This window comes from Rahnella inusitata (genome assembly GCF_965118895.1).
Classification (GTDB): Bacteria; Pseudomonadota; Gammaproteobacteria; order Enterobacterales; family Enterobacteriaceae; genus Rahnella; species Rahnella inusitata_A.
In genome coordinates this window covers 284,612-515,297 of the sequence record NZ_CBCPJJ010000009.1, presented here as the reverse complement: position 1 = coordinate 515,297, position 230,686 = coordinate 284,612, and the positions used below count along the sequence as shown (strand labels likewise).

General features: G+C 54.6%; 184 protein-coding genes, 1 tRNA gene, 2 pseudogenes and 1 riboswitch (2 of these 188 cut by a window edge). Of the genes and pseudogenes, 53 read left to right on the top strand and 134 right to left on the bottom strand.

Going from position 1 to position 230,686, the window contains the following annotated elements; all coding sequences use genetic code 11:
- From ACMHLI_RS10330 to ACMHLI_RS10310, 5 genes are all read left to right on the top strand, one after another.
- Positions 1 to 48, top strand: the final stretch of a protein-coding gene (locus tag ACMHLI_RS10330; RefSeq protein ID WP_413529376.1) for a DUF1365 domain-containing protein. It extends 669 nt beyond the left edge of the window; the window shows 48 of its 717 coding nt (coding positions 670-717); its start codon lies beyond the left edge, outside the window; the stop codon is at positions 46 to 48.
- A gap of 2 nt (positions 49 to 50) precedes the next feature.
- Positions 51 to 1,283, top strand: coding sequence for a class I SAM-dependent methyltransferase (locus ACMHLI_RS10325; protein WP_413529375.1), 1,233 nt, complete (start codon positions 51 to 53; stop codon positions 1,281 to 1,283).
- Entirely contained in the window at positions 1,280 to 1,771 is a 492-nt protein-coding gene (locus ACMHLI_RS10320; RefSeq protein WP_413529374.1) for a DUF2878 domain-containing protein, read from the top strand. Before ACMHLI_RS10325 ends, ACMHLI_RS10320 begins: the two co-directional genes overlap by 4 nt.
- Positions 1,768 to 2,295 (top strand): chalcone isomerase family protein, encoded by a 528-nt coding sequence (locus ACMHLI_RS10315; RefSeq protein WP_413529373.1) that lies wholly within the window; start codon positions 1,768 to 1,770, stop codon positions 2,293 to 2,295. The genes ACMHLI_RS10320 and ACMHLI_RS10315 overlap by 4 nt, the downstream gene beginning before the upstream one ends.
- Positions 2,296 to 2,362: 67 nt before the next feature.
- Positions 2,363 to 2,866, top strand: a complete 504-nt coding sequence (locus ACMHLI_RS10310; protein WP_413529535.1) for a DUF3833 domain-containing protein — start codon at positions 2,363 to 2,365, stop codon at positions 2,864 to 2,866.
- A gap of 4 nt (positions 2,867 to 2,870) precedes the next feature.
- Here ACMHLI_RS10310 and yedA read toward each other — a convergent pair whose 3' ends face one another.
- On the bottom strand, positions 2,871 to 3,785 hold the full coding sequence (gene yedA, locus ACMHLI_RS10305) for a drug/metabolite exporter YedA (protein ID WP_413529372.1): 915 nt from the start codon (positions 3,783 to 3,785) through the stop codon (positions 2,871 to 2,873).
- A 224-nt stretch (positions 3,786 to 4,009) separates the two neighbouring features.
- Here yedA and ACMHLI_RS10300 point away from each other — a divergent pair.
- Positions 4,010 to 4,111: pseudogene (locus ACMHLI_RS10300) on the top strand (hypothetical protein); the annotation flags it as partial.
- A gap of 78 nt (positions 4,112 to 4,189) precedes the next feature.
- Here ACMHLI_RS10300 and ACMHLI_RS10295 read toward each other — a convergent pair.
- From ACMHLI_RS10295 to ACMHLI_RS10280, 4 genes are read right to left on the bottom strand one after another with little or no spacing between them, the layout of a single operon-like run.
- Complete coding sequence (locus tag ACMHLI_RS10295) at positions 4,190 to 4,948, bottom strand: ABC transporter permease (protein WP_413529371.1); 759 nt, start codon at positions 4,946 to 4,948, stop codon at positions 4,190 to 4,192.
- On the bottom strand, positions 4,945 to 5,889 hold the full coding sequence (locus ACMHLI_RS10290) for an ABC transporter ATP-binding protein (RefSeq protein WP_413529370.1): 945 nt from the start codon (positions 5,887 to 5,889) through the stop codon (positions 4,945 to 4,947). The genes ACMHLI_RS10295 and ACMHLI_RS10290 overlap by 4 nt, the downstream gene beginning before the upstream one ends.
- On the bottom strand, positions 5,886 to 7,055 hold the full coding sequence (locus ACMHLI_RS10285; protein ID WP_413529369.1) for an ABC transporter permease: 1,170 nt from the start codon (positions 7,053 to 7,055) through the stop codon (positions 5,886 to 5,888). Before ACMHLI_RS10285 ends, ACMHLI_RS10290 begins: the two co-directional genes overlap by 4 nt.
- 60 nt (positions 7,056 to 7,115) lie before the next feature.
- Complete coding sequence (locus tag ACMHLI_RS10280; RefSeq protein WP_413529534.1) at positions 7,116 to 8,030, bottom strand: ABC transporter substrate-binding protein; 915 nt, start codon at positions 8,028 to 8,030, stop codon at positions 7,116 to 7,118.
- Positions 8,031 to 8,401: 371 nt separating this feature from the next.
- Between ACMHLI_RS10280 and ACMHLI_RS10275 the strand changes: the two genes are divergently transcribed.
- Positions 8,402 to 9,898 carry an MFS transporter gene (locus ACMHLI_RS10275; protein ID WP_413529368.1) on the top strand — a complete coding sequence of 499 codons (1,497 nt, stop codon included), beginning with the start codon at positions 8,402 to 8,404 and terminating at the stop codon, positions 9,896 to 9,898.
- Between the two features lie 638 nt (positions 9,899 to 10,536).
- Here the strand turns inward: ACMHLI_RS10275 and ACMHLI_RS10270 are convergent.
- Both ACMHLI_RS10270 and ACMHLI_RS10265 read right to left on the bottom strand, forming a co-directional pair.
- Entirely contained in the window at positions 10,537 to 11,643 is a 1,107-nt protein-coding gene (locus ACMHLI_RS10270; RefSeq protein ID WP_112167052.1) for a suppressor of fused domain protein, read from the bottom strand.
- Between the two features lie 141 nt (positions 11,644 to 11,784).
- Positions 11,785 to 12,681: a LysR family transcriptional regulator gene (locus tag ACMHLI_RS10265; protein WP_413529367.1), complete on the bottom strand. Its 897-nt coding sequence runs from the start codon at positions 12,679 to 12,681 to the stop codon at positions 11,785 to 11,787.
- A gap of 178 nt (positions 12,682 to 12,859) precedes the next feature.
- On the opposite strand from ACMHLI_RS10265, the gene ACMHLI_RS10260 reads away from it, so the two are divergent.
- The 3 genes from ACMHLI_RS10260 to abgT all read left to right on the top strand — a co-directional run bounded on the left by ACMHLI_RS10260 (position 12,860) and on the right by abgT (position 17,244).
- Entirely contained in the window at positions 12,860 to 14,176 is a 1,317-nt protein-coding gene (locus ACMHLI_RS10260) for an amidohydrolase (protein WP_413529366.1), read from the top strand.
- Complete coding sequence (locus ACMHLI_RS10255; protein ID WP_413529533.1) at positions 14,176 to 15,627, top strand: M20 family metallopeptidase; 1,452 nt, start codon at positions 14,176 to 14,178, stop codon at positions 15,625 to 15,627. Before ACMHLI_RS10260 ends, ACMHLI_RS10255 begins: the two co-directional genes overlap by 1 nt.
- 93 nt (positions 15,628 to 15,720) lie before the next feature.
- Positions 15,721 to 17,244, top strand: a complete 1,524-nt coding sequence (gene abgT, locus ACMHLI_RS10250; protein WP_413529365.1) for a p-aminobenzoyl-glutamate transporter — start codon at positions 15,721 to 15,723, stop codon at positions 17,242 to 17,244.
- A gap of 5 nt (positions 17,245 to 17,249) precedes the next feature.
- Here abgT and ACMHLI_RS10245 read toward each other — a convergent pair whose 3' ends face one another.
- Together ACMHLI_RS10245 and ACMHLI_RS10240 are read right to left on the bottom strand one after the other, a co-directional pair.
- Positions 17,250 to 18,131, bottom strand: coding sequence for an oxygenase MpaB family protein (locus tag ACMHLI_RS10245; RefSeq protein ID WP_413529364.1), 882 nt, complete (start codon positions 18,129 to 18,131; stop codon positions 17,250 to 17,252).
- 3 nt (positions 18,132 to 18,134) lie between these two features.
- Positions 18,135 to 18,794 (bottom strand): TetR/AcrR family transcriptional regulator, encoded by a 660-nt coding sequence (locus ACMHLI_RS10240; protein ID WP_413529363.1) that lies wholly within the window; start codon positions 18,792 to 18,794, stop codon positions 18,135 to 18,137.
- A gap of 232 nt (positions 18,795 to 19,026) precedes the next feature.
- On the opposite strand from ACMHLI_RS10240, the gene ACMHLI_RS10235 reads away from it, so the two are divergent.
- The 6 genes from ACMHLI_RS10235 (at position 19,027) to ACMHLI_RS10210 (ending at position 21,700) form a co-directional block, all read left to right on the top strand.
- Complete coding sequence (locus tag ACMHLI_RS10235; protein WP_413529362.1) at positions 19,027 to 19,284, top strand: hypothetical protein; 258 nt, start codon at positions 19,027 to 19,029, stop codon at positions 19,282 to 19,284.
- Positions 19,285 to 19,731: 447 nt separating this feature from the next.
- Entirely contained in the window at positions 19,732 to 19,989 is a 258-nt protein-coding gene (gene bhsA, locus ACMHLI_RS10230) for a multiple stress resistance protein BhsA (protein WP_413529361.1), read from the top strand.
- A 168-nt stretch (positions 19,990 to 20,157) separates the two neighbouring features.
- Positions 20,158 to 20,415, top strand: a complete 258-nt coding sequence (bhsA, locus tag ACMHLI_RS10225; RefSeq protein WP_413529360.1) for a multiple stress resistance protein BhsA — start codon at positions 20,158 to 20,160, stop codon at positions 20,413 to 20,415.
- A gap of 151 nt (positions 20,416 to 20,566) precedes the next feature.
- Positions 20,567 to 20,824 carry a multiple stress resistance protein BhsA gene (bhsA, locus tag ACMHLI_RS10220; protein ID WP_413529359.1) on the top strand — a complete coding sequence of 86 codons (258 nt, stop codon included), beginning with the start codon at positions 20,567 to 20,569 and terminating at the stop codon, positions 20,822 to 20,824.
- A gap of 200 nt (positions 20,825 to 21,024) precedes the next feature.
- A complete protein-coding gene (locus tag ACMHLI_RS10215; RefSeq protein WP_413529358.1) occupies positions 21,025 to 21,378 on the top strand; it encodes a type II toxin-antitoxin system RelE/ParE family toxin in 354 nt (117 codons plus the stop codon).
- A complete protein-coding gene (locus tag ACMHLI_RS10210; protein WP_413529357.1) occupies positions 21,362 to 21,700 on the top strand; it encodes a helix-turn-helix domain-containing protein in 339 nt (112 codons plus the stop codon). Before ACMHLI_RS10215 ends, ACMHLI_RS10210 begins: the two co-directional genes overlap by 17 nt.
- A gap of 59 nt (positions 21,701 to 21,759) precedes the next feature.
- Here ACMHLI_RS10210 and ddlA read toward each other — a convergent pair whose 3' ends face one another.
- Both ddlA and ACMHLI_RS10200 read right to left on the bottom strand, forming a co-directional pair.
- Positions 21,760 to 22,857 carry a D-alanine--D-alanine ligase gene (gene ddlA, locus ACMHLI_RS10205; protein ID WP_413529356.1) on the bottom strand — a complete coding sequence of 366 codons (1,098 nt, stop codon included), beginning with the start codon at positions 22,855 to 22,857 and terminating at the stop codon, positions 21,760 to 21,762.
- 60 nt (positions 22,858 to 22,917) lie between these two features.
- Positions 22,918 to 23,247: a DHCW motif cupin fold protein gene (locus ACMHLI_RS10200; RefSeq protein WP_112167028.1), complete on the bottom strand. Its 330-nt coding sequence runs from the start codon at positions 23,245 to 23,247 to the stop codon at positions 22,918 to 22,920.
- A 360-nt stretch (positions 23,248 to 23,607) separates the two neighbouring features.
- Between ACMHLI_RS10200 and ACMHLI_RS10195 the strand changes: the two genes are divergently transcribed.
- Both ACMHLI_RS10195 and ACMHLI_RS10190 read left to right on the top strand, forming a co-directional pair.
- Positions 23,608 to 24,987, top strand: a complete 1,380-nt coding sequence (locus ACMHLI_RS10195) for an NAD-dependent succinate-semialdehyde dehydrogenase (RefSeq protein ID WP_413529355.1) — start codon at positions 23,608 to 23,610, stop codon at positions 24,985 to 24,987.
- A 153-nt stretch (positions 24,988 to 25,140) separates the two neighbouring features.
- A complete protein-coding gene (locus ACMHLI_RS10190) occupies positions 25,141 to 26,262 on the top strand; it encodes a JmjC domain-containing protein (protein WP_413529354.1) in 1,122 nt (373 codons plus the stop codon).
- Positions 26,263 to 26,328: 66 nt separating this feature from the next.
- Here the strand turns inward: ACMHLI_RS10190 and phnE (ACMHLI_RS10185) are convergent, their stop codons facing one another.
- From phnE (ACMHLI_RS10185) to phnC, 4 genes are all read right to left on the bottom strand, one after another.
- The gene (phnE, locus tag ACMHLI_RS10185) at positions 26,329 to 27,255 is read right to left on the bottom strand and encodes a phosphonate ABC transporter, permease protein PhnE (protein ID WP_413529353.1); all 927 of its coding nucleotides are present in this window, start codon (positions 27,253 to 27,255) and stop codon (positions 26,329 to 26,331) included.
- On the bottom strand, positions 27,255 to 28,118 hold the full coding sequence (gene phnE, locus ACMHLI_RS10180; RefSeq protein WP_112167018.1) for a phosphonate ABC transporter, permease protein PhnE: 864 nt from the start codon (positions 28,116 to 28,118) through the stop codon (positions 27,255 to 27,257). Before phnE (ACMHLI_RS10180) ends, phnE (ACMHLI_RS10185) begins: the two co-directional genes overlap by 1 nt.
- A gap of 160 nt (positions 28,119 to 28,278) precedes the next feature.
- The gene (phnD, locus tag ACMHLI_RS10175) at positions 28,279 to 29,211 is read right to left on the bottom strand and encodes a phosphonate ABC transporter substrate-binding protein (protein WP_413529352.1); all 933 of its coding nucleotides are present in this window, start codon (positions 29,209 to 29,211) and stop codon (positions 28,279 to 28,281) included.
- A gap of 68 nt (positions 29,212 to 29,279) precedes the next feature.
- Positions 29,280 to 30,116: a phosphonate ABC transporter ATP-binding protein gene (gene phnC / locus ACMHLI_RS10170; RefSeq protein WP_413529351.1), complete on the bottom strand. Its 837-nt coding sequence runs from the start codon at positions 30,114 to 30,116 to the stop codon at positions 29,280 to 29,282.
- A gap of 161 nt (positions 30,117 to 30,277) precedes the next feature.
- On the opposite strand from phnC, the gene dld reads away from it, so the two are divergent.
- Positions 30,278 to 31,969: a D-lactate dehydrogenase gene (gene dld / locus ACMHLI_RS10165; RefSeq protein ID WP_413529350.1), complete on the top strand. Its 1,692-nt coding sequence runs from the start codon at positions 30,278 to 30,280 to the stop codon at positions 31,967 to 31,969.
- Positions 31,970 to 32,122: 153 nt separating this feature from the next.
- On the opposite strand, the gene ACMHLI_RS10160 is transcribed toward dld, so the two are convergent.
- From ACMHLI_RS10160 to ACMHLI_RS10140, 5 genes are all read right to left on the bottom strand, one after another.
- Positions 32,123 to 32,713, bottom strand: a complete 591-nt coding sequence (locus tag ACMHLI_RS10160) for a Yip1 family protein (protein ID WP_213052213.1) — start codon at positions 32,711 to 32,713, stop codon at positions 32,123 to 32,125.
- Between the two features lie 195 nt (positions 32,714 to 32,908).
- Positions 32,909 to 33,475 carry a hypothetical protein gene (locus ACMHLI_RS10155; protein ID WP_413529349.1) on the bottom strand — a complete coding sequence of 189 codons (567 nt, stop codon included), beginning with the start codon at positions 33,473 to 33,475 and terminating at the stop codon, positions 32,909 to 32,911.
- Positions 33,476 to 33,697: 222 nt separating this feature from the next.
- Positions 33,698 to 35,008, bottom strand: coding sequence for a c-type cytochrome (locus ACMHLI_RS10150; protein WP_413529348.1), 1,311 nt, complete (start codon positions 35,006 to 35,008; stop codon positions 33,698 to 33,700).
- Between the two features lie 2 nt (positions 35,009 to 35,010).
- On the bottom strand, positions 35,011 to 36,783 hold the full coding sequence (locus ACMHLI_RS10145) for a GMC family oxidoreductase (RefSeq protein WP_112167006.1): 1,773 nt from the start codon (positions 36,781 to 36,783) through the stop codon (positions 35,011 to 35,013).
- 54 nt (positions 36,784 to 36,837) lie between these two features.
- Entirely contained in the window at positions 36,838 to 37,557 is a 720-nt protein-coding gene (locus ACMHLI_RS10140; protein WP_413529347.1) for a gluconate 2-dehydrogenase subunit 3 family protein, read from the bottom strand.
- 270 nt (positions 37,558 to 37,827) lie between these two features.
- Here ACMHLI_RS10140 and ACMHLI_RS10135 point away from each other — a divergent pair, with 270 nt between their 5' ends.
- Positions 37,828 to 38,469 (top strand): aspartate/glutamate racemase family protein, encoded by a 642-nt coding sequence (locus ACMHLI_RS10135; RefSeq protein ID WP_413529346.1) that lies wholly within the window; start codon positions 37,828 to 37,830, stop codon positions 38,467 to 38,469.
- A 279-nt stretch (positions 38,470 to 38,748) separates the two neighbouring features.
- Here the strand turns inward: ACMHLI_RS10135 and pbpG are convergent, their stop codons facing one another.
- From pbpG to ACMHLI_RS10115, 4 genes are all read right to left on the bottom strand, one after another.
- Positions 38,749 to 39,687 (bottom strand): D-alanyl-D-alanine endopeptidase, encoded by a 939-nt coding sequence (gene pbpG / locus ACMHLI_RS10130; RefSeq protein WP_413529345.1) that lies wholly within the window; start codon positions 39,685 to 39,687, stop codon positions 38,749 to 38,751.
- Positions 39,688 to 39,987: 300 nt separating this feature from the next.
- On the bottom strand, positions 39,988 to 40,413 hold the full coding sequence (locus ACMHLI_RS10125; RefSeq protein WP_413529344.1) for a VOC family protein: 426 nt from the start codon (positions 40,411 to 40,413) through the stop codon (positions 39,988 to 39,990).
- A gap of 51 nt (positions 40,414 to 40,464) precedes the next feature.
- Positions 40,465 to 41,394 (bottom strand): tRNA dihydrouridine(16) synthase DusC, encoded by a 930-nt coding sequence (gene dusC / locus ACMHLI_RS10120; RefSeq protein ID WP_413529343.1) that lies wholly within the window; start codon positions 41,392 to 41,394, stop codon positions 40,465 to 40,467.
- 58 nt (positions 41,395 to 41,452) lie between these two features.
- A complete protein-coding gene (locus tag ACMHLI_RS10115; RefSeq protein WP_413529342.1) occupies positions 41,453 to 42,898 on the bottom strand; it encodes an MFS transporter in 1,446 nt (481 codons plus the stop codon).
- Between the two features lie 120 nt (positions 42,899 to 43,018).
- Between ACMHLI_RS10115 and ACMHLI_RS10110 the strand changes: the two genes are divergently transcribed.
- A complete protein-coding gene (locus ACMHLI_RS10110; protein ID WP_413529341.1) occupies positions 43,019 to 43,675 on the top strand; it encodes a helix-turn-helix transcriptional regulator in 657 nt (218 codons plus the stop codon).
- 57 nt (positions 43,676 to 43,732) lie between these two features.
- On the opposite strand, the gene rhlE is transcribed toward ACMHLI_RS10110, so the two are convergent.
- Positions 43,733 to 45,130 carry an ATP-dependent RNA helicase RhlE gene (gene rhlE, locus ACMHLI_RS10105; protein ID WP_413529340.1) on the bottom strand — a complete coding sequence of 466 codons (1,398 nt, stop codon included), beginning with the start codon at positions 45,128 to 45,130 and terminating at the stop codon, positions 43,733 to 43,735.
- Between the two features lie 378 nt (positions 45,131 to 45,508).
- Between rhlE and ACMHLI_RS10100 the strand changes: the two genes are divergently transcribed.
- Positions 45,509 to 46,714 carry a multidrug efflux MFS transporter gene (locus tag ACMHLI_RS10100; protein WP_413529339.1) on the top strand — a complete coding sequence of 402 codons (1,206 nt, stop codon included), beginning with the start codon at positions 45,509 to 45,511 and terminating at the stop codon, positions 46,712 to 46,714.
- Positions 46,715 to 47,238: 524 nt separating this feature from the next.
- On the opposite strand, the gene ACMHLI_RS10095 is transcribed toward ACMHLI_RS10100, so the two are convergent.
- The 6 genes from ACMHLI_RS10095 to moaA form a co-directional block, all read right to left on the bottom strand.
- Positions 47,239 to 47,949: a Bax inhibitor-1 family protein gene (locus ACMHLI_RS10095; protein WP_013576373.1), complete on the bottom strand. Its 711-nt coding sequence runs from the start codon at positions 47,947 to 47,949 to the stop codon at positions 47,239 to 47,241.
- A gap of 114 nt (positions 47,950 to 48,063) precedes the next feature.
- On the bottom strand, positions 48,064 to 48,516 hold the full coding sequence (gene moaE / locus ACMHLI_RS10090) for a molybdopterin synthase catalytic subunit MoaE (protein ID WP_413529338.1): 453 nt from the start codon (positions 48,514 to 48,516) through the stop codon (positions 48,064 to 48,066).
- A gap of 1 nt (position 48,517) precedes the next feature.
- Positions 48,518 to 48,763: a molybdopterin synthase sulfur carrier subunit gene (gene moaD, locus ACMHLI_RS10085; protein ID WP_413529337.1), complete on the bottom strand. Its 246-nt coding sequence runs from the start codon at positions 48,761 to 48,763 to the stop codon at positions 48,518 to 48,520.
- On the bottom strand, positions 48,760 to 49,251 hold the full coding sequence (gene moaC / locus ACMHLI_RS10080) for a cyclic pyranopterin monophosphate synthase MoaC (RefSeq protein WP_413529336.1): 492 nt from the start codon (positions 49,249 to 49,251) through the stop codon (positions 48,760 to 48,762). Before moaC ends, moaD begins: the two co-directional genes overlap by 4 nt.
- Before the next feature lie 2 nt (positions 49,252 to 49,253).
- On the bottom strand, positions 49,254 to 49,766 hold the full coding sequence (gene moaB / locus ACMHLI_RS10075; RefSeq protein ID WP_413529335.1) for a molybdenum cofactor biosynthesis protein B: 513 nt from the start codon (positions 49,764 to 49,766) through the stop codon (positions 49,254 to 49,256).
- 32 nt (positions 49,767 to 49,798) lie between these two features.
- Positions 49,799 to 50,785 (bottom strand): GTP 3',8-cyclase MoaA, encoded by a 987-nt coding sequence (moaA, locus tag ACMHLI_RS10070; RefSeq protein WP_413529334.1) that lies wholly within the window; start codon positions 50,783 to 50,785, stop codon positions 49,799 to 49,801.
- Positions 50,775 to 50,930: riboswitch (molybdenum cofactor riboswitch) on the bottom strand. Its footprint overlaps the gene before it by 11 nt.
- Positions 50,931 to 51,188: 258 nt before the next feature.
- Between moaA and ACMHLI_RS10065 the strand changes: the two genes are divergently transcribed.
- Positions 51,189 to 52,097 (top strand): gluconeogenesis factor YvcK family protein, encoded by a 909-nt coding sequence (locus tag ACMHLI_RS10065; RefSeq protein ID WP_413529333.1) that lies wholly within the window; start codon positions 51,189 to 51,191, stop codon positions 52,095 to 52,097.
- Positions 52,098 to 52,159: 62 nt separating this feature from the next.
- On the opposite strand, the gene ACMHLI_RS10060 is transcribed toward ACMHLI_RS10065, so the two are convergent.
- From ACMHLI_RS10060 to uvrB, 3 genes are all read right to left on the bottom strand, one after another.
- Complete coding sequence (locus ACMHLI_RS10060) at positions 52,160 to 52,684, bottom strand: isochorismatase family protein (protein WP_413529332.1); 525 nt, start codon at positions 52,682 to 52,684, stop codon at positions 52,160 to 52,162.
- A 98-nt stretch (positions 52,685 to 52,782) separates the two neighbouring features.
- The gene (locus ACMHLI_RS10055; protein WP_112166969.1) at positions 52,783 to 53,166 is read right to left on the bottom strand and encodes a VF530 family DNA-binding protein; all 384 of its coding nucleotides are present in this window, start codon (positions 53,164 to 53,166) and stop codon (positions 52,783 to 52,785) included.
- A 77-nt stretch (positions 53,167 to 53,243) separates the two neighbouring features.
- On the bottom strand, positions 53,244 to 55,250 hold the full coding sequence (gene uvrB, locus ACMHLI_RS10050) for an excinuclease ABC subunit UvrB (RefSeq protein ID WP_413529331.1): 2,007 nt from the start codon (positions 55,248 to 55,250) through the stop codon (positions 53,244 to 53,246).
- 989 nt (positions 55,251 to 56,239) lie between these two features.
- On the opposite strand from uvrB, the gene ACMHLI_RS10045 reads away from it, so the two are divergent.
- A complete protein-coding gene (locus ACMHLI_RS10045; protein ID WP_213052199.1) occupies positions 56,240 to 56,950 on the top strand; it encodes an ABC transporter ATP-binding protein in 711 nt (236 codons plus the stop codon).
- A gap of 18 nt (positions 56,951 to 56,968) precedes the next feature.
- Here ACMHLI_RS10045 and bioD read toward each other — a convergent pair whose 3' ends face one another.
- The 4 genes from bioD to bioB all read right to left on the bottom strand — a co-directional run bounded on the left by bioD (position 56,969) and on the right by bioB (position 60,773).
- Positions 56,969 to 57,646: a dethiobiotin synthase gene (gene bioD, locus ACMHLI_RS10040; protein ID WP_413529330.1), complete on the bottom strand. Its 678-nt coding sequence runs from the start codon at positions 57,644 to 57,646 to the stop codon at positions 56,969 to 56,971.
- A gap of 144 nt (positions 57,647 to 57,790) precedes the next feature.
- A complete protein-coding gene (gene bioC / locus ACMHLI_RS10035) occupies positions 57,791 to 58,597 on the bottom strand; it encodes a malonyl-ACP O-methyltransferase BioC (RefSeq protein ID WP_413529329.1) in 807 nt (268 codons plus the stop codon).
- A complete protein-coding gene (bioF, locus tag ACMHLI_RS10030) occupies positions 58,581 to 59,732 on the bottom strand; it encodes an 8-amino-7-oxononanoate synthase (protein ID WP_413529328.1) in 1,152 nt (383 codons plus the stop codon). The genes bioC and bioF overlap by 17 nt, the downstream gene beginning before the upstream one ends.
- A gap of 3 nt (positions 59,733 to 59,735) precedes the next feature.
- Positions 59,736 to 60,773, bottom strand: a complete 1,038-nt coding sequence (gene bioB, locus ACMHLI_RS10025) for a biotin synthase BioB (RefSeq protein ID WP_112166958.1) — start codon at positions 60,771 to 60,773, stop codon at positions 59,736 to 59,738.
- Between the two features lie 137 nt (positions 60,774 to 60,910).
- Between bioB and bioA the strand changes: the two genes are divergently transcribed.
- Positions 60,911 to 62,188, top strand: coding sequence for an adenosylmethionine--8-amino-7-oxononanoate transaminase (gene bioA, locus ACMHLI_RS10020; protein ID WP_413529327.1), 1,278 nt, complete (start codon positions 60,911 to 60,913; stop codon positions 62,186 to 62,188).
- A gap of 12 nt (positions 62,189 to 62,200) precedes the next feature.
- On the opposite strand, the gene ACMHLI_RS10015 is transcribed toward bioA, so the two are convergent.
- Positions 62,201 to 63,163, bottom strand: coding sequence for a LysR substrate-binding domain-containing protein (locus tag ACMHLI_RS10015; protein ID WP_413529326.1), 963 nt, complete (start codon positions 63,161 to 63,163; stop codon positions 62,201 to 62,203).
- A 156-nt stretch (positions 63,164 to 63,319) separates the two neighbouring features.
- On the opposite strand from ACMHLI_RS10015, the gene ACMHLI_RS10010 reads away from it, so the two are divergent.
- Positions 63,320 to 64,474 carry a methionine aminotransferase gene (locus tag ACMHLI_RS10010; protein WP_413529325.1) on the top strand — a complete coding sequence of 385 codons (1,155 nt, stop codon included), beginning with the start codon at positions 63,320 to 63,322 and terminating at the stop codon, positions 64,472 to 64,474.
- A gap of 51 nt (positions 64,475 to 64,525) precedes the next feature.
- Positions 64,526 to 65,305, top strand: coding sequence for an ABC transporter substrate-binding protein (locus ACMHLI_RS10005; protein ID WP_413529324.1), 780 nt, complete (start codon positions 64,526 to 64,528; stop codon positions 65,303 to 65,305).
- Between the two features lie 439 nt (positions 65,306 to 65,744).
- Here the strand turns inward: ACMHLI_RS10005 and ACMHLI_RS10000 are convergent, their stop codons facing one another.
- The 4 genes from ACMHLI_RS10000 to ACMHLI_RS09985 form a co-directional block, all read right to left on the bottom strand.
- On the bottom strand, positions 65,745 to 66,914 hold the full coding sequence (locus tag ACMHLI_RS10000) for an HlyD family efflux transporter periplasmic adaptor subunit (protein ID WP_413529323.1): 1,170 nt from the start codon (positions 66,912 to 66,914) through the stop codon (positions 65,745 to 65,747).
- Between the two features lie 17 nt (positions 66,915 to 66,931).
- The gene (locus ACMHLI_RS09995; RefSeq protein ID WP_413529322.1) at positions 66,932 to 69,109 is read right to left on the bottom strand and encodes a type I secretion system permease/ATPase; all 2,178 of its coding nucleotides are present in this window, start codon (positions 69,107 to 69,109) and stop codon (positions 66,932 to 66,934) included.
- 50 nt (positions 69,110 to 69,159) lie between these two features.
- Positions 69,160 to 70,458 (bottom strand): TolC family outer membrane protein, encoded by a 1,299-nt coding sequence (locus ACMHLI_RS09990; protein WP_413529532.1) that lies wholly within the window; start codon positions 70,456 to 70,458, stop codon positions 69,160 to 69,162.
- Positions 70,459 to 70,610: 152 nt separating this feature from the next.
- Entirely contained in the window at positions 70,611 to 84,431 is a 13,821-nt protein-coding gene (locus ACMHLI_RS09985; RefSeq protein ID WP_413529321.1) for an Ig-like domain-containing protein, read from the bottom strand.
- A gap of 621 nt (positions 84,432 to 85,052) precedes the next feature.
- Here ACMHLI_RS09985 and rcsD point away from each other — a divergent pair.
- Both rcsD and rcsB read left to right on the top strand, forming a co-directional pair.
- Positions 85,053 to 87,743, top strand: coding sequence for a phosphotransferase RcsD (rcsD, locus tag ACMHLI_RS09980; protein WP_413529320.1), 2,691 nt, complete (start codon positions 85,053 to 85,055; stop codon positions 87,741 to 87,743).
- 4 nt (positions 87,744 to 87,747) lie between these two features.
- Positions 87,748 to 88,398, top strand: coding sequence for a response regulator transcription factor RcsB (gene rcsB / locus ACMHLI_RS09975; RefSeq protein WP_056782307.1), 651 nt, complete (start codon positions 87,748 to 87,750; stop codon positions 88,396 to 88,398).
- A 92-nt stretch (positions 88,399 to 88,490) separates the two neighbouring features.
- Here rcsB and rcsC read toward each other — a convergent pair whose 3' ends face one another.
- Both rcsC and gyrA read right to left on the bottom strand, forming a co-directional pair.
- Positions 88,491 to 91,367, bottom strand: a complete 2,877-nt coding sequence (gene rcsC / locus ACMHLI_RS09970) for a two-component system sensor histidine kinase RcsC (protein ID WP_413529319.1) — start codon at positions 91,365 to 91,367, stop codon at positions 88,491 to 88,493.
- 143 nt (positions 91,368 to 91,510) lie between these two features.
- Positions 91,511 to 94,162 (bottom strand): DNA topoisomerase (ATP-hydrolyzing) subunit A, encoded by a 2,652-nt coding sequence (gene gyrA, locus ACMHLI_RS09965; RefSeq protein WP_413529318.1) that lies wholly within the window; start codon positions 94,160 to 94,162, stop codon positions 91,511 to 91,513.
- A gap of 260 nt (positions 94,163 to 94,422) precedes the next feature.
- Between gyrA and ubiG the strand changes: the two genes are divergently transcribed.
- The 4 genes from ubiG to yfaE all read left to right on the top strand — a co-directional run bounded on the left by ubiG (position 94,423) and on the right by yfaE (position 99,414).
- Positions 94,423 to 95,172, top strand: a complete 750-nt coding sequence (gene ubiG, locus ACMHLI_RS09960) for a bifunctional 2-polyprenyl-6-hydroxyphenol methylase/3-demethylubiquinol 3-O-methyltransferase UbiG (RefSeq protein WP_413529317.1) — start codon at positions 94,423 to 94,425, stop codon at positions 95,170 to 95,172.
- A 503-nt stretch (positions 95,173 to 95,675) separates the two neighbouring features.
- Positions 95,676 to 97,958, top strand: a complete 2,283-nt coding sequence (nrdA, locus tag ACMHLI_RS09955) for a class 1a ribonucleoside-diphosphate reductase subunit alpha (protein ID WP_413529316.1) — start codon at positions 95,676 to 95,678, stop codon at positions 97,956 to 97,958.
- 64 nt (positions 97,959 to 98,022) lie between these two features.
- A complete protein-coding gene (gene nrdB / locus ACMHLI_RS09950; RefSeq protein ID WP_413529315.1) occupies positions 98,023 to 99,153 on the top strand; it encodes a class Ia ribonucleoside-diphosphate reductase subunit beta in 1,131 nt (376 codons plus the stop codon).
- Positions 99,154 to 99,414, top strand: coding sequence for a class I ribonucleotide reductase maintenance protein YfaE (gene yfaE, locus ACMHLI_RS09945; protein WP_413529314.1), 261 nt, complete (start codon positions 99,154 to 99,156; stop codon positions 99,412 to 99,414).
- A 717-nt stretch (positions 99,415 to 100,131) separates the two neighbouring features.
- Here yfaE and ACMHLI_RS09940 read toward each other — a convergent pair.
- Both ACMHLI_RS09940 and ACMHLI_RS09935 read right to left on the bottom strand, forming a co-directional pair.
- Positions 100,132 to 101,337: a nicotinamide mononucleotide deamidase-related protein YfaY gene (locus tag ACMHLI_RS09940; RefSeq protein ID WP_413529313.1), complete on the bottom strand. Its 1,206-nt coding sequence runs from the start codon at positions 101,335 to 101,337 to the stop codon at positions 100,132 to 100,134.
- Positions 101,338 to 101,467: 130 nt separating this feature from the next.
- Positions 101,468 to 102,013 (bottom strand): YfaZ family outer membrane protein, encoded by a 546-nt coding sequence (locus ACMHLI_RS09935; RefSeq protein WP_413529312.1) that lies wholly within the window; start codon positions 102,011 to 102,013, stop codon positions 101,468 to 101,470.
- A gap of 337 nt (positions 102,014 to 102,350) precedes the next feature.
- Here ACMHLI_RS09935 and ACMHLI_RS09930 point away from each other — a divergent pair, with 337 nt between their 5' ends.
- The gene (locus tag ACMHLI_RS09930; RefSeq protein ID WP_413529311.1) at positions 102,351 to 103,784 is read left to right on the top strand and encodes a catalase; all 1,434 of its coding nucleotides are present in this window, start codon (positions 102,351 to 102,353) and stop codon (positions 103,782 to 103,784) included.
- 72 nt (positions 103,785 to 103,856) lie between these two features.
- Here ACMHLI_RS09930 and menE read toward each other — a convergent pair whose 3' ends face one another.
- The 8 genes from menE to ACMHLI_RS09890 all read right to left on the bottom strand — a co-directional run bounded on the left by menE (position 103,857) and on the right by ACMHLI_RS09890 (position 112,065).
- Entirely contained in the window at positions 103,857 to 105,233 is a 1,377-nt protein-coding gene (gene menE, locus ACMHLI_RS09925; protein WP_413529310.1) for an o-succinylbenzoate--CoA ligase, read from the bottom strand.
- On the bottom strand, positions 105,218 to 106,207 hold the full coding sequence (gene menC, locus ACMHLI_RS09920) for an o-succinylbenzoate synthase (RefSeq protein WP_413529309.1): 990 nt from the start codon (positions 106,205 to 106,207) through the stop codon (positions 105,218 to 105,220). Before menC ends, menE begins: the two co-directional genes overlap by 16 nt.
- Positions 106,207 to 107,064: a 1,4-dihydroxy-2-naphthoyl-CoA synthase gene (gene menB, locus ACMHLI_RS09915; protein WP_213052189.1), complete on the bottom strand. Its 858-nt coding sequence runs from the start codon at positions 107,062 to 107,064 to the stop codon at positions 106,207 to 106,209. The genes menC and menB overlap by 1 nt, the downstream gene beginning before the upstream one ends.
- Positions 107,051 to 107,848: a 2-succinyl-6-hydroxy-2,4-cyclohexadiene-1-carboxylate synthase gene (menH, locus tag ACMHLI_RS09910; RefSeq protein WP_413529531.1), complete on the bottom strand. Its 798-nt coding sequence runs from the start codon at positions 107,846 to 107,848 to the stop codon at positions 107,051 to 107,053. Before menH ends, menB begins: the two co-directional genes overlap by 14 nt.
- Positions 107,845 to 109,518 carry a 2-succinyl-5-enolpyruvyl-6-hydroxy-3-cyclohexene-1-carboxylic-acid synthase gene (gene menD, locus ACMHLI_RS09905; protein WP_413529308.1) on the bottom strand — a complete coding sequence of 558 codons (1,674 nt, stop codon included), beginning with the start codon at positions 109,516 to 109,518 and terminating at the stop codon, positions 107,845 to 107,847. The genes menH and menD overlap by 4 nt, the downstream gene beginning before the upstream one ends.
- A gap of 22 nt (positions 109,519 to 109,540) precedes the next feature.
- Positions 109,541 to 110,878 (bottom strand): isochorismate synthase MenF, encoded by a 1,338-nt coding sequence (gene menF, locus ACMHLI_RS09900; RefSeq protein ID WP_413529307.1) that lies wholly within the window; start codon positions 110,876 to 110,878, stop codon positions 109,541 to 109,543.
- Positions 110,879 to 111,137: 259 nt separating this feature from the next.
- Complete coding sequence (locus tag ACMHLI_RS09895) at positions 111,138 to 111,446, bottom strand: DUF883 family protein (protein ID WP_112166932.1); 309 nt, start codon at positions 111,444 to 111,446, stop codon at positions 111,138 to 111,140.
- Positions 111,447 to 111,549: 103 nt separating this feature from the next.
- Entirely contained in the window at positions 111,550 to 112,065 is a 516-nt protein-coding gene (locus ACMHLI_RS09890) for a DUF1097 domain-containing protein (RefSeq protein ID WP_413529306.1), read from the bottom strand.
- Positions 112,066 to 112,468: 403 nt separating this feature from the next.
- Between ACMHLI_RS09890 and ACMHLI_RS09885 the strand changes: the two genes are divergently transcribed.
- Positions 112,469 to 114,859 (top strand): putative mucin/carbohydrate-binding domain-containing protein, encoded by a 2,391-nt coding sequence (locus ACMHLI_RS09885; RefSeq protein WP_413529305.1) that lies wholly within the window; start codon positions 112,469 to 112,471, stop codon positions 114,857 to 114,859.
- A gap of 74 nt (positions 114,860 to 114,933) precedes the next feature.
- Here ACMHLI_RS09885 and nuoN read toward each other — a convergent pair whose 3' ends face one another.
- From nuoN to lrhA, 14 genes are all read right to left on the bottom strand, one after another.
- Positions 114,934 to 116,394 (bottom strand): NADH-quinone oxidoreductase subunit NuoN, encoded by a 1,461-nt coding sequence (gene nuoN, locus ACMHLI_RS09880; protein WP_413529304.1) that lies wholly within the window; start codon positions 116,392 to 116,394, stop codon positions 114,934 to 114,936.
- A 6-nt stretch (positions 116,395 to 116,400) separates the two neighbouring features.
- On the bottom strand, positions 116,401 to 117,930 hold the full coding sequence (gene nuoM, locus ACMHLI_RS09875) for an NADH-quinone oxidoreductase subunit M (protein WP_413529303.1): 1,530 nt from the start codon (positions 117,928 to 117,930) through the stop codon (positions 116,401 to 116,403).
- Positions 117,931 to 118,026: 96 nt separating this feature from the next.
- Positions 118,027 to 119,874, bottom strand: a complete 1,848-nt coding sequence (gene nuoL, locus ACMHLI_RS09870; RefSeq protein WP_413529302.1) for an NADH-quinone oxidoreductase subunit L — start codon at positions 119,872 to 119,874, stop codon at positions 118,027 to 118,029.
- Positions 119,871 to 120,173, bottom strand: coding sequence for an NADH-quinone oxidoreductase subunit NuoK (gene nuoK, locus ACMHLI_RS09865; RefSeq protein WP_004936014.1), 303 nt, complete (start codon positions 120,171 to 120,173; stop codon positions 119,871 to 119,873). The genes nuoL and nuoK overlap by 4 nt, the downstream gene beginning before the upstream one ends.
- Positions 120,170 to 120,727 (bottom strand): NADH-quinone oxidoreductase subunit J, encoded by a 558-nt coding sequence (gene nuoJ, locus ACMHLI_RS09860; RefSeq protein WP_112166925.1) that lies wholly within the window; start codon positions 120,725 to 120,727, stop codon positions 120,170 to 120,172. Before nuoJ ends, nuoK begins: the two co-directional genes overlap by 4 nt.
- Before the next feature lie 12 nt (positions 120,728 to 120,739).
- Positions 120,740 to 121,282, bottom strand: a complete 543-nt coding sequence (nuoI, locus tag ACMHLI_RS09855) for an NADH-quinone oxidoreductase subunit NuoI (protein ID WP_413529301.1) — start codon at positions 121,280 to 121,282, stop codon at positions 120,740 to 120,742.
- A gap of 14 nt (positions 121,283 to 121,296) precedes the next feature.
- Positions 121,297 to 122,274, bottom strand: coding sequence for an NADH-quinone oxidoreductase subunit NuoH (gene nuoH, locus ACMHLI_RS09850; protein WP_413529300.1), 978 nt, complete (start codon positions 122,272 to 122,274; stop codon positions 121,297 to 121,299).
- Positions 122,271 to 124,997 (bottom strand): NADH-quinone oxidoreductase subunit NuoG, encoded by a 2,727-nt coding sequence (gene nuoG / locus ACMHLI_RS09845; RefSeq protein WP_413529299.1) that lies wholly within the window; start codon positions 124,995 to 124,997, stop codon positions 122,271 to 122,273. Before nuoG ends, nuoH begins: the two co-directional genes overlap by 4 nt.
- 143 nt (positions 124,998 to 125,140) lie before the next feature.
- Entirely contained in the window at positions 125,141 to 126,511 is a 1,371-nt protein-coding gene (gene nuoF, locus ACMHLI_RS09840) for an NADH-quinone oxidoreductase subunit NuoF (RefSeq protein ID WP_413529298.1), read from the bottom strand.
- Positions 126,508 to 127,044: an NADH-quinone oxidoreductase subunit NuoE gene (gene nuoE, locus ACMHLI_RS09835; RefSeq protein ID WP_244207705.1), complete on the bottom strand. Its 537-nt coding sequence runs from the start codon at positions 127,042 to 127,044 to the stop codon at positions 126,508 to 126,510. The genes nuoF and nuoE overlap by 4 nt, the downstream gene beginning before the upstream one ends.
- 2 nt (positions 127,045 to 127,046) lie before the next feature.
- Positions 127,047 to 128,846, bottom strand: coding sequence for an NADH-quinone oxidoreductase subunit C/D (gene nuoC, locus ACMHLI_RS09830; RefSeq protein WP_413529297.1), 1,800 nt, complete (start codon positions 128,844 to 128,846; stop codon positions 127,047 to 127,049).
- 79 nt (positions 128,847 to 128,925) lie between these two features.
- The gene (locus ACMHLI_RS09825) at positions 128,926 to 129,600 is read right to left on the bottom strand and encodes a NuoB/complex I 20 kDa subunit family protein (RefSeq protein ID WP_413529296.1); all 675 of its coding nucleotides are present in this window, start codon (positions 129,598 to 129,600) and stop codon (positions 128,926 to 128,928) included.
- A gap of 19 nt (positions 129,601 to 129,619) precedes the next feature.
- Complete coding sequence (locus tag ACMHLI_RS09820; protein ID WP_112166913.1) at positions 129,620 to 130,063, bottom strand: NADH-quinone oxidoreductase subunit A; 444 nt, start codon at positions 130,061 to 130,063, stop codon at positions 129,620 to 129,622.
- A 705-nt stretch (positions 130,064 to 130,768) separates the two neighbouring features.
- Entirely contained in the window at positions 130,769 to 131,713 is a 945-nt protein-coding gene (gene lrhA, locus ACMHLI_RS09815; RefSeq protein ID WP_112166911.1) for a transcriptional regulator LrhA, read from the bottom strand.
- A 991-nt stretch (positions 131,714 to 132,704) separates the two neighbouring features.
- Between lrhA and ACMHLI_RS09810 the strand changes: the two genes are divergently transcribed.
- Positions 132,705 to 133,919, top strand: coding sequence for a pyridoxal phosphate-dependent aminotransferase (locus tag ACMHLI_RS09810; protein ID WP_112167387.1), 1,215 nt, complete (start codon positions 132,705 to 132,707; stop codon positions 133,917 to 133,919).
- Between the two features lie 111 nt (positions 133,920 to 134,030).
- Positions 134,031 to 134,630: a 5'-deoxynucleotidase gene (gene yfbR / locus ACMHLI_RS09805; RefSeq protein ID WP_413529295.1), complete on the top strand. Its 600-nt coding sequence runs from the start codon at positions 134,031 to 134,033 to the stop codon at positions 134,628 to 134,630.
- 45 nt (positions 134,631 to 134,675) lie between these two features.
- Here the strand turns inward: yfbR and ACMHLI_RS09800 are convergent, their stop codons facing one another.
- The 5 genes from ACMHLI_RS09800 to ACMHLI_RS09780 all read right to left on the bottom strand — a co-directional run bounded on the left by ACMHLI_RS09800 (position 134,676) and on the right by ACMHLI_RS09780 (position 138,814).
- On the bottom strand, positions 134,676 to 136,508 hold the full coding sequence (locus ACMHLI_RS09800) for an SLC13 family permease (protein ID WP_413529294.1): 1,833 nt from the start codon (positions 136,506 to 136,508) through the stop codon (positions 134,676 to 134,678).
- Positions 136,509 to 136,626: 118 nt separating this feature from the next.
- On the bottom strand, positions 136,627 to 137,280 hold the full coding sequence (locus ACMHLI_RS09795; protein ID WP_413529293.1) for a sugar phosphatase: 654 nt from the start codon (positions 137,278 to 137,280) through the stop codon (positions 136,627 to 136,629).
- 27 nt (positions 137,281 to 137,307) lie between these two features.
- A complete protein-coding gene (locus ACMHLI_RS09790) occupies positions 137,308 to 137,802 on the bottom strand; it encodes a YfbU family protein (protein WP_112166902.1) in 495 nt (164 codons plus the stop codon).
- A gap of 199 nt (positions 137,803 to 138,001) precedes the next feature.
- Entirely contained in the window at positions 138,002 to 138,457 is a 456-nt protein-coding gene (gene yfbV / locus ACMHLI_RS09785) for a terminus macrodomain insulation protein YfbV (RefSeq protein ID WP_112166900.1), read from the bottom strand.
- A gap of 171 nt (positions 138,458 to 138,628) precedes the next feature.
- Positions 138,629 to 138,814: a hypothetical protein gene (locus ACMHLI_RS09780; RefSeq protein ID WP_413529292.1), complete on the bottom strand. Its 186-nt coding sequence runs from the start codon at positions 138,812 to 138,814 to the stop codon at positions 138,629 to 138,631.
- 106 nt (positions 138,815 to 138,920) lie between these two features.
- On the opposite strand from ACMHLI_RS09780, the gene ackA reads away from it, so the two are divergent.
- A complete protein-coding gene (gene ackA / locus ACMHLI_RS09775; RefSeq protein ID WP_413529291.1) occupies positions 138,921 to 140,123 on the top strand; it encodes an acetate kinase in 1,203 nt (400 codons plus the stop codon).
- 183 nt (positions 140,124 to 140,306) lie between these two features.
- Positions 140,307 to 142,445, top strand: coding sequence for a phosphate acetyltransferase (pta, locus tag ACMHLI_RS09770; RefSeq protein WP_413529530.1), 2,139 nt, complete (start codon positions 140,307 to 140,309; stop codon positions 142,443 to 142,445).
- Between the two features lie 97 nt (positions 142,446 to 142,542).
- Here the strand turns inward: pta and ACMHLI_RS09765 are convergent, their stop codons facing one another.
- The 5 genes from ACMHLI_RS09765 to ACMHLI_RS09745 form a co-directional block, all read right to left on the bottom strand.
- Positions 142,543 to 143,496, bottom strand: coding sequence for a transketolase family protein (locus ACMHLI_RS09765; protein WP_413529290.1), 954 nt, complete (start codon positions 143,494 to 143,496; stop codon positions 142,543 to 142,545).
- A complete protein-coding gene (locus ACMHLI_RS09760; RefSeq protein ID WP_413529289.1) occupies positions 143,489 to 144,322 on the bottom strand; it encodes a transketolase in 834 nt (277 codons plus the stop codon). Before ACMHLI_RS09760 ends, ACMHLI_RS09765 begins: the two co-directional genes overlap by 8 nt.
- Before the next feature lie 105 nt (positions 144,323 to 144,427).
- Positions 144,428 to 145,804 (bottom strand): PTS ascorbate transporter subunit IIC, encoded by a 1,377-nt coding sequence (locus ACMHLI_RS09755; RefSeq protein WP_413529288.1) that lies wholly within the window; start codon positions 145,802 to 145,804, stop codon positions 144,428 to 144,430.
- Positions 145,805 to 145,850: 46 nt separating this feature from the next.
- Positions 145,851 to 146,132: a PTS sugar transporter subunit IIB gene (locus ACMHLI_RS09750; RefSeq protein WP_413529287.1), complete on the bottom strand. Its 282-nt coding sequence runs from the start codon at positions 146,130 to 146,132 to the stop codon at positions 145,851 to 145,853.
- A 119-nt stretch (positions 146,133 to 146,251) separates the two neighbouring features.
- Positions 146,252 to 146,695 (bottom strand): PTS sugar transporter subunit IIA, encoded by a 444-nt coding sequence (locus tag ACMHLI_RS09745; protein ID WP_112166883.1) that lies wholly within the window; start codon positions 146,693 to 146,695, stop codon positions 146,252 to 146,254.
- A gap of 329 nt (positions 146,696 to 147,024) precedes the next feature.
- Between ACMHLI_RS09745 and ACMHLI_RS09740 the strand changes: the two genes are divergently transcribed.
- Complete coding sequence (locus ACMHLI_RS09740; protein ID WP_413529286.1) at positions 147,025 to 148,041, top strand: LacI family DNA-binding transcriptional regulator; 1,017 nt, start codon at positions 147,025 to 147,027, stop codon at positions 148,039 to 148,041.
- A gap of 54 nt (positions 148,042 to 148,095) precedes the next feature.
- On the opposite strand, the gene yfcD is transcribed toward ACMHLI_RS09740, so the two are convergent.
- Entirely contained in the window at positions 148,096 to 148,728 is a 633-nt protein-coding gene (gene yfcD, locus ACMHLI_RS09735) for an NUDIX hydrolase YfcD (protein ID WP_413529285.1), read from the bottom strand.
- Between the two features lie 328 nt (positions 148,729 to 149,056).
- On the opposite strand from yfcD, the gene yfcG reads away from it, so the two are divergent.
- Positions 149,057 to 149,701, top strand: a complete 645-nt coding sequence (yfcG, locus tag ACMHLI_RS09730; RefSeq protein ID WP_413529284.1) for a GSH-dependent disulfide bond oxidoreductase — start codon at positions 149,057 to 149,059, stop codon at positions 149,699 to 149,701.
- 156 nt (positions 149,702 to 149,857) lie between these two features.
- Positions 149,858 to 150,754, top strand: coding sequence for a TIGR01777 family oxidoreductase (locus ACMHLI_RS09725; protein WP_413529283.1), 897 nt, complete (start codon positions 149,858 to 149,860; stop codon positions 150,752 to 150,754).
- A gap of 235 nt (positions 150,755 to 150,989) precedes the next feature.
- On the opposite strand, the gene ACMHLI_RS09720 is transcribed toward ACMHLI_RS09725, so the two are convergent.
- Positions 150,990 to 152,585, bottom strand: coding sequence for an ABC transporter substrate-binding protein (locus ACMHLI_RS09720; RefSeq protein WP_413529282.1), 1,596 nt, complete (start codon positions 152,583 to 152,585; stop codon positions 150,990 to 150,992).
- A 157-nt stretch (positions 152,586 to 152,742) separates the two neighbouring features.
- On the opposite strand from ACMHLI_RS09720, the gene pepT reads away from it, so the two are divergent.
- The gene (pepT, locus tag ACMHLI_RS09715; RefSeq protein WP_413529281.1) at positions 152,743 to 153,975 is read left to right on the top strand and encodes a peptidase T; all 1,233 of its coding nucleotides are present in this window, start codon (positions 152,743 to 152,745) and stop codon (positions 153,973 to 153,975) included.
- A 39-nt stretch (positions 153,976 to 154,014) separates the two neighbouring features.
- Here pepT and hisP read toward each other — a convergent pair whose 3' ends face one another.
- The 15 genes from hisP to ACMHLI_RS09640 form a co-directional block, all read right to left on the bottom strand.
- The gene (gene hisP / locus ACMHLI_RS09710; protein WP_413529280.1) at positions 154,015 to 154,788 is read right to left on the bottom strand and encodes a histidine ABC transporter ATP-binding protein HisP; all 774 of its coding nucleotides are present in this window, start codon (positions 154,786 to 154,788) and stop codon (positions 154,015 to 154,017) included.
- A gap of 36 nt (positions 154,789 to 154,824) precedes the next feature.
- Positions 154,825 to 155,541, bottom strand: a complete 717-nt coding sequence (locus tag ACMHLI_RS09705) for an ABC transporter permease (protein WP_112166869.1) — start codon at positions 155,539 to 155,541, stop codon at positions 154,825 to 154,827.
- Positions 155,538 to 156,224: a histidine ABC transporter permease HisQ gene (locus ACMHLI_RS09700; RefSeq protein ID WP_112166868.1), complete on the bottom strand. Its 687-nt coding sequence runs from the start codon at positions 156,222 to 156,224 to the stop codon at positions 155,538 to 155,540. Before ACMHLI_RS09700 ends, ACMHLI_RS09705 begins: the two co-directional genes overlap by 4 nt.
- 105 nt (positions 156,225 to 156,329) lie before the next feature.
- The gene (argT, locus tag ACMHLI_RS09695; protein WP_112166866.1) at positions 156,330 to 157,112 is read right to left on the bottom strand and encodes a lysine/arginine/ornithine ABC transporter substrate-binding protein ArgT; all 783 of its coding nucleotides are present in this window, start codon (positions 157,110 to 157,112) and stop codon (positions 156,330 to 156,332) included.
- Positions 157,113 to 157,435: 323 nt separating this feature from the next.
- The gene (locus ACMHLI_RS09690) at positions 157,436 to 158,008 is read right to left on the bottom strand and encodes a UbiX family flavin prenyltransferase (RefSeq protein ID WP_413529279.1); all 573 of its coding nucleotides are present in this window, start codon (positions 158,006 to 158,008) and stop codon (positions 157,436 to 157,438) included.
- A 130-nt stretch (positions 158,009 to 158,138) separates the two neighbouring features.
- Positions 158,139 to 159,656 (bottom strand): amidophosphoribosyltransferase, encoded by a 1,518-nt coding sequence (gene purF / locus ACMHLI_RS09685; RefSeq protein ID WP_413529278.1) that lies wholly within the window; start codon positions 159,654 to 159,656, stop codon positions 158,139 to 158,141.
- A gap of 30 nt (positions 159,657 to 159,686) precedes the next feature.
- Entirely contained in the window at positions 159,687 to 160,178 is a 492-nt protein-coding gene (gene cvpA, locus ACMHLI_RS09680) for a colicin V production protein (protein WP_034791821.1), read from the bottom strand.
- 266 nt (positions 160,179 to 160,444) lie between these two features.
- Positions 160,445 to 161,260, bottom strand: coding sequence for a cell division protein DedD (gene dedD, locus ACMHLI_RS09675; protein WP_413529277.1), 816 nt, complete (start codon positions 161,258 to 161,260; stop codon positions 160,445 to 160,447).
- Entirely contained in the window at positions 161,250 to 162,536 is a 1,287-nt protein-coding gene (folC, locus tag ACMHLI_RS09670) for a bifunctional tetrahydrofolate synthase/dihydrofolate synthase (RefSeq protein WP_413529276.1), read from the bottom strand. Before folC ends, dedD begins: the two co-directional genes overlap by 11 nt.
- Before the next feature lie 202 nt (positions 162,537 to 162,738).
- Complete coding sequence (gene accD, locus ACMHLI_RS09665; protein ID WP_413529275.1) at positions 162,739 to 163,656, bottom strand: acetyl-CoA carboxylase, carboxyltransferase subunit beta; 918 nt, start codon at positions 163,654 to 163,656, stop codon at positions 162,739 to 162,741.
- A gap of 262 nt (positions 163,657 to 163,918) precedes the next feature.
- Complete coding sequence (locus ACMHLI_RS09660; RefSeq protein ID WP_112166855.1) at positions 163,919 to 164,587, bottom strand: DedA family protein; 669 nt, start codon at positions 164,585 to 164,587, stop codon at positions 163,919 to 163,921.
- A gap of 36 nt (positions 164,588 to 164,623) precedes the next feature.
- Complete coding sequence (gene truA / locus ACMHLI_RS09655) at positions 164,624 to 165,454, bottom strand: tRNA pseudouridine(38-40) synthase TruA (protein ID WP_413529274.1); 831 nt, start codon at positions 165,452 to 165,454, stop codon at positions 164,624 to 164,626.
- A gap of 2 nt (positions 165,455 to 165,456) precedes the next feature.
- Entirely contained in the window at positions 165,457 to 166,470 is a 1,014-nt protein-coding gene (locus ACMHLI_RS09650; protein ID WP_413529273.1) for an aspartate-semialdehyde dehydrogenase, read from the bottom strand.
- 119 nt (positions 166,471 to 166,589) lie between these two features.
- Positions 166,590 to 167,717, bottom strand: coding sequence for a 4-phosphoerythronate dehydrogenase PdxB (gene pdxB / locus ACMHLI_RS09645; RefSeq protein ID WP_413529272.1), 1,128 nt, complete (start codon positions 167,715 to 167,717; stop codon positions 166,590 to 166,592).
- A 99-nt stretch (positions 167,718 to 167,816) separates the two neighbouring features.
- A complete protein-coding gene (locus ACMHLI_RS09640) occupies positions 167,817 to 168,611 on the bottom strand; it encodes an AraC family transcriptional regulator (RefSeq protein ID WP_413529271.1) in 795 nt (264 codons plus the stop codon).
- 125 nt (positions 168,612 to 168,736) lie between these two features.
- On the opposite strand from ACMHLI_RS09640, the gene ACMHLI_RS09635 reads away from it, so the two are divergent.
- Together ACMHLI_RS09635 and flk are read left to right on the top strand one after the other, a co-directional pair.
- On the top strand, positions 168,737 to 169,633 hold the full coding sequence (locus ACMHLI_RS09635; RefSeq protein ID WP_413529270.1) for a DMT family transporter: 897 nt from the start codon (positions 168,737 to 168,739) through the stop codon (positions 169,631 to 169,633).
- A 251-nt stretch (positions 169,634 to 169,884) separates the two neighbouring features.
- Complete coding sequence (gene flk, locus ACMHLI_RS09630) at positions 169,885 to 170,934, top strand: flagella biosynthesis regulator Flk (RefSeq protein WP_413529269.1); 1,050 nt, start codon at positions 169,885 to 169,887, stop codon at positions 170,932 to 170,934.
- 8 nt (positions 170,935 to 170,942) lie between these two features.
- Here the strand turns inward: flk and ACMHLI_RS09625 are convergent, their stop codons facing one another.
- The 7 genes and pseudogenes from ACMHLI_RS09625 to fabB form a co-directional block, all read right to left on the bottom strand.
- Complete coding sequence (locus tag ACMHLI_RS09625) at positions 170,943 to 171,398, bottom strand: rhodanese-like domain-containing protein (RefSeq protein ID WP_413529268.1); 456 nt, start codon at positions 171,396 to 171,398, stop codon at positions 170,943 to 170,945.
- Between the two features lie 50 nt (positions 171,399 to 171,448).
- Entirely contained in the window at positions 171,449 to 172,576 is a 1,128-nt protein-coding gene (locus ACMHLI_RS09620) for an SLC13 family permease (RefSeq protein ID WP_413529267.1), read from the bottom strand.
- 213 nt (positions 172,577 to 172,789) lie between these two features.
- Positions 172,790 to 175,096, bottom strand: a complete 2,307-nt coding sequence (locus tag ACMHLI_RS09615) for an Orn/Lys/Arg decarboxylase N-terminal domain-containing protein (protein ID WP_413529266.1) — start codon at positions 175,094 to 175,096, stop codon at positions 172,790 to 172,792.
- A 48-nt stretch (positions 175,097 to 175,144) separates the two neighbouring features.
- Positions 175,145 to 176,481 (bottom strand): annotated as a pseudogene (gene adiC / locus ACMHLI_RS09610) (arginine/agmatine antiporter).
- A gap of 284 nt (positions 176,482 to 176,765) precedes the next feature.
- Positions 176,766 to 178,223: a PepSY-associated TM helix domain-containing protein gene (locus tag ACMHLI_RS09605; protein WP_413529265.1), complete on the bottom strand. Its 1,458-nt coding sequence runs from the start codon at positions 178,221 to 178,223 to the stop codon at positions 176,766 to 176,768.
- Between the two features lie 96 nt (positions 178,224 to 178,319).
- Positions 178,320 to 178,724 (bottom strand): DUF2946 domain-containing protein, encoded by a 405-nt coding sequence (locus ACMHLI_RS09600; RefSeq protein WP_413529264.1) that lies wholly within the window; start codon positions 178,722 to 178,724, stop codon positions 178,320 to 178,322.
- Positions 178,725 to 178,927: 203 nt separating this feature from the next.
- A complete protein-coding gene (gene fabB, locus ACMHLI_RS09595) occupies positions 178,928 to 180,148 on the bottom strand; it encodes a beta-ketoacyl-ACP synthase I (protein ID WP_413529263.1) in 1,221 nt (406 codons plus the stop codon).
- Positions 180,149 to 180,320: 172 nt separating this feature from the next.
- Here fabB and mnmC point away from each other — a divergent pair, with 172 nt between their 5' ends.
- Positions 180,321 to 182,351 carry a bifunctional tRNA (5-methylaminomethyl-2-thiouridine)(34)-methyltransferase MnmD/FAD-dependent 5-carboxymethylaminomethyl-2-thiouridine(34) oxidoreductase MnmC gene (gene mnmC, locus ACMHLI_RS09590; protein ID WP_413529262.1) on the top strand — a complete coding sequence of 677 codons (2,031 nt, stop codon included), beginning with the start codon at positions 180,321 to 180,323 and terminating at the stop codon, positions 182,349 to 182,351.
- A gap of 69 nt (positions 182,352 to 182,420) precedes the next feature.
- On the opposite strand, the gene ACMHLI_RS09585 is transcribed toward mnmC, so the two are convergent.
- The 6 genes from ACMHLI_RS09585 to prmB form a co-directional block, all read right to left on the bottom strand.
- Positions 182,421 to 182,699: a YfcL family protein gene (locus ACMHLI_RS09585; RefSeq protein WP_213052162.1), complete on the bottom strand. Its 279-nt coding sequence runs from the start codon at positions 182,697 to 182,699 to the stop codon at positions 182,421 to 182,423.
- 25 nt (positions 182,700 to 182,724) lie between these two features.
- Positions 182,725 to 183,282 carry an elongation factor P hydroxylase gene (locus tag ACMHLI_RS09580; protein ID WP_413529261.1) on the bottom strand — a complete coding sequence of 186 codons (558 nt, stop codon included), beginning with the start codon at positions 183,280 to 183,282 and terminating at the stop codon, positions 182,725 to 182,727.
- A gap of 113 nt (positions 183,283 to 183,395) precedes the next feature.
- A complete protein-coding gene (locus ACMHLI_RS09575; RefSeq protein WP_413529260.1) occupies positions 183,396 to 184,196 on the bottom strand; it encodes a sulfite exporter TauE/SafE family protein in 801 nt (266 codons plus the stop codon).
- 55 nt (positions 184,197 to 184,251) lie between these two features.
- Positions 184,252 to 185,022, bottom strand: coding sequence for a penicillin-insensitive murein endopeptidase (mepA, locus tag ACMHLI_RS09570; RefSeq protein ID WP_413529529.1), 771 nt, complete (start codon positions 185,020 to 185,022; stop codon positions 184,252 to 184,254).
- An 85-nt stretch (positions 185,023 to 185,107) separates the two neighbouring features.
- A complete protein-coding gene (gene aroC, locus ACMHLI_RS09565; RefSeq protein WP_112166820.1) occupies positions 185,108 to 186,193 on the bottom strand; it encodes a chorismate synthase in 1,086 nt (361 codons plus the stop codon).
- Between the two features lie 71 nt (positions 186,194 to 186,264).
- On the bottom strand, positions 186,265 to 187,197 hold the full coding sequence (prmB, locus tag ACMHLI_RS09560; protein WP_112166818.1) for a 50S ribosomal protein L3 N(5)-glutamine methyltransferase: 933 nt from the start codon (positions 187,195 to 187,197) through the stop codon (positions 186,265 to 186,267).
- Positions 187,198 to 187,400: 203 nt separating this feature from the next.
- On the opposite strand from prmB, the gene smrB reads away from it, so the two are divergent.
- A complete protein-coding gene (gene smrB / locus ACMHLI_RS09555) occupies positions 187,401 to 187,940 on the top strand; it encodes an endonuclease SmrB (RefSeq protein ID WP_413529259.1) in 540 nt (179 codons plus the stop codon).
- Positions 187,941 to 188,030: 90 nt separating this feature from the next.
- Here the strand turns inward: smrB and sixA are convergent, their stop codons facing one another.
- The 4 genes from sixA to ACMHLI_RS09535 all read right to left on the bottom strand — a co-directional run bounded on the left by sixA (position 188,031) and on the right by ACMHLI_RS09535 (position 192,962).
- The gene (gene sixA / locus ACMHLI_RS09550) at positions 188,031 to 188,519 is read right to left on the bottom strand and encodes a phosphohistidine phosphatase SixA (RefSeq protein WP_112166814.1); all 489 of its coding nucleotides are present in this window, start codon (positions 188,517 to 188,519) and stop codon (positions 188,031 to 188,033) included.
- Between the two features lie 404 nt (positions 188,520 to 188,923).
- Entirely contained in the window at positions 188,924 to 191,107 is a 2,184-nt protein-coding gene (gene fadJ / locus ACMHLI_RS09545) for a fatty acid oxidation complex subunit alpha FadJ (protein ID WP_413529258.1), read from the bottom strand.
- Positions 191,104 to 192,417: an acetyl-CoA C-acyltransferase FadI gene (gene fadI / locus ACMHLI_RS09540; RefSeq protein ID WP_413529257.1), complete on the bottom strand. Its 1,314-nt coding sequence runs from the start codon at positions 192,415 to 192,417 to the stop codon at positions 191,104 to 191,106. Before fadI ends, fadJ begins: the two co-directional genes overlap by 4 nt.
- A gap of 212 nt (positions 192,418 to 192,629) precedes the next feature.
- Entirely contained in the window at positions 192,630 to 192,962 is a 333-nt protein-coding gene (locus tag ACMHLI_RS09535; RefSeq protein WP_413529256.1) for a YfcZ/YiiS family protein, read from the bottom strand.
- Between the two features lie 417 nt (positions 192,963 to 193,379).
- On the opposite strand from ACMHLI_RS09535, the gene fadL reads away from it, so the two are divergent.
- A complete protein-coding gene (fadL, locus tag ACMHLI_RS09530) occupies positions 193,380 to 194,657 on the top strand; it encodes a long-chain fatty acid transporter FadL (RefSeq protein ID WP_413529255.1) in 1,278 nt (425 codons plus the stop codon).
- Between the two features lie 88 nt (positions 194,658 to 194,745).
- On the opposite strand, the gene mlaA is transcribed toward fadL, so the two are convergent.
- From mlaA to ccmA, 10 genes are all read right to left on the bottom strand, one after another.
- Positions 194,746 to 195,513, bottom strand: coding sequence for a phospholipid-binding lipoprotein MlaA (gene mlaA / locus ACMHLI_RS09525; protein WP_413529254.1), 768 nt, complete (start codon positions 195,511 to 195,513; stop codon positions 194,746 to 194,748).
- A 35-nt stretch (positions 195,514 to 195,548) separates the two neighbouring features.
- Positions 195,549 to 196,763 carry a c-type cytochrome biogenesis protein CcmI gene (ccmI, locus tag ACMHLI_RS09520; RefSeq protein WP_413529253.1) on the bottom strand — a complete coding sequence of 405 codons (1,215 nt, stop codon included), beginning with the start codon at positions 196,761 to 196,763 and terminating at the stop codon, positions 195,549 to 195,551.
- On the bottom strand, positions 196,760 to 197,245 hold the full coding sequence (locus ACMHLI_RS09515) for a cytochrome c-type biogenesis protein (RefSeq protein ID WP_413529252.1): 486 nt from the start codon (positions 197,243 to 197,245) through the stop codon (positions 196,760 to 196,762). The genes ccmI and ACMHLI_RS09515 overlap by 4 nt, the downstream gene beginning before the upstream one ends.
- A complete protein-coding gene (locus ACMHLI_RS09510) occupies positions 197,242 to 197,793 on the bottom strand; it encodes a DsbE family thiol:disulfide interchange protein (RefSeq protein WP_413529251.1) in 552 nt (183 codons plus the stop codon). Before ACMHLI_RS09510 ends, ACMHLI_RS09515 begins: the two co-directional genes overlap by 4 nt.
- Complete coding sequence (locus ACMHLI_RS09505) at positions 197,790 to 199,760, bottom strand: heme lyase CcmF/NrfE family subunit (RefSeq protein WP_413529250.1); 1,971 nt, start codon at positions 199,758 to 199,760, stop codon at positions 197,790 to 197,792. Before ACMHLI_RS09505 ends, ACMHLI_RS09510 begins: the two co-directional genes overlap by 4 nt.
- On the bottom strand, positions 199,757 to 200,251 hold the full coding sequence (gene ccmE, locus ACMHLI_RS09500; protein WP_112166794.1) for a cytochrome c maturation protein CcmE: 495 nt from the start codon (positions 200,249 to 200,251) through the stop codon (positions 199,757 to 199,759). The genes ACMHLI_RS09505 and ccmE overlap by 4 nt, the downstream gene beginning before the upstream one ends.
- On the bottom strand, positions 200,248 to 200,508 hold the full coding sequence (gene ccmD / locus ACMHLI_RS09495; protein ID WP_413529249.1) for a heme exporter protein CcmD: 261 nt from the start codon (positions 200,506 to 200,508) through the stop codon (positions 200,248 to 200,250). The genes ccmE and ccmD overlap by 4 nt, the downstream gene beginning before the upstream one ends.
- Positions 200,505 to 201,242: a heme ABC transporter permease gene (locus ACMHLI_RS09490; protein ID WP_413529248.1), complete on the bottom strand. Its 738-nt coding sequence runs from the start codon at positions 201,240 to 201,242 to the stop codon at positions 200,505 to 200,507. The genes ccmD and ACMHLI_RS09490 overlap by 4 nt, the downstream gene beginning before the upstream one ends.
- Before the next feature lie 216 nt (positions 201,243 to 201,458).
- Positions 201,459 to 202,118 carry a heme exporter protein CcmB gene (gene ccmB / locus ACMHLI_RS09485; RefSeq protein WP_159281978.1) on the bottom strand — a complete coding sequence of 220 codons (660 nt, stop codon included), beginning with the start codon at positions 202,116 to 202,118 and terminating at the stop codon, positions 201,459 to 201,461.
- Between the two features lie 21 nt (positions 202,119 to 202,139).
- Positions 202,140 to 202,796 (bottom strand): cytochrome c biogenesis heme-transporting ATPase CcmA, encoded by a 657-nt coding sequence (ccmA, locus tag ACMHLI_RS09480; RefSeq protein WP_413529247.1) that lies wholly within the window; start codon positions 202,794 to 202,796, stop codon positions 202,140 to 202,142.
- A gap of 248 nt (positions 202,797 to 203,044) precedes the next feature.
- Between ccmA and ACMHLI_RS09475 the strand changes: the two genes are divergently transcribed.
- From ACMHLI_RS09475 to phoC, 4 genes are all read left to right on the top strand, one after another.
- The gene (locus ACMHLI_RS09475; RefSeq protein WP_413529246.1) at positions 203,045 to 203,962 is read left to right on the top strand and encodes a formate/nitrite transporter family protein; all 918 of its coding nucleotides are present in this window, start codon (positions 203,045 to 203,047) and stop codon (positions 203,960 to 203,962) included.
- Between the two features lie 110 nt (positions 203,963 to 204,072).
- Positions 204,073 to 204,147: transfer RNA gene (locus ACMHLI_RS09470), tRNA-Arg, on the top strand.
- Between the two features lie 219 nt (positions 204,148 to 204,366).
- Complete coding sequence (locus tag ACMHLI_RS09465; RefSeq protein ID WP_413529245.1) at positions 204,367 to 204,645, top strand: DUF3761 domain-containing protein; 279 nt, start codon at positions 204,367 to 204,369, stop codon at positions 204,643 to 204,645.
- Positions 204,646 to 204,783: 138 nt separating this feature from the next.
- Positions 204,784 to 205,521, top strand: coding sequence for an acid phosphatase PhoC (gene phoC, locus ACMHLI_RS09460; RefSeq protein WP_413529244.1), 738 nt, complete (start codon positions 204,784 to 204,786; stop codon positions 205,519 to 205,521).
- Between the two features lie 65 nt (positions 205,522 to 205,586).
- On the opposite strand, the gene nlpA is transcribed toward phoC, so the two are convergent.
- Positions 205,587 to 206,405: a lipoprotein NlpA gene (nlpA, locus tag ACMHLI_RS09455; protein ID WP_413529243.1), complete on the bottom strand. Its 819-nt coding sequence runs from the start codon at positions 206,403 to 206,405 to the stop codon at positions 205,587 to 205,589.
- 267 nt (positions 206,406 to 206,672) lie between these two features.
- On the opposite strand from nlpA, the gene ACMHLI_RS09450 reads away from it, so the two are divergent.
- On the top strand, positions 206,673 to 207,203 hold the full coding sequence (locus tag ACMHLI_RS09450) for an N-acetyltransferase family protein (RefSeq protein ID WP_413529242.1): 531 nt from the start codon (positions 206,673 to 206,675) through the stop codon (positions 207,201 to 207,203).
- A gap of 13 nt (positions 207,204 to 207,216) precedes the next feature.
- Here ACMHLI_RS09450 and ACMHLI_RS09445 read toward each other — a convergent pair whose 3' ends face one another.
- The 10 genes from ACMHLI_RS09445 to ACMHLI_RS09400 form a co-directional block, all read right to left on the bottom strand.
- Positions 207,217 to 209,316 carry an HlyD family efflux transporter periplasmic adaptor subunit gene (locus tag ACMHLI_RS09445; protein ID WP_413529241.1) on the bottom strand — a complete coding sequence of 700 codons (2,100 nt, stop codon included), beginning with the start codon at positions 209,314 to 209,316 and terminating at the stop codon, positions 207,217 to 207,219.
- Complete coding sequence (locus ACMHLI_RS09440; RefSeq protein ID WP_413529240.1) at positions 209,316 to 210,668, bottom strand: efflux RND transporter periplasmic adaptor subunit; 1,353 nt, start codon at positions 210,666 to 210,668, stop codon at positions 209,316 to 209,318. The genes ACMHLI_RS09445 and ACMHLI_RS09440 overlap by 1 nt, the downstream gene beginning before the upstream one ends.
- Positions 210,665 to 211,444 (bottom strand): efflux RND transporter periplasmic adaptor subunit, encoded by a 780-nt coding sequence (locus ACMHLI_RS09435; RefSeq protein WP_413529239.1) that lies wholly within the window; start codon positions 211,442 to 211,444, stop codon positions 210,665 to 210,667. The genes ACMHLI_RS09440 and ACMHLI_RS09435 overlap by 4 nt, the downstream gene beginning before the upstream one ends.
- Before the next feature lie 19 nt (positions 211,445 to 211,463).
- Positions 211,464 to 213,374: a TolC family protein gene (locus ACMHLI_RS09430; RefSeq protein ID WP_413529238.1), complete on the bottom strand. Its 1,911-nt coding sequence runs from the start codon at positions 213,372 to 213,374 to the stop codon at positions 211,464 to 211,466.
- 18 nt (positions 213,375 to 213,392) lie between these two features.
- Positions 213,393 to 222,326: a beta strand repeat-containing protein gene (locus ACMHLI_RS09425; protein ID WP_413529237.1), complete on the bottom strand. Its 8,934-nt coding sequence runs from the start codon at positions 222,324 to 222,326 to the stop codon at positions 213,393 to 213,395.
- A 21-nt stretch (positions 222,327 to 222,347) separates the two neighbouring features.
- Positions 222,348 to 226,400, bottom strand: a complete 4,053-nt coding sequence (locus ACMHLI_RS09420) for a cadherin-like domain-containing protein (protein WP_413529236.1) — start codon at positions 226,398 to 226,400, stop codon at positions 222,348 to 222,350.
- Between the two features lie 298 nt (positions 226,401 to 226,698).
- On the bottom strand, positions 226,699 to 228,237 hold the full coding sequence (locus ACMHLI_RS09415) for an MFS transporter (RefSeq protein WP_413529235.1): 1,539 nt from the start codon (positions 228,235 to 228,237) through the stop codon (positions 226,699 to 226,701).
- Between the two features lie 40 nt (positions 228,238 to 228,277).
- Positions 228,278 to 229,300, bottom strand: a complete 1,023-nt coding sequence (locus tag ACMHLI_RS09410) for a Gfo/Idh/MocA family protein (RefSeq protein WP_413529234.1) — start codon at positions 229,298 to 229,300, stop codon at positions 228,278 to 228,280.
- A gap of 15 nt (positions 229,301 to 229,315) precedes the next feature.
- Positions 229,316 to 230,383 (bottom strand): Gfo/Idh/MocA family protein, encoded by a 1,068-nt coding sequence (locus tag ACMHLI_RS09405; RefSeq protein WP_413529233.1) that lies wholly within the window; start codon positions 230,381 to 230,383, stop codon positions 229,316 to 229,318.
- Between the two features lie 2 nt (positions 230,384 to 230,385).
- Positions 230,386 to 230,686: the 3' portion of a Gfo/Idh/MocA family protein gene (locus ACMHLI_RS09400; protein ID WP_413529232.1), read on the bottom strand. It continues 875 nt past the right edge of the window; the window shows 301 of its 1,176 coding nt (coding positions 876-1,176); the start codon falls outside the window, past its right edge; its stop codon occupies positions 230,386 to 230,388.

The window sequence follows — 230,686 nt, the reverse complement described above, 5'->3', positions numbered from 1 at the left end:
CTGAAACGGGCACCGATTTATTCGCATCCTCCTGTTGATAAGGACTGACCATGAGCCAACCCGAAGTGCAACTCGCCCGCGATGGGGCGACTAACCGGCGCAGCAAGGCTGCACGCGCACTGATTCTCGGCGTTTTAAAACAGCTGGATGGTGCCGGCCTGACCCTGCGGGAAGCCGGTGAAAATGCCCTCTTTTTTGGTGACCCGGCGGCGCCCTTGCAGGGTGAAATCGAGGTACATACTCCGCGCGCCTACCGTCGGGTGTTACTCGGCGGCAGCATCGCTGCCGGGGAAAGTTACATTGACGGCGACTGGACGACGCCCAATCTGACCACCGTACTGCAACTGCTGGCTGAAAACCTCAAGCTGGTCGATAAGCTCGAAGCCCGTCTGAGCTGGGTCACTGCGCCGGTCAACACCCTGATCCACTTCTTTCGCCGCAACAGCCCGTCGCAGGCGCGCAAAAATATTTCTGCGCACTATGATCTTGGCAACGATTTTTATCAGGGCTTTCTTGATGAGAAGATGCTCTATTCTTCTGCCTGGTATCAGGAACCCCAGATGACGCTGGAACAGGCTCAGGAAGCGAAAATGCGCCGTCTGTGCGATCAGTTGCAATTGCATGCGGGCGATCATTTGCTGGAAATCGGCACCGGCTGGGGCGCGATGGCAGAATTCGCCGCGCGCGAATACGGCTGCCAGGTCACCACCACCACCATTTCCCGCGAGCAGTACGAATTCGCCTGTCAGCGCATCGAAAAAGCCGGATTAACCGACCGCGTCACCGTACTGTTCGAAGACTATCGCGCCCTGCGCGGACAGTTCGACAAGCTGGTTTCGATCGAGATGATCGAAGCGGTTGGCAAACGCTATCTGAAAACCTTCTTCAAACGCTGCAACGCCCTGCTCAAACCTAACGGACGCATGGCGATTCAGGCCATCACCATTGCCGACCAGCGTTACGCCTCGTACAGCCGCAACGTCGATTTCATTCAACGCTACGTGTTCCCCGGCGGTTTTCTGCCCTCCATCACTGCCATGAATGACACCATGACCCGCTGCACCGGGCTGGTGGTGCGGGATCTGTTCGATATCGGTTTCGATTACGCCCGCACCTTGCACGAGTGGCGTGAACGCGTGCAGCGCTACTGGAACGCACAGCACGAGGGCGCGCAGGACGAGCGTTTCCGTCGCCTGTGGCTGTTTTACCTGTGCTACTGCGAAGCCGGATTCCGCGCCCGCACCATCAGCACCGTTCAGCTGATCGCCGAGCGACGCACATGAATTCCCTGCGCTTCTGGCTGCTGACGCTGGGCTTCGATGCCTGGTGGACGCTGGCCGTGTGGGGGCGCGAGCGATTTATTGTGCTGCTGCTGATCAGCAGTTTTCTGATGCTGGCGTTTACGCCGTCGCGTCGCCGTTTGTGGGTGGCGGTGGTCTGTTCGCTGGGCATTATTCTGGATTCGCTGTGGTGCATTCTCGGGCTGTTTGAATTCACCGGTTCGACGGGCGTTCCGCCGTGGATGATGGCGCTGTGGCTGGGGTTCAGCGCGTGGTGGCTGTGGCTTCTCGGGCATCTTCGCCTGACGTGGTACTGGCTGATTCCTCTCGGCGCGGTCAGCGGTCCGCTGGCGTATTACCTGGGTATGCGGCTCGGCGCGATGAACCTTCTGGCCTCACCGTCTTACGTCTGGCTGCTGATGGCCGCGGGCTGGGCGATTTTTCTGCCACTCATCAGCCTGCCAGTTATGCTCAACAGGAGAAAGCAATGAAAAACCTGCTGACCGCCGCTCTGGCGCTGATGTTTTCCTTTTCTGCCTTCGCCTCAACGCCCTGGGCGCAGTGGCAACAGGTTGGCCGCGCCACCCTGAGTTGGGGACCGTTCGAGGTGTACAACTCGTCACTACTGACGCCCGATGGAAAATATCAGGCGCAGAAATGGCCGCAGGCGCTGTCCATTGAATATTTGCGCAGCATCGACAGTCAGGAACTGACCAAAGCCACTGAAGAACAGTGGCAGAAACTGGGCATGGAAAGTGACGCGCAGAAGAACGGCTGGCTGGAGGCTGTCGGAAAAACGTGGCCGGACGTCAGCAACGGCAGCGAAATCGTTTTTCTGGCGACGAAGTCTGGTGGCCAGTTCTACAGCCGTGCAGCCAACAGCGCAATAATCGCGCCGATCGGTGAGGCATTCAGCCCTGAATTTCGCGACGCTTTTATGGCGATCTGGCTCTCGCCCGCCACGCAGTATCCTGACTTACGCAGCAAACTGATCGGCGCATCGGCGTCAGATTAACTTTAATCCGACCGGAGGTTTTATGACCGTTTCACATTCTGTTTTACGCAAAGGGTTTCTCGGTCTGATGGCGGCTTGCGTGCTGTTACTCACCAGTTGCAGCGCAGACATTAAAGATTACGCACAAACGCAGCCGAAGCTGGATATCTTCACCTATTTCAAAGGCGACAGCGTCGCCTACGGCATGGTGCAGGATTACACCCACAAACAAACGCGGCGCTTCGCAGTGAAAATTCGCGGTGACGTGGTGGCCGATACGCTGACGCTGCACGAAGATTTTGTGTATGACGACGGTGAGAAACAAACCCGCGTCTGGCACATCCGCAAACTCGCCGATGGCACCTATACCGGCACCGCAGGCGATATCATCGGCACCGCAAAAGGCCAGTCGGCAGGCAACGCGTTTAACTGGAATTACGTGATGGACGTTAAATCAGGCGGCAGTACCTACCGCCTGACCTTCGACGACTGGATTTATCAGCAGGACGAACAGCATCTGTTTAACGTCACGTCGCTGAAAAAATTCGGCGTCGAAGTGGCGCGGGTAACGCTGTTCTTTGAGAAGAAGTAAAAGCTTATACCTTCACCTCTTTAATCACCGTCTTCCTGCGCCCGAAGACGAATTTGCCCAGCGTGACCAGCAGCACTGCGCACAGGATAATCCCTAACGCCACCCATTCGACCGGCGAAAGGGATTCTCCGGCAAACCCGATGCCGAGCAGTACCGCGACGATCGGGTTCACGTAGGCGTAGCTGGTGGCAAGGGCCGGACGTACGGTTTTCAAGAGGAACATGTAGGCACTGATGGCAATCATCGAGCCGAACACAATCAGATACCCCAGCGCCAGAAAACCGTTCAGCGAGGGCGTCGCGCTCAGATGCTCGCCACTCAGCTGGCTGGCGATGAGCAACACCACGCCAGCGACGATCATTTCCGCCGCACCCGCCATCAAGCCGACCGGCAGAGTCAGACGCGAACTCCACACCGAACCGAATGCCCAGCTCAAAGACGCCAGCAAAATCAGCGCGGCGCCCCACGGATTTCCTTCCAGATTGCTGCCGGTATTGAGCAGCACAATGCCGAACAGGCCGATGCCGACGCCCGTCCATTCCAGACGGCTGTTTGGCATCCCCCACAGACGGCTAAAGCACAGCGTAAACAGCGGCACCGTCGCCACCATCACCGCCGCGATACCAGACGGCACCTGCATATGTTCGGCGACGGTCACCAGACCATTGCCCACGGAAAGCAGCAAAATCCCCACCGCAGCGGCAGAGAGCCACTGTTTCAGGCTCGGGAATTTATGCCCGCGCAGCATCAGAAACGTAAAAAGTACACATCCGGCGACAAAGAAACGCAGACCGGCCATCATCAGCGGCGGCCAGCTTTCCACCCCTACGCGGATCACAAAATAGGTAGAGCCCCAGATAAAATACAGCGCAAATAATGCAGCGATTAACGGCAACAGAGAACGCGAAGCAGAAGGCATAGAAGTAACTTATTAGCGTGATAACGAAGGCAGACAGTTAACGCTATTGCTCTGATTAACGGCAAGGAATTCTGTGCGATCGCGACAAAATGTTGTTAAAAAATGTCTGCATATGACAAAAAATGACGCAGCGTGGGGGATAAAGTAGTCATCGCATGAATAGTATGTTGCCCGTAGCCGCAAAGGACTTATAATTCGGGGCTGATATTTTTGAGGTAAGAAACATGAATTCGCTTGGCAAAAAATTATTTATCGCGCTGTTTGGTCTGATGGCGATTGGCGCGATTGGCGGTGTGATGGTCGCGGGTTACGCCGTCGTGATTCAGGATGACGCCAAACCGGCAAACGACAACGACGCCCCTTCCATCGTTCCCGCGCCGTCATCTTCCGCTTCCGCGAACTGATCACTCCGCCGACCGCTGCTGCCAGCGATGTAACCAGCGGCTCCAGCGTTCGAACAGCATATCCACGCAAATCGCCAACAGCGCAACAATCACCGCGCCCTGCAATACATAAGCGGTGTTAAAGCCACTCAGGCCGATAATAATTGGCGAACCCAGGCTGGATGTGCCGACGGTTGAAGCGATCGCCGCGGTACCGATATTGATGATAACCGACGTGCGGATCCCGGCGATAATAACCGGTGCCGCCAGCGGGATTTCCACTTTACGCAGCATCTGCCAGCGACTCATCCCAACGCCCTGCGCTATCTCGCGCGCCGAGGGAGAGACCGATTCAATACCGGCAATCGTCCCCTGTAAAATCGGCAGCAAGCCGTACAGCACCAGCGCAATAATCGCCGGTTTTTCACTAAATCCCATGACCGGCACCGCCACGGCAAGCACCGCGACCGGCGGAAAGGTCTGCCCCATCGCCACCAGCGTTTCGACCAGTGAGCGGAATTCTTTCCCCGCCGGGCGCGTGACGCCAACGCCCGCCGCCACCCCGATCACCACCGCAATCAGGCTCGACACTCCGACCAGCAACAGATGCGCCTGCACCAGTGAGGCAAAGCTTTCCTGCTGATAAACCGGGCGGCTGAGCTCAGGAAACATCCAGTGAAACACCCCGCCGAGCGACGTCATGCCGAAGATGAGCGCCAGCAACACGGCAAAAAGCCAGGGTAACGGGTCGGTGATAAACCGTCGAAAACCGTGTTTCATGCCTCGCTCCTTGGTGCGGTCAGATCGGCAAAATGCAGCACGCCGAGGGGCTGTCCGTCTTCGTCGATGACAGGCAGGTGCTGAACCTGCTGCGCGACAAATTTCGACAACGCCTGACTCAGGCTCATTGACGCCACCAGTGGTTTTTGGCTGCCGTCGTAAAGCTCACCGTGGCGCGTACGCGATCCCACTTCCTGCAACGACAACAAACGGATACCCATATCGCTGCCGCCAAAGAAATCACGCACGAACGACGTCGCCGGTTTGGTCAGCAATTCCAGCGGTGTGCCCTGCTGCACCACCTGCCCGTCGTTGAGCAGCACGATGCGGTCGGCCAGCGCCAGTGCTTCATCGATATCGTGCGTCACCAGCACAATCGTGCGGTGAGTTATTTTATGGATCCGCGCGACCTCTTCCTGCAACGTCGCGCGGGTCACCGGATCAAGTGCGCCAAAAGGTTCATCCATCAGCAACACTTCCGGATCAGACGCCAGCGCGCGCGCCACGCCGACACGCTGCTGTTGGCCGCCGGAAAGCTGATGCGGATAGCGATGACGGAACTGTTTGGGATCGAGATTGAGCAACTCCAGCAGTTCGGTGACGCGGTCGCGGATTTTGGTCTTCGGCCATTTCAACAGCTGCGGTACGGTGGCGATGTTCTCTTCCACCGTCCAGTGCGGGAACAGGCCGATCGACTGGATCGCGTACCCCATCCGGCGGCGTAAATCCTGTGCACGGAATTTTTCGATAGGTTCACCGGCGAAGAGAATTTCCCCGCGATCGTGCTCCACCAGCCGGTTGATCATTTTCAACGTGGTGGATTTACCCGAGCCGGAAGTGCCGATCAGCACGGTAAATTCGCCTTTGGCCATTTCCAGCGTCAGGTCACGCACGACCGCTTTTCCGGCAAAGTGTTTGCTTACCTGCTTGAAATGAATCATCTGCGTGAGGTTTCCAGTATTGAGACTGCGAATTTAAAGACGCTGTCGACGACCACCGCCATCAGCACCGCAGGGATAACACCGAGCAGCACTAAATCCAGCGCGCTGCTGAGTAATCCCTGAAACATGATGGCCCCCAGACCGCCCGCGCCTATCAGCGCTGCGACCATCGCCATACCCACGGTTTGTACCGCCACGATGCGGATACCGGTGAGAATAACCGGCAAGGCGATGGGCAACTGCACGCGCAAAAAGATCTGCCCGCGGTTCATGCCCATACCGCGTGCGGATTCGATCACCGCTTCCGGCACCGACTCCAGCCCGGCTATCACGCCACGCACCAGCGGCAACAGGGAATACAGCACCAGTGCGATAATCGCGGGTGCCAGCCCGATGCCGCTGATCCCATGCTCTGCCAGCCACGGCAGCGCTCTGGCGAGCCCGGCCAGCGGTGCGAGCAGCAAACCAAACAGCGCAATCGACGGCACGGTCTGAATGATATTGAGCACCGACAGCACCGGCCCACGCCAGCGCGGGTTGCGATGACACAGTAATCCGACCGGCAGGCCGATCAGCACCGCAGGCAGCAACGTGCCAAACAAAATGCCCAGATGCTGCCAGACCGCGTCATTAAACACATCGGAACGGTTATCGTATTCTTTTAACAACGAGAGTTCGGCCAGCTGGCCATATGCCAGCAGCACAACCACCGGCAAAATCATCTGCACGTTTAGCACGATACGCAGGCTGTGATTGCGGGTAAAACGGGAGATGGCGTCGGAGGCGATCAGCAGGCACAGCGCCGCTGCCGCCCAGAAACCGCCTCCGAGGGACGTGCGAGCAATGCTGTCTTCATCGCCGCCGGCCAGCTGGACCGCACTGTGCCCGGCCAGCCACACCAGCGCGGTCAGCAGGATTTCCGCCAGCAGCATCACCAGCAGATGATTCTTTCCATACAAGGTCAGGAAAGCCGCCGCCAGCAGTAACAGGGCGGGCAGAATAATCAGCGTGGAATAACCGTGCAGCAGCGTCGATAAAGGAATGCCCTGCCCCGAGACCAGCCGGTTCGGCGCATGGCTGAGAAATGCCAGACCGTATCCGGCCAGCAATAGCAGCAAAACCAGCGTTAACAACACGCGGTTTTTGACGAATGAGTGATGAGTCAAAACAGTACCTGAGTCCGGTGAGCACGATCCGCAGATCGTGCTCAGGGCGTCACTGCCCGATTATTTTTTAACGAAACCCTTTTCCTGCAAATACTTCGCCGCGACTTTCTTCGCATCCTGGCCGCCGACCGCAATTTTCGCATTCAGCGTTTGCAGCGTTTTGGTATCCAGAGAGGCAAAGACCGGTTTGAGCAACGCTGGAATGTTCGGATGCGCTTTCAGTGCCGCTTCACGAATGATTGGCGCAGGCGCATAGATCGGCTGGACACCTTTCGGATCTTCCAGCGTTTGCAGGCCGAGCGCCGCCACCGGGCCGTCCGTGCCATAGGCCATTGCCGCATTGACGCCGGAGGTTTTCTCCGCCGCAGCTTTGATGGTCACCGCGGTATCACCCCCCGCTAAAGACAGCAACTGCGCCTGATTCAGCTTGAAACCGTAGGCATTTTCAAACGCCGGTAAAGCATCCGGGCGTTCGATAAATTCCGCCGACGCCGCCAGTTTGAAATCGCCGCCGGTGCTGATGTATTTGCCCAAATCGGCAAGGGATTTCAGGCCATGGGCGCTCGCCACGTCGTTACGTACCGCGATAGTCCAGGTATTATTCGCCGGAGACGGATCGAGCCAGACGATTTTATTCTGGTCGTAATCAAGCTTTTTGACTTTATCAAAACCGGCCTGGGCATTTTTCCACGCGGGATCTTTATCGTCAGAGAAGAAGAACGCGCCGTTACCAGTGTATTCCGGGTAGATATCAATCTCACCGGCGGTGATCGCCCCGCGCACGACCTTCGTCGTCCCCAGTTGCAGTTTATTGGTGGTCTTGATGCCGTTGGCTTCCAGCACCTGAATGATGAGGTTACCGAGCAGCGAGCCTTCGGTATCAATTTTCGATCCCACACGCACCGTCTCATCCGCCGCATGCGCGGTGAAGCTCATCGCCGACAGCGCCAGCATTGCTGCGGTCAGCCCCCGCATACGCCCTGTTAATGCAGTCATGGTCAGTCCTCTTTTTGATTTTTTAGAATTTTGTCGCCGGGCGACGGTTTCTCAAACCCGCTTTCATCAGTGAAAACAGCGTGCTAACAAGGATAGTTCAATTTTGGGTAAGAGGTCTGATGGTCAGCTATCAAAACAGAGGATCGTGAGGAGAGGAAATGCGGATTCGTGCGGAGTAAATCTCAAATTTGGATAATGCCGCAGCGGGACAGGAACAGATGATAAACAGCCTTAGACCACTTAGTTTTAAGTTATAGCCATTTGATTTCATTTCTCAGCTATTCAGCACTTGTGACGGGCATCACGTCACCTCTATGCTGGTTTTTTTGTCAAAAAGCGTAAACACAATAATGTCTGATTCTATTGCGGCCTCAAAGGCTGCTTCTTCAGGGAACTACAGCGCGGCGGATGCGGCGTCTGATCAACCGGTGGTGATTCGTTCCGCCTCCGATATTACTCAGTTAGTGAACCGCGGCGCTGCTAAACTGAGCGACGCGCGTGTGGTTATCGCCATTGCGCTGGGAGGTGTTTTCCTCGACGCCTATGACCTCGGTGCGCTGGCCTTCGGGATGAAGGATATTACCCGCCAGTTCGGGTTATCCCCTTCCGGCGCAGGGTTTGTGGCGTCGGCGATCACCTTCGGAGCGATTGTCGGAGCGCTGTTAGGCGGTTATCTGACCGACAAAATTGGCCGCTACCGCGTATTCATGGCCGATATGTTCTTCTTCGTTATCGCCGCGCTGGCCTGTGCGTTTGCGCCCAACGAATGGGTGCTCGGCGGGTCACGATTTGTGATGGGCCTCGGCGTCGGGATCGACCTGCCGGTAGCGATGGCGTTTCTGGCAGAGTTTTCGAAGCTTCAGGGGCGCGGCAATAAAGCCTCTCGCGTGGCGATGTGGTGCCCGACATGGTACGCGGCGATCAGCGTCTCCTATCTGCTGGTTCTGTTGCTGTACGCCGTGCTGCCCGCCACGCACACCGACTGGCTGTGGCGCCTGATCCTCGGTTTCGGTGCGGTTCCGGCGATTCTGATCATCGCTATCCGTCATCGTTACATGAACGAATCTCCGGTCTGGGCTGCCAATCAGGAAGATTTACAGGGCGCGGCGGCGATTCTGCGCAAGTCTTATAATATCAACGCGGTGGTTGCGGATGATGCCGATAAAACGCCGCAGGTGAAAGTGCGTAAAGCCGCATGGCGCAACTATGGCACGCTGTTGCAGGGCGTCTATCTGCGCCGTACCGTGCTGGCGACGGTCACTGCCGTGGCGTCGTCATTTGCCTATAACGCCGTGGCATTCGGGCTGCCGGTGATTCTGTCGAGTTTCCTTCAGCAGTCGATGATCAGTACTATCCTGTTTTCACTCGGCCTGAACCTGTGCTTCGCCTTCGTCGGCGGGCTGATTGCGGTGCGCTACGTGTCTAAATTCGGCGCGTGGAAGATGACTTACGCCGGTTACGCCTGCCAGCTTGTCGCGATGATCGGTCTGGCGGTCGTGGGCCGCCCTGCCGACGGCGGTGAAGCGGCGATTTCCATCGCGATGCTGGCGCTGTTCCTGTTCGGTCAGGGCTTTGGCCCCGGTTCGCACACCATGACCTTTGCGTCACTGAGCTACCCGACGTCATTGCGCGGTATGGGGGTTGGCTTCAACCAGACGCTGATGCGCAGCAGCTCCACCGTATCGCTGTTCCTGTTTCCGGTGCTTTCCGCTGCGCTGGGCACCGGGGTGTTTTGGGTGATTGCGCTGGCGCCATTGGCAGGCTTAATCGTGCTTACGGCGATACGCTGGGAACCGTCGGGGTATGATGTGGATGCTGAGGATTTTAATGCCGAAGCCGGGCATTAAAAGGCGGCTTTAAAATCAAACTCAACACCTTGGGCTGCCGCCCAAACCGGCCTCAAGGGTGGTCTATCGCCACCACCCTTGAGAATCCCGGGCTCTTTAAAACATGTGCCGTGCAGACGGGCAGTGTTTCAGTAGCTGCCGTGATTGCCGCAAAATCCCGCCGCTACGCGGTGCCCTTCGCTCGGGTTACAACCCGCGCAAACAGACGCGCAGTTTTCCACCTCTCCCTCCGGCGTGATTTTTGAAGGCGGCCAAAGCTTTTGAGGTCACAACTTTACCGGCTCGGATCCTTTCGAAAAAAATCCAAACTCCTTGCTCAATCTATATTTGTTTTCAAAAAAATGGTGAGATGGCGCGATCAGAAAATCCTGCTGAACGGAGCGGCTTCGAGACCTATGGCTCGAAGACCGAGTGAAGGGAACGCGTAGCGGCAGGGTTTTGCGCCACATGCGGGAGTCACAGAATATGTCCATCGGCCTTGCGACAGCGCGTGTTTAAAAAAGCGGGGAGAGATCCAAGAGAGGGAACGCACTTCCCTCTCTTGGTCGGTTTCGGCGCGGTGAGTTAAGTGATCACTGAATTAAGAAACCGAAAAATTCTCGGTCATATTTAAAAGCCGCCAGTGCGCGGCACCCGCCTCACACCACAGCGCCCCGCGGTGCAAACACGTACCCCACGCCATTCTCAATCAGCGCCGCCACCAGCTCGATGCCGCCGTTAGGCCTGGCCTGTGAAAATGCCAGCTCACTGTCGAACACCGGTGATACCCAAAACTGATTTACCCGATCTCCATAGACCTTCGGCAGACGCATTTTATCGGCAGGGCCGCACAGGGCGGAAGAAATTACATGACCTTCAAAGCCCAGCGGTGCCATTGGGGACATCAGCGTGTGGCCTTCGCCAAGCCAGCTCAGAGTGGTCCAGGGCACCTGCGCGTAACCCGAAAGTGCGCTCGCCATCTGCACAGCGTGCTCCTCGCTCACATATTCTTTGCCGACGGAAAACGCCAGTTCGATACGGCGATGTTTGTCGGCGTCATCATTGAAAATAATGTCAATTTGCGGCATCGGGCGGATACTCATGCCGACGGTGAAGAAGTAATAATTCTCTTCATCTTCATGCTGGGAAATCGCCATCGGCGGCCAGCTGCCCTGATTGATCAGATAATATTTCACCGACGGGCCGTAACGGTCTTCATACGATTCCAGCAAACTGCGCTGAATTTTCGGCCACGGGTTGCTGAATTCATTTTGCCAGTCGCGCCAGAACAGACGGGTCTTTTCCGCCAGCTCGCACTGCGTGTTGGTCGAAGCGGAACCCAGCGGGAAGGTCAGCGGATTCTCTTTGATACATCCGGCGGAATAACACACCGAGTGATCGATATACAAACTCCAGCCCGGAATGACCGCCAGCAGCAAGCCCTGATACCACAACGCCGCGCCGTCATCGCTTTCATTCCATAAGATCTGAATCTGCGACGGATCCAGCGGCGCTTCACCTTCCAGATTGCGGCAATACTGCGCGGCCAGCATCGGCGAAATGCCGTGCTCCATCGCTTCATTGTCATCATGCAACGGCGCGGGCACCAGATTGCGCACCCAGCAGGCGCGCATTTTCGGAAAACGGTCGCGCAAATCCTCACGGGCGAATATGTAGAAATACACCACGCGGTTGTCCTGCTCGACCAGCGCGGTCAGGGTTTGTTTGTCGTTGCTGACTTCAGCAACAATATCGGACTGGCGCATATGACCTCGGCAATATTAGGAAGCTTATTATTCCCTGTGATGGTCAGTGTAGAACGTATAAGCAATGACGATAACGGGCAATATTCCCAAAAATCCCCGATAAATCATCAAAACGCGCGCTTTATTAGCAAAACGACATCGTTATCGACAATACAGCCGGAACAGCTGCGCCAGATAGGCCGCCATCGGCGTCAGCGTGGTATCACGTCGCTGAATAAGATAGAAAGTTGCGGTGGGCAGCGGCAGGTCGAGATCCAGTGCCACCAGGCTTTGACCGATCACCGGATCGTTAATGACGTCCACCGACAATACGCTGAGAAAATCCGTTTTGGCGATCAGACTGGTGCACGACATAAACGTCTCGCAAATCACGCTGATATTTGGCTCGGCGTCCATATCGCTGAAGACTTCGCTGAGCAATTTGTAATAACTTCCGCGCGGCGTCGGCAGCGTCCAGTCACAGTGCAACAACTCTTTTATCGAGCGGGCATTTTCCATCGGATGACCGCGCCTTGCGACCACGCGATACTCTTTATCCATAAGTTTTTCATATAACAGTTCGTTATCAAAGGGACCCTGATAATACGTATTCACCGTAAAATCCAGCTCGCCCTGACGCAGTTCCGGGATCATCGATACCAGCTGACCTTCGGCGATACGCACCTTCATATTGGGGAATTCGCGGTGAAAACGATCGATCACTTCCGGCATAATAGTGCGCGCGATGCTGGCACCCACGCCGATATTTACCCTCCCGCTGGTGGCGCCGAGACGTTGGGCGATATCTTCCTGTGCCACACGCAGCTCTTCCAAAATCAGGCTGGCACGCTTAAAAAACGCTTCGCCACAATCAGTTAGCGTCACGCCCTGACGGCGGCGTACGAACAATCTCGCCCCAAGACTCTCTTCCAGCTCTTTAATCGATTTTGTCAGCGCCGGCTGCGATAGCGCCATTACCCGGCTGGCCGCACGAATACTGCCATGTCGCGTCACGGACACAAACGCCCGCAACTGATGCATTTTTATTTGTGATGGCATAAGTCTCTTTGATAACCCCTGATTATCACTAAGAAGATTTTGGCATCTTATATGCCCTGATTGCTTTATGTACATTGAAAATCATATAAGGCCGGTCGAGCCCCTCCCAGATTTAGGTTTCCTCCTTTCTGCCTCCCCCGCAGAAAGCCTGCATATCTGTAAAAAAAGAGAGTCCGTGATGGTAAATGAGATTTCCGAACGTGTTGAACAGCTGTTCCCTGCCCTGCAACAACAACGTCGTGACCTGCATAAATATGCCGAATCCGGCTGGCTGGAATTTCGTACATCTACGCTGGTCGCTGACCGGCTGGAAAAACTCGGTTACGCGCTGAAGCTCGGCAAAGAGGTGATCGACGCCGGTTCACGTATGGGGCTGCCCTCTGCCACCGTTCTGGCCGAACAGGAACAGCGTGCGCTGGAACAGGGGGCGATTGCCCGCTGGATGCCGCATTTTTCCGGCGGTTTCACCGGCATTGTCGCCACGCTGGAAACCGGTCGTCCCGGCCCGGTGATGGGGTTTCGTGTGGACATGGACGCGCTGGATTTATTCGAAGTACTCGAAGAAGAACATCGCCCGTTCCGTGAAGGATTTGCCTCAACCAATAACGGCATGATGCACGCCTGCGGCCACGACGGACACACCACTATCGGGCTGGGTCTGGCGGAAGTGTTGATGCAAATGCGCGATCAGCTTTGCGGCACCATCAAACTGATTTTCCAGCCTGCCGAAGAGGGCACGCGCGGCGCCAAATCGATGGTCGCAGCGGGCGTGGTCGATGACGTCGATTTCTTCACGGCGGTACACATCGGCACCGGCGTTCCGGCTAATCACATTGTTTGCGGCAACGACACCTTTATGGCGACCACCAAGCTGGACGTGCAATTCACCGGCGTAGCATCCCATGCGGGCGGTAAGCCGGAAGAAGGCCGTAACGCCCTGCTGGCCGCAGCGCAGGCGACGCTAGGTTTGCACGCAATTCCGCGCCACAGCGGCGGCAGCTCAAGGGTCAACGTCGGCGTGTTACAGGCCGGTACTGGCCGAAATGTGATCGCGTCCGGCGCGATGATGAAAGTCGAAACGCGCGGCTCAACCAATGAGGTCAACGAATTCATTTACCAGCAGGCGCTGAAAGTGATTTCCGGCGCAGCGGAAATGCATCAGGTGAAATTCGACATCAAACTGATGGGCGCGGCGCAGAGCAGTACGCCGACGGCAGCCTGGGTGAAATACATCCACCGTCAGGCGGAAAAACTCGGTGAGTTCGAAGCGATCATTGATCGTCAGGAAGGCGCGGCGGGTTCCGAAGACGCGACCTACATGATGGAACGCGTCAAGGCACGCGGCGGCGAAGCCTCTTACGTGATTTTCGGCACCGACCTTAGCGCGGGCCATCACAATGAGCTGTTTGATTTCGACGAAAAAGTGATGGCGCAGGGCATCAAAACGCTGGCCGCGCTGGTGCTAAACATTGCTGAATTTGAGGGGGGAAAATGATGGCAGATCCGCATATCGTTAATTTCATCAACGACTTTATGGATAACCAGCAACCGGCGCTCGCGCAAATCAGTGATGCCATCTGGGACACCCCGGAAACCCGCTTTGCCGAATCCGTTTCCTCAGCCTTACTGGCCGATAAACTTGAAGCCAGCGGATTTACGCTGGAGCGTGGCGTCGGCGGCATGGAAACGGCATTTATCGCCAGTTTCGGCAGCGGTAAACCGGTTATCGCCCTGCTCGGGGAGTTCGATGCGCTGGCCGGACTTAGCCAGAAAGCCGGGTGCGACACCCCGCAGCCGCTGATTGAAAACGGCAACGGGCACGGCTGCGGCCACAATCTGCTCGGCACCGCGGCGCTCGGCGGCGCCCTGGCAGTAAAAGCCTGGATGGAGCGCGAAAACCTTCAGGGCACGGTACGCTTTTACGGCTGTCCGGGCGAAGAAGGCGGATCCGGCAAAACCTTTATGGCCCGCGAAGGCCTGTTTGATGACGTCGATGCCGCGCTGACCTGGCACCCGGAAACCTACAGCGGCATGTTCAGCAACCAGACGCTGGCCAACATTCAGGCGTCGTTCAGCTTTAAGGGCGTGTCCTCACACGCCGCCGCTGCGCCGCATCTCGGACGCAGCGCGCTGGATGCCCTGACGCTGATGAACACCGGCGCTAACTTCCTGCGTGAGCACATCATTCAGGAAGCGCGGTTGCATTACGCCATCACCAACGCGGGGGGTATTTCGCCGAACGTGGTGCAGGCCGATGCCGAAGTGCTGTATCTGGTGCGCGCGCCACAGATGGATCAGGCACAGGGAATTTTCGACCGCGTGGTGGATATTGCCAAAGGCGCGGCGCTGATGACCGGCACCACCATGTCGATGCGCTTCGACAAAGCCTGTTCGAATTATGTGCCGAACCGTACGCTGGAAAGCGCGATGTATCAGTACGTGCAGGCTTTCGGCACGCCGCATTACCCCGACGAAGAGCGGGCATTTGCGGCGTCGATTCATGCCACGCTGACCGATCAGGACATCGACAATAATCTGCTGAATATTTCCCGCACCAGCGGCGCCGAGGGCATTGAATTCGCCGAAACGCTGCGCACATCTCCGCTGACCGATGCCGTCGCCCCTTACGCGCCAAACAACAATATTTTGTACGGCTCCACCGACGTCGGTGATGTCAGCTGGCTGGTGCCGACGGCACAATGTTTCAGCCCGTGCTTTGCGGTCGGTTCGCCGCTGCACACCTGGCAGATAGTCTCGCAGGGGCGCACGTCCATCGCCCACAAAGGCATGTGTCTGGCGGCCAAAGTCATGTCCTCCACCGCCATCGCCCTGTTTACTCAGCCGGATTTACTGGCCGCGTGCCAGAAAGAGCGCGACGCATTGCGCATCCGTCGTCCCTATCACTGCCCTATCCCGGCCGGAGTGAAACCTTCGCCTTTGAAATAAATCTTTGGTGAGTCCACCGCTCATTCGCGCCCCGTTCCGGCGCGAATGAGCGGAATAAATATAAAAAAAGCAAACATAACAGAGGGTAAAACGATGAGTGTAGATGCACAGGAAAGCGGCCAGAGCCCCGGGGGATTTCTTCAGTGGGTTGAACGTGTAGGGAATAAAATTCCTAATCCATTTTTACTGTTTGTTTATCTGATTGCGGTGCTGATGGTCGCTACGGCAGTCATTTCATGGCTGAATATTACGGCGGTGAACCCCAGCAACGGCGAAATCATTCACGTTAAAAATCTGCTGAGCGTGGAAGGTATTCAGTGGATTTTGCCGAACGTCATCAAGAACTTCAGCGGTTTTACGCCACTGGGGTCGATTCTGGCGCTGGTGATTGGCGCAGGTCTGGCGGAGCGCGTCGGGTTGCTGCAAAGTCTGATGTACAAAATGGCGTCGAAGGTCAGCGCCCGCTACGCCAGCTACATGGTGATTTTCATCGCCTTCTTCAGCCATATTTCATCCGATGCGGCACTGGTGGTGATGCCGCCGCTGGGTGCGCTGATTTTTCTGGCGGTCGGGCGTCATCCGGTCGCCGGTTTACTGGCGGCCATCGCCGGCGTCGGTTGCGGCTTTACGGCTAATTTACTGATCGTCACTACTGACGTGCTGCTGTCTGGTCTGAGTACCGAAGCAGCGAAAGCGATCAATCCGGCGGTGCAGGTCAGCGTGATCGACAACTGGTACTTTATGGCTGCGTCAGTGATTTTGCTGACTATTGTCGGGGCCGTGCTCACTGATAAATTCGTAGAACCGCGCCTGCCGGTGTACCGGGGCGAGCGCAACGAAGAAATGAAAAAACTGACACCGTTGCAAAATCGCGGACTGATGGCGAGCGGTATTGCAGCACTGGTGTTCATCGGGCTGGTGGCATTGCTGGTGGTGCCGGAAGCCGCGCCGCTGCGTAATCCCAAAACCGGCGGCATCATTCCTTCCCCGTTCATTCAGGGCATTGTCCCGCTAATCATTTTGTTCTTCTTCTTGATTTCCGTGCCTTACGGCATGGTGACCAAACAGATCCGCAGCGCCAGCGACGTGCCAGATTTGCTGGTCGATCCGATGAAATCGATGGCCGGCTTTATCGTGATGATTTTTCCGCTCTCCCAGTTTGTGGCATTTTTTAACTGGAGCAATATGGGGAAATTTATGGCGATCGGGCTGACGGACGTGCTGGAAAATCTGGGTATGACCGGTATTCCGGCGTTCCTGGGGCTGATTTTTCTGTCGGCATTGCTGTGTATGTTTATCGCCAGCGGCTCGGCGATCTGGTCCATTCTCGCGCCGATTTTTGTGCCGATGTTTATGCTGCTGGGCTTCCATCCGGCGTTCGCACAGATTGTTTTTCGCGTCGCCGACTCCTCGGTGATCCCGCTGGCACCGATGTCGCCGTTTGTGCCGCTGTTCCTCGGTTTCCTCCAGAAGTACAACAAAGAGGCGAAGCTCGGCACCTATTATTCGCTGGTGTTGCCGTATCCGATTGTGTTTTTCGTGGTGTGGTTGCTGATGCTGGTGGGCTGGTATCTGCTCGGTTTACCGATAGGGCCCGGCGTTTATCCGCATATGTAACTGGATTACAAACGCCCCATCCGGCGCATGGCGCGGTGCCATGAGCCGTTACGCACCGCCCAGCGCAGTAAGTGCGCGATGCGGCGGGTGCCAAAACGGACAGATTTGCGTTTCAAAGGGGAAAGGGAAATCCCCAGCTGTTTTGATGCCCACTCAGGCAGAAGATCAATGCCCGCCTGAATCAGCAGGCTGCCTACCGGTTTCGCCAAACGGCTGGGCGCGGGCGCGTTCTGCAATAATCTCACCACTTCCAGTGTGCGATCGTCACAGCGCAACTGCGAACGCATCGCCTGAAAATAGGCTTCCACCGCCGTTACGCTGTCCGGCACGCTGGCAGAGCCAAGACTTTCCGCCACCCGTGCGAATTCCTGATAATAGCGGTTTTGATCCGCCAGACTCAGCGCCGGGTTGCGATAACGCAGATGGGATTGTAGAAAACTGTAGGCTTCAGTGACGTGTACCCAGACCAGTAAGTCCGGGTCGCTGGCGGCATACGGCGTGCCGTACACATCAGTGCCGGTCACCCGCAAATGGATGAATTTTACTTTTTCGATTAACGCATTGGCGTCACGTATCGGCGCAAAGGTGGTGCCGGAGACAAACTGGCTGGTGCGTCGCAGCCGGCCCAGCATGTCTTCGCGAAATGAGGAGTGATCCCAGACACCGGCGAGCGCAAGCGGGTGAAGCATCTGCAACAGCAACGCACTGACGCCGCCGCACAGCATGGATGTGAAATCACCGTGTATCCGCCAGGTTACGCTTTCCGGACCAAACAGCCCTGGGTCACCCGCCGGTTTTTCAAAATCTATACCGCCCAACGCCAGGCCCGAAATACTCAGCACCTGGCGTTCTATTTTACTTCTTAACAACGTTTTGATGCTCAACATCCGTCAGTGCGCGGCAGTGCTGACAACCGTGGCTCTGCTCAGCTGTGGCCAGATTTTCATAACGACATCAATCAGCTGATTCAGCTCGGCGGCAGTTGCGCCGTCACGTGCCTGAACCGAGAAACCCTGAATGGTGCAGGCGAGGTACTTCGCCAGCAGTGCGCTGTCGATGACAGATGTCAGTTCACCTGACTGTTTTCTCTTCTCAAAGAACTCGAACAATGAGCGTTCCTGAGAAAGATGGCGCGCGCGCAGCATTTCTGCGATATCCGCGGATGATGAAGACATTCCGGATGAGGCGCTGATCATAAAGCAACCGCTCGGCGTATCACAGTCAGTAAACAATTCTGCGATAGCACGCAGGTACTGACCGATGGTTTCCTCGACGGACAAATCTGTTTTGCTCAATAAACATGAGCTCTTTTCGTAAAAGTTAGTCAGATAATGTTCAACGGCTGCGCGAAATAACCCTTCTTTGTTGCCAAATTCCGCATACAGCGTGGGAGCCTTAGCACCTGTGGCTTCGACCAAATCCGCTAATGACGTGGCCTCATAGCCGTGGCGCCAGAATAAATTCAAGGCCTTGCTCAGAGCAGTTCCACGGTCGAACTGTTTTGGGCGACCGCGACTTTTCCGGACCAAAGCCGTCTGTTCAGTGCTCATACACCCTCCTTCCATCACCATGTGATTATGGTTGTTTAAACTTTTCGTTATACGTTTTCATGAGATAAGTTTTCATGACAAAAATAACTTAACGATCATTATTAAAAATAGTTGCGCATAAGTCCAGTGGAGATTATCATTTAATTATCGAGCGATAAGAAAATCACTCAAACCCGCAAAGCTGCACAAGCTATAAGCGTTTTTACACGGTACCAACCCAGGACGTAACATCATGAGTAATCTTAAAATCCTTCTTGCAGTTCTGGCGTTAACCGCAGTCCCGGTTGCCAATGTTGCCGCACAGCAGGTTATCATGATGCCTTTACTGAGTCAGGAAGTGGCGATGGTCAATGTGACCGGGGACAGTAATTTCTGTAAACCCGGTAGCTATGTGAGTAAAAAAGTCTCACAAGGCCGCATCCCGACTTCTCCGACTCAGCCACCTGCGCCTTCTACTTCTGGTCATCAGCCCGCTTCCATCTACTACTAAGGAAGACCGGCTGCCTGATTAAAGAATGTCAGCGCAGGGATCACGATAAGGCGGCTCTGGTCGCCTTATCTTTTTAATACGCACCCTCTTCTCTTTATCCTTTAAAAAGACGCCTCAGTTTTAACATCTGCGCCAGTCAGAACCAATCATTAACTTAGCGATCATTAAAGATTCATTCAGCACAAAATTGGATAAGCGATGTTTCATTCGTCATGGGCGAATCATTTTAGAAACATAAAATCAACAGAACCAAAACAAATGCCTCATTTCATGTGACTCCCGTCACAGCACAATAAGTTAACGCTCATTAAAAAAACATCTTGCACAAACCGTCACCAACCTCTAACATTTACTTATCGAACGTTAACTAATAAATAGCGTTCACCTGAAAACTGAGGCTTCTGGATCAGACGCCCCGAACAAAATGAACGAACAGGAAAAGACATCATGAAAACCATCGCAATGACCCTAGCAGCACTGACACTCGCCACCGCTTCGTTCTCCACTCTGGCCGCGACTGAAGTTCAGTCTGCGCCAGCAGGTCAGCAAGTTGTAGGCACCATCAGTGCTTCTTCAAACGGCAGCCTGAGCACTTTGCAGTCAAAACTGAATGCTAAAGCAACAGAAGCGGGTGCAAGCTCATACCGCATCATCGGTGCCTCGGGTGAAAACCATCTTTACGGTACTGCTGAGCTGTACAAATAAGAATGAAGAACGCGTTAGCGAAAGGTTCCGCACAATTAGTTAACGATTAGTAAATAAATTAGTTGCACAGAATGTGATCCAGGTCTAAGATTTAATTATCGAACGTTAACAATTAACGTCGGACCTAAAAATCATCTGCTGATAAACAGAATTAAAAAGGAAGACATTATGAAAAATATCACTATGACATTAGCTGCAATCGCCCTTGCTACCGCATCATTCTCGACACTGGCCGCGACCGAAGTTCAGTCTGCACCAGCCGGTCAGCAAGCCATCGGTGTGGTCAGCGCGACTTCCGGTAACAGCCTGACCAGCCTGCAGAACAAACTGAACGCGAAAGCCAGTGAAGCCGGTGCAAGTTCATATCGCATCATCGGTGCTTCAGGTGACAACCATCTGTACGGTACGGCTGAGCTGTATAAATAAGCACGCAGGATGTTCGTAACAAGGGTATACAGCATTTAACTTATCAATTAATAAATTAAATGTTGATCGGACAGAAGACAGCTTTGCACATTAAATGAACGTTGATGACAACGCCTGGCGAAGCTTCAAAACACGACTTGAGGAAACTATCATGAAAAATATCACTATGACTCTCGCCGCTCTCGCACTGGCCACCGCTTCATTTTCGACTCTGGCAGCCACTGAAGTTCAATCTGCACCAGCAGGCCAGCAAGCTATCGGTGTCGTCAGCGCGACCTCCGGTAACAGCCTGACCAGCCTGCAAAACAAACTGAATGCTAAAGCCAGCGAAGCCGGTGCAAGTTCTTACCGCATTATCGGCGCTTCCGGTGACAACCATTTGTACGGTACTGCTGAATTGTACAAATAAGTCCGGTTGGTCGTTTAAAGCAGTAAGCAGAAGAGGCGGCATTTGCCGCCTTTTTCGTGTCTGTCATATTACTCTTCAACTTTTCTTCAGCATATCTCGCAATAATCTTTTTGATTTCACAGTTCTTTTTCTCTCTGGCTTATAAAGGCATTGGCGTGAAGCTTATAAAGGTATAAAATTTTATACACAAGGAAGTCACTGTGGTTAAAGATATCGACTGGCGCGGCAGCTCTTTAAAAGATTTACGTGATTTTCCTGTAGATGCAAAAAAAAGAGCCGGATACGAACTTGAGCAAATTCAGCATGGGCTTGCTCCCACTGAATGGAAATCTATAAATCATTGGGGAGCAGGGGTTGTCGAAATCAAACTCGACGCTGTAGCAGGAACATTTCGGGTGGTGTACGTCGCCAAATTTGAAGAGGCTATCTACATCCTTCACTGCTTTCAGAAAAAGAATCAACAAACCAGTCCGAAGGATGTTGCCATTATAAAAGCCCGTTACGCTGAAATAGTCAGGGAACGTCAAAGGAGAGAAAATGAAAGATTACATTGATGTTGCGTCACACCACATTACCCCGGCAGGGGGAAATGTCTTTGCTGAATTAGGGTTTGCCGATGACGAGGCTCAGGTTTTACATGCTCAATCGCAAATAAAGATTGCTCAGACCATTGCCCTTAAGGAGCAGCTGATGACGGAGGTCGCTAACTGGATAGCGCAGCAAAATTTGCGCCAAAGCGATGCAGCTAAAGTGCTTCAGGTTTCGCGACCACGTGTATCCGATGTGGTGAATAAAAAAAACGACAAATTCACTCTCGATGCCCTGATTCTGATGGTCGGTCTGACCGGTAAACAGGTCAGGCTGGTCATTGAATAATGAGCCTGTAAAAGCAAAAGGCAGGGATCTCTCCCTGCCTTTCATTCATCTGAACTCAATCAGTTCGCCGAGCTTTTCAGCTGGTTATCCTGCTGATACTGCTCCAGCGCCAGTTCAATCAGGCGGGTGATGAGCGAGCTGTAACTCAGGCCGCTGGCAGCCCACAGTTTCGGGTACATGCTGATATTAGTGAAGCCCGGTAAGGTGTTGATCTCGTTGATTACCACTTCACCCTGCCCGGTCAGGAAAACATCGACGCGCGCCATACCGCGACATTCCAGAACCTGGAATGCCTGCAAGGCAATAGCACGGATACGGTCATGCGTTTCCTGTGGCAAATCCGCAGGCACCGCAATCGACGCGCCGGATTCGTTGATGTACTTGGTGTCGTAAGAATAAAACTCATCGTGCAGGATCACTTCACCACACACGCTGGCCTGCGGATTGTCATTGCCCAGTACCGCACACTCAATTTCACGGCCTTTGATCGCCGATTCCACCAGAACTTTGTGATCAAAACTGAACGCGTCATCCAGCGCACGCTGGTAAGCCGCTTCGTCGCTTACTTTGCTCACGCCAACCGAAGATCCCTGATTGGCAGGTTTGATAAACAGCGGCGTGCCAAGTTTTTGTGAGACTTCTGTAAAGGTGTTTTTCTGACGGTTATTGCGCGTCAGGCAGACGAATGGCGCAACGGACAAACCCGCGTCGCGCAGTAAACGCTTGGTGACATCTTTATCCATGCTGACCGCCGAGCCGAGCACGCCGGAGCCGACAAACGCGATGTTCGCCATACGCAGCAAGCCTTGCAATGAACCATCTTCACCGAGCGTGCCGTGAACAATCGGGAAAATGACATCCACCTGGGACAACGCGCTGGCGCTGTGGGTTTCGATCAGCTGATTTTCGGTCTGGCCCGGGATCAGTGCGACCTGATTATTTGAGCGGTTCAGGGCAATCAGCGACGGATTCTCAGCATTGATCAGGTAGTTGCTGGCATCATTAATGTGCCATTCGCCCTTCTTATCGATCCCTAACAGCGTGACATCAAACTTTTGTTTATCAATGGCATCGACGATATTTTTCGCCGACTGCAACGACACTTCATGCTCTGCTGATTTACCGCCAAAAATGATGCCTACCCGTAATTTACTCACCTGCTGCTCCTTGCCGCCAGCCTCACAGCTGACGGCGAAATGTTTCTGTTAACAAGAGATCTAGTCGACGACAAATAATTTCGCGCCCACCGGCGTCGATGAACGATGCGCTTCGGCGTTGTCCGCTACCTGATAACTCATGCCCGGCGAAAGCGTAAAGGTACGCCCGTCCTCCAGACGCGTGTGCAATTCCCCTTCCATACAAAACAGCACGTGGCCTTTGCTGCACCAGTGATCCGCTTCGTAACCGGCGGAATACTCCACAATGCGCACGCGGATATCGCCGAACTTTTGGGTGCGCCACAGCGCCATTCCCACATCACCCGGATGTTGAGTCGGCGTGACCTCACTCCAGTCCGTGGTGCAAAACGGAATCGCATCAAGCTTCATGAGTTTCTCAGTGTCGGAAAAGAAGGAAAGCCAGCATAAAAGTGACCGCTAAATTTATCAATCGCTTGCTGAAACAAAACCATTGGAAAGAAAACTGTCTGCGGACGAAAAGTTACGTAAAGACGATTAATCTCAGAGACAGGCCACAGCCCGCGCGTTCTGTGGCCTGTAAGCAAATGATAAAATTGCAGCAAAAGACTGTGTTGCGGAAGGTGTCTGTGCGACAGACTTCACATTTTATCGACTATGCTTATTGTTCGAATGAGACAGCGGAAACAAAACGCAGTAAGGCGTACGCACCTCAATTCCAACGCGCGGCTGAATTTTGAACGCGGCGCGCCACAAAACAAGGAGCAACACATGCCATATCAAACAATAAATCCGTTCAACAACAAACTCATCAAAGAATACCAGACTCACAATGATAAGCAGGTTGAGGAAGCGCTGGCGACCGCGCATGCCCTGTATAAATCAGACTGGGCGCAAGGCGATATTCAGCAGCGTGTAAAAGTGCTGCATAAGCTTTCAGAAATCATGTCATCGCGCGTCGATGAACTGGCCAAAGTGGTCAGCGTCGAGATGGGTAAACTCATCGAGCAAAGCCGTGGCGAAGTGCAGATTTGCGCCGATATTGCGAAATTCTACGCCGAAAAAGCGGAAGAATTCCTCAAACCAGTGCCGTATAAGTCAGACCTTGGTGAAGCCTGGGTTGAACACCATCCGATTGGCGTGATCATGGCCGTTGAGCCGTGGAACTTCCCGTTCTACCAGCTGATGCGCGTACTGGCGCCAAATCTGGCGTCCGGTAACAGCGTGATTGTAAAACACGCCAGCATCGTGCCGCACTGCGCGGAGACCTTCGAGAAACTGGTCGCCGAAGCCGGTGCGCCAAAAGGCGCGTATACCAACCTGTTTATTTCGCAGGATCAGGTGGCCTCCATCATTGATGATGATCGCGTCCAGGGTGTTGCGCTGACCGGTTCGGAAAAAGCCGGTGCGATCGTTGCCGCCCGCGCCGCGGGTAAGCTGAAAAAATCCACGCTGGAACTCGGCGGGAACGACGTGTTTGCCGTACTCGACGATGCAGATATCGATAAAGCAGCGAAAGCCGGAGCGCAGGCGCGAGTCTCCAACGCAGGTCAGGTGTGTACTGCTGCCAAACGTTTCATCATTCATGAAAAAGTGGCCGATGAATTCCTGAAAAAATTCACCGAACACTTCAGGGCGTTGAAGATGGGCGATCCGCTCGATAAATCCACCACGCTGGGGCCGTTATCTTCTGCCGATGCGGTGAAAACGCTGAGCAAGCAGGTTGACGATGCCGTGAAACACGGCGCCAGATTGCACTTCGGGGGCAAAAAAGTCTCAGACAATCCGGGTAACTTCTTTGAACCGACGATCCTGACGCACATCACCCGCGATAATCCGGCCTATTTCGAAGAGTTCTTCGGCCCTGTCGCGCAGGTTTATGTGGTGAAAAATGATGAGGAACTGGTCAAACTGGCCAATGACTCGCATTACGGCCTCGGCGGTTCAGTATTTACCAAAGACATGAACCGCGCCCGTAAGCTGGCAAGCCAGATTGAAACCGGCATGGTGTACGTCAATTCACCGACAGACACCGCCGCCGAGCTGCCGTTCGGTGGTGTGAAACGCTCCGGTTTCGGCCGTGAACTGTCAGATTTGGGGATCAAAGAGTTTGTAAACCAAAAACTGGTGGTGCTGGCCGCGAAGTCTTAAAGTTTTAATCTTTCCTGATGCCTTCCCTCTCCGCCCGGAGAGGGAATTTCTCCTCCCTTCCCTGTCATTCGTGATCCCTTGATTCACAACAAAGCGGCATGCCTGCGTCCCTCTCTATAATCGAGGCCGTTTGTCTTCCCACTGGTGAATCACATGGCATATGAACTCAATCTCGACTGGCCTGCGTTTTTAGAAAAATACTGGCAGAAACAACCTGTTATCATTAAAAAAGCGTTCACAAATTTTATTGATCCGATAACTCCGGATGAGTTAGCAGGCCTGGCGATGGAGCCTGAGGTGGACAGCCGTCTGGTCAGCCACGCGAACGGTTTGTGGCAGGCGAGTAACGGACCTTTTGAGCATTTCGATAATCTCGGTGAAACCGGCTGGTCGCTGCTAGCTCAGGCCGTTAACCACTGGCATGCACCTTCTGCCGAACTGGTTCGCCCGTTCCGTGTACTGCCGGACTGGCGTCTTGATGACCTCATGATCTCCTATTCCGTGCCGGGCGGCGGTGTCGGCCCGCATATCGATCAGTACGATGTGTTTATCATTCAGGGAATGGGCAGCCGTCGCTGGCGCGTGGGCGATAAATTGCCACTCAAACAATTTTGCCCGCATCCGGCACTGCTGCACGTTGAGCCGTTTACACCCATCATCGACGAAGATCTTGAGCCGGGCGATATCCTGTATATTCCGCCGGGCTTCCCGCACGACGGTTTTACCCATGAAACAGCGATGAACTATTCCGTCGGTTTCCGTGGCCCCAATACCCGCGACTTCATCAGCAGCTTTGCAGACTATGCATTGGAAAACGATCTGGGCGGCGACCACTACAGCGACCCGGATCTGACGCTTCGCGATCACGTTGGCAAAGTGGAAGAGTATGAGCTTGAGCGCGTACGCAACATGATGCACGAGCTCATCAATCAGCCGGAAGAGTTCAAACAATGGTTTGGGCGTTTCGCCACTACGCCACGTCATGAGCTGGATATCGCCCCTGCCGAACCACCGTTTGAAGCCCATGAAATCGTCGATGCGCTGATGCAGGGCGACAGCCTGACGCGTCTGAGCGGCCTGCGCGTGCTGAACGTCGGCGGTCGTTTCTTCGTCAACAGCGAAGCGCTGGAGACTGAGAATGTCGCCGCAGCAGATGCGCTGTGCCGTTACACCCTTATCGGCAAAAAAGAGCTGGGAAATGCGGTGCAGGACCCGGAATTTATCGCCGTGCTCACCGAACTGGTGAATCAGGGTTACTGGTTTTTTGACGATTAATCATCAGACCTGTTGATAACAAAAAAGGCGGCATCCGATGGACGCCGCCTTTTTACGTTGTATGTTTTACTCAGGCCGGTAAAGCTCCACCGGCGTCTTCAATTTGCGTTCTTCAGGCTCGAACAAATCAATTTCTTCGCCATGAATGTATTTTGCCCGCAGCATCGCGGAGATCTTATCCATGGTCATCACAATCACGACCAGAATCAAGGTGATAAACATCACCACATCCCAGTTCCACAGCCGCATATTTTCGGCATAGACCAGACCGATCCCCCCCGCGCCGACAAAACCAAGCACAGCCGCTGAGCGGGTATTGGACTCAATCTGATACAGCGAAAGCGCGAGAAACGTCGGGAAGGACTGCGTGAAGATGCCGAAACGATGGGTTTGCAGCGGTGAAGCACCCAGCGCCCGCAGGCCGCGGCTCGGCGAGCGCTCAACGGCTTCGTGTCCTTCGGCAAACAGTTTGCCGAGCAGTCCTAAATCCTGCATCACAATCGCCAGCACGCCCGCCAGTGGCCCCATGCCGACGGCGCGAACAAAAATCAGCCCCCAGATCGCCATATCCAGCCCGCGCAGAACGTCCAGAAGTCGGCGGATAATCAGCGAAACGGGTTTCAGCAGCGGCGTTGACATCACGTTGCGCGCAGCCAGAAATGACAGCGGCAGCGCCAGGAAAGACGCGGTGATGGTTCCGGCAAATACGATGGCCAGCGTAATGGCAATTTGCGAGAAGTAGTACTTAAACGGCCATTCGGACACGTTGTGCCATACGAACATGCGCAAAAAATAGCGCCCGACTTCGCGGGTGCCGCGCACCATATCGTGCCAGGGAATGCCGAAATAACTGAAGAAATAGACGTAATACAGCGCGATGCCAATGGCCAGTATCGTCAGATAACGCAGATAGCGGCGCTGTGCGGCAAACAGGTGCGCATGCTGCTGTTTAAGGCTGTTCACGATGTGAGGTTCGAGCGCGTCGGTTAGCATCAGAAAGTGCCCTCCACCACGCGTTTGCGCAGTTTGCCTGAAAGATAATCCATCGCCGACACCACCAGAATAATCAGCAGCAAGGTCATGCTGACCTGATCGTAACGATCGAGTTTAATTGAAGTCATCAGCTCCTGCCCGATGCCACCGGCACCTACCAGACCGAGGATCGTCGACTGGCGGAAATTAATTTCCAGTCGCATAAAGCTGTAAGACAGAAAAATCGGTTTAACCTGAGGCCACATGGCGAAGCGCATCCGCTGTAGCCGCCCTGCGCCACAAGCACGCAGTCCGCGCACCGGTTTATCCGAGGCAGTTTCAATGGATTCGTAGAACAGCTTGGTGAGACTGCCGACGGTGTGTAACGTCAGCGCGATAAAGCCCGGAATAGCACCGACGCCAAACGCCATCACGCACATGACCGCCCAGGCCAGCTCCGGCATGGTGCGCAAGAACGCGACAAACGTGCGGATACTGAATTTCAGCCATTTAGGCGAATCGGTATTATTGGCGGCGAGAAAAGCCAGCAGCACAGCCAGCGCGGTGGATAAAATCGTCGAGGAAAGCGCCAGCTGAATAGTTTCCCAAATCAACGGCAACTGAATATTCAGCCTGTAACCCCAATAGGCAAATGAACCTTCCGTATGTCCGTCGGCGAATAATAAAGACCAGTGCAATACCGGCACCGTTTCGCGAATATAATCTAAGAAACTCGGAGCGGAGACAATAATGGTTTTAAGATTCAGTTCGGAAACATTGCCAGACCACAGATATAAGATCAGCATAATCCCGGACCAGATCAGCGCTTCCCGCTTTTGCTTACCGCGTATCTGTTGATAATAACGGTTGAAGTCTTTATTCAAAATAATATTTCCGATTTTCAGATAGTCATTATTCCTCTCCCTGCGAGGGGGGAGGTCAGGAGCGGGTATTACCACGACATTAATGATAAAAGCATTCGCTTACTGAATTGCCATTAATACCCCACCCCGGCCTCCCCATTCACAGAAGAGAAGCTAAAGCTTAACGACCGCCTTTCGTCAGTTCGCGTTTCATATCAATAATCTGCTGATATTCCGCCAGTGACGTTTCGCCGATATGCTGTTTACCACCGACTGCTTTTACGAAGCAGGCGTGGTCTTCTTTATCCAGTTTCTTAATGGCAGAAACCAGTTTGGCTTTAAAGGCTGGCGGCAGATCGCTGCGCACTAAAATCGGGCCGTTAGGGATCAGCGGAGATTCCCAAATAATACGGATTTTCTTCATCAAATCCGGATGGTCCATGCGGATCATGCGGTTGAATGCGCCGGAGGTATAACCGGTTTCACGATCGCCTATCATTGAAGCCCAGGTCACGGCGCCTTCGAACTGGCCGTTCAGCACGCCAAGGATATCCTGCTCATGACCGCCGGAGAAGGTCACGCTGGAGAAGAAGTTGTTATATTTATTGTCAGTGGTGCCGCCAAATTCTTTCTTGAAAGTCTGGTTCGGGATCAGGTAACCGGAAGTGGAATCCGGGTCAGCGAAGCCGAATGATTTACCTTTCAGGTCAGACAGTTTCTGATAAGGGCTGTCGGCTTTAACAACAACAACGGAATGATAACCGCGGGATTTATCCGTATCGTCGATAACAATACCAACCAGGTCTACGGCTTTCGGGTTATTAATATAGACAGAGGCGAAAGACGAAGGTGACATGCTTAATACCATATCCACTTTCTTACCTAATAACCCCTGAATGACACCAGAGTAATCAGAGGAATTACGCAGTTTGGTATCGACATTTAATTCTTTATCGAAGAAATCTTTGACGCACTGATTATCACCGATTTGCTGAGTGGCATTTTGCCCGCCCAAAATACCCATATTTAATTCTTTCGGCGCATCTTCTGCCATGCTGTGCATTGCGGTAAAAGAACCTGCTACAAAGACTGCCAGACGTAATAACTTCTTCATGTAATGGTGACCTTGTGTAGATTGAGAGAAAGTAGAAATAAGGACTGCAAAATTAATAACGTTATATTTTAGCTGTTCACCGCTTCGTGCTCTTCACCGTATAACTGATGCAGAATCCCGTCAGTTAACTGATCCGGGTGACCATCGAAAATAATCTGCCCTTTGGCAATGCCAATGACGCGGGTGCAATAATCTTTCACCAGTTCGACTGAATGTAAATTAACCATTACCGCGATATTTTCTTCGCTGACTTTCTTCAGCGCATTCATGATACGCAGGGTATTTTTCGGATCGAGCGAGGCGACGGGCTCATCGGCCAGCAGAATTTTGGGGTTTTGCATCAGCGCACGGCAAATCGCCACGCGCTGCATCTGACCGCCGGAAAGGTTTTCAGCGCGCTGTAACGCATGCGGCAACATGTGCAACCATTCGAGCAGTGAAATCGCGCGCGCGCGGTCTTCGTCATCAAACTGATTAAAAAAGGATTTGAATGTGGAAGTATGGCTGAGACGTCCGAGCAGAACATTGGTCAGCACATCAAGACGCGGTACCAGACAGAAATCCTGAAAAATCATGCCGCACCCTGAGCGCCAGCGGCGCAGCGCTTTACCGGTCAGCCCCGCCAGTTGCTGTTGTTCACCATTTTCGTAATGACACACCACGCTGCCTTCGGTTAACGGAATGGTACCGTTGAGGACGTGCAACAGCGTGGATTTCCCCGCGCCGGAACGGCCAATAACCGCGACAAACTCACCGGCATGGAGATCAAAATTAATGTCATTCAGGACGCGCTGACCGGATTTATAGGATTTCACCAGGCCTTTGACGTCGAGTACTTTGTTCAGATGCTGCGGCCCGGCCTGAGGATATTCAGCCTGTGCCAGCTTAAGTTGTGCCTGCGCCATGATGCTGTCTCTCGGTTGCTTTCATTATCTGGCGTTCATTAAGCGCGAGTTTTATGACACATCAATGACGATTTAATGGACAGCGCGTGACAAAAAGAGACGAGATTAAGTCTATGATTGGAGGGTGCCAAATGCGCATCACGTCAAAAAAGGAAGATGAAATGGATAATCAGACACTCATCGCCGCATTGAAAGAGATTGCCGGCAGCCGCCATGTCCTCACCGGAGACAGTAACACCGAGCGCTACCGGAAGGGTTTTCGCTCCGGTGGCGGCAAAGCGCTGGCGGTCGTTTTCCCTCAAACGTTGCTGCAGCAGTGGCAACTGCTGAAAGCCTGCATCGCCGCGGACAAAATTGTCATTATGCAGGCCGCCAATACCGGTCTCACCGAGGGATCAACACCCAGCGGCGAGGATTACGATCGCGATATTGTGATTTTCAGCACCCTGAAGCTGGATCAGATCCAACTGCTCAATGGCGGCCATCAGGTAGTAGGTTTCCCCGGCAGCACGCTCTACAAACTGGAAAAAATGCTCAAGCCGTATAACCGCGAACCGCACTCGGTCATCGGATCTTCGTGCATCGGTGCGTCTGTCGTCGGCGGGATCTGCAATAATTCAGGCGGTTCGCTGGTTAAGCGCGGCCCGGCCTATACCGAAATGGCGCTTTATGCACAGATAGATGAGCACGGCGAACTACGGCTGATTAATCATCTGGGCATTAATCTTGGTAAAACGCCGGAAGAGATCCTGAGCCGTCTGGAGCGGGCCGATTATCACGAGGCCGACATCCAGCACGATCAGCGGCTGGCATCGGATCACGATTATGCAGAACGCGTGCGCGAAGTGGATGCCGATACGCCATCGCGCTTTAACGCCGATGAGCGCAGGTTGTTTGAGGCCTCAGGCTGCGCCGGAAAGCTGGCAGTATTTGCGGTGCGTCTGGACACTTTCCCGGCCGAAACCCAGCAGCAAGTGTTTTATATCGGCACCAACAACACCGATGTTCTGACCGAACTGCGCCGTCAGATCCTGCGTGATTTCACCAATCTGCCGGTGGCGGGCGAATATATGCATCGCGATATTTTTGATATCACCGAAGTCTACGGCAAAGACACGTTCATGATGATCGACAAACTCGGCACCGATAAAATGCCGGATATGTTTACCGCTAAAGGCAAATTTGACGCGCATATCAGCAAAGTCCCTTTCCTGCCGAAAAACTTCAGCGACCGCGTGATGCAGTGCCTGAGTAAAGCCCTGCCTAATCATCTCCCGCCACGTATGAAGCAATACCGCGACCGCTTTGAACATCATCTGCTGCTGAAAATGTCTGGTCCAGGCATCGATGAGGCACGCAACTTCCTGACCCGTTTCTTCAGCGATGGTCAGGGGGATTTCTTTATCTGTTCCGCCGACGAAGGCAAGAAAGCGTTCCTGCATCGCTTTGCCGCAGCCGGTGCTGCCGTGCGTTATCACGCGGTGCATGAAAAAGAGGTGGAAGATATTCTGGCGCTGGATATCGCACTGCGCCGAAACGACCGCGAGTGGTTTGAAACCTTGCCGGAGGAGATCGACAACCAGCTGGTTGCAAAACTCTATTACGGGCATTTCATGTGCCACGTTTTCCATCAGGATTACATCGTCAAAAAAGGCGCTGACAGCAAAGCCCTCAAACATCGGATGTTAGAATTGCTCGATGCCAAGGGCGCAGAATATCCCGCCGAGCATAACGTCGGGCATCTTTATCTGGCGAAACCTCATCTGAAGGAATTTTACCGGCAGGCCGATCCGACCAACAGCTTCAATCCCGGGATTGGCAAAACCAGCAAACTCAAGAACTGGCGGGAGTAATTCGCTGGTCGGGATTGCATGACTTTTCTCCCTCCCTACTCATCAACGGAAGGCTGGGATGGGTTATGGCGATTAAGATGCCTTGAATAGCCCACCCCAACCCTGCGCTTCGCAGGGTTGGGGTGGGAGCAAAGCGACTTCATCTGTTAAACGTTAAAATAACTTCGTGCCATAACCCCACATCAATACCGTCAGCGCGAGCAATAATTCGAGAACCAGAACCCCCATGGCCAGCGTTGAGCTGGAGAACAGGAAGCCTTCGCGGCGGTCAATATTGAGGAAGTTAGGAATACCGAGATACAGCAGATAACCGCTGTAGCACAGGCCAATAATCCCGACGAACAGGCATAACCAGACCATCGGATACAACGCGACAATACCGCTGAGGAACATCGGTGTGGCAACGTAGCCGGCGAACACAATACAGCTGTTGAGCGTCGGACGGCTGTCATAGCGACGCGCCATCCAGTAGATGATCCGCCCCATCAGGGCGACAGCGCCGAGCATCAGAACATAAAAAATAACGGCGATATAAGATGCGGTGAACATGGAAACCAGCAGTTTCTGTCCGTCACCGAAATTCCAGCCAAGCTGTGTTGTACCGATAAAGGAACAGACCACCGGGATCAGTGCCATCAGCAGCACATGGTGAGAATACACGTGTGATACAGTTTCCCGTTCACGCTGGATTTGTTGCAGTTCGGGACCGGGATGGGACATCAGCCCCCAGACATGATTTACCATGAAACACCCCCTTGTACGCCGAAAGCCGCCAGCGGCGTTCGAAAATAAGCCTTCGGTAATGCCCGGATATCTTGTCTCACAGGGGCACAGAGAAGGTGGCGACCTGTCTATATTATAGCCGTTATTGAAGACTCTGTTGATACAGCCAATCCCCCACGCAAAGAGACTGGCCATTTTCGGGCCTGTTTATGAAATTTAATGGATGTAACGGGCTGCGGTAAACGTGACGCCCACCAACACCACCATAAGACTGACAATCCACTGGATCACCCGAATTAAACTCTGACTCTGCTTCATCGCGTTTTCAGCAAATATCGCGGGGATTTTTGTCACGGCTACGTCAAGAGCACTGAACCTTTCATCCATTCTGGCGAAACGTTGATCTATCTTTTCGAAACGTTGATCAATCTTGTCGAAACGCTGATCGATTTTTTCAAAGCGCGCCTCCACACGAACATTCATCTCCGTCACCACTTCCTTGATATGACATACCTGTTGTTCAAGCTTACCCACGCGCAGATTGGTGTCAGTGACAACGTCAGTCAGCTTGCTAACCTGCTGTTCGACCTTCCCCATTCTGAGATTCAGGCTGGCGATTTCCTCGCCGTTTTTGATCCCTTGTTTTTCGATATTATTGATCTGGTTTTGCATTAACTTCCTCCTTTGCATTTTTCCCTTAGGTTCTTCCGGACAGACTGGCGCGCCAGGCAAATAGAGCATCGGATTGACGGGCGAGATATCCATTGTTCTGAGTTGGTACATGCGTTGTTATCCTTCACGTAAATTTCCCTGTTCAGACATCCTTAATCTGCAGGCAGTTTGCACTGTATGAATATCCACCTCAAATCAATTTATTACTCGTTTAATACACGAATATTTATGTATCTATACCTGCGAAATTTGCATTGACCAAACCAATAAATATCAAATAAAAGAGCCCCTTACGGGGCTCAGTTACAGCTTCAGTTTAACGGTGAAAGCAGTTTAGTGATGCTGCGGGTTCTGCAGCGCCATTGCACCGCCCTGAGTTTTACGCGCCTGTGTAACTTCTTCCTCGCTGACGGCCGGGGCCTGATTGCCCCACGCGTTACGGATGTAGGTACTCACATCCGCCATCTGCCTGTCGGTCAGTTTCCAGCCAAATTCAGGCATGTCGGCGCTGGTTGGATTGCTGGCCGTTGCAGCTCCCTGCCCGCCGTTCATCAGTACGTGCAGGATGTTGGTCGGTGCGCTGGCTTGCACCCCGTTGTTACCCTTCAGCGCCGGCACCATGTTGCGTACGCCTTCACCGGAATTCTGGTGACAGGCCGCGCAGTTATCCGCGTAGAGGGCCTTGCCACTGGTCATCGCCGGGCTGGCCGCCAGTGGCGTCGACGCATCTTTGCTGCCGGGTAAACTTTTCAGGTAAACCGCAATGGCGTGCAGATCGGAATCCGACAGATGCTGAAGCGAGTTGGTCACCGCTTCGGCCATCGGCCCGGAAGCCACGGTGCGGGCGTTAGCCCCGGTTTTCAGGTACTGAACCACCTCGTCTGTTCCCCAGTCGCCAATGCCCTGACGGGTATTGCCGGTAATTTCCGGGGCAAACCAGCCCTGCAATTCACCGCCCTGCAAATGCACACCAAAGTTATCGCCGCCCAGCGGATTTTTCGCCGTGTGACACGACGTACAATGCCCCAGCCCTTCCACCAGATACGCGCCACGGTTCCACTCCGCCGACTGAGCCGGATCCGCTTCAAACGGTGCGGTATCGAGGAACAGCAGGTTCCAGCCGAACATCATCAGGCGAATGTTATACGGGAACGGCAGGTCAGTTTTCGGGCCATCGTAATGCACCGCTGGCACCTGGTCCAGGTAGGCTTTAATGTCTTTCAGATCCTGATCGCTGACTTTGGCGTAAACGTTGTAAGGCATTGCCGGATAGAGATTTTCGCCATTGATACCCTTGCCATTTCGCACCGCATTAATAAACTGCTGATCGGTCCACCCACCGATACCGGTTTCTTTATCCGATGTGATGTTGGTGGCGTAAATCGTGCCAAATGGCGTGTTCAGGCCGTAACCACCGGCAAAAGGTTTACCGCCGCCCGGCGCGGTATGACAGGCAACGCAGTCACCGGCGAGCGCCAGATATTTACCCCGTTCGATAGCGGTTTTACCGATCATCGTCGCCGCAGCCGGTGCCTGAAATTCTCCGGACTGAATCGAATTGTGGCCAATTTTGTAACCGACAAAAACCAGGCCGCCAAGGGCGACCACGCCCACAAGAACCGCAAATTTTTTCTTCACGCTCATGATTAAACCCTCACCAGCGGACCTGGAGATTTCAGATACTGAGTTTTGATGGCTTCCGCTGCCCACAGCGTCAGCGCGCCCACAGTACCGGTCGGGTTGTATCCGCCGTTATTGGCGAAGGCCGATGCCCCACACACAAAGACGTTATGCACATCCCAGCTTTGCAGATAGCGGTTTACGGCACTGGTTTTTGGATTGTCGCCCATGCACGCCCCCCCGGTGGTGTGCGAAGAAAGGTTGTCCATCGGCGAGAACGGTTTCGCCGTCGGTTCCTGACGCACGACAGTTTTCGCACCCATCGCGTGGGCAATTTCTTCCGAACGGTCGGCCATGAATTTGCCGGAGCGCTTATCGTTTTCGATCCAGTCGAAGGTCACACGCAGCAGAGGCTGGCCGTGGCGGTCCTTATAGTCTGGATCGAGATCGAGGAACACATCGCGGTGCGGGTAACTGTTCCCCATGCAATAAACGTTGTTGTAGTTCTGATAGCTGTGTTTGACCGCTTTTTTCCAGTCTGCACCCCAGCGCGGCGTGCCCGGCGGGACGTTATTGGAATAGCCGATCGGACGGCCATTGGTGGAGTGCACCAGCGCCACACCACCGCCGATGAAATCGTGACCGGTGTGATCGAAGTTGTCGCCGTTGAAATCGTCAATCGCCTGCGACAATGCACCGGCACCGATGAACGGATTCATCATTTCATCTTCAAAGAAGAAACCCGCGCCGGACACGGTCTGATAGGCATAGTTACGCCCCACCACGCCTTCGCCGGTTTTGTGATCGTAAGGCTGGCCAATGCCCGAAAGCAGCATCAGACGCACGTTGTCCATCTGGTAAGCAGAAATCACCACGATATCCGCCGGTTGCTCCCACACCACGCCATCGCTGCCGATGAAGGTCACGCCGGTGGCGGTTTTGCCGTCGGCGGCTTTATTGACACGCAGCACTTCAGATTCAGTGATCACCGTGAAGTTAGGGCGCTGCATGACCGCAGGCAAAATGCAGGCATTCGGGCTACTCTTAGACCAGTTACCGCAGCCGAAGAACTCGCAGTAGCCGCAGTAGGTGCACGGCGCCATATTCACTCCCAGCGGGTTGGTATACGCGCCGGAAGTGTTGCCCGCCGGTACAGCAAACGGGTGATAGCCCATCTCACGGGTGGCTTTGTCGAAAATCATCGACAGCTCGGTGCGCTTAAGCGGCGGCAGCGGATAATCGCGGCTGCGCGGGCCTTCAAACACGTTACCGCCTTCGATCTTCTGCCCTTTGATATTGCCCGCTTTACCGGACGTCCCGGCGTAGCGTTCAAATTTGTCGTAGAAAGGTTCGATGTCATCATAGGTGACGCCCCAGTCCTGCACCTGCATCCCGTCGAGGAATTTCTCTTTGCCGTAGCGCTCCACCGTCTGGCTGTAGCTCTGGAAATCGTACGGCAGAAAGCGCCAGGTCATGCCGTTCCAGTGGGTGCCCGCACCGCCGACGTTCATGCCGAACTGATAGGTGTTGAATTCGCGCAGCGGCAGCGCCTGCTGGATAGGATTGTTACGAAACGTCAGGGTTTCCACCGCCGTCGGCTGCATGATCGCGCGGCGGCTGACGAAACGCAGCTCGTCAGTATCAATGGTGGTCGGGAAATCATTACTGGTGTCGCGCCATGAGCCGCGCTCAATCGCCACGACATTCAGCCCCGCCAGCGTCAGCTCATTCGCCATCAACGAACCGGCCCATCCGAGGCCGACGATTACTGCATCGACCTTCTCACGTTTATTGCTCATCTTTCTTGTGCTCCTGAGGATCTCAAAATGCCCGTGCCGTTTACGGACGGCTTTTTATGATTTTTCGTATCGGGTCAGCATACTGACGGGTTCGATGTGCAGATCTTCACCACGACGGTCGATCACATCGCGGAAGTCATATTTCGCACCGGGAAAACCCAGCATCTTCCAGCTCGCCATATCCTTGTTGCCGCCGTAAAGCGGATCGGAGAAGAAGCCTTCGCGCATGTTTTGCACCAGCATGTTAAAAAACAGTGGACCGTTTACGCCGCTGAGCGGGATCTCGCCGGACTCGATGCGGCGCAGTAAATCATCCTGCTCAATGCCGGTCAGTTCAGTGAAGTTTTTTCCGCTGTTGCGGGCTTTGGCGACGTCATTCAGTGCCGCCAGACCGAGTTTGTAGCGCTCGGCAGGCGTGTCTTTATATTGAGGCCCCGCCTGTGGCAGACCATCCTGAATCACCGGACCGAGACGGTAGGTCGTCACCGCGTTGCCGTAATCACCACTCAGCTGGCGGTCAAGAAACACCGCGCAACCGGCCTCTTTACCGCCAATGCTCAGCTCATCGGCTGGAATAATGCGGTCAGCCAGGGTTTCAATCAGGCTGACCTCATCCGGCGTGAAGAAGGTCCATTCCCCTGCAACGACGGGTTTTGGCGGGCGTACCGAGTGAACAATCCACGGCATGCCGCCCGAAAAGATTTTGGCTTTAACCTTCAGCGCGGTGCTGAACAGCAGCACGGCCATCGAGGTCAGAAAATGTCTGCGTTTCACGATAATTCTCCTTGTTAACGCACTGTGGCGGGGCGTACCCACAAAAGGGACGTGGGCTTTGAATATGTGACGGAGATTATACGAAGATGTTAGATGAAAGTAAGATATTTCGAACCATATGGTTCATATTTTATTTAATAAATATCAATGCATTATGATTTTCGTAGTGAGTTAGCACACTAAGTAACAAATAGTTACAGGCAAAACGCCCTCCACAACACCTCAACAAACCGTTAACGTAAGAGCGAAGACTTTCCCCCGGAGACCACCATGCGCATCACCTGCTTACACACGGCAGACAGCAATATTGCCGTTTTCGACAACGCCGCCCGCCAGCTTGGGCTTATGCATCATGAAATTACGCATCTCTCGCGCCCTGATTTACTCGCCGCGGCGGAACGTGCCGGAGGGCTGACGGCTGAACTGCGCCAGCAGACGGCGGATTTACTGGTGAATCTGGCGGCAACCGCCGACCGGGTATTGCTGACCTGCTCAACGCTCGGCGCGGCGGCTACGCTTGCCAACGAAAGCAGCGCCGCGCCGGTCTTGCGCGTGGATCAGGCGCTGGCGGCACAGGCGATGCAGACGCCGGGAAACGTCGTGGTGCTCTGCGCAGTGGAAACCACGCTCGGCCCAACACGAACGCTGTTTGAGCAGGCAGAACAGCATCCGCAGGCGGCCCTTGAGGTGCGTCTGGTAAACGGCGCGTGGGAGAAATTCAAACAGGGAAATCTGGCGGGATATTTACAGACCGTTGCCGCCGCCGCTGATGCGGCTTATCGTCAGGGCGCAAACTGCGTGGTATTGGCGCAGGCGTCGATGGCCGGTGCCGCGGAGCTGACACAAACCGGCGTGCCGCTGACCAGCCCGGTATGTGGCCTGCGCGCGGTAGTTGCCAAACCGGAGGCATAAGTTGCAGGCATCGGGCAGGCGAAAATGGCAAGAGTGTCTATACTCAAGGTGAAATATCATCGGCTTAGCTGCGCGGGCCGGTGAAGGCTAAGAGAGAATTAAGGAAAAAACATGAAAATTATTCTGTGGATTATCGCCATTATCTTTATCGTCGGCTTACTCACCCTGACCGGGGTATTTAAACTGATTTTCTGATTGTTACGTCTGAAAAAGTTTCCCTGCATAAACGAAAAAGTCCGGCCTCTGCGCCGGACTTTTCGTTTTGATACCAAGTGCGAACTAGTCCTGCGCTTCTTCCACACTTGGCTGGGTTTTCTGCTGATCTTTCTGCTTACGGTAGTTTTTCGCAATCTGAGGAACAGGCACGGTTTTGCCGGTTTCCATCCAGGTGCGCAGACGGTTGGCATCCGCAAAGGCGGTGAATTTCCCGAAAGCATCCATCACGACCAGTGTCACCGGTTTGCCGTTGATCGTAGTGCGCATCGCCAGACAGTGCCCGGCGTCATCAGTGTAGCCGGTTTTGGTCAGCTGAATGCTCCACGACGGATTCATGATCAGATGGTTGGTATTTCGAAACGGCAAGGCATAAGCAGGATGGCTGAACACCGCGGTTTTTTCCGAGGTGGTGCTCAGTTCGCCAATCAGCGGATAGCGCTGAGAAGCCAGCAGCAGGCGGGTCAGATCACGCGCCGTCGAGACGTTGCGCGGCGACAAACCGGTCGGTTCCACATATCGGGTATGGGTCATACCCAGTGATTTAGCTTTAGCATTCATGGCCTTGATGAATGCACCGTAACCGCCCGGATAATGCGCAGCCAGGCTGGCTGCCGCACGATTTTCTGAGGACATTAACGCCAACTGGATCATCTGACGGCGGGTAATTTCACTGTTGAGTTTCACGCGGGAGAACACGCCGCGCATCTCAGGGGTATTACTGATATCGATATTAATGACTTCATCCAGCGGCAATTTCGCATCCAGCGTCACCATGGCGGTCATCAGTTTAGTCAGGGAGGCAATCGGCCTCACCTCATCAGGATTTCGGGAGTAAATCACTTCGTGGCTTTTAAGATCAACCACCATAGCGCTGCCGGAAGCAATTTGAACAATCGGGGCGACAGCCTGCTCTTGCTTTGCAGCAAAGGCGGCAGGGGCAGACAACATGCCGGTGTTTAAGGCGAGTAAGCTCAGAACTAAAAGACGGATTTTCACATGCATTGCTCTGTATTTAAGAAAGTTGTCATAAATTCATGTCGAAACAGCCGCCGAATTATAAGTTAGGTGAATAGTCTTAGCACTCGCAATTTGCAAATCTATTTGTCACAAAGTCTGTCACTCAAGCCCCGCAGACTCGGGTTTGGCGAGTAAGCGAGCACTTGCGTGACGAAGAAAGCCATACTCAGAAATTTACAGCGCCGGTTTCAGCTGACGGCTGTCATTGGCGAACAGGTGAAGGCGTCAGAAAAAGATAAAAAAGGGAAGCTTAAACCGGCTCCCCTGTTGTTCTGACACTGTGAATTACTGATTTTCAATCAGATAACCGATCTCCTGCCCGTACGAAAGTTCGAGCGTATTGCCGTCGGGATCATCGAGAAAAGCCCAGTAGCCTACGGGTGCGCCGGAATCGGTGGGTTCCTGACGCAGAACGCCTGCGGTGCGGGCTTCGGCCAGTTTGGCATCCATTGCTTCTTTCGACACGCAGGCCACGCCGAGGTGGCCGAATGGGCCGAGTTGGGTATCTCTGGACTCAGGGTCTTCCGCCAGAACGATGGCGAAGTGGCGGGTCATGTCGCTCAGCCACGCGACGGGTCGGGCGCTTGTGCCCCGCTCTCCACGCCGGTGGATGACTTTCATGTTGGCGAATTGTTGATAAAACGCGATGCTCGCATCGAGATCTTTTACAGCAAAGGCAATGTGGCTCAGGCCGATATCGTTGTTTTCCATGATACTTCTCCATTTTTAAGCGTTGCCGCGTGGAGAAGCCAGGGAAGGAAATCACCGGTTAATGCGTTCGGCAATATCCTTCGACGTATTCAACACGCGCACTTCAGTAAATAACTCTGTCGCTTCGGCGTACTCTTTGCGCAAATATCCCAGCCACTGTTTGATACGGGCGACGTGGTACAAACCGGTGTCCCCCTGCTTCTCGAGGCGGGTGTATTTTTGCAAAATGGTCATGACATCCGACCACGGCATCCGTGGCGCGTTGTACTTGACCATCCGGCTGAGATTGGGAATATTTAGCGCGCCGCGCCCGAGCATCACCGCATCGCACCCGGTAATTTGCATGCAGGCCTGCGCACTGGCGTAATCCCAGATTTCACCGTTGGCAATCACCGGAATGCTCAGACGTTGACGGATTTCACCAATCGCCTGCCAGTTGATCCGCTCGGCTTTGTAGCCGTCCTCTTTGGTGCGGCCATGCACCGCCAGCTCCGTCGCGCCAGCCTGTTGCACCGCATCGGCAATCTCAAAGCTACGATCGAGAGAATCCCACCCGAGGCGCACTTTCACCGTAACCGGCAGATGCGCAGGCACGGCGGCGCGCATGGCTTTCGCGCCCTGATAAATCAGCTCCGGATCTTTGAGCAACGTTGCGCCACCGCCGCTGCCGTTGACCATTTTTGATGGGCAACCGCAGTTGAGATCGACGCCGTAAGACCCCAGTTCGACGGCGCGGGCGGCGTTTTCAGCCAGCCATTCAGGATATTGCCCGAGCAGTTGCACGCGAACGCGGGTACCGGAAGGCGTGCGGCTGTCGTGATGTAATTCGGGGCACAGGCGATGGAAGACTTTGGCGGGCAACAGTTGATCGACCACACGCACAAACTCAGTGATGCACAAATCGTAGTCGTTCACTTCGGTCAGAAGTTCACGAACCAGGGGATCAAGTACACCTTCCATCGGAGCCAGTAATACGCGCATTGCAGTTCAACCCTTAAAAATGACGCGCAAGAGTACCGCAAGGCCCGTCTTCCGGCAATTACCCCTGTGACAAATCACGGCTTAAGCGATTCTCCGTGACGCTTTGCGAACGCCGCGCTTTCACCGAACGCCATGCAATCCAGACGGACAGCAAAGCGGGAACGGTGAATAACAGGAACATCCAGAATGCGGCGCTCGATGCACCGGCATCCCCCTGATTCACCCCGGCAAAGTTCGCCACGGTGCCCGCTAATGCCGCACCCAGCGCGGCAGCAAAGGATTGCACTACGGTTATCGACGCACCGGCTTTTTCACGGTCTTCCTCCGGCGCCTGCTGCAATACGCGGGTCAGCAGATGTGGCCAGCCGAGGCCGATACCGAAACCGGCCAGCGTCAGCCCGAGCACCACGCCGCTGATGTTCAGCCACGGCATCCCGAAAGCCACCGGCACGGTGAACAGCAGCAACAGCAGACCGGCGGCGAGGATCAGCGGCCCGAAGACAATGGCATTATCTGCCCGGCGACCTGTCCAGCCGGAGCTGGCAACTTCGCTGAGCGTCCAGCCCGCCGCAGCGGCGGCCGTAATGTATCCGGCGGCCAGTGGCGTCTGGCCATGCAGATGTTGCAGCAGATAAGGAACAAACAGCTCACAGCCGAGGCCGATAATCAGCAGCGTCATCACCAGATATAAACCGTACAGCGGCGATGAAGTCCGCAGCGCATTACGCGGCAGCAGGCGCACATCGGCGGTAAATTCGCGATGACGTAAAATCAGCATCATCACTACTGCAATCACAAAACCGAGCAGGTTGATCAGGCCGGAGGTGGATAAACTCCCCGCCGAGACTACCAGCACCGCACCGGTCAGAAGTGCCAGTTGCATCCACGGCAGCGGCTCTTCCGGCTGCTTGTCGCGTTGGGATTTCGGCAGCAACCGCCAGGCCCAGAAGCAGAAGAAGGCGGTGACCGGCAGCAGTAAACCGAACGCCCAGCGCCAGGCATGAAGTTCGGCGAAGATACCGCCGACCGCCGGACCGACCAGCGTCGCAATGCCCCACATCGCCGAAATCAGCGCCATGGCACGCGGCCAGAGCGATTCTTTAAACAGCAGATTGATCATCGCGTAGGAGAGCGCAAACAGGAATCCGCCGCCAAGCCCCTGCAACGCCCGTCCGAGCAGCAGCACCGGCATACTCGGCGCGGCGGTACAGATAGCGGCACCGGCAATGAAAATGGCCGCGGCGGTGAGGTAGCTGCCGCGCGGTCCGGCGCTGCGCATCAGCCGCGCAGAGAGTGCCGAGCCAAGAATGGAACAGACTACGTACAGCGTGGTGTTCCACGCGTACCACGCCAGCCCGCCGATATCCTGCACCACCGACGGCAAAATTGTGATCACGATGTAACTGTTGGTGGCATAAAGCGCGACTCCGGCACTCAGGGTGATCGCACTCCCCCGGTTTTCTGCGCTGAATAAATCCTTCCACCCGCTCTGACTTTCCGACATTTCTCTGCATCCCTTTGGTTTGTTCTTTCCACGCATTGAAGCGCGTTGTGGTTGTGGTATGATTAAAACAAGAAATTACTTGGAATATGTTTTACGTAATCTAGAACCCGACGAGGTAATATGTCAAGCAGTGACTTGGAAAATAAAAATGATATCAGGCAAAGCGTCGCTGAGCACATCCTGACGTTACTCAAAACCCGTGGGGAATTACAGGCCAGCGACGCCGGTCATCTGCTGGGTACCACCGGCGAAGCGGCGCGTCAGCAGTTTGTTAAGCTGGCAAAAGACGGTCTGGTGGAAGCCAAATCCGTGTCGCAGGGCGTCGGACGTCCGACGCAGTTCTGGCAGCTGACCGCGCAGGGCCACGCGCACTTCCCCGATGCGCATGCCGATCTGACTGTACAACTCTTACAGCTGATCCGCACTTCTTTGGGTGATTCGGCGCTGGAACAACTGATCACCTCGCGGGAAAACCTGACGCTGGAAAATTACCGGCAGGCGATGGCCGGTGCCGATTGCCTGGAAGACCGGCTGCAACGGCTGACGGAAATCCGCACCCGCGAAGGCTATATGGCCGACTGGACACCACAGGAAGACGGCAGTTATCTGCTGGTGGAAAACCACTGCCCGATTTGCGCGGCGGCGGCGACCTGTCAGGGCTTCTGCCGTGCTGAACGCGATGTGTTCAGCAGCGTGCTGGAAGCACACGTCGAACGTACCGAGCACATTTTGCAGGGCGCGCGCCGCTGCGCCTATGTGGTCAGCCCTGAATCTTAAAAAACAGGCGAAAAAAAACCGCCGGTGAAGGCGGTTTAGTCTGGGACTGAGAGAAGCTTACTTGTTGCCGCTGCCCGCAGGACCGCTGCGACGCTGGCCTGCATGTGCAGGACGCGCGCGGGCCGGACGGTTTTCACCGGTGCCACGGTTTTCTGAGGTGCCGCTGCGTGCGCTGCTTCCGCCCGGACGCGGAGCGCCTGAACGTGGAGCACCGGAGCGCGGTGCGCCCGGACGCTGGCCCTGACGTGGAGCACCACGACCGCCGCCGCCACCGCTGCCCTGACGGCCATTGATGATAGGCTCTGCTTTGATGCTTGGATCTGGCTCATAACCCGGCAGTGCAACGCGTGGAATTTCACGCTTGAGCAGACGCTCGATGTCACGCAGCAGTTTATGTTCATCGACGCACACCAGAGAAACCGCTTCACCAGTGGCTTCTGCACGGCCAGTACGGCCGATACGGTGAACGTAATCTTCCGGTACGTTTGGCAGCTCGTAGTTCACAACGTGCGGCAACATGTCGATATCCAGACCGCGCGCGGCGATATCGGTCGCCACCAGTACGCGGACGGAACCGGCTTTAAAATCGGCCAGTGCACGGGTACGCGCACCCTGACTTTTGTTGCCGTGAATAGCGGCGGCAGTGATGCCGTCTTTATTCAGCTGCTCAGCCAGATGGTTCGCGCCGTGTTTGGTACGGTTGAACACCAGCACCTGTTTCCAGTCGCCTTCGCCAATCATCTGGGACAGCAGTTCTCTTTTGCGTTTTTTATCAACAAAGTGAACGGTCTGATCAATTTGCTCAGACGCGGTGTTGCGACGCGCGACTTCCACAGAAGCCGGGTTCGTCAGCAGCTTGCTCGCCAGGCCTTTGATCTCATCAGAGAAGGTCGCGGAGAACAGCAGATTCTGACGCTTGGCAGGCAGTTTCGCCAGCACGCGACGGATGTCGTGGATGAAGCCCATGTCGAGCATGCGGTCAGCTTCATCAAGCACTAAAATTTCTACCTGAGATAAATCAACAGCACGCTGGTGTTCCAGATCCAGCAAACGGCCAGGCGTTGCGATCAGAACATCCACACCACCGCGCAGTTTCATCATCTGCGGGTTGATGCTCACACCGCCAAACACCACCATCGAACGTAAGGTCAGGTACTTGCTGTAAGCCTGAACGTTTTCGCCGATTTGTGCCGCAAGTTCGCGGGTTGGGGTCAGGATCAGCGCACGAACCGGGCGACGTCCTTTGAATTGCGCATTGGTATGGCTGAGCATATTCAGCAGCGGCAGGGTAAAACCAGCGGTTTTACCGGTACCGGTCTGCGCGCTCGCCATCAGGTCACGACCTTGCAACACGACAGGGATGGCCTGACGTTGGATAGGCGTAGGTTCGCGATAGCCCTGTTCTTCAACAGCACGCAAAATTTCGGCACTTAAGCCGAGGGAATCAAATGACATATAAGGAAAAGCTCCAGTCCACTCTAACCCGAACGGGGTTCGGTGCAGTTTCAAGAGTGGATGATCAGACGAGGCAAATGAGGCATTACCACGAGGATTCGGCACAAACTGCAGTGCGCCAGTTGGGGCGATAATAGCACAGAACGCCGCTACGCGTGAAATTATCTCCTGTTGCCCTGTAACCAGTGATGACAATCACAGACGCGGGCGAAAAATTGTGACCGGATAATCTGCGGTCATAGTCCCAAACCTTGATACAGGATAATCAATTATAAACCTCATCAATACGTTCCCACTTTTTGCGTCCCCCTCTCGGTATTCACTTGCTATGCTTGCGACAGCTCCCTCTTCACTCCATTAAGGCCATACCGCAGCGACATGGAAACCTGGAAAATCAATTTAATCTCCGTCTGGCTGGGGTGTTTTTTCACCGGCATGGCGATGAGTCAAATCCTGCCTTTTTTACCTCTTTATATTGAACAGCTGGGCGTCACCGACCACGCATCCCTCAGTTTGTGGTCCGGTCTGGTCTTCAGCGGCACATTTCTGGTTTCCGCCATCGTCGCGCCGTTATGGGGCAGCCTCGCGGATCGCAAAGGCCGCAAGTTAATGCTGCTGCGCGCGGCGCTGGGCATGGCGATTGTCATGATGTTGCAGGGCTTTGCCACCAACGTCTGGCAGCTGTTCATTCTGCGCACGCTGATGGGATTAACCTCCGGTTATATCCCGAATGCCATGGCACTGGTCGCCTCGCAGGTACCGCGGGATAAAAGTGGCTGGGCGCTCGGCACGCTCTCGACCGGTCAGGTGTCAGGCGTTATCATCGGCCCGCTGCTCGGCGGTTTCATGGCCGATCACCTCGGCCTGCGCACGGTATTTTTCGTCACCAGCGGTATGCTGTTTATCAGCTTTCTCATCACGTTATTCCTGATCAAAGAGCGCGTGGTGCCGGTAACCAAAGCCAACCGGCTCAGCGGCAAAGCGGTTTTCACTACGCTGCCCTATCCGTGGCTTATCGTCAGCCTGTTCGTAACCACCATGATGATTCAGCTGGCCAATGGATCCATCAGCCCGATCCTTACACTGTTCATCCGCGAACTCTCTTCGGACACCAGTAATATCGCCTTTATCAGCGGCGTGATCGCCGCCGTTCCGGGGGTCTCGGCGCTGATGGCTGCGCCGAAACTCGGCAAACTCGGCGATCGCATCGGCGCGCACCGTGTGCTCATCGCCGCGCTGGTCTTTTGCTTCATCTTGTTCTGCCTGATGGCGCTCATCAACACCCCGACCCAGCTCGGCATTTTGCGCTTCATGCTCGGTTTCGGCGACGGTGCGCTGATGCCTGCCGTGCAGGCGTTGCTGATTAAATACAGCAGCGATCAGGTCACCGGCCGGATCTTTGGTTATAACCAGTCCTTCATGTATCTGGGGAATGTTATCGGGCCACTGATAGGCTCGACCGCCTCGGCGGTGCTGGGGTTCCGCTGGGTGTTTATCGTCACGGCAATACTGGTGTTATTTAACACGGTGCAGGTGTGGTGGAGTTTCCGGCAGGTGCCGACGGGGAGAGTCAGAATCCCGTAGAATTTGGATTGCAGGAGGCCGCTGCAATAGCGGCTTCAAAGCTCAAGTTAAATTCAAGGTCAATACCGTGGGCGTCTGCCCACAAAGAAGGTTGAGCCGCTTTGCTTTGCTCCTCTCCCTCGAAGGGAAGGGAGCCGAACGAGTGGTTTTGATTTTTTGAAATGATCCGAGCCGGTGAAGTTGTGACCGAAAAAGAGTTGGCCGCGTTCAAAAATCACGCCGAGGAAGAGGTGGAAAACCGCGCGTCTGTTTGCGCGGGTTGTAACCCGCACCGAGGGAACCGCACAGCGGCGGGATTTTGCGGCAAGAGTTGAAGCAGCTGAAACATAGCCCGTCTGCACGGCACGTGTTTTAAAAAACGGGGGAGTCCAGAGGGCGCGCGTTTACGCGTCCTTTGGGCCGGTTTGGGCGGCAGCCCAAGGTCTTGACCTTGAATTTGCTATAAAAAGCCGCTCTATGCCCGGCAATGGCATAAAAAAAGAGCGCTTTTCAGCGCCCCTCTCAAATTTGCCATCAAAAACCGATTAACGACGGTTGCCGAAGATGCGTAACAGCATCAGGAACAGGTTGATGAAATCCAGATACAACGTCAGCGCGCCCACAATCGAATATTTGCGGAAATTATCGCGGTCATCCGCAGACAACTGCGCGCCCATGTTCTTCAGCTTTTGGGTGTCATAAGCGGTCAGACCGACGAAGATCAGCACACCTGCATAAGAAATAATGTTCGCGAGGCCAGAGCTTTTCAGCCACATATTGACCAGTGAAGCCAACACCAGGCCGATCAATGCCATGAACAACATGCTGCCAATGCCGGTTAAATCACGCTTGGTCACGTAACCGTAAACACTCATCGCGCCAAACATACCGGCGGCAACAATGAACGTCCCGAAGATCGAGTCGCCGGTGTAAACCAGGAAAATGCTGGACAGCGTCAGGCCGGTCAGCGCCGAGTAGAGCATGAACAGACCGGTCGCGACCGTGCCGCTCAGGCGATTCACCATGCCTGAAATCACGAAGACCAGCGCCAGTTGCGCAATGATCAAACCGAAGAACGTAATCTGGCTGGAGAACACAAAGCTCATGATTTTTTCAGAGCCGGAAGCATACCAGGCGACAAATGCGGTCAGCAGCAAACCACAGAACATCCAGCCATAGACTTGCGCCATGTAGGCCTGAATGCCGGTATTCGCGCGTTCAACAATTGAACCATTACTGCGTGGATATCGATCCATGATGATTACCTTTTGCATGGAGGAAAAATGAGGCCAACACAGCCTCCCGATCTTCTAAGCGTATCACAGATAATGCAAAAAGCATGGGAGGCTTGCGTGCGGTTGAACTGCGATTTACCAGCGCGCTGCCGCGTCTTTATCGCTGTCACGGGCGTCAACCCAGCGGTCGCCCTCTTCGGTCGCTTCGCGTTTCCAGAATGGCGCACGGGTTTTCAGGTGATCCATAATGAATTCAGTCGCTTCGAACGCCATTCCGCGGTGCGCGCTGGTGACGCCTACAAACACAATTTCATCGCCCGGATACATCGGTCCGACGCGGTGATAAACCGAAACCCGTTGCAGCGGCCAGCGGGTACGGGCGTCGGCGACAATTTCTGCCAGCGCTTTCTCGGTCATGCCCGGATAGTGCTCCAGCGTTAATGCGCTGACATGATTACCCAGATTGTGATTGCGCACTTTGCCGGTGAAGGTCACCACCGCGCCGTCGGCGTCAGACTGCGCCAGCCAGTTGTATTCATCGCCAACGCTGAACGGCGCGACATCAACAATAATTTTGGTCTGATCCATCTCAGCCTCCGGTAACCGGCGGGAAGAACGCCACTTCGTCCCCCGCTTTCAGCGGATGCGCCATATCGGTCAGCGTCTGATTCACCGCCACCAGCAATTTGCCGGATTCCAGCGCCAGCGCCCAGCGGTCGCCGCGTGCCGTCAGGGCGTTACGCAGGCAGTCAACGGTGGGGAATTCTGCCGGCAGTTGCAGCGCTGAGGTGCCAATAATTTCACGCACCTGCGCGAAGAATAAAATCTCGATCATGCTTCCGCCTTACTTTCCACCTTAAAATCACCGGATTTCCCGCCGCTTTTTTCCAGCAGGCGGATCGGGCCAATCACCATGTCTTTCTGCACGGCTTTGCACATGTCATAAATCGTCAGCGCGGCGACGGATGCCGCTGTCAGCGCTTCCATCTCGACGCCGGTTTTACCACTCAGGCGACAGCGGGATTCGATACGTACACGATTAAATTCAGGCTGCGCTTCCAGGTTCACTTCCACTTTGGTCAGCAACAGCGGATGGCACAGCGGGATCAGATCCCAGGTTTTCTTCGCTGCCTGAATACCGGCAATGCGCGCGGTGGCGAACACGTCGCCTTTGTGGTGATTACCGCTGATGATCATCGCCAGCGTGCTTTCGGCCATTTCGACAAAGGCTTCGGCGCGGGCTTCACGCACGGTTTCGGCTTTACCGGAGACGTCCACCATGTGGGCATCGCCGGAAGCATTAATATGAGTAAGTTCTGACATGCTTATTTCTTCAAATGTGGAGTGAAATTGCACGGGCCCTGACGGGCGTCGAGCTGGGCTTCGATAATGTTATCCCAGGCCGTCTGGCAGGCGCGGGTGGAACCCGGCATGGCGAAAATCACGGTCTGATTGGCGATGCCCGCGATGGCACGAGACTGAATGGTCGAGGTGCCGATATCTTCAAAGGACACCATGCGGAACAGTTCACCAAAGCCTTCAATTTCGCGGTCGAACAGCGGCTTCAGGGCTTCCGGTGTGTTGTTGCCGACGTTAAAACCGGTGCCACCGTTAATCAAAATCGCCTGAATCTTTTCATCAGCAATCCACGCGGATACGACCGCACGGATGCTGTAAATGCTTTCTTTCACGATTTGCTGTGCGACGACGTGATGCCCGGCTTCTGTGACCGCCTCTTTCAGGTAATGCCCGGAGGTATCTTCCGCGTCGGTACGGCGATCGGACACCGTCATGACAGCCACGGATAACGGCAAAAATTCTTTGCTGGCCTTGCTCATCAGTTTGCTCCTTAAACCCTTTGGTGCCGGTTTCACCCGCCGATAAACGACAGGTTCTGAGTAATACCGGTATTGCCTTCATGCAGGAAGTGAGTCTGTTTTTTACGGCTGAGGCCGCCCTGAATGCGATCCATCAGGTCTTCCTGCTGCATATCGTCGGACAGTAAATCGCGCAGAGGAATGCCCTGCTCGCCAAACAGACACAAATGCAGATTGCCGATGGCAGAGACGCGCAGGCGGTTACAGCTGGCGCAGAAATCTTTTTCATAAGGCATGATCAGACCGATTTCGCCGAGATAATCCGGATGACTGAATACCTGTGCCGGGCCGTCACTGCGCGAACGGATCTGCAACTGCCACCCCTGACGCACCAGTTGTTCGCGCAACACTTCGCCGGAGACATGATGTTTGCGGAACAGATCGCCGCCGTCGCCGGTTTCCATCAGTTCGATGAAACGCAGCTGAATCGGGCGAGTTTTGATCCAGTCAAGGAACGTGCCGAGGCTGGCGTGATTCACGTCGCGCATCAGCACGGTATTGACTTTTACCTTGCTGAAACCGGCGTCAAACGCGGCATCAATGCCTTCCATGACTTCACGGAATTTGTCCTGCCCGGTGATGGCATGAAACTGGCGGGCATCGAGGCTGTCGACGCTAACGTTGATATTGGTCAGCCCGGCATCGCGCCATTTGCTGATATCACGCGCCATGCGATAACCATTGGTGGTCACCGCCAGCGTTTTGATTGAGGGATTTTCGCGCACGGCGGCGATGATCTCGCAGAAGTCGCGGCGCAGCGACGGTTCGCCACCGGTCAGGCGCACTTTTTCCGTTCCTAACTGAGCGAACGCGCGGCTGACCCGACGGATTTCATCGAGCGAGAGAAAGCTTTTATTGCTGTGTCCGTGCGGCTTGTAGCCGTCCGGCAGACAATAGGTGCAACGAAAATTGCACACGTCGGTGATCGACAGCCGCAAGTAATAAAACTTGCGGGCAAAAGCATCAGTAAGTTGAAGCACCTTTACACCTTTCCAAATACGGGAGATGCGGGCATTTCTGCCATGCACCCTGGTGACGTTCGTCACGGCCAGAGCACCATATTGTTTCTGTGGGACTATCGTCAGAAAGCAACTTAGGGGCAAAGGCTAGGAGTTGATCCATTTCTTTCTTTGCAGAAGCCATGAATTCGGGTAACGGCGCATATTCTAACGCCGTAAAGTCCGGATCGCCAAGGTGGTTTTCGTTATGCATTTTGATATATAACGACTTTTCAATGCAAAACGCTGCATTTTCAACGATAAAAGCGGCGATATAGAAAAAGTGTTTCAGGAAGGCTAATTGATAACATCCTGTTGCAAAATTAGGTAAAATCCCCGGATAAAATTTCAGCCTCCCGTGCTCCCCCGTCTTACAAGGAAACTTATGCGCAATCGTACTCTCGCTGACCTCGATCGGGTGGTGGCACTCGGCGGAGGCCACGGGCTTGGCCGCGTGATGTCTTCGCTCTCTTCGCTGGGCCCACGACTGACGGGCATCGTGACAACAACGGATAACGGCGGTTCGACCGGCCGCATCCGCCGTTCAGTGGGCGGCATTGCGTGGGGTGATATGCGCAACTGCCTGAACCAGCTGATCACTGAACCGAGTCTGGCCTCAGCGATGTTTGAATATCGTTTCAGCGGTCAGGGCGAACTGGACGGACACAACCTCGGCAACCTGATGCTGCGCGCGCTGGATCACCTGACCGTGCGACCGCTGGAAGCGATCAATCTGGTGCGCAGCCTGCTGAAAGTGGACGCGGAGCTGATCCCGATGTCTGAAGATCCGGTAGATCTCACGGCGATTGATGCAGACGGCAAACGTGTGCACGGCGAAGTGAATGTCGATAAGTTGCAAAAAACGCCACGCGAACTGCTGCTGGAACCCCAGGTGCCCGCAACCCGCGAGGCGATCCAGGCGATTGATGAAGCCAATCTGATACTGATCGGGCCCGGCAGTTTCTACACCAGCCTGATGCCGCTGTTGCTGATGAACGATCTCACCACCGCCCTGCGCCGCAGCCGCGCGCACATTGTTTACATTGGCAATCTGGGGAAAGAGCTGAGCGTCGCCGCCGCCTCGCTGACGCTGGACAACAAGCTGGACATGATCGAAAAACGCATTGGCCGTCGTGCCGATGCGGCAATCGTCGGGCCGAAAGTGCAGGTCGGCAACTGCGCCGCTGAACATCTGATTATTCAAAGCCCGCTGGAAGCCAGCGACATTCCGTACCGTCATGATCGCGAAATGCTGCGCATGGCGCTGGAAGAAGCGCTGCAAAAGATGCAGTAACGCCTGCCCCCATAACACAAAGGCCGCGCAATGCGGCCTTTGTCATTTTTGCAGGCTCTGACTTATTGCCAGTCCGCTAAAATCTGCGCGGTCGTTTTCACCGATACCGGATTGCCCGGCACAGAAAGCCCTTCCCAGACTTCGTTGTGATGAGCGATCAGCTGCTGCGCGGTCACGTGGGTGCGGTTGCCGGTGGTATGCGCATCGGACGCCACGGTCACCGCGTAGCCTTTGCTGGCCGCGATTTTGATGGTGGTGTCGACGCAATAATCGGTGGCGCAGCCACAAATTGTGAAACGCGTGGTATCCAGCTCTTTGAGAACAGATTCCAGTGTTGTGCGGTAGAAGGAATCACAGGCGGTTTTGGTGACAGAAATTGCACCATCCGGGCGATGCAGCTCCGGTAAGACATCCCACAGCGCGCTGCCTTCGGTCATCTCCCCCTCGGCATGCTGGATGAAGATGACCTGCCCTGCCCGGTCGATCATCTGATTAATCTGTGCAGCACGTCCGGCACGATCATACCGTTCGGATTCAAACACACCATTTTGCATATCCACAACAATCAGTACGTTTTGCTCTGCCACAATCCTTTCCCTCAACAATCACAACCCAAGAATGAAAAAAGCCCTGCATCACTTTACACAATGCGGAGCTTTTTCACAGGCTGATAACAATGAATTTATCAGGAGGGATCGTCTTGTTTTTTCATCAACGGATGATCGTTCCACGGACTGTCGGCGGCCGGTTTGGCGGTGCTGACTTTTGGCTTTTGCGCTTTGACTTCAGACAGCGGCGTGCGGCGTTTGCTGCGGCTCATGTCCGGGCGCAGATGGCCTTCGATGAAATCCAGATACAGCGTTTCCACTTCCTTACGCGCCCAGGGCGTGCGGCGCAGGAATTTCAGGCTGGATTTTACACTCGGATCGCTTTTGAAACAGTTGATGTTCACCTGCGACGCCAGCGCCGGCCAGCCGAAGTTGTCCACCAGCGTTGTCAGCAGTTTTTCCAGCGTGACGCCGTGCAGCGGATCTTTCGCCGCACCGGGGTTTTGTGGTGTATCAGTCATCAGCAAGCTCGCTCAACAAAATTCAGGGCGCGCAGTCTAGCACTTTTGTTCGCTGCTGACACCGCGCGCCTGAGGGTTTAGGACACAGCGATAAACTGTTCGCGCAGGGCGTGCAGTTCGTCGCGGGTATTGGCCGCCTCTTCGAACTCCAGATTTTGTGCATGCGCATACATTTTGCTTTCCAGCTCCTTGATGCGTTGCTCCAGCGCTTTTGGCGTAAGCGATTTGAAGGTTTGCGCCGCTTCGGCATCCCGCTTGTCTTTGTTCTTTTTGGTCTTCGGCTGACCGAGTTGCAGAATATCGGAAATCTTTTTGTTCAGCCCCATCGGCGTGATGCCATTATCGAGGTTGTACTGTTCCTGTTTGGCGCGGCGACGCTCGGTTTCTTCGATGGCTTTCGCCATGGATTTGGTGATCCGGTCGCCGTACAAAATTGCCTTACCGTTGAGGTTACGCGCCGCACGGCCGATGGTCTGGATGAGCGAGCGTTCAGAACGCAGAAAGCCCTCTTTGTCGGCATCAAGAATAGCCACCAGCGAAACCTCCGGCATATCCAGCCCTTCTCTGAGCAAGTTAATGCCGACCAGCACGTCGAATTCACCGAGACGCAAATCGCGAATGATCTCCACGCGCTCCACGGTATCGATGTCAGAGTGCAGGTAACGCACCTTCTCGCCGTGTTCTTCCAGATACTCGGTCAAATCCTCAGCCATGCGCTTGGTCAGCGTGGTGACCAGCACACGCTCGTTGATGGAAACGCGTTTGCGGATCTCCGACAGCAGGTCATCAACCTGAGTGGTCACCGGCCGCACTTCGATCAGGGGATCGAGCAGACCGGTCGGACGCACCACCTGTTCGACGACGTCGCCACCGGATTTTTCCATCTCATAGGTGCCGGGCGTGGCGGAGACGTAAATACTTTGCGGCGCGGCGGCTTCGAATTCCTCAAAGCGCATCGGACGGTTATCGAGCGCCGACGGCAGACGAAAGCCGTATTCCACCAGCGTTTCTTTGCGCGAACGGTCGCCTTTGTACATCCCGCCGATTTGCGGAATGGTGACGTGGGATTCATCGACAATCAGCAGGCCGTCGGCTGGCAGATAGTCAAAAAGCGTTGGCGGCGGCTGACCGGGACCACGTCCGGAAAGATAACGCGAATAGTTTTCGATGCCGGAGCAATAACCCAGCTCGTTCATCATTTCAAGATCAAACTGCGTGCGCTGGCTGATGCGCTGTTCTTCCAGCAGTTTGTTATTGCCGAGCAGCACTTTGCGCCGGTCGGCCAGTTCCACCTTGATGTCTTCCATCGCCTGCACGATACGTTCGCGCGGAGTGACGTAGTGCGTTTTCGGATAGATGGTGAAACGTGGCACTTCATGCTGAACCTGACCGGTCAGCGGATCGAACAGCGACAGCCGCTCGACTTCCTGATCAAACAGCTCGATGCGTACCGCCAGATCGTCTGATTCCGCCGGGAAGACGTCAATCACTTCACCGCGTACGCGGAACGTACTGCGCTGGAAAGCCTGATCGTTACGGGCATATTGCAGCTCGGCCAGACGGCGCAGGATCGAACGCTGATCGATGATCATGCCCTTCGTCAGGTGCAACATCATTTTGAGATACAGATCCGGATCGCCCAGACCGTAAATCGCCGATACCGACGCCACCACGATCACATCGCGGCGTTCCAGCAGGGCTTTAGTAGCAGAAAGACGCATCTGCTCGATATGTTCGTTCACCGAGGCATCTTTTTCGATAAACGTGTCCGAGCTTGGGACATACGCCTCAGGCTGGTAGTAATCGTAGTAAGAAACAAAGTATTCAACGGCGTTTTCCGGGAAGAACTCTTTCATCTCGCCGTAAAGCTGCGCCGCCAGCGTTTTATTCGGCGCCAGCACCATCGTCGGACGGTTGAGGTCAGCAATGACGTTCGCCACGGTAAAGGTTTTGCCGGAGCCGGTGACCCCAAGCAACGTCTGGTGCGCCAGACCGTTCTCCAGCCCTTCTTCCAGACGACGGATTGCCTCAGGCTGATCGCCTGACGGTTTAAATTCGGAATGCAGTTTGAACACTTTACTCATGACGGGCTACCTGACTGAAGAAGAAGACGCACAAGACCATTGGCAAAAACAGGACCTGGGGCGGAGGATCAGTATGGAAGACTCCTCATTTTTTGCCACTGCTGATTTTTGCCGCCACTATAATACTGTATATAAAACCAGCCTCCAATGACTATTCCTCACACAGCGTTTAACTGGTTGGCGTACCTGCACTTTTTTAGGTTATCGGCAAAACGGTTTTTTCACCATCAGATGACATTCCTCCCCAAAATTTATCATCTGTTAACTTACTGACCACAGGTTGACGAAAACTGACACTGTCAGTGCGAACGAATTGGGGCCGTATTGCTTTTAACTAACCATTTGATAAAAAAGAACATCATTAAAAAGCCGCGAATTCGGGCAAACCGAGCGCAACCCCCGTCCCGTCTCGTCTGTAGCATCTTTTCTCACTCTCATGCACAAGGTTATCCACAGGAATAGTGGATAACTCACAGCACGCCGCGCACAGCGGGAGTTGGTAAAAAACATCCTTCAGGCAATTCAGGCCTCTGAGTGGTCTTTTTTAGTTATTTTTTATCTTTTTTATCTCCTCATTTATGCCTATTTTGCCTAAATTACAGTGCTGATGTTTCTTGCAAAAATCAAAAAGTACGATCTAAAGGATCTTTAAACATTCCCGCACCGGATCCTTTGCACCAAAATCAGTGAGACCGGCACTGGCAAAGTGCAGCGCTATTCTCCATATGCACTGTGAGCGACATCAAAACCTGAGCAACGCTTATGAATAATCCGAAATCCCCGCCCGCCGTAGCGTTAACACCCCCGTAACTTCTCTTTTTATTCTGCTTTATGAAACTTGGCCTGAGAGTTGCAAATTCCCTGCTGTGAGAGATTTTATGAAGCATTCCCCTGCAGAAGGCGTGAACAGTGGAATAAAAATGTCAGAAAAATGACAGTGGCCGTCAAAGTGAAGTTCAGCGGAACGCTCCGTGAGCGAGGGAGGTCTGATGTTAAGTGTAAAATCGGTTAACCAGTATTACGGTCAGAAACACATTTTGTGGGATATCAATCTCGAACTTTACCGCGGGCAATGCACCGGTTTAATCGGGCGAAACGGCGTCGGCAAAACGACGCTGATTAACTGCATCATGGGGCATCTGCCGGTCAAAAGCGGTGCGATCTTCTGGCAGTCGGCCAATGAAGAACCGCAAAGTTTGCTCAATCTGCCGGTAGAAAGCCGGGCGCAAATGGGAATTGGCTACGTGCCGCAGGGGCGACAGATCTTTTCGCAGATGAGCGTCGATGAAAATCTGCAAATTGCCATGATGTCCAGCCGCAATAAGACGCGTCGCGTGCCTGAGCAGGTGTACGACCTGTTTCCAGTACTTAAGGAAATGGGTTCACGCAAGGCGGGTGAGCTTGATGAGAGCCAGCAACAGCAGCTGGCCATCAGCCGGGCGCTGGTTCAGCAGCCGGAACTGCTGATCCTGGATGAGCCGACCGAGCACACCAGCGCGGCGATGGCGGCGAATATGGGGAACATCATTCACCGGCTCAATCGCGACCTCGGCCTGACGCTGCTGCTGGTCGGCCACAAGCTGCCGTTCATTCGTAGCGTCGCTGACCGGTTTTGTCTGGTCGACGGCGGGCGAAACGTCGCGCAGGGCACGCTGGCACAGCTCGACGATACGCTGGTCAAAAACTATCTGACCTTCTGATGTCTGTTTTTGACGGTTTTAGTTACTCAGACGGTCGAGACTGAGATATTGCCCAAGATTGACGTCCGGTCCGACACTCAGGTACGGGATCTCGCCCAGCAGTGGCGCAGGCAGCATACGCGTGAGCGTATCCATGTAAGCCTGATGATGCTTCCCCGTTTCCTGAACGTCGTTGGCAATCCATCCCGCCAGCGGTAAACCGCTCTGCGCGATAGCCTGTGCGGTCAGCACGGCGTGATTAATGCACCCGAGACGCATCCCCACCACCAGCACCACCGGCAGTTGCTCGGCAACTACCCAGTCGGCAAAGGTATAGTCAGCTGTCAGCGGCGTATACCAGCCGCCTGCGCCTTCCACCACCACCCAGTCCGCCAACGGTTCGAGATGACGCAGGCCTGCCGATAATACAGCCGGGTCGATGGGGCATTTTTCAAGTTCGCTGACGATATGCGGCGAGGTGGGTTCGACAAAGGTGCACGGGTTCACTTCGTCATAGCGCAACCCGACAGTGCTGAACGCCTGCAACGCCAGCGCATCGCTGTTGCGCGGCCCTTCGGCGGTCATTTCACTGCCTGATGCCACCGGTTTATACCCGGCGGTGGAGTGTCCGGCCTGTGCTGCGGCCTGTAAAAATGCGCTTGTCGCGACAGTTTTACCGACTTCGGTATCGGTGCCGGTAATAAAGTATTTTTTCATGTTTTAGTTAAACAAATCTGGAGTTGGTTTATCTCCCTCCCCTGCGAAGGGGAGGGCCGGGGTGGGGTATTAATGGCAACTCTGGCTTTCAAGTTGCCTGCAAAACCCCCTCCCAACCTCCCCCTTCGCAGGGGGAGGAGTAGATTAACGTGGGATCAGTTCTTCCACCTGCAAAATGCCGTAGACCATCCGGTAGTTGAGCGGCAGGATGCCGTCGCGGCGGACGTAATGTTTCTCCAGCAATTGCAGACGCTCTCGCCCGCCCAGCCCGCCGATGCGACCGTTTTTGATGTGCGTCGCGCCAATGCCTTTCAAAGATCGCATCAGCGACATCACGTCAGGGAATTCGGCGACGTGATCGCTGAAAGTGACTTCATGGCGATACGGCGCGCAGGCTTCGGCGATTTTATCCGGCGTCAGAAATTTGTTCACGTGGCGGCGCCCGTCGACTTTCATCCATGCGGCAGCCAGTTCGTTAAGCGAGCCTTCAGCCAGCGTGGAGAAAATCACCAGCCCGCCGTTGCGGGTGACGCGGTGCATTTCTTCCAGCGCGCGCGGCAAGGCATTGCACCACTGCACGGCCAGATTACTGAAACAGATGTCGACGGAGTTGTCGGCGAACGGCAAACGCTCGATGTCACCGGGCACATATTCGTCGGCCGAATCCAGCTCGCGGGCACGCGTTAACATGCCCTCGGAGAGATCCAGCGCGATGACATGATTGCCCTGCGCCCGCCAGTGGCGGCTGAAATAGCCGGTGCCGCAGCCCGCATCCACTACGGTGTTTTTCACGCCGTCAAGTTCATACATCTTCAGGTACGGCGCGGCGAGAGAGAGTAATTCCTCCCCGACATCACGCTGCAACTGCGCGGCATTTTCATAACTGATGGCGGCGCGACTGAACGCGTCGGCCACCGCTTGTTTATTCACTAATTCAGTGACTGCACCCATGAAGGGACTCCAGCAAAAAATCGATATCTTCCGGCCTGTGCGCTGCCGTCAGGGTGATACGCAAGCGCGCACTGCCCGGTGGCACCGTCGGTGGACGGATGGCGCTGACCCACAACCCGCACTCGCGCAGCCTTTCCGCCAGATCCAGCGCGGGCTGATTTTCACCCACGATAACGGGCTGGATCGCGGTCTGTGACCCGGTCAGCCCGTACGGCAATCCGGCGGCACCCGCGCGAAAACGGGCAATATTGGCGGCCAGTTTATCACGCAGACCGTCGTCTTGCTGGATCCGCGCCAGCGACGCCTGCAACGCACAGACCTGCGCGGCAGGCATCGCGGTGCTGTAAATCAGATGACGGGCAAACTGCAACAAATAGTCGGCCGTTGCGTCATCGCACAACACCGCCGCTCCGCTGCATCCGAACGCTTTGCCAAAGGTCACCACCAGCAGCTCAGGGCGGACGCCCTGCTGCCAGCAACTGCCACGTCCCTGCTCGCCGATCACCCCGACGCCGTGAGCATCATCCACCATCAGCCAGCTGCCGTGCGCCTGCGACAAACGGTGCAAACCGGCGAGCGGCGCAGCATCCCCGTCCATGCTGAATACGCCTTCGGTCACCACCAGCGTTTCACCGGCCACCGGTTTTTCCAGCAGACTTTGCAGAGAATCCGGCTGATTGTGATGAAAACGCCGCAGCTGCGAAGGTGCGTGTGCGGCGGCTTCCAGCAAAGACGCGTGGCTGAGTTTATCCGCCAGCACGCGATCCTGGCGTTGCATCAGCGCCGCCAGAATCGCCTGATTGGCCGCAAAGCCGGAGATAAACAACAGCGCGCGCGGATACCCCTGCCACGCTGCCAGTTGCCCCTCAAACTCCGCGTGCGCATCGCTGTAACCGGTAACGTGACCGGAACCGCCGCTGCCCGTGCCGTATGTCTGCGCGCCCTGCTGCCAGGCGGCAATCACTTCAGCGTCCTGACTCAGGCCGAGATAATCGTTACCCGAAAAATTCAGATAACGCCGGTCGCCCTGGGTCAGAAAGCGCGCGCTGCCGCCACGGTTAGGCTGACGCACGCGAAATGCGGCGGCCTGTTTACGGGCGGAGATCGCGGCATCGATCCGCGTTTGCCAGCTCATCGGTCAGACGGCAGCGTTGTAGAATTGCGGCGTATCGGCGTGAACCAGCTGTTCGGCCAGCGCGGCCTGCTGCTGGTTATCGCCCATTTCCGTTTCGAACACCTGCGGGTTCAGACCGAGTTTGCCGAACAGGATCAAATCTTTGTCTTCCGCCGGGTTTGGCGTAGTCAGCAGTTTGCAACCGTAGAAGATCGAGTTGGCACCGGCCATAAAGCACATCGCCTGCGTCTGCTCACTCATCTGCTCGCGGCCTGCGGAGAGGCGCACGTAGGATTGCGGCATCATGATGCGCGCCACGGCGATGGTGCGGATAAAATCGAAAGGATCGACGTCGTCGTTATCGGCCAGCGGTGTGCCTTTGACTTTCACCAGCATATTGATTGGCACGCTTTCCGGCGGCACCGGCAGGTTTGCCAGCTGCATCAGTAAACCGGCGCGGTCTTTGACCGTTTCACCGAGGCCGACAATGCCGCCGGAGCAGACTTTAATGCCCGCGCCGCGCACTTCCGCCAGCGTATCCAGACGTTCCTGATAACTGCGGGTGGTGATGATGCTGCCGTAAAATTCCGGCGAGGTATCGAGGTTATGGTTGTAGAAATCCAGCCCGGCTGAGGCCAGACGCTGCGCCTGCGTGGTATTTAGCGAGCCCAGCGTCATGCAGGTTTCCATCCCCATCTCTTTCACGCCCTGCACCATCTGCTCGAGGTAAGGCATGTCACGGTCATGCGGGTTTTTCCACGCCGCACCCATACAGAATCGGGTCGAACCGGCGGCCTTCGCCTGACGCGCTGATTCCAGTACCTGTTCAACTTCCATCAGACGTTCGGATTCCAGCCCGGTTTTGTAACGGGAACTCTGCGGGCAATATTTACAGTCTTCCGGACAGGCACCGGTTTTGATCGACAGCAGCGTGCTGACCTGAACCTGACGCGGATCAAAGTGCTGGCGGTGGATCTGCTGAGCTTCGAACATCAGCTCAAGGAAGGGTTTGTTAAACAGTGCCTGAGTCTTCTCAAGCGTCCATTGGGTGCGGGTGGTCATCGCGACAACTCCAAAATAAATGTTTCGTGAACGTTTTTATGGTCGGTATACTGTCAACCATTCTCGATTCGTTTTAGTTTACGGTCAACGATAATTATATTTTTTAGTTTACAACTTTGCACCCGCAGGAATCTTTTATGAACCCCGCCGATCTTGAATTCGACCAGCGCCATATCTGGCATCCGTACACCTCCATGACCAAACCGCTGCCCGCGTATCCGGTCGAATCGGCGTCCGGCGTGATGCTACAACTCGCCGATGGCCGCCAGCTGGTGGACGGCATGTCCTCGTGGTGGGCGGCGATACACGGATACAACCACCCGCAGCTGAATGCGGCGGCGGTCGAACAGATCGGCAAAATGTCGCACGTGATGTTCGGCGGGATCACCCATCCTTCGGCGATTGCGCTGTCACGACGTCTGGTGGAGATGACCCCTGCCGGGCTGGAATGCGTGTTTCTGGCCGACTCCGGTTCGGTGGCGGTGGAAGTCTCGCTGAAAATGGCGATGCAGTACTGGCAGGCGCGCGGTGAGAAACGTCAGACGCTGCTGACGCTGCGCAACGGCTATCACGGCGACACCTTCGGCGCGATGTCGGTGTGCGATCCGCAAAATTCGATGCACAGTTTGTATCAGGGTTATCTGCCGCAGCATCTGTTCGCCGATGCGCCGCAAAGCCGCTTCGGCGGGGCGTGGGATGAAGCAGATATCGTGCCGTTCGCCCGCCTGCTGGAAGAGCATCACCGCAAAATCGCCGCCGTGATTTTAGAACCCGTGGTGCAGGGCGCGGGCGGAATGCGGATTTATCATCCGGCTTACCTGAAGCGGGTACGCGAGCTGTGCGATGACTTCGGCGTGCTGCTGATTGCCGATGAGATTGCCACCGGGTTTGGCCGTACCGGCAAGCTGTTTGCCTGCGATCACGCGGGAATTTCGCCGGATATTCTCTGCCTCGGCAAGGCGCTGACCGGCGGCTACATGACGCTTTCTGCTACGCTGACTACCCGCCACGTGGCGGAAGTCATCAGCAACGGCGAGGCCGGATGTTTCATGCACGGCCCGACATTTATGGGTAATCCGCTGGCCTGCGCGGTCGCCGACGCCAGCCTGCGCTTACTCTCAGAGAACCGCTGGCAGGCGCAGGTGTTTAGCATCGAAAAGCAGTTGAAAACCGAACTGGAGCCGCTGGCGGAACACCCGGCGGTGGCGGACGTGCGCGTGCTCGGCGCGATTGGCGTGGTGGAAATGCGTGAGCCGGTGAACATGGCGCAGTTGCAAAAACACTTCGTCGCCGAAGGCGTGTGGATCCGCCCGTTCGGCAAGCTGATTTACCTGATGCCGCCGTACATCATTTCACCGGCAGAGCTGAGCCAGCTGACCGCCGCGATTGCCAGTGCGCTGGCTGCGTTGTACTGATTCAGACCTTAATTACACCGCGCTGACCAGGCGGTGTGACGTCGAAAGCAGCGCGTTCAGCTTTTCACGGCTGAGCCGCGCTTCTTCGGTGAGATAGTCAATGGCCACCGTCAGCGCGGGCGTCGGATTTTCCGGGTACAACAGCGTATAGGCCGCGCCGCTTGCCACGCACAGCGGGAAGGGTGCGATCACCCTTCCCGCCTGCAAATCATCTTCGATCAGTGTCAGATCGCCAATCGCCACGCCATAGCCCTGCAGCGCTGAGTTGATCGCCAGATCCAGCGTATCAAAATGCTGCGATTTGGCTGACGGCAGGCTTTGCACGCCCTCTTCGCGCAGCCACATCAGCCAGTCGCGGCGATCCCGCGTCGGGTGCAGCAAGGTTTTATCCGCTAAATCGCCCACGTCGGTACGCCCGTTGTGACGCGGCAAAAAGTCCGGCGTACACACCGGCGTCAGCACTTCATCAAAAAGATGATGCGCGCGCCGCTGGGATTCCGGCGGCCGCCCAAAAATCACCGCCGCATCAAAATGCTCATTGCTGAAATCCACACCGTGCGCAATGGACGCCGTTAACTCGATCCGCATATCAGGCCGGTCGTTTTGCAGCTGGATCACCCGTGGCAACAGCCAGCGCATCGAACAAGTCGGACATTTGATGCGCAGCGTGTCCGGGTGCGAACCGACGCGTTTTAGCGCCTCGCCCATCAGCGCCAGCGCCTGTTGCACCGGCGGCAACAGCTGTGCGCCGCGCGGAGTCAGGGTCAGCCCGCGTGCCTGGCGTAAAAACAACGGATAACCCAGCGACACTTCCAGCCCGGTTATCTGCCGGCTTACTGCGCCCTGCGTGATGTGCAGCAGCGTCGCGGCGTGGGTCAGATTCAACGTCTGCGCCACCACGGCAAAGGTTTTCAGCACGTTGAGTGACGGCAAATTCAGGGCATTCAGATGGGACAACTCGGAAGAAAGGGCCACATGCACCTCGGTTAAATCGTCATTAAGCCATGATCTGTGATCATGCCGAGTATGACAAATTTTCTATTGTCGGCACAGGGGAACTGTTGCTTAATCGGTGAACACCCGTTTTAACCCGCTTATGGCCGTCTGGCCTGATTTATTGGGAAGCCTGCTATGAAAAGCGCACTGTTACCGCAGTCAAAATTACCCGACGTCGGCACCACGATTTTCACCGTGATTGGCCAGCTGAGCGCCGAACACAACGCACTGAACCTGTCACAGGGCGCACCGAATTTCTCCTGTCAGCCGTCACTTATCGACAGCGTGACCAAAGCCATGCGCGAGGGTCATAACCAGTATGCGCCGATGAGCGGCGTGGCGGCACTGCGTCACGCGCTGTCGGCCAAAGTCGATGCGCTCTACGGCTGCCATTACGATGCCGACGCCGAAGTCACCGTGATGGCCAGCGCCAGCGAAGGCCTCTATTGCGCCATCAGCGCGCTGGTGCATCCGGGCGATGAGGTGATTTACTTCGAACCTTCGTTTGACAGCTACGCGCCAATTGTCCGCCTGCAGGGCGCAAAGCCGGTGGCGATTGCGCTTTCGATGGATGATTTCAGCATCGACTGGGATCAGGTGGCGAGCGCCATTAACAGCCGCACGCGGATGATCATCATCAACAGCCCGCACAACCCGACCGGCGCGATCTTTACCGATTTCGACATCGAGCGCCTGACCGCGCTGACCGAAAACACCGACATCATTATTTTGTCCGATGAAGTCTACGAGCATGTGGTGTTTGATGGCGAACGCCATGAGAGCATGGCCTGCCATCCGCAGCTGGCCGAGCGCAGTGTGATTGTGTCGTCGTTTGGCAAAACCTATCACGTCACCGGCTGGCGCGTGGGTTACTGCCTTGCGCCCGCTGAACTGATGAGTGAAATCCGCAAAGTGCATCAGTTTATGATGTTCTCCGCCGACACGCCGATGCAGGTCGCTTTCGCCGAAGCGATGGCCGATCCGCAGAGTTATCTCGGTCTGGCGGATTTTTATCAGCAAAAACGTGATTTACTGGCCGATGCGCTCAGCGAATCCCGGTTTGAATTGCTGCCAAGCCGTGGCAGCTTCTTTATGCTGGCGCGTTTTAGCCATTTCAGCCCGCTCTCCGATGACGAATTTGTGCTGAGTCTGATCCGTGATCATCAGATAGCCACCATTCCGCTGTCGGCGTTTTACAGCAATAACAAACCCACCGGGCTTATCCGCCTGAGTTTCGCGAAAGATAACGACACGTTGTACGAAGGCGCCCGCCGTCTGTGTCGCGTCTGAGCCTTTTCACTGACTTTTATCTGTCTACATAACGCTGGGGAAGTGTGAATAATGAAAAAATTGAAAATCGCATTACTGTTAGGCTGCGCCGTGGCCTCTTTTTCTGCACTGGCCGACGGCTCCACGCTGAAATTTGGTCTGGAAGCGCAGTACCCGCCGTTTGAATCCAAAAGTGCCACCGGCGAATTACAGGGTTTTGATATCGATCTGGGCAACGCCGTCTGCGCCGCCGCCAGCCTGAAATGCGACTGGGTTGATACCTCATTCGACAGCCTGATTGCAGGATTGCAGGCACGCAAATTTGACGCCATTAACTCGGCGATGAACGTCACCGAGAAACGCCGTCAGGCGATTGATTTCACCGACGTGATTTATCGCGTACCCAGCAAACTGATCGCCAAAAAAGATTCTGGCCTGCTGCCTGACGTGGCGTCGCTGAAAGGCAAACATATCGGCGTATTGCAGGGTTCGATTCAGGAAAGTTACGCACAGGCACACTGGGCACCGAAAGGCGTCGATGTCGTCTCGTATCAGGATCAAAACCAGGTCTATCTGGACCTCTCCTCCGGCCGCCTGGACGGTACCTTAGTGCTGGCACCGGCCGGTCAGACCGGTTTCCTGTCGCGTCCGGACGGTAAAGATTACGGATTTGTCGGCGACGCGGTGCGTGACGATAAAATCCTCGGCAGCGGCATCGCCTTCGGCCTGCGCAAAGGTGATACCGCCACCAAAGAGAAACTCGATAAAGCCATCGCGAAAGTGAAGCAGGAAGGCACCGTGAAAACGCTGTCGAAGAAATACTTTGGTGATATTGATGTGAGTGTGAAGTAAATACCGAGTGCGTGGCGTAAAAACCCTGCCGCTCCGTTCGGCAGGGTTTTTTGATCGCGCCATCTCACCATTTAAAAAACAGAGAAAGTAAATTTGCACGACGTATTTGGTTTTTTGAAATGATCCGAGCGGGCGAAGTTGTGACCTAAAAAGCCCCTGGCCGCGTTCAAAAATCACGCCGGAGGGAGAGGTGGAAAACCGCGCGTCTTTTTGCGCGGGTTGTAACCCGACCAGAGGGCACCGCGCAGCGGCGGGATTTTGCGGCAATAGCTGCGGCGGCTGAAACATAGCCGGGATGCAAGGCACGTGTTTTAAAAAACGCGAGAGTCCAGAGGGCGCGCGTTTACGCGTCCTCTGGGCCCGTTTGGGCGGCGAGCCCAAGGTCTTGACCTCGACGTTGACTTTCAAACCAGCCCAAACCGATGTTCAAAACTTATAATCAACGCTCCCTCAATGATTCCTTCACCTTATTCAATGGTTTAATCAGATAGTCCAGCACACTTTTTTGGCCGGTTTTGATATCCACGTTGGCCACCATCCCGGGCACAATCGGGAACTGACGACCGGCTTTGTTGGTCAGGAAGGCTTTGTCCGTTCGCACGTAGACCCGGTAATAGTACTGATCGCGTTTTACTTCATCCTGCAAAGTGTCCGGCGATACGCCTTCGACTTTGCCCTCGAGATCGCCATAAATCGATGAATCGTAGGCCGAGATTTTCACCGTGGCCGGTAAGCCCGGACGGATGTAGGCGATGTCGCGCGGGTTGATGCGGGTTTCGATAAGCAACTGGTCTTCGATAGGCACGATTTCCATCAGCTTGCCGCCCGGCTGTAACACGCCGCCGACGGTGGAAACCTGAATGTCTTTAACGATACCGTGCACCGGCGAATACAGCTCTGAGCGCGTCACCTGATCTTCCTTACCGGCCATTACCTGCATTTCCGCGTCCAGATCGGCGTTGTTTTTCACCTGCTCCTCGCGCGCACGCACTGCATACTGGTTAATCGCATCATCGATTTTTCCGCGCAGTTCGCTGGCCTGACGTTTCAGACGGATCACTTCGACCTGCCCCGCCGCGCCTTTGGCCACCAGCGGCTGCGTCATATTGATTTCGTCATTCACCAGTTTCAGCGACTGCTGGAGGTTGCTGACCGTTTCATCGCGGTTCTGCTTGCGCGATAAATAGAGCTGACGCTCACGCGCCACCAGCTCCGGCGATTTCATGGTTTCAGGGCTGAACCTGAGCGGTGCGCCGGTCAGTTCGGCGCTCAGACGTTCGGAGGACGCACGCAGCGTGCGCACCCGCGAGGCCGCTTCACCGAAGTTAGACTGCGAGCGGGTCGGGTCGAGCTGCGCCAGCAGCTGTCCGCGATTAACCACCGAGCCTTCCTGCACCAGCAGTTTTAAAATCACGCCGCCGTCGAGGGAGTCTATCTGCTGCGCTTTGCTCGATGGCGTCACTTTACCGGTGCCGACCGTCACTTCATCGAGCACCGCGAACCGCGCCCAGATGAAGAAGATCAACAGGCTGGCGAGCGATGCCCAGATAATCCACGAGACTTTACGACTTTCGGCTTCCAGCTCATCGTGCAATGTTAAATGTGCCATGCGGTGTCCTCAGCAGCTCAGGCTGCGCCTTGTCGGTTGTCGGTGGCTGCCGCAACGGCAGGTACAGGCGTATTGCTGGCGGCGGTCGCCAGAATTTTGTCACGCGGCCCGTCGGCCACAACGCGGCCGTTGTCCATCACCACGATCCTGTCCACCAGCTTGAGCAACGCCGGACGGTGCGTCACTACGATCAGCGTCCGTCCCACCAGCCATGTATGCAACTGGCGGATGACGTACTCTTCCAGTGCTTCATCCATTGACGCCGTCGGTTCATCGAGCAGCACCACCTGCGGATTACGCAGGATCATGCGGCTCAGCATCACCATTTGCCGCTGGCCGCCGGAAAGCCCGCGCCCGCCTTCATTAATCACTTTATCGAGGCTGGAGGCGTCGGCCTGCACCATCGACAGCGCGCCGCTGATGCGCAGCGCCTGCAACATTTCCTGATCGGTAGCATGCGGATAACCGAGCATCAGGTTCTGTCGCAGCGTGCCAAAGAACAGGCGCGAGTCCTGCGACAGATAGCCGAGCTGGCGGCGGATATCGGCCGGTTCGACTTTGGTCATGTCCACGCCGTCGATCAGGATTTTGCCTTGCGACGGGCTGGCCTGGCCGGAAAGCAGTTTCAGCAGCGTGGATTTCCCCGCGCCGACTTTGCCAAGGATCGCCACCCGCTCACCCGGTTTGATCTCCAGCTGGCCGATGCCGAGTACGTTCGGCGCATTCTCTTTGTCGTAGGTATATTGCAGATTGCGCACGTTGAAGTGACCGCTCAGCGTCGGGCAGTGCGACAGTTCGGCATCGGCCGGACGGTCGATGGGTTTTTTCAGCAATTCATCCAGCCCGTGCATAGCGCTTTTGGCGTGCTGCCAGCGGGAGAACACCATGGTCAGCTGCATCAGCGGCGCGATGGTGCGGGATGACAACATGCTGCTGGCGACCAGCGTACCGGTGGTGATATCGCCGCTCAGCACCAGGTACACGCCAAACACCAACATACCGCCGTAGGTCAGTTGCTGCACCGTCGAGGCCCAGCCGGTCAGGCGCGCGCCCCACAGCCGCTGCTTCATGCCAACCGCCGCGCTCACTTCGTGCGTCTGTTCCCACTGACGCTGAAAGTAGGCTTCAGCCTGCAATGCTTTGATGTCTTCGATTCCTTCGATGGTTTCCACCAGTACGGCGTTGCGCAGCGCACTTTCCCGCATCCCCTCTTTCGCCAGTTTTGCCATCGGCCACTGGATGAGAATGCCGGGAATGACGATCAGCGGGATCGCCAGCAGCGGGATGATCACCAGCGGGCCGCCGATAAAGAACATAATGGCGAGGAACAGCAGAACGAAGGGCATATCCGCGGCAGCGCTGACGGTGGTCGAAGTGAGGAGTTCACGCACCTGATCGATTTCGCGCAGCTGAGAGATAAAGGAACCGGTGGATTTTGGCCGGTCGTCATTTTTGATGTTCATCGCCCGCACAAAAAACAGCGAGGAGACTTTGAGGTCGATGCGTTTACCCATCAGATCTGACACCAGCGTGCGCATCAGGCGGATGACATATTCCAGCCCCGCCGCCAGCACCACGCCGAAAAACAGCACCCATAAGGTGGGGAAGGATTGCGCCGGGATGACGCGGTCGTAAACCTGCATTGAGAACAGGATCCCGGCCAGCGCCAGCACGTTACCGATGATCGAAGCCAGTGAGATTTCGGCGATTTTCCGCCCTGATCCGCGAAAGTTTTCCCAGAACCAGTGTTTGCGGTGCGGCTGCACGAACTGATCAATGCGCTGATCGCGCCCGCGCGGTGCCACGCCCACTAAGAAGACCGGGCCGGTGCTTTGTTCGAGCATTGTCGCCAGTTCCATCGACCGCAGTAAATCGCCGCCGTCGCTCAGCCAGTAATCGACCGTGCCGTCATCGTGCAGATTTTCCAGTACCGCAATGCCACCCTGTTCCAGTGTGACCACGGCGGGCAATACTTCCTGGCGCCAGCGCACCTGACTCCAGCTGACCATGCCGACCTGTAAACCCATCAGGCCGCTGAGGCGATCGAGCTGACGGCGCAATGGCTGATGTTCGAACCAGCGCATTTGCTGGCGAAGATAAAGCGGATCGGCAGGCTTACCGAAGGATTCGGCCACGCGCCCCATGGCGCTTATCCAGACGTCTATCGACAAAGGTGTTGCTGTTTCATTGCTCATTTCAACCTCGTTATCGAATGCTTCTGGGTCATTCCCGTCGTGCCTGACCTTTACAGCGACGGGATGGTGTCACCGGTTTGTTTCTGGCGGTCGATGCCTAACATATCGACCAGATTGTCCACCGCCGCGGCGTAGCGCACCGTGGCGTCCCATCCGTCATACAGTGCGCCGATGCGCATGGTATCCGCCTGAAAAACGTCCTGTTCGACGCTGAGTAAATCGTTCAGGCTGCGTTTGCTGAGTTTGTATTCGTCCTGATAGACGCTGCGGGTGTGTGTGGCGCTGCCGTACTGCTCTTCGCCCGCCACCTGACGTTGCTGGCCGCCGATCATGTCGGCGTAGGCGGTCGAGGCTTTCTGGTTGATATCGAGCTTGGCTTTTTCCACATCCGCCTGCGCTGCCTGGCGCTGGCCTTCCGCCGCCCGCACTTTGGCGCTCACCGCGCCACCCTGATACACCGGCGCATCCACCGCCAGCTGTACCTGATCGTCCCAGTAGGAACCGCCTCCGCCGGTATTTTCGTAACGGGTGCGACCGGCCTGAATTTTCAGCGTCGGCCAGTGCTGCGCCTCGGTCTGATTTACCAGCTGGATCGCCGCCTGCTGCTTGGCCTGCGCCGCGCGCACCAGCGTGCTGTTCTCATAGGGGATTTTGTCGAGAGTGACTTTCTGATCAAGCAGGCTTTGCGGAAGGTCCGGCAGATTATCGGAGACCACGCCGGTCAGCACCGTCAGCTGCGCCTGCGCCGAGCGCTGCTGGGCGCGGTACTGTTCGACAGTGGCGCGCATCCCGGCGATGCGGGTTTCGGCCTGCAACACGTCGGACTGCGAACTCAGCCCGGCATCGGCGCGCAGTCTGGCGGTGTCTTTTACACGTTCGATAGAGACAATATTGTCGCGGGCCGCAAGGCTGAGCGCCTGATAGCGTTTGACCGACAGATAGGCCTGCATCGTGCTGAGCGCGACGTCTGTCATGGTGCTGTAAAGGGAATAGCGATAAGAGTCAGACAGGTATTCCTGCTGATCGATACTGCCGCCGGTACGACCAAAATCGTACAGCAGCTGGCTGAGTTGGATCCCGGCGGAGGCGTTATTGCTCAGGCTGCCCGCCGAGTCCGTCTGGTGAGATTTTCCCGCGGTTCCCTGAAGGGAAATCTGCGGATACCACGCACTTTTGGCTTCATCAAGATTGCCGTTGCCGACGCGAATTTGCGCCGCCGCCTCGGCAATTTGCGGATTACGCGCGAACGCCCGCAAAATCGCATCACGTAACGACAGGCTGGCGCGCATCTCTTCCGTCGGCGCAGCCTGCCAGTTAAATTCCGGCTGTTTATCCGCCGCCCATAACATCTGATTCCCTGTTAAACCTGTCACGCACAATGTGCTTAATAGCCATACCACTGTCTTATTTTTCATTACCGACACCACTTAATTACGCCGATAGATGGGTTTAACTCCTCCCCCTGCCAAGGGGGAGGAGCAGACCGCGCTCAGATTGACAACTAGTTTTGCTGAACGTGTAAACCGTGCTGTACCAGTACGTCTCCCAACGTATTGGACGCGTCCATTGATGCATTGTGATAAACGTCGAAGGTCAGGCCATCCACCGTGCGTTGACCGGTTTCAGACCATGCACCGTCGGTGCCCATTTGCAGATTCACCAGGCTGCCCTCGCCCCCTTTAATCACCACTTCATCGGTCGGATTATCTTTCACCGTCAGCGCTTCGTGCAGGTTCAGCGAGATGCTGTTGGTGCCGGAGTTGCCCAGATCAAAGATTTCGATATGTTCAACTTTCAGCCCGAGCAGCGTCAGATCCAGGTGCTGATTGGTGCCCGCCAGCAGCAAGGTATCGGTGCCGGTGCCGCCGTCGATCAGACCGAAGTCCAGCGTATGCACAGAGATGGTATCGTTGCCCGCGCCACCGATGGCCTCACCGTTGGTGGCGGTCAGGTCGATCGCCACACCGCCGATTGAGAACGCCGTGTCAGCGTGAGCGGTGGTATCCGCCGTGGTGGTGTCGTGGGTGGTGGTCGTTGACGAGCTGGTGTCCGTGGTCACCAGAGGATCCGTCAGCGTACTGGTGGTATGGGTGGTTGTGGTGTCCGTAGTGCTGGTATCGGTGGTATGTACCGCCGCCAGCGTGTGGGTATCCTCCACGGACATCGTGGCCGCCACAACGTTGGTGTCCGCCGGTAAAGTCGAACCGACGGTCAGCCCGACGTGGGCATCAAATCCGTTACCGGCCGCATCGACCGCTTTCAGTTCGACGACCGCACCCAGCAGGGCTGTCAGTAACCCGGTCAGACCGTAACTGCTCAGCAAGGCGCTGCTGAATTTGACAGTCCATGAACCGTCCGCCTGCACCGTGCCTGACAGCGTATTGCCCAGCAGCGTGACGCTGACCAGACCGCCCTGCGTGATGTTACGGCTGGTCCCGCTCAGCGTCAGCCCTTGCCCGCCGAGGATCCCGCCTACCAGGCCCAGCGTCAGGCCCAGTAACGGGTTGAGCGCCACCAGCGGCAGTTCGTGAGTCAGAACGTTGAGCAGGCTGGACGACGTTGCGACGTTGCCCACGGCGTCAGTGACGACGACGGAAACCTGGGTAGAACCGTCGGCAATGCCTTTCAGCTCAGCGGAGCTGAAAGGTACGCTCCACACGCCTGCGGTAATGGTGCCGGTGTGCGTCACACCACCTACGGTGACCGACACTGAACCGCTTTGCAGGTTCGATGTCCCGCTGACTGTTTCAGTACTGCTGGCTTCGGAAAGGTTGAGATAGCCGTCACCGCCAAACAGCGTGTTGAGCACCAGCGTTGGCAAAGTATGAATGCCGACCGTTGCCGTTGCGCTGCCGCTGGTCGAGTGACCGGCGGCGTTAGTGATCGACGCACCGACGTTTAACGTGCCGTCGAGCAGGCTCGAGAGCGTCAGTTGCGGGATCGCCACGCTGAAGGTGCCATCCGCTTTCACCAGCGCCGTCAGGGTATTGCCGCCGACGTTCAGGGTCACGGTTGAGCCCTGCGCGTTGGTGGTGGTACCGCTGATGGTCTGAGTCAGCAGCGCATCAGCCGCGTTCAGCAGGCCATCACCAAACAGCGGATTGAGCGTAATGGTTGGCAGAGACTGCGACACCACGCTCAGCAGATTGGTGACCGACGCCGGGTTACCGGAGGCATCCGTCAGGCTGGCGACCACATTCTGCGTGCCGTTGAGAATCGCCGTCAGGTCGGTTACCGGCACAGTTACGCTGAATGCCCCACCGACGCCTACATTCGCCAGATAGTTTTTGCCATTCAGGGATATCTGTACCTGCGTCCCCTGCGCCACGTTGGTCGCGATACCGCTGATGGTCTGGCCGGTCAGCAGATCAACCACGTTCAGCACGCCATCGCCAAAGACCGGGTTAAGGACAATCGACGGCAGATTGTGGATACCGACACTCAGCCCCACGGTGTTAGTCGCCGTGTTGCCCACCGCATCGGTCACCGTAGTAACAACCGTCAGGTTGCCATCAAGCAGACCGGACAACTGGAGCGGCGTCAGCGAAGCGGAGAACTTGCCGTCACTGCCTACGGTTGCCGTCAGATTAATCAGGCCACCGCCGACGTTAATATTGACCGTTTCACCAACATGCCCGTTGGTAACCGTACCGCTGATGGTTTGTGTCAGCAGCGCTTCCGCCGCGTTCAGGATACCGTCTGCACCGAAAACAGGATCCAGCACAATTTTCGGTACTGCATTGATGATGGAGGTCAGCGTGCTGCTGCTGGTGCTGGTATTACCGCCACTGTCAGTAACAGAAACCACAACCGGGAAGGTGCCGTCACCCAGCGCTTTCAAGTCACCCGGTTGCAGGGTGATGCTGAATGCGCCGCTACCGTCGGTCGCGCCAAGGAAGGTTTTCCCGCCCAGCGTGACCTGAACCTGCGTCCCCGCCGCCACGCCGCTGACGATACCGCCAATGGTCTGGGTAGTCAGCGCATCCGCCGCATTGAGCAGGCCATCGCCCAGCACGGAAGTCAGGTTGATCACCGGTTTGATGAGATCCAGCACCGCGCTCGCTGCCGCCGTCCCCACGTTACCCGCCGCATCAACCACCGACACGCTCACCGCCGCCGTTGTGCCGGTCAGCGTCGCCAGAATATCCGGCGTCACAGTGACCAGGAAATGCCCGGTGGCATCCACCACGCCGTTAATGGTTTGCGCACCGACCTGAACCACAATGGCCGTACCCGCTGCCACGTTCGACACAGTACCGCTGACGGTCTGATTGACCAGCAGATCGGCGATATTCAGTACGCCGTCGCCAAATACGGTGTTGAGCACCACTTGCGGCAGGTTGTGGATAGCAATCCCCACCGGAATATTGGTGGTAGAAGTGTTACCCGCCGGATCCGTCAGCGTAATGCCGAGGTTCAGGTTGCCGTCGAGCAACGTAGCCAGATCCCCCGGCTGAATACTGATGTTCCACGTCCCGGCTGTGACCGTGGTGTTATAGGTTTTGCCGCCCAGCGTGACGGTCACCTGCGTGCCATCTACCGCCGTGGCGACGCCACCGATGGTTTGAGACAGCAGAGATTCCGCCGCATTCAGCAGGCCGTTACCACCGAAGATTGGATCCAGCGCGCCCAGCACCGGGATACTTTTAATCACATCCAGATTGAGGACTTCAGCTTTCACGTTACCGGCAGCATCCGTGATGTTCAGGTTGATGACCTGCGCACCGTCAGTCAGTGCGCCCAGCACCGCCGCCGGGATCGTCAGTGACCACAGGCCGTTCGCTCCTACTACGGCAGACAGCGGCGTACCGTTGATCACCGTCGAAATCACCGAGCCCACGCCCGCACCAATCGCCGTGCCGCTAATGGTTTGCGCAACCTGCGATTCCGCCAGATTGAGGAATCCGTCGCCCAGCCCCAGACCGCTGTTGACGGTCAGATCGAGTAATTTGTTGAAGAAGATATCCAGACCAGTACTGACGCTGGTGGTGTTGCCCGCCGCATCCGTTACCGTCGCCGCCAGTGTCAGGGTGCCGTCGTTTAGCAACAGCAACTGCGCCGGCGTCAGGTTGAGCGACCATGCCCCGCCTGGCTGAATAAGCGCCGTACCGATCGATGCGCCGCCCAGCGTGACGTTCACCGTCTGACCATCCGCCCCGCTGGAAGTGCCACCCACCAGTACGTTGACCAGTGACTCCGCCAGGTTAATGACGTTATTACCGGCGACCACATCCAGTGCCAGCAACGGCGCGGTGGTATCGACGGTGATCGGATGCGGAGTTGCCGTCCCCAGGTTACCTGCGGCATCCGTGACCGTGGCCGTGATGATGTTACCCGTGCCCTGCGGCAGCGCCTGCAAGTCGGCTGCCGGTACGCTGACCGACCAGACACCACCTGTCTGCACGGTTGTGGTGTAGGTTTTGCCGTTGAGCGAAACGGTGACCACGCTGCCCACATCATTATTGTTGTTATCAACCACCGTACCCGAAATGGTTTGCGCCGATTTCGATTCAAGGTTGTTGATGGTGTCGTCGGCGGTAAAGGCGTTGATGGTCACCACCGGTGCGCTGGTATCGACCAGCACAGTTTGTGTGGCACTGGTAATGACAGGGATTAACGTATTGGCAGTGACGACCGTCAATGAGCCATTAACAAATTCACTGGCCGCCACATCAACTGACCAGATATTCCCTGTAACTGTTGCGGTATGAGGAACCCCACCGACGCTTATTACGACCTGCGTGCCGTCCGGCACGTTGATGGATTTACCGGAAATCGTAATGTTGGCCGGCGTGCCGTCAGCCACGTTGATCACGTTGTCGCCGGTAACGGGATCGATGCTCAGCGTTGGCGTCACCGGCGGCGTCAGGTCAACGGTAATCGCCTGAGGCAATGGCAGATTGGCTGTGTTACCCGCCAGGTCACTCACTGAAGCCGTAATCGTATCTGTACTGTCGAGCGTTGCGAGTTCTGCTGGAGTCAGAGTGACACTCCACGACCCGTTGCCCAGCACCGTTGCCTGATGGCTGATGCCGCCGACAGAAACGGTCACCTGCTGCCCAGCCTGCACGTTCACCGTGGTACCGGTAATGGTTTGCGGGTTCTGGCTTTCTGCATAAGTCAGATCAAAACCGGTACCGGCAAAGGACGTGACAGCCACCGTTGGCAACAGGGTTACGGCAATACCGACGCCCGCTGAGGCGGAACCGGTGTTACCGCCACCGTCGGTTACGGTCACGGAGATTTGTTGTGCGCCCTGTGGCAGGTCGGCGATTTCGCCCGTCGTCAGAGGAGCTGTCCAGTTTCCGTTCGCATCCACCGTCACGCCCGGGATCGGTACTCCACCAATGGTGACCACCACGGTTTGTCCGATCCCCGTCAGCCCGGTTGTCCCTGTCAGCGTCTGTCCTGTGGCAGCTTCAGCCGCGCTCAGATAACCATCGCCAAACGGCGTATTGATGGTGACATCCGGTACGGTGAGATAGCTGGTGAATGGCAGGCTCGCTGGCGTACTGTTGCCTGCGGCATCCGTTACCGTCACGTTGATATCGTGCCCGCCACTGCCCAGAGAGCTGAGTACGCCCGCAGGCAGCGTCACCGACCAGTCGCCGGTCACCGGATCGACGGTAGCGGTATACGTTGTGCCGTTCACATCAATGGTCAGTTTGACGTTCTGGTTGTCGCCGGTAATCCCGGTGTTACCAGTAATGACATTCACACCCGCCGCTTCTGTAATATTCAGGCTGCCGTCGCCGAATGGCGTATCAATCACCGGCACTGGCGCAGACAGATGCGACGTGAAGCTGATGGTCGTATCGTTATGGTTACCTGCAGCATCGGTCGCCGTGACGGTAATGTCGTGCGATGCCGTTAATATTCCGAGCGATTCCAACTGAGCTGGTGTCAGGTTCAGACTCCAGTTTCCTGTCGCCGGATCTACAATTGCTGCAAACGGACTGTCGGTCATTCCATCGATTGTCACGCGGACAGTTTGCCCGGCTCCCGTTTCACCGGTGGTACCGGTCAGTGTCTGGCCACCCAACGCCGTGGATTCTGCAATGTTTAGCGTGCCGTCACCGAATGGCAGGTCGATGGTCGGTTGCGGAATACTGTGGATCTGCACATCAACCGAAGCCGGCAGCACAGAAGTGTTACCCGCACTGTCGGTCACGGTGACGACTACCGGCCATGTACCATCCTGCAAGCCGAGCAACTGCGCTGGCGTCAGGGTAACAGTCCAGGTACCGGCATCAGAATCGACGACAACCGGTACCGCGTTACCATTAATGACCACGGTGACGGTCTGGCCCGGTGAGGTGATACCGGTGGTGCCGGTAATCGTACCGCCCGCCGTGGCTTCATCCAGATTCAGCACACCATCGCCAAACGGAATATTAATGCCTGCCACCGGCAGAACATGCGTCAGCGCGGTGAAATCAAGCGTGCCCGCCGCGCTGGTGTTGCCCGCGCTGTCGGTGACCACCACGCTGATGGTATGCGTGGCGTCGGTCAGTCCCTGCAAGACCGCAGAAGGCACGGTCGCCGTCCAGGTGCCGTCATTACCTACCGTTGCCAACACCGGCGTGCCATCGACAGTCACCAGAACGGTCTGACCCGCGCCAGTAATGCCGGTGGAACCGGTGATAAGCTGTGTGGCAGCCGCTTCTGTGGCATTGAGAATGCCATCCACAAACGGTGTATTAATGGTCGGTACCGGCAACGCCGTCAGTTCAATATCCAGACTTGCGCTGGAAGAAGCCGGGTTACCGGCCGCATCTGCCGCCGTCACGGTCACCTGTACGATGCCGGTGGTCAGCCCGCTCAGCAGATCCGGTGGCACCGCTGCCGTCCAGCCGAGGCCGTCGGGGTTCACCGTGCCAGAAATTGGATCGGCCAGCCCCGGGATCGTAACCTGCACGATAGTTCCCGGCGCCAGACCTGAACTGGTCCCGCTCAGGTTGAAGCCGCCGGTGGCTTCACTGATATTCAAAATGCCGTCTCCGGCAATCACACCAATCGTCAGCGTTGGCAACGCATGGGTCGCCAGCGTGAATTCAGCGGTGGTCGTCACGTTGTTACCGGCCGGATCGGTGACGCTGACGCCAATGACTTTGTCACCGTCAGTGGTAATCGCCTGCACATCCACCGCCGGAATGGTCAGGCTCCATATCCCCGAACCATCCGCTGTCGTGGTGTAATTTTTGCCGTTGAGGGTGACGGTAACGGTCAGGTTTGGATCCGTCTCACCACTGACAGGAAGACCCAACGCGGCTTCCGCCAGATTGATGATGCTGTCTCCACCGGTTTCCACCGTCACGCTAAGCAGTGGCGGAATGGTATCGACGGTCACGTTCTGAGTGGCGGTCGCCGCGTTTTGTGCGACGTCGTCCGCCGTTGCGGTAAAGACGTTATTCCCGCCCGGCAACGCCTGAACCTGCGCGGCGGTCAGCGGAATACTCCAGCTGCCGTCAGCCTGCACGGTGGCGGTGTACGTTGCGGTATAGCTTTCACCGGTGATCACCAGCGTCACCGTACCGCCAACCGGTACATGCGTAGATGTCCCGGTGATGGTCGTGCCCTGGTTGTGTTCAAGCAGATTGATTTGATCATCGCCGGAAATGGCATTGATGGTTAACGTCGGCAAATCGCCCGGCTGGGCAATAACCGTAACGTTGTGCGACGCCGTGGCCGGGTTGCCAGCCAGGTCGGTGGCGGACGCGGTGACCGTCAGAGGTCCGTCTGACAACGTGGTCAAATCAGCGGCCGGAATAGTCGCCGTCCAGGTACCGTCTGCATTGACCGTGGCGTTATACGTATTGCCGTTGAACACTACCTGAACCACCCGCCCCTCTTCGAGATGGGTGGATGTCCCGGTGACCGGCACCGGTAATCCTTTTTCGATAGCATTAATATAATCGTCGGTGGAGACGGAGGTGATGGTCAGCGTTGGCAAATCTGCCGCAGCGGCATCAACGCTGAAGGTGTGCGTCCCGGTGGTGATGTTACCCGCCGCATCGGTGATAGTGGCCGTCAGCGTATAGGTGGTATCCGCCAGCGACTGCACAACGGAACTCGGCAGTGAGAAGCTCCAGCTGCCGTCCGGTTGCACTATAGCGTTGTAAGTGACGCCGTTGAAACTCAGGACTACAGAAACAGTCTGACCCGCATCCGGCACATCGGATGTGCCGCTGATCACCACCGGTTGCAGCGTTTCGGCGGCATTGATGATGTCGTCGGTGGCGACCGGATTGAAGGTGAGGGTCGGCGGCGTGAAGTCAATGGTGACCGCACTGGTGGCGGTGCCGATGTTACCCGCGCTGTCGGTTGCCGTGACCTGAATAATTTGCGTCCCTTCCGTAATGCCCTGCAACGTGGCAGCAGAAAGGTCAACGCTCCAGGTGCCGTTATCGTTGACGGTCGCAGGATAATCCACGCCATCAATGTTCAGTACCACGGTCTGACCGGCACCGGTGACGCCGGTTGAGCCGGTTAACGTTTCCGCAGAATCGGCTTCATTCCTGTTCAGGAAGGTGTCACCAAACGGCGTATCGATAGTCGGCACAGGTATATGCGTCGCCACCACGGTGTAAGGCAGATTAACGGTGGTGGTGTTGCCCGCGAGATCGGCAAGGGTGGCTGTCAGCGTGTAACTGCCGTCCGCCAGGCCGTTCAGCGTTCCAGCAGGGACGGTGGTGTTCCAGCTGCCGTCGCCCTGCACAATAGCGGTAAATGTCTGTCCGTCGATTTGCAGCGTGACCGTCCGACCTGCATCGCCCACGTCAGCCGTCCCAGAGAGCGCGATATCGCCGGCTAATTCCTGCGCGTTAATCACGTTCTCGCCCGCAACCGGCGCCACGCTGAGGGTAGGCGCTGTGAAGTCGATATTGACCGAGCCATTGACTGTCCCGGTGTTTCCGCCTGCATCAGTCACAGTGACCGCCACCGGCGTCGTACCTTCCGGCGCATTGGTCAGCGTGCCTGCTGGTACGGTCACCGTCCAGGTGCCGTCGGTCGCTACGGAGCCCGTCAGGGTATGACCATCAATGACTACCTGAACCGTCTGACCGTCACCGGTCAGGCCAGTCGTACCGGTGAGCGTTTGCGCCGCGCCAGCTTCGTCCGTACCGAGTTGTCCGTCGCCAAACGGTGCGTTGATGGTTGGGACCGGAGGCTGGGTGTAAATACCAATATCCAGCGTGGTGGTCACAGGACCGGCATCGGTAGTCACGGTAGTCGCAATCACATGACTGGTGCCTTCGGCCAGTGCTGCAATCGCTTGCGGAGAAACAGGAATACTCCAGTGACCGTCAGCGTCCGTGGTGGTGGTGTAAGTGACACCACCGAGTTTCACGGTAACGGTCGTATCGACCGGCACGTTAATGGTGGAACCGCTGATGGTCACACCCGCTGCGGCTTCTGCCACGTTGATGTTGTTATCACCGGCGATGGTATCGATGGAAATACCGCCCAGTGTGGAGTTCACGGTAACCGGGTCACTACCGCTGGCCGGGTTACCCGCCAGGTCGGTGACGTTCACATTGATTGTCGCCGTGCCGTCAGTCAGCTCCTGCAAGTCAGCAGCCGGGACGGAAACACTCCATGCGCCGCTCGCCAGAACCGTCGCGGTATAGGTGTGCGTGCCAAGGATGATAGTGACCGTCTGACCGGCTTCCACGTGACTCGTTGTGCCGCTTAACAACTGCGAAGTCTGACGTTCTGCGCCATCAAGAACGTTATCCCCGGCAAAGGCGTCAATAGTGATGGTCGGCAACAGCGCAGGATCGGCGGTCACAGTGACTGGCGTACTGGCCGTGCCGGTATTTCCGGCAGCGTCGGTCACCGAGGCTGTCAGGGTGTAAGTGCCGTTCGCCACATTGGCCAGGGCATCTGCCGGAATGTTGACGGTCCATGCGCCGCCCGCTTCCACGGTGCCGGTGTAGGTATGGCCGCCGATACTGACGGTGACCGTCTGCCCGACGTCAGCCGCGTCGGTATTCCCGGTAACAGGAATGACCGCCCCGGCTTCTGCGGCGTTGATGATACCATCGCCCGCTACCGGATTAATGCTGACGGTTGGCGCGACGGTGTCCACGGTGACAGGTACAGCAACGGAACTGGTATTGCCCGCAGCATCAGCTGCGGCAACCTGCACGGTCGTTGTTCCCTGACCAAGCGCACCCAGCGCCGCTGAAGGAACAGAAACGGTGAACGAACCGTCGCCCGCGACCGTTGCCGTGTACTCCTGCCCGCCCAGCGTTACCGTCACGGTCTGACCGTTACCAGAAACACCGGTGTTACCGGTCAGGGTCTGATTCACCCCCGCTTCAGCGGCATTGAGAATGCCATCACCAAACGGTGGATTGAGCGTTACGGAAGGAAGGTTGTGGATCGCCACATTCAGGGTATCAGTGCCCGTCACCACCGTGCCGACAGCATCAGTAGCGCTAACACTGATCGTATTAGGGCCGTCACTCAGCGCCGCCAGATCCGCTGCCGAAACCTGCGCGCTCCATGCGCCGCCCACGCCCACGTTGGCCGTATAGGTTTTTCCGTTGAGAATAATCGTAACAACGCCGTTCACCGGCACGTTGTTTGACGTCCCGCTGATGGTGACTCCGGCCGTCGCCTCAGTTGCATTCAGCAAGTTATCGCCGGTTACCGGATCGACAGACAGCCCGCTTTGCAGATTATTTACCGTAATGTCTTCAGTGCCGCTTGCCGGATTACCCGCTTTATCGGACACGCTGGCAACAATCTGCGTATTGCCGTTAACGACAGCCGCCAGATCGGCGGCAGGTACGCTGGTGCTCCAGCTACCGTCTGCCTGAACCGTTGCGGTATACACCACGCCGTTTAGCGTAATGGAAACCAGCTGACCCGCTTCGACATGCGTGGTGGTTCCGCTCAGCGTCTGCGCCGTTTGCTGCTCAGCACCGTCAACAATGTTGTCACCGGCAAAAGTATTGAGGGTGATCGTCGGCGCGTTGGCCGGATCGGTCGCCAGTTGTACGTTCGAAGTTACGGTGGTGCTATTGCCTGCCGCATCAGCAATTTGCGCGGTCAGCGTATACTGACCGTCCGCCACGCCTGCCAGCGCCCCCGCTGGAACGGTCACGCTCCACTGGCCGTTGTCCCCAACAATGCCGGTATAACTTTGGCCGTTAAGGGTGATTGTCACAGTCTGTCCGGCTTCGGAAACCGACGCCGAGCCCGTGATGGCCAGATCAGACGTTGCTTCGACGCTGTTGACATAACCATCGCCGGAAACCGGATTGATGATGAGCGTTGGCGCAGTCAGATCAACTGTTGCGGAACCGTTAATTGTCGCAGTGTTGCCTGCGCCGTCGGTAACATTCACCACAATTGCCGCATTGCCTGCCGGTAAGGCCTGCAAATCAGCAGACGGCAGGCTGACCGACCATGCGCCGTTGCCATCCACCGTGGCGATGTAGGTATGGCCGCCAATGGTTACCGTCACGGTCTGGCCGTCACCGGATTTACCTGTGGTGCCGGACAAGGTTTCAGCGGTTGCCGCTTCGGCAATATTGAGATAACCGTCGCCGAAGGGGGTATTGAGAGTAGGAACCGGATTCTGATTATCGATGCCCACGGACACGCTGTTGGTCAGAGTAGTGCCGTCAAGCGCCTGAACGCTGGCGCTAAGTTGCAGAGTGGAAACGTCCAGCCCTTCAAGATCAGCACTGGTCAGCGACAATGACCAGTGGCCATCGGGCTGGACAATTGCCAGACGAACCAGCGATCCAAAGTTGACCGTGACCAGTGCAAAGGCTGCAACGCCCAGCGTGGTTCCGGTGATCAGAATGCCGTCTGCCGTTTCCACAGCGTTGATCATGTTGTCGCCGGTTACCGGATCAATCGCGATGCCATCCTGAGTGGACACGACATTAAACGACTCGCTGCCGGTCGCCGGGTTTCCGGCTTTATCTGCCACGCTGACGTTAATGGTCTGGGAACCCTCCGCCAGCACAACCATATCCGCAGCGGGAACAATCACATTCCAGTTACCGCTGGCCTGCACGGTGGCGGTGTAGGTGTGGCCGTTCAGAACGATAGTCACCACTTGCCCGGCCTCAACGAGGGTGGTGGTACCGCTCAGTTCCTGCGCGGTTTTAACTTCTGCACCATCGACGATGTTGTCACCGGCAAACGTGTTCACGGTAATGGTCGGCGGCTGTAACGGATCGGAAGCGACATGAATTGTGCTGGTATTGGTAGTGATATTTCCTGCGGCGTCGGTCAGTGTGGCAACTACGCTGACATCCTGATTGAGATTGCTCAGGGAACCGGCAGGAAGCGTCACACTCCAGGTGCCGTCGGGCTGCACGATGGCGCCGTTATACTCCACACCGTTGATGATGACGGTCACCGGTCTGCCCGCTTCAGTCACTGATGCGGTGCCGGTCAGGATCATTTCTGCGCTGGCTTCCGCCACGCTGATATAGCCGTCGCCTTCCAGCGGATTGACCGTCAGGGTTGGCGGTACAGTGTCTACCGTTACCGGCGTAGTGAGGGTGTTGTTGTTACCAGCCGGATCGGTCACGGTAACCACGATGTTATTGCTGCCCTGTGGCAGCGTGCCGAGCACGGATGACGGAACGGTGACGCTAAATGTGCCGTCAGGTGCGACGGTACCGGTGAACTGCTGTCCACCAAGGGTAATGGTCACCGTCTGCCCATCGCCGGTCAAACCGGTGTGGCCGGTCAGCGTCTGGCTGGTCGCGGAGTCCGCTAAATCCAGCGTATTGTCGCCGCCAAATGCCGGGTCCAGCGTCGGCGGAACGCCGTGAATAGCCACATTCAGATCGCTGGTCTGACTGATGGTATTGCCCTGTGAATCTACCATGCTGACCGTCACGGTAGTCGAACCGTCGGTCAGTGCCTGTAAGTCAGCAGGTGAAATACTCAGACTCCATCCGCCACTTGCTGTGGTTGTGGTGTGATAAACTGTGCTGCCGACAGTAATCGTAATCTCTGTCCCGACAGGCACGTTGGTGGTGGTGCCGGTGATCACCAGCGCAGCCTGCGCTTCAGCGGCATTCAACTGGCCGTCGCCGGAGAGTGGGTTGACGGTCAGCGTACCGGCATTGTCGTTGATGACAAAGCTGTCCGGCGTCGAGGTTGAGTTACCGGCCGCATCGGTCAGGGAAGCGGTAACCGTATAATTACCTTGTGCCAAAGCGGCTACCGCATCAGCCGGAACCGTCACCGACCAGGTGCCGTCAGTCCCCACTGTGGCACTGTAATGAACGCCGTTAAGAAGAACATCCACACTTCGCCCCGCTTCTGAAACAGAGGCTGTACCGCTGACCACCAGCGCCTGCTGATGCTCTTCACCATCAATCACGTTATCGCCATCAATCGGATTCACGGTAAGAATGGGTGGCGTGGTATCCACAACGACGGTCACGCTTTTAGTGACACTTTCACCGGTGGTGTTCGTGACCTTGACGCTGATGACATACGTGCCGTCCGCCAGCGTTTGAAGTTCTGCTGCTGAAAGCGGAACGCTCCAGTTGCCACTGCCATCGACGGTGGTGGTAAACGTTTTGCCGTTAATGGTCAGCACAATGGTGCTGCCTTCTGTGGCGTTAGTGGTGCTGCCGGTGAAATTCTGTGCCGTGGCTGCGGCAGCTTTGTTAAGAATATTGTCGTTGGCAAATGTCGCCAGCGTCAGGGTTGGCGTCTCTCCGCCGGTATTGCCGCCTGTGTTCCCGCCGGTATTACCGCCCGTGTTCCCACCGGTATTGCCGCCCGTTCCGCCGTTGTTGCCCCCATTATTCCCACCGTTATTGCCGCCATCACTCCCGCCATTGTTACTGCTGCCACCACCGCCACCACCACCGCCTGCGGCAATGGCAATGCCTGCGCCAAGGGCGACAACGCCAAGAACGGCGCCGAGAATGGCAGGGTCAAAGTTAGAAGAGTCGAGCAGTAAGACGCCAACATCGGGGATGGTTTCATACGCAGGAACGACGGTCACCGCGCCTGCGGTCGCGCCGGTATCGACAAAGGCGGCGTGTTCAATGGGGTGAACACCATCGTCGAAAATCAGCTCGCTGTGGTGGCCTTTGCCATCAGTATCGAAAAAGCTGTGATAACGCACCGTACGGCCGTCTTTCATGTGGATAACCAGATCGTTACCCACGCGTTCGTAGCTGGTGACCGCATCGCGCGTTGCGTGAACGCGCACGATGCTCATCTGGTTGAGGGTAACATCCTGACTGGCATCAGAAATCTGAGAGATTACTGCACCATCTTTACGAGCAAGAACATCAATAACTACGCCGCCGTTCTGAGCCATGTTGTACCCCTGTCTGAGACCAGTTGTTACTCAAATCCGCCACGAACAACCCCTCCCGTCAGAGAGGTGCTATTGCGCGATCGAGATGACCATTAAAGCAATGGGTTAATTTCCAACTGGTGATGGGTAAAACGAGCGACTACAAAACGGGCAAAAGTTAATTTTAGCGATGCTTTTTATGTGTTTCTGTTGTGTCGTTTAGGAATTTTTCTACTCTAAACTCCATAAGTTATATGCATGATTTGAGTTAAGTGTATTAAAAAAAAGTTATCTTTGTGATAAATTTTATTCATCGATGTGTTAAAAATTATAAGTTTGACGCGAGTAAAATCATGGCCTAGCGGGGAATTTATTTATCAATCATTTGATTTATAATGTATTTAAATTATAAAACTTAATGCTGAGCGTGATCATCATTAAGAAAATCAAAGAGTAGCATCGAAGAATGCACATCAAAATGACTTATCAATTTTGTGACTATCCATGAAGAATTTTGGGCTTAATGTATTGAGGCCAAAAATAATTAAGACTACGCGCAATCACTGAAACTTATCGTTTCTGATAAACTGTGCGGTCTGTTTAATCTCAGGTGTTTTTTCATGAAGGAAAAGACTCATCATCATGTCAGGTAAATATTTATCGCTGACCTCAACCAACATCACGCGTTTCTTTTGGTTGTTCATTTTGCTGCTGGCACTGGGGCTGGGTCTTTACGGGTATAACTACACCAATGCTTATCTGAACGATAAACTGCGCACGGTGCAATCCACCGCCGATCAGTTGCAAAAACGTATCGATAAGTATCGTTACATGACATATCAGATTTACGACAATTTCAGCGGCCAGCCGCTGCCGCCGGACGTGGTCTCCGCTCAGGAAATCCGTCTGCGTCAGGACATGTTCTATGTCACTAAGCCGCATAAGAAAACCGGCGCACTGATTTTTGGTACGCATGACAGCTCCACGCTGGATCTGACACTGAAAATCTCTTCTTTCCTCGATGAACAATGGGGTGCCAAAACGCTGCCCTATTCGCTCTATTATCTGAACGGCCAGGATAACAGCATGGTGCTGGTGACCACGGTGCCGCTCGAGGAACAGGATTCCCGCCTTAAAGAAAACTATTTCACCAGTACGCTGCAATCGCGTCGTGCTGAAATGTTGCAACAGGCCAATACGCTGGACGAGCGCGAAAGCTACTCCGCCCTGCGTAAATCTCGCCAGAGCAGCGACTACAACTTTACGCTGCGCACCACGTTCAATAATCCCGGTCATCTGGCGACGGTGATCGCTTTTGATTTGCCGATGAGTGATCTCATCCCGCTGAACATGGCACGGGATAATTTCCAGCTCAGCGGCAGTACCGCGGCGGTGAATGAGGGCGATCCTTCTGACGATAGCGCCACCAGCAGCATCGCTGTTCAGGGCTGGTCACTGGTGTTCAGCGTGCCGCTCAGCAACTCTCCGCTGTCGCTGACCTACCACGTACCGTTGTTCAGTCTGGTGGTGGATCTGTCACGTAATAACTTCTGGCTGATCCTCATCAATCTGTTCCTGATCGGGCTGACGATGATCAGCATTTACTTTATCCGTCATCAGTACATCCGCCCGAGCGAAAATATGGCGGCGCAGCTGCATATGCAGCAGGCGCTGAATCAGGAAATCATCTCCGGGCTGCCACTCGGTCTGCTGGTTTATAACTTCAGCAACCACAGCGTGATCCTCAGTAATAAGATTGCCGACCAGCTGCTGCCGCACCTGAGCCTGAATAAAATCGCCAATATGGCCGAGCAGCATAACGGCTCGATTCAGGCCACGGTAAACAATGAAGTGTATGAAATCCGCATGATCCGCAGCCAGATTTCCCCGGAGACCTACTTGTTCCTGCTGCACGATCAGGACAAAGAAGTGATGGTTAACCGCACGCTGCAACAGGCGAAACGTGAGTTCGAAAAGAACCTGCAGGCGCGTAAGCTGATGCTGCACAATCTGGGCATCGAGCTGAATCAGCCGTTGCAGGAGCTTAACGGGCTGGTGGAATCGCTGGTGACGGTGGAAGAACCACAGGAGCGCCAGACGCTTCAGGGAAAATTACAGGTCGAATCGCGCAACGCGCTGACGCTGGTGGATAACATCACCCTGCTGACCCGGCTGGAAACGCAGGACTGGCAGCCGGCCAGCCAGCCGTATGTCTTATCCGCTATGGTGGATGAACTCCTGCTTGAGGCCCTGCCCCGCCTCAGCCGGAAAGGCCTCGGTTTGCTGAATCATTTCCATATCGCGCCGGAAGCAATGTTCGTCGGCGATATGCAGGCTGTGAAGAAAATCCTCTCGCTGCTGCTTGATTATGCCATCGTCACCACGTCGCTCGGAAAGGTCACACTGACCAGCGAACAGGACGAAGATCGCCCGGATCAGCTGGTTTTCCACATAACTGACACTGGCAGCGGAATTTCGAAGGAAGAATTGAGCAATCTGAATTATCCTTTCCTGAGCCAGACGTTAGTTGATCGCTTTAATCACGGCTCCGGCCTGACGTTTTTCCTGTGCAATCAGCTGTGTAAAAAGCTGGGGGGACAGCTTGAGATCCGCAGCAAACTCGACATCGGCACGCGTTATACCGTCCGCGTGAAACAACGCCCGCAAACGCAGGAAGTGGAAGACGAACACGAGAAGCTGCTGACCGATGTCACCGCGTTACTCGACATCACCTCTGACGAGGTACGCGGCATTGTGACCCGGACAATGAACGCTTACGGCGCAGTGTGTATCGTGGCCGATGAGCGACAACTGACAAGAGAATACGACGTCCTGCTGACGGATAATGCGCAAAACAGTGACAAATTTACGCTGCTGCTGACCGACGATGAGTCCGGTTTCCAGCAGCTTGAAAAGCATTATATTCGCGTCAATTACAACATCAGCAGCGCGCTGATCGACGCAACCTTACTGTTAATTGAACAGCAATTTGCCGTTCCTGATGACAGTGTTTCATCCGAAGAACCCGGCGAAGACTCTCCCGACCATTATGAAAAGCAGTTAAAATCAAGCGATTACTATCAGCTTTTTGTCGAGACAGTACCGGAAGATCTTGAGAAACTGTATAATGAAAACCAACGTCGTGATTTCACATCACTTTCCCAAACTGCACACCGCCTTAAGGGAGTGTTCGCTATGCTGAACCTGACCCCGGGCAAGCAAATGTGTGAAGAGTTAGAACAGTACATCGCAGATGGCGATGCATTACAGATTACTGAAACCATCAATCTTATTGATTCTTTTGTCTCCAGACTGCTCCAGCAAGGTAGCTAATCACATGAATACTATGAACGTAATTATTGCTGATGATCATCCTATCGTCCTTTTTGGCATTCGTAAGTCACTTGAACAAATCGAATGGGTGAATGTTGTCGGCGAGTTTGAAGACTCGACGGCACTGGTCAACAGCTTAAGTAAACTTGACGCCCATGTATTGATTACTGACCTGTCTATGCCGGGCGATAAATTCGGCGACGGGATTACGCTAATCAAATACATCAAGCGTCACTACCCTCAGTTGTCGATCATTGTTCTGACCATGAACAATAATCCGGCGATCCTGAGCTCGGTGCTGGATCTGGACATCGAAGGGATTGTCCTCAAACAGGGCGCGCCAACGGATCTGCCAAAAGCGCTGGCCGCTTTGCAGAAAGGCAAGAAGTTCACGCCGGACAGCGTGGCCAAGCTGTTGGAAAAAATCAGCGCCAACGGTTACGGCGACAAACGCCTGTCACCAAAAGAAAGCGAAGTTCTGCGTCTGTTTGCAGAAGGCTTCCTGGTGACTGAGATTGCTAAAAAACTTAACCGCAGTATCAAAACCATCAGCAGCCAGAAGAAATCAGCCATGATGAAACTGGGTGTGGAAAACGATATCGCGCTGCTGAACTACCTGTCTTCCATCAGCTCCATGCCGATCGACAAAGACTAAGTTTTCGCAAAGCAGTCTTAATGCTAAAAGACAAAAGGCACCTTCACGGTGCCTTTATTTTTTGATCGATGACCTTCAGCCAAACCGCCGCTTCAGTCTTCTTTTTTATAGTGCCCTTTGCGCACGCGTTCACTGTAATAGCTCAGCGTATCGCGCAGCGTTTCCAGCGTCACCGGCTTCGACAGACAGTTATCCATCCCTGCTTCCAGACACCGCTGACGTTGCTCGGCCAGCGCGTTAGCGGTCACGCCGATCACCGGCAGGATATGGCCCAGCTCGCGCAGTTTTTGCGTCAGGCCATAACCATCGAGGCGTGGCATGTTGACATCGCTGAGCACGATATCAATCTCATGCGCGCGCATGGCATCCAGCGCATCCATCCCGTCATTGGCGGTCACCACGATGTAACCCATAGTCCCCAGCTGATCGGCGAGCAGACGGCGGTTGATGGGATGGTCATCGACCACCAACAGGGTGATATCGCTGTAGTCCTGCGCGATAGCGGTTTCAGCCGCCGGGGCGTTCAGACCGCCCTCGTCCCCTGCTGTTTCAATCTGATAAATGCGGTTAAGCAGCGCGGTGATTTCCAGCGGCGTTGAAGTGCCATGTACCCAATATCCCGGTCGGGTTTCCACCGGCGGGCCGATATGGTCTATCGAGAATTCAATCTGCGCGCGCAGCGTACCCATGTGAATAAACGGCGTATCGGTAATCAACACGTCTTCGGCGCCGGTCGCCAGCTCAGGCTCATAGCGCTGGATATTCGCACCGTGGTGGCACAGCAGCTGCATCAGGTAACTTTCGAGATATGCGTTGCGCACGTCCAGCCAGACGATTTTATCCTGCCAGTGATCCAGCGGTTCATCAGACGGGAACACCGCGCTGTAAAGCGGAATACGCACGGTGAAAGAGCTGCCAAGACCCGGCTCGGATTCAACGTTAATATCGCCATCCATCAGGTTGATCAACTTTTCGCAAATTGCCAGCCCAAGGCCGGTGCCCTGGAAATGACGCTGCACGCCGGTACCGACCTGGAAGAACGGGTCGAATAAACGGGTGATTTCGCGCTCAGGAATACCGACGCCGGTATCGCGCACCTGGAACTCCAGATAGTTTCCACAGGTTCTGACATTCAGCACGATACAGCCGGTATCGGTGAATTTAATCGCATTATTAAGAATATTCGAGATGACCTGTTGCAGACGCACCGGGTCGCCGGTGAACGACAGCGGCACGTTGTGCTCGATAAAACAGTACAGTCCGAGGCGCTTTTTCACCACCAGAGGCAGATAGTTACCGGCAATGTGTGTGATCACTTCACGGCATGAGAACTCCTGCGGCTCAATTTTCAGCTGTTCAGATTCGATTTTCGAGAAGTCGAGAATGTCGCTGATGATTTTCAGCAGCAGCGCAGAGGAGTTATTCATCGCCGTCACCAGACGATCCACACCCTGCGGTAGCCCCTGTGTTTGCAGTAAATCCAGATTACCGATGATGCCGTACAATGGCGTGCGCAATTCGTGGCTGACGGTCGCCAGGAACATCGATTTGGACTGGCTGGCCTGCTCGGCGGCATTCGCCATCTCCTGCAACGACTCTTCCATCCGCACGCGCGCACTGACGTCGATCAGCACGCAAATCGCTACGTCTTCGTTGCGGTAACGTGAATGCACGAAGCTCAGCTGAATGTTGTTGTTATTCTTGGTGATGACGTCGACAAAATTCACCTGCTGATCGCAGATGATGCGCGTAATACGCTGGCGGTCTTCCTGGGTCAGCATGCTGATGTAATTGTGCGCCAGCTCGTTACTCAGGATATTCACGCCGTCGCTGATGCGCAGAATCGAAATCCCCACCGGCGCCGACGCGACAATTTTGTGGTTAAACTGCTCGTGCTCTTCCAGCCGGAAGGCATTCTGCTCGGCAGGTAAAAACATCTTGCGCTCAAACACCCAGGCCAGAATAAACAGCAACAGGCCGGAGAAGATATTGAGCAGCACCGCGTTGAATATCATGATCTTGAACCGTTCAATAACAATATTGAACGGCATGGAATACACCACGCTCAGCGAAGACGGCGACAGCGGCTTTTTATAAATCAAATCTTTGTAGCCATTCATGTAGCCGAAGTACGAGCTTTCCTGCGGATAATTCCCCAGCGCAGCGGTGTAGCGGTCGCCTTCTGAAAGACTGAGCAGCGGCTGATCGTCCTCATCAAGCAGCGTAACGCTGGTGTGTTGCGCGCTCGGCGTGACTAAATCTTCCAGACGCAGGTTTTGCTGAATACCCATCAGCGCTTCCAGTTTATTGCCGATATAAATCGGCGTCAGCACGTACAGATAACCGGACTCCCGGTTACTGGACTGTGAAACCCAGTACAGGCTGTTCTCTTTATCCTGATTTTTACCGTTGCGGTATTGCAGGATTTTCTCATGCAGCGATTTCAGCTGATCCTGACTTTCACGTTCAAACGGTTCGCTGCTGATGCCGAAATCGACCAGACACAGGTTTTCTCCGCTGATAAAAAACACGCGGTTAAGGTCATAGGCATCAGAAAAATTGTCTTTCCAGTAATGAATCATGTTCCCCAGAGACGTCAGCGAGTTACGGTAACTGTCGCTGAGCTGGGAGCAATCCGAATCAGGGAAAAGGGAAAGGTAGGACGGCGGCGTGTTCTTGCTGCTGATCATCCCGTTGATGATATCCAGCCCGTTCATTGAATCGCTCAGACGCTTTTCGGCCATGAACTTAATGCTGCGCATCACGTCATTGGAGTTTTTGACGTAGCTCTGCGCCAGATCGTAGTTGAGGTTATCCTCATCGCGGATCTCCGACTCTTTATTGTGGAAGATATTCAGCACATAAAAGGTGGTCAGTAGCACCCCTAGCGTCCACAGCATCAGTGCCAGCACCCTGAACAGGTAGCGGGAGATTCTCAGCGTTGTTCGAAACGAAGCAAGATATTTCAAGGATTAACCATCGGTGTAACGGCTCAGTGAGCGGAATGTGAATCAGAATACACTATTGAGGGACTTTCTAAAAAACTCGAAATGAATAAAAAAGGCATAACACGTTGCCATGTTATGCCTTCCTTTCAACCGACTAAGAAAACTTATTCTTCTTCGTCGTCAGCTGCCTGGTCGTCTTCACTTTCTGCGTCGTCTGGCAGATCGGCTGCTTGCGCCGCTTCCAGTTCGCCGGCTTCGGTGGCAACGCCATCCAGTTCTTCGTCTTCTACCGGTTCTGCCACACGTTGCAGACCGACCACGTGTTCCTGTTCGGCGGTACGGATCAGCGTCACACCCTGGGTGTTACGGCCAACGGTACTCACTTCAGACACGCGGGTACGCACCAGCGTACCGGCATCGGTGATCATCATGATCTGATCCGCTTCATCCACCTGGATCGCGCCAACTACCGGACCATTACGCTCGCTCACTTTGATCGAGATAACGCCCTGCGTTGCACGGGATTTGGTTGGATATTCGGCAGATTCAGTACGCTTACCGAAACCATTCTGCGTGACGGTCAGGATACAACCGTCACCGCGTGGAATGATCAGGGAGACGACGCTGTCGCCTTCGCCCAGACGGATACCGCGAACACCGGTCGCCGTACGGCCCATTGAACGCACCGCTTCTTCGGAGAAGCGCACCACTTTACCGGCTGCAGAGAACAGCATGACTTCGTTTTTACCGTCGGTCAGGTCAACACCAATCAGCTCATCACCCTCGTTGAGGTTGATGGCGATGATGCCGGCACTACGCGGACGGCTGAAATCGGTCAGTGCGGTCTTCTTCACAGTACCGCTTGCCGTTGCCATGAACACATGACGGCCTTCTTCGTACTCGCGTACTGGCAGAATGGCGGTGATACGTTCGTTTGGCTCGAGCGGTAACAAGTTGACGATCGGACGGCCACGGGCACCGCGGCTGGCTTCCGGCAACTGATAGACTTTCATCCAGTACAGACGTCCCCGGCTGGAGAACATCAGAATAGTGTCGTGGGTGTTGGCCACCAGCAGACGGTCGATGAAGTCTTCTTCTTTAATACGGGCTGCTGATTTACCTTTACCGCCGCGACGCTGCGCTTCGTAATCGGTCAGAGGCTGATACTTCACATAGCCCTGATGCGACAAGGTCACCACAACGTCTTCCTGGTTGATCAGGTCTTCGATGTTGATGTCAGACGAGTTCGCCGTGATTTCGGTACGACGCGGATCGTTGTACTGATCGCGGATCGCTTCCAGCTCTTCACGAATGACTTCCATCAGACGATCCGGGTTGGACAGGATGTACATCAGCTCTGCGATTTGCACCAGCAGCTCTTTGTACTCATCAAGCAGTTTTTCATGCTCAAGGCCGGTCAGTTTCTGCAAGCGCAGATCCAAAATAGCCTGCGCCTGTTGCTCGGTCAGGAAGTATTTACCTTCATGAATACCGAACTCTGGCTCCAGCCATTCAGGGCGTGCAGCGTCATCACCGGCACTTGCCAGCATCGCCGCAACGTTGCCCAGATCCCATGAACGCGCAATCAGGCCCGCTTTCGCTTCGGCCGGAGATTGTGCAGCACGGATCAGTTCAATGATCGGGTCGATGTTAGCCAGCGCGATCGCCAGTGCTTCGAGGATATGAGCACGGTCGCGGGCTTTACGCAGTTCGAAAATAGTACGGCGTGTTACCACTTCACGGCGGTGGCGAACAAACGCGGACAGAATCTCTTTCAGACCCAAAATTTTCGGCTGACCACGGTGTAATGCCACCATGTTGATACCGAAAGAAGTCTGCAACTGGGTCAGTGAGTACAGGTTGTTCAGAACCACTTCACCGACGGCGTCACGTTTAATTTCGATGACGATGCGCATACCGTCTTTATCAGACTCATCGCGCAGTGCACTGATGCCTTCAACACGTTTTTCTTTCACCAGCTCGGCGATCTTTTCGATCAGACGGGCTTTGTTCACCTGATACGGGATCTCGTGAACGATAATGGTTTCGCGACCGGTTTTAGCGTCCGCTTCCACTTCAGCGCGGGCACGGATCGAAATCTTGCCACGGCCGGTACGGTAAGCTTCTTCGATACCACGACGACCGTTGATGATTGCCGCTGTCGGGAAATCTGGACCCGGAATATGTTCCATCAGCCCTTCAATGCTGATGTTCTCATCTTCAATGAAGGCCAGACAGCCGTTGATAACCTCGGTGAGGTTATGCGGCGGAATGTTGGTCGCCATACCGACCGCGATACCTGACGAGCCGTTGACCAGCAGGTTAGGAATACGGGTTGGCATAACAGCAGGGATTTGCTCGGTGCCATCGTAGTTAGGCACGAAATCGACGGTGTCTTTTTCTAAGTCAGCCAGCAATTCGTGAGCAATTTTTGACATGCGAATTTCGGTATAACGCATGGCTGCGGCGGAGTCGCCATCCACTGACCCGAAGTTACCCTGCCCGTCCACCAGCATGTAGCGAAGTGAGAAAGGCTGAGCCATACGGACAATGGTGTCATAAACCGCGGTATCACCGTGTGGGTGATATTTACCGATAACGTCACCGACCACACGGGCCGATTTTTTATAGGCTTTATTCCAGTCGTTACCGAGGACGTTCATTGCGAAAAGTACGCGGCGGTGCACCGGTTTCAAACCATCACGCACATCTGGTAGCGCACGTCCGACAATCACGGACATCGCATAATCCAAATAAGAGTTTTTCAGCTCTTCTTCGATGTTAATCGGTGTGATTTCTCTGGCAAGGTCGCTCATGGAGCTGCTATCCCTCTACTGATTATTCATGGCCGCTGCCCACGTAGGCATATATAGCGCAAAGGTGTAAAACTATACCACAAACCAGCCAAACGTGGAAAACAACCGCCCCCTTTTGCCTACTATTATCCAACGGGTTTCAAACCTTTGCGTAAAGCGCCGCATTTCGTATAAAGATTCGCCATAACGACAAATCTGAACCAAAGCAGACGAAATAGGTATAATCGGCCACATCAAGATATAAGGAGTTCATCACGCTCATGACAACCACATCATCCACATCGACTTCCGCTGCGCCACAGAACATCGACCATGAAGAAATCGCCAAATTTGAGGCGGTCGCCTCGCGCTGGTGGGATTTGGAAGGCGAATTCAAACCGCTGCACCGCATCAATCCGCTGCGCCTGAACTATATTCTTGAGCGCGCCGATGGCCTGTTTGAGAAGAATGTTCTCGATGTCGGCTGCGGCGGCGGTATTCTTAGCGAAAGCATGGCCGTCGCCGGTGCGCAAGTGACCGGACTGGACATGGGCGGCGAACCGTTACAGGTGGCGCGTCTGCATGCGCTGGAAAGTGGTGTGAAAGTGGATTACGTACAGGAAACCGTGGAAGCCCACGCCGAGGCGCATCCGCAGCAATACGATGTGGTCACCTGCATGGAAATGCTCGAACATGTGCCGGATCCGGCGTCCGTCGTGGCTGCCTGTGCGCGTCTGGTGAAACCCGGCGGGCATGTCTTCTTCTCCACCATCAACCGTAACAACAAAGCCTGGCTGATGGCTATTTTCGGCGCGGAATATGTGCTGAAGATGGTGCCAAAGGGCACGCACGACATCAAAAAATTCATCAAACCGTCAGAGTTGCTGGGCATGATTGACCGTACGTCGTTGTCGGAGCGCCACATTATGGGCCTGCACTACAACCCGCTGACCGATCATTTTAAACTCGGGCCGAACGTGGACGTCAATTACATGATCCACACTCAGTCAGAAGAAAGTTCTGTCATCTGACCTGCTCTAAATAGCCCGTGCGTCAAGCCCGGAAGATGCCTTCCGGGCAGACTTAAGCGGAATTTCATCCGCCCTGCCCGCCACAGATTTACTTAAACCTTAGTTTTTAGGGCGTTGGTGGAACCGGACCCGGGAACATGATTTTTTAGAATAGTTATCCAGATCAATATAGCGTTTTTTTCTAACGTTTAATAAACCGGCAGTCGATCACCTTTCGTAAAAATATAAGAAAATCGTATCTCAGATATTGACAGGTTTGTCGCGCCAGCAATGACGGACTCCTCAGGCTTGGCCCGTAAATTTCTCCCCAAGTTATCCACAAATCCGGCCGTTTTGTTCACTTGCCAAAGGGCCGTTCAGTCACTATCTTGTCATCAGAAAATAACAAACCCACAATATATTGTGTTTATATCCTGACCAGCACACTAGAATAGAGTGGTGCTGCCGTGCTGTTTTTGACGGTCAGGTCAGACCCTTTATAAACCTTTGAGGTATCGCCCCGAATGAACCAAAGTCTGCTTGTAACTAAACGTGATGGCCGCACAGAACGCATCAACCTTGATAAAATCCACCGTGTCATTGACTGGGCTGCGGAAGGTCTTCAAAACGTATCAGTTTCCCAAGTAGAACTTCGTTCACATATCCAGTTCTACGACGGGATTAAAACCGCTGATATTCATGAAACGATTATCAAAGCGGCTGCGGATCTGATTTCCAAAGATGCGCCGGATTACCAGTATCTGGCCGCGCGTCTGGCGATTTTCCACCTGCGTAAAAAAGCATACGGTCAGTTCGAGCCGCCTAAGCTGATTGATCAGGTGACCCGCATGGTCGAAATGGGTAAATACGACAAACATCTGCTGGAAGACTACACGGCTGAAGAGTTCGAGCAGATGGACAGTTTTATTGACCACTGGCGTGACATGAATTTCTCTTACGCCGCCGTCAAGCAGCTGGAAGGGAAATATCTGGCGCAAAACCGTGTGACTGGCGATATCTACGAGAGTGCGCAGTTCCTCTATATTCTGGTCGCGGCCTGCCTGTTCTCCGGCTATCCGCGTGAAACCCGTCTGGACTACATCAAACGTTTCTACGACGCGATTTCTACTTTCAAAATTTCTCTGCCTACGCCAATCATGTCTGGCGTGCGTACCCCGACCCGTCAGTTCAGCTCCTGCGTACTGATCGAATGCGGCGACAGCCTGGACTCTATCAACGCTACATCCAGCGCCATTGTGAAATACGTTTCCCAGCGTGCCGGTATCGGCATCAACGCCGGTCGCATCCGTGCGCTGGGCAGCCCGATCCGCGGCGGTGAAGCGTTCCACACCGGGTGTATCCCGTTCTACAAACATTTCCAGACAGCGGTGAAATCCTGCTCTCAGGGCGGCGTTCGTGGCGGTGCAGCGACATTGTTCTACCCGATGTGGCATCTGGAAGTGGAAAGTCTGCTGGTGCTGAAAAACAACCGTGGTGTTGAAGGCAACCGCGTCCGTCATATGGACTACGGCGTGCAGATCAACAAACTGATGTATCAGCGTCTGGTGAAAGGCGGCGATATTACGCTGTTCAGCCCGTCCGACGTACCTGGTCTGTACGATGCGTTCTTCGCCGATCAGGAGGAGTTCGAACGTCTGTACGAGAAATACGAGCAAGACCCGGGCATCCGTAAGCAGAAAGTGAAAGCCGTCGAATTGTTCTCGCTGATGATGCAGGAACGCGCCTCCACTGGCCGTATCTATATTCAGCACGTAGATCATTGCAACACGCACAGTCCGTTTGATCCGGCCATCGCGCCGGTTCGCCAGTCTAACCTGTGTCTGGAAATCGCACTGCCAACCAAACCACTGGATGACGTGAACGACGAAAACGGCGAAATCGCGCTGTGCACGCTGTCTGCCTTCAACCTCGGTGCTATCGAAAGCCTCGACGATCTGGAAGAGCTGGCGGTACTGGCCGTGCGCGCACTCGACGCCCTGCTCGATTATCAGGATTACCCAATCAAAGCCGCTAAACGTGGCGCGATGGGCCGTCGTACTCTGGGTATCGGCGTCATCAACTACGCCTATTATCTGGCGAAAAACGGCGTGCGTTATTCCGACGGCAGCGCCAACAACCTGACGCATAAGACGTTCGAAGCGATCCAGTATTACCTGCTGAAAGCCTCCAACGAGCTGGCGAAAGAACAAGGCGCGTGCCAGTGGTTCAACGAAACCACCTATTCACAAGGCATTATGCCGGTGGATACCTACAAGAAAGATCTGGATGCGATTTGCAGTGAACCTCTGCATCTCAACTGGGATAAGCTGCGTGAAGACATCAAAACGCACGGCCTGCGTAACTCCACACTGTCGGCGCTGATGCCTTCTGAGACCTCTTCGCAGATCTCTAACGCGACCAACGGCATCGAGCCACCGCGCGGCCACATCAGCATCAAAGCGTCGAAAGACGGGATCCTGCGTCAGGTGGTGCCGGAGTATGAGCGTCTAAAAGATCAGTACGAATTGCTGTGGGATATGCCTAATAACGACGGTTACCTGCAACTGGTTGGCGTGATGCAAAAATTCATTGACCAGGCGATTTCGTCAAACACCAACTACGACCCGTCACGCTTCCCGAACAGCAAAGTGCCGATGAAGCAGTTGCTGAAAGACTTGCTGACAGCCTACAAATTCGGCGTCAAAACCCTGTACTATCAGAACACCCGCGATGGTGCTGATGATGTGCAGGAAGACATGAAAGCCGATGTGGCTGATGACTGCGAAAGCGGCGCCTGCAAAATCTAATCATCTGTTTTGATTCATCATTTAAAACAAAGCCCCTTAACAGGGGCTTTTGTCCGAGGACAATATGGCTTATAGCACTTTCTCTCAGAACAAAAATAACCAACTGCTGGAACCGATGTTTTTCGGTCAGTCCGTCAACGTTGCGCGTTTCGACCAGCAAAAACATGAGATTTTTGAAAAGCTGATCGAAAAGCAGCTGTCCTTCTTCTGGCGTCCGGAAGAGATTGACGTTTCCCGCGACCGTATCGATTTTCAGGCGCTGCCGGATCACGAAAAACATATCTTCCTCAGCAACCTGAAATACCAGACGCTGCTGGATTCCATTCAGGGCCGCAGCCCGAACGTCGCGCTTTTACCGCTGATTTCTATTCCTGAGCTGGAAACATGGGTCGAAACCTGGGCGTTTTCAGAAACTATCCATTCACGCTCATACACACATATTATCCGTAACATCGTGAATGATCCGGCGATTGTGTTTGACGATATTGTCACCAACGAAGAGATCCTCAAGCGCGCGAAAGACATCTCCGGCTATTACGATACGTTGATCGAAATGACCAGCTATTACCACCTGCTGGGCGAAGGTACGCATACCGTGAACGGCAAAACCGTCGTGGTGAATCTGCGTGAACTGAAGAAGAAACTCTACATCTGTCTGATGAGCGTTAACGCGCTGGAAGCCGTGCGTTTCTACGTGAGTTTCGCCTGCTCCTTTGCATTCGCCGAACGTGAACTGATGGAAGGCAACGCGAAAATCATCAAGATGATTGCACGTGACGAAGCGCTGCATCTGACAGGTACCCAGCACGCGCTGAACCTGCTGCGCTCAGGTCAGGATGATCCGGAAATGGTTGAGATCGCCAAAGAGTGCGAGCAGGAATGTCACGATTTGTTCGTGCTGGCAGCACAGCAGGAAAAAGACTGGGCAGAATATCTGTTCAAAGACGGTTCGATGATCGGCCTGAACAAAGATATTTTGTGCCAATACGTTGAGTACATCACCAACATCCGCATGCAGGCCGTTGGCCTGACCGCACCGTTTAAAACGCGCTCGAACCCGATCCCATGGATCAACGCGTGGCTGGTTTCCGACAATGTGCAGGTCGCCCCGCAGGAAGTGGAAGTGAGTTCCTATCTGGTCGGTCAGATCGATTCAGAAGTTCACGCCGACGACCTGAGTGATTTCGAGCTTTAAATGACGGACAGAACCATCACACTTTCAGCCGATGGCACTCAGCTGGTGTGCGAAAGCCGCCATAGCAATCTGCTGGAAGTGTTTGAACATCATAAAGTTGACGTCGAGTATCAGTGTCGTGAAGGGTATTGCGGCTCCTGTCGGATGCGGCTGGTTAGCGGTGCGGTGAAGTACAGTGAAAAACCTCTGGCGTTTATCTCAGACGGCGAGATTTTACCCTGTTGTTGCATGCCGGTTGGGGATATTGAAATTGAATTTTAGTGGGTTTCGACCCACGGATCGATGTTGAGAACTGCTTTAAAAGCGAATTCAAAACCAACTTCAACTTTAAGGTCGTGGGCATCGGCCCATACCGACCAGAGGGAGAATCAACCGTCTCCCTCTGGACTCCCGCGTTTTTTAAAACTCGCGCTATCGCCAGACCGATGGACATGTTCTGCCGCTGCGTGGTGCCCTCTCTCGGTCCTGAAGCCTTTGGTCTTCAGGCCGCTCCGTTCGGCAGGATTTTTTGATCGCGCCATCTCACCATTTTTAAAAACAGAAACGAGTCGTCTTTGACTTTTTTAGTTGTCCCTTTTCTTTTCTCATCCTGAGCCGGTGAAGTTGTGACCTAAAAAGCCCCAGGCCGCTTTCAAAAATCACGCCGGAGCGAGAGGTGGAAAACCGCGCGTCTTTTTGCGCGGGTTGTAACCCGAGCGAAGGGCACCGCGCAGCGGCGGGATTTTGCGGCAATAGGAGGAGTATCTGAAACAGAGCCGGGATGCATGGCACGTGTTTTAAAGAGCCCGGGGGGTCTTGGGGGGCGGCGGCGACAGGCCGCCCCCCAAGTCGGTGTGGGCCGACGCCCACGGTGTTGACCTTAAAGCCGGTTGGGGCAGCAGCCCAAGGTGTTGACCTTAAGGCCAGTTGGGGCAGCAGCCCACGGTGTTGACCTTAAGGCCAGTTTGGGCGGCAGCCCACGGTGTTGACCTTGAATAACTAGACTTTCTCGACTCGGTCGAGCCAAAGATATTCCGCTACCGGATCCCACCCGTTCAGATACCGCCGCAACATATCCATCCCCACCATCGCGATAGTCTCCTGCCTTAACGCCAACCCGTGCCGCGTCGCGGTATAACGGATGGTTAATCCACTGGTTCCTGACGGCGTGTGCAGCGCCAGGCTGAGCTTATCGCCGGATAATGCGCCGACGGCCAATGCCAGCTGTGCACCGCTGGTTTCGGCCAGCGTCTTCGCGCGTGCCAGTAAGTTTTCGAGGGATTTCTCTGGAGAAGCCTCATCATCTTGTGGCTGGAGTTCGCCGTTGGCCAGCGGGACGCCAGCGCTTTGCAGACGCCAGTTCAGCAGGCCGCCGGTATAACTTTCGCTGACCGCCAGACGCAGGTTTTGCGTCAGCAGACGTTCTGCCAGACGGTCAGGCAGGCTGCCGAAACCTTCGAAGATGGTGCTCTCGCCCGCCACTTCGCGCACACGCTCGAAAATCTGATGCATCGCTGCTTCCTGAGAACGCGGGCCGGTGACTTTCAGTTCGATGATCGGCGAAGACGAGCGGTAACCCATCACTACGCCTTCCGGCATGTCGATTTTATCCAGCTCAGTCGCCAGATCGCTTTCGCCACGCCCGAAAGTGGTCAGACGCAAACACAGCGGAGCTTCCAGCGCAGGGAACTGCTTGTGCAGGCGAGGAACGATTTGCTGTTCGACCATAACTTTGAATTCTGAAGGGACGCCCGGCGTGAAGAAAATCTGGCAACGGTTGAGCCTGACGCTGAAACCGCAGGCGGTGCCGACCGGATTGTCCAGCAGTTCGGCGTTGGCCGGGATCTGCGCCTGTTTGCGGTTAGACTCGGCCATCGGACGGCCACGTTCATTGAAGAAAGCCTGCATGGTGGCAATCCATCCGGCATCCTCTACCAGTTCAACGCCACAGGCCATGGCCGCAGCCTGGGCGCTAAGATCGTCAGTGGTCGGGCCTAATCCGCCGTTAACGATCAGCACATCGGCGATATGACTGCGCTCTTTCATAACGTTGACCAGCTCGTCCAGACTGTCACCCACCGTTTCACGGCTGGTCATCGGCAGGCCTTGATCGAACAGATAACTGGCCAGCCAGGCGGCGTTTGAATCCACAATTTGACCGTGAAGAACTTCCTCGCCGGTACTGAGCATCTCAACCCTAAGCATCACTTTCTCCTCTCGTTTAGTCCTTCCACTGTAGAAAGGCTGACGCTGAAACACAATCTCATAGGCACAAAGTGATAGCACAGATGAAAAAAAAGCCTGCTGAGCAGGCTTTATGATTCAGGCGTAAAACTTAAAAGTTCAGCGCGCCGCCGACGTATGCGCCGTCCGCCACGATGTTATCGCGGTTGCCGTCTTTGCCGTCCAGCGCCATGTAGCGGTAACCCACACTCACGGTCACTAACGGAATCGCGGTCAGACGCACGCCCGCGTTGGCTTCTTTGTAGTTACCGATGCCGCTGGACAGTGAATCCGGGGAATAGTAGTAATCACCGTACAGGGTGAACATTTTGGCGATTGGGAGTTGCAGACCACCGCCGACGGCCGCTGCGTAACCTTCGTCACCGTCTTTCGGGTTGGTGTACAGGCCTTTACCGCCAACGGTCGCCATGAAAGGACCCAGTGGAATGTTGTAGCCCAGACCCAGACCCGCAACGTCGCCGTCATCATCGTTATGGGTGTAATCGCCGGTCAGCGCAAGACCTGGAGAGGTGGTGCCGAAACCAGCGCCCAGATGAGTGTAATGCTCGCCAACTTCGCCGTTTACGCTAATTGCGCTCGCAGACGTCGCCGTCAGCAGCATGCCTAGGGCCGCGCCCGCTACAATAATTTTTTTCATCATCATTCCTGAACATTCATATAACAGTGGGGCAATATTTAGTGCGCAGTCTAAATTAATTTGCCGAAAGGTGACATCTTTCAGAACGTTAAAAATCCCTTAGCCTGCAAATAAAATGTAAAGAAAAGCATTTGTATCCACTCTCCCTATTCTCTTAATCAGAGTAGTAAGCCCCACCTATTTGCCCCTGATCAACGTATGGGTACACACTAGCCGTTAAGGTAAATTTTCCTATGGAAAGGCTATAGCATGCATGGATGCAGAAAATTTGCTGTCAAAAGTGATCGTTGATCTCGCATTTCACACCCGAACTACGCAATACAAGGAAATGATGGTTATGGAAAAGAAAGGACTGACCACCGCTGCCGGCGCCCCCGTCGTCGACAATAATAATGTCATTACCGCAGGCCGTCGCGGACCGCTTTTACTACAAGATGTCTGGTTTCTCGAAAAACTGGCTCACTTTGATCGTGAGGTAATTCCTGAACGTCGTATGCACGCAAAAGGTTCAGGTGCTTACGGTACCTTCACCGTGACCCACGACATCACCAAATACACCCGCGCGAAACTCTTCTCTGAAATTGGCAAGCAAACCGAGATGTTCATCCGTTTCTCCACCGTCGCCGGTGAGCGCGGTGCAGCAGATGCAGAACGTGACATCCGCGGTTTCTCCATGAAGTTCTACACCGAACAAGGCAACTGGGATTTAGTCGGCAACAACACTCCGGTGTTTTATCTGCGCGATCCGCTGAAATTCCCTGACCTGAACCACGTGGTAAAGCGCGACCCGCGTACTAACCTGCGCAATCCGGCCTACAAATGGGATTTCTTCTCGCATCTTCCTGAAGCACTACACCAGCTGACCATCGACGTCAGCGACCGTGGCCTGCCGACGTCATATCGTCATATCCACGGTTTTGGCAGCCACACGTTCAGCTTCATCAATGCTGAAAATGAGCGTTTCTGGGTGAAATTCCACTTCCGTTGCCAGCAGGGTATTGAAAATCTGATGGATGACGAAGCAGAGAAACTGGTGGGAACCGATCGTGAAAGTTCTCAGCGCGATTTGTATGACGCCATCGAGCGCGGCGATTTCCCTCGCTGGAAGCTGTTCGTGCAAATCATGCCGGAGCATGAAGCCTCTGAACTACCCTATAACCCGTTCGACCTGACCAAAGTCTGGTTGAAGAGTGATTATCCGCTGATCGAAGTCGGTGAGTTTGAACTGAACCGCAATCCGGAAAACTATTTTGCCGAAGTGGAACAGGTGGCGATGAGCCCGGCAAATGTGGTTCCTGGCATCGGTTTCTCACCTGACCGTATGTTGCAGGGGCGCCTGTTCTCCTACGGCGACGCGCACCGCTACCGTCTGGGGGTGAATCATCACCAGATCCCGGTGAACGCACCAAAATGCCCGTTCCATAACTATCATCGCGACGGCGCAATGCGCGTTGACGGCAACAGCGGCAACGGCGTGACGTATGAACCAAACAGCGCCGGTCTGTTCCAGGAGCAACCTGATTTCAGCGAACCGCCATTGTCTGTCGAAGGCGCAGCGGATCACTGGAATCACCGCGAAGATGACGATTACTTTACTCAGCCACGTTTGCTGTTCAATCTGTTGTCTGATGAGGAACATCAGCGCATGTTTGGCCGCATCGCCGGTGAACTGAAGCATGCTTCACTTGAAACGCAAAAACGCCAACTCGACCTGTTCTATAAAGTTGATCCTGCCTATGGCGCAGGTGTGGAACAAGCGCTGAAAGCGTAATTTCGCTCAGGCAATCAAATAAAAGGGCCGCGCTGTTTAAGCAGTGCAGCCTTTTTTTAAATTGGTGCATTATCAGACTGGCTGTTTTTCCAGCCACAGTTTCAGTTGCTGGCGGGAAATCTTAATGCCGCCCTGCGCAACTTCCTGTGGCAAAACATAATAACGTACCGGTTGCTGAAAACGGGCGAGTTTTCCCTGCAGCCAATCAGCCAGATGCTCAAAGGTAACGTCAGGGTGGGAGTCCACCAGCGCTACCGGTCGCTGACCAAATTCGGCGTCATCAAGCGGCAGCACAAACACGCGCTCCACCTGTGGGTGCGACTGTAAAACTCGCTCAATATCTTCCGGCTGAATCCCCTCTCCGGCGCTGAAGAATAGATTATCCAACCTTCCCACAATATGCAGTTCATCACCCTGCCACATACCGCGATCGCGGGTGCTGAACCAGCCCTCTGCACCAGGCAGTGGCGTGAGTTGTCCGGATTTCCAATACCCGGCCGCCAGACTGCGTGAACGGATCTGAACTTCATTTTTCACCAGCCGTACGGCTTTACCCGTCAACGCCTGACCGACGCCCGGCGAACCGTCAGCGCGTTTTGCGGTTACCGTCGACGCAGCCTCGGTCATTCCATAGCCGCACCAGCAACGAATTCCCATGCGTTCAGCATGTTCCGTCATTTCCTGTGGAATGTGCGCGCCCCCCAACAGGACGTCTTTCAGGCTTGCCGGTAATACAGGCTGCTGAAGCAGTCGCCATAATTGTGTCGGCACCAGCGAGGCATGGGTGCACTCCGCCAGCGCGTCATCAAACGACTGCCCGTCGGCAACGACCAGCGAGGCTCCGGCAGTCAGCCAGCGCCAGATAATCCCCTGACCCGAAACGTGAAACAACGGCAGCGAAAGCAGCCAGCTGTCAGCCAGCGTGAAGGGGATAAGCCCCAGTACGCCCTCTGCGCTGGCCAGGTGTGCGGCTACGCTGTGTGCCGCGGCTTTCGGTAAGCCGCTAGAGCCTGAGGTCAGCGTCAGAGTAGCGATGCGCTCCGGCTGCCAGTCGGCGGCGCTTTCTGAAAAGGCATGGTGAAGAGATAATTCGGGGAAAGGGAGTGTTAAAGGCGCGCCGGTGAGATCGACCATAAAATCGATATTCAGCTGCGGCAGCAATTCATCGCACAAGGTTTGCGGCAGCTGCGGGTTCAGCGGCAGCAGGCGCGCACCGGCCTGCAAGAGAGCCAGATAACAGAGCAACGCGTCAGGGGTATTTTTACTGCGCAGCACCACACCTGAAGCTTCACGCACACCCTGCTGAATAAAACCGGCGGCCAGTGAATCAATGCGGTGCCGTAAATCGCGCCAGCACCAGCTGATTCCCCCAGCCTTAAGGGCAACGGCGAACGGTGAGCGCGTCGCCCATACCCGCCACGGCCAGTCCGTTATCAATGGCTCTGCCACACCACCTCCAGATCCTGTTCAGCCATCACCGGTAATACAGAATCCGGCCAGCGACGGATCAGCTGCGCCTGCATGAGATCCAGCGTATCCAGGCCCGGCACCGCATCCGGCGTCAGCCATTGTGCGATGCGCGCCAGCTGCGTCAGGCCAAGGCTGGATTCAATAGAAGAGCTGATGACAGCCTCCAGCCCGGCGGCGTGCGCCTGAGAAATCAGCTGACGGCAGCGGTTCAGGCTACCGGTAAGGGTTGGTTTGATGATAATCGCCGCCAGCCCGGTTTCAGCCTGCACGGTGAAGCAGGCGTCACGCACGCTTTCATCCCACGCAATAGCAATGCCGGTAGCGCGGGCAAACTCGCGGGACTGTTCACGGGTCTGGCAGGGTTCTTCGATAAAGACAATGCGCGAACGTAATTCTGGCGCGACGTGGCGGGCAAACCCTGCTGATTTCGCCAGCGTCCAGCTGCGGTTGGCATCGAGGCGCAAGCGCAGATCCGGGAACGCTTCCAGCAACATACTGACGTTCAGCCCGTCGCCGACCGACTCGTAAAATCCGACTTTCACTTTCGCCAGTTTTTCGCCCGGCAGCGCCCCCAGACGTGCATACAGTTCATTCGGGTCGCCGTGACACAGCGGCGCACAGCGGGTGCTCAGTGCGTCAGGCAGCTCACCGCGCAACTCGGCGTCGGCACAGCTCAGGCCAAATGCTACCGAAGGCAAGGCGCTGAATGCTGAAGCAAGCGCCGCCAGCGATGCGCCCTGTATCCACTGGTTCAGGGCGTGCTTTACGGCTTCCTGCGCCTGGGTGATATCTTCCACGCTGAACCCCGGCAGCGGCGAAATTTCACCCCAGCCGGTTTTCTCGTCCTGCCACAGTGAAACCAGCAGCCCGTCGCGGGTTTTCAGTCGCTGATTGCGCAACACCACGCCCGCCTCCATTGGCAGGCTGTACCGGTACACCGTGGCGCGGCGCATTATGGATTCCGCTTAAATTTGCTGAAGTCCGGCTGACGTTTTTCAACAAACGCGTTGCGGCCTTCCTGACCTTCATCGGTCATATAGAACAACATCGTGGCGTTACCCGCCAGCTCCTGCAGACCGGCCTGACCGTCGCAGTCGGCGTTGAGCGCCGCTTTCAGACAGCGCAGCGCCATCGGGCTGTTTTCCAGCATCTCACGGCACCAGCGCACGGTTTCTTTTTCCAGATCTGCCAGCGGAACCACGGTGTTGACCAGCCCCATATCCAGCGCAGCGGCCGCATCGTACTGCCGGCACAGGAACCAGATTTCGCGGGCTTTTTTCTGGCCAACGATGCGTGCCATGTAAGACGCGCCCCAGCCGCCATCGAACGAACCCACTTTCGGGCCGGTCTGGCCAAAAATGGCGTTATCCGCAGCAATGGTCAGATCGCACATCATATGCAGCACATGCCCGCCACCGATGGAGTAACCAGCAACCATCGCAACAACAGGTTTCGGACAGGTGCGGATCTGGCGCTGGAAATCCAGCACGTTGAGATGATGCACACCGCTGGCATCCTGATAGCCGCCGTAGTCGCCGCGCACTTTCTGATCGCCTCCTGCGCAGAAGGCTTTATCGCCTTCGCCGGTCAGCACGATCACGCCAATACCTTCGTCATAGCGGGCGTCATCCAGCGCGCGGATCATTTCTTTTACGGTCAGCGGACGGAAGGCATTGCGCACCTGTGGACGGTTGATGGTGATTTTAGCGATGCCATCGGTGGATTTGTGATAGCGAATATCTTCAAAATCTCCGGTGCAATCACGCCATTCCACTGGCGCGTAAAGTACTTTTTCATCAGGATAAATCATGCTCAACTTCCTTTAAGACAGGTGAAGTAATGAATGCCAGCGCCTGACGGGCAAATTCCGCCGGATTGTCACGATGGGCGTTATGCCCGGCATTGGCGACGGTGCGCAGTTCGAAACCGGACTGCTGCGCGAGAGTGATAAATTTGTTATCGGCGCTGCCGCAAAGCCACGCCAGCGGCAGGGAAAGCTGATGCAGCTTCTGACGTAAATCTGGCTGAACCGACAACGACGTGGCGGCAAGCATGGCGGCGACGGTGTGAGGATTATTGCTTTCGCGCAGCACAACCAACTTTTGGCGCTGCGCATCGGTCAGGCTGGCAAATACTGGCTGGCGATACCAGACAGTGAGCGCCTGCTTCCACGGTAACTGCACGAAACGCGTTGCCCACTGCTGGTCGTGATAACGGCGCTGGGCGCGCTCTGCCTGAGAGTTAAGCCCCGGATGTGCGCCTTCGACCACTACGCCCATCAGCCCTGCGCTGTCGCCCTGACAGGCGTGATACAGGCTGATGCGTCCGCCGAGCGAATAGCCAATCAGCCAGTACGAAGTCATTCCCTGCTGCTGCAACGTGTCGGTGAGCAGCTGGCTGACGTCGGCGAATCCGGCGGCGGTGAACTCTGCCGAACGGCCATGCCCCGGTAAATCCACCAGCAGGCAAGGCCAGCCGGAAAGTTGTGCTATCAGCGGCTGCCAGTCGTCGGCGCTGCCGAGCAGACCGTGCAGAAACACCAGCCACGGACGCCCTTTCACATCGGCATTCAGGCGCGTACAGGCCAGCGTCATGACTGGCTCATCTCGGTGACCAGACTGCGCAGACATTCCGCGCCCTCAGTTTCATTCACTTTTAGCTCGACCAGTTTTACACCACCGTGCTGCCAGCATTGCGTGACCGCCTCGTGTAGCTCAGTCATGGATGTCGGACTGGCATAATCGAGCCCGAACATGGCCGCCGCATGTTGAAAATCAACGTTCTGCGGCATGCAGTAGAACCGCTGACGCTCAGCTTCTGGCGTAGGCAACAGAGCGAAAATCTGCCCGCCGTTGTTGTTCACCACGATGATCACCGTCGGCGCAGAGCATTGACGCATCAGCGCCAGCGCGTTCAAATCGTAAAGTGCGGAGATATCGCCGAGCAGCACCAGCGTCGGTTTGCAGGTAGCACGCTGAACGCCTGCGGCGGTGGAGAGCAGACCGTCGATACCGCTGGCGCCGCGATTGGCGAAAATCGGATACCCGGCGGGTAACTGCGCGAAGGCGTCGACCAGCCGGACGATCAGACTGTTACCGAGAAACAGCTGGCCGTGCTCCGGTAAAAGAGATGGTAATTGCCACGCGGCAACGGCTTCGCCAAACCTGCCGGCGAGATGTAATTCGATGGCGTGACGCGCACGCGCGGCGCACTCATCCAGCTCGGGCGCCCAGTCGGGCTGATGCTGCGCCGGATGCTGAAGCAAAAACGCAGCGACAGAGGTCTGAATACGCCGGCCACGATGCTGCGCCGGATCCAGACGCCCCGGCAGCGCATCGATCAGCCAGTATTCATCCGGCTGACACGCCGCCTGCCACTGCAACAGCCGTTTACCGGTCAGCCCGCCGCCAAACTGCACCACCAGCTGCGCGCGCTCAAGCACGTTTTTCGCCTGCGGCGACGCCAGCCATAAATCGGCGCACGGCAGCGGATTACCGGTCGCAGCCTGTACGTCACTTATCAACGGCCAGCCAAGCTGATCAGCCCACTGCACCAGTAATTCACTTTCATGCGCGCTAATCCGCCCGGCGATAATCACGCCGCGTTTCTGCCGCCAGGATAACCAGTCTGGCTGCGCGAGAGAATGCTGCACCGGCGTGAAACTCAGCCACGGCTGATGCCCCTGCCACCAGTCGCCGAGCAGCTCCAGCCAGTCGGTATATTCGCCGGAATCCTCGCCGTAAAGCGGTTCAGCGAACGGACAGTTAATGTGGACCGCGCCGTGGGTTTGCTGCGCCAGCGCGTTGTCGATGGCCGACACCAGCCAGCGTGCACTGATTTCAGGGGTCGGACGTGGTAGATCCAGCGCCTGCACCGGATAGCTGGCGAACATACCCGGCTGACGGATGGCCTGATTGGCGCCGCAGTCAATCAATTCCGGCGGACGGTCGGCGGTCAGCAGAACCAGTTTTTCGCCGGTGAGACTGGCTTCGATGAGTGCCGGATAGAGATTCGCCACCGCCGTTCCGGAGGTGACTATCACCGCCACCGGCGTGCCGCTGGCTTTCGCCAGACCGAGTGCCAGATGACCGAGGCCGCGTTCGTCAAAATGGGTGTGGCAGATGAGATGGGGATGCGCTGCCGCTGCGAGCGTCAGCGCGGTGGAACGCGAACCCGGCGCAATGCAGACGTGCTTTACCTGATGGCGCGTCAGCGACTCAAGGATCAGCGTCGCCCAGCGGCGATTGAAGACGGCAACGGACATAAATGACTCTCCCGGCAACGGATTATCCGGCCTGAACGACAGGCGTGTAGTGTTCTTCCAGCAAAGTCCGCAATCCTGCGGCTTTATTTTCGATCTCCTGCCATTCCTGTGCAGCATCAGAACCGGCGACAATACCTGCGCCCGCGAAGAGTTCCAGATGATGTCCTTTCACCGCAGCCGATCGCAGCGCGACGGTGAACTCACTTTGTTCAGTGCTCAGATATCCGGCGGAACCGGCGTACCACTGACGGTCAAAAGGTTCGTACTCGGCGATAAATTTACGCGCCGCCTGACGCGGTAATCCGGCCACGGCGGCGGTGGGTTGCAGACGTTGCAGGCATCCTGCATCGTCTGCGCCGGTCAGTTCACCGTGGATGCTACGGCGCAGATGCTGCACTTTGCGCAAACGCAGGATTTCTGCGGGCATCACATCCAGAGAATGCGCCCCGCCCTGCAAACGCTGGCAGATATCATCGACTACCAGCAGGTTTTCGCGCTGATTTTTTCCGTCGCTGAGCAGCCATTCGCCGAGTTCATGGGCTTTCTGATTATCAGAATGATTAGCTACCGTGCCCGCCAGCGCTTCGGTAAAAAGCTCAGTGTGATCGCGCAGGAAAAGACGTTCCGGACTGGAACCAAGGAACGCCTGTTGCGGCGTGAACGCCAGCATAAAATGATAACAGTGGTGATTCACTGCGCGGCTTGCGGCGAGGAATGCACAGGCATTCAGCGGCTGACTAAGCGTTAACGTGGTTTTGCGTGCCAGCACGACTTTGTCGAACGTCTGCTGTTCGATACTTTTCAGTGCGCGGGTAATCAGCTGATTCCACTGCGGCTCGGCGGGTAAATGCTGGTGCTGAACGACGCGGGAGGTGATCGGCGGTAACGCACGACTGGCGACAAGCGAACGCAGGAACCGTCGCGTGCGGCGCGCTTCTTCATGCAGCGAAACCGCGGCAAACAGCGTGCAGCGTAGCCAGTAAGTATTGCCAAGACGGCAAAGTTCGATGCGCGGCAAAAACAGCGCATTAGCCGGGACGTCAGAAGAGTCAGCACCGTTGAAGGCATTGAGCCCCCAGATGTGCAAATCGGGAATGTCCTGATGCTGGCGAATAAATTCCTGAGCCTGCTGCATATCGCCGAAAGAACAGGCATCGCCGCAGACAGCGGCTTCTTCATGGCCGTCGCGCTGCTGCCAGTAGAATTTCGGGTAACAGGGTTGCGCCGACAACCATTCAAGCAGACCCGCGTCAGGCTGTTTTTGCAGGGAATAACTGAGCTGCCGGACACCCGGCGCGTCAGGCCATTCGCCTGCGAGCGCTGTATCAAGCTGGTCAATGATTGCTGATATTTGTTTCACCGCTACCTCGGGCCATACCGGATGTTTTGTGACGGGCAGAAAAACCCTTCTGGATCAAAAAACGGGTTGGATCAATTACGAATGAATTATGCGGCGTTACGAAAAATGAAAATATGCGACAGATCAAGCTGTAGTGAGTGCAGTCAGATAGGAAGGAGTATAGGAGGAGAAAAAAGGATTATCCAAGCGGGAAAAAACTTAAAAATAAGGGCAGCCATGCGCTGCCCTGAGGTACGTTTTTATAAGGTGCTATCAGTGTTTAGCGACGCAGCAACAGGCCGACAACTAAACCTACCGCAGCGCCGACACCCACGCCATGCCACGGGTTTTCACGTACATAGCTGTCGGTTTGCTCGGCAACGTCACGGGCTTTGCGGCAGTATGAGCGGGCTTTAGGATCAAGACGGGATTTGATGTCTTTCAGCGCGTCTTCTGCGCGGGTCTTGATTTCAACGTATTTATCGTCAGCTTTATCACCGGAAGATTTCAGCACTTCTTCCAGTGTTTCAGTCAGCATGCGTAAATCGTCGTCTAACGAATTCTGCTGTGCTTCAAATTGGTCAGCCATGGTTATCTCCTTATGATGTGATCGTTCACTTGCCTTTAACCCTAGCGCAGATCCGGATGAAATGCCTGTGAGATATCACATAAACTTCCGTAAAAACGGGGTTTTAAGAACCTTCCGAGCCTTTTGGTTGATCCATTGCATGAAGATTTTTCGCGTCTGACAGCTGCTTTTCGCGCTGTTTCGCCAGCCATAATCCGCTGTTTTTCATCGCGTATCCGAAAACTAATCCAACCAGTAACGATACGACAACTAAACGCCAGTCGCCCTGTGCCGCAAAAGTCGCGCAGGCACCTATAAACGTACCCGGCACAAAGGCCAGCCATTGCTGGCGCGCCTGAATACACATCAGGAACGCCACGATGCCGGTCAGCATATAACCCAAAATGCTCCACTCGGGGCGAATGGCGCTGCCCGCGATGATGACGACAGCCCAAAACACGCCGCTCATGCAGGTCAGCGTACTGATCGCCAGTCCGCGCAGGCCACCCTGAGGGCAGGCGAAATATGCCGTGCAGCCGAGGAAACCCGCCCAGCCGATCAGGCCAAGGCTGATTGCCACCCAACCCCAGATACCGGAGAGGATCCCGGTGGTGATCGCTATCATCACTAAAACATTCATGGTTTAAAACCTGCGCAAATTGGGACAAGCGCGCAGTTTACTCATTGATGGGAAGAATGGAATGGGCTGGATCACAAATTCAATGTAATTTCGCACTTAACATACATAAAAATGTGACATTCATCACACAAACCCTAACGCAGATATCCGGCTGTTTGAAAGAACATGTCGTGTTGCGATCCTCCTAAAAAGTACTAAATCATGAACATCTATTTTATTAATCATGTTTTTTATCCTTACGTTCTTATTTATGAGGATTTATTAGACGTTATTATTTTCTGACACGTGAATACATTCTTATAGTAGTTATGTGGTTAATTGAAAACGCACCCGCCAGACTGAATGACTGGAAATTCCAGTCCCTTAATAAAATTCAAATAATAACTCCCACGGAGTCACAATCATGAGTACTATTTCACGAACAAAGACACTTTATACCTTGCAAGACCCTACCTGGATAAAAAATTCGGGAACCGATAAAGGAATAAATCACGACAGGCAGCATCTGGGACTTATCCTCGCCGCAGGTCAGGTTCTTACCATCAAACAAACTAACCCCAAATTCAAGGGATCATTGACGCTCTGGTTGTTAAACTCAGACAATCAGACAGAAAAGTCCTTTAGCATAACCAGTACTGCGGCGAACATCAGTTTTACCACGACTAGCGTCCCGTTTATCACCACACCGTATTCAACCATAGCGCCGGTTATTGAATATAGTTTCCCAAATACTTCAAAGCCTCTGCCTGTATATAACGAGTGTGATGATGAACTTCCATTTTTCCAATTATGGGATTCTCATGATGCTGAATTTGCGCTGATATATTCTCAGTTCATTCAAATTCTGGTACCGAAAGTTGATAAAGAAAAAATGAGAAATACCGGAATAACGGAAAATATCAACGGCGTTATTGGTAATTATAATCAGATCTTCGAATTCTATAATTCATTACTGGGCGTGGGTTTTGATTCAGACGTTGCTACCGATAAAAATATTCCCAACCGTTACTTCGGTAAAGCCGATTTACACGGTTGGGGCGCGGCTTACTACGGCTCCGACTGGACGGCTCAAACCAGCTCCAGCATTGCGAGTTTCTGGCTCGCTAAGATTGAAGATAACTGGGGATGCTTACACGAAATCGCACACGGGTATGAAGGCAAATTTATGTCCGATCCAGTGATTTCAACGTCTGAGGTCTGGAACAATATTTTTGCGGCCACTTTCCAATACAAGATACTGGGTGACCAGGTCTATAAGAAAGGCTGGTTGTATAACTACGGCAAGGAAAGCGCAGTACTCGCCCAAATTCAAAATAACCTGAAAGACAATGTGCCGGTTAACAGTTGGGATTTGCGCTCCAAACTGTTCTTTTTGATGCAGTTGAAAGACAGTGCCAGCGATGCGGCTTTCACGCATTTCTACCAGAACTATCGTGTCATCAGTAATCAGACAGGTTTTGCTGTCGCCGATTATCAACTGCTGGAGTTGCTCTCTGATAGCTACATTAAGATTGCTGGCGTGGATGTCACGCCTTATGTTTATCGCGCAGGTGCCACAATGCGCGATACTCAGCGGGAAATTAATCTTTTCAGTGAAAGTAAACCCGTCTATCCGCTAACAGAATTGGTCAGCGAAAGTCAGGCAACAGCATTGAAAACCAGCCTGACTTTGCACAACACTCTGTCATTGGTGACGGCGGCACAACTGGCTTCCACGTCGTTAAAGAGCGATCTGACGATCACATTAAATATTGATGACGCGGCACAGATCAGCGGCGAGAAGGTATTAATCACACAAGATGATGTCAGTCATCCGCTTAAAACGATTGAAATCAGCGGCACGACCTTAACCCTTTCACAGCTACCGGTCGGCGTGTATAAAATCCAACTGCCAACGGGCAAAAGTACCAAGTACAAAATCGATGATTACTATGCGGTCGTAAAAGAAGGCGGAAACACGCAGACTATCAACTACGTCGAAAAACTCAGTTCGCCGTTAATTAATCAGTCCTTTAATTTTCTGGGTTTAGGTGATGACTTTTTCTGCTCACTTAAAGTGGATCACTCCACACACAAGATCATCGTAGATGTCACCAACTCAGCACCACATTCCTATTTTCCCGGCACGGCTTACGCGAAAATCGAAATCTATGATGTGCAGGGAAATATTGTGTTTAACCGCACAATGAATGGTGATAAGACCAGCATATCGCACGATGAAATTCCTTTTGAAACCAGCTACCGCATCGCTATTTTCCATCAGGAAACGTCGACCCGTCTGAAACTGGCACCGGCCGCTGCCGGCGTGATCAATACCAAATCAACGAGCAATACTTTTGTAATAACATCTGCAGGTCTGGTAAACGAAGCATTACAAAACGATCCCTTTATTCCGCTGCTTACGGCTATCAGCAATCAAGCCGATAAGATCCGCGCGATCCCATCAATGCTGGCAGCAGAATATGCCTCTTCTAAAGACGATATTTATACTGCCATCTCGCTATTCGCCAGCCCGCAAAAAGAACAACTGTTGGAAACGTACCAGGATGTGATCTCGACACATAACAGCCTGCATGCCGATCCAGATGTTTTGACCGATGGTTTTACACTCAACCTCCAGGCCAGACCCGACGGTGAACAATTCAGCTATGAGGCCACTCTGACAACCGGCGGATGCGAAGCCGTAGTCAGTAAAACCCTCTATCCGGCGGATAACGTCTCTCCGTCATTGCAAATCACCATCGCCGACCAAAATGGCAAAGCGCTGTTTAAGTATGTGCATAAAAATGGGTGATATGTTTTTTGAAAGCAGTTTGCATCAATAAAAAAAGCCGCTCATCTGAGCGGCCTTTCATGCTGCAACAACCATCAGAGCATCGGTTGTGCCATTTGCACCAGCGTAATCAGCGGTTGCGGGAAGATACCGAGCAACAACACCAAAATCGCGGAAATCAGTACAACGACGCCGCCTGCCGTTAACGCCCAGTTATTCGGGGTGTCACGTACCAGCGTTTCCGGCGCACTGAGATACAGGCTGACGGTCACGCGCAGGTAGTAGTAAAGACCAATCGCCGACCCCACGACTACTGCACCGGTCAGCCACCACAGATGCGCGGTCACACCGGTCGCAATCACGTAGAACTTACCGATAAAGCCAAGGGTCATCGGGATACCGGCCAGTGATAACATCATCACGGTCATTACCGCAGACAGAATCGGCTTGTGCCAGAACAGACCACGGTAGGAGAACAGTGATTCTGCATCCGGGCCTTTATACGGACTGGACATCAGACTGACTACACCGAAGGCACCGAGGCTGCTGAACAGATAACCGGCCAGATACACACCGACGGTTTCCATCGACAGCTGATGGGTTTGCACCGCAATCAGCGCCACCAGCAAATAGCCGAGGTGTGCGATGGAGGAATAACCGAGCAGGCGTTTAATGTTGCTCTGGCTGATCGCCATGATGTTACCGACCAGAATCGAGCAAAAGGCAATAATGCCCAACACGATGCGAATCGCTTCGCTGTCGGCCACCGGTGCGTACAGGAATAAACGCATGACCACGGCAAAGATAGCAATCTTGCTGGCGGTTGCCAGGAAGGTTGATACCGGTGCAGGTGCGCCCTGATACACATCTGGTGTCCACAGGTGGAAAGGAACCAGCGACAGTTTAAAGCCCAGACCCACGATCATCATACCCAAACCGGCCAACAGCAGCGGCTGGTGTAGCATCACGCCATCGGCCAGGTTTCTACCCAGCGCCGCGAAGGACAAATCACCAGACTGTGCGTACAGCAGTGCCATACCGAACAGCAGGAAAGATGACGCCGCAGCGGAAAGCAGCATGTACTTAATGGCGGCTTCCAGCGAGCGTTTCTGACGGTAGGCGTAACCGATAAGGCCAAACAATGGCAGGGAAATCAGTTCGATTCCGAGGAACATTGATGCCAGATGGTTAGAGCATGCCAGCAGAATGCCGCCCATGGCTGCGATGAGCACTAACAGATAGAACTCTTCGCGATTGTCCGGATATCCGGCCAGCCAAGGGTAAGCAAACGTGCTGGTTGCCAGACTCGCGAGCAATACCAGCCCGATGTAAAACATCGAGTAACCGTCAATACGCAGCAGCGGCGTGACGTCCTGCGGCCCCACCTGCCCGACGTAGTACAGGGAAAGTAAGGCAACGTTCAGCCCGATGACTGTCAGTGTGGCATTAAGAAAATGGTCGCGTCGCCACGCAATGGACAGCATCACCACCACCACCGTCAATCCGACGATCATCAGCGGTAATAGTGCGATCAGATTTTGAAGTGTAAATGTCATGGCGAGTTACGGCCTTGTCGTTGAAATAGTGGAAACTGATGACCCGAACCAGTGCTGAATGTTGCTCATCGCTGCACTTGAAGTATCGAGGATAGGCTGCGGGTAGAAGCCCAGCGCCACCAGCAATACCACCAGTAACAGAATGATCGACAATTCGCGTGCGGTCATGCCTGGCAGCGGCTGGTCAGACTTCGCTTTACCGTAGTAAGCGCGCTGCATCATCACCAGGGAATACACCGAGGCAAATACCAGACCGAAGGTCGAGATGACAGCGATCACCGGTACAACCGGGAAGCTGCCAAACAGGATCATGATTTCACCCACAAAGTTACCGGTACCCGGCATCCCTAAGGTCGCCACGGCAAAGAACAGTGACAACGCTGGCAGGTATTTTATGCGTCCCCACAGTCCACCCATCTGGCGCATATCACGGGTATGCAGACGCTCGTATAGCTGACCACAGATGATGAACATACCGGCTGCGGACAGACCGTGTGCAATCATCTGAATCACTGCGCCCTGGTACGCCAGCTGGCTGCCGGTGTAGATAGCAATCAGCACGAAGCCCATGTGCGAGACAGAGGTATAAGCGATCAGACGTTTGATATCGGTCTGTGCGAAGGCCATCCACGCGCCGTAGAAGATACCAATCACACCCAGCCACATAGCAATCGGTGCGAATTCATGCGAAGCGTTCGGGAACAGCGGCAGACAGAATCGCAACATCCCGTAAGCCGCGGTTTTCAACAAGATCCCCGCTAAGTCAACGGAACCGGCGGTTGGCGCCTGACTGTGCGCATCTGGCAACCAGCCATGCAACGGTACCACCGGCATTTTCACCGCAAAGGCGATGAAGAAGCCCAGCATCAGCAGATATTCAACATTACGCGACATCGGCGTTTTCAAAAGATCAGCGTAGTTGAATGTCCAGATACCGGTCGCGTTATAGTGCACAAACACCAGACCCAGGATTGCAATCAGCATCACCAGACCACTGGACTGTGTGTAGATGAAGAACTTGGTTGCTGCGCTGATACGCGTTTTACCGTCTGACGCTTTGTGGCCCCACAGAGCAATCAGGAAGTACATCGGCACCAACATCATTTCCCAGAAGAAGAAGAACAGGAACAAGTCGATGGCGAGGAACACGCCGATAACACCGCCGAGGATCCACAGCAGGTTCAGGTGGAAGAAACCCTGATACTTCTGGATTTCACGCCATGAACAGAGGATCGCCAGTACACCGAGCAAACCGGTCAGTACAACCATCAGCAGGGACAAACCGTCCAGCGCCAGATGGAAGCTGATACCAAAACGAGGGATCCACGGCACCGAGAACTCGGATTGCCACTGTGGAATGCCCGCAGGTGATGTTAATGAGTATCCTCCCTGCAACCACAGTTGCACGGAAAGAGCCAGCGTCAGCCCCATCGCAATTAACGCGATCCAGCGCGGTACTTTGCTCCCAAAGCGCTCAGTCTGCCAGCACAGCAGCCCGCCGATAAAGGGGATAAATATTAGCCAAGGTAATAGCATGGCGTGTCGTTCCCTTCTTTTATGCCCGTAGGCTATTTCACTTGCCGGCCGTCAGACAGACAAACCGGCATTGATAATGACACCCGTAAGACAGGCTTAAATCACCAGCAGCAGTGCAAGGACTACCACTGCACCCAGCCCCATCGATGCGACGTACCAGCGAACCATACCGTTTTCGCTGAGGGTCAGACCGCGGTTACCCAGACGGGTAAAGATCGCAGGCAGATTCATCATCGAGTTCAGCGGGTCACGCTGCAGGAGTTTCGCGATAGCCAGATAAGGTTTCACGAAAATCATGTCGTACAGCCAGTCGAAGCCCCAGGCATGGAACCACCAGGTCGTGAAGAAACGGCCCGGCGCGCTTTTCGCGATGCTGTTGACCAGCGAGCGTTTACCCAGATACAGGGCTGCCGCCAGCAGAATACCGGCAATCGCAATCACACCCGACGTGATTTCCAGGGTCAGCACGCTGCCATGCGCCAGCTCAGTGGTTTCCGGCAGGACGCCTTGCAGCGGCGGAACAATCATGGCGCCAATGAAGGTGGACAGAACCAGTAATACCAGCAGCGGCAGGTGGTGAGTGATGCCTTTACCCGCATGGGCTTTGATTTTTTCTTCGCCGTGGAACACGATGAAAATCATGCGGAAGGTGTACAGCGAGGTCATAAATGCACCGACCAGACCGGCAACCATCAGATTGAGATGACCGTTAGCCAGCGCACCGGCGAGGATTTCATCTTTACTGAAGAAGCCCGCGGTGATGATTGGCAAGGCAGACAACGCTGCGCCGCCGACCAGGAAGCAGACGTACACCAGCGGAATGGATTTACGCAATCCACCCATCTTGAAGATGTTCTGTTCGTGGTGGCAGGCCAAAATGACCGAGCCGGAAGAAAGGAACAACAGTGCTTTAAAGAACGCGTGCGTCATCAGGTGGAAGATTGCGGCATCCCACGCCTGAACGCCCAACGCCAGGAACATGTAACCAATCTGGCTCATGGTCGAGTAAGCAAGTACGCGTTTGATATCGGTTTGCACCAGTGCGGCGAAGCCCGCGAGTACCAGGGTGACTGCACCGATAATGCCCACCAGATGCAGTACTTCAGGCGCCATCAGGAACAGGCCGTGCGTACGTGCAATCAGATAAACACCGGCGGTCACCATGGTCGCGGCGTGGATCAGCGCGGAAACCGGTGTCGGACCGGCCATGGCGTCTGCCAGCCAGGTCTGCAACGGCAGCTGTGCGGATTTACCCACTGCGCCACCCAGTAACATCAGGGTTGCCCAGGTAATTGCCGTATCGCCAACCGCCAGTTTCTGCGGTGCCAGCACCATCAGTTCACGAATGTTCAGCGTACCCAGCTCGCGGTACAGGATGAACAATGCGAAGGCCAGGAACACGTCACCCACGCGGGTCACGATGAATGCTTTCATCGCTGCCGCGCCATTGGCCGGATTGGTGTAGTAGAAACCGATCAGCAGATAGCTGCACAGGCCCACGCCTTCCCAACCGAGATACATCAGCAGTAAGTTGTCTGCCAGTACCAGAATCACCATACTGGCGATAAACAGGTTGGTGTAAGCGAAGAAGCGTGAGTAGCCCTCTTCACCGCGCATGTACCAGGAAGCGAACATGTGGATGAAGAAGCCGACGCCGGTCACCACGGAGAGCATGGTCATCGACAAACCGTCGAGGGTCAGCGTTGCGGAGATATTGAAATCCCCGACCTGCATCCAGTTCCACAACGTCTGGTTGAAGACTTCAACGCCAGCCGCTTTACTACTGAGGAAGTTGATGCCCACATACACAGTGGTCAGTGCTGCCAGACCAATCGAACCCACGCCAACCGTAGCCGACGTATTTTCAGACCAGCGACCGCGTGAGAAGGCCAGTAACAGGAAGCCAATCAGCGGGAACAGAATAGTTAAATAGAGTAAGTTCATCCGCGCATCTCACTGACAGTATCAATATTCAGGGTGTGGCGACGGCGATACAGTTGCAGCAGCAACGCCAGACCAATACTGGCCTCCGCCGCAGCCAGGCTAATTGCCAGGATGTACATCACCTGACCGTCTGCCTGACCCCAATAGCTTCCTGCCACAATGAACGCCAGCGCCGCCGCATTGATCATCACTTCCAGACTGATCAGCATAAACAGCAGATTACGACGAACAAGCAGTCCGGTCAGACCCAACACAAAGAGGATCGCGGCCAGGATCAGGCCATGTTGTAGAGGGATCATGCTCTCTCCTCCGTTTTTCTTTTCGCCATTTCCGTCGTGGCCGGTGCGTCACCAAAGACTTCACCCGCTTTATGTTCACGACCAATGTGGAACGCTACGACCAGACCGGCCAGCAGCAGCATTGACGCCAGTTCAACCGCCAGAACGTACGGACCAAACAGCGCGATGCCGACCGCTTTCGCGTCAACCATATCGCCTTTGATACCGTGGTCGTGCAGACCTACGATAGAGGCGATCATCACGCCCAGCAGCACCACGGCCAGAATCGATGGCCCGATCCAGGTCGAAGGCTGTAGCCATGCGCGCTCCTGTTCCTGGACGTTGCCAAGGTTCAGCATCATCACCACGAACACAAACAACACCATGATGGCCCCGGCGTAGACGATGATCTCCAGCGCACCGGCGAAATATGCGCCGAGCGAGAAGAACACCGCCGCAATCGCCAGCAAAGAGACGATCAGATACAGCAGTGCATGTACCGGGTTGGTGTGCGTGATAACACGCAATGTCGCCAACACGGCCACCAGGGCTGCAATATAAAATGCAAATTCCATGCTTGCGGCTCCTTAGGGCAACAGACCTTTGACGTTGATCGGTTTGGCTTCGTTTTCCGCATCGCCTTTCGGCTTGCCGTCAACGGCCATACCGGACATCCGGTAGAAGTTATATTCCGGATACTTACCCGGTCCAGAGATCAACAAATCTTCTTTTTCGTACACCAGATCCTGGCGCTTGAATTCACCCATTTCGAAGTCCGGCGTCAGCTGAATCGCTGTTGTCGGGCAAGCTTCTTCACACAGACCGCAGAAAATGCAGCGTGAAAAGTTGATGCGGAAGAATTCCGGATACCAGCGGCCGTCTTTATGCTCTGCTTTTTGCAAAGAAATACAGCCTACCGGACAGGCTACCGCACACAGGTTACAGGCAACGCAGCGCTCTTCACCGTCGGGGTCGCGCGTCAGCACGATACGACCACGGTAACGCGGAGGTGGATTGACCGGTACTTCCGGGTACATCTGGGTTTCGCGCTTGGCGAAGGCATGCATGCCTATCATCCACAAGCTACGAACCTGGGTCCCGAACCCGACCACTAAGTCTTTCAATGTCATGGTTTCATCACCCCTTATTGCGCGTTGTACAAGATGACCGCAGCGGTCGCCAGCAGATTAAGTAACGTCAGTGGCAGGCAAACTTTCCAGCCAAATGACATTACCTGGTCGTAGCGGGGACGCGGTAAAGCAGCACGGATCAAAATGAACATCACCATGAAGAACGCCGTTTTCAGCGCAAACCAGATAACCGGGTAAAGGAACGGCCCCTGCCAGCCACCGAAGAACAAGGTGACGATAAGCGCAGAGACGGTCACGATACCGATGTATTCCCCCACGAAGAACAAACCAAATTTCATACCGGAATATTCAATGTGGTAACCATCGGCCAATTCCTGCTCGGCTTCCGGCTGGTCAAACGGGTGACGGTGACAGACGGCCACCCCGGCAATCGCAAAGGTCACGAAGCCGAAGAATTGTGGAATGATATTCCACATGTGCGCCTGAGAGATGACGATCTCTTGCAGGTTGAAAGAACCTGCCTGTGCCACGACCCCCATCAGCGACAGGCCGAGGAACACTTCGTAGCTCAGCGTCTGGGCGGATGCACGCATCGCACCCAGTAACGAGTATTTGTTGTTACTGGACCAGCCTGCGAACAACACGGCATAGACGGTCAGACCGGCCATCATCAGGAAGAACAAAATACCGATGTTCAGATCTGCGGCGAACCAGGTCGGGCTGACCGGAACGATCGCAAAGGAGATCAGCAGGGACGTAAACGCAATCATCGGAGCCAGCGTAAAGATGGCTTTGTCGGTGAATTTAGGTACCCAGTCTTCCTTGAAAAACATCTTGATCATGTCGGCAACCAGCTGCAGGGATCCGCCCCAGCCGACTCGGTTTGGTCCGTAACGGTTCTGGAACAGACCGAGCAGGCGGCGCTCGGCGAAGCTCATGAAGGCCCCGCAGGTCACTACGACCAGCAGGATCACGATGGCTTTCAGGATAGCGATCAGCGAATCGATCACGACAGGTGTAAACCAGCTCATTGTGCTGCCTCCCGCAGATTTTCAACCGTAGTGCCTACCAGAATCGGTGGAATGCCCGGCAGACCCAGCGGCAGGCCAAGCTGGCCCTGATTCAGGTTTTCACTCAGACGCACCGGCAGTTTCAGCAGCTGACCGGCGCAGGTGAATTCCACCTGAGAACCGGCGTTCACGCCTAACTGAGCGGCATCGGCCGGGTTAACCATCACATAAGGTGCTGGCATACGTTGCTGAATGACAGCAGAACGCTGCGTCATCTCTTCACTGCCGAACAGATGGTAGTAAGGCGCGATACGCCAGTTCCCTTCGGTCGCGGTGAAGACTGCAGGGATCGTGGTGAAGTAGTCGAGGCTACCCTCCCCTGCTTCGATAAGACGCACACCCGGATCGCCGTGGCGAAGACTGCCGCCAACTTCGCTCTGGAATTTGTTCCAGGCTTGCGGTGAGTTCCAGCCTGGCGCCCAGGCGAATGGCACCTGATTGCGGTTGGCCGTCGGGCTATTGTTCCCTTCCATCGAGAAGGCAAACATAGTGTCTTTGTCCTGCGGCTGACGCGGTTCGTGAACGCTGATGTTCGCGCGCATCGCCGTACGTCCACTGGAACGGTTTGGAGAACGCGCCAGTTTCTGTCCACGAATGCGGAAGCTGGCGTTTGGCGCTGCTTCAACCATGCCTTTCAACTGCGGCAGTGCCTCGACGCAGGCTTCGATCACATGATCAAGCTGCGTCCAGTCCACGTGACGACTGTTGACGGTAGAATGCAGTGAGTGCATCCAGCGCCAGCTTTCCAGCATCGCGACGGTGGTGTCGTAGTAAGCCGGATCGTAAACCTGGAAGAAGCGCTGAGCGCGGCCTTCCTGATTCACCAGCGTGCCGTCACTTTCGGCGAAACTCGCCGCAGGCAGGATCAGGGTAGCTTTATCCATAATGCGCGTGCGCTGATGGTCAACAACCAAAAGGTTCTGCACATTGGCCAGCGCAGCATCGACTTTCGCTTCAGGTGCCTGACGGTAAAGATCGTTTTCCATCACGATGGCGCTGTCTGCGTCGCCGCGGGTCAGCAATTCAAGTGCTTCATCCAGCGATCCGCCGCCGATCATCGACAGACCGATGCTGTTGGCGGCCGAAGCCACAAAAGTGATGCCGACATCGCTGCCTGCCACTTTCAGTGCTTTGGCGATGTTGGCCGCCGCTTCAATGATAGCGTCAGAACCGGCGTTTGAACCGGTGATGATCAGTGGCTTGCGCGCACCGGTCAGTGCCTGCACGATCACATCGATTTTCTTGTTCAGGCCATCAGCCAGATCGCTGACCGCTGGCGCTGAATTATCCAGCGCGTGGGCGATAGCGAAGCCGAAACGGGCCTGCTCATCGACCGGCGCACGGTAATTGTAAGCCGCGATGTCGTCGAGTTTGGTGTTGTCTACGTTGGTGATAAACAGCGGGTGCTTAGCATGCTGACCGATGTTTTGCACCGCGGCGATTTGCCAGTCAGCCACACGCTGGGCTGCGGCCATCGCGCGCGCTTTACCTTTCACTGCCTGACGAACAGACAGCGCAATACGAGCGCCGGTCTGGGTCAAGTCTTCGCCCAGTACCAACACCGCATCGTACTCTTCGATTTCACGCAGCGCAGGTGTGTGAACACCGCTGTTGCGCAATACGTTGAGCATCAGTTGCAGACGGCCTTGCTCTGCGGCGTTGATTCCGGTGTAGAAGTTTTCGGCTCCCACCAGTTCGCGCAGTGCAAAGTTGCTTTCAAGGCTGGCACGCGGAGAACCGATACCGATGGTTTTCTTCGCCTGACGGAGAATGTCTGCCGCGCCCTGCATCGCCTGTTCGGCGTTCAGTTCGATCCAGTCGTTGCCACGCAGCTGCAATGGCTTCTTAGGGCGATCTTTCAGGTTGACGTAGCCATAACCGAAACGACCACGGTCGCAAAGGAAGTAGTGGTTTACGGTACCGTTGTAACGATTTTCGATACGACGCAGTTCGCCATAACGCTCGCCCGGGCTGGTGTTACAGCCAACGGAACATTGCTGACAGATGCTTGGCGCAAACTGCATGTCCCATTTACGGTTATAGCGTTCGGAGTGGGTCTTATCAGTAAACACGCCGGTAGGGCAGACTTCTACCAGATTACCGGAGAACTCGCTTTCCAGCGGGCCATCTTCCGGGCGACCGAAGTAGACGTTGTCATGCGCGCCATACACACCCAGATCGGTGCCGTCCGCGTAATCCTTGTAATAACGGACACAACGGTAGCAGGCGATGCAGCGGTTCATTTCGTGAGAAATGAACGGGCCGAGATCCTGGTTGTTATGGGTGCGCTTAGTGAAGCGATAACGGCGCATACTGTGGCCGGTCATCACTGTCATATCCTGCAGATGACAGTTACCGCCTTCCTCACACACCGGGCAGTCATGCGGATGGTTGGTCATCAGCCATTCCACAACGCTCTCACGAAACTCTTTCGCTTCGCCGTCGTCGATGGAGATGAAGGTGCCATCGGACGCGGGTGTCATACATGACATCACCAGACGACCGCGCGTGTCTTCCGCGTTTTGGTATTGCTTAACCGCACATTGGCGGCAAGCGCCGACGCTTCCCAGCGCCGGATGCCAGCAAAAATAAGGAATATCGAGGCCAAGAGAGAGGCAAGCCTGCAACAGGTTGTCCGCTCCATCTACATCGTATTCTTTGCCGTCTACATGAATCGTAGCCATAGTCAGCATGCTTCCACGTGGCCCACCTGACGGCGGGCGTTAATCAAAAATTCTTGCCGGGTTGGCGTCTATCAATCGACAGCGCGTCCCTTGTTTTGGGATTTCGCGCACAGCGGGCTCACGTCCGCTGCCTGTTGCCTTCACTACCAACGCTGTTTCAGCAGGTTGTTTGGCTGAATACCGCCAATCGCCCGCGCGTTGCTGTAATGCTGTTTGGCGATGCCCGCCTCGAACTCTTCCCGGAAATATTTAATCGCACTCTGCAATGGCTCCACAGCACCCGGCGCGTGTGCGCAGAAGGTTTTGCCCGGACCCAGTTGGCGGCAAAGCTGTTCGAGAGTTTCGATATCTCCCGGCTGGCCTTCACCACGCTCCAGCGCGCGCAGGATCTTCACACTCCACGGCAAACCATCGCGGCACGGCGTACACCAGCCACAAGATTCGCGGGCGAAGAACTCTTCCAGGTTACGTACCAGCGGCACCATGCCTATCTCATGATCGACAGCCATCGCCAGCGCAGTACCGAGACGACTACCGGCTTTGCCGATACTGGCGAAATCCATTGGCAGATCCAGATGGTCGGCGGTCAGGAAGTCTGTCCCTGCGCCGCCCGGTTGCCAGGCTTTGAATTTCAGGCCATCGCGCATACCGCCGGCATAGTCTTCAAGAATTTCACGTGCAGTCGTCCCAAAAGGCAGTTCCCAAACGCCCGGATTTTTCACCCGGCCAGAGAAGCCCATCAGCTTTGTACCGGCATCTTCGCTTTTGCCCGCTGACATGCCTTTGTACCAGTCCACGCCGTGCTCCAGAATGGCAGGCACGTTGCACAGGGTTTCGACGTTGTTCACACAGGTCGGTTTCCCCCACGCACCGGCAGAGGCCGGGAACGGTGGCTTGGAACGCGGGTTAGCGCGGCGGCCTTCCAGTGAGTTGATCAGCGCAGTTTCTTCACCGCAGATATAACGACCCGCACCGGTATGGACGATCAGTTCGAAGTCAAAACCGGTACCGAGAATATTTTTACCCAGCAGACCTGCTTCAGTGGCTTCTGCAATCGCGCGACGCAGATTCACAGCAGCTTCGATGTATTCGCCACGCAGGAAGATGTAGCCACGGTAAGATTTCAGCGCGAACGCGGAAATCAGCATGCCTTCCACCAGCAGGTGCGGCATTTGCTCCATCAGCATGCGGTCTTTGTAGGTACCGGGTTCCATCTCATCGGCGTTACAAAGCAGATAGCGGATGTTCATGCTTTCGTCTTTTGGCATCAGGCTCCACTTCAGACCGGTGGAGAAACCTGCGCCGCCGCGCCCTTTCAGGCCTGCGTCTTTTACCAGATTGACGATCTCGTCCTGCGCCATGCTTTTGAGCGCCTTTTCTGCGCCGACGTAACCGTTTTTACTGCGGTATTCGTCGAACCAGACCGGCTGCTCATCGTCACGCATACGCCATGTCAGCGGATGCATTTCCGGCGTGCGTTCAATGTGTCTTGGCGTATAACCGTTGATTGTCATACATAGCGCTCCAGTAGCTGGCCGATAGCTTCTGGTGTCAGGCGGCTGTGCGTGTCCTCGTCGATCATCATCGACGGGCCTTTGTCACAGTTGCCAAGGCAACAGGTCGGCAACAGAGTGAAACGTCCGTCTTCAGTCGTTTCGCCCGGCTTGATGTGCAACTGTTGTTCCAGAGCGGCCTGGATCCCCTGATAACCGGTGATGTGGCACACCACGCTGTCACAGTAACGGATCACATGGCGACCCACCGGCTGGCGGAAAATCTGGCTGTAAAACGTTGCCACACCTTCTACGTCGCTGGCAGGAATGCCCAGAACATCGGAGATCGCGTAGATAGCGCCGTCAGGCACCCAGCCACGCGCTTTTTGCACGATCTTCAACGCTTCGATGGAGGCCGCACGGGCATCTTCGTAGTGATGTTTCTCGTGTTCAATCGCTTCGCGTTCGGCATCACTCAGCTCAAACACCGGAGTAACCACCGGCTCGCTGATGTTGATGTACTGAACGCCTGAATCTTTATTGATATCTGTCATCGTTAGCGGTCCACATCTGACATTACAAAATCGATACTGCCCAGATACACGATCAGGTCGGATACCAGGCTGCCACGGATTACGGACGGGATCTGCTGCAAATGCGGGAAGCTTGGCGTACGGACGCGCGTGCGGTAGCTCATGGTGCTGCCGTCACTGGTCAGGTAGTAGCTGTTGATCCCTTTGGTCGCTTCAACCATCTGGAAAGATTCTTGCGCAGGCATGATCGGCCCCCACGACACTTGCAGGAAGTGAGTGATCAGGGTTTCGATATGTTGCAGCGTACGCTCTTTCGGTGGCGGCGTGGTCAGCGGGTGATCCGCTTTGAACGGGCCTTCTGGCATGTTTTTGTAGCACTGTTCCAGAATGCGCAGGCTCTGACGAAGTTCTTCCACTTTCAGCATCACGCGGGAATAGCAGTCACTGACGCCATCGCCGACCGGTACTTCAAAGTCGAAGTTTTCGTAACCTGAATACGGACGCCATTTGCGCACGTCAAAGTCGATCCCGGTCGCTCGCAGGCCAGCACCGGTGGTGCCCCATGCCAGCGCATCATCGGCGTTGTATGCTGCTACGCCTTTGGAACGACCAATCAGAATGGTGTTTTTCAGCGCTGCCTTGACGTAGGAATCCAAACGGGCTGGCATCCAGTCAAGGAACTCACGCAGCAGACGATCCCAGCCTTTCGGCAGGTCGTGTGCAACACCACCAATACGGAACCAGGCCGGGTGCATACGGAAACCGGTGATCGCTTCCACCAGATCGTAAATTTTCTGACGATCGGTAAAGGCGAAGAACACTGGCGTCATCGCGCCCACGTCCTGAATAAACGTCGAGATGTACAGCAGGTGGCTGTTGATACGGAAAAGTTCAGACAGCATCACGCGGATGGTGTTAACGCGATCCGGCACGACGATACCAGCCAGTTTTTCAACAGCCAGCACGTAAGGCATTTCGTTAACACAACCGCCGAGGTATTCGATACGGTCAGTGTACGGAATGTAGCTGTGCCATGACTGGCGCTCGCCCATCTTTTCAGCACCACGGTGGTGGTAACCGACGTCCGGTACACAGTCGACAATTTCTTCGCCATCAAGCTGCAGGATAATGCGGAACGCACCGTGCGCAGACGGGTGGTTAGGTCCGAGGTTGAGGAACATGAAATCCTCGTTTTCGGTGCCGCGCTTCATACCCCAGTCTTCCGGCTTGAAGGTCAGCGCTTCCATCTCGAGTTCTTCTTTTTGCTTAGTCAGCTCATAAGGATCGAACTCGGTGGCGCGTGCCGGGTAGTCTTTACGCAACGGGTGCCCTTCCCACGTCTGCGGCATCATGATGCGCGTCAGGTGCGGGTGGCCATCGAAGGTAATACCAAACATTTCCCAGGTTTCGCGCTCGTACCAGTTAGCATTCGGGAATACTTTGGTCAGGGTCGGAACGTGGAGATCGTTTTCAGCCAATGCCACCTTGAGCATGATGTCACGGTTACGCTCAACGGAGATCAGATGGTAGAAAACGGAAAAATCCGCGGCCGGTAAACCGTCGCGGTGGGTACGTAAACGCTCATCAACGCCATGCAGGTCGAACAGCATGACGTAAGGTTTTGGCTGTTTTCGTAAAAAGGTAATCGCTTCCAGGATCTGTTCACGCTTGAACCACACCACGGGAATTCCGGTGCGGGTCGGCTGAACAGTAAAGGCCTCGGGCCCAAAACGGTTACGCAACTCGCCGATCACCGGATCATCAAGATGATCACGGGTATGCCATGCTGGCAGGGCGGTATTTTGCGTCGTCAAATCTGTCATATTTTTTTCACCACACTAAATGGTCATTTATGCCGTAAGGGGTTCACCACCCCTCAGGGTTGACTCTCAGACCGCAGTGTTAAATCTCGTCCGGCGAACGCAGATTTGTCACGGCTATGCGTTCAGCACGTTTACGCTCTTTTTCAGACTGCATATTCGCGCGGTAAACACCCTGATCGCCGACGACCCATGACAATGGGCGGCGTTCTTTACCGATAGATTCCTGCAGAAGCAATAGTGCCTGCATGTAAGCCTCAGGACGCGGCGGGCATCCCGGGATATACACATCGACAGGCAGGAACTTATCCACGCCCTGCACCACGGAATAAATATCGTACATGCCGCCTGAGTTCGCACAGGCGCCCATCGAAATCACCCATTTCGGTTCGAGCATCTGGTCATACAAACGTTGGATCACCGGGGCCATCTTGGTGAAGCAGGTACCCGCCACCACCATGAAATCGGCCTGACGCGGAGATGCACGCAGAACTTCCGCACCAAAACGCGCAACGTCATGCACCGCAGTGAATGACGTCACCATTTCGACGTAGCAGCAGGAAAGGCCGAAGTTGTAAGGCCAGAGGGAGTTTTTGCGTCCCCAGTTCACCATGCCGTGCAGTGATTCCTGAAGGTTTCCCATGAAAACGCTGCGCTTAACCTGCTCCTGAAGAGGATCGCCGACGACCTCCTGATTCTGCAGGGGATAACGGTCGTTATCACCGTCCGGGTCTACGCGGGTGAGCGTATATTCCATCTTATTGCCTCGCTATGACTTACTGAGGGTGACTGTTGGTATTAATCGCCGGGCTTGGTTTAACAGGTCCTTTCGAACGTGTTGGTGTCCAGTCCAGTGCGCCAATCCGCACCAGATAAAACAAACCAGCCAGCAGTACCAAAATGAAAATGGTGGCTTCTACGAATCCGGTCCAACCGCTTTCGCGAATAGACGTTGACCATGCGTACAGATACAAGGCTTCAACGTCGAAAATGACGAAAAACATGGCGACCAGGTAGAACTTAGCGGAAAGACGCAGGCGGGCGGTGCCCACCGAGGCGATACCTGATTCAAAAGGCGTGTTTTTGTAGCGTGCTCTGGCTCTCCCGCCAAGGAACGCGGCGCCCAGTAGCATCAGGCAACAAAGCCCAACGGCAACGACAAGAAAAACGGCGAACGCCCAGTGTTGAGCGATGACTTCAGTGGCTGTTGACATACGCATTGCTTACTCATCAAAAGTGGCACTCTGGCATCTGCTCTATGGGATCGGCAGTTTGCGTACCACATCGATTCAAGGGAAGGATTAATAACCACACAGTTCACGGCTCAATAAGGCATTAAGCCAGTGATTTGTTGTGGGCTTTTTACCCTTTTCTATAACCTTTTGTCAACTTTGACAAAAGTATCTCCACATTAGTTTACATGCTTATCATTTAATTAACATATCATGCGACGACACTTAAGCTAAATCGTGTCAGTTAAATACCGTGATAAAGCATGAGCCTGTGACGGGAGTTATGACATCTTTCTCACTTTCCTATTGTCGCAGGAATAGACAGCGCTTCCACTCTCTTATTAGGGTTATTTTTTTGATCCAGGTCAGAGTTCTGTCAATTTCGACAGCAAAAAAGCCATACTTTTAACAAGTTTTGTTGAATTACAGAAAACGGCAAGCGAATTACGGCAAAAATCACGCGTTTTTCTTAACGTGAAAAAACGTCGATATTTACGTGATTTAGTGAGGTGCTCATTGATGAGAAAAACAGTCACGACGTGGGATGAAGTGGCGTAACAGGTAAAAAACGCACTTTGAGATAAAATAGTAAACAGAACTCCTAAAAGGAGAGGTTTTACTATCCAAAAGGAGTAGATGCCTTTACCTCCGCCCTTTACGACAATGGGCGGAAAGTAAAACAGGCCAAATTTATTAACTTTTGGAATCCGCCACCAGTTCCTGATCGTCATCTACAACAGGACGAGGGCCGTAAGCGCTCAGAGAATAGGGATCATTCCCCTGCTCAACCGCATTGAAAATGGCCATGGCCAGTTCATTAGTGCAACGGGCATTTTTATACAACACGTATTGCGTATCCGGCAGACGCGGTAAGCCGTCCTGCTCACCCAACACACGCAATTCAGGGCTCATCATTTCTATAGGTCTTGCGGTTACGCCAAGCCCGGCACGCACGGCGGCTCGAATCGCTGATAAGGTAGATGCCACATAGGCAATACGCCAAGGGATACCCGCCTGATTAAGATACTCCGTTGCCATCTGACGGTAAGGACTAGGCTCATCAAGCACCACCAGCGGCACGCTATCGCCGGAAGGATAGGCAAAGTCAGCCGAGCAGTACCACAGCGTCGGTGACGTTCTCAGTACGATATGCGGATGGTCGGTGCCCGTCATCGTGGTGATGGCCAGATCGATTTCTTCACTTTCCAGCATGGATAACATAAACGGACTACGTTTCACCCGAACGTCGATAGACAATTTTGGGTACACAGACGTCACGCGGCTGAGCAGGAAAGGCAAAATAGTGTCAGCAGTATCATCGGAAGCACCGATGGTTATCCCGCCCTGGACATTGCTGTACATCAAAGAGGTGCAGGCTTCATCGTTAAAACGAAGAATTTTCCGTGCATACCCTAATAACTGAATGCCGTGTTCAGTTAATAATTTATTGCGTCCATGTCTGGCAAACAGTTCTTTTCCAACGAGTTGTTCAAGACGTTGCATTTGTTGACTGACCGCAGACTGAGTACGACACACGGCAGCTGCTGCTGCAGCGAACGTATTTAAATCCGCTACAGCTACAAATGTCCTCAACAGGTCAAGGTCGAGATTGAGGATTGGACGATTTGCATTTGTCATAGTTTTTCTTCGCTATATAGAATCTAATAACAAGCTACCCAGATGATTGATGCGTCAAAGTACCCGCGATAAGCAGAATACCAGATATGACAGACACTCACTCATTTGATAAGCGAGATCGAGAAAGATTTGTGCGTGAAAGTATTCATCAAAGCGGTTTTCAACCCCTTAAATGCAGACGCAGAAATTCCACACAAAGGGTAAATGATTAGATAAGCTTAATAAAAAAAGAATAGACCACTTTGACTATTTAACCGACATCTTTTCATACAATTTCCCTGCTGCCGCCTGCGATTGAGCGACATCCACCCACTCAAAATCATAAGCAAAGTTAATTATTAACTCTGAAGACATTAAAATATAGTTCAACAAATTCATTAACTCACGAGGATATCCATTATCATTTGTATGAAATCAGTTTAACCAACATTAAGATTTTTCTACATTTCGCCAAAATTCTTTATAGCCAATTCGTTGAATATACGTAAAGAACACATTTATAAAGCCTAACCAAATACAAACACTGAAAGGCTTACCCTCTGATCATTCATCCAGCGGTTATTAATAATCATTAGATAAATAAAACAAATCCGTCTTCTTGACTTGTGCCTGAATCTCGAAATCAGGGCGTTTTTTTTTCAGAATTTATCGAGGTTTGGTAAGTTTTGGTGATGTACTATTCGATTTATCTACAGGCTCGTGTCAGATATACACCTGTCAGACAGTTAAAATAGGGAATTTTTAGATTAAAAATCAGGCATTGATAGAATTTAAAACCAAAAAACTTGCAACTATCGAATTAAAACACCAATTCACAACCCCGGGCTAGACATAAAGCCCCAACACCCACGCTTTTACTACTGTTTTACACCAAAACGGTACCCAGCCCTTCTCATGCCCGAGTCTGGAGAGTAAATTGGCCGCTTCGCACTGTTCTACGGCGCTGTGCGCCAGGGAAGAACAGGCTTTACTGCAAAAGGCTCACATTTACATGTCCCCGATTGAAAAATCCCGCAAACTGGACAACGTCTGCTATGACATTCGCGGCCCGGTACTCAAAGAAGCAAAACGTCTTGAAGAAGAAGGTAACAAAGTCCTCAAACTGAACATCGGCAATCCCGCGCCGTTTGGTTTTGATGCACCTGATGAAATTCTGGTAGACGTCATCCGCAACCTGCCGACCGCGCAAGGGTACTGTGACTCCAAAGGCCTGTTCTCCGCTCGTAAAGCCATCATGCAGCACTATCAGGCGCGCGACATGCGTGACATGACGGTGGAAGATATTTACATCGGTAATGGCGTTTCGGAACTGATCGTTCAGTCGATGCAGGCGCTGCTTAATACCGGCGACGAAATGCTGGTACCTGCTCCCGATTATCCGTTATGGACTGCGGCGGTTTCTCTCTCCGGCGGTAATGCGGTGCACTATTTGTGTGATGAAGGCGCAGACTGGTTCCCTGACATCGCCGATATTCGCGACAAAATCACTCCGCGCACCCGCGGTATTGTGATAATCAACCCGAATAACCCGACCGGTGCGGTATACAGCAGAGAACTGCTGATGCAAATCGTGGATATCGCCCGCGAACACAACCTGATCATTTTCGCCGACGAAATCTACGACAAGATCCTGTACGACGAAGCCCAGCACATTTCTATTGCATCACTGGCACCGGATTTACTGACCGTCACGTTTAACGGGCTGTCGAAAACCTACCGCGTCGCCGGTTTCCGTCAGGGCTGGATGGTCCTGAACGGGCCGAAGAAACATGCCAAGGGCTACATTGAAGGGCTGGAAATGCTGGCCTCCATGCGCCTTTGCGCCAACGTGCCGATGCAGCACGCGATTCAGACAGCGCTGGGCGGTTATCAGAGCATTAATGAATTCATTCAGCCAGGCGGTCGTCTGGTGGAACAGCGTGACCGCGCGTGGGAACTGATCAACCAAATCCCCGGCGTCTCTTGCGTGAAACCGAAAGGCGCGCTGTATATGTTCCCTCGTATCGACGCCAAACGTTTTAACATTCATGACGATCAAAAGCTGGTGCTGGATTTGCTATTGCAGCAAAAAGTCCTGCTGGTTCAGGGCTCGGCGTTCAACTGGCCGTATCCGGACCACGTCCGGATCGTAACGCTGCCGCGCGTCGATGAGCTGGAAATGGCAATTAATAAACTTGGCCGGTTCCTCGAAACCTACCGCCAGTAATCCCCTCGGGCGCAGAATTCTGCGCCCTGCTTTATCTTTCTGACAGCACTTGCCGATTGCCGTCACACTCCTCACAATGGACACTCATTTGCCGTTATTAATGAGAGTGCTATGAATCAGAGCCATTTCTTCGCCCACCTTTCCCGCCTGAAACTGATTAGCCGCTGGCCGCTGATGCGTAATGTACGCACCGAAAACGTCTCCGAGCATAGCTTGCAGGTCGCCTTCGTGGCTCACGCACTGGCCGTGATTAAAAACCGCAAATTTGATGGCAATCTGAACGTCGAACGCGTCGCCCTGCTCGCTATGTATCACGATGCCAGTGAAGTGCTGACCGGCGACATGCCGACACCTATCAAGTATTACAATCCGCAAATCGCGCATGAATACAAAAAGATAGAAAAGATTGCTCAGCAAAAGCTGATTGAAATGCTGCCGCAAGAATTGCAGGAAGATTTCCGTCCGCTGATCGACGAGCATTATTACAGCGATGACGAAAAGCTGACTGTGAAACAGGCGGATGCCCTGTGCGCCTATCTGAAATGTCTGGAAGAGTTGTCAGCGGGTAACAACGAATTCACGCTGGCCAAGGCGCGTCTGGAAAAAACGTTGGCCGATCGTAAAAGCCCGGAGATGGACTACTTCATGGAAATCTTCGTACCGAGCTTCAGCCTTTCGCTGGATGAAATAAGCCTCGACGAATCGCTTTGACCGTCCTTGACAGCCCGTGCAATTGACTTTCAACACGGCCTTTAATCAGAACGGATAGAGCACCGGTACCAGAAACACGCTGACGGCCATCACCAGCAGCGTGAAAGGCACCCCGATCCGCAGGAAATCGCCAAAACGGTAATTCCCCGGTGTCATCACCAGTGTATTCACCGGGGATGACACCGGCGTCATAAATGCCGCCGAGGCCGCAATAGCGATAATCATCGTGAACGGGTATGGCGATACGCCCATCTGATGCGCCGCCGCGATAGCGATCGGTGCCATCAGTACCGCCGTCGCTGTATTGGAAATAAACAGCCCGATGGTGGCGCAAAGGATAAACAGACTCAGCAGCATCATGTACGGTCCATAACCGCCGCTTACCTGCATCAGACCTTCGACAATCAGCGCCACACCGCCGGTTTTTTGCAGCGCCAGTGCAAACGGCATCATCCCGACGATCAGCAGCAGACTCGGCCAGTGAATGGCCCGATACGCACCTTCCATTGTGATACAGCGAAATTTGCCCATCAGCAGACAGGCGATGATCGCCGCAATGGCATTTGGCACGTCGTCGGTTAACATCAGGGCGACCATCAGGGCCAGACAGAATAGCGCGTGAGGTGCCTGGCTGAGAGCGGGGGCAACATCATCCACTTCAGCAGGCAGGCTAAGCACAATGAAATCATGCATCTGCTGCTGAAGCTGGCGGATCAGTTTCCAGTCGCCAATGACCAGTAACATGTCGCCGAACTGCAATTCCTCATCGACCAGCTTGCCCGGCAGCGCTTCGCCCTGACGGCGGATGCCCACCACGTTAAGGCCGTACGTGGAGCGAAACGCCACATCGCGCAATGTTTTGCCCAACAACTCAGAATCAGGAATCAGCGACACTTCCGCCATCCCGACGTCGCGGGACTGCTCGGAGAAATATTCGCCGCGCAGCACCAGGGGTTCCAGCATTTCGTCGGTGCACATTTGTCTGACGGAAATTTCAGGGTCAGTCATATCAAGCAGGAGCACGTCGCGGGCGCACAATTGAGTGTTACCGGTAGCGCTGACCATCACACGGCGGAACTTGCGCCAGCGCTCGATCCCCACCACGTTGGCGCCATAGCGCGAACGCAGATGTACATCGTCCAGCGTGCGCCCCACCAGCGGTGAGCCGGGACGGATGGTCATCCTGCGCGCGCGTCCGTTGAGCTGATAATCGCGGATCAGATCGCGAAAAGTACGGCGCTTCCAGCGCTGTTTATCCTGCGAGGCCTCTTCAGCAGACAACCAGCGACGGGCGATCAGCATGTATCCGATACCCATGATAAGCACCACAAGCCCCACCGGCGTGACGCCAAAGAAGCCAAAACCGTCAAATCCTTCCCGCAACAGCTCGCTGTTCACCACCATATTTGGCGGCGTGGCGACCAGCGTCATCATGCCGCTGATGAGCCCGGCAAAACTCAGCGGCATCATCAGCCGCGCCGGTGAGGTTTTCATGCGGGCAGAAACACTGATCACCACCGGAATAAATATTGCTACCACGCCGGTGGAACTCATAAATGCTCCCAGTCCGGCGACAGTCAGCATCAGCAAAATCAGCATCCGGATTTCGCTGTGACCGGCGACCCTCATCAGCCAGTCACCCACCTGATACGCCACGCCAGTTCGCACCAGCCCGTGACCGACGACAAACAAAGCAGCGATCAAAATCACGTTCGGATCGCTAAATCCGGCCAGCGCTTCGTTAAGAGTCAGCGTACCGCTCAGCACAAAGGCAATAATGACCAGCAAAGCGACGATGTCCATACGCAGCGTATTGCGCGCGAACAGCACCATCGCAATCAGCAGCAGTACTACAACCCAGATTAATTCACCGGTCAAAACAAACTCCTTTTGCGTTGAGATGGAAAACTGAAAATGGGTTTTAGCATGGCATAAAAAAACCTCGCCGGAGCGAGGTTCAGGTCAATGAATGTGTACTTTTAATCAACAATATGAATTAACGCAGGCTAACTGTGACGCCCTGCTCTGTAGTGTTCACCAGAAGAGCTTCCAGGGTGGTCAGTTCGAAATCGACATTCTCGATCCCCGGCGTATCGTCGGGTGCATTTACCGCAATCACTTTGCAGCCTGCCGCCAGACCGGCCATGACGCCCGCCGCGGCATCTTCCACCACGACGCAATCTTGCGGTGCCAAACCTAAACGTTCTGCGCCAAGTAAATAGGCGTCTGGCTGAGGTTTGCCGTGTTTAACCTGCTCGGCGGTAATGAACACTTCCGGCGCGGGCAAGTGCGCCGCGGCATGGCGTGCACTGGCAACCGGCATTGAGCCTGATGTCACAATCGCCCACGGAATATTCTGGCGATTGAGTTCGCTTAACAATAAATGTGCGCCCGGCAGCGCGCAGACGCCTTCGGTGTCGGTGGCTTCGATTTTTTCCAGCTTCAGAAACTCTTGCTGAATCTTCTCCTCACTTTCACCAGCCATGAAGTGACGTAAAGAGGTGATCGCCTGTTTGCCGTGAATAAAGGCCAGAACGTCCTGCGGGCTGACTCCCCAGCTGAGCGCCCAGTTAACCCATGCACGCTCAACTGCCGGTAATGAATCCACTAACGTTCCATCAAGGTCGAACAAGAAACCTTTACACTCCACAGGCAATTCCTCTTTAGTTAATTCAAATCAGGCATTAATAATTTGCGCTATCTCGACGGCGCTCAGATGATACTGACGCGGGCACGATTGCCAGACCGCCAACATACGCTGGTATTTATCCCACATTTTGGTCTGCGAGTTAAACCCGTGCGTGCCAGCGTCGAAGTCAGTGTAACGTCCTTCGGTGTTCACCATAAAGCGGACGTAGCTTAAAAAGCGGGATTCCGTTGCTGCGTCGAAGCCGAGAAAATCGATACGGCGGCGATCCAGACCTTGTGTGTCTTTCAGATTGGTCCACGACACCTGCATTGCATGGTGCATTTCCATAATGTTAATCACTGTGCGGCAGGTTTCTTCCGGCAGTTCACCGAAGTCCCTGTCAAGCTCACGCATTTGCAAGCCGAAACCGCGCTCGATCACCGTTTGCAAACGGCGATAGCGTTCTGCGTTATCGGGATCCAACATGGTCATCATTTTGTATTGATTCGACAAGATCAGGCGTTGTGCGTTAGTCATTTCCATCGTGAAAATCCTCATGTCTGCATAATGAGCAAAGCATGGCACAGCGCAAACTTCTGCGAAATCGCAAGCACACCATTCTTTGATTTGGGTCTGGATCTCATGTGAAATAATCACCGGAGGAGACTTCCCTCCGGTCAATATGCAATGCAGTGAAGCTTAACAATCATGAAACTGACGCCGTAAGCGAGTAAAAACGGGCTTACAGATCGTCGAGGAAGGTTTTATCGAGCTGTTTGAAGGCACGTTTGAGAACGTCAGCGAGGGCCTGATAGGTCGGCGTGCCTTCAACTGGTGCGAGGGCCTGACCGGCTTCGGCGAGTTTGTTGCGAACATCGTGGAACCAGCTCAGCAATGTTGGCGGCAACGGCGTCAGTGAACGGCGGCCGAGCCACCACAGTCCTTGCATCGGCAAACTACAGGCAAATATCGCCGTGGCGACGGCAGGGCCGAGCTGGCCGCCGAGTGCTATCTGCCAGGTCAGCGTGAAGATCGCGACCGGTGGCATAAAGCGCACTGCAAAACGGGTCGCTGTGGAGATCCGGTTTTCCGGAAACACCGGAGCCAGGCGCTTATCAGACGGCCATGTTTTCATATAATGCTGCCCACGCTGGAACACCTGGAACCAGCTTACAGAGCCTGTTGGCTTACTCGTCATAATTGCACCTCAACTTCACGTGTAATAATTAAAAAATATTTGTAAAACACAAACTGGAGTTTACCACGATAAAATATATTTTGTTTTTGCTGAAACGTGCCGGTATCCTGTCGCAGCATTTACACCCTCATCATTAAGCATAGTGCCTCGGGCTGAGGTGTTTTGTAATTACTAATTGTATTTTTTGTTAGGGTTTTCACTAACAGATAACATTCTAAAGACGTAAAACAGAGACATTTTGTGCACTCCGCCTGTTCTTTTCGGCAATTTACGCGCACAGATAAAACCAGCGTCCTGCGATTCTTTAGCTTTTTCATTATCATGCCTGTTTTGGCTCTCTGGCATGATGTTAATCATAATTGTCACCGCCATTATGCGCTACGCTTGATGTCAGACTGACGATTTATTAACCACGTGTATTGTTTTTTTCCTTAAACAGCACCAACAATAAATAGGTACTTCCATGTCGAGTAAGCTTGTACTGGTTCTTAACTGTGGTAGTTCTTCCCTTAAGTTCGCAATCATTGATGCTGTGAACGGCGAAGAGCACATTTCAGGTTTAGCCGAATGTTTCCACCTGCCGGAAGCGCGCATTAAGTGGAAAATGGACGGTGGCAAAGAAGAAGCCGCGTTGGGTGCCGGTGCCGCACACAGCGAAGCGCTGAAATTCATCGTTAACAACATCCTGAGCAAAAAACCTGAGCTGTCCGCAGAGCTGGTTGCGATCGGCCACCGTATCGTTCATGGCGGCGAAAAGCTGACCAAGTCCATGCTGATCAACGATGCGGTTATCGAAGGCATCAAAGAATCTATCCCGTTTGCACCGCTGCACAACCCGGCTCACCTGATTGGTATCGACGAAGCGCTGAAATCTTTCCCTAAACTGGCTGACAAAAACGTTGCCGTTTTCGACACCGCTTTCCATCAGACCATGCCAGAAGAATCTTACCTGTACGCTCTCCCGTACAGCCTGTACCGCGATCACCACGTCCGTCGTTATGGCGCCCACGGCACCAGCCACTTCTATGTGACGCAGGAAGCCGCGAAAATGCTGAACAAACCAGTGGAAGAAGTGAACCTGATCACTTGCCACCTGGGTAACGGCGGTTCCGTTAGTGCAATCCGTAACGGTAAATGCGTCGATACTTCCATGGGTCTGACCCCGCTGGAAGGTCTGGTGATGGGTACCCGTAGCGGTGACATCGACCCGGCGATCATTTTCCACCTGCATGACTCTCTGGGCATGAGCGTTGATCAAATCAACAAAATGCTGACCAAAGAATCTGGTCTGCTGGGCCTGACCGAAGTCACCAGCGACTGTCGTTACGTTGAAGACAACTACACCACCAAACCTGATGCCAAACGTGCAATGGACGTATTCTGCCACCGTCTGGCGAAATACATCGGTAGCTATACTTCCCTGATGGAAGGTCGTCTGGACGCAGTAGTCTTCACCGGTGGTATCGGCGAAAACGCAGCCATGGTGCGCGAACTGTCTCTGGCCAAACTGGGTCTGTTAGGCTTTGAAGTTGACCACGAACGCAACCTTGCAGCACGCTTCGGCAAATCCGGTGCCATCAACAAAGAAGGCACCCGCACGGCTCTGGTTATCCCAACCAATGAAGAGCTGGTGATTGCGCAAGACGCCGCGCGTTTGACTGCATAATTCGATTCAACACTGCCAGCGATCGCTGGCAGTGATTTTTTAACTCAAGGCAAACGCCGCCCGTTTGGACGCACCGCGCAGGATAATCATCGCGCTCATGCTGATCATTATCTCCTCTGCACAAACCTGCGACCGTCTCTGCCTGGCAACCGTTAAAGAGGTTTAGCCGTGTCCCGTACAATTATGTTGATCCCCACAGGCACCAGCGTTGGTCTGACCAGCGTCAGCCTCGGCGTGATCCGTGCAATGGAACAAAAAGGCGTCAGCCTGAGCATCTTCAAACCGATCGCACAGCCACGTGCCGGCGGCGATGCACCAGATCAAACCACTACCATCATTCGCGCCAACTCTTCCGTGACCGCAGCTGAACCGCTGAAAATGAGCCACGTTGAAGCGCTGTTGAGTTCAAACCAGCAAGACGTGCTGATGGAAGAAATCATCGCGCGTTATCACGAAAACACCAAAGACGCAGAAGTGGTGCTGGTGGAAGGTCTGGTTCCAACGCGTAAACACCAGTTTGCTAACGCGCTGAACTACGAAATTGCTAAAACCCTGAACGCAGAAATCGTCTTCGTTCTGGCGCTGGGCAACGATTCTCCGGCGCAGCTGAAAGAACGTATCGAACTGGCCCGTTCCAGCTTCGGCGGCAGCAAAAACACCAATATCACCGGCGTTATCATCAACAAACTGAACGCACCGGTTGACGATCAGGGCCGCACACGTCCGGACCTTTCTGAAATCTTCGATGATTCCAACAAAGCCAGCGTGGCGAATATCGACCCGACTCAGCTGTTCGCTAACAGCCCGCTGCCAGTGCTGGGCTGCATTCCATGGAGCTTCGAGCTGATTGCCACCCGCGCAATCGACATGGCGAAGCACCTGAATGCCCGCATCATCAACGAAGGCGACGTGCAAACCCGCCGCGTGAAATCCGTGACCTTCTGCGCGCGTAGCATTCCGCACATGCTGGAACACTTCCGTCCAGGTTCACTGCTTGTGACCTCCGCTGACCGTCCTGATGTACTGGTTTCAGCCTGTCTGGCGGCAATGAATGGCGTAGAAATCGGCGCTATCCTGCTGACCGGTGGCTACGAAATCGACGAACGTATTAACAGCCTCTGCGAACGTGCTTTCCAGACTGGCCTGCCAGTATTTATGGTAGATACCAACACCTGGCAGACCTCCCTGAGCCTGCAAAGCTTCAATCTGGAAGTCCCTGCGGACGACCATCAGCGCGTTGAGAAACTGCAACAGTACGTGGCTTCTCACATCAACGCAGACTGGATCGACTCCCTTAGCGCGCACTCCGAGCGTTCACGTCGTCTGTCTCCGCCAGCGTTCCGTTATCAGCTGACTGAACTGGCGCGTAAAGCCGGTAAACGTATCGTCCTGCCGGAAGGCGACGAGCCGCGTACCGTGAAAGCGGCAGCACTTTGCGCTGAACGTGGTATCGCAGAATGCGTATTGCTGGGTAATCCGGATGAGATCAAACGCGTTGCAGCGGCTCAGGGCGTGACTCTGGGCGCAGGCATCGAAATCATCGACCCGGTTGCCGTGCGAGAAGAGTATGTGGCACGTCTGGTTGAGCTGCGTAAAAGCAAAGGCATGACCGAAGTGGTTGCGCGCGAACAGCTGGAAGATAACGTGGTTCTCGGTACTCTGATGCTGGAACAAGGCAAGGTTGACGGTCTGGTTTCCGGTGCTGTTCACACCACCGCTAACACCATCCGCCCACCGTTGCAGCTGATCAAAACCGCACCGGGCAGCTCCCTGGTGTCTTCAGTATTCTTCATGCTGCTGCCTGACCAGGTTCTGGTTTACGGCGACTGCGCGATCAATCCGGATCCAACGGCTGAACAGCTGTCTGAAATCGCGATCCAGTCTGCGGATTCCGCTGCAGCATTCGGTATCGAACCGCGCGTGGCGATGATTTCCTACTCCACCGGTAATTCAGGCGCGGGCAGCGACGTTGAAAAAGTGCGTGAAGCGACCCGTCTGGCGCAGGAAAAACGTCCTGACCTGATCATCGATGGTCCTCTGCAATACGATGCCGCGATCATGGCTGACGTTGCTCTGTCCAAAGCACCGAACTCACCGGTGGCAGGTCAGGCGACTGTGTTCATCTTCCCGGATCTGAACACCGGTAACACCACCTACAAAGCGGTACAGCGTTCTGCGGATCTGGTCTCTATCGGGCCGATGCTGCAAGGTATGCGCAAACCGGTTAACGACCTGTCCCGTGGCGCACTGGTAGACGATATCGTTTACACCGTGGCACTGACTGCGATTCAGTCTGCTCAGGCAGAAGAGGCAGCAAAATAATTCCCTGAATTATTTTACGACCGAATAGCAGTATGCAAGACAGCAAAACGCCGACATCACGTCGGCGTTTTTATTTTCTGCTTTCCACACTTCTCGTTCACAGCAACTGTTTTGCCGACTCGAGAATGTGTTCGGCGGTCAGCCCGTATTCCTGCTGTAAAAATTCCTGCGTGCCGACCTGACCATAACGCTCTTTCACGCCCACGCGACGCATCGGCACCGGATGGTTTTCTACCAGCACTTCCGCCACTGCCGAACCAAGCCCGTTATGAATACTGTGGTTTTCGCAGGTGACGATTTTGCCCGTTTTGGCGGCGTATTTAATGATGATATCTTTATCGATCGGTTTAAGCGTAAACATGTCGATCACCGCCGCACTTACACCCTCGCGCTCCAGCATTTCTGCCGCTTTCAGCGCTTCAGCCACCATGATGCCGTTGGCAATCAGCGTCACGTCGTTACCGTCACGCAGCACATTCGCTTTGCCGATGGTGAAAGTCGAACCTTCCTGATAAACCTGCGTCGCCTGTTTACGTATTGTCCGCACCCAGTAGAATCCTTTCAGATCCATTAGCTGCAACAGAATATCGCGGAACATCACCGCATCGGTCACTTCCATCACTACCGAGTTCGCCAGCCCGCGCACGATGCCCATATCCTCGAAAGACATATGCGTACCGCCGTTGTGACAGGCGCTGACGCCAGCGTCGGATGCAATAATTTTGACGTTATTCTTTTGGTAATCCAGCGACATAAACAACTGATCAAAGCAGCGGCGGCTGGCAAAAGCGGTAAAGGTATGCACAAAAGGCACGCGGCCGGTGAGCGATAACCCGGCTGCCACGCCGATCACATTGGCTTCCATGATGCCGCAGTTAATGACATGGGAAGGATAGTCTTTATGCACGCCATCCATCGCCATTGAGCTCATCAGATCCGCTTCCAGCGCGATGATCGGCGTGTTCTCAACAATCTTTTCACGCACGGTGTTAGCGTAGACTTTACGCATTTCCACGGCGTCTTTTTGTAATTCCAGAGAGACTTCAAACATGGGCGGCCTCCAGCTCAGCGATCGCGTTTTCGATTTCCAGTTTCACATCCGGCGTTAAGCGCAAATGGTGGGAATTCGCCAGTTGCTCGAGATAGGTCACGCCCTGCCCTTTAATACTGTCGAGGATCACTAACAGCGGGCGCTGCTCGCCCTGACGTACCGGGGTGACCGCATCGCTGATTGCGACCACATCGTCGCCTTTGATGGTTTGCACATCAAACCCAAAGGCGCTGAATTTACCGGCCAGGTCGAAAGGCCTGATCACTTCATCCAGCGTGCCGTCGAGCTGCTGCTTGTTGTAATCGATAAACAGCGTGAGGTTATGCAGATTGTGGTGCGCGATAAACTGGAAGGCTTCCCAGCACTGGCCCTCGTTCAGTTCGCCGTCGCCGAGAATGCAGAACACGCGGTTAGTACGACCTGCCAGCTTATGTGAGAGCGCCATACCGGCGGCGATAGACACGCCCTGCCCGAGCGAACCGGTGGTGGCATCGACGCCAATGGTGCGAAGGCGATCGGGATGGCTTGGCAATTTGGTGCCATTTTCGTTCAGCGTTTTCAGTTCGCTGACCGGAAAATACCCTTTCAGCGCCAGCGTGGCATACAGCGCCGGACCGGCATGGCCTTTGGAGAGCACAAAATAATCGCGCTCCTGCCAGTCAGGTTTTTTCGGGTCAATGCGCATGACATCACCGTATAACACCGCCAGCGTTTCCACCACTGACATACTGCCGCCATAATGCCCGAACCCCAGACCGGTCAGCATTTTCAGCGTCTCGATGCGGATATGACGGGCCAGATCACGAACCTCGTGGACATCTTTCATCTTGTTGGGTCCTTATTTTAGTGAGCACTTATCCAGACCTGTCATTGCTGACAGGTCTGAATGGTGTTTCCCGGATGGTGATAAGAGACGTAATGAGTGAATGAATTACTCTTCGCTGACTGCTTTCGCCGCAGCAGGTTTTTTACCGAGATAGTTGTAAGCGACGAGAACGGCAAAGATCCCGACAATCAGCGCCATAATGGCTTCTTTCGACATGAAGCGAGCCAGATTGCCCAGCAGGATACCGATGACACCGAAGTCCGCGTCAGAGAACGTGGCGTTGGCAAAGCCCAGGGCACCGAGCACCGGCAGCAACAGAACCGGCAGGAAGGTGATCAGCACACCGTTTGCAAAAGCACCGAACATCGCGCCGCGACGTCCGCCGGTGGCATTACCGAACACACCCGCCGTTGCGCCGGTGAAGAAGTGCGGTACCACGCCCGGCAGGATCAGCACCATGTGCATCTGCCCCAGCAGGAACAGCCCGACCAGACCGCCGAGGAAGCTAAACAGGAAGCCGATCAGCACTGCGTTCGGCGCATACGGATACACCACAGGGCAGTCCAGTGCAGGACGCGCATTCGGCACCAGTCGCTCGGAGAAGCCGACGAATGCAGGAACGATTTCAGCCAAAATCAGGCGCACACCTTGCAGGATGATAAATACACCGGCCGCAAACGTAATTGCCATTATGATGGAGTACACCAGATAGTTCTGGCCTGCGCTGTAGGTGGATTCGACGAAAATCTGCCCGGCAAACACCGCCATGATCAGATAAATGATGATCATGGTGAGTGAGATGGAGATCGAGCTGTCGCGCAGGAAGCTGAGGTTTTTCGGCAGGTTCATCTCTTCGGTAGAGCGTGACCCTTTACCGACCTTACTGCCTATCCAGCCGGAAAGCACATAGCCGATGGTGCCGAAATGGCCGAAAGCGATGTCATCATTGCCGGTAATTTTACGCATATAACGCTGCGCCAGTGCCGGGAAGAACGCCATGATAAGGCCGAGTGTCAGGGAACCGGTGAAGACCAGCGCCACGCCCTCAAAACCGGCCACCGTCAGAATGACGCTGATCATACAGGCCATGTAGAACGTGTGGTGCCCTGTCAGGAAAACGTATTTGAGGCGGGTGAAACGTGCCACGATAAGGTTCGCGACCATACCGAAGGCCATAATTAATGCGGTGGGTGCACCGAATTTTTCCATCGCGATAGAAACAATCGCTTCGTTATTCGGAATAATGCCCTGAATATTAAAGGCGTGCTCGAACATTCCGCCTAACGGATTTAAAGAGCCGACTAATACCGTCGCACCGCCTGCTAAAACAAGAAAACCCAGAATTGTTTTTACCGTACCTTTTACCACATCAGAAAAGTTTTTCTTTTGTGCGACCAGGCCGATTAATGCGATGAGCCCTACCAGAACAGCCGGAACTTTTAATATATCAACCACAAACTTGAGCGTTTCCTGGATAAACATATCCACCTCATACTTTATTAGTTTTATATGTAGGGTTTAGTGACCGTCAGGACACCGGATGCTTTTCAAAATGTGCCACTAATTTAGCTTCCAGCTCGTTAATATCCACAATATTGGTAATGACAACCAGCTGACTTTCCGGGATGTTAGCGCTGGCGGCAATGTCCTTCGCCATAACGAACAGATCGGCCTCGCCGGGAATGGCCGAGGACAAATCAGAGTGCTCAACGTCAGCCTGAATATTTAATTTTTTCAGCACTTTTTTAATGTTCATTTCGACCATAAAGCTGCTGCCTAAACCGGAACCGCAAATTGCCATGATTTTCATTTTATTCACCTGTGTTTTTAAAAGTTTGTAGGTTCACGCATCAGAATTTTTTCTGATGTCATTACTGGTCACTACTTCCGTGATGAATTAACGTCATTCCATTAATGATGAGCTCAGGGTCAGAATTTCGCGATGACATCCTGAATGGTTTTAATATCTGCTGCCTGATGTATTTTCTGCATCTCTTCATCGCTGGAGAATAACTCCGCCAGTTCAGAAATTAACTCGATATGACTGTGTTTATCTGGTGCCGATAACATCACCACCGTATACACCGGGTCATTATCTTCGGAATTAAATTTCACGCCGTGTGGCAACGTGAGCAGCGACAGTCCTAATCCTTTCGCGCCCTCTTCCGGCCGGGCATGTGGCATCGCAATCCCCGGAGCCAGAACGAAGTACGGGCCCAACTTTTCCCTCTGGGCAAAAATCGCCGTCAGGTAGTCAGGCGTGATAGTGCCATCTTTCAACAGTGGTTCAGCGCTGACTTCCACTGCCTGCCGCCAGTCCGTGATATCTGTTCTGATCTGAATCCTGTCAGACGTCAGCCAATCATTCAGCATAGGTAGGGCTCCGGTTTATTTTTAAGAGCTGGCGTGCCGAATTCTCCGAGACCACACCAACGCCCTGACTCTACTCACCGGTAGCGTTAACATCTGTGATACATCTCACAAAGATAGCGCTACCAAACTTCTATCATTGGGAACTGTGATAGCGCTATCAAAAATAGTCACCTTCCGGTATCGCCTGACCGCAGTTCGCACAAATAACGGTATACTTTGTCGGGAAATCACCGATAATTTACCCAATTCTGCCGCAGAACCTTCGGGTATCACCCTGCTGCGGCTTGCTTTTTTCGCTATACCTGCGGGTATAGGAGTCAGGATTGTGAATGTCCATTAACAAGAAAAGACGCAGTACCGGGAGGGTAACGCTGGCTGATGTGGCGCAGCTGGCGGGCGTGGGTAGCATGACCGTCTCCCGCGCATTGCGCACGCCTGAACAAGTCTCCGATAAGCTGCGTGAAAAGATCGAAGAAGCTGTCAGCCAGTTGGGTTATTTGCCCAACCAGGCAGCCAGTTCACTGGCCTCCGCCTCTTCTTATACCATCGCAATGATCGTACCGAGCCTCTCAGAACCGGGCTGTGCCGAGATGTTCGCTGGCCTGCAAAAAGTGCTGCAACCCGCCGGTTATCAGATAATGCTGGCTGAATCCCAGCACCGTATTGAGCGCGAAGAAAAGCTGCTGGAAACGCTGCTGTCATACAATTTGGCTGCGGCGATTTTGCTCTCCGTCGAGCACTCCGCTAACGTGCGGCAGTGGCTGGACAATCTGACGATTCCGGTTCTGGAAATCGGTGCTCTGACCGATTCTCCCATTGATATGAACATCGGCATTGATTATGTCGAAGCGATGTTTCAGCTCACGCAGACCGTGGTCGCAAAGGGATACCAGAACATCGGCATGCTGTGCGCCAATCAGGAGCAGTGGATTTTCCAGCAACATTTGCAGGGATGGCGCAAAGCGATGCTGAAAGCGCATATGTCCCCGCATCGGGTGATCAACGCCGCCGAGCCCGCGAGCTTCTCTACCGGTGCTCAGCAGTTGCCGGAGTTTCTGTTGGCGTGGCCTGAGATCGACGCGCTGGTGTGCGTTTCCGACGATCTGGCATGCGGTGCGCTGTATGAATGCCAGCGCAGGCGTATCAAGGTGCCGGACAGTCTGGCGGTCGTCGGTTTTGGCAATGCCGACGTGAGCAAAGTCTGTCAGCCACCGCTGACCACCATTGCTATTCCTCATAAAGAAATTGGCACGCGCGCGGCGCAGGCATTGCTGGCAAGAATTCATGATGAAGAGTGGGAAGAGGTGACGATCGCCTCGTCATTGTGTAAGCGGGACAGCTGTTAAGGCGCGGGCTTAAAAGCAGCGGACGACGTGATATCGCCCGCTTTTATCAGATTATCAGACAGAAGGACTCTGATTTTTTCCCACATCATCCACATCGGCTGTTTCAGCGTCTTGCGTTTCAGCAACCGGTGCAGCCGTTTCGCGGGTTAACGGCTTGCCGTGTTCTTTCTCATTATTGCGAGTCATCCACAGCGAGAGCGCTTTCAGAGAATCCGGCGTGAATTCGTCGCAGCGCGCGGTGATTTCTTCCGGCGTCATCCAGCGCACCGAATCAATCTCTTCTTCCTGAAGCGCGAACGGGCCGTGCGATACACAGCTGAACAGCGCGCCCCACACGCGGCATTTGTTCTCTTCCTCGAAGTAGAACTGGCCGTGTTCGGCAAAAGGCACACCGGCAATTCCTAACTCTTCTTCCGCTTCACGGCGAGCTGAATCAAGAATGTTTTCGCCGCTTTGCACCACCCCACCCGCCGTTGCATCAAGCCAGCCAGGATAGAAGTCTTTGGTTTCTGTACGGCGCTGAACCAAAATATTGCCCATTCCGTCATGAACCACAATGTAGCTGGCACGGTGACGCAGGACCTGAGCACGCATTTGTTGTCGGCTGGCCTGGGCAATGACCTCGTTGTCTTCGTTGACGATATCAACCCATTCTTCCGTACTGATGTTTTGCTCTTGTTCTGACATCCGCTGAAACCTTCTGTTTTAAGCGCTGGTCTGTGCGCAATGGGTCTGTGCGCAGTAATTGGTGCAGCACGTCGACAATGTCCGGAGATTCTATCTGGGTCTGCCACATGGCTTCAATAGCAATGGATGCGTTGGTGACAGGTAAACGTTATGTCACCCCACAAACTTCGCCATAAGACAACTCCGACAAAGGTCTGACGCAGGCCGGTATTCATCAGCGTTATGATACCCTACTCAATCACTTTAAAAACGTGTGATTGACGATTCCACATTGGCGTATCTCGTCCCGCAGCTCCCACAGAGTGATTAACATAACGCAGGAGGCAATATGATTGATCTTTATTACGCACCCACCCCGAACGGCCACAAAATTACCCTCTTTTTGGAAGAAGCCGGATTGCCCTACCGCCTTCACCGAATTGATATCAGCGCAGGCGACCAGTTTAAACCCGAGTTTCTCGCCATCTCGCCTAACAATAAAATCCCGGCCATTGTCGACAGCCTGCCGGTAGACAACGGCGCACCCATAGGCGTATTTGAATCTGGTGCAATCTTGCAGTATCTGGCGGAAAAAACGGGCAAATTCCTCAGTAAAGAACTGCGCGAACGCACAACCACGCTGGAGTGGTTAACATGGCAGGTGGCCGGACTGGGTCCGATGCTCGGACAGAATCATCACTTCACCCATTACGCCCCGCAGCCAGTCCCCTACGCCATCGAGCGTTTTCAGCAGGAAACCAAACGTCTGTATGGCGTGCTCAATACCCAACTGACCAAAAACGCCTATATCGCCGGAGACACTTATAGTATTGCAGATATTGCGACCTACCCGTGGATTGTGGCGCATGAGCGACAGCGCATTGATCTGGCGGAATATCCGGCGGTTCGCAACTGGTTCGAGCGCGTCAAAGCCCGACCGGCGACGCAAAAAGCCTACGCACTGGCCGATACCACCCGCATCAATAATCGATAACCGCTCTGTCCCCGGTGTCTGCCGGGGGTTCTCCTTTTAAAAATCCCGCTTTAAATAATTTCCACTAATTGTGCTCCATATCGCGCGTTAAACGCGGCGACTCAACTATGATTACAGACAGTTCATTCGCGTATTCAGACAGTTAAGGAACCTGATATGAAAATCCTGATAACGGGCGCTACCGGGCTCATTGGTCGCAGGCTCACGGAGAGACTTGTTGAGCAATCTCATCAGATTACCGCCCTCACCCGTGCTCCCGAACGCGCTGCAAAAATACTGGGTTCACAGGTTCAGCTCTGGGAAACGCTGGACGGCAAAACGTCGCTGGACGGTTTCGATGCGGTGATCAATCTCGCAGGCGAGCCGATTGCCGATAAGCGCTGGACGAAAGAATACAAAGCCAAACTTTGCGAAAGCCGCTGGCAGTTAACCGAAAAACTGGCCCAGCTCATCAACGCCAGTCAGACACCACCATCAGTCTTTATTTCAGGTTCGGCAGTGGGTTATTACGGCGATCAGGGGCAGGCGTTAGTCCCGGAAGATGAACCCCCTAATAAGCAGTTTACCTGGCAGCTTTGCGCCCGCTGGGAAGCGCTGGCGCTGACGGCAGAAAGCCCGCGCACCCGCGTGTGTCTGCTGCGAACGGGCATCGTACTGGCGGCCAAAGGCGGGGCGCTGGCGAAAATCGTTCTGCCTTTCCGCGCCGGTCTTGGCGGACCGATCGGTGATGGTCAGCAATACATGCCGTGGATCCATATCGACGACATGGTCAGCGGCATCATTTTCCTGCTGATGCATGAAACCCTCACGGGTCCGTTCAACATGGTCTCGCCATATCCGGCGCGTAATGAACAGTTCAGCGCCCTGCTCGGTGAAGTCCTGCACCGCCCGGCGTTTATGCGGGCTCCTGCGGGCGTAGTACGGTTGCTGATGGGAGAATCATCAGTACTGGTACTGGGCGGCCAGCGGGCAGTCCCGAAACGGCTGGAAGCAGCCGGGTTTATGTATCAGCATCAGGAACTGAAGGGGGCGCTGGAGGATTTACTGGGGTGATGAACTGGCGCTTTTTCAAAACGGATCGATCGGCACCCTCCCCTGCGAAGGGGAGAGCTGGAGTGGGGGATTAAGATCAAATCAAAAAAGCTGAAGTGTGCTTTGACAAATTTATCGCCAGCCATACCGCCTCTCAGCCTCCCCCTTCGCAGGGGGAGGAGCAAAGCGTTTCGTTTTATACATTTAAATTCAGCAAGTTAGAGCGATGAGAAACCGGAATTTCCTCGATCTCACCCTACTCCTTCACATCCACCTGATAAAACACATGTTTACCAAACGGGTCAATCTCATACCCGCTCACTTCTTTGCGAACCGGTTCGAAAATCGTCGAGTGCGCAATCATCACCGCAGGGGCCTGATCGTGCATCATCTGCTGCGCCTGCTCGTAAAGCGCGACGCGTTTGGCGTGGTCGGTGGTTTCTTTGGCTTCAGTGATCAACTGGTCAAACGGTGCGTAACACCACTTCGCTGAGTTAGAACCGCCCTTCGCGGCGTTGCAGGTAAACAACGGGCCAAAGAAGTTGTCTGGATCGCCGTTGGCGGTGGTCCAGCCCATCAGCGCGGCCATGTGCTCGCCATTGCGGATGCGGGTCTGATACTCGCCCCACTCATAGCTGACGATGTGTGCTTTCACGCCAATCTTCGCCCAGTCAGACTGAATCATCTCCGCCATACGACGGGCATTCGGGTTGTAAGGACGCTGTACCGGCATCGCCCACAGATCGATGTCGAAACCGTCTGGCATGCCAGCTTCTGCCAGTAAAGCTTTGGCTTTCTCCGGTGAATAATCGTAATCCGTCACCTTGTCGTTGTAACCCCAGACACCGGTCGGCAACAGCGTTTTCGCCGCGGTGCCGGTGCCGCGGAATACCGCCTCGATGATTTGCGGCTTGTTGATCGCCATGCTCAGTGCCTGACGCACTTTCACGTTATTCAGCGGTGGCTTTTGGGTGTTGAAGGACAGGAAACCGGTATTCAGGCCCGATTTGCTCATCAGATTGATATCTTTATTGGCGCGCATACGGTCGAGATCTGCCGGATTTGGGAACGGCATCACCTGGCACTCATTTTTTTCCAGTTTTGCGAGACGCATCGAGGCATCCGGGGTAATGGTGTACACCAGACGATCAATTTTAGATTTACCCTGCCAGTATTCCGGGAAGGCTTTGTACAGCAAGCGCGTGTCTTTCTGGTACTGAACCAGCTCGAACGGACCGGTGCCTACCGGGTTCAGGTCGAGCTTTTCCGGTGTACCGGCTTTCAGCATCTGATCGGCATATTCTGCCGAGAGGATGGACGCAAAATACCAGGCCAGATCGGCGACGAACGGCGCTTCCGGGCGAGTCAGATTGAAACGCACCGTGTAGTCATCAACCTTATCAATGCTGCCAATCAAATCGCCCATCTTCAGGCTGTCGAAGTTCAGGTAGGTGCCGCCGGAAACTTTATGGTACGGGTTATTTTCGTCTTTCTGGCGCATGAACGAGAAGATCACGTCGTCTGCGTTGAAATCACGTGTAGGTTTGAACAGCTTGCTGCTCTGGAATTTCACGCCCTTGCGCAGGTGGAAGGTATAGGTTTTACCGTCCGGGCTGACGTCCCAGCTTTCCGCCAGACTCGGCACCAGCTCAGTTGTGCCGGTTTTGAAATCGACCAGACGGTTATAAATCGGCACCGCACTGGCATCAACCGACGTTCCCGAGGTGTAAAGTTGCGGATTGAATTGCTCCGGCGAACCTTCCGAACAATAAACCAGCGTTTTGGCGGAGACACCACCAGTGATTGCCAGAGCCAGTAACCCTGTGCTTATTTTGAGGATGTTGTGTTTCATTTTTTCCCTTTTCCCCTGTCCGGAGAATATTTAAAAGTTCTTCATCATGGAACCCAAAGCAAAAACAGATTAACATCTGAGTAACAACTAGTAATACTCTGTTATATATGAAAATCTTATAACAAGTAAACCCATTGGCGATCATTCAGAGGTCAAGATGTCGACAACTCTCGCAAAACAGCTTACCGAACGTTTCTACCGCTATCTCTCCGTGACGTCACAAAGTGACGCCAGTGTGAATACCTTACCGAGCACGCCAGGTCAGCACGACATGGCGCGTTTGCTGGCCGATGAGCTACATCAGCTCGGCTTAGAAAACATTCAGATTGATGAATATGCAACCGTCACAGCGGTGAAGCCGGGCACCAAACAGGGCGGCCCGCGCATTGGTTTCATTACGCATATTGATACCGTCGATGTGGGCCTGAGCCCGGATATTCATCCGCAAACGCTGCGTTTCACCGGCGACGATGTTTGCCTGAACAAAGAAAAAGACATCTGGCTGCGCCCTTCAGAACGCCCGGAAATTTTGCCCTATCAGGACGAGGAGATCATTTTCAGCGACGGCACCAGCGTGCTCGGTGCCGATAACAAAGCTGCCGTGACCGTGGTGATGACCGTACTTGAGAATCTCACGGCTGATCAGGCGTACGGCGATATCGTCGTAGCCTTCGTACCCGATGAGGAGATCGGCCTGCGCGGTGCAAAAGCGTTGGATCTCGCGCGGTTCGACGTGGATTTCGCTTACACCATCGACTGCTGCGAATTGGGTGAAGTGGTATATGAAAACTTTAATGCAGCGGCGGTGGAAATCGATTTTACCGGCGTGACGGCGCATCCTATGTCGGCCAAAGGCGTGCTGGTGAATCCGCTGCTGATGGCACAAGATTTTATCAGCCATTTCGATCGTGCAGAAACGCCGGAAAACACCGACGGTCGCGAAGGCTACGTCTGGTTCAACGGCATGAGCGCTTCGCAGCAGGGCGCACAGCTGAAAGCGTCGATCCGTGATTTCGACAGTGCCAGCTTCGCGGCGCGTAAACAGAAAATTCAGGATGTGGCGAAGACCATTGCCGCTCAGTATCCGACGGCCAAAGTCTCGGTGGATATCAGCGATACCTACAGCAATATCAGCAGTGCGATCGGCGAAGATCGCCGGGCGATTGATCTGATTTTTGCCGGGCTTAAAGAGATCGGCGTTGAGCCGAAAGTGATCCCGATGCGCGGCGGCACCGATGGCGCGGCGTTGTCAGCCAAAGGTCTGCTGACGCCGAACTACTTCACCGGTGCGCACAATTTCCACTCAAAGTACGAGTTTCTGCCCGTCAATTCGTTTGTGAAATCCTACGAACTGACCGTGCAGCTGTGCCTGCTGGCCGCGAAAGGTTAACGATTTTAAGCTCCTCCCCTGCAAAGGGAGGAGCTTTTATTACTTCAGCGCACCCGACAAAAACTGTTGCAGACGCGTGCTTTTCGGATTGCTGAACACTTCGGCAGGATTGCCCTGCTCTTCGATCACACCCTTATGCAGGAAAATCACGTGATTTGACACATGACGGGCAAATTCCATTTCGTGGGTGACCACAACCATGGTTTTCCCCTCTTCCGCCAGCTTCTGCATAATGCGCAGCACTTCACCAACCAGCTCCGGGTCGAGCGCGGAGGTCGGTTCATCGAATAACAGCACTTCGGGCTCCATCGCCAGCGCACGGGCAATAGAGACACGCTGCTGCTGGCCACCGGACAAGTTCACCGGATATTTGCCCTGCGCACGCGCGTCGATCCCGACTTTGTCGAGATACTTCACGGCACGTTCGCGCGCTTCCGCTTTGCTCAGCCCCAGCACCTGCACCGGCGCTTCCATGACGTTTTCCAGCACCGTCATATGGCTCCACAAGTTGAAATGCTGAAACACCATTGTCAGTTTGGTGCGTAACAGTTGCAGCTGCTTCTTATCGAAAACTTTCAGCTGGCCGTCGGTGTCGCGCACCATACGGATGTCCTGATTATTGACGCTGATCGAGCCTTCGCTTGGCTTTTCGAGAAAGTTAATACAGCGCAAAAAGGTACTTTTACCGGAGCCTGATGACCCGATAATGCTGATCACATCCCCGGCATTCGCCGTAAGCGACACGCCTTTCAGCACTTCATGGTCGCCGTAGCGCTTGTGTAAATCGAGAACAGCTAATTTGTTTTCTGACATAACGTTTCCCGCAATGGTGTCGATAGTTGGCTTTTTTTAATGAGCGGACTGAGGCTTAACGTGCGCCAGCCAGCGTTTTTCCGCCTTGCGGAACAGACCAATCAGAACAAAAGAAACACAAAGATAAATCACCGCCGCGATACCGAAGGCGTAAAACGGCTGATAGGTCGCCGAGTTAATATCACGGGCAATCTTCAGCACATCCGGCACGGTGGCGGTGAAGGCCAGCGCGGTGGAGTGCAGCATCAGGATAACTTCGTTACTGTACGCAGGCAGCGCCGTGCGCAGCGCAGAAGGCAAAATAATGCAGGTATAGAGTTTGAAGCGCGAAAATCCGTAGGCGTTCGCTGCTTCGATTTCGCCGTGCGGCACCGAACGGATGGCACCGGCGAAAATCTCCGTGGTATACGCGCAGGTGTTGAGCGTTAGCGCCAGGATCGTACAGTTCAGACCACTGCGAAAGAACGCGTTCAGAAAATCCGTTCCACGCACGATTTCCAGGCTGTACATCCCGGAATAAAACACCAGCAGTTGAACGTACAGCGGCGTGCCGCGAAAAATGTAGGTGTATAACCAGATCGGATAGCGGATAAATTTATTGGAAGAAACACGGCCCACCGCCATCGGTACGGCCAGCAATCCACCAATGACGACGGAGCTAATCAGCAGCCACAGGGTGACAGCCAGACCGGTAAACCGGTAGCCATCGCTATAGAGCAGCGACCAGCCATATTGTTGAAGAATGTCGATCATAGCTCAGCCCTCTTCACACCCAGCGAATAGCGGCGTTCAAGCCATAACAACACGCCGTTCGACAGCGTGGTAAAGATCAGATAAACCACACCCGCGACAATCGCAAAGTAAAACGGCTGATATGTACCCTTGCCTGCCAGCTGAGTGGCTTTGACCACATCATTAAGACCGAGCAATGACACCAGCGCGGTGGCTTTCAAAATCACTTGCCAGTTGTTGCCGATACCGGGCAGCGCAAAACGCATCATGGCCGGAAAAAGAATACGACGGAAAATTTGTGAGCCGGAGAAACCAAAGGCGGTCGCCGCTTCGATTTGTCCACGAGGTACGGCCATAAACGCCCCACGGAATGTCTCGGTGAAATAGGCACCGTAGATAAAGCCGAGCGTAATGATACCGGCACTCATCGGGTCGATATCAATTTGGGTCAATCCCAGGGATTCCGTTACGCTATTGAGCGCAATCTGCAAGCCGTAAAAAATCAATAACATCAATACCAGATCAGGTACGCCGCGGATAAGCGTGGTGTAACAACCAAAGAAACCAGAGATAACCCGGCTTTTTGACAGTTTCCCACCCGCTCCGATGAGCCCTATCACCAGTGCTAAAACCACTGACGAAATCGCCAGTTCCAGAGTCACCAATGTGCCCTGGATGATTACCTGGGAATACCCATACAGCATGGTTTTTTCCTGTCTCAGTGGATCCCGCCGCAGGCCAGACAGGGCCCACGTCAGAACCTCAGGGAGCGGCGCACCGCCCCCTGCGGCACATCACACAGCGGGCAATTAGCCGCCGTATACGTCAAAGTCGAAGTATTTCTTCGCCAGTTTGTCGTAAGTCCCGTCTTTACGCATGCTATCAAACGCTTTGTTCAGCGCAGCTTTCAGGTCGGTGTCGGTCTTGCGCAGACCCATGCCGGTACCGACGCCGAAGAATTTATCGTCTTTCACGGAAGGGCCTGCAAACGCGTAATCTTTACCCGCAGATTGTTTCAGGAAGCCTTCGCTGCCTGCGACTTCATCCTGGAATGCAGCGTCGAGACGGCCAGATGCCAGATCCGCATAAATCAGATCCTGGTTCTGGTAAGCCACCACATTGATGCCTTTTGGCTGCCACATTGCATTGGCATACGCTTCCTGAGTGGAACCCTGTAATACGCCGACGTTTTTGCCTTTCAGCGCGTCCAGTTCAGGCAACACTTTTGAGCCTTTTGGCGCGATCAGACGGGCGTTGGCGGCGTACAGTTTCTCAGTGAAATCAATTTCCTGCTGACGCTTTTCAGTGATCGACAGTGAGGAAATAATCGCATCAATTTTTTTGGCTTTCAGGGAAGGGATCAGCGCATCGAAATCACTTTCAACATACGTACATTTGATGGCCGCACGCTTACACATTTCGTTAGCGAGATCGATATCAAAACCGACCAGCTTACCGCTGGAGTCTTTTGATTCAAATGGGGCGTAAGTCGGATCGGTGCCGATATTAATTGCTTTAGGCGCAGCAGCAAATGCACTGCCTGCACTGGCTAAGACCAGAACCAGCGGAAGAACCTTGAACAACTTTTTCATACATTAGCCTCAGTGATTATTCATCTGTTGTGGTTGTGTGTGCGTGAATGAACGTCTTTTTATAGTTTGCTGAACGATGCAAATGGCTTTTTTGCCAGATTCTCTCATGCACTTTTCGTGCCGTTTCTCTGCAAGGGCAATTTCCCTGGAAAGAGAGTGAAAACCGGTCAAAAAAACATCAGGAAGTTGAAAGTATTCAGAGGTCTGTAGAAAGGATAGCGTAAGGGTCGTTTAACAATGCACCGTAATGAATCAATTTGTGATCACCGTTGGTGCAATGTTAGTAAAATGCTAGAAATAGGTGCGTAACAGAGAGGGAATACTCAGTGGCTGCCCTGCCATCGAACAAATAAGTCCTGGGGCAGCTCAATATCAAACTGGTCTATGACACGGTTAACGGTTTGATTGATGATATCGTCCACCGATTCAGGGCGATGATAGAACGCCGGTACCGGCGGCATGATAATTGCGCCGAGCTCCGCAGCCTGCGTCATCAGGCGCAGATGCCCGAGATGCAGCGGAGTTTCGCGCACGCACAGCACCAGACGGCGGCTTTCTTTAAGCACCACGTCGGCGGCGCGCGTCAGTAGACCGTCGGTGTAACTGTTCACAATGCCGGACAACGTTTTAATCGAACAAGGTAAAATCACCATGCCGGTGGTTTTGAATGAGCCGGAAGAGATACTGGCAGCGATATCGCGGGAATCATGCACCACATCCGCCAGTGCCTGAACGTCGCGCAGCGTCAGATCGGTTTCCAGGGTCAACGTTTGCCGTGCAGCATTGCTCATGACCAGATGGGTTTCAATATCGGGCACGTTTTGCAGCACCTGCAATAACCGGACACCATAAATTGCGCCACTGGCGCCTGAAATGCCGACAATAAGTCGTTTCATGAAAATGCCTTAGAAAAATGTTACCTGACCCGATGCTGCTAATACTGACATAAATTCAGGCATAAAAAAACGCGCCCGCCCGGCTGTTCACCGGAGGGGCGCGTTTAAGCGGATGTCAGCAACCGGCTAATCAGCCTTCGTTGTGCATCTCAAGATTTTCGGCTTCCTGCTGGCCACGTAACGCCTGAGCGTCGTCGTTGCGCAGAGCTTCGAGATATTCCAGGTAATTCTGGTCAACGTCTTTGGTGACGTAAATACCGTCAAATACGGAACACTCAAATTTCTCGATATCGCTGTTATCTTCTTTCACTGCGGCGATCAGATCGCTGAGATCCTGGAAGATTAACGCATCCGCACCGATGATCTGATTGATTTCACTGACTTCACGACCGTGCGCAATCAGCTCATTCGCGCTTGGCATATCAATACCGTACACGTTCGGGAAACGAATTTCCGGTGCGGCAGAAGCCAGATATACGCGTCTCGCGCCCGCTTCACGCGCCATCTCAACGATCTGCTGAGAAGTAGTACCGCGCACGATGGAGTCATCGACCAGCAATACGTTCTTATCACGGAACTCAGCGCGGTTAGCGTTCAGTTTGCGACGCACCGATTTACGACGTTCCTGCTGACCCGGCATGATAAACGTACGCCCCACGTAGCGGTTTTTCACAAAACCCTGACGGTACGGTTTATTCAGAATACGCGCGATTTCAAGCGCGATATCGCAGGAGGTTTCCGGGATCGGGATCACCACGTCGATATCCAGATCTTCCCATTCACGGGCAATTTTCGCGCCCAGCTTTTCACCCATGCGAACACGGGCGCTGTAAACGGAAATTTTGTCGATGAATGAGTCAGGACGTGCAAAATACACGTACTCGAACAGGCATGGATTGTACTGCGGATTCTCAGCACACATGCGGGTGAACAGCTGGCCTTTTTCGGTAATGTACACCGCTTCGCCCGGCGCTACGTCGCGCAGGAACTCAAAGCCCAGCGTGTCTAACGCGACGCTCTCAGACGCCACCATGTACTCGTTACGGTCGCCTTCCAGCGTACGCTTGCCGATAACCAGCGGGCGGATGCCGTGCGGGTCGCGGAACGCCAGCATACCGTGGCCGATGATCATCGCCACGCAGGCATACGCACCGCGGATTTTCAGATTCACCGCCGAGACGGCAGCGAAAATGTTGTCAGCTTCCAGCGGATAATGCTGGAAACGATCCAGCTCGCTGGCCAGGATATTCAGCAGAACTTCAGAATCGGAAGTCGTGTTGACGTGGCGACGCTGGCCTTCGAACAGGTTACTTCTCAGTTCATGGGCATTGGTCAGGTTACCGTTATGGGCCAGGGTGATGCCGAACGGAGAGTTGACATAAAAGGGTTGAGCTTCTGAAGCGCTGGAACTGCCAGCCGTTGGGTAGCGAACATGGCCAATGCCCATGTTGCCTTGCAAGCGAAGCATATGGCGGGCTTCGAACACATCCTTCACCAGGCCATTCGCTTTCCGTAAACGGAAGTTATTATTGGCGTCAATGGTGACGATGCCTGCGGCATCCTGCCCACGGTGTTGTAACACCGTTAACGCGTCATAAATCGACTGGTTTACCGGCATGAAACCGGCGATACCGACAATACCGCACATGTTGTCTTTTCCTCTTCAGCGCTGCCAAAACTAAAGATGTTTTGGCAAGAAACTCGACGTGCTCTGCAGGTAGTCAAAGAACCACCTGATGATATAACTGAACTGTGGGATCAACTGAGATTGTTTCCAGTCTTCACTTTGTGAGAAGCCGGTAAAGGTATCCAGGAAGAACAGCATCGCGGAGACAATCAACACACCGCGCAGTGCACCGAAGCACACACCTAACACCCTGTCAGTGCCGGACAACCCGGTTCTTTCCACCAGCGAACCAATCACATAGTTGACAATTGCACCTACGATCAACGTCGCGATGAACAAGATGGCAATTGCGATCCCGTTTCGAACTAACTCATCTTCGAAACGCGTGAAGTAGATGGCGAGGTAAGGGTAATAATGGCTGGCAACGAAGAAGGCGCAAGCCCAGGTTACCAACGATAAAGCCTCACGAACAAAGCCACGAATCAAACTGACTAAGGCAGAAAATCCGATAACCGCAATGATGACGTAATCAATCCAGACCATTAACTATTCCAGTGTCTAATCCAGTCACGTCTACCCCGGCATCCAAATCGCTGCGAATTCTAACAGAAAAAGAAAACGTTTGCGTAGGGGAAATCTGCCGGTCAGACAAATTAATAATAGCGATTAAAAAAACCTCAATCGCAGCATAAACCTATAAAAATTCAGCGAACCTATTCTATAGAAAAAGGGCACAAATCGCTTGTGCCCTCATACTGATTAAATGATGGATTTTCGCCCCTCACCCTGTGAAGGGCGAGGAAATTTAATCAGTGCGCACTGTAGGCACGCACCTGCCCACCTAATCCACTGAGCTGCTGCAACTGCGGCAGCGACGCTTCCAGTTTTTGCTTCGACGCATCCGGGCCGACGTAAAGCCGCGTGATTTGCCCCTGTACCGGTGTGGAAGGTACCGTGAAAGCACGGAACCCTGACAACCGCAGATTCGCGACGATCTCGTTGGCTTTGGCAGCATTTTTCAATGCTCCCAGTTGCACGACGTAAGACTGCCCCGCTGGCGCTTTTTCTTCCGGCGCGGGCTTCGGCTGTTCGACCGCTTTTGGCTGCTCAACAGGTTTAGGCTGTTCGACTGGCTTCGGCTGTTCAACCGGTTTCTGTTTAGCCACCGGCGGCGCTTCGACCATTGGTTTGGGTTCGATGGTCTTCGGTTTTTGCACCACCGGTTTTTGTTCAACCGGTTTCTGCTTCGCTGTTTCGGTGCGCGTTGGTGACACTGCCTTCTTCTGCTCTGGCAACGTTGTGGACGGCGGCGTTTCCACCGTCGTATTGCCTGGTGCGACCGCACCGCGATTGGCAGCCGTAGTATTGTTCGCGGAATGGTCCTCTTCAGGCGCGCCACTCATTGCCTGATTGGCACCTTCCGGCGCCTGCGCTGGCAGTGACTGCGTCACCGGTGGCACCGAGTCCTGTTCTTCAACATCACCCGCTTTTGGCACCAATGGGATAGACGCAAATTCGTCTTCGTAATGTTTTTTCTTGCCGTCGAGTAAACCGGGCAAAATGATAACGCCCAGCGCCACCAAAATGACCGTCCCGACCAGACGATTTTGAAACTTACTTGCCACTGGTTTTCCCCGTATCTAAAGCATCCATTACGTGAGCGACGGTATGAAACGAACCGCAGACGATCACAATATCCTGAGGAGCCGCCTCCTGCATAGCCTGTTTCCAGGCTGATCCGACATCCGCAAACTCACGCGCCGAAGGCAGGTGCGCCGTCAGCTCTTTTGCGCTGGCACCGCGCGGGCCTTCGAGTGGTGCGCAATACCAGACATCGACCTGAGGCGACAGATATGCCAGCGTACCGGCAATATCTTTATCTGACAACATGCCAACCACCGCACGCACTTTCCCATCCTGACGCGGCAACTGCGCCAGACGTCCGGCCAGATAAGCGGCCGCATGAGGATTGTGCGCAACGTCGAGGATCAGGCGTGGCGATTCGCTCACCGTCTGGAAACGCCCCGGCAGTGCGGCACGCTGAAGGCCGGTACGGATGGCGTCAGCAGGAATAGCCAGCAGCGAATAATGCAATGCAGCCAGCGCCGTGGCGGCATTCGCCAGTGGAACGTTCGGCAGCGGCAGATTCTCCAGCGCACCGGTTTCTGCGCCGTGGTCCAGCGCCGTCCAGCGCCAGCTTTCATCACTGGCGGTGAAATGCCAGTTCGTATCACGACGGTACAAATCAGACTGTTTTTCCTGCGCGACGTCGGCAATCGACTGCGGCATATCCGGCTCACCGACGACTGCAGGTTTGCCCGCACGGAAAATACCGGCCTTTTCGCGACCAATACTTTCGCGGTCGGAGCCCAGCCAGTCGGTGTGATCCAACGCAATGCTGGTAACAACCGATACGGCGGCATCCACGATATTCGTGGCATCCAGGCGCCCGCCCAGCCCCACTTCAAGAATAACCACGTCCAGCTTCGCCTGCTTAAACAGATGCAACGCGGACAAGGTGCTGTATTCGAAATAGGTCAGTGAAATATCACCGCGTCCGGCTTCCAGCAGCGCGAAAGACTCACAGTGCGCCACTTCCGGCAACTCTTCGCCCTGAATGCGCACGCGCTCGGTGTAGCGCACCAGATGGGGAGAACTGTAGACGCCGACGCGATAACCGGCGGCCATCAGAATGGATTCAAGCGTGGCGCAGGTGGTGCCTTTGCCATTGGTGCCTGCAACGGTAAAGACCAGAGGCGCAGGCGTCAGCAAATCGAGTTTGGCAGCAACCGCGCTGACCCGTGTAAGGCCCAGCTCAATCGCCTGAGAATGGAGGTGTTCGAGATAATAAAGCCACGTGGCTAAAGGCGACGTGGCTTGAGGGATATGTTGATTTTGCATGAGCCCGTTCAACCTGTTCAGGTTTGCTTCGACACGGCATCACCAGACTGAGACAGCAGGCAATGCCCTCTTTGTCAGATACCACTAACAGAGTAAAAGCACGGCCTGCCAGTCCTGAGCGATAACAGCTTGAGGCGACAGTTTGGGCGGCACAACGATGAGTGGCCGCCCTGAACAACTGACCGGCTTTTACTCTGATCGATCAGGCATCCTGATGATTGTCAGCGGCAGAACCGTCGACAGCAGCCGGAACCTCGGCCACTTTTGGCTCCGGTTGCCCGGTCAGTTTCGCCAGAACGCTGCCTAATTTAGCACGCAGATCTGGACGACGGACGATCATATCAATCGCGCCTTTTTCGATCAGGAACTCACTGCGCTGGAAACCAGCAGGCAGTTTTTCACGCACGGTTTGCTCGATAACACGCGGGCCGGCAAAACCAATCAGGGCTTTTGGCTCAGCCACGTTGATATCACCCAGCATCGCGAGGCTGGCAGAAACACCGCCCATGGTCGGGTCAGTCAGTACAGAAATGTACGGCAAGCCGCGCTCCTGTAACTTCGCCAACGCCGCACTGGTTTTCGCCATCTGCATCAGCGACATCAGCGCTTCCTGCATACGTGCGCCGCCACTGGCTGAGAAACACACCAGCGGGCAGTTATCTTCCATTGCCTGTTCAACGGCACGCACGAAACGTGCGCCCACCACAGAGGCCATAGAACCGCCCATGAAAGCAAACTCAAACGACGCGACCACGATCGGCATACCAAACAGCGTGCCTTTCATGACCACCATGGCGTCTTTTTCGTTGGTTTCTTTCTGCGCAGCCACCAGACGATCTTTATATTTTTTGGAATCTTTAAACTTCAGAACATCTTTAGGCTCAAGCTCGCTACCTAATTCAACCTCACTGCCCTCGTCCATGAAAGAGGACAGACGCATACGCGCAGACAGTCGCATATGGTGGTCACACTTAGGGCAAACCATGAGGTTGCGCTCGAGCTCGGCGCGGTAAAGTACCTGCCCGCAGCTGTCACATTTAGTCCAGACGCCCTCAGGAATGCTTGCCTTACGGGTTTGCGAGTCAGTGCTCTTACTAAGAATTCGTTCAATCCAGCTCATCGATAACCTTTCTGTTTGAACCCGGCCGAAGCCAGTCCGCTGTTCATGCTGTAACAAGTCCCCTGAAACCTACCCAAAAACGTCTGCGTGCAGGGTGATAAAAAATCTCACACGCCGCATCACAGAAGGGTTGTTCGCAGGAACAGACCATAAATTGTCGCTCATTAAACCATAACAGCCAGAGACTGTGGATAAAAAACTGGTGAGTCTGCGGGTTTAATGACCGTCAATATCCTGTTAATTCATAAAAATCGTCACGGGATTAACCCTGATGACGTTTCTCTTTCGCTGCCGCACGTTTGTGCCGCCAGATTTCAATCACACCCGGCAGGACCGAAACCACGATGATGCCGACGATCAGTAATTTCAGATTTTCCTGAACAATCGGGAGATCGCCGAACAGGTAGCCTGCGTAAGTAAACAGTAGCACCCAAATTAATGCACCAATCACGTTATAGGCGGCGAAATGGCGATAAGACATATGCCCCATGCCCGCAACGAACGGCGCAAATGTCCGGACGATCGGCACGAAGCGCGCAAGAATAATCGTTTTGCCGCCATGTTTCTCGTAAAACTTATGCGTCTTGTCTAAATAACTGCGACGGAAAATCTTCGAATTCGGGTTGCTGAACAAGCGCTCTCCGAAGACCCGCCCGATGGTGTAGTTCACGGCGTCTCCCACAATGGCAGCAATTGCCATCAGAAACACCATCAGATGCACATTAAGATCGTTGGTCGGCAGCGCGGCCAGCGCCCCTGCGACGAACAGTAACGAATCCCCTGGCAGGAATGGTGTCACTACCAGCCCGGTTTCACAGAACAGGATCAGGAACAAAATTCCGTAAACCCAGGCGCCATACTGCGCAACCAGTTCCGCCAAATGCACGTCAATATGTAGAATAAAATCGATCACAAACTGGATGAAACCCATTTGATTTTCCGTCCTTTCTTACATCTTCAGAGGTTCTTAATCTTCTAAGAACAGCGGCCCCATATTGACCTGAGGTAATGCAAATTTATCGGGGTAATCCACAGAGACCAGATACAGACCTTCGGCTTTACCGGTCGCCGCCGCCAGATTGCGATCTTTCGCCGCCAGCAGTTCGGCCATCCAGTTCACCGGCTGATTCCCCGCACCAATTTCCACCAGACTACCAACGATGTTACGCACCATATGATGCACAAACGCGTTGGCCTTGATATCCACCACAACATAATTGCCGTGACGGGTGACATTCAGATGCATCATGTAACGCCACGGCGTGCGCGACTGGCACTGCGACGCGCGAAACGAGGTGAAATCGTTCTCGCCCAGCAATGCCTGACCGGCCAGCTGCATTTTTTCCACATCCAGCGGCATATGAACGTGCGTCACGCCGGTATGCAAAATCGCCGAACGGTAGCGATGATTGTAAATGACGTAGCGATAACGGCGGGCAGTGGCACTGAAACGCGCGTGGAAATCTTCCCCGACGTTCGCACACCAGCGCACGGCAATATCTTTCGGCAGATGGGTATTCACCCCCATCGTCCAGGCCGCGTCATTACGCATCACCGGCGTATCGAAATGCACCACCTGACCGGTAGCGCTGACGCCTGCATCGGTACGCCCGGCGCAGAACACCACGATGGGTGTATCTGCCACACGGCTCAGCGATTTCTCCAGACACTCCTGAACGCTGGCCGCCCCCTGCTGACGTTGCCAGCCGTAATAGGCGCTGCCGTTGTATTCAATACCTAACGCAATGCGCCCCACGGCGGGAGCAGCACTGACGTCAGCAAAAACCTCGTCGGACATAATCAGTACCAGTACTCATTAATCAGTTTTTCTGCGGTTTCCACCGCCATCAGGGCACCGCCAAAACGCACGTTATCCGCCACTGACCAGAACTGCAATAACTCAGGCACGCCGTAATCGTTACGCAGACAGCCGATGCTCAGATTGGCGTTGCCGGAAGCATCGCTCACCTGCGTCGGGAAATCGTCTTCGTCGCTCAGGGAAATGTCGTCGATACGTTCGAGTTCAGTACGCGCTTCTTCCGCAGACAGCGGGCGCAAACCTTCCAGATGCACAACCTGCGCGTGGCCGTAGAACACCGGCGACTGCACGCAGCTGACCGAAATCGGCAGGCCATCGTCCTGCAACACTTTACGCACCTGATCCACCAGACGACGTTCCTGTAACACGCTGCCCTCTTCGTCGCTCACCAGCGGCAACAGGTTGAACGCCAGCTGCTTGCTAAACATTCCGCCCTCTTCTGCCGGAATGCCGTTCAGCAGGCGCGCACTTTGCCCGGCTAAATCATCCACCGCCACTTTACCCAGCGCGGAAACGGACAGCAGTGAGGTGACATGCAGACGCGACAAACCGGCCTGTTCGGTCAGCGGTTTGATGGCGGTCAGCAGCTGACTGGTCAGGCTGTCAGCGACAGCGACGATATTGCGGTTGCGATAATGAGACAACGCATCAGGATTCACGCCCGGTACCACCAGAGGAATATCGTGCTCCAGCGAGAACAGACCGCTGCTGTCGATCACCAGGCAGCCCTGATTAGCGGCTTCTTCGGCATACAGTGCAGAGGCTTCGCTGCCCGCCACAAAGAACGCCAGCTGAACCTGCGACCAGTCAAATTCGGACGCCAGCTGTACGCGCAGGCTTTTGCCATTAAAACGCACGGTCTGGCCGGCGCTGCGCTCACTCGCCAGCGGGAAGAGCTCACCAACCGGGAACTGACGCTCGGCCAGTAAATCCAGTAACGCATCACCGACTGCGCCCGTTGCGCCAAGCAGCGCAATATTCCAGCCATCAGACATGTTGGTTTTCTCCAGAAATAAAAGTGCAAAATACAAAGGGGCGATGAATGATCACCGCCCTGTTTTCGAAATCGTTATCACATCACTGTATGCGTAAAAGCTTAAGGGCGCGTTAAGGCTCAGAACATCACGCTGTTAAAGCCCAGCTTTTTCAGCACATCCGCGGTTGCAGGTTCGTCACAGACCACCCGCAATGATGACCATTCGCGACGCTCTTCATAGAACTTACGCAGCTTATCAAATTCACCGGGTTTTCCGGCGACACGGCGTAAAGGCCGGTCATCGCGGCGCACATCATACACTAAGTGAATAAGTCGCAGCAGTTTGGCTTCACTCAGCGCACCGCGCAGCGTCACTTCGGCAAATTCAGGCGCAGGCAACAGCGATTCCAGCGGCACGGTTTGCGGCTGACCAATAAACTGGCTGAATGCCTCAAACACCTGCGTGGTGCCGCGCGCTTTGCCTTCCAGGCTGTAGCCCGCGATATGCGCGGTGCCAATGGCTACTTTATCGAGCAGCGCCAGTGACAAATCAGGCTCCGGCTCCCAGACATCCAGCACAGCGGTGAGTTTTTTGCTGCCGTTCAGCGCGTCGAGCAACGCGGCGTTATCCACCACTTCGCCACGACAGGCATTGATCAAAATACGGTCAGCAGGCAGTCGCGCCAGCAAATCAGCATCCACCAGATGATGTGTGGCATAAGGGCCTGACATATTCAGCGGCGTGTGGAACGTCAGAATATCGGCCTCGGCGACCAGTTTTTCCAGCGGCCAGAATTCATCTTCATCGCCGCGATCGGCTCGCGGTGGATCGCATAACAGCGTACGGATACCCAGTGCTTCAAGGCGGGCATTGAGTCGCGAACCGACGTTACCGACGCCGATAATGCCCACGGTTTTGTCACGCAACCGGAAGCCATCGCGCTGGGCAATAATCAGCAGGGAGGAGAAAACGTACTCAACCACGGCAATGGCATTGCAGCCCGGCGCGGCGGAAAAGCCGATACCCTGCGTCGCCAGCCACGCGTCATCCACATGGTCAGTGCCCGCCGTGGCTGTACCGACAAATTTCACCGGTTTTCCCGTCAGTAAACTTTCGTTCACCTTGGTCACAGAACGCACCATCAGCGCATCGGCGTCATTCAGGGCGTCTTGCGGGATCGGACGGCCGGGAACGGATTGTACCGTGCCCAGCCGGCTGAACAGTTCGACGGCGTAAGGCATATTTTCATCAACCAGGATTTTCACGTTTGTCTCCGGCAGCATGGCCTAAGAAAGAATAGAAAATAAAGAAGAGTGGGATTTTGCCACGTTCACCGCGCCGATCCCAACTTTCAGGGCACAACTTTACCTGTCGTTACGAAAACGCTGCGGCGTGGTGCCGGAAATCTGCTGGAACATGGTGATAAACGCCGACGACGAGCTGTACCCCACTTCGTGCGCAACGTCCTGCACATTTTTGCCCTGCTCGAGCAGCGAGATGGCGTGTAAAAAACGCAGCCGCTGACGCCATTCGGCAAAGCCCATGCCCAGTTCCTGCTGGCATCGTCGCGATAGCGTACGCTCGGTGGTGTAAATTTTCGCTGCCCACTGGGCCAGCGGGGTGCTGTCCGCCGGATTCTTTTCCAGTCCGGTCAGCACCTGCGACAACAGCTTATCTTCCGAGGTCGGGAGGTAAGTATTCTGACGCGGTGCCAGACTGATTTGATCGAGCAATACGCGACACATGCGCAGATCAGCCTCGGTTTCCGGCTCAGTCAGCTTGCGCGAAAAACAATCGTCGGCGATGGCATTGAAAATCCCCGTCGGCGTAAGCAGGCACGGCGCAGCAGGCAGGTTTTGATCCATTTGTGGCGCGATATCAATTGCGCAAAACCGCGTGGTTTTACGGTTATAACTTGAATGCTCGGTGCCCGCCGGCAACCAGACGGCAAACTCACGCGGCGCCAGATAACGCTGCCCGGCAACCAGCATGGCAAGAACGCCGGACTTCACGCAGATAATCTGGCTCCACGGATGAGAATGCCGAACATATTCGGAATTCCCTTCAATAATTTCACCACGAAATAACAGCGTCGTCGGGGGTTTTTCCGGTAACGGCGGATAATAGCGCGGGAGAGATGATGTCCGGCGAGTCGGCATAAAAACCTTTTGTCTGTGACTGCACAGGTTGTCTGAATTACAGGAAGAATTGTCTGATTATCGTTATATATAAAAAATAAGACAATCGTACACTTGCGGAACGATTTACTTAGGGATGATTTGCAATGAATGTACTTTTTCCGCTGCTGGCCGTTTTGATTTGGTCGCTCAATGCTGTTGTCAGCAAGGTGTCCGCGACCGCCATTGATCCCGCAGCGATCTCTTTCTACCGCTGGCTGCTGGCCTTACTGGCGCTGACCCCGTTTATTTTGCCGGGCGTACTGCGCAATCTGCAGGCTGTGAAGCAATACTGGTGGAAACTGCTGATCCTCGGCCTGCTGGGCATGGTCTTGTATCAGAGTCTGGCCTATTACGCCGCGCACAGCGTCAGCGCGCTGTTTATGGGGATCCTGAACTCACTGATCCCGCTGCTCACAGTGGTGATAAGCCTGTTCCTGCTAAGCGTGGTACCGACCGTTGGTATCGCGCTGGGCTGTGTGATTTCATTCGCCGGGCTGGTGTGGCTGGTCAGCGCTGGCGATCCTGCGCAACTGCTGCAACACGGGATTGGCAAAGGCGAGCTGATGATGTTTGCGGCGTCGGCGTCCTATGCGTTATATGGCGTACTGACCAAGCGCTGGGCGATTCCGCTGCCTAACTGGCAGTCGCTGTACGTGCAGATCATTTTTGGTGTGCTGCTGCTGCTGCCAAACTTCCTGCTGGCGAGCGACGTTAGCCTGACCGTGCACAATATTCCGCTGGTGCTGTTCGCGGGGATCCCGGCGTCGATCATTGCGCCGTTTTTATGGATCCAGGGTGTTATCCGCCTCGGTGCTAACAAAGCGTCTATTTTTATGAACCTGTCGCCGATTTTCACCGCTATTATTGCGGTGCTTTTCCTGCACGAACAGCTGCACAGCTACCACATCATTGGCGGTGGAATTACGCTGGCAGGGGTAGTCATCGCCCAACGTTTGCGTAAACCACTGTTTGGCAGCGTCACTTCAGCCCAACAAAAATAAGAGCAAATAAACCACTGTCCTCTTCGAAAATGGAGAGGACAGTGCCTCTTTTTTCGCTTTTACGCCCTGTCTGACGTTTTTAACGCCCGTTTTACTCAATAATATTCCTAAGAAAGTGGATCCGCCTGCCAATCACGGTGTCGATTAATAAACTTTGCAGGTATGATGAGGCGCTTCTGCGCTCTTGCGCCGCGCTTTTTACTTTTCATGAAGTTCAGGCGACGATTTAATTTCCAGCGAAGGACGGTGATATGCAACCTTTGAGCGGCCCGGGCATGCCGGTTGGCGACAACAGAACACAGCCCCAGGGTCAGACCGTTCCTGCTCAACCGGGTGGCGAACTGCCGTTAACCCCGGCGCAGCGAACCACGCTGGAGAAGCTGATCGTCAAACTGATGGCGCTGACCCCGATAAAATCTGCGGAGATCTGGGCCAACCTGCGCCACGATCTTTCTTTGCCCCACGGTGCAGAAATCACGTCATCGCAATTTCCTCAGGCGCAGACCCTGCTACAGGGGAAACTGACGCAGGCGCAGGATAGCCATGCCTCGCGCCAGCTGATGTTGCAGCTAACCGAACTGTTGCCACAGGGCAATAACCGCCAGGCCGTGAGCGACTTTATCCGCCAGAATTTTGGTCATACCGTCCTGAGCCAGCTGACTCACCCGCAGCTGCAACAGGTACTGGACTTGATCCAGACGCGCCAGATGAATATCCCGCTGCCGCAGCAGACACCGGTAACCGATCGCCCTTTGCTGCCTGCCGAGCACAACAACCTGCAACAGCTGGTTACGCGTCTCAGCGCAGCCACTGGCGAAGCACCGGTCAAAGTGTGGCAGGAGTTGTTTACTCTGGTGGGCGTTAAGGTCGGTGATTCTATTCCGGCGAAACACTTCCAGTTACTCAGCCAGTTTATGCAGGTAAAAGCCTCACTCAGCCAGCAGACCACCCCACCGACGCTGACCACCCTGCTGAGCGTGCTTAAACAGCCTGCCAGTACGCAGGAAATCCGTCAGCTGACCGAGTATGTGGAAAACCGTTTCAGTGCCACTTTATCCACGCCGCTGACGCCGGTGCAGGTGAATGACCTGATTGGCGTATTGTTCAGCCAGCGTGTGGACCGCACACCACGCAGCGAAGAAATTGATGACCACTTCTCCACCACAACGCGTACGGATCCGCAGCCAATCATGAATCCGTTTGTCGCGATGCTGCCACCGTCTATGCAGGCGCTCGGCGGAAAACCGCTGCTGTTTATCGCCTTTGTGGTGGTCGTGCTACTGCTTTGGGCGCTGTTTTAAGGCCAGATTCAGGCACAGCCGCAATTCTCAGGGGCGAGGCTCAGGGAATAGTTTCCCCGTTCTTCGCCCATTGCCAGCGGATGTTGATCGCGGATCCAAAAATCCAGTCCGCCAATCATTTCCTTCACATGAAATCCCAGCTTTGCCAGCTTGTATGCACCCTGCGTCGAGCCGTTACAGCCAATCCCATCACAGTACGTCACGTAAACGACATCTTTGCTCAGCTCCCGCGTACTTTCTGCCGTCATCAGTTTGTGCGGAAAACTTACCGCGCCCGGCACATGCCCGCGCACATAATATTCAGCAGAACGGGTATCAATAATCACAATGCTGGTAACGCCGTTCTGCAAATCTGCCGCCACGTCGGCCGCATCGGTATAAAAGCTCAGTTTCGAGTGTAAATACGCGGCGCTGACGTCAGGGGACGGCGGTGCGAAAGCCAGAACATAAGATGAGTGCGACATAACTTCTCCTGTGAAATCTATATGAGGGGGAAACAGTGCTGCTATGGGTATTAACCCGCCACCAGAGGTAACAGAAACCAGCCTGCCAGCCCGCTAAACAGCAGGAACGGGAATGAATAGGCGTGGAATTTGAGCCAGATCTTTTTGTCATTTGCCATGCGCAAAGCAATCAGGTTAGCAAGCGAACCAATCGCCAGTCCAAAGCCACCGGCATTCACGGCGTAGGCCAGCAGCGCGCCCGAAGGCAAATAGTTGATCATCAGGATGGTCGCGGGCACGTTACTGATCACCTGAGAAAGCCCGATGCTGAGCAGGTAATGTCCGTAATCCGGCAGAGCAGCAATATGCGCAAAGGCAGGTTGCAATATATCCAGTCCGACAATCAGTCGCACATCGATAAACATCACGATGAAGACCAAAATCAGCGGCCAGTCGATTCGCAGCAGCACCTGCCGCGCCAGCCAGATAAAGCACAGAATGACCGCCAGTAAGCCGTAGATTGCCAGCCCCAGATCCACACAGGCAATAAACGCTACGTACAACGCCACGGAGCTGAACAGCAGACGTTTCTGGAACGGATAACCTTCGTTACTCTCCAGCTTTTTCAGGCTGTGAGATGGAAAGCAGAACCAGGTGACCAGCAGCAGTGCGGCCAGCGTAATTATGGCAAGCGGTGCCATCTGAGCAATAAAATGCAGGAACGACAGACCTGACTTATTCCATAACAGGATATTTTGCGGATTCCCTATCGGCGTCAGCAGAGATCCGGCATTTACCGCCAGCGCTTCGAAAATGATGAGCCGGGTGACCGGCAGCGACGTCAGTTTTTTCAGCGTAATGGTCAGCGGGATAACGATAAATAACGCCACATCGTTGGTCATAAAGGTAGAAAGCACCGCCGCCGCCATCACCAGAAACAGCGCCAGCCAGCGTTCATTATCGATGGCGTTAATCATCTTACGTCCAACAAAATCGAAATAGCCGCTGACTTCCACACCTTTGGTCAGCATCAGCAGACCTAACAGCGTAACGATGGTGTCCCAGTCAACAAACTGCGGAAACTGCACAATTTTGGCAGGCTGAAAGCAGGTCAGCACAATGCCAAGCAGCACTAAAAGATGCAGAAATCGATCGCGTAAGAAAGGTTTAAGTAATGTGCCAGTGACTGTTTTTAACATAAGTTTTCTGCATTAATAAGCCGGTTATCTGATGCGCTGACGTTACCCGAAGAAATTTCCCTCTGCCAGCGCAATTACTCACTTCCCGCGATATCACGCAAAAAAAACGAGGCTCATACAGAGCCCCGTCAGCAGATTGCGAGATGTGCCGCAACCCATTCATTTGTCCTCTCTGTCATCTTGCAAACCGCAAAACGAGGGGTAGACTCGCCGCTAGTTTTTCAGGACCCAGATGTGATATTGCCCGTCCTTGAACTCTGCGCCTTCGAGCTCTTTTTCGAAGCCGGGGAATTTCTCTCCCCACTGCGCAATGCTGCGGATATAGCTGAGCCACGGATCGTTTTTGGCACCAAAGCTTTCACCCGGCATGACGATAGGAATGCCCGGCGGATAAGGGATCACCCCCACGGCTGAGACACGCCCGGCCAGCTTGTCCAGCGTCAGGTGTTCACAACGTCCGGCCATGTGATCCTGGAAGGCAGCGCGTGGGAGTTTGACCGGCGTCGGGATTTTGCCAAAAGCCTCGGACTGGAGTTTATCCATCTGGCTGGTTTTCATGTAGGCGAACATTTCGTCACAGAGATCCTTGAGCCCCATGCCGGCATAGCGAGCCGCGTTTGAGGAAGCCAGATCCGGCAGGCACAGCGTCAGCGGGCTGTTATCGTCGTAATGCTGTTTGAACTCCAGCAGCACGTTAATGAGCGTCCCCCACTTACCTTTGGTGACGCCGACTGAGAACAGGCACAGCACCATGAAATCGGTAGTACGAGAAGGCACGATCCCATGCTGAGAAAGGAACGCGGTGACCATCGCCGCAGGAATACCGTTTTCCAGCATGTTACCGTCATCTCCCATACCCGGAGCCAGAATACCGGCCTTGATCGGGTCGAGCATGCACCAGTCATCGTCGAGCTGGTCGAAACCGAGCCAGCTTTCCCCCGGCCTCAGCACCCAGCAGCTCGGGTCAGTAGTGAGTTGTTCTTTGGAGGCATTAATGAACGGAATTTTTTTACCGGTTTTCACATCTACCACATCCGGCGCATTCCACGGTGAGAAGAACCATTCGCCCTGAGCGGAAAACGCCGCATGCACTTTGGCAAGCGCCATGCGGAAATCAACGGCTTCGTTGATCACTTCCTGCGTCAGTGATTCGCCCTGCTTGCCGTCCATCATCGCCGCGCCCACTTCATTGGCGGCAATAATGGCATACAGCGGCGAGGTCGTGGCCTGCAACATGTAGGACTCATTGAAGCGGGAATGCTCCACCGGTTTTTTACCGTTGCGGATGTGAATGTAAGAAGCCTGCGACAACGCGGCCAGCAGCTTGTGCGTGGAATGCGTGGCGAAAACAGTCGGGCCTTCCGGGTCATGATCTGCCGGATTGCCGCGCATGGCATAACGATCGCGGTAGAACGGATTGAAGCGCGCATAGGCGTACCAGGCTTCATCGAAGTGAATATTATCGACGCTCTTCGCCAGCAGATCCTGCGCCTGTTTGGCGTTATAGCACATGCCATCGTAGGTACAGTTGGTGACTACGGCGTAAATGGGTTTAGGGTCAGAGGCGAGTTTTTTCAGCGGATGTTCGTCGATTTTCTGCTGAATAGACTCGGCCATAAACTGCGATTTCGGGATCGGTCCGATGATGCCAAAACGGTTGCGCGTCGGGATGAAGAAGACCGGTATGCCGCCGGTCATCACTAACCCCTGCTCGATCGATTTATGGCAGTTACGGTCGCACAGAGCGAACTGACCGTCGCCGACGACGGCCGTCATGATTGCGCGGTTAGAGCCGGAGGTGCCGTTGAGCACTGAGTAACTCTGATGTGAGCCGAAGACCCGTGCAGCGTAAGTTTCGGACTCTTTAATCGGTCCGCTGTGATCGAGCAACGAGCCCAGCGCACCGCGCTCGATGCCGGTGTCGGTGCGAAAGAGATTTTCACCGAAGAAATCGAGAAACTCACGTCCTACCGCCGTTTTGGTGAATGCAACACCCCCCTGATGACCGGGTGCTGCCCATGAATATTCCGGTGAATATTTGGTGTAATTGAACAGTGCCTTGGTGAACGGCGGCAGCAGCTGATCGTAATATTTGTCTATCAGTGCGACAGAGCGCGCTGCGATAAATTCGGCGGTATCTTCATGCATCCAGACGAATTCGTTGACCATTTTCATGGTGTCGAGCGTGAGCGTGTCGATAAAGGAGTGTTCAGCCATCAGCAGGACCGGCACGCCTTTATTGCGGCGGCGGATCTCCTGCAACAGCGTAAATGCCTGACTGTGCGAAGCGCTGTCGTTGCCACCGGAGGTCCAGTCGACAAAGACGCAGCAGATGGAGGCATCAGATGTGATGGTCGCAATGCCGTCTTCGAAGGTGACCGCCGGGATCACCGTCAGATTGGTATCTTCGAGCGCTTCAATCAGCTCCCGTACGGCACGCCCGTTGGCGGTATTCACATCCGTAATATTGCTGTCGACAACCAGCACTTTACGTTTTTTATGGCGACTTAAATCGATCATAACCTTTCCTTTTCGTCTTGAATTCAAAATATCTGGGAGTTAAAACGGTCAGTCCAGTTCAAGCGGTTTACCCAACGGGTACGGATTTTTATGACGACGGTTATAGTTGAAGCTGTACATGGCGGTAATCACCATCAGCGCGATGAATGACCACATCACCTCTTCAGCGCCGGAACCGACCACGGCCCAGATGCAGTAGACAAAGGCGATCAACGTGACAAAGCTGTACATCCCGGTGCGGTTCCCCAGATGCCCGTGACCGACCAGCATCAGCGCGGCGCAGGTGTAAAGGTATGGCACTAAGGTGAAAATCACCGAGACCGACGAGACCAGCGCGAACTGCGCGGTGGCGTCGGGAGATATGGTGGAAATCTGGAAGATGGTCATCAGAATGCCGAGCACGATAAGCCCTTTAACCGGCACGCCTTCTTTGTTGACCTTGGCAAATATTGGCGGGAACAAACCATCATCGGCCGCCGCTTTCGCCGTCTGGCTGGCCAGTAACGTCCAGCCGCCGAGCGAACCGAGACAACCGGCTGCGGCGCAGAAAGTCACTATCGCCCCCGCCGTATCGCCCATCGCCATCCTTGCGGCATCACCAAACGGAGAGGTAGAAAGGCGCAGCGCGGCATTCGGGATCATCCCCATGATGGCGGTGGTAGAAAGCACATAACACACGGCGGCGATCAGCACGCCGCCGATAGTGGCGATCGGTACGTTGCGCTTCGGATTCTTCACCACCGCAGCGGCAACCGAGGCGCTCTCTACGCCGATGAATGACCACAGCGTTACGCTCAGCGTACTTTGGATCGCGCCGAAGGTGCCTTTCCCACTGACGTTCCAGGCCTCCATGTAGGTATCACTTTTGAACCAGAACCAGCCAAAGATGGCGATCGCCAGAATTGGGATCAGCGCCAGCACCGTTGCGACGGCCTGGACGCGGGTGATCATCTTCGCCCCGACAATGTTCAGGATGACGAACAGCCACAACACCGCGACGCAGGTGAAGGTCAGTACCAGCGGTTCTTTTAAAATAGGGAAGAAGTAACTGAGATAACCGACGCCGATCACTACCATTGCGATGTTGCCGACCCAGCAGGCCAGCCAGTAAAGCAGGTTTGTCTGATAGCCCAGATACGGGCCAAATGCTCTTCGCGCATAGGCGTACGAACCGCCCGCGCTGTCATCGAGTGAGGACATTTTGGCGTACACCATCGACAACGCCATCGCGCCGATAATGGTGACCAGCCAGCCGTAAATGGCGACCCCGCCGGTAGAGGCCAGGTTTGCGGGCAGGAGGAAAACCCCTGACCCCATGATATTGCCGGACACCATCAGGTGACCGGGATTAACCCTACTTTGTGATCATCTGATTCAATAGCCATGAACTAACCCCTACAAAAAGTAATACATTAATTTTCAAAGGAAATATTGAATAAAACAAAGACAGACTTAGGACTTTTCTGATGCAGAAATAAGACTACTAGAGATTTGTGAGGGGCGTTAATAATAGCGAGATAATTTAAATAAATGGATAATTATAATAATTATAAAAAAGTTTGTTTATCAGGGTGATAAGTAAAAGTGAGACAGTCAGATTCAGAGAAAGGACAGTAAAACCGGCGGCGCAGGCAGAGTGAGCCACCGGTCAGGCAGGTTAAGGTGAATTTTAGGTGCGGGCCGTCTGCAACGCACGCTGAGAACGTAGCCAGCGAGCAATATCAATCAGCAGAAAAATCACCAGACTGACGCCCATCACCGGCAGGGAAATCGCCAGCGCCAGTGTGACCACAAATATCGGACATTGCAGGCGTAAAGGCACGGATTTCCACGTCTGCATCAACGTGACCGCCGGATTAACCCCGTCGCTGATGACGCTTCTGCGTAACCACCACAGACGATATCCCCAGACAATCATCACGCAAAGACCGATGCCAAACACCGCCAGAATCACCTGATTCCACAGGCCAAACAGAATGCCCATGTGAGCATCGACACCCCAACGAGTGAGTTTAGCCAGCAGCGGAAAATCAGCAAAATAGACGTGATCAACAATCCGCATTGTTGTCGGATCGACTGACACTGCATCGACCTGCGTCGGCCAGCTGCGATCCACCTCGGTTACCGTCCAGGCTTTATCAGCCGTATATGCCGGGCGTATTTCGATTTTATTCGCCTCAATCCCGGATGCTCGCGCGGCCGCAACGACCGAGTCAAAAGTGTGCGTCATGACCGGCATGGCTTTCGGTTGCTCGTGCATTGTATGCGCGGACATATCCATGCCCGGCATATCAGGCATGTCTGCCGTCGCAGCGTGATGCTCTGCGTGTTCGTCCGCAGGTGCCGCCGCCACTTGCGCATCCAGATTGGTGTTCACCGCAGGGGTCAGCCAGCCCATGTAAGCGCGCAGCACGCCAATGTTGTCCCCCGCCCACTGTGACCACGTCAGACCGGTGGCAGAGAAGAACAATAGCCCGGCCATCAGCGCCAGTCCGATGGTGCTGTGCCAGCGGCGACTGCGTTGCTGTTTTTCGACTTTTTCGCTGAGCTTACGCGGCATGCGGTTTTTTCGGCGCCCGGTCAGCCACAGAACAACGCCACCCAGCGCGGCAACCCAAAGCCAGGATGCCGCCAGTTCGCTGTAAATCCGCCCTGGATCTCCCAGCAGCAGGCCACGATGCAAATCATCCAGCCACGTTCGAAACGGCAAAATCCCGCTGGTGCCGTACACCGTCATATCCCCTTTTACCGCCAGCGTGGCCGGGTCAATGAAGATCGCACGGCTTTTAGAAGCACCTAATTGCGGATCGGAAAACATCACCCGCGTCGTGTCACCGGGCTGCGGCGCGGGGCGGACGGCGTAAATTTTCGGGTTCGCGCCCGCCACGTTGACGGCAGCATCAATCTGGCGCGACAACGGCTGCGCCTCGCCTTTCGATGATGTGAACAACGCATCGGCGTAGAGATAATTTTCAAACTGTGGCGTGAGGACGTACAGCGTGCCAGTCAGCGCGGCGATAAAAATAAACGGACCGACAAACAGGCCAATATAAAAGTGGATGCGCTTAAGCAGCGCAAGGGATGCGGCTTTGACCGTCATTTTGTGTGAAACAGCAGGTTGGCTCATCAATAAAATTTCCTGAATTTTCCATAGCAAATGCACAACGGCTACGCGGATTAAGCGCCGTTATGACGATGTTTTTTTAATGGGAGAAAATAATATTCAGGAAAAGACAGGGGGCGCGCGCGGCTGGGAATCAGTGAAGAATCGCGATGGGATAAGACGTTGAATATCTTTACACGGAGGCGCGCGACTGGCGAAATCCAGTGACCACAGCATCGGCATGGCCTGCAAATCCAGCATCGGCAAATGCACCAGCAACACACAATAACCGCACGCGGCATCGCTCATGTCACCGAACATCATCATTTTAGCGATGTCCTGCGGTGCCGAATGGCAGGTTGGCTTCTGGCAATGTGTCGCAGAGGCTTCATGGTCTGACATATCCATGCCAGCCATTTCACTCTCAGGCATGTCCATATTGGACATCACCATGCCGGACATCATCACATGCTGCGCACCCTCAGCCACCAGTGATTTGGAAACCACCGGTGCAATAAACAACATCAGTATCGCCAGGATCCCAAGCCATGCCGGGAAGCGCAGATGTCGATGATTGATTTGTTTTAGTGAGAGCATTATGTCAACAAAGTGAAAATAAGAAGCGGCGAAATTGTACCTGAATTGTTGAGGGATAACAGGAGGGATAAACGACAGACGTTAAAAAGCCCGTGTTAAACGGGCTTCTGTTCAGAGCATAACGACAGAAATTATTTGTCGTTTTTCAGCTTACGCATCACCAGCGTGGCGTTGGTACCGCCGAAGCCGAAGCTGTTGGACATCACGGTGGTCAGCTCGCGCTGAGTCGGTTTAGTGATGATATCCATGCCTTCTGCTTTCTCATCGAGGTCTTCGATGTTGATGCTTGGCGCGATGAAGCCGTGCTCAGCCATCAGCAGGGTGTAGATCGCTTCCTGAACGCCTGCGGCACCCAAAGAGTGACCGGTCATGGCTTTGGTAGAAGACAGCGCAGGTGTTTTATCACCGAACACTTCACGGATGGCACCCAGTTCTTTCACGTCGCCGACCGGAGTAGAGGTTCCGTGCACGTTAACGTAGTCGATTGGAGTATCTACGCCGTTCATTGCCATTTTCATGCAACGCACTGCGCCTTCACCGGATGGCGCTACCATGTCTGCGCCATCAGACGTTGCGCCGTAGCCAACGATTTCTGCGTAGATGTGTGCACCGCGTGCCAGAGCGTGTTCCAGCTCTTCGACCACAACCATACCGCCGCCGCCAGCAATGACGAAACCGTCACGTTGCTGATCGTAAGTACGGGAGGCTTTTTCAGGGGTTTCGTTGTACTTGGTAGACAACGCGCCCATGGCATCGAATTCACAAGCCATTTCCCAGCACAGCTCTTCGCCGCCACCGGCAAAGACCACGTCCTGTTTGCCCAGTTGGATCATCTCTAACGCGTTACCGATGCAGTGAGCAGAGGTTGCGCAGGCAGAGCTGATGGAATAGTTCACGCCGCGAATTTTGAACGGGGTTGCCAGACAGGCAGAAACACCGGACGCCATCGCTTTGGTCACCATGTATGGGCCAACGCCTTTCAGGCCTTTAGCACGCATACCGTCGGAACCCGCAACCTGGTTGCGTGGTGAACCGCCGCCGGAACCGGCGATCAGGCCAGTACGGTCGTTGGAAACCATTTCAGGGGTCAGACCGGAATCTTCAATCGCCTGTTGCATGGAAAGATAAGCGTAGATCGAGGCATCACTCATGAAACGCACAATCTTACGATCGATAAGGCCCGCGGTGTCTAATTTGACATCACCCCAGACGTGACTACGCATGCCGGCATCTTTCAGCTCTTGCGAGAAGGTGATCCCAGAGCGACCCTCTTGCAGAGATGCAAGAACTTCCTGCTTGTTGTTACCGATGCTCGAGATGATACCCAGGCCAGTAATCACTGCACGTTTCATTTAATACCTCTTGTACTATTAATAACTATTCGGGATTTCGTCACGCACTCTAGCGTACAGTTGTACGCCGAACAAGTCCGATCAGCAATTCGTTGTGTAAATCGTGGTAAATTTGCGCGGGGTCAAACGCAGGCGTAAACTCCGGCATCGCCTTGAACTGAGAGAGTTTCACGTGAGCCATAACCCGATCACACCCGCTGAATTAAGCTGGAACGAACAGGGTACACCTGTTTCCCGACATTTTGATGACGTCTACTTTTCCAACCAGGACGGCTTACTGGAAACGCGCCATGTCTTCCTGAATGGCAACCATTTCCCGGCCCGTTTTGCCGACCACCCTCGCCCGCTTTGCATCATCGCGGAAACCGGTTTCGGTACCGGACTGAATTTCCTGACGTTGTGGCAGACCTTCGAGACGTTCCACAATGAAAACCCCGACGCTATCCTGCAACGACTGCATTTCATCAGCTATGAAAAATTCCCGCTGTCTGCACAAGATCTCGCCGCTGCCCATGCGCAGTGGCCGGAGCTGGCCTCCTGGTCCGCCGAACTTTGCGAACAATGGCCGATGCCCTTCGCCGGTTGCCATCGCCTGCTATTGGCGGGCGGGCGCATAACGCTTGACCTGTGGTTTGGCGACGTGACTACCCTGCTTCCGGCATGTGACACCAGTATGAATCAGCAGGTAGATGCCTGGTTCCTCGACGGCTTCGCGCCGTCGAAAAATCCGGACATGTGGACGCCTGGTCTTTTCGATGCCATGGCGAAAATGACCCGCCCGCAGGGCACATTTGCCACCTTTACCGTGGCAGGAGTCGTTCGCCGCGGCTTGCAGGATGCCGGTTTTGAGATAGAAAAAGTGCCTGGATTCGGTGAAAAGCGCCATATGTTAGCCGGCGTTTTACCTTCAAAAATTGATGTTCCTCATCCTGCCCCCTGGTACTTTCGCCCGGCGGCACAAAATGCAACAGAGTTTGCGATTTTGGGCGGCGGCGTGGCGAGCGCGGTACTGGCGCTGGCGTTATTGCGCCGTGGCTATAGGGTGACTCTGTACTGCGCCGATGAAGAACCGGCGCTCGGCGCGTCGGGTAACCGTCAGGGCGCAGTGTATCCGCTGCTCAACGGGCGCGGTGATACGCTGGAGCGTTTTTTCGCTCATGCCTTCACCTTCGCCCGCCGTCAGTATGCGCAACTGGAAAAACTGGGTGTACCTTTTGATCATCAGTGGTCTGGCGTTACACAGTTGGGCTACGACGAAAAAAGTCAGGGGAAGATCGACGGGATTGTGAACGGCGGCTGGCCTGAAGGTCTGGCACAAGGACTGACTGAAGCGGAAGTTGAATTATTATGCGGTGTGCCCTGCGGCAGCGGCGGTGTGACTTATCCGCTCGGCGCATGGCTGTGTCCGGCAGAGCTGACGGCGTCGCTGATTAAGCTGGCTGAGACACAAAGCCTGACCGTGCATTATCGCCAGCGGGTAACAAATTTACGTCAGGACACCGGTTCGCACTGGACCCTGACCTTTGCCGACGGGCACGAAGTAAATCATCAGGCCGTAGTGCTGGCAAACGGTGCGGATATTACGGATTTCAGCCAAAGTGAAAAGTTGCCGGTTTACGCGGTCAGCGGTCAGGTTTCGCATATTCCGACCACGCCTGAGCTGAGCAAACTCAAACAGGTGTTGTGCTATGACGGCTATCTGACGCCGGTCAGCCCGCTCAATCAGCATCACTGTATCGGCGCCAGCTATCACCGTGCGGATAAATGTACCGATTACCGCGAGGAGGATCAGCAGCAAAACCGTCAGCGTCTGCTCGATTGCCTGCCGGAAAAACAGTGGCCGCACGACGTTGACGTCAGCGCGGGCGAAGCGCGTAACGGCGTACGCTGCGCGACCCGCGATCACCTGCCGATGATCGGCTCAGTTTCTGACTATGATGCGTTGTTGGAAAGCTATAAGGCGTTGGATCTCGACGTCAAACGCCATCGCCCCGTTGCACCTGCGCCGGTGCATGAGAATTTGTTCCTGTTTGGTGCGCTCGGCTCACGTGGCCTGAGCTCCGCGCCGCTGGGGGCCGAAGTGCTGGCCGCCCAGATTGCCGGTGAGCCGTTGCCGCTCGATAGCGAAACACTGGCCGCGCTGAACCCGAACCGCATGTGGGTGAGAAAATTACTGAAAGGCCGCCCGGTCGGATCGCACTGATTCAGCACCTTCAGGCAACAAAAAAGCGCAGCCGGAAATACCGTGACTGCGCTTTTTTTGACTAGGGGATTACTGAGGGAGAGAGGCCTGGTATAAATTTTCCCACATGCCCTGAACCAGCGCCTGATCGCGTGGCGATAATTCACCGGCACGGATGGCTTTGTCCAGACCTTCCTGAACGAGAATTTTCAACGCTTCGGGAGTGTGTTCACCGTTCTCTTCCGCTTCTGCCACCGCAACTGTCAGATGCCCGCGCAGATAGCCGCTGGCAAACAGTTCATCATCGCTGGCGCTTTCGACCATGTCGTCAATCAGCGTTAAAATCCGCGTTTCAAATTCTGCGATCATTACTCTTCCTCTCGTATTCAGTGTCTTATTCAAGCGGCTGCAACGCAGGGAAGTCTGCAGGCGTCAAAGGGGCGGTATTGTAAAACGATTGTAACGCTTTAATAAAGCGCAAAGGTCTTGGAGGAATGCCCTGATCCAGCATGCGCAGCACTTCTTCGCGCACTTTATTCTGGAATCCGACGCGGTCTGGCTCACAATCGCCGCTCAGGTTGTCACAGCTGACGTTGAAAGCAAAGCCCGCCGCCGCGCAGAAAAGCCACTCATAGGATTGCGGTTTGATTTCCACTTTCTCGAATTCGCTTTGCGTTTGCGCATCGCGGCCGTCCGGACAATACCAGTAACCGAAATCCACCAGTTTATGGCGTTCAGCACCGGCGACGCACCAGTGGGAGATTTCATGCATTCCGCTGGCGTAATAACCGTGGGCAAACACGATACGGTTAAACGGCTCAACTTCGTCGGCGGGCAGGTAGATCGGCTCGTCGTCGCCTTTGATCAGGCGCACGTTGAATTCCTCAAAGAAACAGGAATCAAAAATGTCGATCAATTGATGGTAGTTATGTGTTGCGGTCGAATCAGACATATTTGCTGTGAAACTCTGTAAGTAAGATCAGGGGCGACAATATAACCCTGTTTAATCGCGCGTTTTTATGACCTCGGGCAAGCCGGAGAACGATATCCGGTTTGCCTGAAAGATTATAAATGCAGGCTCAGCCAGTGGTGAATATCTGCGCCGTGATTGTCATAAATCAGCTTGCAGCTCATCACAACGGACACGGCCACCACCATCGGGCGGATCATCTTTTGGCCTTTACTCAGTACCATCCGCGCGCCGAGTCGCGCTCCGATAAACTGCCCGGTCATCATCACAAAACCCAATCCCCATACCACTTTTCCGCCGAGGATAAAGAACAGCAGGCCGCCGAAGTTCGAGGTAAAGTTTAGGACTTTAGCGTGTGCCGTGGCTTTGGCGAGGTTAAACCCGCACAACGTCACAAAGCCTAAAGCATAGAAGGAACCCGCGCCGGGGCCAAAAAAGCCGTCATAAAATCCGACGCAACCGCCGCCGACCAGCGCATACGGCAAGGCTGACAGGCGACGCTGGCGATCGCTTTCGCCCAGTTTTGGCGTCAGCAGGAAATACAGCCCGATGCAGATAATCAAAAGCGGCAAGACCTGTCGCAGCATATCGGCCTGCAACCGCTGAATTAAAATCGCGCCCAGCACCGCCCCCACAAAGGTACAGGCGATATTGAGCTTCTGATCGTTAAGATTGACCACGCCGCGCCGCACAAAGTAAAGGCTGGCAGAGAACGAACCGCCGACGGCTGACAGCTTATTGGTGGCGATGGCTTGTGCCGGGGAAACCCCGGCGGCCAGCAGCGCAGGCAGGCTGATAAGGCCACCGCCGCCTGCGATTGAATCAATAAATCCCGCCACCACAGCCACTAAAAACAGAACGCCTACTACCCAAGGGGCAACAATCAACCAGTCCATTTTTCTATCAGTCCCGCTCTACGTGGCGAAGAATTATTGAAGTATTCATGCGTGATTAAAGAACGTGCTTATCCAGCAGTGCCTGACAGGTCGGCGGCAACGGAGGTGGCTCGCTTTTGACCGATCCGCTACCCGGTTTCGGCGGCAGGAACCAGCTTTGCAGCTCAGCACCACAGCCATCACCCGGCGGAGGCGGTGCCTGATTTTCGCATTCCAGACTTCCGGCCGGACAGCTCAGACGCACATGCATATGCGCGCGATGACCAAACCATGGACGCACTTTATGCAACCATTCGCGGTCAGTTCCGGCATCGAGACAAAGCTGCTGTTTGATAGCCGGATTAACGAAAATCCTGACCACATCTTTGTCCTGCGCGGCCATTTTGATGAGCGTTTCAATACGCGGCTGCCACTGGCTCGGCACGACGTTTTTACCATTAGCACTGACCAGATCAATAGGCTGCGGTTTGAGCAACATTTGTTCGCTCCAGCGCTGACGCGGCAATTGCAGCCAGATATCCACATCCAGCCCGGACTGATGGCTGGCGTGACCACTGCTAAAGCGCCCGCCGGCCGGCATCGCCATATCACCGACCAGCATGGTGCCCAGCCCTTTTTCACGCGCTTGGGTACCAAGACGGGTGATAAAGGCCAGCAAATCCGGCTGACCGAAATAACGGCGCTGATCGGTACGCATCACCTGATAATCCGGTGAATTAAGTGGCAGCGGCTGCGCGCCAATCTGACAGCCGTTGGCATAGCCGCCCACAGCCTGCGGTGTACCTGAGATCGGTTGAGTAATTTTCTGCCAAGGCGTTGCCGCCATAGCGGGTGCGCAGAGAGCGAGCGCCAGAAGACTGGCGCAGGCAACGTTGAAAGCAGGGATTTCGCGTAAGAATTTCATCTAAGGCTTACCAGCGTGGCACGGTAGAATGGACGTCGCCGTTCTGAGCGCGCTGTCGAAGTAAATGGTCCATCAGCACAATTGCCATCATCGCTTCGGCAATCGGCACCGCACGGATACCGACGCAAGGATCATGACGGCCTTTGGTGATCATCTCAACCTGCTCGCCTTCACGGTTGATGGTGCGCCCCGGTACGGTGATGCTGGAAGTAGGCTTCAGCGCCAGATGCGCGATAACCGGCTGGCCGCTACTGATCCCGCCGAGAATGCCGCCTGCGTGGTTACTGTCGAAACCGTTTGGAGTGATTTCATCACGATTCTCGCTGCCACGTTTGGCGACAACCGCAAAACCGTCACCGATTTCCACGCCTTTCACCGCGTTGATGCTCATCAGCGCATGCGCCAGATCGGCATCCAGACGGTCAAAGACTGGCTCACCAAGGCCGACCGGCACGTGATCCGCCACGACGGTGATTTTGGCACCAATCGAATCGCCTTCTTTTTTCAGCGCTCGCATCAGTTCGTCCAGCGCTTCCAGCTTACTTTCATCCGGGCAGAAGAACGGGTTGGTTTCGACCAGATCCCAGTCTTTCAGCTCGCAGGTGATATCGCCCATCTGGGACATATAACCGCGTACTTTTACGCCGAATTTTTCCAGCAGATATTTCTTGGCCACCGCGCCTGCGGCAACGCGCATCGCTGTTTCGCGGGCTGAGGAACGACCACCGCCGCGATAATCGCGCACGCCGTATTTCTGTTCGTAGGTGTAATCCGCATGTCCCGGACGGAACACGTCTTTGATAGCACTGTAATCCTGCGAGCGCTGATCGGTATTCTGGATGATCAGACCAATGCTGGTGCCGGTGGTCACACCTTCGAACACGCCGGACAAGATCTTCACTTCGTCGGCTTCACGGCGCTGCGTGGTGTAGCGCGAGGTGCCCGGACGACGACGGTCGAGATCGTGTTGCAGGTCTGCTTCGGTCAGCGCAATACCCGGCGGCACGCCGTCAATAATACAACCCAGTGCCACACCGTGGGATTCGCCAAACGTGGTGACGCGGAAAAACTGCCCAATACTGTTCCCTGCCATCACGGCTCCTTAACCATTATGTTGATGTTTTATTCTTGAATGGCCGGTGATATACCGGCCATAAATAGTGTTCAATCGCGATAGCCGGTGAAGTACTCGGCACATTCTACAAGCTGCTGTTTGGTCAACATGAAGACACCGTCACCGCCGTTTTCAAATTCCAGCCAGGTGAACGGGATCTCAGGATATTGTTCCATCAGATGTACCATGCTGTTGCCCACTTCACAAATCAGTACGCCGTCGTCGGTCAGGTAATCCGGCGCACAGGCCAGAATGCGGCGGGTCAGTTTCAGTCCGTCGGTGCCGGAAGCCAGACCGAGCACCGGTTCGTGGCGATATTCCTGCGGCAAATCAGACATGTCTTCTTCATCCACATACGGTGGATTGGTGACGATCAGGTCGTATTGCAGCGGCGGCAGTTCGCGGAATAAGTCAGAGCGGATAGGCGTAACCCAGTTCTCGATCCCGTGCGTGTCGATATTGCGCTCAGCCACGGCCAGTGCGTCCGCAGAGATGTCGACGGCGTCGACTTCGGTTTCCGGGAATGCGTAGGCACAGGCAATCGCAATACAGCCGCTGCCGGTACACATGTCGAGAATATGCTCAGGCTGGTTGTGCAAAATGCCAGAGAAGCGGTTGGTGATCAGTTCACCGATCGGTGAACGCGGCACCAGCACACGTTCATCGACATAAAACTCCATGTCGCAGAACCAGGCTTTATTGGTCAGATAGGCCACCGGTACGCGCTCATTGACGCGGCGGATCACGCGCTCAACGATACGGTGACGCTCGCTGGAGGTCAGGCGCGCCGTGTGCATATCTTCGGGAATATCGAGCGGCAAAAATACGCTTGGTAACACCAGCTGCACTGCTTCGTCCCACGGATTATCGGTGCCGTGACCGTAATAGACATTGGCCGCGTTCAGGCGGCTGACGGTCCAGCGCAGCATATCCTGAATGGTATGCAGTTCACTGACAGCTTCGTCGACGAAAATTTTGTCCAATTTTATTCTCCAGGCAGTGCACGGGTTTTTAACATAGGTTTAACCCATAATTTGCCGCATAGTTTGCCACGAAGCCCGCCACAAATCAGCAGCTACTCAACGCACTTGCGCGATGTCTCGAAGAATTTAACCCTGAGTTTTCTTTAAACCACAGGGTCCCCGCAGGTACACTGTCCGTATTGTGCGAAAAAGACGACCAGAAGATGAAGAAAAAGCACCTGCTCAGCCCGGAAGAAGCAGCGATATTCCGCGAGGCGGTACCGGGCGTCAAGCAACTGAAAAATGACACTATTACTCACCGCCCGCCGCGTAAAAAAGCCATGCAACTGTCTCCCAAAAAGCTGATTCAGGAGCAGGTGGATGCGAGTTATTATTTTTCTGACGAATTCCAGCCGATGTTGCAGGAAGAGGGTCCGGTACGCCATGTACGGCCTGACGTCAGCCATTTTGAATTGAAAAAACTGCGACGTGGAGATTACTCTCCCGAGCTGTTTCTCGATTTACATGGTTTAACGCAGATGGAAGCGAAGCAGGAGTTAGGCGCGCTGATCGCCGCCTGCCGCCGCGAACATGTGCACTGCGCCTGCGTGATGCATGGCCACGGCAAGCATATTCTCAAGCAGCAAACTCCGCTGTGGCTGGCCCAGCATCCCGACGTCGAAGCCTTTCATCAGGCCCCGAAGGAGTTTGGTGGCACCGCCTCATTGCTGGTGCTCATCGAGCTTGACGATAAAATCAGTTAACCGCCGTTGCGAATAACACAAAGCAGAAAGGCACAGCGAGTACGTACGCGCTGTGCCTTTCTTTTGTTTAATCTTCCCGTCCCGGAAAAATTAAACCTTTGCCATGACCTGACACGGACTAAACTGCCAGTCAAAGCTGCCCTGCCCTGTTTCACCGTTCAGTTCCACACTGGCCATCGCGGAAGTGGCAAACATCGGCGGGCACATGCCCGGACACAGCTCGGCAATCAGATAACCCACCAGCGGCAGATGAGACACCACCAGCACGGCTTTCGCGCCGGTCAGCGCCAGATGTTGCAGCTCGCTGGCCACCAAAGCAGGATCGCCGCCCGGTGTCAGTTCTTTCAGAGTATCAATTTCAACGTTTTCAGGCAGTGACAGGTTCTGCCGCACTTTTTCAAGCGTCTGCTGCGCACGCAGGTACGGACTGACCAGAACATGGTCAATTTTAACGCCACGGCCATTTAGCCAGGCTGCCATATGTACTGATTCGTCACATCCGCATTCGCTTAATGGGCGAACCGAGTCGCTTGCAGCTTCAAGAACCGCATCACCGTGACGCATAATTACAACTTGCATATTGCACCGCTTTTGTTAACAAAAATAGCGCTATACAGAAACGCTTTGCGTGCTGTATCACCCATTGCCCAGCATTTTTTCATCGTCGTATTAACGGTAAAAAAGCTGAAAGGCAGTACATCCACTTAACCCACCGAGCCCACATGCTTTGCATGGTCAGCATCAGCGGTCGGGCATTTTGCCTGAAAGTTCGCGTAAAGAAAACGCTGTTTTTTACACCAACCCGTACCGCATGTAAATCATTGCGGCGAAATTTTAACCACTCGGGTTGTAGATCAATCGTTTGGGTTTGTTCTTGTACAAAACGGGCCTCGCCTAAAAAAAGATCCCGCAGGCTTAAGTATGGCTGTAAGCAGGATCTGTTCCAGATTCTCGCGAAATTCATTGTCACGCAGTGATAGAGGTCACACTACGTCGGCAATTTCCTTCGTTTCCCCTTGCGGATAGAACCGCTCATGGTACTCTGCGCGGCGTAACAAACCCTCGCAGGGAGTGAAATGTTCACCGTAACGCTGCGCCAGCTGCTGCAGCGTTTTCACCACGTTGGCTGCGCCCAGCGTATCGATATAGCGGAACGGTCCACCGCGAAACGGTGGGAAACCGATGCCGAACACCGCGCCCAGATCGCCATCGCGTGCGCTGCGGATGACTTTTTCATCCAGACATCGCACCGCCTCATTGAGCATCAGCATGACGCAACGCTGCGCCAGCTCTGTTTCTGATTGCTGCGCTTTTGGCGTGACGTTGAGTAAGCGATAAATGGTCGGATCAACCTGTTTTGTCTTCGCAGACCGCCCTTTCTGGCCGTAGAGATAGAAACCTTTGCCGTTTTTCCGACCTTTGCGATCGTCTTTCAGTACCGCGTCAAAACCGGCGGGCGCTGCAAATCGTTGTCCAAAAGCATCCACCAGAATCGGGCTGATTTTGGTACCGACATCGATTCCCACTTCATCCAGCAACTGGATCGGCCCGACCGGGAAGCCAAAATTCACCAGCGCCTTATCAATGTGGTCTATGGGTTCGCCGGCCAGTAAACAGCGTGCAGCCTCGTTGATGTAGGGCGCAAGAACGCGGTTTACGAAGAACCCGGCACTGTCACCGACCACAATCGCAGTTTTACCCTGTTTCTTCGCCAGCGCCACGGTAGTGGAAATGGTCTGCGGACTGGTGCCCGCGTGCGGGATCACTTCCACCAGCGGCATTTTATCCACAGGGCTGAAATAGTGCAGACCAATGACCTGCTCCGGGCGGGTAGCCTGCGCGGCGATCTGATGGATCGGTAAAGAAGAGGTGTTTGAGGCGAAAATAGTGCGCGGCGCGGCGTTTTCCTCGATCTCCGCCACCATGCTTTGTTTGAGGGCTAAGTCTTCGAATACCGCTTCGACGACCAGATCCACCTGCGCAAAACCACTGTAATCGGTGGTACCGGAGATAAGCATCATCTGCCGCTGCTGTTCGTTACGGGTCAGCCTGCGGCTGCGAACTTTCTTCTCCAGCAAATCCCAGCTGTATTTCAATGCATGGCGGATGCCTTCATGATTGACGTCTTTAATGCGCACCGGCAGCCCGGCACGGGTCGCGGTGACGTTGGCGATCCCCCCGCCCATCAGCCCGCCACCGAGGATGCCGACGCGTCGAACCGGCAGCGGTTCGGCATCCGCACCCTTTTCTTTTTTCAGTGCGGTGGAAGCGAAGAAGAGCCCGCGCAGCGCGGCGGATTCCGGCGTCATCACCAGTTCGCCAAACGCATTAGCTTCCGCCTGATAACCATTGCCACTGCCCTGATCCAGCCCGGTTTTCACCACGTCGATAATTTTTTCAGTGGCCGGATAATTGCCGTGGGTTTTTGCGCGCGTCTGCTTGCGCACGAAATGGAATAACAGACTTTTGCCGAGCGGACCGCCCGCCAGCCGCGCCTGCCAGGGTAACGGCGGACGGGCTTTGCGGCCTTGGGCGACGCGTTCCAGCGCGGTTTGCAACAGAATAGAATACGGCACAGCGTCATCCACCAGCCTCAGCTTCAGCGCCTGCTTCGCCCGCAGACTGCGACCGGTCAGCATCAGCTCAAGCGCTTTCGGTGCGCCAATCAGGCGCGGAAGACGCTGCGTACCACCGGACCCCGGCAACAGGCCGAGCTGCACTTCCGGCAGACCGAGCTGGGTTTTATCATCCAGTGAACAGATACGGGCATGACACGCCAGCGCCAGCTCAAGACCACCGCCGAGACAGGCACCGTGAATAGCCGCCACAACTGGCACCGGGAACGAGGCAATCTGCGACATTACCGTCTGGCCTTTCAGCGCCAGCTGGCTGGCCTCTGCGGCGGTTTTACAGCCAGCAATCATTGTAATATCGGCGCCAGCGATAAAGGACTCAGGTTTGCCAGAAATAAGCACCAGACCTTTCAGATTTGGATACTGCTGCGCTTTATGCAAAATAGAGGAAATTTGTTCAGCAAATTCAGCCTTTAAGGTATTCACTTTTTCACCGGGTACGTCAATGGTGATAATGCCGACTTGTTCAGTCGTAAACATCAGTGAAAACGCGGAATCCGACGTTGTGTTTGGATTGTCCATATTGTCACTCATTGTGCCGCCTCCAGAATCATTGCCGCGCCCAGACCACCGGCGGCACAAGCCGTCGTCAGCCCGTATTTCCCGCCACGGCGGCGCAATTCGTGCAATGTCTGGGTGATCATTCGTGCACCGGTGGCTGCAAACGGGTGCCCGTATGCCAGCGATCCGCCCAGTACGTTAAATTTATCCCAGTCGATTTGGCCGACAGCCTCACTGCGCCCCAGCTTTTCACGGGCAAATTGTTCGCTGCCCAGCATTTTGATGTTGGCCAGCGTCTGCGCCGCAAAGGCTTCGTGCATGTCGATCAGATCAAGATCGGCAAAGGTCAGACCGGCGCGATCGAGAGCGATAGGTGTGGCGTAAGCAGGCCCAAGCAACATATCTTCCCAGACATCGATAGCGGCGAAGGCAAAACTTTTCAGGTAACCGAGCGGCTGTAAACCGAGTTCCCGGGCGCGGGATTCGCTCATCATCAGCACTGCCGCGGCACCGTCGGTCAGCGGCGTACTGGTCGCCGCCGTCACGGTGCCATGTTTGCGATCAAAAGCCGGACGCAGTTTCGCATACTGTCCGATCTCCGAATTGAGGCGGATGTTGTTATCTTTTTGCAGCGCCTCGCGGTATGGCGGGATCTGCGCGGTCATTACCTGACTGTTGAGATATCCCTGCTCCCACGCCTGTGCAGCAAGCTGGTGCGAACGGTGCGCCAGTTCATCCTGCTGTTCACGCGTAATGCCGTGACTTTTCGCCATCTGCTCGGCGGTATCACCCATGCGCAGGCCGGTCGAGTATTCCGCCACCGCCGGAGGAACCGGCATCAGATCGCGCAGTTTGAGTTTGCTGAACAGAGAGAGGCGCTGTGAGAGTGTGCGGGCTTTACTGACATCCACCAGCGTACGGGCGAGGCGTTTACTGACGCCAATCGGCAGCACCGAAGAAGAATCGGCACCACCGGCAATCCCGACGCTCACGGTGCCACTGAGAATACTTTCAGCGACGTTTGCCACCGCCTGAAAGCTGGTGGCGCAGGCGCGCGAGACGCTGTAAGCATCGGTAGACACATTCATGCCGGTGCCGAGCACGATTTCACGCGCGATATTGGGCGCCTCCGGCATCTGTACCACCTGACCGAACACCAGCTGATCGATGACTTTCGGGTCGATCCCACTTTTCGCCAGCAACTCGCTGACCACCATTTTGCCCAGGTCCACGGCGGGAATTCCGTGGTAGGCGGTAGCCTGTTTCGCGAATGGCGTGCGTAAACCATCGACAATCGCAATGCGATCGCCTTCACGCGTGACCAGTGGAATGACGTTGTTCATACAAGCTCCTGAGTAAAGAGGGTCTTAAGAGGTCTGACCTGATAACTCAGTTTTAACTATGTATTTACATTTGGCAAAGCGAAACCCGCCGAAGTGCGAGCAACAGCAAATTTTTCTGAAAATAGAATGAGAAGGAATGCGGGCAGGGAAAGATAACAGACAAAAAAATACCGCTGCATTTGGGCAGCGGTATTTGAAATGGATAAGAGAGATTATCTTAGCGCCAGCTGGAAGATCATGGTCTCGGCCTGACAAGAGAATGTGAAGTCGATATTCAGCTCTACGCCGCCTTCAACTTTCTCAATGCGGCTGGTTATCTCGCACGGTTCGGATTCAACGCCGCGCGCGCGTTCGGTCAGTGCCTGCAACGTCTCTTTGGCCTGCGCTTCAGTTTCGAAAACGTGGCTGTAAGTCGCAGTGCAGTCGGTGTTATCCATGATGGTACCCACATCAACACAGCAGCAGGCGGCGGTTTCTTCTGCGCCGCATTTGTTGATGGAATGCAGAGGTTGGGTGGATTTGGAGGACATGGTTACGTCAGACATAATTTTCTCCCCGGCACCAACGGCAACGTCCACCGTCTGGCCTTTTTGCGAATTTAAGATTTATTTTCCGCGGGTATTTTACGCCACCCCATCAGCTTCGACTAGCACTTACTTTTTATGGGTGTTTAAAGTGATCTGAATCACAATATTGTGAACATCAGATTAAAATTAAGTCACTCTTCTCACTTTAGCGTTTCTAAATTGAACTTTTATTGTTGGTTTTTTGTTAAGTGGATCCAATTTCTCGCATCAAATAAGAAATATCAATGAAACATCATTGCAACTACACCACAGGTCAGACCTATACTTCGCTCACTGGTCTGATTTGTCAGACTGATAACGGACCCTACAATCCCGCGCTCATTGTTACTTTATGTAACATTGTTTGATAAAAAACATAAAATTGAGGTTTTGGTCATGAACCAGAAAAACCTGTTAAAAAGATCAGCTCTGGCAGCTGCAGTGACAATTGTTTCTTCCAACGTATACGCGGCAGGTTTTCAGCTCAACGAATATACCGCTGCGGGTTTAGGTCGTTCCTTCTCTGGTGAAGGTGCGATTGCGGACACCGCGGCTTCCGGCAGCCGTAACCCGGCTACCATGACGATGTTCAGTCGTCCTTCATTTTCTATCGGTGCAGTTTACGTTGACCCGGACGTAAGCGTGACCGGTAATTCTCCGGTCACCGGTGCCAGCACGGATGCCGGTAACATTGCGCCAAACCAGTGGGTTCCGAATATCCACTTTATTATGCCGCTAAACGATCAGTGGGCACTCGGCGCGTCAGCCACCTCCAACTACGGTCTGGCGACAGAATTTAACGATAATTATCCTGCGGGTCCTATCGGTGGCGAAACCGATCTGATGACTATCAATAACAACATTAGCGCGGCTTATCGTTTTAACGAACACTTCAGCTTCGGCGTGGGCTTTGATGCCGTTTACGCCAAGGCTAAAATTCGCCGTACCGCAGGGGAACTTGCACCGCTGAAAACCGGCGGATTGATCGCCGAAGATACCGAAGCGGCGAAACTGAAAGGCAACGAATGGGGCTACGGCTGGAACGCCGGTATCCTGTATGAAGTCGATGACAACAACCGTTATGGCTTCACTTACCGTTCAGAAGTGAAAATTGATTTCGACGGCGAATACCGCAACGGCATTCCTCAGGCACTGGGCGGCACGGGCGGTCACACCGTTCCGGGTTCACTGACGCTGAACCTGCCGGAAATGTGGGAATTGTCTGGTTATAACCGCGTTGCGCCAAAATGGGCGGTTCACTACAGCCTGGCGTACACCAGCTGGAGCCAGTTCCAGGAGCTGAAAGCGACCGGATCTAACGGTCAGACGCTGTTCCAGAAAGACGAAGGCTATCACGACGCTTACCGCATCGCGCTTGGTACGACCTATTACTACGACGAAAACTGGACCTTCCGTACCGGTGTGGCCTTCGATGACAGCCCGGTTCCGGCGGATAACCGCACCATTTCTATTCCGGATCAGGACCGTTTCTGGGTTTCAGCCGGTACAACTTACGCGTTCAATAAAGATGCGTCAGTGGATGTCGGTGTTTCCTATATGCACGGCCAGACGGTGAACATCAGCGAACAGGTTGCTGCCGGAGCGCCTAAATATGAGTTCCAGGCTAAAGGCACCGCCATGCTGTACGGCGCCAACTTTAACTACAGCTTCTGATAACTCTTTCAGATTCAGAAATGAAAAAAGCGCCGCGAGGCGCTTTTTTTTGGCTTTCAGTTTTTATACAGAGAGAGCATTCCCGATATTATTCGGAATCGATATCTTTCAGATCGCCCTGAATCAGTGCCGCATTCGGGTTCACCTGAGGTGTCAGCTGACCGCCCTTCGCCAGGAAATCATGACGCTGGAAGTACGCTTCCCGGATCATCAGGTAAGGGTCAGAAGAGTTGCGCAGAATGCCGTCGGAATCGAGTAGTTCGGCACGGGTTTCGATGCCCTGAAGCGCCCATTTACCGGCTGACATCCAGAAAGTCAGATAGCTCAGCATCGGATAGAGTGTATCAACGAAATCGCCACCCTCGTCACGCACGGTGAAGCTGCCATAGGCCGGTAACTGAACGTACGGGCCGTAACCGACGCCGTAGTGTCCGAGCGTACTGCCGAAGCCCTGCGCTTCTTCGCGTGCCAGTTTCGGGTTCGCCATCGAAGCCACATCAATCAGGCCGCCCATCCCCAGCAAGGTATTGAGGAAGAAGCGGTTAAAGTGGATCGCCGCGCGGTACGGATCGCCTTTTAGCAAGGAGTTCACCATGCTGGCCGGTTCGTCTAAGTTGCTGAGGAAGTTGCTGGTGCCGTTACGCGCCGGTTGCGGTACGTAATCACGCCATGCCACAGCGACCGGACGCAGAACGTACGGATCAACGTAGTTGTAGTTGAAGTTGAACATTGTCCGGTTAAAACCTTCCAGCGGATCAGACCGTCCCTGCGATTCGCTGTCCGATGATCCGGACGTGCCGGCACAACCGACCAGCATAACTGATGCAAACGCCAGCCCAGTCAGGCGTAAGTTCATGGATATCTCCCTTTTATTGATCTTCGGCTCTCTGATTACGGAACCTGCTGATTAATCTCAATGCTGACCTGACCGTTACCGGCAAAATCTGTCAGCGGACTGTCGCCGTACCAGTCACCTGAGGCTGGCGTTGCCAGACCATTTCGTGAAATACGAACGCGTACTTTTAATTTTTGCAGCGAAGAAAGCAAGCGTTCCGGCATCATTGCATTACTGTCGTCCACGGTGACCGCCAGCGGGAAGCGGCTCAGTGGCAGTTTTTTCACGGCTACCGGCACCGGACTGCTGCCGTCGGTCACGGAAATAAAGACCGTGCCATCCTGCGGAATTTGCTTCGCCGCGTCCTCTGACAGCGAAACATTTACCGACAGTCTGGCCTGATCGGCACCGGACTTCTGTTTCGCCTGTTGGATACTGGCCTGCACCATTTCAACACGCTTGTCACCGGCAGGCAGAATTTTCAGCATAACTTCCCACGCACCAATCGCTTGCGGGTAGTGACCCTGTTCATATTCATTATAGGCCAGCAGGCTTAATACACGCAGGTCGCCCTGAGATTTTTCCAGCATACCGCGCAGGAGATTTCCGCCGGTAAGGTTATCCTGCGGATCCGCTGAGCGGGTTAACACTTCGGCATAACCGAGTTTGACCGCCACGTCGTCCGGCGAAAGCGCATAGGCATGAGCGTAAGCCTGCGTCGCCGTCGCGCCATTATTGAGCGCCATACCGACACGGCCGAGCATCACCCAGTCCTGCACATTTTTCGGATCGGACTGCAAATCGGTGCGCAGCCCCAGACCTAAATCCTGCACATCCATCGCGGTCAGCGGCGCACCTTTGTCGCTGGCAATGCGCTGGCGCAGATCCGGCATACGCTCCATTACCTGATTCCATGCGCTCACCTGCCCCAGACCACCGGCATACAGATAAACACCGAGCGTGATAACCACCAGCAAAATCGCGCCCGGCACCAGCGTCCAGCGGCCAATCGGCTGCGCGGGTGCTGGCGTCTGCCCGGCGGGAATATCGGTCAGCAAATTTTCCTGTAATTCCTGAATATGCGCCGGACGTTCATCCACTACGCCCTGCGCTTCGTCTTCTTCCAGCTCACTCAACCGGTGATGATAAAACGCCTTATTCAGCGCATCACGCGACGTGTGTTCGCTGCGGTCACCGCGTATCACCGGCACGATAAACAGCGCCAGCGCGATAAACAGCATCACCCCAATACACAGCCAAAAAATACTCATGTTCCTTTCCTGTCGCTGTCTTTAAGTAACTGCGCCAGGCGCTGTTTTTCTTGTTCTGACATTTCTTCTGCGGCGGTTTTGGTGTTTACAGATCCGCGGCGCGAACGCATGAAAATCATGCCGCCGCCGATAATCACCACCAGCACCGGCCCCAGCCAGAGGATCAGGGTGGATGGCGTAACCGGCGGTTCGTAGGTCACGAAATTGCCGTAGCGCGCCACCATATAGGCGACGATTTGCTGGCGGTTTTGCCCTTCATTGAGCAGCTGAAATACCTTGGTACGCATGTCTGCGGCGATGATCGAATCCGACGCCGCAATATTCGTGTTCTGGCATTTCGGGCAACGCAGCTGCGCGGTGATGTCGCGGTAGGCCTGTTCCTGCTCCGGCGATTTGAACTGATAAGTATCAATAGCCGCAAACGCGCTGACGCTCAACAGCATGCCGAGCAGTAATCCGGGCAGTGACGAAAACAGTCTCATGCGCCACCTCCGTATTTCTTGTACAGCGGCAAGACTTCGGTCTGCCAGACTTTCTCATTTAAGTCACCGGCATGGCGATAGCGAATGATGCCCTGCCCGTCGATAAGGAAAGTTTCCGGTGCACCGTAAACGCCGAGATCTAACCCGAGCATGCCGTCGCCGTCGTACAAGCTCAACATGTAAGGATTGCCCAGCGTGTTCAGCCAGTTCACTGCTTTCTGGCGATCGTCCTTATAATTGAGCCCGACCACGCGCACACCGGTGGCGGCAAGCCGGTTCAGATAATCATGCTCGGCGCGGCAGGTCGGGCACCACGTCGCCCAGACGTTGAGCAGCAGCGGTTTACCGTCGCGCAGCACCGACTGATCGTAAGTTTTCCCGGCTTCGGCCAGCGATTCGAGCTTAAACACCGGCACCGGTTTACCGATCAGCGCCGATTCGAGCAGCGTCGGATCGTCACCGTTGGCGTTGCGCGTCAGCTGAACTAAAAAAGCCGCCGCCAGCGCCAGAAACAGGAACAGCGGAATAAAGAAGAGTTTACGGTTCATGCTTCAGCCTCCGCTTTACCTTGTTTCCTGAGTTTTTTACTCATCCGATAACGTGGATCGAGAATACAGAGCACGCCACCGACCGCCATGAAGATGCCGCCCAGCCAGATCCAGCGCACGAACGGTTTGTAGTACAAACGCACCGCCCACGAACCATCGTCCATCTCTTCACCCAGCGCCGCATACAGGTCCCGCGCCAGATTGCCGTCGATCGCCGCTTCGGTCATCATGCTGCGCGCCACGCTGTAGAAACGTTTTTCGGCGTGCAGCGTAGTGATTTTTTTGCCGTTCTGCTCAACGTCGATATTAGCTTCGCCGCCGGTATAGTTGGGGCCGGTAATGTCGCGAACGTCGCGGAAGATAAAGTGATAATCATGGATGTCCACCGTATCGCCGGCTTTCATGCGCACATCACGCTCAACGCTGTAGTTCTGGCTGAATGCGATACCGATAACCGTCACCGCCACGCCGAGATGCCCGAGCACCATGCCCCAGTGGCTGCGCGACAGCTTGGTCAGGCCGCGCCAGAAGGTATGGCGATGCGTGGCGCGCTCGTGCAATTCCATCAGCGTCAGCACAATCACCCACACTGACATCAGCAGGCCGACGACGGTCATGCCAACGATTTTGTCCTGCAACAGCCACGGCAAAGCGATCGACAGGATGAGCGTAACCACCAGCGCCACGCCCAGACGACGCCACAGTTTGCTGGGCTCATCGCGACGCCAGCGCACCAGCGGCCCGATCCCCAGCAGCAGCGCCAGCGGTGCCATCAGCCAGGTAAACATCGTATTGAAGAAAGGCTCGCCGATGGAAATACTGCCCATGCCCAGTTGCTTATGGATGAGCGGCAGTAGCGTGCCGAGCAACACGACTAACATGGCAGCAACCAGCAGCACGTTGTTGCTGAGCAAATAGCTTTCACGCGAGTGGAATTCGTGGCGGCTTGGCGCACGCACCGAATTCCCTTTAATGGCATACAGCAGCAGCGAGCCGCCGATGACGATCACCAGATATGCCAGAATAAACATGCCGCGCGCCGGATCGGAGGCAAACGAGTGAACCGACACCAGAACGCCTGAGCGCACAAGGAACGTCCCGAGCAGGCACAGCGAGAAGGCGGTGATCGCCAGCAGCACCGTCCAGGCTTTGAACGTGCCGCGTTTTTCGGTCACGGCAAGGGAGTGGATCAGCGCCGTTCCCGCCAGCCACGGCATAAAGGAGGCGTTTTCAACCGGATCCCAGAACCACCAGCCGCCCCAGCCTAATTCGTAATATGCCCAGGCAGAACCCAGCACGATGCCGATGGTGAGAAACACCCACGCGGCCTGCGTCCACGGACGCGACCAGCGCGCCCACGCGGTATCGAGCCGTCCGGCCATCAGCGAAGCTATCGCAAATGCGAAGGCAACCGAGAAACCGACATATCCCATGTACAGCAATGGCGGATGGAAAATCAGGCCAATGTCCTGCAAGACCGGGTTCAGATCGCTGCCGTCGACCGGGAAATTTGGCAAAGAGCGGATAAACGGATTGGACGTCAGCAGGATAAACAGCAGGAAGCCGCCGGTTATCATCCCCATCACCGCCAGCACGCGGGCGATGGCGTCCTGCGGCATCTGACGGCTGAATAGCGCCACCGCAAGCGTCCAGCAGCTCAGCAGCAAGACCCACAGCAGCAGAGAACCTTCATGTGCGCCCCACGTTGCCGCCACGCGGTAATACACCGGCAAATGGGTATTGGAATTGTTAGCCACATAGGCGACGGTAAAATCATTCACCACAAATGCGTGGACCAGAATAATAAACGCCAGCACGATGCAGGCGAACATGCCGTAAGCCAGCGGGCGCGCCATCGCCATCATCCGGCTGTCCTGCCGCGCGGCACCCCACTGCGGATAAATACTCAGTAACACCGCCAGACCTAACGCCAGACAAAGTGCAAATGTTCCCAGTTCCGGCATCATGAGCGATCGTTTCCTTTATCATTGCCCACGTAGGCCGACGCCGGTCCTTTGTGGTTTTCTTTCATGGCGTCGGCAACTTCCGGCGGCACATATTTTTCATCGTGTTTCGCCAGCACCTGAATGGCGTTGACCACGTTGCCCGGCTCCATCACGCCCTGCGCCACCACGCCCTGCCCTTCACGAAACAGGTCAGGCAAAATGCCGTTGTAAGTCACCGCAATCGCACCGCGTGCATCATAAATTTTAAAACTCACCTGCAAACTTTTCGGGTCACGTTTCACCGAGCCGGGCATTACCATGCCGCCGATACGCAGCCGCTGGCCAACCTCCGGCATTTCGTGGTTCTCGCCTTTGCCTTGCAGAATTTCACTCGGGGTATAGAACAAATCAATATTGGAGCGCAGCGCGTACATCACCAGCGTGATGCTCAGGCCGAGACCGGCCAGCACCAGCAGCGCCAGTGTCAGGCGCTTTTTACGACGTGGATTCACAATAACTTCTCCGGGGAGTTGTCCGGTTCCAGCGCTGACGTCTGTGCGCCTTGCTGTTTTTTAGACTGAGACTGAATAATGCGTTTTTCGCGTGCCTGACGACGGCGGACTTCACCGAGGATCTGGCGATGCTGCACAAATGTGTGCGCCACCAGCGCAAGCAGGGAAATCAATGTCGCGGCCACAGATATCCAGACGTAAAACGCGTAGCCACCCATCGCAAAGAAATCGTGCCAGCTTGAGAATGCAGGGCTCATCCGCGGCGCTCCTTATTCAGCAGGCCAGCCACCCACGGACGCAGACGTTCCTGAATGAGGATCAGGTTACGTAAACGCATCAGCGTCAGGGTAATAAAGAAGAACAGATAACCGAAAATCGCCCAGCGCAGCGGGTAGCGCATACTCGGGTCGATGGTTTGCTGCATATTGGTGGAACCCTGATGCAGCGTGTTCCACCACTGTACGGAGTAATGAATGATAGGAATATTCACCACGCCGACCAGCACCAGAATTCCGGCCGCGCGACCTGCCAGACGGCGGTCGTCAAACGCGTTATACAGGGCGATCACGCCAAGATAGAGAAACAGCAACACCAGTTCGGATGTCAGACGTGCGTCCCACACCCACCAGGTTCCCCACATCGGTTTACCCCAGGCGGAGCCGGTAACCAGCGCGATAAAGGTGAAGACCGCCCCGACCGGCGCCATCGCTGCCACCGCCAGATCGGACATTTTCATCTGCCATATCAGGCCGATAAATGCCGCGACCGCCATCGCGCTGTAAATGCCCATCGACCAGATGGCCGCCGGGACGTGGATATACATAATCCGGTAACTGTTACCCTGCTGGTAATCCGGCGGTGCATAGCCAAATCCCCAGACCCAGCCAGTCAGCAGGCAGGCGAGACCGAGCAGCCCGAGCCACGGAATAAACCGCCCGCAGACGTGGTAAAGCCGTTCCGGCCTTGCGAGTTGATGTAACCATTTCCACATTGTTATCGTTGCTCACTCTAAAAAGTCACTGTGTGGGTTGCCGTGGAGCCTCATCGGGCTCTTGCGCGGTCAGACACGAATCTTCCGCACTTACTTAGCAATCTCTCTATTTTTACGCATAGAGAAATGTGATGTTAGTCAAAGGTTGCGATTTTTCTTCCGTATTGTAACGACAGGTAAAATAATTCCGCTGTGCGCGGCAAACTGACACATTTGTCAGTGGACGCTCACTCTTAATGCCGCCGCCGTGGCAAAAGGCGCTAACGTCGCACTGCCCGCCAGCATCGCGCCCAGAATAGCCAGATAGCCACCAATGGGCATCGACATCGACGCCGCATCAATCGCGCCGGTGGCAAAAATCAGCACCGGAATATACAGCGGCAGCACCAGCAGGCTCAGCAGCACGCCGCCTTTGCGCAGCCCGACGGTGAGCGCCACGCCAATCGCACCGATAAAACTCAACGTAGGCGTACCCAATAAAATAGTCAGCGCCACGGCTTTCCACGTTTCAAAATCCAGTGAAAGCAGTAACGCGATGAGCGGCGAGAGGATAAGCAATGGCAAACCGGTCACCACCCAGTGAGCACACACTTTCCCCAGAACCGTGAGTGCCAGCGGCGAAGGCAACAACAGCAGTTGTTCGAGGGTGCCGTCGAGATAGTCATCGCGGAACAACCTTTCCAGCGCCAGCAGCGAAGACAGCAGCGCGGCGACCCAGACAATCCCCGGCGCAATGCGCGCCAGCAGTTTAGGTTCCGGGCCAATGCCTAACGGAAACAAAGTAATAACAATCAGGAAAAACCACAGCGGGTTAATAATTTCGGCGCTTTTGCGAAAGGCAATTTTCAGCTCGCGGCGCAGGACTTTAGTAAACATTCCGTCTCATTCCTTCGTGCTTCACGCCAGCGCTTCGCTGGTCAAACGGAGTTTTCGCACGTCGCGGCTCACGCCCTGCAAATCCTGATGCGTGGTCAGCAGCACCATACCGCCCTGCTGCGTGTGCTGTTCAAACAGCGCAATCAGTGTCGCCACGCCTTCTTTATCTATCGCGGTCAGCGGTTCGTCGAGGATCCACAACGGCGCATCGCTCAGCCATAAACGCGCCAGCGCCACACGCCGCTGCTGCCCGGCGGACATCTGCGCGACCGTGACATCCTCGTAACCCAGTAATCCGACATTGTCCAGTGCCTGATAGATGGCATCGGCGTCACTTTTGCGGTTTCCGGACTGACGGTTCACAGACTGGCAGTTCACAGACTGATAGAAGGCAAGGTTTTCAAACGCAGTAAGCACTGACTTAACGCCGGGCTGATGGCCGAGATACAGAAGCTGCTGATGAAAAACGTCACGCTGGCGGCGGGTGTTCACACCCTGCCAGCGAACTTCACCGGCGTCCGGTGAGGAAAGCCCGGCCAGAATGCGTAATAAGCTGGTTTTACCGGCGCCGTTGCGGCCCTCAATCTGCACCATTTCAGCCGGTTCGACAGTGAAACTTAAGCCACTGAACAGGGTCCGCTCATCGCGAACGCAACTCAGATTTAGGGCTTCAAACATGAGGATGTCTCTTATTTTTCACAAGTGCGCATCATATCACAGGCGTCAGGCACGACGCAGTGCAAGGTGCCACAGTTTACATGGCTGAAATCCCTGAAATCCAGCAGCTATTGTGCAAATTGACCCATAAGGTTCATGGGTTAATGATTTGTAACTTTTCGGTATACCTCTTCATAAATCCCACGCCTCGCCTATGCTTATCCGTGAACACTTTAAAAGCCGCCTTGCGGCACACCGAAGGATTACCCATGAACGTAGAAAATAAAAAACAGGACACCAGCGACGTCGACAGCGACGAGCACTCACAAGGCAAGGAGATCGAGACCGGTGAGGAGAATTTACCCTCCAAAGCCGCGGCGGTGCATGAAGTTATCCGCATGGAAGGCGAAAAAGAGCTGGATCGCGACGGACAGGCTTTACTGTGGTCAGCCATTGCCGCCGGGCTTTCGATCAGCGCGTCATTAATGGCGAAAGGCATCCTGCACGCCCGTCTGCCCGATACCCCGGAACGGTTTTTCATCGAAAACATCGGTTATACCGTCGGGTTCATAATTGTGATTATGGCGCGCCAGCAACTGTTTACCGAGAACACCGTCACCGCCGTATTACCGGTGATGCAAAAATTGACCGGTAAGAACATCCTGCTTCTCCTGCGTCTGTGGGGGCTGGTGCTGGGGGGAAATATCATTGGTTGCGGGATTGCAGCGCTGGCATTCCATCTGGTGCCGTTCTTTGATACAGACACTGACGAAGCATTTCGCACCATCAGCATGGAGATCATGGAAAAGGGGCCGGGAGCGATGTTCGTCGGCGGCATGGTCTCAGGATGGCTAATCGCCACGATGGTCTGGATGATCCCGTCAGCCGGTACGGCCAAACTGTGGGTGATCATGCTGATGACGTATATGGTGGCGATCGGTGACCTGACACACATCGTGGTCGGCTCGGTGGAAGTCCTTTATCTGGTCTTCTCCGGCGCGATCCCCTGGTATGAATTCATCTGGCCGTTCGCCCTGCCGACGCTGGCAGGCAACATTGCCGGCGGTACCTTTATCTTCGCGCTGATAAGCCATGCGCAGATCCGCAACGACATGAGCAACCAGAAGAAAGCCAAGGCCAAAAAAGCGGAACAGGAAGCCGCAAAGAAAGAAGCCGCCAAGCCTTAGAAACCGGTAAAACGGCAAGACTGGCGATGAAACGACCAAACGGCAGGCTAACGCCTTATTATTGAGAGAAAAACGAGTATACTACGCGGGCGCTTTCCACAGGCGCCCGTGTCTCCTTAGTTAAACGGATATAACAAGCCCCTCCTAAGGGCTAGTTACAGGTTCGATTCCTGTAGGGGACACCATAACGTTGCTACCTCCTTATAAATTTCTCAGCTGTCTCAGCGAATAAATCGACCCCCTGTTGATCCTCTTCGTCTGTCATTAATTTCCCTTATTCCTCACGTCGGAATCGCATATCCGGACACTGGTTAAATATCAGCCTTGTTTGTGTGGTTATTAGGCGTACTCTCGTCGCCAACTCAACTGGACAAAAGTACTCATCACAAGGATGCAGTAAGATCATGCGTTTGCCTGGACTTATCTTTTTCGCAGTAACGCTTTTATTCAACACGGCCATTGCCAGTCAGTACTCCCCGTCAGCCTCTCAGGATAATGAGCTCATTGAGCAAGGGGATTACATAAACTCGGACGGGCAGGATGTCCACAGCCCGGCGCATACCCGGTCGGGAAATGCCCCTGACGGCGCCTCCGCTAAGTGCAGGGACGGCACGTACAGTTTCAGCCAGCACCGCCGGGGAACCTGTTCAAGACACGGTGGCGTAGCGGAATGGCTTAATTAAACGCTATCTCCACAAATTTCGAATTATGAGACCTCACGCAAACTTTTCTGCAAAAAATTTGTTTTACTTGCACATGTTAAGAAATGTTACGGAAATGAGTTCGTAATGACATCTATGACGTAAGTAAGGAAACTTTTAATGAAGACTTTGACCACTTTTTGCCTCGCCAGCCTTTTCTCTGTCAATGCATTTGCCCTCGCCGGCAACGATGCGACCACCAAACCAGACCTTTATTATCTGAAAAATGATCAGGCGATCAACAGCCTGACGCTGCTCCCGCCGCCGCCAGCGGTTGGCAGTATTGCATTTCTAAACGATCAGGCGATGTATGAGCAGGGCCGCTTGCTGCGCTCGACCGAACGCGGCAAGCAGGCGGCTGAAGATGCGAACCTGAGTGGTGGTGGCGTGGCAAATGCCTTCTCCGGTGCGTTCGGTTCACCGATTACGGCGAAAGATACGCCGGAGCTGCATAAACTTCTGACCAATATGATTGAAGACGCGGGCGATCTGGCGACACGCTCGGCCAAAGAGAAGTACATGCGCATTCGTCCGTTTGCGTTCTACGGCGTCCCGACCTGCAACACCACCGAGCAAGATAAGCTGTCGAAGAATGGATCTTATCCTTCCGGCCACACCTCTATCGGCTGGGCGACCGCGCTGGTGCTCACAGAAATCAATCCGCAGCGCCAGGATCAGATCCTCCAGCGCGGTTACGATTTAGGGCAGAGCCGCGTGATTTGCGGATACCACTGGCAGAGCGATGTGGATGCCGCTCGTATCGTCGGCTCCGCAGTGGTGGCCACGCTGCATACCAACGATGCTTTCCAGCAGCAATTGAAGAAAGCGAAAGAAGAATTTGCGAAACAGCATAAATAAACCGGCGTTAATGATTTAACGCGGTGGCCTGACAGGCGGCGCAAAGCCCCTGTCAGGCACCTTCATCACCAGCCTGGCACGGCACCGCCGTTGAAGATTTTCTCCGCAGCTTTCGCCACTTCTGGCGACTGATAAGACTTCAAAAAGTCTTTCACATTCTCTGCATCTTTATTGTCTTCCCGCGCGACCAAAATATTCACGTAAGGCGAGTTTTTATCTTCGATAAATACGCTGTCATGCACCGGCGATAATCCGGTTTGCTGAATGTAAGTGGTGCTGATGATCGCCACATCGACTTTCGGATCATCCAGCACACGTGGCAGCTGCGCGCCTTCCAGCTCCATAATGTTCAGATGGTGAGGATTCTCAGTAATATCCAGCGCCGTCGGCAGCAGGCCTTTGCCCTCTTTGAGGGTGATCAGTTTTTCTTTTTGCAGCAGCAAAAGCGCGCGGCCCAGATTGGTCGGGTCATTAGGGATCGCGATGGTTGCGCCATCTTTCAGCTCATCGATGGTTTTGATTTTTTTCGAATATCCGCCCATCGGGAAAACAAACGTATTGCCGACGGCCACCAGATGATAGCCATGCGCTTTATTATCCTGCTCGAGGAACGGGCGATGCTGGAAGACGTTCGCGTCCAGTTCGCCGTGATCGGTCGCGTCATTAGGCAGCAGAGAACCGCTGAACCCGACCAGTTCCACGTCGAGACCGTATTTCTCTTTGGCGACTTTTTTCGCCACTTCCGCAACATCCTGCTCGGCACCGTTAATCACACCCACCTTGATATGCTTCGTATCACTGCTTTTTTGATCACAGCCCGCCAGCAGTAAACCCGCCAGTAAGACCGCAGCGCCGGTCCGGAAATAAGAGGTCGTCAGTTTCACTTTTTATCCTTAAAAAATAAGCGTTAATGAGCAAAGAAATGACTATAGCAGGAAGACTTTGGCGGATTAAAAAACGAAAAAGCATCGGTAAGAAGAAAAAAGTCTATACAAGGAATAATGTGGATTGCCGGGAGCATCCCGCTCTTTGTTTACCATCAGGAAACGTTATCCATATGTTTTACTTATAACAGCAAGAAACAATTTGCCTTTATGCCCTGTTATCGCAAAAAGTAGTTGTCTCGCATCCCCCTCCACGGAGCAGTAGGAATGGAAATTATTGAAGCGGATGAAAAACATGTTCCAGCAATGCAGAAAATTTATGCCTGGCACGTTATTCATGGAACCGCGTCATTCGAGACGCAGCCTCCGGGCGAAGAAGAAATGTCCGCGCGCCTGAAGAAGATTAAAGACGCCGGGCTGCTCTGGCTGGTGGTGCTGGAGGACGGGGAAGTAAAAGGTTACTGCTATCTCGGGCATTACCGCGAGCGCTTTGCTTACCGGCATACGCTGGAGGATTCGATTTATATCGATCCCAATTTTCAGAAACGCGGTGCGGGGAAAGCGTTGATTCGCCGCGCGATAGACTGGGCGGATACCCACGGCTACCGTCAGCTCATCGCCAACGTCGGTGATAGCGAAAATAACGCGTCAATTGGCCTGCATCTGGCCGCCGGATTTCGCGTCACGGGCACGCTGCACTCGGTGGGGTTCAAACACGGACGCTGGCTGGATACGGTCTTTATGCAGCGTGCGTTAGGTGAGGGAAATCAGACGCTTCCGGCTAAGGCAGAGGGATAAGCGCTAATTGCTCTTATCCTTCTTTCCCTAAGCCGCTTTGCTGAATCAGCATCAGCATGGCGCTGTTGAGCCAGCGATGGGCCAGACTTTGCCGGGCGCTTTGTACTACTGAGCTGACCGGCGTTTCGCGGGCAATGGACGCCGTTTGCGTTTCACCGTAAAGGGTTACGCGATACCAGACATCTTCCGGCTTCAGCTCTTTCGCCGGCGTACGCGGATTCAGTGGCAGGTCACCACCGTGATTTTTCGCCATGGCGAGAGACGGCAAACGGGTGACCGCACTGTATTCAATCGAGATGACCTTGCCTTCCAGCGGTTGCCAGTTTCCCGGAAGGAATACTTTTGCCTGAGCGCCGGTTTCAAGGCGCTGGAGATCGTCTTCCCCCACCAGTGCGTCAACGCGCCAGCCATGTGGATTTATCACCGTCGCGATCCGCGAATTAGGCGAAATCCAACTGCCTGGCTGGAGTGTCATGTCCAGATCCTGCACCACGCCGTTGCTGGTTGCCACCAACCGCAAACGCCGCATCTCAAGGCTGCCAGCCGACTGTTGCAGAGCAAACTGCTGCACCATCCTTTCCGCGATGACCTGCTTCGCCGCACTCTCCTTCTCCAACCCCAGAGCACCCCGTGCACTCACTTCCCACGCATTACGCATGGCAACGGCCCGATGCTCATCGGTTTCTGGCAAAGGTGCATCCAGTTCAAACAGAACCTGCCCGGCTTTCACCTGTTCCCCCTCGTGCACCAGCACGCGTGTCATTTGCGCCCCGAATGGCGTATAGACAGGCTGCGTCACCGCCGCGTCAATCACGCCATTCATCGTCACCGAACGCGACCATGGCACCAGCAAGATAGCGAGAGTTACCAAGAGCAGCAAGGTGATGCGCAGTCCCTGCAAGCGACGTATTTCTCGGCGTCGCTGCCACCAGACTTTGACTTCTTTGATCATAGGAAGTACCACAAATGTCATTATCTCGACTAAAAACAGAAGCACGCCCAGTGCTTTGAAAAAAGCGTGATAGACCACCACAGCGATCCCCACAAACAGCAACAGACGATAAATCCACGCAGCGAAAGCGAACAGAGTCAGAAAGCGTGCAAAACCAGGCGAAACGTTATCCGGGGCAGGATCCTCTATGCCCAGCAAATGCCAGCGCATAGCGCGTTTTGCCCAGTTTCCGGCACGCTCATGCATTCCAGGAAAATCCAGCCAGTCGCAAAGAATGTAATAACCGTCAAAACGCATAAACGGACTGGCATTCACCACCACCGTCATTACCCATGCCGACGTGGCAAGGAAGAATAAGGCGTTTTTGGCCGCCCCTTCGGGAGCAAATGACCAAAACAGCGTCGCCCAGGCAGCGAGCACAAGTTCCGCAGCGATCCCGGCACAGGCAATTTTGAAGCGCTGTCGCGAACGGCTCAGCTTCCAGCTTTCCCCCGTGTCGGTGTAGGCCATCGGCAACATGACCAGCAATGCCACGCCCATGTGCCCCACCCTCACACCGAAGCGCGTGGCGGTTAGCGCATGTCCCATCTCATGCCAGCATTTTGAAAAAATGAGCGCGATAACAAAACCCACCGCACCGTGCCAGCTGACAAGATTCTGCACCCTGGCTTCCACATCATCCCACTGGCGCGCAGCAAGTATCATTCCTAGAACGCCGATCACAGCAGTAAGTTTTAGAAATGTTCGAGTGAATAAAAAGCTCACCCATGGAAGTAAGCGTTGCAGCAGTTTACCTGGATGAATCAGCAGAATACGGATGAATAAATAGCTGTGCAGCAGCGTTTTCCAGGGACTTTTGACCGGACGATAACGGGCAGTGCGCAACAACTGTTGCTGCTGTAAAAAGGCAGCAAATGCCTCCACGTCACTGCCCTCGACCTGCAGGGTCGTCTGCTGACCGATCTGCTGGGCAATAGCCTGCGGATCACCGAGTGGCCAGTACTTCAGCATTTCGATTTCCAGCCATCCCAGACGAAACCACAAATTGCGCACCGGGTCATTCAGGTGCCAGGCCGGTGAACCGTCCCGGTTATTACCCGCTGCACACAATTGCAGTTCATCGCGCAGCAACGGCCAGGCAGCCTGAACTTCTCCCACCATTACCAGCCACTCCAGGCACGAACGGTGGCAATAGGGCGACGCAGCAACAGATAACCCAACGCCTTCCAGTCACCGGAGATGCGCGCCGTTCCCTGTAAGCCAATACGTGCCTCAGCCTGATCGCCGGTCAGGGTCCCCCGTAAAATATAGCTCGCCACACCATTGGGTGCTTCGACGGTCTGATAACCGGCGTAATCAAGCGTTGCGGTGAGAGGGCTAAGGGGGGCGACTTTCAGGAACACCGTCATCGGCGCACCTGAGTTCAGATTGGTCGATTCGCTGACCGGTGCCCACGCACGCACGCCGGGCTTGGTCGGATCGGCCAGCAGGCCAATGCGTTCGCCGGTTTGCACAGGTCGCCCGGCCCATTCATCAGGGTCGGAATAGACAAAGACGCCGTCACGCGGCGCGCGGATAGTCAGTTTATCCAGTTCACGCCGCAGGGAAGCTACCTCGACCTGCTTTTCACGCCAACGCCCTTCCGCCATCGCCAGATCGCTTTTGGCCAGTTGATCCTCAATGGCTTTTTGCGTGGTCTGGTGCAGCGTTGTGTCAGCTGTTGCGAGCTCAGCGAGAGCGACGGCCAGCCGGCTCTGCAATGTCGTGGCGTCCATCTGCGCCAATACGTCTCCCTTTTTCACCGCTGAATTAGGCAGCGCCACAATACGGTTGATCACGCCCTGTTCAGGGGCGGCGATGACTTCACTTTCAAGCGATACAATTTCCGCTGGCACCAGAGTGTATTCACGCACCGGAATGCAGAAAATTACCAGCAGCAGTAACACTGCCCAAAGCAGACGTTTACCCCCGCTGCGCTGCCAGAGGCGAGTCAGGCGGGATGGCCGCGCAGCCAGTGCCCACCAGGCATAGCCGTACAACCCGCACAGCTGCAGTAACGCAAATTCGGCAGAGTCAGGCGTCAGCGTACCGGGCCAGGGCTCATCCCGGCCAATCAACAATATGCTCAGCAGTTCACCTTGCGGTCCGGTCAGCGGAAATATCCACACATGTTCCGGTAACCACTCCTGCCAGGCAGCCCGAAGCGGTTCACTGAGCATCTCGGGGGAAAGCGGGAGCAGCCGCGCCCCTTGCTTCAATTCGCGACATCGTGGCGCAATTTCGGCACTGACTTCCGCCAGCCACAGTGCGTAAGGGGTATTAGGATCGGTATCACTCAGGCCTGAATGGGCGAAAAGGCGCGCCTGTTTCACGCCGGTGATGCGCATCAGCGCCGCCTGACGGTAATTCACCAGCTGAAGGGTATCGTTGCAGATAACGAACCCGAGTTCGTTAATCCCCTGAACCTGTCCGATCCGTGCAGACAGGCGGTAAAAAGCGGTGCTGACACTCATGGCCCGCTAGCCGTTTTCGGGCAGGTGACTTCTGTCGCGTCACATAAGGGCACCGCCTGCCCGCTCATTCCCGGCAATACATCGCTTGTCCCGTCAGGGAAGCGGGCTTCGATTTCAATGGTCTGGCTGACGGCGTCCACACGCGCGCTGATGTGGGTAATAGTCAGAGGATACTGCTTATGTGTCTCACCGACCGTAGCATTAAGTTTAACCCCGGTTTTCAACCAGCCGATCCAGCCCGATGGCACGTTAAGGCGCGCTTTCGGTGTACCGCTGCCGACCAAATCAATCACCGGCGCACCGGCTGCGACACCCTGCCCCTCTTTCACATAAATGCGCGCCACGCGGCCATTGAAGGGGGCAACAAAGCGACACTGTGCCAGCTGGGCGTCAAAAATAGCCATCTGCCCTTTGGTGCGGTCAACTTCCGCCGCCGCCAGCCCAACCTCCAGTTGCGCTGCCGATTTTAGCCCCTGCAGCTTGGCCTTAGCTTCATAGCGCAGCTGTGCGGCATGATATTCTGCCTGCGCCGCATTTTTACGTGCGGTCAGATCGCTGCAGTCAAGGCTGGCCAGCGCTTTACCGCTGGTCACCAGATCACCAAGCTGGACGTTGACTTTCGCCACCCGCCCGGCCACGACGCTCGACAGCGGGCTCTCCTGGTTTGCCTGCACCAGAAAACGCACCGGACTGGATTGCGTATCAGACTCCTGCGCATGCGCCGGAAAAAACACAGCGCTGGCGATAACGCTCAGCACCAAGATAAAACGCTTCATAAAAATCCTTAGCCTGAAATTACGGTAACGTCATCCGTTGTGCACGGCTGCCGCTGATGCGCTGAATATCGTCCGTTGCCGACAGCGCCGCCGCCTGGGCAAGCGCGCTGAGAGCTCGGGTGTCCGGAACCTCAGGTAAATAACTCTGATATTCCCGCGTCATGCGCACATTATCGTCGTGGTCAATCAACGTCATCGTCCACTGCCCTTTTCGGGCCGTATTGCTGGCCAGCATGCTGAAACGCATTTCGAGACGTAAACTTTTCGGATCGTCGCTGAGCGTCATCTGGTTGGCGGCAATCACTTGTTTGACCGCGCTCAGTACGGCATTGCGATCAACGCCTTTCGGTACGCGAAGTATCGATACCTGCACGCTTTGCGATTGCGCCACTCCCGCACTATCGCGGGTGTAGACGTTATTTTCCTCACGGGCCAGACTGAATGATATTTCCCGCGAAAGACTGGCAACATCGGTTTGCATGATGTGTTCTGGCAGGAGGTCAATCCCCACCGAGTTCAGTACTCTGCCATACGCGGCTTGCGCTTCGGCGTAAGACCCGGCCGCCTGGAAGCGGGACACTATCGAACGCGCCTGCGTGCGCAGCGTTTCCAGATCGCTGGTCAGCGAGTTATCGGAACCCACCTGAGAAATACTGGCCAGACGCTGATCCACCTGCGCGGACTGATCGGCAATCTGGAAGTCGTACACTGCCAGTTTGTAACGTTCGACCGAGACCCGAACCTGAGTCAATACCGCCATACTCAGTGCCATACGCCGCGCATCATCGGTCTGTTTGCGCGCATCGTTGTTGTTATTGATGGCCGGAATGCTCAGCAGCTTGAACAGGTTCATCGACACGCCGACGCCTCCCTGCACCCAGCTGTCGTTGTACAAATAATCGTTAGAATCATAGTTAACACCGGCGAACAAATTCAGGTTCGGCAGCAGTGAGGCAATCTGACGTTTTGTTTCGTAGCTGTCGATACGCGCTTTGTAATCTTCCTCACGCAGCTCAGGTCGACGCTCCAGGGCCATCTGTTCCAGTTTATTGACGTCCTGCGGCACCGCAATCAACGGTCGCGGTTGATCTTCGAGGACGATCTGGCTGCCCGGCGGGGCATTGATCAGTGCGCGCAACTCACTTTTGGCCATCTCCATCTGCTGACGCTTCTGATTAAGCGTCGTCATGGCGTCCAGCAGAGCACGCTGGTATTCCAGCCCCTCGACCGGTGGCAATATTCCCCCTTGTTCTGCTTCGCGGGTTTTCGTCAGCGCCGAGGCTATCTGGTCAGCCAACGGTTCGGTTTCACCCAGCAAACGCTGTGCCCCCAGCGCACGCCAGTAGGCGTCACGGACTTCCTGCACGATGTTTTGCAACACTTTGCGGCGGCGTTCTTCGGCAATATTCACTTCGTCCGCCTGCTGGCGGGCGCGGAAATAACTCAGACCGAAGTCCAGCACATCCCAGGAGAAAGTCGCTTCGGCAAGCGAGTGCCGGCGCTCTTCTGAAGTGGAAGGTCGTAAACTGACCACGCGATCGTCGATGCCGACGCTGGTACCGCCGGAATCGTTATTACGCCAGCGATAACCGGCGTCCGTCATCAGTTTTGGCAACATATCCTGCGAGGTAAGATCCAGCTGACTGCGGGCCAGCGTGGTTTCCATCAGCTTCAGACGGTAATCGAGGTTGTATTTAAGGGCTCGGGCCATCGCGTCCGACAACGTCAGAGTCTGACTGATCGATTCCTGACCACGGTACATCGCTGCGCGATCTTCACGGACTCGCGCACTGATTTCATCCTGCGTCATAGGCGTGGGTTTGATGGTGCCACAACCACTTAATACCAGAGCGGCAACCAGCATACTCAGAGGGGCAAAAAGCCCTTTATCCGCAACAACAGCAGTGTTCCGAACAGGGGTTATTCTCATTTATTAATCCCTTTACAATTACTTATCCTGCTTCGCCACAGCGGCAGGTATCAGCACAATAGAGTGGTCAGACGCAGGTCGGTGTAGTGCAGCAAGCTGCGCTGACAATGACCGGGCGCCGTGAACCGATGTCGTTAATCGTTGTAAGTTGATACTGCCTGGCTCATGTCCTGCCGCCAGAGGTTGTAGGTCGTGCGCCTGATTTTCAGGCTGTTGCACCGGTTCCCGAACGGGTGCGGCCTTCTCACCCTCCGGCCCCCGTAATACTTCCCGTTTTTCGACCTGCCGCAGACTGAACGGACTGAACGCATCCCATAGCAGATTCTGCCCCAGACCATTGCCTTGCAGGGTAGCGGCGTCGCGCGTTTGCCGCGTACTGTCAATCCAGCGCGGGGACAAGATCCCCTGCTCCAGTATGGGTGCCTGAAGATACTCCGGACCATATCCCAGCATGCTTAATCTGAAAGTAGTCCGTAGAACGTCTTTCTGCTCAAGATCTTCTATTTCATGGATCATCGGCAAAATGAACAGCCCCGGCGTGAAGCCTGGTCGCGGGGTCTGCAATGTCTCATTTCTGCTGAATAAAGCGTCGTGCCAGGTATCGTCCTTCGCAACATTCGGCATGGCCGTGACACCGTGGATAACGATGGTCAGGGTCGAGCGGCTGGTATTGCCGTCGCCGTCCTCAAGGGTATAAACGAACACCTCGCGCAGGCTGGCATTGAAATCAAGTGCCGCCACGCGCGGATCCCCACGGTTGATGTCATAACGCCAGTTGCCTTGCGCATCGAGCTGCAACGTGCCATAGGCACCGGCGCTGACGCCGTTGATACTCCCGATACGACCGGTATTTTGCGACATCACGCCGACGACCGGCCCCTGTGCTGCCGGCCCGTCTGCCCCCATCACATCATCAGCAAACACATTGCCGCTGACGGATGTTTGCCCGCGATCCTGTAAGATCTCCGCCTCATTCGGCTGTGCCTGTGGTACATCGTCGACAATATTCACCGTCAGCCGACCGGCCAGTTCTCCGTTTACCGACACGTTAAAGCTGACCGTTACCACGCTGGCACCGTGATGATCTACCGCAGAATGTTGTATGTAGCGATACGCCAGTGTGCCGGAAGCCCCATCACGGGCGCTGAACCCCAGCAACTGCAGCGCACCTCCCCCGATATCCAGCGTCAGCGGATGCTGGTTATTAAGCTGCTGTAACTGAGCAAGGGTGAATGACTGTCCATTGATGGTCAGTGAGCGGGTCGCATCCAATGAAGAAACGTCGAACGTACCCTCAACGCTGGCATTTCCGCTGGCAGGGTTACGTAATCCTGATTCGTAGACCGTGACCTCCTGCACCGGTTTTACTACCACCAGTACGCTGGCGGTTTCGGTCACGCCGTGGCTGGTGACGGTGTAGGTATAGCGATCCGTTCCGATAAAACCGGCGTCCGGCACGTAACGAATCTGGCCATTGGCCAGGAGCGTCACCTGCCCGTGTTGTCCCTGTGTGACTGACGTTATCTGACGGTCAGGGTTTTCAAAACTGTCATTCTCCAGCACATTACTGGTGAGGCTCCCGCCCGCCAGCAAGGTGCCGCGATCGTCAGCGATATCGACCACCGGATTGATGACGATCGCCAGCTGCCCGGCGGTATTTCCGTTTTCATTACCATCCGTTACCTGCCAGGTAATGACCGGCAGAGTGCCATTCCAGTCAGCCAAGGGACGGAAAATAAACTGACGATCGCTGGTCAGTGTCAGCTCGCCCGCCCCTGGCACGTTAATCGTCCTGCTGCCGAACTGCGGCACCTGATACTGTGTGGCGTCCCCCGCCAGACTGAAGGATGTCAGCCATACCGCGTCGTTGTCACCGTCGCTGACGGTCAGACGCCCGCTTAAGGTGCCACCGTCTTCATTCATCGCCGCATGAATATCGCTGGCGACCGGCTGCTGGTTCGTTACCCAGACCACTACCGTGGCGCTTTCCTCAATACCGCCGCTGGTCACCGTATATTCAAAACTGTCGTAGCCGACAAAGCCTGCACGCGGCGTATACACCACCAGGCCGTTGACGATGGCAACCGTTCCACTGGCCGGTGAGGTGACGCCTGTAAGCGTAGCATCCGGGTTACTGAAGCTGTCATTTGCCAGCACGTCGACGTTCACCGGCTGGCCCGAATGGGTATACACCTGATCCTGATGCGCATCGGTGACCGCACTTACGCCGATGTTAAGCGTCTGAGTGCGCACGCCGTTATCATTGCCGTCAGTCAGCGTATAGGTAATTTCCGGTACGTCACCGTTCCAGTCGGGCACAGGGACAAACAACCAGTCACCGTTGGCGTTAATTTGCACAGCACCAACGCCCAAAATTTGTAGCGGTACGCCTGCCAGCGCAGTTTGTCCGCCCACGCTGTAGCCGGTTACGCTCAAAGTATCGCCATCCGGGTCGCTGTCGTTAAGCAACAGGTTGCCGAAGGCGGCCCCATCCTCGGTAATATTACTGATATCCGGCGAGGCGACAGGCGCGATGTTTAATACCTGAATCCGGACAGTGGCCGTCTCAGTGATCCCGCCACTGGTAACGCTGTAGGTATACTGGTCATCCCCCACATATCCTGCTGACGGGGTGTAACGCAGCTGACCATTGACCAGTAATACGGTGCCATGCGCGGGCTGACTAAAGGCGCTCACCGTTTTATCGCTGTTACTGAAGCTATCGTTGGCCAGGACGTCGGTATCTACCGGCACGTTTGAATGAGTGCTTACCCGATCGTCGCGGGCATCCTGCACCGGCCGCAGCGAGATACGCAGAATATTGCTGCTTTCACCATTGGTGTTGCCGTCAGTGGCAGTGTAGCGAATATCCGGCAGGCTGCCGTTCCAGTCAGCTACCGGACGGAATGTGTAGGTTCCGTTGGTTTGTAAGACAAAGGTGCCCATCCCCGCCAGCGTGACCGCCCCGCCAGCCTGATAGACAGTCAGATCGCTGCCGACGGTAAAACTCACCACTTTCAGCTGATCGCCGTCCAGATCGCTGTCATTAGCCAGCACGTTGCCCGTCACCACATGGTCCTCGTCAGCGCTGACAAAATCCGGCGCAGACTGAGGCGCGGTGTTCCATACCTCAACCGTCACCAACGCCGTTTCCTGTCGTCCACCGCTGATAACGGTGTAGCTAAACGTATCTGTGCCAACAAATCCGGCTGTCGGCACATAGACGACTTTGCCGTTCACAATGGTGACCTGGCCGTGAGTTCCGTTCGCTACCGAAACAATTTGTTTATCGGCATTACTGAAGGTGTCATTTTTCAACACATCAATGATGACTGACGTACCGGAATGCACGCGCACGCTGTCCGGCGCGATGTCATCGACCGGCGTAATGTTCAGTGTCAGCTGGCTGCTGATACTGCCGCCATCATGGCCGTCGCTTACCGAGAAGCTGATGACCGGCACCGCACCATTCCAGTCGGCCGTCGGAGTAAACAGGTAACTGCCATCGGGATTTATAATGAAAGTGCCCTGGCCGGGAATAGGAATGCTGATCCCGGCAGGACGCGGCGCCGTGTCGCCGGGCAGATTCCAGCTCACTACCTTCAGAGTATCCGTGGTATCGGCATCACTGATATGGTCAAACACATTTCCGCTGAGCGGAGCGTCTTCCGGGCCAGAGTTCACGGGCTGCGGTTGCGCCACCGGTATGCTGTTGGTCACCGTGACGAAGACCGTCGCCGTTTCCTGTTTGCCACCGCTGGTCACGGTATAGGTATAGATATCGCTGCCCACATAGTCGCTGGCAGGGGTATAGGTTACGGTGCCGTCGGTGTTGATCAATACAGTGCCGTGCTGGCCTTGCGTGACCGCCGTAACCCGCTGATCGCTGTTTGAGAAACTGTCGTTGACTAACAGATTTCGGGTGTCCGATGTGCCGGCCTGCAGGCTGATACTGTCATTGTGCACATCACTCACCGGCGTCACGACGATATAGAGCGATCCGCTAACTTCGCCGCCAGCATTGCCATCGCTCACCGTATAGGCAATTGGCGGCACGACACCGTTCCAGTCGCTGACAGGCGTAAAGGAATAGGTGAGATCACGGTTCATCACCAGTTGGCCGACGCCGGTGATATTCACGGTTTGCGTATTCCCACTGGAAAAATCGTAATTGACGTTATCGACCGTAAAGGTCACCACCTGCAATACATCGCCATTAGGATCAGTCACGTCCAGTTGGCTGAGGATGCTCGTGTCCTCTGCGGTTGAAATCGCGGTATTACCGGCAGACGGCGCAGCGTTGGTCACCAGAATGGTGACGGTAGCGGTTTCCGTCACTCCCGCATAACTGGTCACTGTGTAGGTGAAAGTATCCGTACCGGTAAAGCCAGCCGGAGGCAGATAGCGCACCGTATTGTCACTTAGCACCTGCACACGGCCGCCCTGGTCACTGAGCGAATAAATCGAGTTCACCACCGGAATTCCGGCGCTGATAATGACAATTTGTTTGTCAGTAAAGCTGTCGTTATCCAGCACCGGAATATCGACAAAATTGTCAGAGTGGACGGTGGTCAGGTCATCCAGCACATCCGCTACCGGTACAACGGTGATCAACAGCTGGCTGGTCACCTGTCCGCCCGTATTACCGTCAGACAGGGTAAAGGTGGCCTGTGGCACGCTGCCGTTCCAGTCAGCAGAAGGAGTAAAGCGCCAGCTACCGTCACTGCTCATGGTCAGCGACCCCGCCTCAATAGTGGCAGTCTGGCCGGCATTATACTGCGTGCCATTGAGGGTAAATCCGGTCAGTGTGAGAGGATCATTATCGGCATCAAAAGCCAGCTGCACGACGTTTCCGCTCAGGGCCGTGTCTTCCGGCGTCAGCAGCGTCAAATCTGTGGAAACGGGCACAGCATTGGTCACCGTAATATTGACTGTCGCCTGCTCTGTCACCCCACCGCTGGTGACGGTGTAGGTGAAACTGTCCGTACCGACATAGCCCGCGCTGGCGGTGTAAACCAGCTGGTTATTGACGATTTGCACCGTGCCATGCGCCGACGGGCCGGTGCCGGTAATTAGCCGTGCCGGATCCTCAAAGCTATCGTTATTAAGCGCATCAATAGTGACTGATTTTCCCGCATGTACGGTCGCGAAATCACCGGCGATATCGGCAACCGGAGTGACCGTAATATCAAGCGTTGCGTGATTAGTTCCCCCTGGATAACCGTCACTGATGATAAGCCCTACGGTCGGAGCCTGGCCATTCCAGTCACTGACCGGAATGAACCGGTAACTCCCGTCACGGCCCATCGTCAAGGTTCCGCTGCCCGTCAGAAAGACGGACTGACCGGCCTGATAAGTCTGGCCACCGACGGTAAATTCCTGAATGAAAATCGGATCCCCGTCCGGATCGCTGATGCCGCTAAGCAGATTGCCCTGCACCGCGCTGTCTTCCGGCGTGGTCACAAAGAAGTTATTGGTATTGGGTGGCTGATTAAGCATCTGCACATACACCGTCGCGGTTTCGGTCACTCCGCCGCTGGTCACGGTGTACGTATACTCATCAAGCCCTGCAAAACCCGGCTCCGGGGTATAAATCACCTGGTTGTTCGCGGTGATGGTTACCGTACCGTGCGCGCCGTTAGTGACGCCGGTGATTTGTCGATCCGCATTACTGAAAGTGTCGTTTGCCAGCACATCGCCGGTGATTGGGTTACCCGCATGGGCGAAGTACACGTCATCCTGAATATCGCTGACCGCGCTCACCGTCAGCACAAATTCAGCGCTGGTCGTACCGCCAAGATTGCCGTCAGAAACCGTGTAGGTCAGCGAAATACTGCCATTCCAGTCGCTGACCGGCGTATAGCGGTAGGTGCCGTCGCTGTTGATCAGCAGCGTTCCCCGGTGATTGTCGAGGGTGAGGATCTGGCCTGGCGCGTAGCTTTGCCCATTAATACTGAACGTCGTCAGGGTCAGGCGATCGCCATCGGCATCACTGTCGTTGCTGAGCAAATTACCCGTGATCTCCGGGCTGTCTTCTGCCAGTGTCCGGCTGTCGCTGACGGCTACCGGTTTAATATTGGTGACATCAATCGTGACCGTCGCCGCTTCGGTCACCCCACCGCTGGTGACGGTATAGGTGAAGGTATCTTGTCCGACGTAGCCTGTGGCCGGACGGTACACCATCGCACCATTGGCAAAAGTCAGTGTCCCGTGTGAAGGCTGGCTGACGCTGGTGACCGTGCGCCCGGCATTCTCAAAACTGTCGTTGGCCAGCAGCTGCTCAGCGGTAATGTTCAGCGGGTTACCTGCATGCACCTGCACCTGATCATTCACCGCATCTTTGACTGCCGTGATCGACACCGACAACTGCGCGGTATCGGACCAGTGGTTGGTAGAGTTGGAGTAATTCGGTGCGTAACTGGTCAGACTGACCCGCGTGTTGACGCCATTTCCGCCTACCAACGACGGGTCACGGGAATCCGATGCCCGCAATTGCAGGCCACCGCTCACGGCACCGTTATAATCGCTGGTCTGCACAAAACGCATCTGTGTAGTGCTGTCGAGGATCAGGGCACTGTCCTGCGTCAGATCAGCCGGCAGCCTGTTCCACTGGGTGTTATAGAAATATTCCCAGTGCCCCCTGGCTGCATCTGTGGTGTCGCCGTACACCGCAACATAATTCAGTGGCTGGCTGACATTGCCACCGCCAGCGATCGCGGACTGGTTATCAAGGTTATCGTTATAGGCATTCTGTAACAGTGAGCCCAGCGTTTGCGGCGTATTGCCATCTTCAGCAAAACTCCACTGCGCATTGTTCAGCGTCGGGCTGTCGTTAACATTGTTGACAGAAGTACTCAGCAAAATCACCTGACTGCCAATCAGCGATGAGCCACCGTTGTTGCTGGCGCTGCTCGTCACACCATTGCCAGGTTGTACCGTGGAAGAGGTTTTATCCGTGTAGCTGTTATTTTCCACCAGCCGCACACCGAGCGTATTCGGAGTACCGAAAAAGTTCTGCGCAGGAACAAAACGTAACAGTGCCGCACCGTTGAGGAATAGCGCGTTGCTGTCGCTGCGCGAGCCTACCGCTACCCAGTTATTGCCGTTATCCACAGAGTATTGCCACTCACCCTGCCGGGCGTTCGCCGCAGACTGGCTTATTGCTACTCCCCAGAAGGTATCGCTTTGTGAGCCGCCGCTGCCGCCGTTCGTGCTGTTATCAATGCTGTCTTTGCCATCGGTGTATTTATTGCCGAACAGATGAGCGACTGAATCGCCGACAATGCCGGAATTGAGGGCATCTTCGCTAATGGCGGGCAGCTGTGCGGTGGTATCCGTCGCCACCGGCGCATCGTTCATCGGGTTAACCGTGAAGGTAAATTGCCGGGTAGTCATAATGGCCGCCGAGGTCGCATCGGCAAACTCCGCTTTACCCGGATCGCTTTGGGCATTGTTCATATCTGCGGGTAATGTCGCCGGGCGCTCACCGCTATTGGCGTTGTCGTTGACAGTCACCGTGACCGCAAAGTTGCCGTTCCAGTCTGCGGCCGTCGCGACACCGGCAACATCCGGCAATCTCACCTGTAAGTTCGCCAGCCGGTTGTTGATTTGATCCAGCGTACCGGTGAGGGTCATGACAGAAGGATCGTTCGCCGTGCCACCGGAGACAAAGACAAAACCGGCGGGCAATTTCACCGTCGCCGTCAAATTGCCATCTGCCGCATCGACATCGGAAACCGTTATTTTCGGTAAGGTGATGGTAGCGCTGCCTTCATCCCGGGAAATCGAAGGAGTATTCCCCAGCGTGATTTGCGCCGCATCGTTAGCGTTACTTTGGAAGACCAGACGCGATGCTGATGCCACATTTTGAGCCAGGCCCGCCGGAAGCGCGGCATAAGGGTCAATCTCAGTGGCCGGAGCGCTTGAGATATTATCACCCGCAGCGTTCAGATTATTTCCGCCATTTGCCAGCCCGGTGAGCGCGCCACTGGCGGTACGGTTACGATCGTCAACAATGACTTCGACGCGGTAATATTCATCCGCATCATCAAAGGCGATACCCCGCATGGTCACCTGCAGCTGATCTAAAAAAGCCTGAACCTGCGCCCTAGTGCCATCAATAACAATCGGTGCATTGACGCCGTTTGAAGGCGGATTCACGCCGTCCTGACTGATCTGCTGAACAGTCACGCCGCTGGCAGTATTGCCAGAGGTGATGGTGATCGCCGAGTTTTGCTGGTCGCGGTATAACCCTACGGGCAACGGCGTACCATCTGCCTGAGTCACACGGACTGTGACACGTAAATGATCGGTTTCGCCGTTGGCAATGCCGCCATCGAGAGTGATATCCAGATCATCTACCACAAAGCCCGGAACGCTGTTGCCTCCTGCTTTGTCGTTATCCAGATTAATGATACCGGTCGCTGCCGTGACCGTCGGCGCATCGTTGACCGGCTGGATCACCAGCGCTATCGACACATTGGCCGGAGACACACCGCTGGCTGCGCCGACATCAGACGCCTGCGTATCGAGATTCACCGTCAGAGTGACATCCCCGGCGGCGGCACCGTTTTGATCCTGATTAGCGTTGAGTGCGCTGAGGTACGTCAAACCGTTCACGGGATCATTAAGCAATGCCTGAATCGCGCTGGCCTGACCGGTTAGTATCAGGGTTCCGCTATCGTCTCCCTGAACAGTTACGCCGTTAAACTCAGTTTGTACCCCGTCACCGCCGATGCCCAACGTCCCTTGCGCAACGCTCAGTGTGACGGTGACCGGAAGACCAAATGCGTTGGATTCGGTATCGCTTACCACGAAATCTCCGCCGATAAAGGTCGGCAGATCTTCATTTACCACTTTACCGTTTCCAGCACTCAGCGTGCCGGGGTCATTGATGCTGGAGGCGCGCAGCAGCGCAACACTGGCGGCAAGGTTCCCGCTGTTCGCTGGCACGACATCGCTGTACCAGTTGTACTAACGGTTATCTACCGGCGCTGGCAGCGTGCCAAACGCCGGTACGGCAGGCTGATTCACCGGGCCACCGTTTGCGCTGCCGGTCAGAACGCCGCTCGCGTCTCGCAGGCGATCGTCAGTGAGAACCTGCAACTGATAAATCGCATTACGGTCACTGGCAAAAGAAATGCTCAGTCCCGCCAGAGCACTGTTGATCTGCGCCGCTGTGCCGGTCAGCATCAAAAGTTCGCCATTTCCGCCCGTCACGCTCAGCCCCGACACATTCGCCACCTGCAGGACTACGTCGCTGTATTCGCTGCGGGAAAAAGCACTGCCGTCACTGTGTAATAAACGCACCGTGGTTTGCAGGAAATCGCTGACGTTGCCTGCTCCGGCGTCGAGATCCGGATCATCAACCGTGAATCCGCCCACGCCAGTCGCACCGGCTCCGGCATTCACTGCCCCGCCGCTGTAGACCACCGCCGGCGCATCATTTGCCGGGCTGATGTTGATTACGAACTGGTTATTGGTTTGTTCTTTATTGCCGTCTGACAGCGTGAAGCTGAAACCGTCGGTGGCCACCGCACGGTCAACGCCGTTATTCAGATAGTAAATATAGCCCGCCGAAATCTCCGCCTGAGTGAAGGAGGATCCGGTGCTGATGACATTAAAATTGACACCATCGGTTGATCGGGCGAGACGGCCATAAGCAGGTGTGCTGTTCAGCGTGTACTGAACCTGTTCAGCACTGCTGTCTGGATCATAAGCCTGCAACATCGCATCGGTTATTTTCGCGTAACTGCCTTCCGTCACCGTCAGCGGGTTATTGGCAGGCAACCCGCCCGCCATGTTCGGGGAATCCACAGGAACGGACGGATCAGTCTGAGTGGGATCTGCGGCAATTTGTGGTGCATCATTAACGTTGGTAATGATCAACCCCACGCTGGCCGCCGTGGCTGATTCGGCTCCCCAGCGATCGACTGCTGACACACTGAACGACGCACTCCTGACTTCGCTGCCATCACTGACAAAACGCAGACGGCTGGTGGCATCATTGGTCAGTAGCGAAGCATCCAGCTGCAGCGTATTAATATCCGCAGCAGTAATATCCTGCCAGTCAGCGCCGTCGAAATATTGCAGCGTCCCGCCTGCCGGTAAAGTTTTGAACACCAGTTTAAGGGCGTCTGCACCGGTAGCATCGTTATTCAGGGCATAGTTAGGATTGCCATTTAAGGCCGGACTGGTTTCCCACGGCGAGCCGCTGTTTGCATCATCAGGATCGCGTGCAGAGAGCATATCGAGGGTTATCACCAGCGTATCTCCCTCGGCTAAAACGTTGCTGGAAGAACCGCTGATTGTGGGCAGGTCGTTAACTGGCGTGACGTAGATGTCGACGCTTGGTTCCCAGACAACCAGCACCGGATCACCGTTGGGATCCAGCGTCACCTTCCCGGCCGTCACCTCAAAGAGGCCGGTAAAGCTGAATGATTCGCCCCCGTCGTGGGCAAACCGGATCAATCCGTTATTGATATCAGCCTGCGTAAAAGTCCCCAGCAGACCGAGGGTTTGCCAGACGCCACCGACGTTTTTCTGCAGGCTCAGGCTGGTGCTGAGATCTGCCATTCCCTGCCAGGTGTAAACGACTTCATCCGGCGAAACGTTGGGAACCACGTAGCTCAGCCCCGGATTAGCATCGCTAATTTGTCCGGTTCCGGCCAGCACCAGCGTTCCTCCTTCGGTCAGCGTACCGTGCGAAAGAGCGTTGGGATCGTTAACGTCTGTGCCAAAAACAGGTGAAATGACGGAGGTTACCGGCTGATCAAGCGTCGGTACCTGCCCCGGCGCCGCATTGGCGACGTTATCGGTCAAAGATAAAGTGAAACGATAGCGCGACAATATATCCTGCGGCGTATCACCGCTGTACACGCCACCAGGACGCGAATGGATCACTCCATCCTGTGTCCAGTAGACCGACAGCGTGTGGTCGATCACCTGAAAATCGAAACTGTCCTGCTCACCCACGGCACTCGTGTTGCGGTATTGCACATACGCGATCTGCCCGGCTTTCACTGCGGCCACGGTGAAGGTATCACCATTTTGCAACCTCAGGCCGTTGAGGGTCAGATAACCGTGAGTCATGTTGGCGGTGTTTACCACAAAGCTAACCTGACTGTCGGTGGAATCAACATCAGTAGCGTTCAGCATGTCCGGCGTCAGCACGACACTGCCGGTACCGGTATCGACAATGGCTTGCAGGGTGCTGTTGCTGTCGAACAGCGGATCATCATTGATACTGTTAATGTCGAGCGTCACTACACCATCGCTGCTGGCAGGGATCCCCGTTCCGCCCCCCTGGTCCGTTACCCGAATACCAAAGGTATCCTGAGCCACATTTTCCGCACCATCGTTGGCATAGGTCAGTAAACTGCGGTCAGCATAATCAAACCGGGTCCCGACCTGCACCGGCTGGCCGTTAAAATACAAAATGCCGTGATCGGGCAGACGTGTAATGGTCAGCGTAAGGTCAAGATCCTGCGGATCGCCGCCGCCGTTGGCCTCAATATAGTTGCCGACAATACTGTCGACGATAGAATTTTGTGGCTGTCCTTCCAGCACCGTACCCCTGCCGGACACTGAAGGCAGCTGGTTTTCAGGCTTTATCACCAGACTGTAGGTGAACGACGCCGACAGATTCACCGGCGTTGCGCCATCATTAACTTGCGCAGAGAAACTGTCAGTCTGGTTTTGATCCAGCCCGGTAGCGGTGTGGAAATAACGCAGATTGCCCTGATTTACATCCTGCTGGGTAAATACGGAGCCCGCCCCCAGCCGCTGACCGTTAAGGGTCAGATAGCCATATACCGGCAATGCGGTAAGGCTATAGACCATTTGCGCAGGCGTCTGGGCACCGGCGGTTAAATCCGGATCAATGACGCTTAGGATATTTTTATCAATCACCGTGCCACCGCTGCCACGCTCAGGCACTGTCTGGGAACCGTTATTAATGGTGGCTGGATCGTTAGCGGGAGTAATAATGATGCCCTGACGAACGTATTGCATACCGCCATTGTCGCCAAACACATAAACAGAAGCGTCAGTGGTACGGGTCTGGTTACCGAGTTCAATGTTGCTGGCGGTGAACGTGATCTGGTTAAGCCAGTTTTGCACCTCAGTTGCCGAGCCACCAAAAGTGAGCAGTGTGCCGCTTTGCGCGCCATTGCTAAGCGTCCCGGTATCATGATCATCGAGATACACGTTAACAACAAACACACGGGAAGGATCGTCAGAGGTCAGCGTCCAGCCACTAAACTGCCCTTTTTCGCCTCCGGGATATAACGTCGTCGGTTCACTGACGATCAGGTCACCGTGCGTATTTTCAAGTTCCGGATTATCAAGAATGCCGTCGTAATCGAACGTCAGGGTGCGTGTTTCAATCTCGCCGGTATGAGATTCCAGCACCCAGTTTCCACCGTGGTCAGTGCTGCCGGTTGCATCATCAGAAGCAGCCACATCGGCCTGCGTGAATGTGGCTATTTTGTTCAGCAGCAAGCCGTCACGGCCAGTGACGGAGCAGCCGTAAAGCAAAATATCACCCTCAGGCGAGAGTTTCTCCCCCAACTCAGCCAGCTGTGACTGCCAGTCGGCCACGTTTTTATCCGTGATCTGATCACTGCCGAGGGTAATCTCGTCATTTGCACCATGACTGATAATATGAATAGCGGTAATGCCACGCTCACCCGCCAGGGCGGTGTTTAGTTGCCCGAGGCCGGAGGACACATCATTGATTACCACTACTTTGCTGTTTTCCGGCAACTGCTTTGCCAGCGACTGCCAGTTGCTGATATGGCTATCAATGACATACACCTCTTTAGGTGTGACAGGTTGTGCGGATGCCGCCCGCTCCACCGTAACCGGGCGAATTAACGTCTCGGCGACCCCATGACTACCATCGGGATGCGTGTCATTATGTTGTGCGGCTTCGGTCACTGCGGCACCGTCAAAAAGCTGACGGCTTTCAAGCGCAAAACGATGGGTACGGGGACGAAAAGGAGAGCGCGGTTTGGGTGAATTCATATTTTATCGCTGGTTATATTAGCAGGAAAAATGACCGAGTTTAGATGATAAACCCCAATACATTTGCCTTAAATATAGATCACAAAGGACATATTCACCACGTGATTTACAGAATTTTCTTACACTCCTTTGCGATTATTTTACTTTTTAACCTCGGGTTCATGACGTTGATTATTTATCGCAGAATATGGCGAAGTCACTATCTGGCCTCCCGACTTCTTATTAGCATTTTCTAAATAAACTGGATGAATTATTTTAACTTCAAAGCGGGCAGCCGAACTGCCCGCTTCGATAACGACTACCCCAGCGCAACGTCTTTGCGTACCGCTTTGCCGGTGGCATTTCCGCCCCACACTTCCTGATATTCATAGCCGGTCAGGTCTTTAATCACCTTCTGACATTCCGGTGTGCAGTCTTGCAGATTCCCCCCTAACTTCAGGCGGGCGACTTCCTGAATCAGCATTTTGTGGGTTTCGCGCGTTAGTTTGAACCTGAAGGTCATGTAAAAGCTGACGGCCAGTAAGGCTGCGGTAGCGAAAACCAGCAGCCCGATAATCGCATCCAGTGCGCTGTCAGGTTGCACCCCTTGTCCTTTAACGAAACCACTTTCCTGCAACACGATACCGATCAGCATAATCGCCAGCGCCACAGTGCTTTTACGGGTCAGTACCATCACACCGGCAAAGATCCCTTCACGGCGTTTTTTGGTGACGATCTCATCAACATCGGGAATAAAGCTGTAAATATTCCACGGAATATAATAAAGGCCGGCGCGGGCAAAACCGAATACGGCAAATACCGCTGAGAATAACAGAACAGACACCGCCATTTCGGTGATATAGACATAGAATAAAAAAGCCAGCACGCAAAAAATAATGCCATATGCCAGACGCAGCGCCCCGGACGGTGTCATATTCAGTTTTGAAAGCAGCATCATAAAACCAAAAGTCGAAGGCACCGAGGCCAGCGCAGCCACGGTTAAATAACCGGACACCGCCGATGCATCAAGATGTAATCCGTACACCACGTAATAGGTAAATACGGCACCGAAAACATCCAGCGCGGTAAATGAAAAGATATAGATAATAATATGCTGGCGAAACATGCGTATTTTAAAAGAGGAAAGGAGATCGACAACCAGACTTTTCAAATGATGCCAGAGATTACCGCTGCGCGCGCCGGGCACTTCCGGCTCATACTCTTCCCGCACGTCTTTGGCTTCCCAGGTACACATCCAGGTGGTGAATACGGCGATGCAAAAAATGGTGGCAAAAATCATGCCGGTATAAGTGTAGGTCATCGGATTATCTTTCCCGGTGAACTGCATCAGTACACCGGGGATCGACACCGCCAGCAGGCCACCGAGTTGGGAACAAATCATGCGCACGCCCGAAAGACGGGTGCGTTCGCTGAAGCGGTTGGTCATTTCAGAAGAGAGCGTCTCCCACGGCACCAGCACCATGGCAGAGAGCAACTCGATAGAAAGGTAGGTGCCGAGATAATACCAGTAGCTCATGTCGGTCACCCAGACCAGCGCATACAGAAACATCAGTGGCGCGCTTATCAGCAGGAAAAAACGTCGGCGGCCAAACTTTTTCCCGAGCCAGGTATTGGCGAAGTTATCGGTGATATAGCCCATGATCGGACTTAATATGGCGTCGATCACGCGGGCGATAGCGAATATCGATCCCGCTTCTAAAACAGATAATCCGCAATAGGTGGTGTAAAAGAATAACAGCCAGGTACCGATCACGGCGAATGCACCGCCACCAAATAAATCCGTCACGCCATATCCTATGGCCGTGCCGTAACCGACTCTGCGTTCAGTAGGCTTCATTTTTATTATCCTGTGAATGTAGGGTTATTATTAAAATTATTTATTCGTAAAGCGTTATCCATTGTCTTAATTGTGAGGACCGATAAATCGCCTCCACCATATTCAAAGAAATTTCCGCATCGGCCAGCGAGGTATAGTTTTTATCTTCAGGATATTGCACAGCGTGCGTGAAATTGGTGATGGCCTGGCGATGGCTGTCGCCCCAGTAACGTTTCGTATTCCCCGCCGGACTCAGATCGTTCACCAGCAGCGTTCTGGTTTCTCCTTCGATCAGCCACAGCGCGTTGTGGTGCAGTTGCAGCAGCCCTTTCTCGCAGTGAATTTCCAGCAGCAGCGGTGAATCGGTGGTGTGCCCGTTACTGGCATAAAACAGGCCGCGGGCGCCGTTCGCCAGTTTCATGCTGGCCATCGCGGTGTCTTCGTTTTCGGTCACGTCGGTCAGAAAATGGCTGTCCACCACGCCTTTGAGCGCGTGAATGCCGCCGCCGAACCACTGCATCAGATCCAACGTGTGGATCGCCTGATTGATCAGCAGGCTGCCGCCCTCCGTGGCGAACCGCCCGCGCCACGGGCTTTCGGTGTAATATGCGCCGCCGCGCGACCATGTCAGCACCGCTTTAATACTCAGCATTTTTCCCAGTTCCCCACCTGCCAGCAGCGTTCGGATCTTCTGGCTCGACGGATTCAGCCGGTTCTGATAACACACGCCGAGCAACTTTCCGGAACGGCTTTGGGCCTGCCGGATCGCTTTCACTTCGGTGGCATTGAGCGCCACCGGTTTCTCGGTAAAAACGTGCTTTCCTGCTGCCAGCGCGGCGAGGATCGCTTCCTGATGCAGATGATGCGGCAGACAGATATGCACAACGTCGATCTGCGGATCGCGCAGCATCTCGCGATAATCCGTATAAAAATCGCACTGATACTGCTGCGCCAGCAGCAGTCCAATACCTGCATCGCACTCAGCAATAGCCAGCAAACGACTGGCCGGATTTTGCCGGATGGCCTCTGCGTGGCAGGTGTGGATCGCCCCGCAGCCGATGATCGCCGCATTGGTGATTTTCATGGTGCGCCTCCCGGATTAAACCGGCTGATTCGCCAGCATCTGCGCCCGCACGCACAGCTCGGCGGCTTTAAACGCGTGTTCCTGCGTCATGGCATTTTCAGTGCGGTGCAGGCAGTCGAGGATCAGTTCGCCGAAGAACGGGAAGCCGACGGTGCCTGACACCGGATAGCGGAACTCGCCGCGCTGATTCACCAGATACACCACGTCCTGTTCCCCGCGCGTAAGATCGACATATTTGCGGATCTCGATATAGCCTTCGGTACCCAGCAGCGTCAGTCGCCCGTCACCCCAGGTGCTCAGCCCTTGTGGCGTGAACCAGTCGCAGCGGAAATACCCGCGCGCGCCGTTGTCGCCTTCGAGCATCGCATCACCGAAATCTTCAAAACGCGGTGACTCAGGATGAGTGAAATTCAGCGCCTGCGCTGCCACCACGCGCGCATTGCGGTTACCGGTGTAAAACAGGAATTGCTCTATCTGATGGCTGCCGATATCGCACAAGATCCCGCCGAACTTTTCCTTTTCATAGAACCAGTCCGGGCGGCCTTCACCCTCGCGATGTGGTCCGGTGCCGAGCGTCTGCACAACCCGCCCGATCGCCCCTTCCTGCACTAGCTGTCCGGCGAATACCGCGCTCTCAACGTGTAACCGCTCGCTGTAATACACCGCATATTTTCGCCCTGTAGCGGTCACTTTGGCTTTCGCGGCGGCCAGTTGCCCAAGGGTGGTCAGCGGCGCTTTATCGACGAAATAATCTTTCCCGGCGTCCATCACTTTCAGTCCGAGATCACAACGCTCGGAAGGGATCCCTGCGCCCGCCACCAGCTGCACTTCTTTATCGCCGAGAATAACGTCCAGTGAATCAGCCACCGCCACCTGCGGATACTGGCTGACAAATTTTTGCACCTTTTCAGGGTCCGGATCGTAAACCCATTTCAGGCTGGCACCCGCTTCGATAAGTCCGTTGCACATGCCGTAGATATGCCCGTGATCCAGCGCCGCGGCGGCGATCACAAATTCGCCCGGCTTCACCACCGGCTGCGGTTTCCCGACCGGCGCATAATTCATTCCGTCTTTATTACTCATCTTCAGGCTCCTTTATCCATGTCTTTGCCGAGCGGGATCGCCTCTTCATTGGCGAAGTTTTCTACAGAGGCAGATTTCTCATAAAAGTGCGGGGCCAGCGACACCAGCCCGCCGGTTTGATAGAACGGATCCTCCGGCAGGATCGGCAGCGCCACGATGCTGCGGGTAATGGCTGATTTATAGATGGCGGCGATAAGCTCCAGCGATCGCTTGCCCTGAACGCCGTCGATCAGCGGCGGCGTATGGGTCTCGAGTGCGGTGAGGAAATTGTCTATCTGGCCGGTGTGCAGCGTGTAAGTCAGT

Bases quoted from the DNA above. Each gene is read 5' to 3' on its own strand.
- ACMHLI_RS10325 (WP_413529375.1), top strand. From the start codon at position 51: ATGAGCCAACCCGAAGTGCAACTCGCCCGCGATGGGGCGACTAACCGG.
- ACMHLI_RS10320 (WP_413529374.1), top strand. From the start codon at position 1,280: ATGAATTCCCTGCGCTTCTGGCTGCTGACGCTGGGCTTCGATGCCTGG.
- ACMHLI_RS10315 (WP_413529373.1), top strand. From the start codon at position 1,768: ATGAAAAACCTGCTGACCGCCGCTCTGGCGCTGATGTTTTCCTTTTCT.
- ACMHLI_RS10310 (WP_413529535.1), top strand. From the start codon at position 2,363: ATGGCGGCTTGCGTGCTGTTACTCACCAGTTGCAGCGCAGACATTAAA.
- yedA (WP_413529372.1), bottom strand. From the start codon at position 3,785: ATGCCTTCTGCTTCGCGTTCTCTGTTGCCGTTAATCGCTGCATTATTT.
- ACMHLI_RS10295 (WP_413529371.1), bottom strand. From the start codon at position 4,948: ATGAAACACGGTTTTCGACGGTTTATCACCGACCCGTTACCCTGGCTT.
- ACMHLI_RS10290 (WP_413529370.1), bottom strand. From the start codon at position 5,889: ATGATTCATTTCAAGCAGGTAAGCAAACACTTTGCCGGAAAAGCGGTC.
- ACMHLI_RS10280 (WP_413529534.1), bottom strand. From the start codon at position 8,030: ATGCGGGGGCTGACCGCAGCAATGCTGGCGCTGTCGGCGATGAGCTTC.
- ACMHLI_RS10275 (WP_413529368.1), top strand. From the start codon at position 8,402: ATGTCTGATTCTATTGCGGCCTCAAAGGCTGCTTCTTCAGGGAACTAC.
- ACMHLI_RS10270 (WP_112167052.1), bottom strand. From the start codon at position 11,643: ATGCGCCAGTCCGATATTGTTGCTGAAGTCAGCAACGACAAACAAACC.
- ACMHLI_RS10265 (WP_413529367.1), bottom strand. From the start codon at position 12,681: ATGCCATCACAAATAAAAATGCATCAGTTGCGGGCGTTTGTGTCCGTG.
- ACMHLI_RS10260 (WP_413529366.1), top strand. From the start codon at position 12,860: ATGGTAAATGAGATTTCCGAACGTGTTGAACAGCTGTTCCCTGCCCTG.
- ACMHLI_RS10255 (WP_413529533.1), top strand. From the start codon at position 14,176: ATGGCAGATCCGCATATCGTTAATTTCATCAACGACTTTATGGATAAC.
- abgT (WP_413529365.1), top strand. From the start codon at position 15,721: ATGAGTGTAGATGCACAGGAAAGCGGCCAGAGCCCCGGGGGATTTCTT.
- ACMHLI_RS10245 (WP_413529364.1), bottom strand. From the start codon at position 18,131: ATGTTGAGCATCAAAACGTTGTTAAGAAGTAAAATAGAACGCCAGGTG.
- ACMHLI_RS10240 (WP_413529363.1), bottom strand. From the start codon at position 18,794: ATGAGCACTGAACAGACGGCTTTGGTCCGGAAAAGTCGCGGTCGCCCA.
- ACMHLI_RS10235 (WP_413529362.1), top strand. From the start codon at position 19,027: ATGAGTAATCTTAAAATCCTTCTTGCAGTTCTGGCGTTAACCGCAGTC.
- bhsA (WP_413529361.1), top strand. From the start codon at position 19,732: ATGAAAACCATCGCAATGACCCTAGCAGCACTGACACTCGCCACCGCT.
- bhsA (WP_413529360.1), top strand. From the start codon at position 20,158: ATGAAAAATATCACTATGACATTAGCTGCAATCGCCCTTGCTACCGCA.
- bhsA (WP_413529359.1), top strand. From the start codon at position 20,567: ATGAAAAATATCACTATGACTCTCGCCGCTCTCGCACTGGCCACCGCT.
- ACMHLI_RS10210 (WP_413529357.1), top strand. From the start codon at position 21,362: ATGAAAGATTACATTGATGTTGCGTCACACCACATTACCCCGGCAGGG.
- ACMHLI_RS10200 (WP_112167028.1), bottom strand. From the start codon at position 23,247: ATGAAGCTTGATGCGATTCCGTTTTGCACCACGGACTGGAGTGAGGTC.
- ACMHLI_RS10195 (WP_413529355.1), top strand. From the start codon at position 23,608: ATGCCATATCAAACAATAAATCCGTTCAACAACAAACTCATCAAAGAA.
- ACMHLI_RS10190 (WP_413529354.1), top strand. From the start codon at position 25,141: ATGGCATATGAACTCAATCTCGACTGGCCTGCGTTTTTAGAAAAATAC.
- phnE (WP_413529353.1), bottom strand. From the start codon at position 27,255: ATGCTAACCGACGCGCTCGAACCTCACATCGTGAACAGCCTTAAACAG.
- phnD (WP_413529352.1), bottom strand. From the start codon at position 29,211: ATGAAGAAGTTATTACGTCTGGCAGTCTTTGTAGCAGGTTCTTTTACC.
- phnC (WP_413529351.1), bottom strand. From the start codon at position 30,116: ATGGCGCAGGCACAACTTAAGCTGGCACAGGCTGAATATCCTCAGGCC.
- dld (WP_413529350.1), top strand. From the start codon at position 30,278: ATGGATAATCAGACACTCATCGCCGCATTGAAAGAGATTGCCGGCAGC.
- ACMHLI_RS10160 (WP_213052213.1), bottom strand. From the start codon at position 32,713: ATGGTAAATCATGTCTGGGGGCTGATGTCCCATCCCGGTCCCGAACTG.
- ACMHLI_RS10155 (WP_413529349.1), bottom strand. From the start codon at position 33,475: ATGTACCAACTCAGAACAATGGATATCTCGCCCGTCAATCCGATGCTC.
- ACMHLI_RS10150 (WP_413529348.1), bottom strand. From the start codon at position 35,008: ATGAGCGTGAAGAAAAAATTTGCGGTTCTTGTGGGCGTGGTCGCCCTT.
- ACMHLI_RS10145 (WP_112167006.1), bottom strand. From the start codon at position 36,783: ATGAGCAATAAACGTGAGAAGGTCGATGCAGTAATCGTCGGCCTCGGA.
- ACMHLI_RS10135 (WP_413529346.1), top strand. From the start codon at position 37,828: ATGCGCATCACCTGCTTACACACGGCAGACAGCAATATTGCCGTTTTC.
- pbpG (WP_413529345.1), bottom strand. From the start codon at position 39,687: ATGCATGTGAAAATCCGTCTTTTAGTTCTGAGCTTACTCGCCTTAAAC.
- ACMHLI_RS10125 (WP_413529344.1), bottom strand. From the start codon at position 40,413: ATGGAAAACAACGATATCGGCCTGAGCCACATTGCCTTTGCTGTAAAA.
- dusC (WP_413529343.1), bottom strand. From the start codon at position 41,394: ATGCGCGTATTACTGGCTCCGATGGAAGGTGTACTTGATCCCCTGGTT.
- ACMHLI_RS10115 (WP_413529342.1), bottom strand. From the start codon at position 42,898: ATGTCGGAAAGTCAGAGCGGGTGGAAGGATTTATTCAGCGCAGAAAAC.
- ACMHLI_RS10110 (WP_413529341.1), top strand. From the start codon at position 43,019: ATGTCAAGCAGTGACTTGGAAAATAAAAATGATATCAGGCAAAGCGTC.
- rhlE (WP_413529340.1), bottom strand. From the start codon at position 45,130: ATGTCATTTGATTCCCTCGGCTTAAGTGCCGAAATTTTGCGTGCTGTT.
- ACMHLI_RS10100 (WP_413529339.1), top strand. From the start codon at position 45,509: ATGGAAACCTGGAAAATCAATTTAATCTCCGTCTGGCTGGGGTGTTTT.
- ACMHLI_RS10095 (WP_013576373.1), bottom strand. From the start codon at position 47,949: ATGGATCGATATCCACGCAGTAATGGTTCAATTGTTGAACGCGCGAAT.
- moaE (WP_413529338.1), bottom strand. From the start codon at position 48,516: ATGGATCAGACCAAAATTATTGTTGATGTCGCGCCGTTCAGCGTTGGC.
- moaD (WP_413529337.1), bottom strand. From the start codon at position 48,763: ATGATCGAGATTTTATTCTTCGCGCAGGTGCGTGAAATTATTGGCACC.
- moaC (WP_413529336.1), bottom strand. From the start codon at position 49,251: ATGTCAGAACTTACTCATATTAATGCTTCCGGCGATGCCCACATGGTG.
- moaB (WP_413529335.1), bottom strand. From the start codon at position 49,766: ATGAGCAAGGCCAGCAAAGAATTTTTGCCGTTATCCGTGGCTGTCATG.
- ACMHLI_RS10065 (WP_413529333.1), top strand. From the start codon at position 51,189: ATGCGCAATCGTACTCTCGCTGACCTCGATCGGGTGGTGGCACTCGGC.
- ACMHLI_RS10055 (WP_112166969.1), bottom strand. From the start codon at position 53,166: ATGACTGATACACCACAAAACCCCGGTGCGGCGAAAGATCCGCTGCAC.
- uvrB (WP_413529331.1), bottom strand. From the start codon at position 55,250: ATGAGTAAAGTGTTCAAACTGCATTCCGAATTTAAACCGTCAGGCGAT.
- ACMHLI_RS10045 (WP_213052199.1), top strand. From the start codon at position 56,240: ATGTTAAGTGTAAAATCGGTTAACCAGTATTACGGTCAGAAACACATT.
- bioD (WP_413529330.1), bottom strand. From the start codon at position 57,646: ATGAAAAAATACTTTATTACCGGCACCGATACCGAAGTCGGTAAAACT.
- bioC (WP_413529329.1), bottom strand. From the start codon at position 58,597: ATGGGTGCAGTCACTGAATTAGTGAATAAACAAGCGGTGGCCGACGCG.
- bioF (WP_413529328.1), bottom strand. From the start codon at position 59,732: ATGAGCTGGCAAACGCGGATCGATGCCGCGATCTCCGCCCGTAAACAG.
- bioB (WP_112166958.1), bottom strand. From the start codon at position 60,773: ATGACCACCCGCACCCAATGGACGCTTGAGAAGACTCAGGCACTGTTT.
- bioA (WP_413529327.1), top strand. From the start codon at position 60,911: ATGAACCCCGCCGATCTTGAATTCGACCAGCGCCATATCTGGCATCCG.
- ACMHLI_RS10010 (WP_413529325.1), top strand. From the start codon at position 63,320: ATGAAAAGCGCACTGTTACCGCAGTCAAAATTACCCGACGTCGGCACC.
- ACMHLI_RS10005 (WP_413529324.1), top strand. From the start codon at position 64,526: ATGAAAAAATTGAAAATCGCATTACTGTTAGGCTGCGCCGTGGCCTCT.
- ACMHLI_RS10000 (WP_413529323.1), bottom strand. From the start codon at position 66,914: ATGGCACATTTAACATTGCACGATGAGCTGGAAGCCGAAAGTCGTAAA.
- ACMHLI_RS09995 (WP_413529322.1), bottom strand. From the start codon at position 69,109: ATGAGCAATGAAACAGCAACACCTTTGTCGATAGACGTCTGGATAAGC.
- ACMHLI_RS09990 (WP_413529532.1), bottom strand. From the start codon at position 70,458: ATGTTATGGGCGGCGGATAAACAGCCGGAATTTAACTGGCAGGCTGCG.
- ACMHLI_RS09985 (WP_413529321.1), bottom strand. From the start codon at position 84,431: ATGGCTCAGAACGGCGGCGTAGTTATTGATGTTCTTGCTCGTAAAGAT.
- rcsD (WP_413529320.1), top strand. From the start codon at position 85,053: ATGTCAGGTAAATATTTATCGCTGACCTCAACCAACATCACGCGTTTC.
- rcsB (WP_056782307.1), top strand. From the start codon at position 87,748: ATGAATACTATGAACGTAATTATTGCTGATGATCATCCTATCGTCCTT.
- gyrA (WP_413529318.1), bottom strand. From the start codon at position 94,162: ATGAGCGACCTTGCCAGAGAAATCACACCGATTAACATCGAAGAAGAG.
- ubiG (WP_413529317.1), top strand. From the start codon at position 94,423: ATGACAACCACATCATCCACATCGACTTCCGCTGCGCCACAGAACATC.
- nrdA (WP_413529316.1), top strand. From the start codon at position 95,676: ATGAACCAAAGTCTGCTTGTAACTAAACGTGATGGCCGCACAGAACGC.
- nrdB (WP_413529315.1), top strand. From the start codon at position 98,023: ATGGCTTATAGCACTTTCTCTCAGAACAAAAATAACCAACTGCTGGAA.
- yfaE (WP_413529314.1), top strand. From the start codon at position 99,154: ATGACGGACAGAACCATCACACTTTCAGCCGATGGCACTCAGCTGGTG.
- ACMHLI_RS09940 (WP_413529313.1), bottom strand. From the start codon at position 101,337: ATGCTTAGGGTTGAGATGCTCAGTACCGGCGAGGAAGTTCTTCACGGT.
- ACMHLI_RS09935 (WP_413529312.1), bottom strand. From the start codon at position 102,013: ATGAAAAAAATTATTGTAGCGGGCGCGGCCCTAGGCATGCTGCTGACG.
- ACMHLI_RS09930 (WP_413529311.1), top strand. From the start codon at position 102,351: ATGGAAAAGAAAGGACTGACCACCGCTGCCGGCGCCCCCGTCGTCGAC.
- menC (WP_413529309.1), bottom strand. From the start codon at position 106,207: ATGCGCCGCGCCACGGTGTACCGGTACAGCCTGCCAATGGAGGCGGGC.
- menB (WP_213052189.1), bottom strand. From the start codon at position 107,064: ATGATTTATCCTGATGAAAAAGTACTTTACGCGCCAGTGGAATGGCGT.
- menH (WP_413529531.1), bottom strand. From the start codon at position 107,848: ATGACGCTGGCCTGTACGCGCCTGAATGCCGATGTGAAAGGGCGTCCG.
- menD (WP_413529308.1), bottom strand. From the start codon at position 109,518: ATGTCCGTTGCCGTCTTCAATCGCCGCTGGGCGACGCTGATCCTTGAG.
- ACMHLI_RS09895 (WP_112166932.1), bottom strand. From the start codon at position 111,446: ATGGCTGACCAATTTGAAGCACAGCAGAATTCGTTAGACGACGATTTA.
- ACMHLI_RS09890 (WP_413529306.1), bottom strand. From the start codon at position 112,065: ATGAATGTTTTAGTGATGATAGCGATCACCACCGGGATCCTCTCCGGT.
- ACMHLI_RS09885 (WP_413529305.1), top strand. From the start codon at position 112,469: ATGAGTACTATTTCACGAACAAAGACACTTTATACCTTGCAAGACCCT.
- nuoN (WP_413529304.1), bottom strand. From the start codon at position 116,394: ATGACATTTACACTTCAAAATCTGATCGCACTATTACCGCTGATGATC.
- nuoM (WP_413529303.1), bottom strand. From the start codon at position 117,930: ATGCTATTACCTTGGCTAATATTTATCCCCTTTATCGGCGGGCTGCTG.
- nuoL (WP_413529302.1), bottom strand. From the start codon at position 119,874: ATGAACTTACTCTATTTAACTATTCTGTTCCCGCTGATTGGCTTCCTG.
- nuoK (WP_004936014.1), bottom strand. From the start codon at position 120,173: ATGATCCCTCTACAACATGGCCTGATCCTGGCCGCGATCCTCTTTGTG.
- nuoJ (WP_112166925.1), bottom strand. From the start codon at position 120,727: ATGGAATTTGCATTTTATATTGCAGCCCTGGTGGCCGTGTTGGCGACA.
- nuoI (WP_413529301.1), bottom strand. From the start codon at position 121,282: ATGACATTGAAAGACTTAGTGGTCGGGTTCGGGACCCAGGTTCGTAGC.
- nuoH (WP_413529300.1), bottom strand. From the start codon at position 122,274: ATGAGCTGGTTTACACCTGTCGTGATCGATTCGCTGATCGCTATCCTG.
- nuoG (WP_413529299.1), bottom strand. From the start codon at position 124,997: ATGGCTACGATTCATGTAGACGGCAAAGAATACGATGTAGATGGAGCG.
- nuoF (WP_413529298.1), bottom strand. From the start codon at position 126,511: ATGACAATCAACGGTTATACGCCAAGACACATTGAACGCACGCCGGAA.
- nuoE (WP_244207705.1), bottom strand. From the start codon at position 127,044: ATGACAGATATCAATAAAGATTCAGGCGTTCAGTACATCAACATCAGC.
- nuoC (WP_413529297.1), bottom strand. From the start codon at position 128,846: ATGACAGATTTGACGACGCAAAATACCGCCCTGCCAGCATGGCATACC.
- ACMHLI_RS09825 (WP_413529296.1), bottom strand. From the start codon at position 129,600: ATGGAATATACGCTCACCCGCGTAGACCCGGACGGTGATAACGACCGT.
- ACMHLI_RS09820 (WP_112166913.1), bottom strand. From the start codon at position 130,063: ATGCGTATGTCAACAGCCACTGAAGTCATCGCTCAACACTGGGCGTTC.
- lrhA (WP_112166911.1), bottom strand. From the start codon at position 131,713: ATGACAAATGCAAATCGTCCAATCCTCAATCTCGACCTTGACCTGTTG.
- ACMHLI_RS09810 (WP_112167387.1), top strand. From the start codon at position 132,705: ATGTCCCCGATTGAAAAATCCCGCAAACTGGACAACGTCTGCTATGAC.
- yfbR (WP_413529295.1), top strand. From the start codon at position 134,031: ATGAATCAGAGCCATTTCTTCGCCCACCTTTCCCGCCTGAAACTGATT.
- ACMHLI_RS09790 (WP_112166902.1), bottom strand. From the start codon at position 137,802: ATGGAAATGACTAACGCACAACGCCTGATCTTGTCGAATCAATACAAA.
- yfbV (WP_112166900.1), bottom strand. From the start codon at position 138,457: ATGACGAGTAAGCCAACAGGCTCTGTAAGCTGGTTCCAGGTGTTCCAG.
- ACMHLI_RS09780 (WP_413529292.1), bottom strand. From the start codon at position 138,814: ATGATTAACATCATGCCAGAGAGCCAAAACAGGCATGATAATGAAAAA.
- ackA (WP_413529291.1), top strand. From the start codon at position 138,921: ATGTCGAGTAAGCTTGTACTGGTTCTTAACTGTGGTAGTTCTTCCCTT.
- pta (WP_413529530.1), top strand. From the start codon at position 140,307: ATGTTGATCCCCACAGGCACCAGCGTTGGTCTGACCAGCGTCAGCCTC.
- ACMHLI_RS09765 (WP_413529290.1), bottom strand. From the start codon at position 143,496: ATGTTTGAAGTCTCTCTGGAATTACAAAAAGACGCCGTGGAAATGCGT.
- ACMHLI_RS09760 (WP_413529289.1), bottom strand. From the start codon at position 144,322: ATGAAAGATGTCCACGAGGTTCGTGATCTGGCCCGTCATATCCGCATC.
- ACMHLI_RS09755 (WP_413529288.1), bottom strand. From the start codon at position 145,804: ATGTTTATCCAGGAAACGCTCAAGTTTGTGGTTGATATATTAAAAGTT.
- ACMHLI_RS09750 (WP_413529287.1), bottom strand. From the start codon at position 146,132: ATGAAAATCATGGCAATTTGCGGTTCCGGTTTAGGCAGCAGCTTTATG.
- ACMHLI_RS09745 (WP_112166883.1), bottom strand. From the start codon at position 146,695: ATGCTGAATGATTGGCTGACGTCTGACAGGATTCAGATCAGAACAGAT.
- ACMHLI_RS09740 (WP_413529286.1), top strand. From the start codon at position 147,025: ATGTCCATTAACAAGAAAAGACGCAGTACCGGGAGGGTAACGCTGGCT.
- yfcD (WP_413529285.1), bottom strand. From the start codon at position 148,728: ATGTCAGAACAAGAGCAAAACATCAGTACGGAAGAATGGGTTGATATC.
- yfcG (WP_413529284.1), top strand. From the start codon at position 149,057: ATGATTGATCTTTATTACGCACCCACCCCGAACGGCCACAAAATTACC.
- ACMHLI_RS09725 (WP_413529283.1), top strand. From the start codon at position 149,858: ATGAAAATCCTGATAACGGGCGCTACCGGGCTCATTGGTCGCAGGCTC.
- ACMHLI_RS09720 (WP_413529282.1), bottom strand. From the start codon at position 152,585: ATGAAACACAACATCCTCAAAATAAGCACAGGGTTACTGGCTCTGGCA.
- pepT (WP_413529281.1), top strand. From the start codon at position 152,743: ATGTCGACAACTCTCGCAAAACAGCTTACCGAACGTTTCTACCGCTAT.
- hisP (WP_413529280.1), bottom strand. From the start codon at position 154,788: ATGTCAGAAAACAAATTAGCTGTTCTCGATTTACACAAGCGCTACGGC.
- ACMHLI_RS09705 (WP_112166869.1), bottom strand. From the start codon at position 155,541: ATGATCGACATTCTTCAACAATATGGCTGGTCGCTGCTCTATAGCGAT.
- ACMHLI_RS09700 (WP_112166868.1), bottom strand. From the start codon at position 156,224: ATGCTGTATGGGTATTCCCAGGTAATCATCCAGGGCACATTGGTGACT.
- argT (WP_112166866.1), bottom strand. From the start codon at position 157,112: ATGAAAAAGTTGTTCAAGGTTCTTCCGCTGGTTCTGGTCTTAGCCAGT.
- ACMHLI_RS09690 (WP_413529279.1), bottom strand. From the start codon at position 158,008: ATGAAACGACTTATTGTCGGCATTTCAGGCGCCAGTGGCGCAATTTAT.
- purF (WP_413529278.1), bottom strand. From the start codon at position 159,656: ATGTGCGGTATTGTCGGTATCGCCGGTTTCATGCCGGTAAACCAGTCG.
- cvpA (WP_034791821.1), bottom strand. From the start codon at position 160,178: ATGGTCTGGATTGATTACGTCATCATTGCGGTTATCGGATTTTCTGCC.
- folC (WP_413529276.1), bottom strand. From the start codon at position 162,536: ATGCAAAATCAACATATCCCTCAAGCCACGTCGCCTTTAGCCACGTGG.
- accD (WP_413529275.1), bottom strand. From the start codon at position 163,656: ATGAGCTGGATTGAACGAATTCTTAGTAAGAGCACTGACTCGCAAACC.
- ACMHLI_RS09660 (WP_112166855.1), bottom strand. From the start codon at position 164,587: ATGGGTTTCATCCAGTTTGTGATCGATTTTATTCTACATATTGACGTG.
- truA (WP_413529274.1), bottom strand. From the start codon at position 165,454: ATGTCCGACGAGGTTTTTGCTGACGTCAGTGCTGCTCCCGCCGTGGGG.
- ACMHLI_RS09650 (WP_413529273.1), bottom strand. From the start codon at position 166,470: ATGTCTGATGGCTGGAATATTGCGCTGCTTGGCGCAACGGGCGCAGTC.
- ACMHLI_RS09640 (WP_413529271.1), bottom strand. From the start codon at position 168,611: ATGCCGACTCGCCGGACATCATCTCTCCCGCGCTATTATCCGCCGTTA.
- ACMHLI_RS09635 (WP_413529270.1), top strand. From the start codon at position 168,737: ATGAATGTACTTTTTCCGCTGCTGGCCGTTTTGATTTGGTCGCTCAAT.
- flk (WP_413529269.1), top strand. From the start codon at position 169,885: ATGCAACCTTTGAGCGGCCCGGGCATGCCGGTTGGCGACAACAGAACA.
- ACMHLI_RS09625 (WP_413529268.1), bottom strand. From the start codon at position 171,398: ATGTCGCACTCATCTTATGTTCTGGCTTTCGCACCGCCGTCCCCTGAC.
- ACMHLI_RS09620 (WP_413529267.1), bottom strand. From the start codon at position 172,576: ATGTTAAAAACAGTCACTGGCACATTACTTAAACCTTTCTTACGCGAT.
- ACMHLI_RS09615 (WP_413529266.1), bottom strand. From the start codon at position 175,096: ATGATCGATTTAAGTCGCCATAAAAAACGTAAAGTGCTGGTTGTCGAC.
- ACMHLI_RS09605 (WP_413529265.1), bottom strand. From the start codon at position 178,223: ATGAGCCAACCTGCTGTTTCACACAAAATGACGGTCAAAGCCGCATCC.
- ACMHLI_RS09600 (WP_413529264.1), bottom strand. From the start codon at position 178,724: ATGTTGTTTATTGCACCGGTGGTTTCCAAATCACTGGTGGCTGAGGGT.
- fabB (WP_413529263.1), bottom strand. From the start codon at position 180,148: ATGAAACGTGCAGTGATTACTGGCCTGGGTATCATCTCGAGCATCGGT.
- ACMHLI_RS09585 (WP_213052162.1), bottom strand. From the start codon at position 182,699: ATGATCGCAGAATTTGAAACGCGGATTTTAACGCTGATTGACGACATG.
- ACMHLI_RS09580 (WP_413529261.1), bottom strand. From the start codon at position 183,282: ATGTCTGATTCGACCGCAACACATAACTACCATCAATTGATCGACATT.
- ACMHLI_RS09575 (WP_413529260.1), bottom strand. From the start codon at position 184,196: ATGGACTGGTTGATTGTTGCCCCTTGGGTAGTAGGCGTTCTGTTTTTA.
- mepA (WP_413529529.1), bottom strand. From the start codon at position 185,022: ATGGCGGCAACGCCTTGGCAGAAAATTACTCAACCGATCTCAGGTACA.
- aroC (WP_112166820.1), bottom strand. From the start codon at position 186,193: ATGGCAGGGAACAGTATTGGGCAGTTTTTCCGCGTCACCACGTTTGGC.
- smrB (WP_413529259.1), top strand. From the start codon at position 187,401: ATGAAGAAAAAGCACCTGCTCAGCCCGGAAGAAGCAGCGATATTCCGC.
- sixA (WP_112166814.1), bottom strand. From the start codon at position 188,519: ATGCAAGTTGTAATTATGCGTCACGGTGATGCGGTTCTTGAAGCTGCA.
- fadJ (WP_413529258.1), bottom strand. From the start codon at position 191,107: ATGAGTGACAATATGGACAATCCAAACACAACGTCGGATTCCGCGTTT.
- fadI (WP_413529257.1), bottom strand. From the start codon at position 192,417: ATGAACAACGTCATTCCACTGGTCACGCGTGAAGGCGATCGCATTGCG.
- ACMHLI_RS09535 (WP_413529256.1), bottom strand. From the start codon at position 192,962: ATGTCTGACGTAACCATGTCCTCCAAATCCACCCAACCTCTGCATTCC.
- fadL (WP_413529255.1), top strand. From the start codon at position 193,380: ATGAACCAGAAAAACCTGTTAAAAAGATCAGCTCTGGCAGCTGCAGTG.
- mlaA (WP_413529254.1), bottom strand. From the start codon at position 195,513: ATGAACTTACGCCTGACTGGGCTGGCGTTTGCATCAGTTATGCTGGTC.
- ccmI (WP_413529253.1), bottom strand. From the start codon at position 196,763: ATGAGTATTTTTTGGCTGTGTATTGGGGTGATGCTGTTTATCGCGCTG.
- ACMHLI_RS09515 (WP_413529252.1), bottom strand. From the start codon at position 197,245: ATGAGACTGTTTTCGTCACTGCCCGGATTACTGCTCGGCATGCTGTTG.
- ACMHLI_RS09510 (WP_413529251.1), bottom strand. From the start codon at position 197,793: ATGAACCGTAAACTCTTCTTTATTCCGCTGTTCCTGTTTCTGGCGCTG.
- ACMHLI_RS09505 (WP_413529250.1), bottom strand. From the start codon at position 199,760: ATGATGCCGGAACTGGGAACATTTGCACTTTGTCTGGCGTTAGGTCTG.
- ccmD (WP_413529249.1), bottom strand. From the start codon at position 200,508: ATGAGCCCTGCATTCTCAAGCTGGCACGATTTCTTTGCGATGGGTGGC.
- ACMHLI_RS09490 (WP_413529248.1), bottom strand. From the start codon at position 201,242: ATGTGGAAATGGTTACATCAACTCGCAAGGCCGGAACGGCTTTACCAC.
- ccmB (WP_159281978.1), bottom strand. From the start codon at position 202,118: ATGTTTACTAAAGTCCTGCGCCGCGAGCTGAAAATTGCCTTTCGCAAA.
- ccmA (WP_413529247.1), bottom strand. From the start codon at position 202,796: ATGTTTGAAGCCCTAAATCTGAGTTGCGTTCGCGATGAGCGGACCCTG.
- ACMHLI_RS09475 (WP_413529246.1), top strand. From the start codon at position 203,045: ATGAACGTAGAAAATAAAAAACAGGACACCAGCGACGTCGACAGCGAC.
- ACMHLI_RS09465 (WP_413529245.1), top strand. From the start codon at position 204,367: ATGCGTTTGCCTGGACTTATCTTTTTCGCAGTAACGCTTTTATTCAAC.
- phoC (WP_413529244.1), top strand. From the start codon at position 204,784: ATGAAGACTTTGACCACTTTTTGCCTCGCCAGCCTTTTCTCTGTCAAT.
- ACMHLI_RS09450 (WP_413529242.1), top strand. From the start codon at position 206,673: ATGGAAATTATTGAAGCGGATGAAAAACATGTTCCAGCAATGCAGAAA.
- ACMHLI_RS09445 (WP_413529241.1), bottom strand. From the start codon at position 209,316: ATGGTGGGAGAAGTTCAGGCTGCCTGGCCGTTGCTGCGCGATGAACTG.
- ACMHLI_RS09440 (WP_413529240.1), bottom strand. From the start codon at position 210,668: ATGAGTGTCAGCACCGCTTTTTACCGCCTGTCTGCACGGATCGGACAG.
- ACMHLI_RS09435 (WP_413529239.1), bottom strand. From the start codon at position 211,444: ATGAAGCGTTTTATCTTGGTGCTGAGCGTTATCGCCAGCGCTGTGTTT.
- ACMHLI_RS09430 (WP_413529238.1), bottom strand. From the start codon at position 213,374: ATGAGAATAACCCCTGTTCGGAACACTGCTGTTGTTGCGGATAAAGGG.
- ACMHLI_RS09420 (WP_413529236.1), bottom strand. From the start codon at position 226,400: ATGAATTCACCCAAACCGCGCTCTCCTTTTCGTCCCCGTACCCATCGT.
- ACMHLI_RS09415 (WP_413529235.1), bottom strand. From the start codon at position 228,237: ATGAAGCCTACTGAACGCAGAGTCGGTTACGGCACGGCCATAGGATAT.
- ACMHLI_RS09410 (WP_413529234.1), bottom strand. From the start codon at position 229,300: ATGAAAATCACCAATGCGGCGATCATCGGCTGCGGGGCGATCCACACC.
- ACMHLI_RS09405 (WP_413529233.1), bottom strand. From the start codon at position 230,383: ATGAGTAATAAAGACGGAATGAATTATGCGCCGGTCGGGAAACCGCAG.